At 31.8% G+C, this 230,686-nt stretch carries 214 protein-coding genes and 1 tRNA gene (1 of these 215 running past the window's edge); 191 read left to right on the top strand and 24 right to left on the bottom strand.

The annotated features are described in order from the left end of the window. The 3 genes from GVY01_RS02980 to GVY01_RS02990 form a co-directional block, all read left to right on the top strand. Positions 1–1,151: the 3' portion of a cytochrome ubiquinol oxidase subunit I gene (locus GVY01_RS02980; protein ID WP_017637703.1), read on the top strand. 205 nt of this gene lie to the left of the window's left edge; only the last 1,151 of its 1,356 coding nucleotides appear in the window; its start codon lies beyond the left edge, outside the window; the stop codon is at positions 1,149–1,151. Then, positions 1,148–2,164, top strand: a complete 1,017-nt coding sequence (locus tag GVY01_RS02985) for a cytochrome d ubiquinol oxidase subunit II (RefSeq protein WP_017637702.1) — start codon at positions 1,148–1,150, stop codon at positions 2,162–2,164. The genes GVY01_RS02980 and GVY01_RS02985 overlap by 4 nt, the downstream gene beginning before the upstream one ends. 117 nt (positions 2,165–2,281) lie before the next feature. Next, entirely contained in the window at positions 2,282–2,941 is a 660-nt protein-coding gene (locus tag GVY01_RS02990; protein WP_017637701.1) for a potassium channel family protein, read from the top strand. Positions 2,942–3,118: 177 nt separating this feature from the next. Here the strand turns inward: GVY01_RS02990 and rnjA are convergent, their stop codons facing one another. The 3 genes from rnjA to def all read right to left on the bottom strand — a co-directional run bounded on the left by rnjA (position 3,119) and on the right by def (position 6,128). Then, complete coding sequence (gene rnjA / locus GVY01_RS02995; RefSeq protein ID WP_017637700.1) at positions 3,119–4,807, bottom strand: ribonuclease J1; 1,689 nt, start codon at positions 4,805–4,807, stop codon at positions 3,119–3,121. Further along, entirely contained in the window at positions 4,807–5,025 is a 219-nt protein-coding gene (locus tag GVY01_RS03000) for a DNA-dependent RNA polymerase subunit epsilon (protein WP_017637699.1), read from the bottom strand. The genes rnjA and GVY01_RS03000 overlap by 1 nt, the downstream gene beginning before the upstream one ends. A gap of 551 nt (positions 5,026–5,576) precedes the next feature. After that, positions 5,577–6,128, bottom strand: a complete 552-nt coding sequence (gene def, locus GVY01_RS03005) for a peptide deformylase (RefSeq protein WP_017637698.1) — start codon at positions 6,126–6,128, stop codon at positions 5,577–5,579. Between the two features lie 311 nt (positions 6,129–6,439). On the opposite strand from def, the gene GVY01_RS03010 reads away from it, so the two are divergent. The 13 genes from GVY01_RS03010 (at position 6,440) to GVY01_RS03070 (ending at position 18,869) form a co-directional block, all read left to right on the top strand. Further along, positions 6,440–7,066 (top strand): YkyA family protein, encoded by a 627-nt coding sequence (locus GVY01_RS03010; RefSeq protein ID WP_029055529.1) that lies wholly within the window; start codon positions 6,440–6,442, stop codon positions 7,064–7,066. Positions 7,067–7,238: 172 nt separating this feature from the next. Next, positions 7,239–8,351 (top strand): pyruvate dehydrogenase (acetyl-transferring) E1 component subunit alpha, encoded by a 1,113-nt coding sequence (gene pdhA, locus GVY01_RS03015; protein WP_017637696.1) that lies wholly within the window; start codon positions 7,239–7,241, stop codon positions 8,349–8,351. 3 nt (positions 8,352–8,354) lie between these two features. Next, positions 8,355–9,332 carry an alpha-ketoacid dehydrogenase subunit beta gene (locus GVY01_RS03020; RefSeq protein WP_159333638.1) on the top strand — a complete coding sequence of 326 codons (978 nt, stop codon included), beginning with the start codon at positions 8,355–8,357 and terminating at the stop codon, positions 9,330–9,332. A 63-nt stretch (positions 9,333–9,395) separates the two neighbouring features. Then, positions 9,396–10,709 (top strand): dihydrolipoamide acetyltransferase family protein, encoded by a 1,314-nt coding sequence (locus GVY01_RS03025; RefSeq protein WP_017637694.1) that lies wholly within the window; start codon positions 9,396–9,398, stop codon positions 10,707–10,709. A gap of 4 nt (positions 10,710–10,713) precedes the next feature. Beyond that, positions 10,714–12,120 (top strand): dihydrolipoyl dehydrogenase, encoded by a 1,407-nt coding sequence (gene lpdA, locus GVY01_RS03030; RefSeq protein ID WP_017637693.1) that lies wholly within the window; start codon positions 10,714–10,716, stop codon positions 12,118–12,120. A gap of 166 nt (positions 12,121–12,286) precedes the next feature. Beyond that, positions 12,287–12,562 carry a UPF0223 family protein gene (locus GVY01_RS03035; RefSeq protein WP_017637692.1) on the top strand — a complete coding sequence of 92 codons (276 nt, stop codon included), beginning with the start codon at positions 12,287–12,289 and terminating at the stop codon, positions 12,560–12,562. 128 nt (positions 12,563–12,690) lie between these two features. Then, positions 12,691–13,230 carry a helix-turn-helix domain-containing protein gene (locus GVY01_RS03040; RefSeq protein ID WP_017637691.1) on the top strand — a complete coding sequence of 180 codons (540 nt, stop codon included), beginning with the start codon at positions 12,691–12,693 and terminating at the stop codon, positions 13,228–13,230. A 13-nt stretch (positions 13,231–13,243) separates the two neighbouring features. Beyond that, positions 13,244–14,338 (top strand): ABC transporter ATP-binding protein, encoded by a 1,095-nt coding sequence (locus tag GVY01_RS03045; protein WP_017637690.1) that lies wholly within the window; start codon positions 13,244–13,246, stop codon positions 14,336–14,338. Then, positions 14,331–15,134 carry an ABC transporter permease gene (locus GVY01_RS03050; RefSeq protein ID WP_017637689.1) on the top strand — a complete coding sequence of 268 codons (804 nt, stop codon included), beginning with the start codon at positions 14,331–14,333 and terminating at the stop codon, positions 15,132–15,134. The genes GVY01_RS03045 and GVY01_RS03050 overlap by 8 nt, the downstream gene beginning before the upstream one ends. Positions 15,135–15,139: 5 nt before the next feature. Then, complete coding sequence (locus tag GVY01_RS03055) at positions 15,140–15,952, top strand: ABC transporter permease (RefSeq protein ID WP_017637688.1); 813 nt, start codon at positions 15,140–15,142, stop codon at positions 15,950–15,952. Further along, a complete protein-coding gene (locus GVY01_RS03060; protein WP_017637687.1) occupies positions 15,949–17,022 on the top strand; it encodes an ABC transporter substrate-binding protein in 1,074 nt (357 codons plus the stop codon). Before GVY01_RS03055 ends, GVY01_RS03060 begins: the two co-directional genes overlap by 4 nt. A gap of 72 nt (positions 17,023–17,094) precedes the next feature. Continuing rightward, a complete protein-coding gene (auxB, locus tag GVY01_RS03065) occupies positions 17,095–18,228 on the top strand; it encodes a lipoteichoic acid stability factor AuxB (RefSeq protein ID WP_159333639.1) in 1,134 nt (377 codons plus the stop codon). A 137-nt stretch (positions 18,229–18,365) separates the two neighbouring features. Beyond that, entirely contained in the window at positions 18,366–18,869 is a 504-nt protein-coding gene (locus GVY01_RS03070) for a DUF4064 domain-containing protein (protein ID WP_017637685.1), read from the top strand. 154 nt (positions 18,870–19,023) lie between these two features. Here GVY01_RS03070 and GVY01_RS03075 read toward each other — a convergent pair whose 3' ends face one another. Both GVY01_RS03075 and GVY01_RS03080 read right to left on the bottom strand, forming a co-directional pair. Next, entirely contained in the window at positions 19,024–20,370 is a 1,347-nt protein-coding gene (locus tag GVY01_RS03075; RefSeq protein ID WP_017637684.1) for an Nramp family divalent metal transporter, read from the bottom strand. A 137-nt stretch (positions 20,371–20,507) separates the two neighbouring features. After that, positions 20,508–21,122 carry a YktB family protein gene (locus tag GVY01_RS03080; RefSeq protein WP_017637683.1) on the bottom strand — a complete coding sequence of 205 codons (615 nt, stop codon included), beginning with the start codon at positions 21,120–21,122 and terminating at the stop codon, positions 20,508–20,510. 166 nt (positions 21,123–21,288) lie between these two features. Here GVY01_RS03080 and GVY01_RS03085 point away from each other — a divergent pair, with 166 nt between their 5' ends. Then, positions 21,289–22,107 (top strand): inositol monophosphatase family protein, encoded by an 819-nt coding sequence (locus GVY01_RS03085; protein ID WP_017637682.1) that lies wholly within the window; start codon positions 21,289–21,291, stop codon positions 22,105–22,107. A 153-nt stretch (positions 22,108–22,260) separates the two neighbouring features. Here the strand turns inward: GVY01_RS03085 and GVY01_RS03090 are convergent, their stop codons facing one another. Next, complete coding sequence (locus GVY01_RS03090) at positions 22,261–22,452, bottom strand: DUF5325 family protein (RefSeq protein WP_017637681.1); 192 nt, start codon at positions 22,450–22,452, stop codon at positions 22,261–22,263. A gap of 99 nt (positions 22,453–22,551) precedes the next feature. Between GVY01_RS03090 and typA the strand changes: the two genes are divergently transcribed. After that, a complete protein-coding gene (gene typA / locus GVY01_RS03095) occupies positions 22,552–24,399 on the top strand; it encodes a translational GTPase TypA (RefSeq protein ID WP_017637680.1) in 1,848 nt (615 codons plus the stop codon). Positions 24,400–24,478: 79 nt separating this feature from the next. Here the strand turns inward: typA and GVY01_RS03100 are convergent, their stop codons facing one another. Together GVY01_RS03100 and GVY01_RS03105 are read right to left on the bottom strand one after the other, a co-directional pair. Next, positions 24,479–24,658 carry a DUF2197 domain-containing protein gene (locus GVY01_RS03100; RefSeq protein ID WP_017637679.1) on the bottom strand — a complete coding sequence of 60 codons (180 nt, stop codon included), beginning with the start codon at positions 24,656–24,658 and terminating at the stop codon, positions 24,479–24,481. Further along, positions 24,659–25,141 (bottom strand): hypothetical protein, encoded by a 483-nt coding sequence (locus tag GVY01_RS03105; protein WP_017637678.1) that lies wholly within the window; start codon positions 25,139–25,141, stop codon positions 24,659–24,661. A 147-nt stretch (positions 25,142–25,288) separates the two neighbouring features. Between GVY01_RS03105 and GVY01_RS03110 the strand changes: the two genes are divergently transcribed. From GVY01_RS03110 to GVY01_RS03120, 3 genes are all read left to right on the top strand, one after another. Then, the gene (locus GVY01_RS03110; RefSeq protein ID WP_017637677.1) at positions 25,289–25,564 is read left to right on the top strand and encodes a YlaN family protein; all 276 of its coding nucleotides are present in this window, start codon (positions 25,289–25,291) and stop codon (positions 25,562–25,564) included. A gap of 310 nt (positions 25,565–25,874) precedes the next feature. After that, on the top strand, positions 25,875–27,098 hold the full coding sequence (gene ftsW / locus GVY01_RS03115; RefSeq protein WP_017637676.1) for a cell division peptidoglycan polymerase FtsW: 1,224 nt from the start codon (positions 25,875–25,877) through the stop codon (positions 27,096–27,098). A gap of 319 nt (positions 27,099–27,417) precedes the next feature. After that, positions 27,418–30,870, top strand: a complete 3,453-nt coding sequence (locus tag GVY01_RS03120; RefSeq protein ID WP_017637675.1) for a pyruvate carboxylase — start codon at positions 27,418–27,420, stop codon at positions 30,868–30,870. A 54-nt stretch (positions 30,871–30,924) separates the two neighbouring features. On the opposite strand, the gene GVY01_RS03125 is transcribed toward GVY01_RS03120, so the two are convergent. After that, positions 30,925–31,842, bottom strand: a complete 918-nt coding sequence (locus GVY01_RS03125; RefSeq protein ID WP_017637674.1) for a COX15/CtaA family protein — start codon at positions 31,840–31,842, stop codon at positions 30,925–30,927. Positions 31,843–32,088: 246 nt separating this feature from the next. Here GVY01_RS03125 and cyoE point away from each other — a divergent pair, with 246 nt between their 5' ends. The 12 genes from cyoE (at position 32,089) to hisIE (ending at position 41,415) form a co-directional block, all read left to right on the top strand. Next, on the top strand, positions 32,089–33,000 hold the full coding sequence (gene cyoE / locus GVY01_RS03130) for a heme o synthase (RefSeq protein WP_017637673.1): 912 nt from the start codon (positions 32,089–32,091) through the stop codon (positions 32,998–33,000). Positions 33,001–33,027: 27 nt separating this feature from the next. After that, positions 33,028–33,489 carry a DUF420 domain-containing protein gene (locus GVY01_RS03135; protein WP_017637672.1) on the top strand — a complete coding sequence of 154 codons (462 nt, stop codon included), beginning with the start codon at positions 33,028–33,030 and terminating at the stop codon, positions 33,487–33,489. A gap of 196 nt (positions 33,490–33,685) precedes the next feature. Next, complete coding sequence (locus tag GVY01_RS03140; protein ID WP_017637671.1) at positions 33,686–34,729, top strand: CAP-associated domain-containing protein; 1,044 nt, start codon at positions 33,686–33,688, stop codon at positions 34,727–34,729. Between the two features lie 19 nt (positions 34,730–34,748). Beyond that, a complete protein-coding gene (locus GVY01_RS03145; RefSeq protein WP_017637670.1) occupies positions 34,749–35,183 on the top strand; it encodes a YlbF family regulator in 435 nt (144 codons plus the stop codon). Between the two features lie 246 nt (positions 35,184–35,429). Next, complete coding sequence (locus GVY01_RS03150; protein ID WP_017637669.1) at positions 35,430–36,248, top strand: ATP phosphoribosyltransferase regulatory subunit; 819 nt, start codon at positions 35,430–35,432, stop codon at positions 36,246–36,248. Positions 36,249–36,278: 30 nt separating this feature from the next. Further along, positions 36,279–36,893, top strand: a complete 615-nt coding sequence (gene hisG, locus GVY01_RS03155; RefSeq protein WP_154827757.1) for an ATP phosphoribosyltransferase — start codon at positions 36,279–36,281, stop codon at positions 36,891–36,893. Continuing rightward, the gene (gene hisD, locus GVY01_RS03160) at positions 36,886–38,124 is read left to right on the top strand and encodes a histidinol dehydrogenase (RefSeq protein WP_017637668.1); all 1,239 of its coding nucleotides are present in this window, start codon (positions 36,886–36,888) and stop codon (positions 38,122–38,124) included. The genes hisG and hisD overlap by 8 nt, the downstream gene beginning before the upstream one ends. 59 nt (positions 38,125–38,183) lie before the next feature. Beyond that, positions 38,184–38,762 (top strand): imidazoleglycerol-phosphate dehydratase HisB, encoded by a 579-nt coding sequence (hisB, locus tag GVY01_RS03165; RefSeq protein ID WP_017637667.1) that lies wholly within the window; start codon positions 38,184–38,186, stop codon positions 38,760–38,762. After that, positions 38,759–39,337, top strand: a complete 579-nt coding sequence (gene hisH / locus GVY01_RS03170) for an imidazole glycerol phosphate synthase subunit HisH (protein WP_017637666.1) — start codon at positions 38,759–38,761, stop codon at positions 39,335–39,337. The genes hisB and hisH overlap by 4 nt, the downstream gene beginning before the upstream one ends. Next, a complete protein-coding gene (gene hisA / locus GVY01_RS03175) occupies positions 39,330–40,034 on the top strand; it encodes a 1-(5-phosphoribosyl)-5-((5-phosphoribosylamino)methylideneamino)imidazole-4-carboxamide isomerase (RefSeq protein ID WP_017637665.1) in 705 nt (234 codons plus the stop codon). The genes hisH and hisA overlap by 8 nt, the downstream gene beginning before the upstream one ends. After that, positions 40,031–40,789, top strand: a complete 759-nt coding sequence (gene hisF / locus GVY01_RS03180; protein WP_108016941.1) for an imidazole glycerol phosphate synthase subunit HisF — start codon at positions 40,031–40,033, stop codon at positions 40,787–40,789. Before hisA ends, hisF begins: the two co-directional genes overlap by 4 nt. Beyond that, positions 40,786–41,415, top strand: a complete 630-nt coding sequence (hisIE, locus tag GVY01_RS03185; RefSeq protein WP_017637663.1) for a bifunctional phosphoribosyl-AMP cyclohydrolase/phosphoribosyl-ATP diphosphatase HisIE — start codon at positions 40,786–40,788, stop codon at positions 41,413–41,415. The genes hisF and hisIE overlap by 4 nt, the downstream gene beginning before the upstream one ends. A gap of 73 nt (positions 41,416–41,488) precedes the next feature. Here the strand turns inward: hisIE and GVY01_RS03190 are convergent, their stop codons facing one another. Continuing rightward, positions 41,489–42,409, bottom strand: coding sequence for a glycerophosphodiester phosphodiesterase (locus GVY01_RS03190; protein WP_017637662.1), 921 nt, complete (start codon positions 42,407–42,409; stop codon positions 41,489–41,491). 270 nt (positions 42,410–42,679) lie between these two features. On the opposite strand from GVY01_RS03190, the gene GVY01_RS03195 reads away from it, so the two are divergent. Continuing rightward, positions 42,680–42,931, top strand: coding sequence for a YlbG family protein (locus tag GVY01_RS03195; protein ID WP_017637661.1), 252 nt, complete (start codon positions 42,680–42,682; stop codon positions 42,929–42,931). 26 nt (positions 42,932–42,957) lie between these two features. On the opposite strand, the gene GVY01_RS03200 is transcribed toward GVY01_RS03195, so the two are convergent. Next, on the bottom strand, positions 42,958–43,347 hold the full coding sequence (locus GVY01_RS03200) for a DUF7147 family protein (protein WP_017637660.1): 390 nt from the start codon (positions 43,345–43,347) through the stop codon (positions 42,958–42,960). A 68-nt stretch (positions 43,348–43,415) separates the two neighbouring features. Here GVY01_RS03200 and rsmD point away from each other — a divergent pair, with 68 nt between their 5' ends. Beyond that, positions 43,416–43,958, top strand: a complete 543-nt coding sequence (gene rsmD / locus GVY01_RS03205; protein WP_017637659.1) for a 16S rRNA (guanine(966)-N(2))-methyltransferase RsmD — start codon at positions 43,416–43,418, stop codon at positions 43,956–43,958. 1 nt (position 43,959) lies between these two features. After that, positions 43,960–44,445: a pantetheine-phosphate adenylyltransferase gene (gene coaD / locus GVY01_RS03210; protein ID WP_017637658.1), complete on the top strand. Its 486-nt coding sequence runs from the start codon at positions 43,960–43,962 to the stop codon at positions 44,443–44,445. A gap of 59 nt (positions 44,446–44,504) precedes the next feature. Here the strand turns inward: coaD and GVY01_RS03215 are convergent, their stop codons facing one another. Further along, complete coding sequence (locus GVY01_RS03215) at positions 44,505–45,647, bottom strand: nucleotidyltransferase (protein ID WP_017637657.1); 1,143 nt, start codon at positions 45,645–45,647, stop codon at positions 44,505–44,507. A gap of 126 nt (positions 45,648–45,773) precedes the next feature. Here GVY01_RS03215 and GVY01_RS03220 point away from each other — a divergent pair, with 126 nt between their 5' ends. Beyond that, complete coding sequence (locus tag GVY01_RS03220; RefSeq protein WP_017637656.1) at positions 45,774–46,334, top strand: YceD family protein; 561 nt, start codon at positions 45,774–45,776, stop codon at positions 46,332–46,334. A 78-nt stretch (positions 46,335–46,412) separates the two neighbouring features. Continuing rightward, positions 46,413–46,586, top strand: coding sequence for a 50S ribosomal protein L32 (rpmF, locus tag GVY01_RS03225; protein ID WP_017637655.1), 174 nt, complete (start codon positions 46,413–46,415; stop codon positions 46,584–46,586). A gap of 58 nt (positions 46,587–46,644) precedes the next feature. Here rpmF and GVY01_RS03230 read toward each other — a convergent pair whose 3' ends face one another. After that, the gene (locus GVY01_RS03230; protein WP_017637654.1) at positions 46,645–49,257 is read right to left on the bottom strand and encodes a YSIRK signal domain/LPXTG anchor domain surface protein; all 2,613 of its coding nucleotides are present in this window, start codon (positions 49,255–49,257) and stop codon (positions 46,645–46,647) included. Positions 49,258–49,417: 160 nt separating this feature from the next. Next, the gene (locus GVY01_RS03235) at positions 49,418–50,608 is read right to left on the bottom strand and encodes an NEAT domain-containing protein (protein WP_159333640.1); all 1,191 of its coding nucleotides are present in this window, start codon (positions 50,606–50,608) and stop codon (positions 49,418–49,420) included. 207 nt (positions 50,609–50,815) lie between these two features. On the opposite strand from GVY01_RS03235, the gene isdC reads away from it, so the two are divergent. The 9 genes from isdC to pheT all read left to right on the top strand — a co-directional run bounded on the left by isdC (position 50,816) and on the right by pheT (position 60,339). Next, positions 50,816–51,463 carry a heme uptake protein IsdC gene (isdC, locus tag GVY01_RS03240; protein ID WP_017637561.1) on the top strand — a complete coding sequence of 216 codons (648 nt, stop codon included), beginning with the start codon at positions 50,816–50,818 and terminating at the stop codon, positions 51,461–51,463. Beyond that, positions 51,463–52,497 (top strand): hypothetical protein, encoded by a 1,035-nt coding sequence (locus GVY01_RS03245; protein ID WP_108016945.1) that lies wholly within the window; start codon positions 51,463–51,465, stop codon positions 52,495–52,497. The genes isdC and GVY01_RS03245 overlap by 1 nt, the downstream gene beginning before the upstream one ends. Then, positions 52,494–53,375, top strand: coding sequence for a heme ABC transporter substrate-binding protein IsdE (isdE, locus tag GVY01_RS03250; protein WP_159333641.1), 882 nt, complete (start codon positions 52,494–52,496; stop codon positions 53,373–53,375). Before GVY01_RS03245 ends, isdE begins: the two co-directional genes overlap by 4 nt. Before the next feature lie 12 nt (positions 53,376–53,387). After that, positions 53,388–54,365: a hemin ABC transporter permease protein IsdF gene (gene isdF, locus GVY01_RS03255; RefSeq protein WP_017637651.1), complete on the top strand. Its 978-nt coding sequence runs from the start codon at positions 53,388–53,390 to the stop codon at positions 54,363–54,365. Between the two features lie 37 nt (positions 54,366–54,402). After that, complete coding sequence (srtB, locus tag GVY01_RS03260; RefSeq protein WP_017637650.1) at positions 54,403–55,131, top strand: class B sortase; 729 nt, start codon at positions 54,403–54,405, stop codon at positions 55,129–55,131. A gap of 16 nt (positions 55,132–55,147) precedes the next feature. Further along, positions 55,148–55,471: an antibiotic biosynthesis monooxygenase gene (locus GVY01_RS03265; RefSeq protein ID WP_159333642.1), complete on the top strand. Its 324-nt coding sequence runs from the start codon at positions 55,148–55,150 to the stop codon at positions 55,469–55,471. A 228-nt stretch (positions 55,472–55,699) separates the two neighbouring features. Further along, the gene (locus tag GVY01_RS03270; protein ID WP_029055499.1) at positions 55,700–56,440 is read left to right on the top strand and encodes a TrmH family RNA methyltransferase; all 741 of its coding nucleotides are present in this window, start codon (positions 55,700–55,702) and stop codon (positions 56,438–56,440) included. 438 nt (positions 56,441–56,878) lie between these two features. After that, entirely contained in the window at positions 56,879–57,937 is a 1,059-nt protein-coding gene (pheS, locus tag GVY01_RS03275; protein WP_017637647.1) for a phenylalanine--tRNA ligase subunit alpha, read from the top strand. Continuing rightward, positions 57,937–60,339: a phenylalanine--tRNA ligase subunit beta gene (gene pheT / locus GVY01_RS03280; RefSeq protein WP_017637646.1), complete on the top strand. Its 2,403-nt coding sequence runs from the start codon at positions 57,937–57,939 to the stop codon at positions 60,337–60,339. The genes pheS and pheT overlap by 1 nt, the downstream gene beginning before the upstream one ends. A 336-nt stretch (positions 60,340–60,675) precedes the next feature. Here the strand turns inward: pheT and rnhC are convergent, their stop codons facing one another. Next, positions 60,676–61,614, bottom strand: a complete 939-nt coding sequence (rnhC, locus tag GVY01_RS03285) for a ribonuclease HIII (RefSeq protein ID WP_017637645.1) — start codon at positions 61,612–61,614, stop codon at positions 60,676–60,678. A gap of 375 nt (positions 61,615–61,989) precedes the next feature. Between rnhC and zapA the strand changes: the two genes are divergently transcribed. The 14 genes from zapA to GVY01_RS03355 all read left to right on the top strand — a co-directional run bounded on the left by zapA (position 61,990) and on the right by GVY01_RS03355 (position 76,459). After that, entirely contained in the window at positions 61,990–62,256 is a 267-nt protein-coding gene (gene zapA, locus GVY01_RS03290) for a cell division protein ZapA (RefSeq protein WP_017637644.1), read from the top strand. After that, positions 62,257–62,778, top strand: a complete 522-nt coding sequence (locus GVY01_RS03295; RefSeq protein ID WP_017637643.1) for a CvpA family protein — start codon at positions 62,257–62,259, stop codon at positions 62,776–62,778. 75 nt (positions 62,779–62,853) lie between these two features. Further along, entirely contained in the window at positions 62,854–64,566 is a 1,713-nt protein-coding gene (gene polX / locus GVY01_RS03300; protein WP_017637642.1) for a DNA polymerase/3'-5' exonuclease PolX, read from the top strand. Positions 64,567–64,575: 9 nt separating this feature from the next. Then, positions 64,576–66,924, top strand: coding sequence for an endonuclease MutS2 (locus tag GVY01_RS03305; RefSeq protein ID WP_017637641.1), 2,349 nt, complete (start codon positions 64,576–64,578; stop codon positions 66,922–66,924). A 172-nt stretch (positions 66,925–67,096) separates the two neighbouring features. Beyond that, on the top strand, positions 67,097–67,411 hold the full coding sequence (gene trxA / locus GVY01_RS03310; RefSeq protein WP_017637640.1) for a thioredoxin: 315 nt from the start codon (positions 67,097–67,099) through the stop codon (positions 67,409–67,411). A gap of 131 nt (positions 67,412–67,542) precedes the next feature. After that, the gene (gene uvrC / locus GVY01_RS03315; protein ID WP_017637639.1) at positions 67,543–69,327 is read left to right on the top strand and encodes an excinuclease ABC subunit UvrC; all 1,785 of its coding nucleotides are present in this window, start codon (positions 67,543–67,545) and stop codon (positions 69,325–69,327) included. 410 nt (positions 69,328–69,737) lie between these two features. Then, on the top strand, positions 69,738–70,352 hold the full coding sequence (locus GVY01_RS03320) for a succinate dehydrogenase cytochrome b558 subunit (RefSeq protein WP_017637638.1): 615 nt from the start codon (positions 69,738–69,740) through the stop codon (positions 70,350–70,352). A 53-nt stretch (positions 70,353–70,405) separates the two neighbouring features. Beyond that, complete coding sequence (gene sdhA, locus GVY01_RS03325; RefSeq protein ID WP_046466582.1) at positions 70,406–72,172, top strand: succinate dehydrogenase flavoprotein subunit; 1,767 nt, start codon at positions 70,406–70,408, stop codon at positions 72,170–72,172. Continuing rightward, positions 72,172–73,005 (top strand): succinate dehydrogenase iron-sulfur subunit, encoded by an 834-nt coding sequence (gene sdhB / locus GVY01_RS03330; RefSeq protein ID WP_017637636.1) that lies wholly within the window; start codon positions 72,172–72,174, stop codon positions 73,003–73,005. The genes sdhA and sdhB overlap by 1 nt, the downstream gene beginning before the upstream one ends. A gap of 173 nt (positions 73,006–73,178) precedes the next feature. Further along, positions 73,179–73,976, top strand: a complete 798-nt coding sequence (racE, locus tag GVY01_RS03335) for a glutamate racemase (RefSeq protein ID WP_017637635.1) — start codon at positions 73,179–73,181, stop codon at positions 73,974–73,976. Between the two features lie 15 nt (positions 73,977–73,991). Next, positions 73,992–74,579, top strand: coding sequence for an XTP/dITP diphosphatase (locus GVY01_RS03340; protein ID WP_017637634.1), 588 nt, complete (start codon positions 73,992–73,994; stop codon positions 74,577–74,579). Then, positions 74,572–75,090 (top strand): YfcE family phosphodiesterase, encoded by a 519-nt coding sequence (locus GVY01_RS03345; RefSeq protein WP_017637633.1) that lies wholly within the window; start codon positions 74,572–74,574, stop codon positions 75,088–75,090. The genes GVY01_RS03340 and GVY01_RS03345 overlap by 8 nt, the downstream gene beginning before the upstream one ends. Before the next feature lie 110 nt (positions 75,091–75,200). Continuing rightward, a complete protein-coding gene (locus GVY01_RS03350) occupies positions 75,201–75,638 on the top strand; it encodes a MarR family winged helix-turn-helix transcriptional regulator (protein WP_029055488.1) in 438 nt (145 codons plus the stop codon). Then, positions 75,635–76,459: an N-acyl homoserine lactonase family protein gene (locus GVY01_RS03355; protein ID WP_017637182.1), complete on the top strand. Its 825-nt coding sequence runs from the start codon at positions 75,635–75,637 to the stop codon at positions 76,457–76,459. Before GVY01_RS03350 ends, GVY01_RS03355 begins: the two co-directional genes overlap by 4 nt. A gap of 163 nt (positions 76,460–76,622) precedes the next feature. On the opposite strand, the gene GVY01_RS03360 is transcribed toward GVY01_RS03355, so the two are convergent. Next, positions 76,623–76,696 (bottom strand) — tRNA-Arg (locus GVY01_RS03360). Positions 76,697–77,058: 362 nt separating this feature from the next. On the opposite strand from GVY01_RS03360, the gene GVY01_RS03365 reads away from it, so the two are divergent. The 4 genes from GVY01_RS03365 (at position 77,059) to GVY01_RS03380 (ending at position 78,364) form a co-directional block, all read left to right on the top strand. After that, positions 77,059–77,193 carry a beta-class phenol-soluble modulin gene (locus GVY01_RS03365; protein WP_017637181.1) on the top strand — a complete coding sequence of 45 codons (135 nt, stop codon included), beginning with the start codon at positions 77,059–77,061 and terminating at the stop codon, positions 77,191–77,193. A gap of 47 nt (positions 77,194–77,240) precedes the next feature. Then, the gene (locus GVY01_RS03370) at positions 77,241–77,375 is read left to right on the top strand and encodes a beta-class phenol-soluble modulin (protein ID WP_002450638.1); all 135 of its coding nucleotides are present in this window, start codon (positions 77,241–77,243) and stop codon (positions 77,373–77,375) included. Between the two features lie 49 nt (positions 77,376–77,424). Beyond that, positions 77,425–77,559: a beta-class phenol-soluble modulin gene (locus GVY01_RS03375; RefSeq protein WP_017637180.1), complete on the top strand. Its 135-nt coding sequence runs from the start codon at positions 77,425–77,427 to the stop codon at positions 77,557–77,559. Positions 77,560–77,677: 118 nt separating this feature from the next. Continuing rightward, the gene (locus GVY01_RS03380; RefSeq protein ID WP_017637179.1) at positions 77,678–78,364 is read left to right on the top strand and encodes a YjjG family noncanonical pyrimidine nucleotidase; all 687 of its coding nucleotides are present in this window, start codon (positions 77,678–77,680) and stop codon (positions 78,362–78,364) included. A 52-nt stretch (positions 78,365–78,416) separates the two neighbouring features. Here GVY01_RS03380 and GVY01_RS03385 read toward each other — a convergent pair whose 3' ends face one another. Beyond that, on the bottom strand, positions 78,417–78,857 hold the full coding sequence (locus GVY01_RS03385) for an N-acetyltransferase (protein WP_017637178.1): 441 nt from the start codon (positions 78,855–78,857) through the stop codon (positions 78,417–78,419). Positions 78,858–79,137: 280 nt separating this feature from the next. Between GVY01_RS03385 and bshC the strand changes: the two genes are divergently transcribed. The 31 genes from bshC (at position 79,138) to GVY01_RS03540 (ending at position 113,299) form a co-directional block, all read left to right on the top strand. Then, positions 79,138–80,751, top strand: coding sequence for a bacillithiol biosynthesis cysteine-adding enzyme BshC (gene bshC / locus GVY01_RS03390; RefSeq protein WP_017637177.1), 1,614 nt, complete (start codon positions 79,138–79,140; stop codon positions 80,749–80,751). A gap of 143 nt (positions 80,752–80,894) precedes the next feature. Beyond that, positions 80,895–81,326 carry a division/cell wall cluster transcriptional repressor MraZ gene (gene mraZ, locus GVY01_RS03395; RefSeq protein WP_017637176.1) on the top strand — a complete coding sequence of 144 codons (432 nt, stop codon included), beginning with the start codon at positions 80,895–80,897 and terminating at the stop codon, positions 81,324–81,326. A gap of 15 nt (positions 81,327–81,341) precedes the next feature. Continuing rightward, entirely contained in the window at positions 81,342–82,277 is a 936-nt protein-coding gene (rsmH, locus tag GVY01_RS03400) for a 16S rRNA (cytosine(1402)-N(4))-methyltransferase RsmH (RefSeq protein ID WP_017637175.1), read from the top strand. A gap of 13 nt (positions 82,278–82,290) precedes the next feature. Beyond that, positions 82,291–82,692 carry a cell division protein FtsL gene (gene ftsL / locus GVY01_RS03405; RefSeq protein ID WP_017637174.1) on the top strand — a complete coding sequence of 134 codons (402 nt, stop codon included), beginning with the start codon at positions 82,291–82,293 and terminating at the stop codon, positions 82,690–82,692. After that, positions 82,673–84,919, top strand: coding sequence for a penicillin-binding protein (locus GVY01_RS03410; protein WP_107999682.1), 2,247 nt, complete (start codon positions 82,673–82,675; stop codon positions 84,917–84,919). Before ftsL ends, GVY01_RS03410 begins: the two co-directional genes overlap by 20 nt. Positions 84,920–85,100: 181 nt before the next feature. Continuing rightward, the gene (gene mraY / locus GVY01_RS03415) at positions 85,101–86,066 is read left to right on the top strand and encodes a phospho-N-acetylmuramoyl-pentapeptide-transferase (protein ID WP_017637172.1); all 966 of its coding nucleotides are present in this window, start codon (positions 85,101–85,103) and stop codon (positions 86,064–86,066) included. A 1-nt stretch (position 86,067) separates the two neighbouring features. Continuing rightward, positions 86,068–87,417 (top strand): UDP-N-acetylmuramoyl-L-alanine--D-glutamate ligase, encoded by a 1,350-nt coding sequence (gene murD, locus GVY01_RS03420; RefSeq protein ID WP_017637171.1) that lies wholly within the window; start codon positions 86,068–86,070, stop codon positions 87,415–87,417. A 16-nt stretch (positions 87,418–87,433) separates the two neighbouring features. Continuing rightward, positions 87,434–88,816, top strand: a complete 1,383-nt coding sequence (locus tag GVY01_RS03425; RefSeq protein WP_017637170.1) for a cell division protein FtsQ/DivIB — start codon at positions 87,434–87,436, stop codon at positions 88,814–88,816. Positions 88,817–88,919: 103 nt separating this feature from the next. Then, entirely contained in the window at positions 88,920–90,317 is a 1,398-nt protein-coding gene (gene ftsA / locus GVY01_RS03430; protein ID WP_017637169.1) for a cell division protein FtsA, read from the top strand. 32 nt (positions 90,318–90,349) lie between these two features. Continuing rightward, complete coding sequence (gene ftsZ, locus GVY01_RS03435) at positions 90,350–91,528, top strand: cell division protein FtsZ (protein WP_017637168.1); 1,179 nt, start codon at positions 90,350–90,352, stop codon at positions 91,526–91,528. A 244-nt stretch (positions 91,529–91,772) separates the two neighbouring features. Then, positions 91,773–92,576, top strand: coding sequence for a peptidoglycan editing factor PgeF (gene pgeF / locus GVY01_RS03440; RefSeq protein WP_017637167.1), 804 nt, complete (start codon positions 91,773–91,775; stop codon positions 92,574–92,576). Then, on the top strand, positions 92,576–93,253 hold the full coding sequence (locus GVY01_RS03445; RefSeq protein ID WP_017637166.1) for a YggS family pyridoxal phosphate-dependent enzyme: 678 nt from the start codon (positions 92,576–92,578) through the stop codon (positions 93,251–93,253). The genes pgeF and GVY01_RS03445 overlap by 1 nt, the downstream gene beginning before the upstream one ends. Before the next feature lie 5 nt (positions 93,254–93,258). Beyond that, positions 93,259–93,843: a cell division protein SepF gene (locus GVY01_RS03450; protein WP_017637165.1), complete on the top strand. Its 585-nt coding sequence runs from the start codon at positions 93,259–93,261 to the stop codon at positions 93,841–93,843. Positions 93,844–93,854: 11 nt separating this feature from the next. Continuing rightward, positions 93,855–94,148 (top strand): YggT family protein, encoded by a 294-nt coding sequence (locus tag GVY01_RS03455; RefSeq protein WP_017637164.1) that lies wholly within the window; start codon positions 93,855–93,857, stop codon positions 94,146–94,148. Between the two features lie 141 nt (positions 94,149–94,289). Continuing rightward, a complete protein-coding gene (locus GVY01_RS03460) occupies positions 94,290–95,069 on the top strand; it encodes a YlmH family RNA-binding protein (RefSeq protein WP_017637163.1) in 780 nt (259 codons plus the stop codon). A gap of 23 nt (positions 95,070–95,092) precedes the next feature. Continuing rightward, on the top strand, positions 95,093–95,743 hold the full coding sequence (locus tag GVY01_RS03465) for a DivIVA domain-containing protein (RefSeq protein ID WP_017637162.1): 651 nt from the start codon (positions 95,093–95,095) through the stop codon (positions 95,741–95,743). 215 nt (positions 95,744–95,958) lie between these two features. Beyond that, positions 95,959–98,709 carry an isoleucine--tRNA ligase gene (gene ileS, locus GVY01_RS03470; RefSeq protein WP_159333643.1) on the top strand — a complete coding sequence of 917 codons (2,751 nt, stop codon included), beginning with the start codon at positions 95,959–95,961 and terminating at the stop codon, positions 98,707–98,709. A gap of 341 nt (positions 98,710–99,050) precedes the next feature. Next, positions 99,051–99,845, top strand: coding sequence for a VOC family protein (locus GVY01_RS03475; RefSeq protein ID WP_017637160.1), 795 nt, complete (start codon positions 99,051–99,053; stop codon positions 99,843–99,845). Positions 99,846–99,849: 4 nt separating this feature from the next. Beyond that, positions 99,850–100,323 (top strand): CHAP domain-containing protein, encoded by a 474-nt coding sequence (locus GVY01_RS03480; RefSeq protein ID WP_017637159.1) that lies wholly within the window; start codon positions 99,850–99,852, stop codon positions 100,321–100,323. Positions 100,324–100,490: 167 nt separating this feature from the next. Continuing rightward, positions 100,491–100,967, top strand: a complete 477-nt coding sequence (lspA, locus tag GVY01_RS03485) for a signal peptidase II (protein ID WP_029055477.1) — start codon at positions 100,491–100,493, stop codon at positions 100,965–100,967. 11 nt (positions 100,968–100,978) lie between these two features. Next, a complete protein-coding gene (locus GVY01_RS03490) occupies positions 100,979–101,896 on the top strand; it encodes an RluA family pseudouridine synthase (protein ID WP_017637158.1) in 918 nt (305 codons plus the stop codon). Between the two features lie 399 nt (positions 101,897–102,295). Then, a complete protein-coding gene (gene pyrR, locus GVY01_RS03495; protein ID WP_017637157.1) occupies positions 102,296–102,823 on the top strand; it encodes a bifunctional pyr operon transcriptional regulator/uracil phosphoribosyltransferase PyrR in 528 nt (175 codons plus the stop codon). A 192-nt stretch (positions 102,824–103,015) separates the two neighbouring features. Beyond that, positions 103,016–104,308 (top strand): uracil-xanthine permease family protein, encoded by a 1,293-nt coding sequence (locus tag GVY01_RS03500; RefSeq protein WP_017637156.1) that lies wholly within the window; start codon positions 103,016–103,018, stop codon positions 104,306–104,308. Positions 104,309–104,332: 24 nt separating this feature from the next. Then, complete coding sequence (locus GVY01_RS03505) at positions 104,333–105,214, top strand: aspartate carbamoyltransferase catalytic subunit (RefSeq protein WP_017637155.1); 882 nt, start codon at positions 104,333–104,335, stop codon at positions 105,212–105,214. Between the two features lie 18 nt (positions 105,215–105,232). Further along, positions 105,233–106,510: a dihydroorotase gene (locus tag GVY01_RS03510; protein WP_017637154.1), complete on the top strand. Its 1,278-nt coding sequence runs from the start codon at positions 105,233–105,235 to the stop codon at positions 106,508–106,510. Then, a complete protein-coding gene (locus tag GVY01_RS03515; RefSeq protein ID WP_017637153.1) occupies positions 106,511–107,611 on the top strand; it encodes a carbamoyl phosphate synthase small subunit in 1,101 nt (366 codons plus the stop codon). After that, positions 107,604–110,777 carry a carbamoyl-phosphate synthase large subunit gene (carB, locus tag GVY01_RS03520; protein WP_017637152.1) on the top strand — a complete coding sequence of 1,058 codons (3,174 nt, stop codon included), beginning with the start codon at positions 107,604–107,606 and terminating at the stop codon, positions 110,775–110,777. Before GVY01_RS03515 ends, carB begins: the two co-directional genes overlap by 8 nt. A 110-nt stretch (positions 110,778–110,887) precedes the next feature. Continuing rightward, complete coding sequence (gene pyrF / locus GVY01_RS03525) at positions 110,888–111,580, top strand: orotidine-5'-phosphate decarboxylase (protein ID WP_029055472.1); 693 nt, start codon at positions 110,888–110,890, stop codon at positions 111,578–111,580. Further along, positions 111,581–112,192 (top strand): orotate phosphoribosyltransferase, encoded by a 612-nt coding sequence (gene pyrE, locus GVY01_RS03530; RefSeq protein WP_017637150.1) that lies wholly within the window; start codon positions 111,581–111,583, stop codon positions 112,190–112,192. Between the two features lie 25 nt (positions 112,193–112,217). Beyond that, positions 112,218–112,442: a hypothetical protein gene (locus tag GVY01_RS03535; RefSeq protein WP_017637149.1), complete on the top strand. Its 225-nt coding sequence runs from the start codon at positions 112,218–112,220 to the stop codon at positions 112,440–112,442. A gap of 449 nt (positions 112,443–112,891) precedes the next feature. Continuing rightward, a complete protein-coding gene (locus tag GVY01_RS03540; RefSeq protein ID WP_017637148.1) occupies positions 112,892–113,299 on the top strand; it encodes a VOC family protein in 408 nt (135 codons plus the stop codon). Between the two features lie 131 nt (positions 113,300–113,430). Here the strand turns inward: GVY01_RS03540 and GVY01_RS03545 are convergent, their stop codons facing one another. Beyond that, positions 113,431–115,137 (bottom strand): Rqc2 family fibronectin-binding protein, encoded by a 1,707-nt coding sequence (locus GVY01_RS03545; RefSeq protein WP_017637147.1) that lies wholly within the window; start codon positions 115,135–115,137, stop codon positions 113,431–113,433. Between the two features lie 193 nt (positions 115,138–115,330). Here GVY01_RS03545 and gmk point away from each other — a divergent pair, with 193 nt between their 5' ends. The 4 genes from gmk to priA all read left to right on the top strand — a co-directional run bounded on the left by gmk (position 115,331) and on the right by priA (position 119,994). Then, a complete protein-coding gene (gmk, locus tag GVY01_RS03550; RefSeq protein ID WP_017637146.1) occupies positions 115,331–115,954 on the top strand; it encodes a guanylate kinase in 624 nt (207 codons plus the stop codon). Beyond that, positions 115,954–116,166 carry a DNA-directed RNA polymerase subunit omega gene (rpoZ, locus tag GVY01_RS03555; RefSeq protein ID WP_017637145.1) on the top strand — a complete coding sequence of 71 codons (213 nt, stop codon included), beginning with the start codon at positions 115,954–115,956 and terminating at the stop codon, positions 116,164–116,166. The genes gmk and rpoZ overlap by 1 nt, the downstream gene beginning before the upstream one ends. A gap of 220 nt (positions 116,167–116,386) precedes the next feature. Then, positions 116,387–117,586, top strand: coding sequence for a bifunctional phosphopantothenoylcysteine decarboxylase/phosphopantothenate--cysteine ligase CoaBC (gene coaBC, locus GVY01_RS03560; protein ID WP_017637144.1), 1,200 nt, complete (start codon positions 116,387–116,389; stop codon positions 117,584–117,586). Beyond that, a complete protein-coding gene (priA, locus tag GVY01_RS03565) occupies positions 117,586–119,994 on the top strand; it encodes a primosomal protein N' (RefSeq protein ID WP_159333644.1) in 2,409 nt (802 codons plus the stop codon). Before coaBC ends, priA begins: the two co-directional genes overlap by 1 nt. 74 nt (positions 119,995–120,068) lie before the next feature. On the opposite strand, the gene GVY01_RS03570 is transcribed toward priA, so the two are convergent. Further along, a complete protein-coding gene (locus GVY01_RS03570; protein ID WP_029055468.1) occupies positions 120,069–120,272 on the bottom strand; it encodes a TM2 domain-containing protein in 204 nt (67 codons plus the stop codon). 207 nt (positions 120,273–120,479) lie between these two features. Between GVY01_RS03570 and GVY01_RS03575 the strand changes: the two genes are divergently transcribed. From GVY01_RS03575 to GVY01_RS03615, 9 genes are all read left to right on the top strand, one after another. Continuing rightward, positions 120,480–120,968 (top strand): peptide deformylase, encoded by a 489-nt coding sequence (locus tag GVY01_RS03575; RefSeq protein ID WP_017637141.1) that lies wholly within the window; start codon positions 120,480–120,482, stop codon positions 120,966–120,968. Next, the gene (fmt, locus tag GVY01_RS03580; RefSeq protein WP_017637140.1) at positions 120,961–121,893 is read left to right on the top strand and encodes a methionyl-tRNA formyltransferase; all 933 of its coding nucleotides are present in this window, start codon (positions 120,961–120,963) and stop codon (positions 121,891–121,893) included. The genes GVY01_RS03575 and fmt overlap by 8 nt, the downstream gene beginning before the upstream one ends. Then, positions 121,890–123,197: a 16S rRNA (cytosine(967)-C(5))-methyltransferase RsmB gene (gene rsmB / locus GVY01_RS03585; RefSeq protein ID WP_017637139.1), complete on the top strand. Its 1,308-nt coding sequence runs from the start codon at positions 121,890–121,892 to the stop codon at positions 123,195–123,197. Before fmt ends, rsmB begins: the two co-directional genes overlap by 4 nt. A 1-nt stretch (position 123,198) precedes the next feature. Then, on the top strand, positions 123,199–124,293 hold the full coding sequence (gene rlmN / locus GVY01_RS03590) for a 23S rRNA (adenine(2503)-C(2))-methyltransferase RlmN (RefSeq protein ID WP_029055464.1): 1,095 nt from the start codon (positions 123,199–123,201) through the stop codon (positions 124,291–124,293). Positions 124,294–124,298: 5 nt separating this feature from the next. Next, positions 124,299–125,042, top strand: coding sequence for a Stp1/IreP family PP2C-type Ser/Thr phosphatase (locus GVY01_RS03595; protein WP_017637137.1), 744 nt, complete (start codon positions 124,299–124,301; stop codon positions 125,040–125,042). After that, positions 125,039–127,051, top strand: a complete 2,013-nt coding sequence (gene pknB, locus GVY01_RS03600; RefSeq protein ID WP_017637136.1) for a Stk1 family PASTA domain-containing Ser/Thr kinase — start codon at positions 125,039–125,041, stop codon at positions 127,049–127,051. The genes GVY01_RS03595 and pknB overlap by 4 nt, the downstream gene beginning before the upstream one ends. 140 nt (positions 127,052–127,191) lie before the next feature. Next, positions 127,192–128,067, top strand: a complete 876-nt coding sequence (rsgA, locus tag GVY01_RS03605; protein WP_017637135.1) for a ribosome small subunit-dependent GTPase A — start codon at positions 127,192–127,194, stop codon at positions 128,065–128,067. Beyond that, positions 128,068–128,712 carry a ribulose-phosphate 3-epimerase gene (rpe, locus tag GVY01_RS03610; RefSeq protein WP_017637134.1) on the top strand — a complete coding sequence of 215 codons (645 nt, stop codon included), beginning with the start codon at positions 128,068–128,070 and terminating at the stop codon, positions 128,710–128,712. It begins immediately after the preceding gene. Between the two features lie 5 nt (positions 128,713–128,717). Then, a complete protein-coding gene (locus GVY01_RS03615; protein ID WP_108017111.1) occupies positions 128,718–129,362 on the top strand; it encodes a thiamine diphosphokinase in 645 nt (214 codons plus the stop codon). Positions 129,363–129,527: 165 nt separating this feature from the next. On the opposite strand, the gene rpmB is transcribed toward GVY01_RS03615, so the two are convergent. Next, positions 129,528–129,716, bottom strand: coding sequence for a 50S ribosomal protein L28 (gene rpmB / locus GVY01_RS03620; RefSeq protein WP_002435210.1), 189 nt, complete (start codon positions 129,714–129,716; stop codon positions 129,528–129,530). Between the two features lie 307 nt (positions 129,717–130,023). Between rpmB and GVY01_RS03625 the strand changes: the two genes are divergently transcribed. The 17 genes from GVY01_RS03625 (at position 130,024) to rplS (ending at position 148,508) form a co-directional block, all read left to right on the top strand. Next, the gene (locus tag GVY01_RS03625; RefSeq protein WP_017637132.1) at positions 130,024–130,398 is read left to right on the top strand and encodes an Asp23/Gls24 family envelope stress response protein; all 375 of its coding nucleotides are present in this window, start codon (positions 130,024–130,026) and stop codon (positions 130,396–130,398) included. 14 nt (positions 130,399–130,412) lie between these two features. Continuing rightward, the gene (gene fakA / locus GVY01_RS03630; RefSeq protein WP_017637131.1) at positions 130,413–132,062 is read left to right on the top strand and encodes a fatty acid kinase catalytic subunit FakA; all 1,650 of its coding nucleotides are present in this window, start codon (positions 130,413–130,415) and stop codon (positions 132,060–132,062) included. Between the two features lie 245 nt (positions 132,063–132,307). Then, positions 132,308–134,356 (top strand): ATP-dependent DNA helicase RecG, encoded by a 2,049-nt coding sequence (gene recG / locus GVY01_RS03635; protein WP_017637130.1) that lies wholly within the window; start codon positions 132,308–132,310, stop codon positions 134,354–134,356. A gap of 148 nt (positions 134,357–134,504) precedes the next feature. Further along, complete coding sequence (fapR, locus tag GVY01_RS03640) at positions 134,505–135,074, top strand: transcription factor FapR (RefSeq protein ID WP_017637129.1); 570 nt, start codon at positions 134,505–134,507, stop codon at positions 135,072–135,074. Next, positions 135,067–136,053: a phosphate acyltransferase PlsX gene (gene plsX / locus GVY01_RS03645; RefSeq protein ID WP_017637128.1), complete on the top strand. Its 987-nt coding sequence runs from the start codon at positions 135,067–135,069 to the stop codon at positions 136,051–136,053. The genes fapR and plsX overlap by 8 nt, the downstream gene beginning before the upstream one ends. After that, positions 136,046–136,966: an ACP S-malonyltransferase gene (gene fabD / locus GVY01_RS03650; RefSeq protein ID WP_017637127.1), complete on the top strand. Its 921-nt coding sequence runs from the start codon at positions 136,046–136,048 to the stop codon at positions 136,964–136,966. Before plsX ends, fabD begins: the two co-directional genes overlap by 8 nt. After that, positions 136,966–137,700: a 3-oxoacyl-[acyl-carrier-protein] reductase gene (gene fabG / locus GVY01_RS03655; RefSeq protein ID WP_017637126.1), complete on the top strand. Its 735-nt coding sequence runs from the start codon at positions 136,966–136,968 to the stop codon at positions 137,698–137,700. Before fabD ends, fabG begins: the two co-directional genes overlap by 1 nt. A gap of 333 nt (positions 137,701–138,033) precedes the next feature. Continuing rightward, positions 138,034–138,267, top strand: coding sequence for an acyl carrier protein (locus tag GVY01_RS03660; RefSeq protein ID WP_000426914.1), 234 nt, complete (start codon positions 138,034–138,036; stop codon positions 138,265–138,267). A gap of 110 nt (positions 138,268–138,377) precedes the next feature. Beyond that, positions 138,378–139,106, top strand: a complete 729-nt coding sequence (rnc, locus tag GVY01_RS03665; RefSeq protein ID WP_017637125.1) for a ribonuclease III — start codon at positions 138,378–138,380, stop codon at positions 139,104–139,106. A 146-nt stretch (positions 139,107–139,252) separates the two neighbouring features. Further along, positions 139,253–142,822 carry a chromosome segregation protein SMC gene (gene smc, locus GVY01_RS03670; protein ID WP_159333645.1) on the top strand — a complete coding sequence of 1,190 codons (3,570 nt, stop codon included), beginning with the start codon at positions 139,253–139,255 and terminating at the stop codon, positions 142,820–142,822. Next, entirely contained in the window at positions 142,819–144,066 is a 1,248-nt protein-coding gene (gene ftsY, locus GVY01_RS03675) for a signal recognition particle-docking protein FtsY (RefSeq protein ID WP_017637123.1), read from the top strand. The genes smc and ftsY overlap by 4 nt, the downstream gene beginning before the upstream one ends. Continuing rightward, positions 144,053–144,385, top strand: coding sequence for a putative DNA-binding protein (locus tag GVY01_RS03680; RefSeq protein ID WP_017637122.1), 333 nt, complete (start codon positions 144,053–144,055; stop codon positions 144,383–144,385). The genes ftsY and GVY01_RS03680 overlap by 14 nt, the downstream gene beginning before the upstream one ends. Before the next feature lie 19 nt (positions 144,386–144,404). Beyond that, positions 144,405–145,772, top strand: a complete 1,368-nt coding sequence (ffh, locus tag GVY01_RS03685; RefSeq protein ID WP_017637121.1) for a signal recognition particle protein — start codon at positions 144,405–144,407, stop codon at positions 145,770–145,772. A 597-nt stretch (positions 145,773–146,369) separates the two neighbouring features. Then, a complete protein-coding gene (gene rpsP / locus GVY01_RS03690; protein WP_017637120.1) occupies positions 146,370–146,645 on the top strand; it encodes a 30S ribosomal protein S16 in 276 nt (91 codons plus the stop codon). Between the two features lie 166 nt (positions 146,646–146,811). Continuing rightward, complete coding sequence (gene rimM / locus GVY01_RS03695; RefSeq protein ID WP_017637119.1) at positions 146,812–147,315, top strand: ribosome maturation factor RimM; 504 nt, start codon at positions 146,812–146,814, stop codon at positions 147,313–147,315. Then, a complete protein-coding gene (trmD, locus tag GVY01_RS03700; RefSeq protein ID WP_159333646.1) occupies positions 147,315–148,052 on the top strand; it encodes a tRNA (guanosine(37)-N1)-methyltransferase TrmD in 738 nt (245 codons plus the stop codon). The genes rimM and trmD overlap by 1 nt, the downstream gene beginning before the upstream one ends. Before the next feature lie 105 nt (positions 148,053–148,157). Next, entirely contained in the window at positions 148,158–148,508 is a 351-nt protein-coding gene (gene rplS, locus GVY01_RS03705; RefSeq protein ID WP_017637117.1) for a 50S ribosomal protein L19, read from the top strand. Positions 148,509–148,708: 200 nt separating this feature from the next. Here rplS and GVY01_RS03710 read toward each other — a convergent pair whose 3' ends face one another. After that, positions 148,709–151,318: a YfhO family protein gene (locus tag GVY01_RS03710; protein ID WP_017637116.1), complete on the bottom strand. Its 2,610-nt coding sequence runs from the start codon at positions 151,316–151,318 to the stop codon at positions 148,709–148,711. Continuing rightward, entirely contained in the window at positions 151,311–153,911 is a 2,601-nt protein-coding gene (locus tag GVY01_RS03715; protein WP_159333647.1) for a YfhO family protein, read from the bottom strand. Before GVY01_RS03715 ends, GVY01_RS03710 begins: the two co-directional genes overlap by 8 nt. 261 nt (positions 153,912–154,172) lie before the next feature. On the opposite strand from GVY01_RS03715, the gene ylqF reads away from it, so the two are divergent. The 42 genes from ylqF (at position 154,173) to rny (ending at position 204,573) form a co-directional block, all read left to right on the top strand. Further along, complete coding sequence (gene ylqF / locus GVY01_RS03720) at positions 154,173–155,048, top strand: ribosome biogenesis GTPase YlqF (protein WP_017638390.1); 876 nt, start codon at positions 154,173–154,175, stop codon at positions 155,046–155,048. Beyond that, positions 155,041–155,808 carry a ribonuclease HII gene (locus GVY01_RS03725; RefSeq protein WP_017638389.1) on the top strand — a complete coding sequence of 256 codons (768 nt, stop codon included), beginning with the start codon at positions 155,041–155,043 and terminating at the stop codon, positions 155,806–155,808. The genes ylqF and GVY01_RS03725 overlap by 8 nt, the downstream gene beginning before the upstream one ends. 110 nt (positions 155,809–155,918) lie before the next feature. Next, positions 155,919–157,085: an ADP-forming succinate--CoA ligase subunit beta gene (gene sucC, locus GVY01_RS03730; protein ID WP_017638388.1), complete on the top strand. Its 1,167-nt coding sequence runs from the start codon at positions 155,919–155,921 to the stop codon at positions 157,083–157,085. Between the two features lie 21 nt (positions 157,086–157,106). Further along, a complete protein-coding gene (gene sucD / locus GVY01_RS03735; RefSeq protein ID WP_017638387.1) occupies positions 157,107–158,012 on the top strand; it encodes a succinate--CoA ligase subunit alpha in 906 nt (301 codons plus the stop codon). A gap of 224 nt (positions 158,013–158,236) precedes the next feature. Then, positions 158,237–159,106, top strand: coding sequence for a DNA-processing protein DprA (gene dprA / locus GVY01_RS03740; protein ID WP_017638386.1), 870 nt, complete (start codon positions 158,237–158,239; stop codon positions 159,104–159,106). Positions 159,107–159,283: 177 nt separating this feature from the next. After that, positions 159,284–161,359, top strand: a complete 2,076-nt coding sequence (gene topA / locus GVY01_RS03745) for a type I DNA topoisomerase (RefSeq protein ID WP_026083538.1) — start codon at positions 159,284–159,286, stop codon at positions 161,357–161,359. 112 nt (positions 161,360–161,471) lie between these two features. Beyond that, on the top strand, positions 161,472–162,779 hold the full coding sequence (gene trmFO, locus GVY01_RS03750) for an FADH(2)-oxidizing methylenetetrahydrofolate--tRNA-(uracil(54)-C(5))-methyltransferase TrmFO (protein WP_017638384.1): 1,308 nt from the start codon (positions 161,472–161,474) through the stop codon (positions 162,777–162,779). Between the two features lie 165 nt (positions 162,780–162,944). Further along, positions 162,945–163,835: a tyrosine recombinase XerC gene (xerC, locus tag GVY01_RS03755; protein ID WP_017638383.1), complete on the top strand. Its 891-nt coding sequence runs from the start codon at positions 162,945–162,947 to the stop codon at positions 163,833–163,835. A 3-nt stretch (positions 163,836–163,838) separates the two neighbouring features. Then, positions 163,839–164,381, top strand: coding sequence for an ATP-dependent protease subunit HslV (gene hslV, locus GVY01_RS03760; RefSeq protein ID WP_017638382.1), 543 nt, complete (start codon positions 163,839–163,841; stop codon positions 164,379–164,381). A gap of 90 nt (positions 164,382–164,471) precedes the next feature. After that, complete coding sequence (hslU, locus tag GVY01_RS03765) at positions 164,472–165,875, top strand: ATP-dependent protease ATPase subunit HslU (RefSeq protein ID WP_017638381.1); 1,404 nt, start codon at positions 164,472–164,474, stop codon at positions 165,873–165,875. Between the two features lie 23 nt (positions 165,876–165,898). Next, positions 165,899–166,672: a GTP-sensing pleiotropic transcriptional regulator CodY gene (gene codY, locus GVY01_RS03770; protein WP_017638380.1), complete on the top strand. Its 774-nt coding sequence runs from the start codon at positions 165,899–165,901 to the stop codon at positions 166,670–166,672. A 293-nt stretch (positions 166,673–166,965) separates the two neighbouring features. Next, positions 166,966–167,754 carry a 30S ribosomal protein S2 gene (gene rpsB / locus GVY01_RS03775; RefSeq protein ID WP_029055444.1) on the top strand — a complete coding sequence of 263 codons (789 nt, stop codon included), beginning with the start codon at positions 166,966–166,968 and terminating at the stop codon, positions 167,752–167,754. A gap of 151 nt (positions 167,755–167,905) precedes the next feature. Then, complete coding sequence (tsf, locus tag GVY01_RS03780; protein WP_017638378.1) at positions 167,906–168,784, top strand: translation elongation factor Ts; 879 nt, start codon at positions 167,906–167,908, stop codon at positions 168,782–168,784. Positions 168,785–168,922: 138 nt separating this feature from the next. Then, a complete protein-coding gene (gene pyrH / locus GVY01_RS03785; protein ID WP_017638377.1) occupies positions 168,923–169,645 on the top strand; it encodes a UMP kinase in 723 nt (240 codons plus the stop codon). A 15-nt stretch (positions 169,646–169,660) separates the two neighbouring features. Continuing rightward, positions 169,661–170,215: a ribosome recycling factor gene (frr, locus tag GVY01_RS03790; protein WP_017638376.1), complete on the top strand. Its 555-nt coding sequence runs from the start codon at positions 169,661–169,663 to the stop codon at positions 170,213–170,215. A 230-nt stretch (positions 170,216–170,445) separates the two neighbouring features. Then, on the top strand, positions 170,446–171,216 hold the full coding sequence (locus tag GVY01_RS03795) for an isoprenyl transferase (protein WP_017638375.1): 771 nt from the start codon (positions 170,446–170,448) through the stop codon (positions 171,214–171,216). 6 nt (positions 171,217–171,222) lie between these two features. Beyond that, entirely contained in the window at positions 171,223–172,005 is a 783-nt protein-coding gene (locus GVY01_RS03800; RefSeq protein ID WP_017638374.1) for a phosphatidate cytidylyltransferase, read from the top strand. Between the two features lie 242 nt (positions 172,006–172,247). Further along, positions 172,248–173,534, top strand: a complete 1,287-nt coding sequence (gene rseP, locus GVY01_RS03805; RefSeq protein WP_017638373.1) for an RIP metalloprotease RseP — start codon at positions 172,248–172,250, stop codon at positions 173,532–173,534. A gap of 19 nt (positions 173,535–173,553) precedes the next feature. Further along, complete coding sequence (locus GVY01_RS03810) at positions 173,554–175,254, top strand: proline--tRNA ligase (RefSeq protein WP_017638372.1); 1,701 nt, start codon at positions 173,554–173,556, stop codon at positions 175,252–175,254. Between the two features lie 285 nt (positions 175,255–175,539). Then, positions 175,540–179,850 carry a PolC-type DNA polymerase III gene (locus tag GVY01_RS03815; protein WP_108016803.1) on the top strand — a complete coding sequence of 1,437 codons (4,311 nt, stop codon included), beginning with the start codon at positions 175,540–175,542 and terminating at the stop codon, positions 179,848–179,850. Between the two features lie 197 nt (positions 179,851–180,047). Then, positions 180,048–180,515, top strand: coding sequence for a ribosome maturation factor RimP (rimP, locus tag GVY01_RS03820; protein ID WP_017638370.1), 468 nt, complete (start codon positions 180,048–180,050; stop codon positions 180,513–180,515). 20 nt (positions 180,516–180,535) lie between these two features. After that, positions 180,536–181,768: a transcription termination factor NusA gene (gene nusA / locus GVY01_RS03825; RefSeq protein ID WP_017638369.1), complete on the top strand. Its 1,233-nt coding sequence runs from the start codon at positions 180,536–180,538 to the stop codon at positions 181,766–181,768. A 19-nt stretch (positions 181,769–181,787) separates the two neighbouring features. After that, positions 181,788–182,072, top strand: a complete 285-nt coding sequence (gene rnpM, locus GVY01_RS03830; RefSeq protein ID WP_017638368.1) for an RNase P modulator RnpM — start codon at positions 181,788–181,790, stop codon at positions 182,070–182,072. After that, on the top strand, positions 182,072–182,386 hold the full coding sequence (locus tag GVY01_RS03835; RefSeq protein ID WP_017638367.1) for a L7Ae/L30e/S12e/Gadd45 family ribosomal protein: 315 nt from the start codon (positions 182,072–182,074) through the stop codon (positions 182,384–182,386). The genes rnpM and GVY01_RS03835 overlap by 1 nt, the downstream gene beginning before the upstream one ends. A 4-nt stretch (positions 182,387–182,390) precedes the next feature. Then, positions 182,391–184,556: a translation initiation factor IF-2 gene (gene infB, locus GVY01_RS03840; protein ID WP_017638366.1), complete on the top strand. Its 2,166-nt coding sequence runs from the start codon at positions 182,391–182,393 to the stop codon at positions 184,554–184,556. 131 nt (positions 184,557–184,687) lie between these two features. Then, positions 184,688–185,038 carry a 30S ribosome-binding factor RbfA gene (gene rbfA / locus GVY01_RS03845; protein ID WP_017638365.1) on the top strand — a complete coding sequence of 117 codons (351 nt, stop codon included), beginning with the start codon at positions 184,688–184,690 and terminating at the stop codon, positions 185,036–185,038. A gap of 163 nt (positions 185,039–185,201) precedes the next feature. Then, on the top strand, positions 185,202–186,119 hold the full coding sequence (truB, locus tag GVY01_RS03850) for a tRNA pseudouridine(55) synthase TruB (protein ID WP_017638364.1): 918 nt from the start codon (positions 185,202–185,204) through the stop codon (positions 186,117–186,119). Between the two features lie 12 nt (positions 186,120–186,131). Next, on the top strand, positions 186,132–187,103 hold the full coding sequence (gene ribF / locus GVY01_RS03855; protein WP_017638363.1) for a riboflavin biosynthesis protein RibF: 972 nt from the start codon (positions 186,132–186,134) through the stop codon (positions 187,101–187,103). A 112-nt stretch (positions 187,104–187,215) separates the two neighbouring features. After that, a complete protein-coding gene (gene rpsO / locus GVY01_RS03860; RefSeq protein ID WP_017638362.1) occupies positions 187,216–187,485 on the top strand; it encodes a 30S ribosomal protein S15 in 270 nt (89 codons plus the stop codon). 135 nt (positions 187,486–187,620) lie between these two features. Then, positions 187,621–189,720, top strand: coding sequence for a polyribonucleotide nucleotidyltransferase (gene pnp / locus GVY01_RS03865; RefSeq protein ID WP_159333648.1), 2,100 nt, complete (start codon positions 187,621–187,623; stop codon positions 189,718–189,720). 173 nt (positions 189,721–189,893) lie between these two features. Next, complete coding sequence (gene rnjB / locus GVY01_RS03870; RefSeq protein ID WP_159333649.1) at positions 189,894–191,567, top strand: ribonuclease J2; 1,674 nt, start codon at positions 189,894–189,896, stop codon at positions 191,565–191,567. Between the two features lie 254 nt (positions 191,568–191,821). Then, positions 191,822–194,224 carry a DNA translocase FtsK gene (locus tag GVY01_RS03875; RefSeq protein WP_017638359.1) on the top strand — a complete coding sequence of 801 codons (2,403 nt, stop codon included), beginning with the start codon at positions 191,822–191,824 and terminating at the stop codon, positions 194,222–194,224. Positions 194,225–194,226: 2 nt separating this feature from the next. Beyond that, positions 194,227–194,940 carry a GntR family transcriptional regulator gene (locus GVY01_RS03880; RefSeq protein WP_017638358.1) on the top strand — a complete coding sequence of 238 codons (714 nt, stop codon included), beginning with the start codon at positions 194,227–194,229 and terminating at the stop codon, positions 194,938–194,940. Between the two features lie 26 nt (positions 194,941–194,966). After that, positions 194,967–196,244: an EF-P 5-aminopentanol modification-associated protein YfmF gene (gene yfmF / locus GVY01_RS03885; protein WP_017638357.1), complete on the top strand. Its 1,278-nt coding sequence runs from the start codon at positions 194,967–194,969 to the stop codon at positions 196,242–196,244. Further along, on the top strand, positions 196,244–197,530 hold the full coding sequence (yfmH, locus tag GVY01_RS03890; protein WP_108016799.1) for an EF-P 5-aminopentanol modification-associated protein YfmH: 1,287 nt from the start codon (positions 196,244–196,246) through the stop codon (positions 197,528–197,530). The genes yfmF and yfmH overlap by 1 nt, the downstream gene beginning before the upstream one ends. Continuing rightward, positions 197,530–198,234 (top strand): elongation factor P 5-aminopentanone reductase, encoded by a 705-nt coding sequence (ymfI, locus tag GVY01_RS03895; RefSeq protein ID WP_017638355.1) that lies wholly within the window; start codon positions 197,530–197,532, stop codon positions 198,232–198,234. The genes yfmH and ymfI overlap by 1 nt, the downstream gene beginning before the upstream one ends. A gap of 133 nt (positions 198,235–198,367) precedes the next feature. Next, complete coding sequence (locus tag GVY01_RS03900; protein ID WP_017638354.1) at positions 198,368–199,204, top strand: YmfK family protein; 837 nt, start codon at positions 198,368–198,370, stop codon at positions 199,202–199,204. Positions 199,205–199,223: 19 nt separating this feature from the next. Continuing rightward, complete coding sequence (locus GVY01_RS03905; protein WP_017638353.1) at positions 199,224–199,616, top strand: helix-turn-helix domain-containing protein; 393 nt, start codon at positions 199,224–199,226, stop codon at positions 199,614–199,616. A 31-nt stretch (positions 199,617–199,647) separates the two neighbouring features. Further along, positions 199,648–200,223: a CDP-diacylglycerol--glycerol-3-phosphate 3-phosphatidyltransferase gene (gene pgsA, locus GVY01_RS03910; protein ID WP_017638352.1), complete on the top strand. Its 576-nt coding sequence runs from the start codon at positions 199,648–199,650 to the stop codon at positions 200,221–200,223. A gap of 165 nt (positions 200,224–200,388) precedes the next feature. Next, positions 200,389–201,534, top strand: a complete 1,146-nt coding sequence (locus GVY01_RS03915; RefSeq protein ID WP_017638351.1) for a CinA family nicotinamide mononucleotide deamidase-related protein — start codon at positions 200,389–200,391, stop codon at positions 201,532–201,534. 172 nt (positions 201,535–201,706) lie between these two features. Continuing rightward, positions 201,707–202,753, top strand: a complete 1,047-nt coding sequence (recA, locus tag GVY01_RS03920; RefSeq protein ID WP_017638350.1) for a recombinase RecA — start codon at positions 201,707–201,709, stop codon at positions 202,751–202,753. A 260-nt stretch (positions 202,754–203,013) separates the two neighbouring features. After that, a complete protein-coding gene (gene rny, locus GVY01_RS03925; RefSeq protein WP_017638349.1) occupies positions 203,014–204,573 on the top strand; it encodes a ribonuclease Y in 1,560 nt (519 codons plus the stop codon). Positions 204,574–204,712: 139 nt separating this feature from the next. On the opposite strand, the gene GVY01_RS03930 is transcribed toward rny, so the two are convergent. After that, entirely contained in the window at positions 204,713–204,928 is a 216-nt protein-coding gene (locus tag GVY01_RS03930) for a hypothetical protein (RefSeq protein WP_017638348.1), read from the bottom strand. Between the two features lie 163 nt (positions 204,929–205,091). Here GVY01_RS03930 and GVY01_RS03935 point away from each other — a divergent pair, with 163 nt between their 5' ends. The 17 genes from GVY01_RS03935 to hfq all read left to right on the top strand — a co-directional run bounded on the left by GVY01_RS03935 (position 205,092) and on the right by hfq (position 224,720). Next, on the top strand, positions 205,092–205,886 hold the full coding sequence (locus GVY01_RS03935; RefSeq protein ID WP_159333650.1) for a TIGR00282 family metallophosphoesterase: 795 nt from the start codon (positions 205,092–205,094) through the stop codon (positions 205,884–205,886). A gap of 142 nt (positions 205,887–206,028) precedes the next feature. Next, entirely contained in the window at positions 206,029–207,789 is a 1,761-nt protein-coding gene (locus GVY01_RS03940) for a 2-oxoacid:acceptor oxidoreductase subunit alpha (RefSeq protein WP_017638346.1), read from the top strand. Continuing rightward, the gene (locus GVY01_RS03945) at positions 207,790–208,656 is read left to right on the top strand and encodes a 2-oxoacid:ferredoxin oxidoreductase subunit beta (protein WP_017638345.1); all 867 of its coding nucleotides are present in this window, start codon (positions 207,790–207,792) and stop codon (positions 208,654–208,656) included. 174 nt (positions 208,657–208,830) lie between these two features. After that, a complete protein-coding gene (locus GVY01_RS03950) occupies positions 208,831–209,454 on the top strand; it encodes a poly-gamma-glutamate hydrolase family protein (RefSeq protein WP_017638344.1) in 624 nt (207 codons plus the stop codon). A 57-nt stretch (positions 209,455–209,511) separates the two neighbouring features. Further along, positions 209,512–209,808 carry a thiamine-binding protein gene (locus GVY01_RS03955; RefSeq protein WP_017638343.1) on the top strand — a complete coding sequence of 99 codons (297 nt, stop codon included), beginning with the start codon at positions 209,512–209,514 and terminating at the stop codon, positions 209,806–209,808. Positions 209,809–210,007: 199 nt separating this feature from the next. After that, a complete protein-coding gene (miaB, locus tag GVY01_RS03960; RefSeq protein ID WP_017638342.1) occupies positions 210,008–211,552 on the top strand; it encodes a tRNA (N6-isopentenyl adenosine(37)-C2)-methylthiotransferase MiaB in 1,545 nt (514 codons plus the stop codon). 2 nt (positions 211,553–211,554) lie between these two features. Further along, positions 211,555–211,920 carry a RicAFT regulatory complex protein RicA family protein gene (locus GVY01_RS03965; protein ID WP_017638341.1) on the top strand — a complete coding sequence of 122 codons (366 nt, stop codon included), beginning with the start codon at positions 211,555–211,557 and terminating at the stop codon, positions 211,918–211,920. Positions 211,921–211,941: 21 nt separating this feature from the next. Continuing rightward, complete coding sequence (gene thiW / locus GVY01_RS03970; protein ID WP_017638340.1) at positions 211,942–212,433, top strand: energy coupling factor transporter S component ThiW; 492 nt, start codon at positions 211,942–211,944, stop codon at positions 212,431–212,433. A gap of 204 nt (positions 212,434–212,637) precedes the next feature. Next, a complete protein-coding gene (gene mutS / locus GVY01_RS03975) occupies positions 212,638–215,265 on the top strand; it encodes a DNA mismatch repair protein MutS (RefSeq protein WP_026083535.1) in 2,628 nt (875 codons plus the stop codon). A gap of 11 nt (positions 215,266–215,276) precedes the next feature. Continuing rightward, positions 215,277–217,241, top strand: a complete 1,965-nt coding sequence (gene mutL / locus GVY01_RS03980) for a DNA mismatch repair endonuclease MutL (RefSeq protein WP_017638338.1) — start codon at positions 215,277–215,279, stop codon at positions 217,239–217,241. 14 nt (positions 217,242–217,255) lie between these two features. Then, the gene (locus GVY01_RS03985; RefSeq protein WP_017638337.1) at positions 217,256–217,789 is read left to right on the top strand and encodes a glycerol-3-phosphate responsive antiterminator; all 534 of its coding nucleotides are present in this window, start codon (positions 217,256–217,258) and stop codon (positions 217,787–217,789) included. Positions 217,790–218,058: 269 nt separating this feature from the next. Then, a complete protein-coding gene (locus tag GVY01_RS03990; RefSeq protein ID WP_017638336.1) occupies positions 218,059–218,877 on the top strand; it encodes an MIP/aquaporin family protein in 819 nt (272 codons plus the stop codon). A gap of 142 nt (positions 218,878–219,019) precedes the next feature. Further along, positions 219,020–220,519 (top strand): glycerol kinase GlpK, encoded by a 1,500-nt coding sequence (glpK, locus tag GVY01_RS03995; RefSeq protein WP_017638335.1) that lies wholly within the window; start codon positions 219,020–219,022, stop codon positions 220,517–220,519. 172 nt (positions 220,520–220,691) lie between these two features. Further along, the gene (locus GVY01_RS04000) at positions 220,692–222,365 is read left to right on the top strand and encodes a glycerol-3-phosphate dehydrogenase/oxidase (protein ID WP_017638334.1); all 1,674 of its coding nucleotides are present in this window, start codon (positions 220,692–220,694) and stop codon (positions 222,363–222,365) included. A gap of 238 nt (positions 222,366–222,603) precedes the next feature. Further along, positions 222,604–223,539 carry an alpha/beta hydrolase gene (locus GVY01_RS04005; RefSeq protein WP_017638333.1) on the top strand — a complete coding sequence of 312 codons (936 nt, stop codon included), beginning with the start codon at positions 222,604–222,606 and terminating at the stop codon, positions 223,537–223,539. 1 nt (position 223,540) lies between these two features. Continuing rightward, a complete protein-coding gene (gene miaA, locus GVY01_RS04010; RefSeq protein WP_108000150.1) occupies positions 223,541–224,539 on the top strand; it encodes a tRNA (adenosine(37)-N6)-dimethylallyltransferase MiaA in 999 nt (332 codons plus the stop codon). Next, positions 224,493–224,720 carry an RNA chaperone Hfq gene (gene hfq, locus GVY01_RS04015; RefSeq protein ID WP_017638332.1) on the top strand — a complete coding sequence of 76 codons (228 nt, stop codon included), beginning with the start codon at positions 224,493–224,495 and terminating at the stop codon, positions 224,718–224,720. Before miaA ends, hfq begins: the two co-directional genes overlap by 47 nt. A gap of 246 nt (positions 224,721–224,966) precedes the next feature. Here the strand turns inward: hfq and GVY01_RS04020 are convergent, their stop codons facing one another. After that, complete coding sequence (locus tag GVY01_RS04020) at positions 224,967–225,443, bottom strand: glutathione peroxidase (protein ID WP_029055424.1); 477 nt, start codon at positions 225,441–225,443, stop codon at positions 224,967–224,969. 109 nt (positions 225,444–225,552) lie between these two features. Between GVY01_RS04020 and hflX the strand changes: the two genes are divergently transcribed. The 6 genes from hflX (at position 225,553) to GVY01_RS12750 (ending at position 230,612) form a co-directional block, all read left to right on the top strand. Beyond that, positions 225,553–226,794: a GTPase HflX gene (gene hflX, locus GVY01_RS04025; protein ID WP_017638330.1), complete on the top strand. Its 1,242-nt coding sequence runs from the start codon at positions 225,553–225,555 to the stop codon at positions 226,792–226,794. 14 nt (positions 226,795–226,808) lie between these two features. Further along, complete coding sequence (locus tag GVY01_RS04030; protein ID WP_017638329.1) at positions 226,809–228,047, top strand: methionine gamma-lyase family protein; 1,239 nt, start codon at positions 226,809–226,811, stop codon at positions 228,045–228,047. A gap of 235 nt (positions 228,048–228,282) precedes the next feature. After that, positions 228,283–228,651: a MerR family transcriptional regulator gene (locus GVY01_RS04035; protein WP_026083534.1), complete on the top strand. Its 369-nt coding sequence runs from the start codon at positions 228,283–228,285 to the stop codon at positions 228,649–228,651. A 19-nt stretch (positions 228,652–228,670) separates the two neighbouring features. Then, positions 228,671–230,011, top strand: a complete 1,341-nt coding sequence (gene glnA / locus GVY01_RS04040) for a type I glutamate--ammonia ligase (protein ID WP_017638327.1) — start codon at positions 228,671–228,673, stop codon at positions 230,009–230,011. A gap of 293 nt (positions 230,012–230,304) precedes the next feature. Beyond that, positions 230,305–230,427, top strand: coding sequence for a hypothetical protein (locus GVY01_RS12595; RefSeq protein ID WP_096807801.1), 123 nt, complete (start codon positions 230,305–230,307; stop codon positions 230,425–230,427). A gap of 74 nt (positions 230,428–230,501) precedes the next feature. Next, entirely contained in the window at positions 230,502–230,612 is a 111-nt protein-coding gene (locus GVY01_RS12750) for a hypothetical protein (RefSeq protein WP_096807800.1), read from the top strand. The last annotated feature ends 74 nt before the right edge of the window (positions 230,613–230,686 follow it).

The raw sequence follows: 230,686 nt of genomic DNA on the forward strand, positions 1-230,686 counted from the left end.
GTACAATTATTGGTTTACAACTGTCGCTTGTTTGGCCGACATTTATGAAAATGGGTGGTCATGTCATAGCCTTACCATTATTTATGGAAACATTTGCTTTCTTCTTTGAAGCAATTTTCCTAAGTATTTATCTTTATACATGGGATAGATTCAAAAATAAATGGATTCACTTTTTCATTGGTTTACCTGTGATTATCGGTGGGTCGTTCTCAGCATTTTTTATAACGTCAGTTAACTCATTTATGAATACACCTGCTGGCTTTGAAATGAAGAATGGTCGAATGGTGAATGTTCAACCATTAGAAGCAATGTTTAATTCATCATTTATTGTAAGATCATTTCACGTCGTTGCGACAGCAGGTATGACAATGGCATTCGTTCTTGCAGCAATTGCAGCGTTTAAGTTATTAAAAAATCCTCACCCAGAAGATAAAACATATCATTTAAAATCTTTAAAAATGACTATGATTGTTGGTTTTATATCAACATTATTATCTATGTTAGCAGGGGACATGTCTGCAAAATTCTTGCACAAAGTACAACCTGAAAAATTAGCAGCTTATGAATGGCATTTTGATACGCAGTCACATGCCAATTTAGTATTTTTTGGTGTATTAAACGACAAAACAAAAGAAGTATCTGGTGCTATTGAAATACCTGGAATGTTAAGTTTTTTAGCTGATAATAATACGAAAACAACAGTAAAAGGACTTAATGATTTTCCTAAAAATGAATTACCACCATTAATCGTTCATTATTTCTTTGATTTAATGGTATCTATGGGTGTATTTTGTTTTATTGTTTCTGGAATATATATGTTATTTTTAATCATTAAAAAATTACGTAAGTTTACAACTCATAAAGCTATGTTATACGGTATTTTATTAACTGGACCAGCTTCTATGTTAGCTATAGAGTTTGGTTGGTTCTTAACTGAAATGGGACGCCAACCATGGATTGTAAGAGGTTATTTAAGAGTTTCACAAGCTGCAACACAAGCTGGAGGCATTACGTTAGTAACAATACTATTTGGTTTATTATATTTAGTACTTTTAGTAACTTCAGCTTATGTTTTACTAAGAATGTTTAAAAATAAACCGGCAATCAATGATGTTGATCGAGTAATTAAAGAAAGAGGTGATAGCAAATGATGTATTCATATATAGGTATTACAGTGTTATGGATATTTTTATTTTGCTATATCATCGTAGCCTCAATTGATTTTGGTGCAGGATTCTTTGCACTCCACTCTAAAATTACTGGTGATGAAAAGAAAATTAATCACCTTATTGAAAGATATTTAAGTCCAGTTTGGGAAGTAACCAACGTATTTTTTGTATTTTTCTTTGTCGGTTTCGTCGGTTTCTTTCCGGATTCTGTTAAGTATTTAGGAACAGTGCTACTTGTTCCCGGTTCACTTGGAACGATATTGATTTCAATTAGAAATAGTTTTTACGCATTTGAAAATTATGGTCAAGATACTAAATTACCATGGATTGTCTTATATGGTTTAACAGGTTTGTTGATTCCGGCTGCATTAGCGACTGGATTAACGATTTCAGAAGGTGGCTACATAAAAGAAGTTGGTAATCATGTTGATTTGGAATGGGTTCAATTGTTATTAAGTCCTTTCGCATGGTCCGTAGTATTTTTAGCCATTATATCTGTACTTTATATATCTTCAGGATTCCTAACGTTTTATGCTAATAAAGCGAATGATAAACCAGCATACGATTTAATGAGACGTTGGCATATATTTTGGGGACCACCAATGATGATTATTTCATTATTTGTCTTTTTATCACTAAGAGTTCAAAATTCATATCATTTTAATAATGCTGTCTTTAACTATTGGTGGATGTTTGTTATTAGTTTTATATTTTTCTTAATTGCTGGTGCATTAACAATATTTAAGAAAAATCATGGCTTGGCATTTATTATGGTTATTCTACAGATGTTATTTGCCTTTTTCGGATATGGTATCAGTAAATTGCCATATTTATTACAACCATTTGTGAAAATTTCAAGTTCCCATGTCAATGATGAAATGGGTCTAGCACTTGTAATAGCATTTATTTTAGGTTTACTTTTATTAGTTCCATCGTTAATATTATTATTGAGATTATTTGTTTTCGATAAAGATTATGTTGAGGGCAAAAAATAATTTATAAAAGTTTATCAATATATAACAACGGTATTGAATCAATTTTTAAAGTGTTACATTAGTAAGGATTGATTTAGCCGTTGTTATTTAAATGTGTATATATTACGGAGGACAATTATGGAAAAGGAATACGTTGTAATTGGTTTAGGCCGTTTCGGTGGCAGTATTGTTCGTGAACTTAACGCCTTAGATATGGATGTTATGGCTATTGATAGTGATGAAAATAGAGTCAATGAATATAGCGATATTGCAACACATGCAGTTGTTGCAGATACAACAGATGAAGCAGTAATGAAAAGTTTAGGTATAAGAAACTTTGATCACGTTATTGTTGCAATTGGTGAAAATATTCAATCTAGTACCTTAACAACACTTATTTTAAAAGAATTAGGTGTAAAAAAGGTTACTGCCAAAGCACAAAATGATTATCATGCCAAAATATTAAATAAAATAGGGGCAGATACTGTTGTACATCCAGAACGTGATATGGGAAGACGTATTGCACATAATGTTGCAAGTGCCAGTGTATTAGATTATTTAGAATTAGCAGATGAACATTCAATCGTTGAATTAAAAGCTACAGAAAAAATGACTGGACAAACTATCATAGACTTAGATATCCGTGCTCAATATGGAATTAATATTATTGCTATTAAAAGAGGTAAGCAGTTTATAGTTTCACCTGATCCATATTTAAGTATTGAAATCGGGGATATACTGATTATGATTGGACACGATAATGATTTAGGTCGCTTCGAAAAGAATATCGTTAAATAAATAATATTAGTATTAAGTAGGGGTATACTTTACAATTCTAGCACTCAGATGAAGTAGATTAATTTCGATTCATCTGAGTGCATTTTTGTGTTCTAATATTTTATTTTTACAATACAAAAACTCCCATAAGTAAAATTATCGAAGGATAATTTTTACTTATGGGAGTTTATTATAGAATTATTGATTTTTATTTTCATTAACTTTCATAATAACCGGTAAGATCATTGGTCTACGAGCTGTTTTTTCAAATAAATATGGTTGTAATGTTTCAATAATTGAAGATTTAATTTGATGCCACTGTATATCTTTATTTTGATTTAATTTGGAGATAACATCTGTTTTAATACGACGTTGTGCATCATATATTAATTGACCAGATTCACGCATGTAAACAAAACCTCTTGATATGATATCTGGACCTGAAAGTAATGTATTAGTGTTAAAGTCAATACTAACTACAACGATTACTAAACCTTCTTCAGATAATAATTTACGATCTCTAATAACAACATTACCTATATCACCGATACCGCTACCATCAACAAGGACATTACCTGAAGGGATTCTACCTGCTTTACGAGCAGAATCATGTGTTAAGGCAAGAACGTCACCTATATCAAAGATAAATACATTCTCTTCATCTACACCACAATCAACACCAGTTTCACCATGTGCTTTCAACATACGATACTCACCATGAATAGGTAAGAAGTATTTTGGTTGAATTAAACGTAGCATAAGTGATTGGTCACCACGTGAACCGTGTCCAGATGTATGAATATTAGAAATTTTACTATGAATAACATCTGCGCCAGCTTTGTATAGTGCATTGATTGTACGGTTAATACTTTTTGTATTACCAGGAATAGGTGATGAACTAAATACCACTGTATCTTCTGGAATAATTTTAATTTGTTTGTGTGTACCGTTAGCAATACGAGATAATGCTGCCATTGGTTCACCTTGAGATCCTGTACATAGAATAAGTAATTCGTGTTTAGGAATACTATTAATTTTACCTGGTTCTACAAAAGTTTCAGGTGGAGCTTTAATATAGCCTAATTCCATACCAATTTTAATATTATTTTCCATTGAGCGTCCGAATGTGACAATTTTTCTATTGTGTTTAACAGCGGCTTCTACTGCTTGTTGTACACGATAGATATTCGATGCGAAGGTAGCGAATATGATACGACCTTTGCAGTTACGGAAAATTTTATCGACATTTTGACCAACTTCACGTTCACTAAGTGTAAAATCTGGTACTAAAGCATTTGTTGAGTCAGATAGGAGACAAAGCACACCTTCTTCACCAAGTTTAGCCATTTTTGCAATGTTAGCTGGTTCACCAACAGGTGTGAAATCAAACTTAAAATCTCCAGTATGAACGATTTTACCTTCTGGAGTATCCACAACAACACCGTATGCTTCTGGGATACTATGAGTAGTAAGGTAGAATGAAATTTCAAAGTGTTTTGATTTAATGACACTATCTTCATTAATTTCGTTCAGTTGAGCAGTACGTAATAAGTTATGTTCATCTAATTTGTTTCTAATCAATCCTAAAGCTAATGGACCACCGTAAATAGGTACATTAATTTGCTTTAATAGGAAGGGCACACCACCTATATGATCTTCGTGTCCATGTGTTATGAACAGACCAACAATTTTATCTTGGTTCTGTTCTAAGTAAGTGTAATCAGGAATGACATAGTCAATTCCTAAAAGATTATCATCTGGAAATTTAATACCAGCATCAATAATCACGATTTCATTTTTGTACTCAATAGCATAAGTGTTTTTACCAACTTCACCTAAGCCACCAAGTGCATATACACCTACTTCATTTTGATGTAATTGTTTCATTATTCAGCTTTCTCCACACTGAAATGATCTGAAGTTTCTTTTTCGTAATCTAAATGTGCGCCCTCTAATTTAGTGATAAATTCGATATTAAAATTACGGTCTTTTAAATAACGTCTAACTTGTTCTTCAGTTTGTGCTTCAACATAAATTGTTTGTGTGTTTTCACGCACGATTACTTCATCTTTATTATGTTGATAGAATACTTTAAATACTGACATTGATATAATTCCTCCTAAGGATTGTTTTAAATATTTATTCAAGTCCCTTGGTTTACAACTCGGGTTATTAAAGATAGAAACAATAAAATTCTAATTGATATAACTCTTCAATAAAGCATGCTTCCTTATTTAAAATAAAATACATACCAGCTCAATCTAAATAGATATACAATGATTCTATTTAATTTCACTACCGAGTATGTTTTCCAGGGAAATATTGTCGTTCAAATTTTGAAAAATAGCATTAGTTCACTAAGTTTTCAGTTAATATATATTTTACATGATGTATAAGAAGAAATAAAGCAGTTTTATCTTTAAATAAAGTGGTAAGAAGTGTTTTAAGCGAGAATATTTAAATAATGACTAGTTTTTAAATGGAATTGTTCCACTTTTACTATTAGATATTTGTTTAAATTATAATAGATAGGTATTTAATAGATGAAGAAATATATAATGAGAAGTAGTGGAGTTAAGACTCGTAATAATATTTACAGAAGTTCAGAAATAAAAACTCGTAAGTAATTAATACTTACGAGTTTTAAAATTTCATATTAAACTTCTACTGCATCATTATGTGGTGTTAAAGGATTAGCTTCGTCGATATGATCGTAAAACATTACACCATTTAAATGATCAATTTCATGTTGGAAAACGATAGCAGGGTAGCCTTTTAAACGTAATTTAATATCATTACCTTCGATATCTTGAGCTTTTATAGTCACTCTATTATGACGATGAACCAATCCAGGAATTGATTCGTCAACACTTAAACATCCTTCACCAGTTGGTAAATAAGCTTCTTGGACACTATAACTCATTACCTTTGGATTCACTAACATATAGTCATAAGATTTCCCATTACCATCATCAGGTAAATAAACTGCAATCATTCTTTTTGAAACATTAATTTGTGGTGCTGCTAAACCTACACCGGAGCGTAAACCATATTTATTAGCGATGTCATCATCTTGACTATTAATTAAAAACTCACGCATAGCTTTTAATGTTTCTTTATCTTCATTAGATAAAGGGAAACTTAATTCTTGAGCTTTTTCACGTAGTGTAGGATGACCATCTCTTATTATATCTTTCATTGTTAACATGTTTGACACCTTCCTTAATATAAATATACCAAATTAGATAGGTAGAAGTACATTGATGTAAATTAGATCATTAGTAGAAATGCTAAATAAAAGTTAGAATAACATCATAGTCGACAAACTTCTATAATTAGATAGTGTAAAGTCAAAACTCACTGATGCTATATAGTATAATAATTTTATATTATAATATAAATAAAGGTATGCTCGTTATATACATGAATAGTTTAGACTGCTTATAATATCGATTTCGTTGATTTATAATGTAGATTTATTTATTATAACAAGCGTACAACTTTGAGGAGGAAACAGAAATGAAATTTAACAAAACGATAGCAGTAGTAGCTACATCGGCTGTTTTGTTAGCAGGATGTACTACAGATAAAAAAGAAATTAAAGCATATGACGATCAAGTACAAAATGCTTTTGATAAAGAAAAACCAGTTACAGATGTAAGTAAAAAAATTAATAAGTTAGAAGAAGAAAAACAAAAGCTATTTAAAAAAGCTAATGATAAAGATCAGCAAACTAGAGAAAAAGCTGCTGATGATATTGTCGAAAATGCAGAAAAACGTGAAAAAGAATTTAAAAAAGAAGAAAAAGCGCTTAATGAGTCTGAAAAAGAATTTAAAAAAGCAGAATCACACATTGATAATATAGACAATAAAGATAAGAAAAAAGAAGTTGAAGAACTAGATAAAGCGATAAAAGATAAATATAAAACACATAGCGACTATGCAAAGGCTTACAAAAAAGCTTTAGGTAAAGAAAAATCACTGTTTAGTTTTATTAATAAAGATGGTGCAACACAAGAACAAGTTGATGAAAAATCAAAAGAATTAAGTAAAGCCTACAAAGATATGAATAAGAAATTTAAAGCGTATTCAAAAGCTATGAACAAGGTAAATAAGGAAAAACAAGACGTAGATCAATTTAAATAATTTGACGATTGATACAGATGTAGGGGAAGTATTAGTACAGTCCTTACATCTGTATCTTTTTATAATAAAACAGAACTTTATGAAATCGTTTAACAGGGTTATTTATTTGTGATACAATTGTTATGGATAAAATGAATTTCTATTTATAAATGGGAAAGGTATGGTGAATTGAATGGCTCCTAAGTTACAAGCCCAATTCGATGCGGTAAAAGTACTAAATGACACACAGTCGAAATTTGAAATGGTTCAAATTTTAGACGTAGATGGTAACGTTGTAAATGAAGACTTAGTACCTGATTTAACAGACGAAGAATTAGTAGAATTAATGGAAAGAATGGTATGGACACGTATTTTAGACCAACGTTCTATTTCTTTAAATAGACAAGGTCGTTTAGGTTTCTATGCACCTACAGCAGGACAAGAGGCTTCTCAATTAGCTTCTCAATACGCTTTAGAAAAAGAAGACTTTATTTTACCAGGGTATCGTGATGTGCCACAAATTATTTGGCATGGTTTACCTTTAACTGAAGCTTTCTTATTCTCAAGAGGTCACTTCAAAGGAAATCAATTCCCTGAAGGCGTTAATGCATTAAGCCCACAAATTATCATCGGTGCTCAATATATTCAAACAGCAGGTGTAGCATTCGGTCTTAAAAAACGTGGCAAAAATGCAGTTGCAATTACTTATACTGGTGATGGTGGTTCATCTCAAGGTGACTTCTATGAAGGTATTAACTTTGCTTCAGCATACAAAGCACCAGCAATCTTTGTTATTCAAAACAATAACTACGCGATTTCAACACCACGTAGCAAACAAACTGCAGCAACTTCATTAGCTCAAAAAGCTATTGCTGTTGGTATCCCTGGTATCCAAGTTGATGGTATGGATGCGTTAGCAGTATATCAAGCTACTAAAGAAGCTCGTGAACGTGCAGTTGCAGGTGAAGGTCCAACATTAATCGAAACTATGACATATCGTTATGGTCCACATACTATGGCTGGTGACGACCCTACACGTTACAGAACTTCAGATGAAGACGCAGAATGGGAGAAAAAAGACCCATTAGTACGTTTCAGAAAATTCTTGGAAAACAAAGGTCTTTGGAATGAAGAGAAAGAAAATGAAGTTATTGAACGTGCTAAATCAGACATCAAAGCAGCTATTAAAGAGGCTGACAATACAGAAAAACAAACTGTTACTTCTCTAATGGAAATCATGTATGAAGAAATGCCTCAAAACTTAGCAGAACAATATGAAATATACAAAGAGAAGGAGTCGAAGTAAGCCATGGCACAAATGACAATGGTTCAAGCGATTAATGATGCGCTTAAAACTGAACTTAAAAAAGACGAAGACGTATTAGTTTTCGGTGAAGACGTTGGTGTTAACGGTGGTGTATTCCGTGTTACTGAAGGTTTACAAAAAGAGTTTGGTGAAGATCGTGTATTCGATACACCACTTGCAGAATCTGGTATTGGCGGTTTAGCTTTAGGTTTAGCTATTGAAGGTTTCCGTCCAGTAATGGAAATCCAATTCTTAGGATTCGTATATGAAGTATTTGACTCTGTAGCAGGACAAATCGCACGTACTCGTTTCCGTTCAGGTGGTTCTAAAACTGCACCTGTAACAATTCGTACCCCATTCGGTGGCGGTGTGCATACTCCTGAATTACACGCAGATAACTTAGAAGGTATTTTAGCTCAATCTCCTGGATTAAAAGTTGTTATCCCTTCAGGTCCATACGATGCTAAAGGTTTATTACTTTCTTCTATTAGAAGTAACGATCCAGTAGTATATTTAGAGCATATGAAATTATATCGTTCATTCAGAGAAGAAGTTCCTGAAGAAGAATATACAATTGATATCGGAAAAGCTAATGTTAAAAAAGAAGGTAACGACATTACTTTAATCGCTTATGGCGCAATGGTTCAAGAATCATTAAAAGCAGCTGAAGAATTAGAAAAAGAAGGTTATTCTGTTGAAGTAATTGATTTACGTACAGTACAACCAATTGATATTGATACTTTAGTAGCTTCAGTTGAAAAAACAAATAGAGGAGTAGTTGTACAAGAAGCACAACGTCAAGCAGGTGTTGGTGCACAAGTAGCAGCTGAATTAGCTGAACGTACAATTTTATCATTAGAAGCTCCAATCGCTCGTGTTGCAGCAGCTGACACAGTATATCCATTTACTCAAGCTGAGAATGTTTGGTTACCAAATAAAAATGATATTGTTGAAAAAGCAAAAGCAACTTTAGAATTTTAATAATTGAATAAAATTTATATTAAATAGTGATTTTTATTATAAAATCTTAGGAGGAAAAAGACCGTGGCATTTGAATTTAGATTACCCGACATCGGGGAAGGTATCCACGAAGGTGAAATTGTAAAATGGTTTGTAAAAGCTGGAGATACAATTGAAGAAGATGATGTCTTAGCAGAAGTTCAAAATGATAAATCTGTTGTAGAAATTCCATCACCAGTTAGTGGTACAATTGAAGAAGTATTAGTTGATGAGGGTACAGTAGCAGTTGTTGGTGATATCATCGTTAAAATTGACGCACCAGATGCTGAAGAAATGACATTCAAAGGTCATCACAGTGATGAATCATCAAGTGATGCACCTAAAGAAGAAACTCCTCAAGAAGACAACGCTTCATCTCAAGAAAGTCAACCAGCAGCAACTAATGCTCAAGACGCTGAAGTTGATGAAAATAGAACTATTAAAGCAATGCCTTCAGTACGTAAATATGCACGTGAAAATGGCGTGAATATTAAAGCAGTTGCAGGTTCAGGTAAAAATGGACGTATTACAAAAGAAGATGTTGATGCATACTTAAATGGTGGATCAACTCAAACTACATCTAATGAAAGTGCAGCATCAGATGCTACTTCAGAAGATAGTAATGTTGCAGCAACTCAAACAGTTCCAGAAGGCGATTTCCCAGAAACAACTGAAAAAATCCCAGCTATGCGTAAAGCAATTGCCAAAGCTATGGTTAATTCTAAACACACAGCGCCACACGTTACATTAATGGATGAAATTGATGTTCAACAATTATGGGATCACCGTAAGAAATTCAAAGAAGTTGCAGCTGAACAAGGAACAAAACTTACTTTCTTACCATATGTAGTGAAAGCACTTGTTTCTGCACTTAAAAAATACCCAGCACTTAATACTTCATTTAATGAAGAAGCTGGCGAAATTGTACACAAACATTATTGGAATATTGGTATTGCAGCAGACACAGACAGAGGTTTATTAGTTCCTGTTGTTAAACATGCTGACCGTAAATCTATTTTCCAAATTTCTGATGAAATTAATGAACTAGCTGTTAAAGCACGTGATGGTAAATTAACTTCTGATGAAATGAAAGGTGCAACATGTACAATCAGTAATATCGGTTCAGCTGGTGGACAATGGTTCACTCCAGTTATTAATCACCCAGAAGTAGCTATCTTAGGAATTGGGCGTATTGCTCAAAAACCGATTGTTAAAGATGGAGAAATTGTAGCAGCTCCAGTTCTTGCATTATCATTAAGCTTTGACCACAGACAAATCGATGGTGCAACTGGACAAAATGCTATGAATCACATTAAACGTTTATTAAATAATCCAGAATTATTATTAATGGAGGGGTAAAAAGATGGTAGTTGGAGATTTCCCAATTGAAACAGATACTATTGTAATCGGAGCAGGTCCTGGAGGTTATGTTGCAGCAATTCGTGCAGCACAACTAGGTCAAAAAGTAACAATCGTTGAGAAAGGTAATTTAGGCGGCGTTTGCTTAAACGTTGGTTGTATTCCTTCTAAAGCTTTATTACACGCATCTCATCGTTTTGTTGAAGCACAACATTCAGAAAATTTAGGGGTAATTGCTGAAAGTGTTTCTTTAAATTATGAAAAAGTTCAAGAATTCAAATCATCAGTAGTTAACAAATTAACTGGTGGAGTTGAAGGATTATTAAAAGGTAATAAAGTTGAAATCGTTAAAGGCGAAGCTTACTTTGTAGATAATAACAGTTTACGTGTTATGGATGAAAAAAGTGCTCAAACTTACAATTTCAAACATGCTATTATCGCAACTGGTTCTAGACCAATTGAAATTCCTAACTTTGAATTCGGTAAACGCGTTATCGATTCAACAGGTGCGTTAAACTTACAAGAAGTACCTGGTAAATTAGTTGTAGTTGGTGGCGGTTATATCGGTTCAGAACTTGGTACTGCATTTGCAAACTTCGGTTCAGAAGTAACAATTCTTGAAGGTGCCAAAGATATTTTAGGCGGCTTTGAAAAACAAATGACACAACCAGTTAAAAAAGGCATGAAAGAAAAAGGTGTCGAAATCGTTACTGAAGCTATGGCTAAATCAGCTGAAGAAACTGAAAATGGTGTTAAAGTTACTTATGAAGCTAAAGGTGAAGAACAAACAATCGAAGCTGATTATGTATTAGTAACTGTTGGACGTCGTCCAAACACTGATGAATTAGGCTTAGAAGAATTAGGTCTTAAATTCGGAGAACGCGGTTTATTAGAAGTTGATAAACAAAGCCGTACTTCAATCGAAAATATTTTCGCAATTGGAGATATCGTTCCAGGTTTACCACTTGCTCATAAAGCTAGCTACGAAGCAAAAGTTGCTGCAGAAGCTATTGATGGACAAGCTGCAGAAGTTGATTACATTGGTATGCCAGCAGTATGTTTCACTGAGCCAGAATTAGCTCAAGTTGGATATACTGAAGCGCAAGCAAAAGAAGAAGGTTTATCAATTAAAGCTTCTAAATTCCCTTACGCTGCAAATGGCCGTGCATTATCTTTAGATGATACTAATGGTTTTGTTAAATTAATTACACTTAAAGAAGATGACACAATCATCGGTGCTCAAGTTGTTGGTACTGGCGCATCAGATATTATTTCTGAATTAGGTTTAGCAATTGAATCAGGTATGAACGCTGAAGATATTGCTTTAACAGTACATGCTCACCCAACATTAGGTGAAATGTCAATGGAAGCAGCTGAAAAAGCGATTGGTTACCCAATCCACACAATGTAATTTAACGAATTAGTTAAATGAGACTGGCAACATAATTGTTGCCAGTTTTTTTATGTTGTCAAAACTATATACAATCTTAGTTTAAAAATATTAAATCAGTTGTTTGTTAAATGCTTGTTCGATAGACTGAATATATATTCTATTAAACATATTGGAGTGAAAAAACATGGAATATCAATATCCCTTAGATATAGACTGGAACAATGAGGAAATGATGTCAGTCATTCATTTCTTTAATCAAATTGAAAATTATTACGAATCATCTGTTAAAGGCGAAGATGTCAAAAATGCTTACAAAACTTTTAAACAAATAGTCCCTGGTAAAGCAGAAGAAAAACAAATATTTAAAGAATTTGAAAAAAGTAGTGGATATAATAGCTACAAAGTTGTTCAAGAAGTGACTAAAAATCCCGATCAACAAGTCTTTTCTGCAAAGTCATAATCCATAATACAAATCATTTATTTTAAAAAGTATTGATTATAAAGTTATATTTTGGTATTTTTATTAAGCGTTAAACAAAATGTTTGATAAAAGTAAACTTAATATAGCTTTTTTTAGGTGGTTTCAATATGGATATAGGTTATAAACTTAAGAATCTTAGGAAAATAAAAAATTTAACTCAAGAAGAATTGGCAGAAAGAACTGATCTTTCAAAAGGATATATTTCCCAAATAGAAAGTCAAAATGCATCACCAAGTATGGAGACATTTTTAAGTATCTTAGAAGTCTTGGGTACTTCAGCAAGTGATTTCTTTAAGGAATCAGAACAACAAAAGGTCATTTATAAAAAGAAAGATCAGGTCATTTATGATGAATATGATAGGGGCTATATATTAAATTGGTTAGTAACTAAATCTAATGAATTTGAAATGGAACCACTTTTATTAACATTAAAACCTGGTGCGTCTTATAAAACATTTAATCCATCAGAATCTGATACATTTATCTATTGCTTACAAGGTCAAGTTACACTTCAATTAGGTAATACTTGTTATCATGCTAACAAAGAAGATGTATTTTATTTTAAAGCGAACGATGATCATCGTCTATTTAATGAAAGTCATGAAGAAGTGAAAATATTAATTGTTGCAACAGCATCATATTTATAAGGAGTTGTAGAAATTGGCACCATTATTATCATTTAAGGGAGTAAGTAAAGGATATGATGACGTTCAAATATTAAATGAAATTGATATTGATATAGAGTCTGGACACTTTTATACATTGTTAGGTCCTTCTGGATGTGGTAAAACAACGATTTTAAAATTAATAGCTGGATTCGAATATCCTGATAAAGGTGAAGTTATATACCAAAATAAACCAATCGGTAAGTTACCTCCAAATAAGCGAAAAGTGAATACAGTATTCCAAGATTATGCATTATTTCCACACTTAAATGTATTTGATAATATCGCATATGGATTACGACTTAAGAAAATGAGTAAATCTGCAATAAAAGATAAAGTAGAAGAAGCTTTACGATTAGTAAAACTTTCAGGATATGAAGAACGCAATATCAATGGTATGAGTGGTGGTCAAAAGCAACGTGTTGCTATAGCACGAGCGATTGTTAACGAACCAGAAATACTTTTATTAGATGAATCATTATCCGCTTTAGATTTAAAATTACGAACTGAAATGCAATATGAACTACGTGAATTGCAATCAAGATTGGGGATTACATTTATTTTCGTAACCCATGATCAAGAAGAAGCTTTGGCTTTAAGTGATTACATATTTGTAATGAAAGATGGTAAAATTCAACAATTTGGTACACCTAATGATATATATGATGAGCCAGTCAATCGATTTGTGGCAGATTTTATTGGTGAATCTAATATTGTAAAAGGAAGAATGGTCGAAGATTTCGTTGTTAATATTTATGGTCAAGATTTTGAATGTGTAGATATGGGAATTCCTGAAAATAAAAATGTAGATGTAGTGATTCGTCCTGAAGATATTTCTTTAATCGAAGCAGATAAAGGCTTATTCCAAGTAAAAGTTGATTCAATGCTTTTTAGAGGGGTACATTACGAAATTTGTGTAGTTGATAGAAAAGGATATGAGTGGGTAATTCAGTCGACACGTAAAGCAGAAGTTGGTAGTGAAGTTGGTTTATATTTTGAACCAGAAGCTATTCATATTATGGTACCTGGAGAAACGGAAGAAGAATTTGATAAACGAATTGAAAGTTATGAGGAAGTTGATAATGCGTAATACAAATCGTTTATTGCTCATCCCGTATTTAATTTGGATGGTTCTTTTTATTATCATCCCAGTGGTACTTCTCGTTTATTATTCTTTTCTCGATAACCAAGGACATTTTAGCTTTACTAACTATGAACACATCTTTACATTTAGTTATTTAAAAATGTTTACTGATTCAATCCTTTTTGCAGCTATTATAACAATTGTAACGCTCGTGATAAGTTATCCAGCTGCTTACTATATTGCACAATCAAAATATCAAAATTTACTATTAATGATTATGATTATACCAACTTGGATTAACCTATTATTAAAAACATATGCATTTATTGGTTTATTAAGTCATGATGGGTTAATTAATCAATTATTAAATATATTTCATTTATCTCCAATAAACATGTTATTTACAGCAGGTGCGTTTATTGTGGTGGCTAGTTATATCTATATCCCATTTATGATACTGCCTATATTTAATAGTATGAAAGCTATACCTAATAATTTACTACAAGCATCTAGTGATTTAGGTGCCAGTCCATTAACGACATTTAGAAAAGTGATTGTACCATTAACAAGAGAAGGTGTAATGACAGGTGTACAAGTTACCTTTATACCAGCATTATCATTATTTATGATTACTCGTCTTATCGCAGGTAATAAAGTTATTAATATTGGTACAGCAATTGAAGAACAATTTTTAACTATTCAAAACTATGGAATGGGATCTACGATTGCATTATTCTTAATCATCTTCATGGCATTTATATTAATTATGACAAAATCTAAATCTAATCATAGGAAAGGGTGAGAAATGTGAAATGGTATGGCAAGCTTTATATAAGTATTTTAATTGCTGTGTTATATATACCCATTTTGTTTTTGATGGTATATTCATTTAATTCAGCAGGTAATATGATTCATTTTGAACATTTCACATTAGAACACTATCAAACCTTGTTCCAAAATGATAAATTAATGTCTGTCATTTTTAATACGATCGCAGTCGCATTAATTGCGGCTGCTGTCTCAACTTTAATAGGTACTTTAGGTGCAATTGCTATTTATTATTTAAGAAATAAACAATTTAAAGTAACCTTATTAACTTTAAACAATGTATTGATGGTATCATCTGACGTTGTAATTGGTGCTTCTTTTTTAATTATGTTCACTGCTATAGGTCATTTTACTGGATTAGGACTTGGTTTTTGGACAGTTTTAGCATCACATATTGCATTCTGTATACCGATAGTTGTTATCGTTGTATTACCTCAATTATATGAAATGAATGATAGTATGTTGAATGCAGCTAGAGATTTAGGAGCTACAGAATCACAACTATTGAGTAGTATTGTGATACCTAATATAATGCCTGCAATCATCGGTGGCTTTTTTATGGCATTAACGTATTCCTTAGATGATTTCACAGTGAGCTTTTTCGTAACAGGTAACGGATTTAGTGTGCTTTCTGTAGAAGTCTATGCCATGGCTCGTAAAGGTATAAGTATGGAAATTAATGCTATATCAACAATATTATTTGTCGTTATAATGATAGGTGTCATTGGTTATTACGCGATTCAGCACATCGTTCAACGTAAAAAACATACGAAACGAGGTGTGAATACATGAAGCGATTTTTACAATTAATTTTAATTTCTATCATTATCGGCGCTTTATGTTTAGTAGTCAGTCATTGGTTTAAATCAAAAGAGAATACAGACACCAATCAGAAAATTTATGTATATAACTGGGGAGAATACATTGACCCAAGTTTAATTAAAAAATTTGAAAAAGAAACAGGTATACAAGTAGTTTATGAAACATTTGATTCTAATGAAGCTATGGAAGCAAAAATTCGTAATGGTGGTACGCATTACGATGTAGCATTTCCAAGTGAATATACAGTACAAAAATTAAAACGTGCACATCTTTTAGAACCACTTGATCATAAAAAAATACCTAATATTAAAAATTTAGATTCAGATTATATGAACATGCCATATGACCACCATAATAAATATTCATTACCTTATTTCTTTGGTACTGTTGGCATTTTATATAATAAAGATAAGTATCCAAATGATTCTTTTAATAGTTGGAAAGATTTATATAAACCAAAATATAAAAATGAAGTACTTTTAGTAGATGGTGCTCGAGAAATTATAGGTTTGGGTCTCAATAAATTGGGATATAGTTTGAATGATAAAAATCCACAACATATTAAAAAAACTGAATCAGATTTACAGAATTTAGCACCACAAGTAAGAGGTGTCGTAGGTGATGAAATTACAATGATGCTTCAACAGAATGAAGGTAATGTGGCCGTTGTTTGGAGTGGGGTTGCTGCTCCATTAGTACAAGAAAGTGACAAATATAATTACGTTATTCCTAAAGAAGGGTCTAATCTATGGTTTGATAATATGGTTATACCAAAAACAGCGCAAAATAAAGAGGGCGCATATAAATTTATGAACTTCTTATTAGATGCAAAAAACAACAAACAAAATACCGAATGGGTAGGCTATGCGACACCAAATAAAGCTGCAAGGAATATGTTACCAAATGATATTAAAAATGATCATAGATTTTACCCTAATAAAAAGGAACAACAACGTTTAGAAGTTTATCAAGATTTAGGTCAAGATACATTAAGTGAATATAACGAAAGTTTTTTAAATTTTAAAATGTCGTTAAAGTAGAATGAAAATGGTAGTTATTTTATGTTATTTTCGATATAATAACTTGATAAGTAAAGTAAGGAGTTGTAACGAATGACAGGAGAGCAATATACTCAAATCAAACGTCCAGTCAGTCGACTAACAGAAAAAGTATTAGGTTGGCTTAGTTGGGTATTCTTACTAGTGTTGACAATTGTCACGATGTTTATAGCTTTAGTGTCATTTAGTAATGATACATCAATTGCTAACTTAGAGAATACATTAAATAATAATGACCTTATTCAACAAATGTTGGCAAATAATAGTTTAAGTACTACGCAATTTGTAATTTGGTTACAAAATGGTGTATGGGCTATTATAGTGTATTTCATTGTTTGTTTACTGATTTCATTTTTAGCATTAATATCTATGAATATTAGAATTTTATCTGGATTTTTATTCTTATTATCAGCAATCATTACGATACCATTAGTGTTACTTGTTGTAACTTTAATTATTCCAATTTTATTCTTCATCATAGCAATTATGATGTTTGTAAGAAAGAACAAGGTAGAAGTCGTACCAAATTATAATAACGGTTATGGTTACCAACCTTATAATGAAGTTCCAGAGCAAGATACACATCAATATGAACCTGAACAAGAAGAAAGAATTGAGAAAACAAGTCAACGTAGACGACCATCACGTCGTAGTATGGAACGTAAAGAACAAGCATATGAACCAACTCAAGATGCTACAGCACAAAATGAAGAAAATAATGAAACATATGATGATAAATATGAACAATTTCCTAAGCGTGCTGTTGAAAGTGAATATCGTTCAGATGATGATGAACAACAAGAAGAACCTACAGTATTATCTAGACAAGCTAAGTATAATAAGAAATCTAATTCTAATAACGAAACACAAGTTAATCCAGAGGCTTATAATGATAGTGCATATGATGAAGCACAAAATAATTATAATGATGAACCTCATATTGATCCAAAAGAACTAAAAGCTCAACAAAAGAGAGAAAAAGCAGAAATTCGTGCTAAGAAAAAAGAAAAGCGTAAAGCATATAATCAACGCATGAAAGAAAAACGTAAAAATCAACCAAGTGCTGTAAATCAACGTAGAATGAATTACGAAGAACGTCGTCAAATGTTCGGTGAAACTGAACAAAAAATGAGAGATAACGTTAAGCAAGATAATCAAAATATTGATGAAGAAAACAACTCTAAATAATAATTTAAAGACCAAAAATGAAAGTTTAGTATTCATTTTTGGTCTTTTTTTCTAGAGTATTAAAATTTTAGTGTATTAATTAGCAAGAAAAGACAGTTTTTAGTATTATTAAGGTAAGGATTTAAGGAGGTACCGAAATGAAAAGAAAAACAGAACTTATTTTAGCTTGGATTGCTAATGGATTGAGTAGTTTATATTTATTATTAGTAATCGTAGGTTATTTCGCTATGAAGTCAGGAAGCGGTGCATCTCAAAATGAAGAAATGGTAAGCAAAATGATGGGAAGTAATCAAGATATGTCTATGGACATGCTTGCAACATCAATTGCTTTATCAATGGGTGTGTTAGCTTTCTCTACTATATTAGGAATTGTTGGTGCGCTAACTGTTAAAGGAAGACGTAAATTAGGCGCTAGTTTATTAATTGCAGCTGCAATTGTTGGTATTATGGCAACTAATATTATTGCGATGGTATTATGGTTAATTTCTGGTATCATGCTACTTGCGAAATCAGATAAACAAGGACCAACTAATCAATTCCAAAATAATAATTCTTATGATGATTCAACCAAGAGACAAGAGTGGAATCCAGAAGAAGAATTAAAAGAACGTCAACAAAGCAAAAAACCATATACTTATTAGACAAAATATATTGTAATAACTATTGATTGAATGAATTAAAATATGGAGCAACTTCATAAAATATCGTAAAGTAAAACAACCTTTTGGGATTTTCAAATAATCTCAAAAGGTTGTTTTGTTTATATTTAATCTCAGTGAATATTGTTAGCTTCATTTACAATTCTTGGAATGTTTGAATAATAAGATAAACATTCAAAATACTTAAGATAATAATAAGTGACCAAGAAATCACATTTACCCATCTTTTATTAATAAATGGACCCATTAATTTTTCATTACTTGTCGCTAATTGTAATGGTATTAATGTAAATGGTAATGCAATACTTAAGAATACTTGTGAAAATACTAGTAATTGTTCAATTTTAGCTTCATTACCATTAAAAATAATTAAGCAAATAATAACTGGAATAATTGCTAGTGATCTTGTAATTAATCGACGAAGCCAATTTGGTAATCGGAATCTTAAGAAACCTTCCATTACTATTTGACCTGCTAAAGTACCAGTGATTGTTGAATTTTGCCCTGAAGCAAGGAGTGCTACCGCGAATAATGTGCTCATAACACCACCTAATGTTGCACCAAGTAATGGTTGAGTTTTTAATGCATGATATAAATCATAAAATCCACCTAATTCATCTGCATTTGAGCCAAAGAATAAAGCAGCGCCCAAAGTTAATAATAAGCAGTTAATTACAAATGCAATTGATAATTGGATGTTTGAGTCAATTGTTGCATATTTGATTGCTTGAGCTTTATCATCATTATTATTTCTATCATACTTTCTTGATTGAACGATTGAAGAATGTAAATAAAGATTATGTGGCATAATTGTTGCACCAACAATACCTAAAGCAATATATAAAATACCTTGATTAGTAACAATTTCTTTATGAGGTAAAAATCCATTTAATAAGTTAATGACATTAGGTGATGATATATAAACTTCGAATATAAAGATAGCTAATACTGTAAAGATAAGTGTACCTACAATAGCTTCAATTTTTCTAAAACCAAATTTCATCATAAATAAAAGTATAAACACATCACATACTGTAATTAGTGCACCAACAATTAATGGAATATTGAATAATAAATTAAGTGAAATGGCACTTCCGATTACTTCAGCAATATCTGTCGCGATAATAGCTAGTTCTGCAATTATCCAAAAAATAACAGCAACAGGCTTAGATAAATAGTGGCGTGTCATTTGAGCCAAATCTTTCCCTGTGGCTATCCCTAATCTAACAGTCATACTTTGTAACAACATAGCAGCTAGACTAGAAATCAAAATGACAAATAGCAGTGTATAACCGAATTGTGCGCCACCCTGCATTGAAGTAATCCAGTTGCCAGGATCCATATATCCAACAGCAACTAATAGACCTGGTCCAATAAAAGCTAATAGTTTTTGACTGGCATTACTTTTGTAGTCAAAATCTATCGTATTATTAATTTCTTCTAAGCTTTTTTGATGTTCATGATTGTCTGATTGCTTATTCATAAATTAAATCACCTCTAATGTAAAATCATAATGATATATTAACCTAATTATATTTTTAGGTCAACCTAAAAATATTTTACACTATTAAAAAATACCCGGACATCATTTCAATGTATCAGGTATTTTATAACAAATTATTATGCGTGATAGAATTTTAAAAACTGGTCAAATGTTTCTTCTACAAATTGAATAAATGATTTGTCAGACGTTAAACGATTATCGTCAGGTGAGATTGCTCTAGCAACGAAAAATTCACCTTTTTTAACATTTTTAACGCGGTCTATGGCTTCATGTAATTGATCATCTGTAAAATCTTTAATTAGTGGTTTTTCTGGTTTCATATGGTCAAGACACACACTATAATCTGAAGGGAGATGTCTTAATGTGTCGAAATGCTTATCAAATGTTTTAACACGTTCAGCTTTGTCTTTAGCTTCATGCATAACACCAAACATTACAAATAATTGGTCTCTAAATAATCCAATTTGAAAGTGGGGCAGCATTTTGTAACCACGTTTGTTTGGAGCAAATGCAACCCAGGTATCTTTAGGTGGGTTAACACTTCTTCTGGCATGTTTTGCGACGTGAGGATAGAATGTTTCCCCAGTTTGAGTACTAAAATACTCTGTGAAATAATCACCTAATTGATGAAGTTGAGGTCTAACATGTTCATTAAGTGCTTCCATACGTTCATCAAGACCATCTACGTCAAAGGCTTTAAAATTTTCAGGTGTAAATGTATATTTTGTCATAACTTGCCTCCTAGGGTAATAATTAAAGTTATTGTAGCATAACCATGACTAGAAATTCTAAATTGTAGTTTCAATTTTATACATAATTTCATGTAAAAAGGGGAATCTAACATTATAAAAAAGGGATAGTTATCGTGTATAATAGATATTAATAGGAGATGATACCATGGCACTTTACGATTTTGCTAAAGGATTAGTTTTAGAAGCGGGTAACAAAGTCCGTTTAATGATGAAAGAGGATTTAAATATAGAAACCAAATCCAACCCTAACGACTTAGTGACTAACGTAGATAAAGCAACAGAAGATTATATATTTGAAATGATTCACCAAAATTATCCGGAACACAAAGTGATAGGTGAAGAAGGTCATGGTCACGATTTAAAAGATATCAATGGTGTGGTTTGGGTCGTTGATCCAATTGATGGCACTTTAAATTTTGTTCATCAACAAGAAAATTTTGCGATTTCTATTGGTATTTACCACGAAGGTCAACCATACGCTGGATTTGTATATGACGTAATGAGAGATATTTTGTATCATACTAAAGTTGGTGAAGGTGCTTATGAGAATAATCATCCATTGGAAAAATTAAAATCTACGCAATTAAAAACAAGTATTATTGGTATTAATCCTAATTGGTTAACTAAACCTATTATGGGGCCTATATTTACACCAATTGTTGATGATGCTCGAAGTGCTAGAGCATATGGTAGTGCAGCGCTAGAAATTGTTAGTGTAGCAAAAGGGCAATTAGACGCTTATGTAACGCCAAGACTACAACCGTGGGATTATGCTGGCGGTTTAATGATACTTAATGAAGTAGGCGGTAAAGGTACTAATTTACTTGGTGACGCTTTAACAATTAACCAACCCAATTCTATTGTTATGGCAAATCCTTCATTACACGATGAACTATTAAATAATTATTTAAATGAGTTTGAAGAAACATTACGAAAACATCATAAAAGAAGATTTGGTCGATAATACCTACAATGATAAAAATAAGTCCATGGAAGACTCTAATGCCTCCATGGACTTTTACAATTTTATTTTGAAAATATATTGTTAAAATAAAATTAAATGATGGTGAATTCGTGTTAAAAGAAGTTTTAATTCGTTTTTAAGGGGTTATATCATTTATAACCAATTATTTTCACGATATTTCTTTTTTACTGTGAAACCGACACCAAATGTTGCAACGTGTAATATAAATGTTAAAATCATCATTGGAACATTTGCAGCACCAACACTAAAACTAAAAAGCAATAAAAAGATTACAGCTAAAATTGAGAATACCCAAAATATGCCTTTAGATTTTTTTTGTTGCATCCCATACCCCACCTTTTACTTATTTTTTCTCTAATCTATGATATAATAAAAAAGTTGTAATTAAAAGTGGGAGTTTACTTAAGAAAGGAAATTTATAATATGACGAATATAAGAGAAGATGTACGTAATATAGCAATTATTGCGCACGTTGACCATGGTAAAACGACGTTAGTTGATGAATTATTGAAACAATCAGGAATTTTTAGAGAGAATGAACATGTTGACGATCGTGCTATGGACTCTAATGACTTAGAAAGAGAACGTGGTATTACGATATTAGCGAAAAATACTGCGGTAGACTATAAAGGAACAAGAATTAACATTTTAGATACGCCAGGTCATGCTGACTTTGGTGGCGAAGTTGAACGTATCATGAAAATGGTTGATGGCGTAGTCTTAGTTGTAGATGCATATGAAGGTACTATGCCTCAAACACGTTTTGTACTTAAAAAAGCATTAGAACAAAATTTAAAACCAGTTGTAGTAGTAAATAAAATTGATAAACCATCAGCAAGACCAGAAGGTGTAGTTGATGAAGTGTTAGATTTATTTATTGAATTAGAAGCAAATGATGAACAACTTGATTTCCCAGTTGTATATGCTTCAGCTGTTAACGGAACTGCAAGTTTAAATTCTGAACAACAAGATGAAAACATGCAATCACTATACGAAACAATCATTGATTACGTACCAGCACCAATAGATAACAGTGATGAACCATTACAATTCCAAGTAGCATTATTAGACTATAATGATTACGTTGGTCGTATCGGTATTGGCCGAGTATTTAGAGGTAAAATGCGTGTTGGTGACAACGTATCACTTATTAAATTAGATGGCACTATTAAAAACTTCCGCGTAACTAAAATCTTTGGTTACTTTGGATTAAAACGTGAAGAAATTGAAGAAGCACAAGCTGGTGACTTAATCGCAGTATCTGGTATGGAAGACATTAACGTTGGTGAAACAGTAACACCACATGATCACCAAGATGCATTACCAGTATTACGTATTGATGAGCCAACACTTGAAATGACATTCAGAGTCAATAATTCACCATTTGCTGGTCGTGAAGGTGACTTTGTAACAGCGCGCCAAATTCAAGAACGTTTAGATCAACAACTTGAAACTGACGTATCATTAAAAGTAACACCTACAGATTCACCTGATGCATGGATCGTTGCGGGTCGTGGTGAGTTACATTTATCAATCCTAATTGAAAATATGCGTCGTGAAGGTTATGAATTACAAGTTTCTAAACCTCAAGTAATTCTTAAAGAAGTAGATGGCGTGATGTGTGAACCATTTGAAAGAGTTCAATGTGAAGTGCCTCAAGAAAATTCTGGTGCAGTAATCGAATCTTTAGGTACACGTAAAGGTGAAATGTTAGACATGATGACAACAGATAATGGTTTAACTCGTCTAATCTTTATGGTACCTGCACGTGGTATGATTGGTTACACTACTGAATTTATGTCAATGACTCGTGGTTATGGAATTATTAACCATACATTTGAAGAATTTAGACCTCGTATTAAAGCAAAAATTGGTGGCAGAAGAAATGGTGCATTAATTTCAATGGATCAAGGAACTGCTAGTACTTATGCTATTTTAGGTCTAGAGGACCGTGGTACTAACTTTATGGAACCAGGTACTGAAGTTTATGAAGGTATGATTGTTGGTGAACATAACCGTGAAAATGACTTAACAGTTAATATCACAAAAACAAAACATCAAACTAACGTACGTTCAGCAACTAAAGACCAAACTCAAACAATGAATCGCCCACGTATTTTAACGCTTGAAGAGGCTTTACAATTTATTAATGATGATGAATTAGTAGAGGTAACTCCTGAAAGTATTCGTTTGAGAAAGAAAATTTTAAATAAATCAGTTCGTGAAAAAGAAGCTAAACGTGTTAAACAAATGATGTCTGATGAAGAATAATTTTTAATTAACATGAATAAAATATAAGCAAAAAACCACTCGCTAGTTGATAATACAACTAGCGAGTGGTTTTATTATGTTAATTTTCTTTTGAATCGTGATACGTAAAAGGTTGAGGTTGTTTAGGTGTATCTAAGCGACTTTTACAATCATCACACATAAAAGTACGAATAGGATTGTTTCTAAGCCGTTTTGCTTCTACAGTATTTTCATCAATATGTACTGTAGTATCGCAAATGATACATTTAACAGGAACCAATTAAATCACCTCAATATATTTTACATACTTAAATTCGTAACTGTATCCATTTTCTGTATCGTAAACAAAACTATCAACTGAATTATCGTCATACATACGTTTTCCATCTTTAGCAAATTGGAAGAATAAGTATGGTAATAAATCTAATGGAACTTCAACTGAATCTTCATCATTAAATAATTTAATTGCAGTTGCGTTTGATTGTGGTTCTGCTGTTTTAAAGAATGGTGTCATGTTAATCACAAATGAACCTTCTAAAACAGAACGTTTTTTATATTTTATTTCAGAATTAAGCGTTGGCGGATTAGTTTGTCCTTCAAGAATAGCACGATTCCATTCTCTATTGTCTTCAAATCGAACTGGTTTAGTACCGTCAAAGACACCTTTTTCTAAGTCTTCAATACTTACCTTTCGATCGTCAAATATCCAAGTTGTACTATCTAATGTGATGGGAAATTTTACCGCACCTTTAATTTGAATCATCTTGCCCACTCCCTAAATTTTTATCTCATATTATTTTATCATAAAATAGGTTATACTTATTTTAAAGATACTTGCTTTTTAACATTTAGTAAGATAAAATTTTAAGTATTGAAGATATTTAATGAAATGATAGGGGGAGTGTGTGTCATGGCTAATCAGTCGAAATTAAATAATGCGGCATATGAGCAATTGAACAAAGATGCTGATAGAATTTTACAGCTAATCAAAGTTCAAATGGATAACCTAACAGTACCTTCTTGTCCGCTTTATGAAGAAGTTTTAGATACACAAATGTTCGGTCTTCAAAAAGAAGTAGATTTTGCTGTACAACTAGGGCTAGTTGACAAAGAAGTCGGCAAAGAACTTATGTTAAGACTTGAAAAAGAACTTTCAAAACTACACGAAGCTTTTACAAATGTTTAATTTTATAGATTTGATTTAATCTAACGTTATTATTTATATTAATTCAAATTTGTATAGATATAACATAGTTTGAATTCATTTTGATATAAACGTGAAATGCAACTTACACATTGTATAAATGGTGGCTGAGATAGTATCATAATTGATATTTTCTCAGTCATTTTATCTTTTTGTAAAATCATTATGTTTATATTTGTTTTGTGATACATAAGAAGTTTATAATAAAAAAGATAGGTTTGTGGGAATGATTAATATTCGATTAATTCCCTTTAAACAAATCTTAAAAACATTGAATTGGATGAACTGATATATGAAAAACTTTAAAAATATAATGCGGTATATTGGGAAAACATCTAAATTTATCGATTATCCATTGTTAGTCACATATGTGATTCTATGTTTAATTGGTTTAGTTATGGTTTATAGTGCCAGCATGGTGGCTGCTACTAAAGGTACATTAACAGGTGGCGCTGAAGTATCCGGTACATATTTCTATACGAGACAGTTACTTTACGTCATTATGAGTTTTGTTATAGTCTTTTTTATGGCATTTATAATGAATGTAAAGATATTGAAAAAGCCTAATGTTCAAAAGTGGATGATGATAGGTATATTCGCTTTGTTATTAATAACACTTGTAATTGGTAAAAATATTAATGGTTCCAAAAGTTGGATCAATTTAGGATTTATGAATTTACAAGCGTCAGAGTTATTAAAAATTGCTATCATCTTATACTTACCGTTTATGATAGAGAAGAAAATGCCTCAAGTACGAAATAAAATTAAACTTATTGCAGCACCGATTATTTTAGTTTCAAGCTGTGTTGCGCTAGTACTTTTACAAAGAGACGTGGGGCAAACATTATTAATTTTAATTATTTTCTTTTCAATAATTTTTTACGCTGGTATAGGCGTACAAAATCTTTTGAAATACGGTATTATGGTAGTCATTGCAGGTATAGTGATATCCATTTTAGTGCTTGCTTTAGGATTATTACCAAGTTACCTTGAAGCTAGATTTAGTACCTTAACTAATCCATTTAATGCAGAAGCTGGTACAGGTTACCATATATCTAACTCACTTATGGCTATAGGTAATGGTGGATTATTTGGTCGGGGACTTGGAAATAGTATTATGAAACTTGGCTACTTACCAGAACCACATACCGATTTTATATTTGCGGTTATATGTGAGGAATTAGGACTTGTAGGTGGTTTATTTGTCATCCTACTAGAATTTTTCATTGTTTACCGTGCATTCCAACTAGCTAATAAAACGAATTCATATTTTTATAAATTAGTATGTGTAGGAATTGCTAGTTATATCGGAAGCCAAACATTTGTAAACTTAGGTGGTATATCAGCAACAATTCCATTAACAGGTGTACCATTACCGTTTATTAGTTTTGGTGGTTCGGCTATGATTAGTTTAAGTATAGCAATGGGATTACTCTTAATTACTGCAAAACAAATTAAAATGGATGAAATTAGAAGTAAACAACGAAAAATCGATATTAGACGTCGTTATCAATAACTATTTAGCTAATCTCTCTTTAGTGAAATTCTGTACAGTGAATTTTCTAAAGGTAAGGGATTAGCTTTTTTATTTGTAAATTATTTTAAACTGGAAATACTTTCAACATAATGATAATATAAAGTTATTGTTAATGATAAGTTTATTTGATTATAAGTGAATCATTAAAATAAAATAATTTGTTTTGGTTTTATGACACTTAAGTTAAAGAATTATGACTAATATATATTAACTATAGAAAATAATTGCTATATAGGATAAAATTTTAATATATAAGTAGTTAGAAAATTCTAAATATTTAAAAGGGGTGTTTTTACTCTTGAAACACATCAAGAAGTTATTAGTAGCCAATCGTGGTGAAATTGCTATCAGAATTTTTAGGGCAGCAGCAGAGTTGAATATTAGTACAGTAGCAATTTATTCTAATGAGGATAAATCATCATTACATAGATATAAGGCAGATGAATCTTATTTAGTAGGTAGTGATTTAGGACCAGCAGAAAGTTATTTAAATATCGAAAGAATTATAGAAGTAGCTAAAAGAGCAAATGTTGATGCTATACATCCAGGATACGGTTTTTTAAGTGAAAATGAACAATTTGCACGTAGATGTGCTGAAGAAGGCATTAAATTTATTGGACCTCATCTAGAACACTTAGATATGTTTGGTGATAAAGTTAAAGCAAGAACAACTGCACTTAAAGCTAACTTACCTGTGATACCAGGTACAGATGGACCTATTGAAAGCTTTGAAGCGGCAAAGGCCTTTGCAAGTCAGGCTGGATATCCGTTAATGATTAAGGCTACAAGTGGCGGTGGCGGTAAAGGAATGCGAATTGTTCGTGAAGCCAGTGAATTAGAAGATGCATTTCATCGCGCTAAATCAGAAGCTGAAAAATCATTTGGTAATAGCGAAATTTATATCGAACGCTACATCGATAATCCTAAACATATAGAAGTACAAGTTATCGGTGATGAATATGGTAATCTTGTTCATTTATATGAACGTGATTGTTCGGTTCAAAGACGTCATCAAAAGGTAGTGGAGGTAGCACCTTCTGTAGGGTTACCTGAATCATTACGCTTAGAAATATGTGATGCGGCAATCCAATTGATGTCACATATTAATTACGTTAATGCAGGAACGGTCGAATTTTTAGTGTCTGGGAATGAATTTTACTTTATTGAAGTTAACCCTCGTGTGCAAGTAGAACATACGATAACTGAGATGATAACTGGAATAGATATCGTTAAAACGCAAATATTAGTTGCAGACGGTGGCGAATTATTTAGCCAAGAAGTTGGTATGCCAAAGCAAGAAGATATTCAAACATTAGGATATGCAATTCAATGTCGTATTACTACTGAAGATCCTTTAAATGACTTTATGCCTGATTCAGGAACCATTATTGCATATCGATCAAGTGGAGGCTTTGGTGTACGATTAGATGCAGGTGATGGTTTCCAAGGTGCCGAAATATCACCGTATTATGATTCTTTATTAGTAAAACTATCTACACATGCTATGTCATTTAAACAAGCAGAAGAAAAGATGGAACGTTCTTTAAGAGAAATGAGAATTCGTGGGGTTAAAACCAATATTCCATTTTTAATTAATGTTATGAGAAATGACCAGTTTAGAAGTGGAGATTATACTACTAAATTTATAGAAGAAACACCAGAATTATTTAACATTCAACCAACATTAGATAGAGGAACAAAGACACTTGAATATATTGGGAATGTAACAATTAATGGATTTCCTAATGTTGAAAAGCGACCTAAACCGTTATATGAAACGGCTTCTATTCCTAAAGTATCACAAGCAAAGGTAGATACATTTTCAGGAACGAAACAGTTACTAGATCAACAAGGTCCAAACGGAGTAGCGAAATGGGTACGAGAACAAGATGATGTACTCATTACAGATACTACTTTCAGAGATGCACATCAGTCTTTATTAGCTACTCGAGTAAGAACAAAAGATATGTTAAATATTGCATCTAAAACTGCAGAAGTATTTAAAGATAGTTTTTCATTAGAAATGTGGGGCGGTGCTACATTTGATGTAGCGTATAATTTCCTGAAAGAAAATCCATGGGAACGTCTAGAACGTCTACGTAAAGCTATTCCCAATGTTTTATTCCAAATGTTATTACGTGCTTCAAATGCAGTAGGATATAAAAATTATCCAGATAATGTAATACAAAAATTTGTAAAAGAAAGTGCAGAAGCTGGTGTCGATGTTTTTAGAATTTTTGATTCTTTAAACTGGATTGATCAAATGAAAGTAGCGAATGAAGCGGTACAACAAGCTGGTAAAATTTCTGAAGGAACAATTTGTTATACTGGTGATATTTTAAACTCAGAAAGATCAAATATTTATACACTTGATTATTATGTCAAATTAGCTAAAGAATTAGAAAGAGAAGGTTTCCATATTTTAGCTATTAAAGATATGGCAGGATTATTAAAACCGAAAGCAGCATATGAACTAATCGGTCATTTACGTGCAGCGGTTAATTTACCTATACATTTGCATACTCATGATACAAGTGGCAATGGTTTACTAACATATAAACAAGCGATAGATGCTGGCGTAGATATTATTGATACTGCTGTAGCATCAATGAGTGGTTTGACAAGTCAACCAAGTGCCAATTCATTGTATTATGCGTTAAATGGATTCCCACGTAACTTGAGAACAGATATAGAAGGACTTGAAGAAATTAGTCATTACTGGGCTACAGTTCGTCCATATTATACAGATTTTGAAAGTGATATTAAGTCACCGAATACAGAAATATATCAACACGAAATGCCAGGTGGACAATATTCTAATCTAAGCCAACAAGCTAAAAGTCTTGGTCTAGGTGAACGTTTTGATGAAGTAAAAGATATGTATCGTCGTGTTAATTTCCTATTTGGAGATATCGTTAAAGTGACACCTTCTTCTAAAGTAGTAGGAGATATGGCACTATTCATGGTTCAAAATGATTTAAATGAAGATGATATCATTAATCAAGGACATAAATTAGATTTCCCAGAATCTGTAGTATCCTTCTTTAAAGGAGAAATTGGGCAACCAGTAAATGGATTTAATCCACAGTTGCAAAAAGTCATACTTAAAGGTCAAAAGCCATTGGAAAATAGACCTGGAGAATATTTAGAATCTGTTGATTTTGAAGAAGTCAGAAAAGAATTAGCAAACATTCAAAATACAGAAGTAACAGAACAAGATATCATTAGCTATGTCCTATATCCTAAAGTCTATAAACAATTTATTGCTACTAAGGAACAATTTGGGGATCTATCATTGTTAGATACACCAACATTTTTATTCGGTATGAGAAACGGTGAAACAGTGGAAATAGAAATTGATACTGGTAAACGATTGATTATTAAACTAGAAACAATTAGCGAACCCGATGAAAATGGGCAACGAACAATTTACTATGCAATGAATGGACAAGCAAGACGCATTTATATTAAAGATGAAAGTGTAAAAGCTAATGTAAATGTAAAACCAAAAGCAGACAAAACCAATCCAAATCATATTGGGGCACAAATGCCAGGTTCTGTCACAGAAGTGAAGGTAGCTGTTGGAGATAAAGTGAAAGCAAATCAAGCTTTACTCATTACAGAAGCAATGAAAATGGAAACAACGGTACAAGCACCATTTGACGGTACTATAAAACAAATCACAGTATCGAATGGAGATTCTATAGCTACAGGAGATTTATTAATTGAATTAGAAAAAGATCCATCTTAATAAATATTAAAAAAGCCGAAACATTCAATATTCAAGAATGTTTCGGCTTTATAATTAAGCTTTGTTTTTAAGACTTCTTGTCGTTCTCAACATTAATAAGATGAAATAAGCAATCATACCGAATAGGTAAGTAATAAATAAAGCATGCAACAATGCAATAAATAAATTTACATTAGTAATAACAGATAAAGCACCAGTTACTACTTGTAAAATAACTAAAATAAATGCAGCTGTATAGCCATATCTTACAGTACGATTATCACTATAGTTTTTAATTGCATGAATAAACGTAATCATAATCCACATAAAAGTAATAAATGCCATACCACGGTGTGCAAATTGAACCCAGTCATGTACATTATGTGGAACAATATCATCAAAAGGTACTGGCCAAGCACCATATGCTAGACTTGATTTAGTATGTCTTACTAAAGCACCAGTGTATATAGTTAAATATACGATGATTGCCATTAACCATGTTAACGTACGTAATGGTTTTTGAATCATTAATTCGTCAGCTTCATACTTTTGATCAATTGAGAAAATAATTAATGTCATTAAAAATACTGATGAAAAGCTAACTAAAGAGATTCCAAAATGTAATGCTAATACATATGCATTTTGTTGCCAGATTACAGCAGCAGCACCAACTAAGGCTTGTAATAATAAGAAACCTATACTTATGATAGATAATGGTTTAATTTCTTTTATATACCCTATGTGTTTCCAAGCGGTAATGACTAGCCATATTACGACAATTAATGAAAGTCCTGAAACTGCTCTATGGCTTAATTCAATAATTGTTTGTATTGGTAAGTTTTGTGGAAGTAGTGCTCCATTACATAACGGCCACGATGAACCACAACCATCTTCCGAACCAGTTTTAGTTACTAGCGCACCACCTAATTGTACGAATGTCATAATAATTGTTGCTAAGACACTTAACCATTTAAGGTTTCCTTTTCTAAACAATGATAAACACCCCATCATTAAAATAAAATCTAACAACTATTCTCATTAAAAATGGACATTTTGTAATTTATTTTAACGTATATATTTTTCTTTTACATTATATCAATGATACCATTTTTAATTACGTTACAAAATCAACTATTTGGAATGTCGTTAAAGTGTCACAATTTAATTTTTTAAAACCTAGTCTTTTATGACTATTTGCTATATCATTGTATTATATGAAAAAATTCTAGGAGGGGAATTATGAGTAAAGAACAAACATTGTCACAGGAAACGGGCCAAGTGACATTTAAAGAATTACAACAGATTATTAAAATGGGCCTTGTTCAAGGGAATTTAATCCCTGCATTTGCTGGTTCTTGGTTGGCTGTTGTAATGACAAATCACTCCTTCCTATCGTCAATACCTCAAATTTTATTAATGATTATAGGTTCTACATTAATAATGGGTGGCGCATGTGCACTTAATAATTATTATGATCAAGACATAGATCAAATTATGCCTAGTAAACAGAATAGACCCACTGTAAATGATAGAATTTCAGATAAGCACTTATTAATTTTAAGCTTTGGTATGATGTTAATAGGTGAAGGTTGTTTATTTTTATTAAATATACCATCAGGTGTTTTAGGATTATTTGGTATCATAGGATACGTATCATATTATTCAATCTGGTCAAAACGACATACGACTTGGAATACAGTTGTAGGTAGTTTCCCTGGAGCTGTACCGCCTTTAATTGGTTGGGTAGCTATAGATGGATCAATAAGTGTTGCAGCAATAGCACTATTTTTAGTAGTATTTTGTTGGCAACCAATACATTTTTATGCGTTAGCAATTAAACGTAGTGATGAATATTCATTAGCTAATATTCCAATGTTACCATCTGTAAAAGGATTCAATAGAACACGAGTAAGCATGTTTATTTGGTTAGTATTACTATTACCACTTCCCTTTATGTTATCTAGTTTAGGTACAACATTTATTGTTTTAGCTACTTTATTAAATTTAGGGTGGATGGCACTAGCTTTTACATCATTTAAAAAGAATACTGATCAAAACAAATGGGCAACTAAAATGTTTATTTACTCATTAAACTATTTAGTAGTATTTTTCGTACTCGTTGTAGTCGTATCACTTATTAAAATGATATAAATACAAAATTAAGTAAGGATGAAACATATGAACGTACCTATTTTACCTACAATAAGTACTTCGTGTATTGTCATTAGTGCGATATTAGTGGCAATTGGATGGAGACTTATTTGGAAAAGACAAATTGAACAGCATAAAAAAGTAATGTTATGGGCTGCCGTTTTTGCCGCAACGTTCTTTATTATTTATGCTAGTAGAACAATCTTTATTGGTAATACCGCATTCGGTGGACCAGATAGTGTTAAAATTTATTATACTATTTTCTTAATTTTCCATATTAACTTAGCAACAATTGGTGGGATTTTAGGGATAATACAAATTGTATTAGCTTTTAAAGAGAAATTTAAAATTCATAGAAAAATTGGACCTATTGCTTCAGTAATATGGTTCTTCACAGCGATTACTGGTGTAGCAGTTTATGTACTGTTATACATCTTGTATCCAGGTGGAGAAACAACATCATTAATTAAAGCTACTTTAGGTTTATAATTGAATAAATAAGATTGTGACTGATAAAACTTTCTGTATAGTTTTATCAGTTTTTTTATATTAAGAATCTAATCCAATGTAAGACACCATTTTGTAAAATTGTGCTTCCTAATTCAAGAAATAACAATAGACTTATCTTGATTATGAAATAAGTAATTATGTACAATAGTAATAATTCAGTTAAGGTGGGTGAAAGATGAAAAAAATAGTTATACGAATTTTAGGAGTTGTTTTTTTAGTATCATTTCTAATCTATTTATTTTACTCACCACGGCTAAAATTTGATGTATTAGAAAATCCAAATAAAAGCCAAAAAAGTGATAGAACGGAACAATTCAAAAATTCAAATAAAAATATAGAAAATCCAAAACCTAAAAATGGTGTAGGAACATGGATTGGTAAGGACATTGATCAACTTACCAAAAAATACGGTCAAGCTAACCGAACATATCCATATAAAGATGGCTATAAAAATTATGTATTCAAGAAAACAAATCAATATTACATTGTCAGTGTAAAAGACAATAAAATAAAATCTGTTTATGCAACTGGAAAAGATGCTCATATTAACCCTTTACATATAAATGAAAGCAATTCAAAAATATTCGAAAATACAAGCATCAATCCCGAACCTACAATCAAATCAAATAATAAAAAATATGAATTTGAATTATCAGATGAAGATTTAAAAACACAAACTTTAATTAAATATGGTAATATATATGCGCAAGTTTATTCAGACCAACAAACGAATAAAATCATGGCAATACGCTTTTTAGATAAAGATGCATTAGCTACATTGCAACCATATAAAACGAATGAATCTCATTCTACAGCGAATTTAAAAAATAAAGATATACCTTACGAACAAAATACAAATCAATTAGTGACACTTTATGAGGTAACTAATGAAATGAGAAAACTAAAGGGATTAAAACCGTTAAAGGTAAATAATGATATTGCACATATTGCTTCAATAAATTTATTTGACGCGACTAAAAGTGGTTCTGACTCAGTAGAATTTACTGAAAATGCTTTAAAACAACAATTAGATGAAAGAGATGTTAGTTATAAATCGACAAGTCAGAATGTGGGTTACGACTTTGATGATGTCCCAACATTAATCCATAGTTGGATGAACTCCGATATTCATCGCTCTAGAATGTTAAATACGAAATATGAAGAAATGGGCGGAGAAGTAATGAAAGATTATTATTCGTTAATTTTCTTAGAAAAATAAATGAAGGGTAGAATGACAAATGATAAATGAAGAAACATTGTCAATTTTAGATGACGTCGAAGCCTTATCAGATATGATAGTTAATTCAGAAATTTATGATGAATATATTAAAGCGAAAGAATTATTAAACCAAAATGATGAAGCACACTTATTATATTCGGCTTTCCTAAAGACCAAAGATCAATACGACGATGTAATGCGATTTGGTAGATATCATCCTGACTATAAGACAATTATGATGGAAACACGCCAACGTAAACGAGCATATGAAATGTTACCAGTGGTAATGGACTATAAGTCAAAAGAAGTAGCATTACAGAATTTAATTGATGAAGTTATTAGTAAAATTGCTTTAGCTGTTTCGGATAATGTAAAAATTGATACAGGCAATCCATTTTTTCAAACGACTGCACAAGGTTGTGCTTCAGGTGGATCATGTAACTGTTCTTTATAAAATGATTTAAATTTTACCAAATTTATAAAACATACAAGATATCTCTCCAATATTGATTAAACTCAATATTTGGGGAGTTTTTTAATTCATATAAACCCTTATGTTTAAAGATGGAGATCATATTAATTTTAATTATCAGAAAATTATGAATAAACATTGTTTATTATTTGTCTTTATGGTAACTTATAATACAACTATAACTTTACTACAGTAAAGCATTAAAGTCAGAAGTAAAGGAGGTAGAGTATGAATAAGCAAAATCAGATAATAAAAATAAAAGAAATTGAATTAGCATTCTTAAAGTACTTTTCAAATAAAAATTACAAACTTGTAGATATAGATTTAATTGAAAAATTAGATTGGAGTCATTTGACGAAAGAGGACTTATTACAAATGAAAGAAAGGAATTTTTGGCAAAATAACAATCACATTTATAGTTTAAGACACGATTTTACTGATCAATTACTACGTTATCATTCATTATTTCCAACAGATTTTAAGAAGGTTGCTTATTCTGGACCTATTGTCAGAAATAATGAGGTCATATCACAAATAGGTATCGAGAATTATTTGCCTATATATAATCAATTCAATGATAGTTTTAATGATTTCTACCATTTTATTAAAACGTATTTAAAAGATGATATTCAGCTAATTATTTTAGGTCATTATCAATTATTGAATGAATTATTAGAAGAAAAATATAGAACTTTAGTTATTAAAAACATGATTGAAGAGAGAAATCTATCGGGATTAAAACATCAATTACCGCATAATCATCCTATCTTAAAATTACTATCAGAAAGCACACGTCATCAATTATCAAAATTAAGTCAATATTTGGACCAATCATCTCAAACATTACTTACGTTAAAAAGTTGGGAAGAGCAACTAATCAAACAAGGTTTGACCAATATTCATTTAGATATTTCGGCACAACCATCAAGATCTTATTATAAAGGTGTTTTTATCAGATGTTATTTAAATAAACATGATACTAGCATACTAACTGGTGGATTTTACTCTGGTGACCTCCAAGGATACGGTATGGCTTTGACTTTATAATCAGCATATTCAAAGAATAGGGGTGACAATATGATTAGAGTGGCTTTAGCGAAAGGGAGATTATTAGAAAGTTTTATCAACTATTTAGAGGCAGAACAACTATTTTTATTATCAAATGGACTAAAGCATAGACAACGTCAATTATTAGTTACGATAGATGGTATTGATTTTATTATAGTAAAGGGAAGTGATGTACCAATATACGTGGAACAAGGCATTGCAGATATAGGTATTGTAGGTAGTGATATCTTAAATGAAAATAAATATAATATTAATAATTTATGCGACTTACCATTTGGACACTGTCATTTTTCCTTAGCAGCTAAACCTGTTACAAATGATTATAAAAAAATTGCTACGAGTTATGTTCAAACAACTTCACGTTATTTTAAAAACAAAGGAATAGATATTGAAATTGTAAAATTAAGTGGTTCAATAGAACTCGCATGCATTGTAGGAATGGTAGATGGAATTATCGATATTGTTCAAACAGGTACTACATTAAAAGCAAATGGTCTTGTTGAAAAAGAAAAAATTACTGATATTTCAGCAAGATTGATTACAAATAGAACACAGTATTTTAAAAAGGGTGAAGAAATAGAATCATTTATTAATATGTTAGGGGTGCAGATGATAAATGCTTAAAGCACAACAATTTTTAGAACTTTATTTTAACAATCAATCATTAGATGAGTCCTTATACCCGTTAGTTAAAAATATTTGTGATGATGTTAAAGTCAATGGTGATGCAGCGTTGAAAAAGTATAATTTAACTTTTGATCATGTAAACACAACATCTCTAGAAATTTCAAAGCTAGACATACAAAAGGCCTATGAAGAATTAAATAAAGAGACGCTTAATGCGTTACACCAAAGCTATGAAAGGATTAAATCATATCAAGAAAAGATAAAGTATACCTCTATTAAAAAGGGAGAATGTTATGAAGTTTACCATCCAATAGAACGCGTTGGGATATATGTTCCAGGTGGTAAAGCAAGCTATCCTTCTACTGTTCTAATGACGGCTACACTTGCACAAGTCGCGAACGTTGAAGAGATTGTTGTTGTGACACCTCCAAGAACAAATGGCGTTCCTAAAGAAGTTTTAGCTGCCTGTCACTTAACTGGCGTAAATCATGTCTATCAAGTTGGAGGCGCACAAAGTATAGCGGCGCTTACATATGGTACAGAAACTATTAAACCTGTTGATAAAATAGTTGGTCCAGGTAATCAGTATGTTGCGCTTGCAAAAAAATATGTTTATGGAGATGTAGGTATTGATCAAATTGCCGGCCCTACTGAATTAGCTATGATTATTGATGAGACTGCTCAAATTGACGCCATTACATATGATATTTTTGCTCAAGCTGAACATGATGAAATGGCGCGTACATTTGTTATTAGCGACAATGCTCAAATATTACAACAACTTCAGTTAAATATTGATAATAAATTAAAAACAATAGATCGTCATTCTATAGTGTCCAAAAGTTTAGCCAATCATCATTACTTAATTGAAGTAAGTGATATGGAAGAGGCCTGTCATATTTTGAATAAAATTGCACCTGAACATGCATCCATTCAAACTAAACACCCAGAACAGTTTATTGATCAAATCAAATTTGTAGGTGCATTATTTTTAGGGCATTATGCACCAGAAGCAATTGGTGATTATATTGCTGGACCAAGTCATGTTTTACCAACAAACCAAACTGCTAGATTTTCGAATGGTTTATCAGTTAATGACTTTATGACACGTCACAGTGTGATTAATCTATCAAAATCAACTTTTAAAAAGGTAGCATATTCTGCAGAAAGGTTAGCATGTGTAGAATCACTTAATAATCATCAACAATCAATACATATTCGACATTGACATATGGTAAAGCCATATTTAAAAGTGATTTTCAGAATTAACAACAAGGAGGAAGTTCAATGAACTATCAAAAATCACGTCAAACCGCTGAAACTTCTATTTCAATTGCTATAAGTAAAGAAAAGGAAAAATCCAATATACATACAGGCGTAGGATTTTTAGATCATATGTTAACACTTTTTGCTTTTCATAGTGGCTTATCATTACAAATTGAAGCTAAAGGAGATACATATGTTGATGATCATCATGTGACAGAAGACATTGGTATAGTTTTAGGACAGTTGATATTGGAAATGGTTAAGACTCAGCAAAGCTTTAAAAGATATGGTACAAGTTATATACCTATGGATGAAACGTTAGCAAGAACTGTAATTGATATTAGTGGCCGTCCATATTTTTCATTTAATGTTCAATTAAGCAAAGAAATAGTAGGTCATTTTGATACAGAATTAGTAGAAGAATTTTTTAGAGCACTTATTATTAATGCGAGGTTAACTGTACATATGGACTTAATTAGAGGAGGAAATACCCATCATGAAATTGAAGCTTTATTTAAATCTTTCGCTAAATCATTACAAGAGGCATTAACACCAACTCTTGAATTTGTAATACCTTCGTCTAAAGGTGTGATTGAATGATAGCTATAGTTGATTACGGTCTAGGCAATATTAATAGCTTGAAAAAGGCAATTGAATTCTTAGGCTACGAGACAATATTGACCGACAACGAAAGTATTATTTATAAGGCAGATGCAGTTGTATTACCTGGTGTTGGACATTTTAAAGATGGAATGACAGAAATTAAAAATAAAAGATTAGACACAATCTTAAAACAAATTAAAAACCAACCTATCATTGGTATTTGCTTAGGAATGCAATTGTTATTTGAATATAGTGATGAAGGTAATGTAGAAGGACTAGGACTGATACCTGGACGAATAGTGCCAATCCATACATCACAACCTATCCCGCATTTAGGTTGGAATTTATTGAAAAGTGATCATCAATTACTTCAATGTGATGTGTACTTTATACATTCTTATCAAGCGATAATGAATAATCATGTTGTTGCATATACAGATTATGAGTGTCAAATTCCTGCAATAGTACAATATCACAATTGTATTGGAATACAATTCCATCCTGAAAAAAGTGGTGAACAAGGATTGGCAATTTTAAATCAAGCATTGAAAGGCGGTTTTATAAATGATTAACATATGGCCGGCAATCGATTTGATTGACTCAACGAGTGTAAGACTAACTGAAGGTAAATATGAATCTAAAGAGGAAATGACAATGACAGCTGAGGAAAGCATCCAATTTTATAATCAATTTGATTGTGTTTCACGTATACATATTGTGGATCTTATAGGAGCAAAATTAAAGCAAACTCAAGAATGTCATTATATTAAAAAGCTAAGATCATTATCTCAAAAACCTATAGAAGTAGGTGGAGGGATTCGCTCACAAGAAACTTTAAATCATTATTTTGATATAGGTATAGATTACTGCATAGTTGGAACTAAAGGTATTCAAGATTTAACTTGGTTGGAAAGAATGTCATATCTATTTCCTAAAAAGATTTATTTGTCTATAGATGCATACAAACAAGATATAAAGATTAATGGTTGGCTAGAAGATACACAACTCAATTTGTTTGATGTTGTTAAACAAGTGAATCATTTACCTTTAGGTGGCATCATCTATACTGATATTTCAAAAGATGGGAAGTTAGCTGGTCCTAATTTTGAATTAACAAGACAATTAGTACAACAAACTGAATTAAGTATTATTGCTTCTGGAGGTATTAGAAATCAAGAAGATTTAAACCAATTTGAAAAATTGGGTGTTTATGCTGCGATTATCGGTAAAGCTGCACATAATCCCAGTTTTTGGGAGGGGTTATCTTGATTAAAAAAAGAATCATTCCTTGTTTAGATGTTAAAGATGGGCGTGTTGTTAAAGGGATACAATTTAAGGGATTAATCGATATAGGTAGTCCACTTGAATTAGCACAATACTATAATGAAGCGGGAGCAGATGAACTTGTATTTTTAGATATTTCTAAAACTGAAAAAGGACATGACTTAATGTTGGAAGTTATCGAAACCATTTCTAAACAATTGTTTATACCATTGACTGTTGGAGGCGGTATTCAAACTTTAGATGATATTTCGCAATTACTTAATCATGGAGCAGATAAAGTGTCATTAAATTCTAGTGCACTTCAAAATCCTAATTTAATTAAAGAAGCTAGCCAAAAATTTGGAAGTCAATGTATTTGTATTGCTATTGATAGTTATTATAATGCGGAACAAAATGACTATTTTTGTACTACACATGGAGGTAAACAATTAACCTCTATAAGAGTATATGATTGGATTCAACAAGTTGAAGAACTTGGTGCTGGAGAATTACTTGTAACCAGTATCCATCACGATGGTATGAAAACTGGCTTTGATATTGAACATTTATCAGATATTAAGTCAAAGGTGAATATACCAATCATTGCTTCTGGTGGTGGTGGAAACCCTCAACATTTTCTAGACTTATTTAAAGAAACAGATGTATCTGCCGGTTTAGCTGCTAGTATTTTACATAGTAAAACATATACAGTAGCTGATATTAAGCATACATTAAGAAATGGTGGTGTGCCAGTAAGATGACAGTCACAGTAGATTTTAGTAAAGGTTTAGTACCGGTCATATTACAACATTATGTAACGAAGCAAGTATTAATGCTCGGGTTTATGAACGAAGAAGCATTTAATAAAACAATGGAAGAGAACGTAGTAACTTTTTATTCAAGGTCTAAACAAAGATTGTGGACTAAAGGGGAATCATCGGGGCATACGCAACAAGTCGTTACGATACATACAGATTGTGATAATGATGCAATACTAATCGAAGTTATTCCTAATGGTCCAACATGTCATACTGGGAATCAAAGCTGTTTTAGTACAAAGACACATTTTGCAGTTCAATTATTGGAACATACAATAAAAGAACGATCTAGAACTAATCAATCTAAATCTTATACCAATTATTTGTTAGAACAAGGTATAGAAAAAATCACTAAGAAATTTGGAGAAGAATCGTTTGAAGTTGTAATAGGAGCTATGAAAAATGATAACAAAGAAGTTATCAACGAGGCGGCGGATTTAATATATCATTTATTTGTCTTATTACATTCGTTAAATATTTCTTTTTCAGCAATTGAAAAAGTATTAGAACAACGTCATCATAAAAGTAACAATTTTAAAGGTGAAAGAGATTCTATAGAAAATTGGTAATACACATCGGTGTCTGTAAAAGTAAAAATCCTTAACGAAAAGGTGATTATTCGTTAAGGATTTTTGCTATTTATTATTTTAATGTCTCTTTAAATTGTTGTGCTAAATCAGGTCGATCTGTTACAAGTGTATGCACACCTTTTTGGTATAAATCTGTCATTAAATCAATACTATTAATGCCATAAAATCCTGGTACAATATTTAATACTTTTAACCATTTAATAAATCTAGAAGAAGTAAGCTTGATTCCTTTAAATTCGGTTGGCATTTGGAAAGTATTAGCTTTCGGATGGAATTTATGTCCTCTAAACGTATTAAACTTAATAAACGCATCTGCTACTTCGTTTTGACTCGCACCAATTGCTACAGTACCTTTACTTAATTGATCAAAGCGTTCAATTTGTTCTTTATGGAAACTTGTTACTAATACATGATGTTCTGCATGATGTTTAACAATTTGATGATTAATGACTTCAGGTGCAATAGAACCTTCATAACTGTTTGGATGATCTTTCAAATCAACATTAATATACATCTCTGGATAAAGCTCTAAAAGTTCCTCAAATGTTAAAATTTTAGCATCTTCATGTCCACGAAATGGATATTGACGATTTATATCTGTGAAATAATATCCAGCGTCTAATTTTCTTAATTCTTCTAAAGTATGTTCACTTACTTTACCTGAACCGTTAGTTGTTCTATCAACAGTTGCATCATGGAATACGATAAGTTCCTTATCTTTAGTGAGCCTTACACCTGTTTCGAATCCATCTACGCCATATTGTACTGCATTATCAAATGCAAGCTTTGTTTGTTCAGGTCTAACAGCCATGCCGCCTCTATGCGCAAATAAATATGGTGCTACACCTGTGAAAAATGGAGGGATTGCATTAATTTCACGTGGTTTTTTATTTTTATTTACATAAATCACACTTCCAACAATACTTGCAATTGCGAATGAACCATTAATGAACCACTTATTTAGTTTAACCATTTGATATCCTCCTTTAGGTATTAAAGTTATATTAACAGATATCCTTCATATTTGAAAAATGAAGTGCGTGAAGAACGGAATATTATTTTATTTTTTATAGACAAATATATACTTGACGAATTAAGTATAGGAATATCCCATTATGAAGATTGGTTTTGATTTAATAGAATAATATAAATAGGGATGGAATATATGGAAGTGATTGTTATTTCATAAAATTTAAACTCATGATATGATAAAAACTGTGTATATTAAATGGAGTGAGCAAAGATGAATTTAGTTCAAAGAGTGAGCCTTATTGTTTATTTAAAACATATCAAACATGAAAGACAAATTAGAAAATATGGACACATCGTTCATTCTAATCGTCAACGTAAATTCGTTATCATGTATGTTAATGAAAGTGAAGCGGACGATGTCGTTAATAAACTAATGAAATTAAAATATGTTCAACATATAGATGGTTCACCATACAAATTTTTAAAGAAAACGTATGAAAAAGAAAAACACGAAGTCATATAACTCGTGTTCGTTAAGAAATGTGTTTCCTATTGTAATGGTGGTATCCAACGTTGTAATCGTAAAACGCTAATTAAATAGTTAAAATATAAGTCATTGTCATGGAAAGCTTCTGGAGGTTGAACATCTATACCTAATACTGGGATATCGTATTCCTCTGCTTTCTGGTTAATCATGTCAAATTTCTTATTACTATTTGGATATGGATATTTTAATGCATTAATCATCATATACATTGCTTGGAAATAATTACCTTCAGTCGGTTGCATAATGATAGCTACTGATGATAATTGCTTTTCAGTTTGTGGGGAATGAAAATAGATTATTTTATCAATTCTAGTATGGTTGTAGTCGATGAGAGTGGTGAATTCGAATAAATCTGTTAAACCCTCACCTAAAACAATAAATGATTGTTTCATTTGTTTAATCAATCTCCTTTTATCCCAAATTATATTAAATTATATTGTGAAATGGAAGTGTGAAAGTGATGCGTGTCATTGCGGGAATACATAAAAGTAAGGCATTAGAAAGTTTGGAAGGTCGAAATACTAGGCCAACTATGGATAAAGTTAAAGAAGGCATCTTTAATAGTTTACATGAAGTATCAGGTATAGCTTTGGATTTATTCGCTGGAAGCGGCGCATTAGGGATTGAAGCATTATCTCGAGGTATGGATAAAGTAATCTTTGTCGATCAAAATTTTAAAGCAGTTAAAGTGATTAAATCAAACCTTAAGCAACTTGATTTATTAGCACAATCTGAAGTATATAAAAATAATGCTGATCGTGCGTTAAAAGCTTTAGCTAAAAGAGAGATTCAATTTGATTACATATTTTTAGATCCGCCATATAAAAAAGGTCTTATTGATGAAGCATTAAAAAGCATTAATGAGTTTAATTTGCTTAAAGAAAATGGTATTATCATCTGTGAGTTTAGTAATGAAGAACATATTCAAAGTGCACCGTTTAAAGAAATAAAAAGATATCATTATGGTTTGACAGATACATTGCTATTAGAAAAAGGAGATTAATATGAATAAGACGAAAGCAGTCATTCCCGGGAGTTTCGATCCAATTACATACGGTCATCTAGATATTATTGAAAGAAGTGCAGATCGTTTTGACGAAATACATGTCTGTGTTTTGAAAAATAGTAGTAAAGGCGGCACGTTTAATATAGAAGAACGTATGGATTTAATTAGGGGCTCTGTAGCACATCTTTCCAACGTGGAAGTACATCATTTTAATGGTTTATTAGTAGATTTTTGCAAACAAGTCGGTGCGAAAACGATTGTACGTGGATTACGTGCGGTAAGTGATTTTGAATATGAATTACGCTTAACATCAATGAATAAAAAGTTGAATAATAATATTGAAACTATGTATATGATGACTAGTACGAATTATTCATTTATTAGTTCTAGTATCGTTAAGGAAGTTGCAGCTTATAAAGCAGACATTTCGGAATTTGTACCTCCTAATGTTGCTGAAGCATTAAAAGAAAAATATTATAAATAAAAAAGCAGACCGTACTATGTGACTCTTTTAATAGTCATCATCGATAGTACGGTCTTAAATTATGTTTGAATCACTGGTGTATTAAAATCATTTTGAGATTGTTGGCTTAATAAGTTGTATACATTTGTTGCTTTAATTTCGATAGGGAAATATGTTGCTGAAGATTTATTGATATTGGTTATAAAATGCCGTTCTGGATATTGTTGCTTTAAATATTTTAAATAAGCACGACCTTGTTCATTCATACCTAAAATTCTAATTGCTCGTATATCGTTTGTAATATCATGTTGATGAATATTGAGCAGGATATTCATTAGGATACGTTGTATATGTGTATAGGTATATCGTTTGGTTTTCGTTTTACTTAGTAATTCTTTAAACGAATTGACATCTTTGATGATTGTTTTTAATCTGTTTTCGAACCCTTCACTGACAGTATATATAGTGTTTAAAGTATTAGTGTCTTGTGTTAACAATTGATGTTTGATGTAAGGGAAAGTATCTTCAACTGTAGTCATTTGATTTTGATACAGTGATTTAATATTTTGAGGTACTACTTTATACCAATCAGTTTCTTGATTGATTAAAGATTGGCGGATGGAAGACCCACTCGCAAATTGTTGATGCTTTATTGTGTTATCACGATGTTGTGCTGACTCACGGTAAATCGTCATTGCTTCAATATGTGGTGCATATTGCTGGATTGCTTTAAGATATCCTATACTTAAGATGTTGTTAGGTGATTGTAAAATATTTAAAGTTTGTTGGTCTTTAATCAGTTCACTGATAATTCTTGGATAACTTTTACCTTCTTTAATTTTGGACTTGAATATAGGATTATTTTCTAATTCAAGCACGTGATTGACTGCATTTTGTAACTCAACTATATTACCATGCTCACTACCAAAAGATATTGTGTTAATATCGATATAATTCGCTACTTTAATAGCCATTTTTCCAAAGAAGTCTCCAGAAGATAAACTTGCGATAGTAGGTAATTCTACAACTAAATCAACACCAGAAAGTGCCATTTGAGTACGAATGAATTTATTGAATATAGCTGGTTCGCCACGCATTACAAAGTTGCCACTCATTATTGCAACAGAAACATCTGCTTGAGAATTTATTTTAGATTGTTGAGCATGATATAGATGCCCATTATGGAAAGGATTATATTCAGTAATCAAGCCAACACTTTTCATTTGCATTTCTTCCTTTCAGAATTCATTATTAGTATTGTAACAGAAGTACGTATGTTAAGAAAAAATCTTGACATATTATACTGAGAAAGTTAAAATAAATTTTGTGCTTGTTAGAGGTGAAGCCATATGAAATGGTCAATAACACAATTAAGAAAATATCAAGGTAAGCCTTTTGAATTTAATCAAACGGCGAATTTTGAGCATTTAAAAGAATCATTAGATCTCATTGATCTTTCTGAAATCAATGTTGACGGTAAATTAACTATCAAATCAAATGAAGTTATTGCTGACATACATGTCACTGGGACATATACGATGCCGTGTGCTCGTACTTTAGTTCCTGTAGAAGTGCCATTGGATGTAGAAACTTCTGAAATATTTGATTTAGAAGGTAGTGATTATTATACCGATGAAGAAGAGCAGGATGAACATTATCATCTAGCTACTGACGGTATGATTAATATTAAAGATATTGTTGAAGATTTAGTTATCATCGAAAAACCGATGCGTGCTTATTCAGACAACAGTGATCAAATGTTAACCGAAGGCAATGGTTGGGAAGTGATTGATGAAGATGAATTCGTTGAACTTGTCCAAGAACAAGATCAAGAAGACGATGGTTCAAATAGTAATCAAGTTGATCCAAGGCTTCAGAAATTACAACAATTATACGATAAAGAACAATAACGGTTTAATTAATGATATAATATTGTTAAATAAACTGATATCATTTAATTATGTGTTTAATTTTAAGGAGGATAAATCATGGCAGTACCTAAAAGAAGAACGTCTAAAACTAGAAAAAACAAACGCCGTACTCATTTCAAAATGTCAGTACCTGGTATGACAGAATGCCCAAGTTGTGGCGAATACAAATTAACTCACCGCGTATGTAAAAACTGTGGTTCTTACAATGGTGAAGAAGTAGTATCTAAATAATTTTAGATATTATTAAAAATCCCGTCTGAAATTAATTTTCAGACGGGATTTTTTTGTATTATTTTTTAGAATGTTTAATTCTCTTTGGTAGGATAAAAGTTAAACCAGTTAACGCTAACAATAATGACCATGTCAATCCTTGAGATGAAGATTGACCAGTTTCTGGAAGAGATGTTGTTTTTTTCATGTCATGCTCTTTTGATTTTTGTTTATCACTATCTTTTACATTATCTTTACTCTCAGTTTTGGTTTCAGTTGTTCCTTTTTTCTTAACATGTTCTTTGTCAATATCTTCATCTGTTTTAACACTTTCAGGTATTATTATATCACTGTCTTCATCAACTTTTTGAGTTACTTCATTATCTTCGTTTTTATCGACATCGTGATCTTCGACAATATCTGCAATATCATCAACATTATGATCAGGGATTGTTGTATTATCACTATTTGATTCATTATTATCTACATTTTCATCTGTTTGATTATCAGTGTTGTTATCTTTAACTACATCAGTTATTTGAGTGTTTTCGTTGTTAGTTGTTGTAGTTGGGTCATTTTGATTATTTTCTGCATCAATTATTGAATTGTCTACGTTTGTAGAAGATGTATCTTCAACTGGGACATCTTTATTTATAATTCTTACGTGATATTGACCATCGTAACCGATAGAAGATACTACGACTTTAACTATTGCATTGTAAACTGCTTTATTAGGGTCATAAGGGAAAATTAATGTTCTAGTGTTTTTTTCTTTATCTTTAGAAATAGTTGTCACTCGTTCACCTTCGACAATAAAGTCTTTCCAATAACTATCTTCTTTAGTACGTATAATTACATATTGCTTACCATTTAATGTACCAATTTGGAAAGGATGTTCAACAAATCCATCCATTACTGACTCATTATTTTCTTCACTTTCAAATACAACAAAATTAGCATCATGTACATCCGTTAATTGATCGTTAGTTGGTTTTGCATTTTCAAACTCAACAATTGCTGATTGAACTTGTTGTTTTAAAGCAGCTTTTGTCTTTTCTAATTTGAATTTATATTCTTCTTTATATTTATCAGGTAAAGTTTTTTGTAACTTTTCTAATTCATATACTTGTCTTTCTAGTGTCTTCGCTTTGCGATATGGTGCTAATAATTTATCTACAGTATAAGTTTCATCATCTTTGTAATCATTAGGGTTATTAGTTATCGGTTGTTTGAAAACCATTAAAGTATAATCATAATTTTCGACTTTATTTTCACCAAGTTGAATAGATGATACAATTTTAACTTCTTTTGTGCCTACAGAAACTGGGAAACGGATATAAGCATAGTCTTTATCTGAATCATAAGATACGAGCGTAACAGGAAGTTTTTTGTCTCCTTCATAAATTTCAAAGTTTCTCCATGTTTGTGCTGTTTTTAATCCTAATTCAATTTCTGGTTGAGATTTAGTAAATATCACAGTTGCTGGATCTAATGTGCTTGCATAATGATAAAATTGTCTGTCACCGTCTTCTTTTTTCATTTCAAAATCAATAGGTCGTGTAACGGGTGCACTATGATCTTTATCTAATACTGCTGGGTTTTTAATAGCATCTTTTATTGATACATCAGCAGGAGGATAGACTGTATCATTAGCTTGTGACTGATTTTCTTCATTATTACTTTGGTTATTATTTGGTGTTGTATCTGCAGTTTGATTTTGAGTGTCATCATTTTGATTATTATTATCTGTAGTATTTGATTGATTATTATTTGGTGTTGTATCTACAGATTGGTTTTCATTTGGTTGATTTTGACTATTATTAGTTTGATTACTAACGCTTTGATTATTATCAATTGTTGAGTTTACATCGTTATTATTTGATGTTGAATTTACATTATTATCTGAATTGTTGGTAGTGTTTGTTGGTGTTGTGTTGTCAGTAGTATTTTCTGAAGAATCATTATTGCTATTATCATTTAAAACGAGTGATGGGTCATTATAAATAGGTCGAGCGAATTCTAATTTTGTATAATCATAATTTGTTTCAGGTTCATTATCAATTTGTGTAGACGATACAATTTTAAGTTCTTGTGTACCATCAGTCACAGGGAAACGAATATATGCATGATCTGTGTCTGGATTATAAGACACTAAGTTAACAGGAAGTTTTGTGTTTCCTTCATAAACTTCAAATTTCTTCCAAGTAGAACCTGTATCAAGGTCAAGTTCAACGTTTGCTTTAGTTTTTGTGTAATAGACATCAGCAGGGTTCTTAATACTAAAATAGTGATAATATTGTGTTTCATTATTTTGATCAAATAGTTGGAAATTAACTGTCTCTCTTGGACCAATGTCATGAGGTTGGTTTTCAACTGCAGGGTTTTTAATAGCATCTTTTATAGACTGATCCGCTGCAGGGTAGGCAGTAGGCTGATTCGTTGTTTGTGTTTGATTATTATTTTCAACCGGTTGAGTTACAGGTTGAGATTGGTTTGATTGATTAGTATTTGCCGTAGATGCTGATTGATTTTGTACATTATTGTCATTTGTATCTTCGGCAGCCTGTGCTTGTCCATAAGAAGTAAAAATGAATAGTGTACTTACTACTATCGAAGCTACACCAAGTGTAGATTTACGTATTGAATAAAAAGACCTTAATTTTGGGAAGTTATACTGTTGATGTTTGTTCATGTTGTAAACAACTCCTATAGTTTTAATACAAATTGATAATCATTATCAATCGTTCACATGTATTGTAACTCAAAGTATAAATATATTGCAATCCATTTTATAAAAAAATAATAAAACCTATACTGAGAGATATCAACTTCTCAATATAGGTTTCATATGATTATTTAGAGTGCTTTCTTCTGAAAACAAACATTGTAATAGATGTGAATAGGGCAATCGTCGCCATAGCTAATTCATTAAAGTAACTATGTGAAGCTACTTTACCTGTATCAGGTAATTCTTTTGATTTGTTGTCGTCGCTATTTTGTGAGTTTTTAGCATCTTTATCCCCGTTATTTTGATTAGATTTGCTATCTTTACCTTCATCTTCTTTTTTACCTGTTTTGCCACCTTTACCATCTTTACCATCTTTACCGACATTGTCACCAGTGTTTGTATTAGTTCCATTATTATTATTGCCCCCAGCAGCTGGAGTAGTTGGTACATTATTGTTGTCCCCAGTAGCTGGAGAAGTAGGTGCATTGTTGTTGTCTCCAGTATTTGGAGAAGTAGGTGCATTGTTGTTGTCCCCAGTATTTGGAGAAGTAGGTGCATTGTTGTTGTCCCCAGTAGCTGGAGAAGTAGGTGCATTGTTGTTGTCCCCAGTAGCTGGAGTAGTAGGTGCATTGTTATTATTACCAGTACTTGGAGCAGTAGCACCGTTGTTATTGTCTCCAGTAGCTGGAGTAGTTACTACATCATTGTTAGGTTGAGATGCTGTATTACTATCACTATTAGTATTAGTTTCGCCTAATGTTGGAATAGGTTTCGCAAATTCCAAATGCGTTGTATAAGTATGATCATACTTTAAGTTTGGAATAACGATATGTATTCTTGATGTGATATTTGTATATCCTGGTTCTACTGAAATATCTAACGTTTTTGTATCGTTTGCTGTGTCATCATTAACAACATTGGTAGTTAATTCTTGATTGTTTTTATCGAAAAATTTATATTCTTTCCACCATGAAGCATTTGTTAATGTAGCTTGGAAATAATATTGATTATCTTTTTTAATTACTTTACCAGGATGCTTCATATATTCATCCATGTGTGACACTTCATTTGAACCATCTCTTTGAACTTGGAAATTCAATTCTTCAGATACAGTATTATTTTGTGATGAAGAAGGTGATACTGCTGTATTTTGATTATTATTTTGATTTGTTTCAGCAGCCTGCGCATGATTTTCTCCATTACTTGCATAAAGTAATACACTTAATAAAAGAGTTGCACTTCCAATTGTAAATCTTCTTAATGATGCATGATTATTCTCCTTATAAAACTTAGGATTTAGATAATGTTTGTTCATGATGTTTTCCTCCTAAAAATGATTGTGCTATGTCATTAAAAGTGATTAACCAATTTAATTGAAAATGGTTATCAATAATAGTACCACAAGTATATCGTTATAACAATAATATAATTTTATTATAAAATAAATATTGACTTTGATAATCGTTATCATTTATTATTTTTGTAAAGACGTAATATTCGTCTTAAATGGGAGGTATATATTTTGAAAAAATTACATAAAATTTTTAGTGTAGCCGTATTGTCTTTTATATTGTTTTTTGCGACAACTGTTAATAATGCTTTTGCTGAAGATAGCGGAACGTTCAATTATGAAATCTTAAAATATAATACTAACGATACATCTATTGCCAATGATTATTTTAATAAACCAGCTAAATATGTTAAAAAGAACGGTAAGTTATATGTTCAAATTACTGTTAACCACAGTCATTGGATTACAGGTATGAGTATCGAAGGCCATAAAGAAAAAATTATTAATAAAAATGCTGCGAAAGATGAACGTACTTCTGAATTTGAAGTAAGTAAAGTGAGCGGTAAAGTCCAAGGTAAAATTGATGTATATATTAATGAAAAAGTAAATGGCAAACCTTTCTTATATGATCACCATTACAATATTACTTATAAATTTAATGGACCATCTAATGTAGTTGGTAATGGTAGTAGCAGTGCAAGTACTACTGGTAATGATACTACAGGGGGTACTACAAACACTGGTACTGGTGGTGTAGAAAACCCACAAACTAGTGCTGGTATTCCAGGATATATTTATATCGTTCCTGCAGTTGCATTGATGTCATTCGTTTTCATTACATTTTATGCTAAAAAGGTTAACAAAGGTAATGTGAAATAATGAATGTATCATTACAAACTAGCTTTAAAACGTTAATCATTTATTGTTGTGTATCGACATTTATGATTTTAAATAATAAAGATGCATTATTATTGGCTGATGAGATGAATAGTCCATCAGCCAATTCTTATAATACACAGCAAGATAACCCTCAGAAATTAGATGAAGCTATTTTTAAAGAATTACCTAAAAAGACTAATAATATCTATCTAGATGTAAGAGATAAAGATGATAAAAAAGTAGAAGTATTTGATGAAAAAGGTCGACTTATTTTTAATAGTAAAAATCAAGTTTACCTAGAAATCAAATTATCTCCACATACTAAGATTGAAAATTATCAATTTTTGACATCCAATTCTCAGCCATTACCATTTGTAACTAAAAGTAATGATAATACAACAACGATAAGAATATTATTAAAGCAAAATATACAAACCTTGGAAATGCGTTATAAACAAAATCTCCATGATAAGGAAGACAGTGTACTATTTATTCATTTAAAACAAAATAAAGATGATAAAGAAGACAAAAAAGATAAAAATCAGAATCAAATAATAGTTCAACAAAATAAGAATAATAATCAACAAACACGAACTACAGATAAAGATATATCTAAAAATAAAAAGACTGGTCAAAATAAACCAAAAGAATATAAGAATAGTACTCAAGAACAAAAAAACAAATCAACTACAACAAATATAAATGTGACTAAAAATAGTAACAGCAGTCATACTCAATCGTCTGGAAATTCAAATAATAATGATCAAAGTTTGAAAAATAATGTTGATTCACAATCAACTAAAATTCAAAGTACTAGGGACAATATTAAAAAGGAAAAAGATAAAACATTACCATCATTCAATAGAGATGATGATGTAAAGAAACATAAAACAAATAATAAAAAATATGAAAATAATCAAAAAGCAAAAAGTCATAAAAAAGAATATGCGATATTGGGCGTAGCTATAGTATTAGCAATGTTACTCCTAGTTGTATCTCATTTATTAATGAGAAAGCGAGGTAAAAAAGATTGAAACATGTAAAAACAATAATTTTAGGAATTATATGTGCTATTTTATTAGTCGCTTGTGAATCATCGTCGAAACCAAAAAAAGAAGAAAAAGCTGAAAAATATAGAATAGTACCTACCACTGTTGCATTGACAATGACACTAGACAAACTGGATTTACCAATCGTTGGAAAACCAACATCTTATAAAACATTACCGGCACGATATAAAGATGTTCCCGAAGTGGGACAACCTATGCAACCTAGTGTAGAAGCAGTTAAAAAATTAAATCCAACTCACGTATTAAGTGTGTCTACAATCAAAGATGAAATGAAACCTTTTTATAAACAGCTTAATATGAAAGGTTACTATTATGACTACGATAGTTTGCAAGGTATGGAAAATTCAATTACAGAATTAGGTAAACAGTTTAATAGAACTGAAAAAGCAAAAGAATTAAATGATCACTTAAATAAAGTGAAAAAGGAAATTGAAGACAAAGCTGCTAAACAACGTAAACATCCTAAAGTACTAATACTTATGGGTGTGCTAGGAAGTTATTTAGTTGCGACTGATAAATCTTATATTGGCGACTTAGTGAAAATTGCTGGTGGAGAAAATGTAATTAAAGTAAAAGATAGACAGTATATTTCGTCAAATACTGAAAACTTACTCAATGTAGACCCTGATATCATTTTACGTTTACCACATGGCATGCCAGATGAAGTGAAAAAAATGTTTAAAAAAGAATTTAAACAAAATGATATTTGGAAGCATTTTAAAGCTGTTAAAAATAATAAAGTTTATGATTTAGAAGAGATTCCATTTGGAATTACAGCGAATGTTGATGCTGACGAAGCAATGAAACAGTTATATGACTTATTTTATAACAATAAAAAGTAATGGAATGATTGTATGATAAAGAACCATAAGAAGTTATTTTTAATAATATTTATACTATTAACTGTTTTAACAGCATATTTATCATTTGTTACTGGTACTTTAAAAATTACATTTAATGATTGGATAGATAAATTATCAACTGGTGAAAATAATGCGGTGGATGCGATATTAGATTTGAGATTACCAAGAATATTAATAGCAATGATAGTAGGGGCTATGTTGGCAGTATCAGGAGCACTTTTACAAGCGTCCCTACAAAATCCATTAGCTGAAGCAAATTTAATTGGCGTTTCGACTGGCGCTTTAATTATGAGAACGCTATGTATGATGTATATTCCTCAACTATATAATTATTTACCCTTTTTAGTTTTTATCGGAGGATTGATTCCATTTATAATCATTATATTTTTACACACTAAATATCAGTTGAATGCGGTAAGTATGATTTTAGTAGGTGTAGCATTATTTGTTTTATTAAATGGTGTATATGACATCTTAAGTCAAAATCCATTACTGAAAATGTCTCAAGGTTTAACTATGAAAACATGGAAAGATGTATATATTATAGCGATTTCTGCAATGATAGGATTAAGTTTAAGTATTTTACTATCTCCTAAGTTGAATTTATTAAATTTAGACGATATGCAAGCTAAGAGTATTGGTTTTCAAATAGATACGTATAGATGGATAATTGGCTTATTAGCAGTATTTTTAGCAAGTGCAACAGTTGCGATAGTAGGTCAAATAGCCTTTTTAGGGATTATTGTACCTCATATTGTAAGAAAAATAGTAGGTGTTAATTATAAAGCAGTTATACCATTTTCAATAGTCATAGGAGCTTGGTTCTTACTTTTAGCTGATTTAGCAGGACGTACAATACATCCACCATTAGAAATACCTGCCAATGCTATTTTAATGATTGTAGGTGGACCTACATTGATTTATTTATTATGTAAGGGTAAACGTCAACGTATTTATAAATCTATGTAAGGCTTAACTAATGAAGAATAAAGGATTATCACATTATATGAAACACATAATAAGAATAATACAAATTATTTTAATCGTTGTTATTGTCGTTTTTACTTATCAAATAATTAAAATTTATGTTCAAGATAAAGATGAACAAGAAAGTTATGCCAAAATACAAAAGAAATTTAAAACACTATCAAATGAACATCAATCATCAGTAAGACCACAATTTGAATCCTTAGAAAAAATTAATAAAGACATCGTTGGTTGGATTCAATTAGAGGGAACATCGCTCAATTATCCTATTTTACAAGGTAAAACAAATCATGAATATTTAAATTTAGATTTTGAAAGAGAACAACGTCGTAAAGGAAGTATTTTTATGGATTATCGAAATTCATTGAACCCTTTAGATAAAAATACGGTGATATATGGTCATCATATTGGTGATCAAACTATGTTTGATGTACTTGATGATTATTTAAAACAATCATTTTATGACAAACACAAATCAATCCACTTTGATACTAAATATGGTAAATATCAATTACAAATTTTTAGTGCATTTAAAACAACAAGTAATGACAATTATATCCAAACGACTTTTGATAATGATGAACAATTTAAAGCATTTTTAATCAAAACAAAGAAGCGTTCATTGATTAAAACGAATGTAGATGTCAATGAAGGAGATAAAATTGTGACATTATCGACTTGTGAAGATGCATTTAGACAAACAGCAGGCAGAATAGCAGTTATTGCCAAATTAACTAAAATTAACTAAAAGGATGAAGACAATCATGAGATTTATGGCTGAAAACAAATTAACGCTAAACAAAGGGACAGCAACAGAAATTGTTGAAAGATTTTATACTAGATATGGTATTGAGACATTAGACGGGTTTGAAGGTATGTTTGTTACTCGTACATTAGAAAAAGAGGATTATGATGAAGTTAAAATTTTAACTTTATGGAAAGATAAACAAGCTTTTACAGACTGGTTGAAATCAGATGTATTTAAAAAAGCACATCAAAATGTTCGCAGTCAATCTGATGATAAAAGTAGTCCGATTATTAAAAATAGCGTTCATACATATGATATTGGCTATCATTATTTGAAATAAACATTTGTTTAACAAGCAATTAGCTTCCGATTAAAAATCATTAAAATTTATTCGGAAGCTTTTTTATTTTAATAATGTAAAGTTGTTTCTTAATAGAACAACTTAGCAAAAGCTAACGCGTAAGTATCACTTAACTATTAAAATAGTAGTGATACTTTATTTTCAATTTATAACTTAATCATATACAATTAAGGATAATTAGAAATTATCATATTGGAGATTAATTATATGGAACAAATTACGTCGGCTCAAAATAGTAAAATTAAAAATGCGAATAAACTTAAGAAAAAGAAAGATAGAGATAAAACAGGTTTAGCACTTATCGAAGGTATACATTTAATAGATGAAGCATATCAAAGTGGTTTAGACATTGAGCAATTATTTGTTGTTGATCCTAGTAGAACAGATGAACAATTAATTGAGTATGCTAATGAAACATTTGAAATTAATTTAAAAGTTGCAGAAGCGTTGTCTGGAACTGTGACACCTCAAGGCTTTTTCGCAGTGATAAAAAAACCAGAATATGATATATCAACTGCGAAGCAAGTATTATTAATTGATAGAATACAAGACCCAGGTAATTTAGGAACGTTAATCCGCACTGCAGATGCAGCAGGTATTGATCTAATAGTAATGGAAAAAGGCACTGCAGATCCATATCAAGATAAAGTATTACGTGCGAGTCAAGGTAGTGTATTTCATATTCCTGTTATGTCAGAATCATTACAGATATTCATCGATACATTTGATGGACCCATTTATGGTACAGCATTAGATGAAGCTGTAAGCTTTAAAGAAATTGAAGCACAAGACACATTTGCACTTATTTTGGGAAACGAAGGTGAAGGTGTAAATGAAACACTATTAAATAGTACAACTCAAAATTTAACTATTCCTATTTATGGAAAAGCTGAAAGTTTAAATGTTGCAATTGCTGGTAGTATCTTACTTTACCAATTAAAAGGATAAAATATTTGTCTACATTTAGGTGACTTTAAAATTTATAAATGATATTCAAAACGGTTATTGCCGGTTGACCCTATATCAATCAATCGTCTATAATAAATAATGAATTCATAAATAATCAATGATATGGTCTACAAGAGAATTAATAGCCTATAAAAAGACGTAAACTAACATGTGAAATTGTTTAAGGGAGAATAACCGCGACTGAAAGTTATTCCAATTTTGATTAGTTTTTTTCATCTTTTTGGCTACTTAAAGAGATTTAAGTCGGAGCACGTCTTCGTTAACAACGTATACAAGTGTATGCATAGGCATAAATTTGGGTGGTACCACGGAAGGCTTTCGTCCCAGTTAGAGGGGTGAAAGTCTTTTTTGTTTAAAAAATAAATAAATAATTGATTGATTAATATATTGTTGATGGGATAAAAGGAGGAAAAACGTATGACTCAAAATGATCATATGGGTGAATTAAAGCAACAAGCATTGGTTGATATAAATGCTGCTAATGATGAAAGAGCTTTACAAGATGTGAAAGTTAAATATTTAGGTAAAAAGGGTTCGGTAAGTGCATTAATGAAAAATATGAAAGACTTACCAAATGAAGAAAAACCAGCTTATGGACAAAAAGTCAATGAGCTAAGACAAACAATTCAACAAGAACTAGACGAAAGACAAACGATTTTAGCTAATGAAAAGTTAAATCAACAATTAGCAGAAGAAACAATCGATGTTACTTTACCAAGTCGTCAAATTGAAATAGGTTCTAAACATCCATTAACTCGAACTATTGAAGAAATTGAAGATTTATTCTTAGGATTAGGTTATGAAATTGTAGATGGATTTGAAGTAGAACAAGATCATTATAATTTTGAAGCTTTAAACTTACCTAAATCTCATCCAGCACGTGATATGCAAGATAGTTTCTATATTACTGAAGAAATTTTAATGAGAACGCATACGTCACCAGTGCAAGCAAGAACAATGGAACAACGAAATGGTCAAGGTCCAGTTAAAATAATATGCCCTGGTAAAGTTTATCGTCGTGATTCAGATGATGCCACACACAGCCACCAATTTACTCAAATTGAAGGATTAGTAGTAGATAAAAATATTAAAATGAGTGACTTAAAAGGGACATTAGAATTATTAGCGAAAGAATTATTTGGTGCTGATAGAGAAATTCGATTACGACCAAGTTATTTCCCATTTACAGAACCATCTGTTGAAGTGGATGTGTCATGTTTCAAATGTAAAGGTAAAGGTTGTAATGTTTGTAAACATACTGGATGGATCGAAATTTTAGGGGCAGGTATGGTACACCCTAACGTTTTAAATATGGCTGGTTTTGATGCAAATGAATATTCTGGGTTTGCCTTTGGTATGGGACCAGACCGTATCGCAATGTTGAAATATGGTATTGAGGATATTCGTCATTTCTATACAAATGATGTACGTTTCTTAGACCAGTTTAAAGCTGTAGAAGATAGAGGTGAGATTTAATGTTAATTTCAAATGAATGGTTAAAAGATTATGTAGACGTGAATCAAAATGTTCAAGATTTAGCAGAAAAAATAACACGCACTGGTATCGAAGTTGACGATATTATTGATTATACAAAAGACATTAAAAACTTAGTAGTAGGTTATGTCGTATCTAAAACGTCTCATCCAGATGCAGATAAATTAAATATATGCCAAGTAGATATTGGTGAGGAAGAGCCTGTACAAATCGTTTGTGGTGCACCTAATGTTGATGAAGGACAATATGTCATTGTTGCTAAAGTAGGTGGACGTTTACCAGGTGGTATTAAAATTAAGCGTGCCAAGTTACGCGGGGAGCGTTCTGAAGGCATGATTTGTTCATTACAAGAAATAGGTATCTCAAGTAATGTTGTACCAAAAGCATTTGAAAATGGCATTTTCGTATTTTCTACAGAGGTAACACCCGGTACAGATGCATTAGATGCATTGTATTTAAATGACCAAATTATGGAATTTGATTTAACTCCAAACCGTGCAGACGCATTAAGTATGGTAGGTACTGCATATGAAGTAGCAGCGTTATATCAAACTCAAATGACTAAACCACAAACTGCTAGTAATGAGTTAAATGAATCCGCTACAGATGAATTATCTGTTACCGTTAAAAATGAAAATAAAGTACCTTATTATAGCGCGAGAATAGTTAAAAATGTCACTATTGGTCAATCACCAATATGGATGCAATCACGTTTAATGAAAGCGGGAATTAGACCAATTAATAATGTCGTTGATATTTCAAACTATGTTTTATTAGAATATGGACAACCTTTACACATGTTTGACCAAGATCAAATTGGTTCTAATCATATTGAAGTTCGTCAAGCACAAGAAAATGAAACAATGACGACATTAGACGATCAAGAAAGAACACTACTTGAGTCAGATATTGTCATCACTAATGGACAAACACCAATTGCATTAGGTGGCGTGATGGGCGGAGATTTTTCAGAAGTGAGTGATCGAACAACTAATGTTGTTATAGAAGGCGCTATTTTTGATTCTGCTTCTATTCGTCATACATCAAGACGCTTAAATTTACGAAGTGAAGCTTCTAGTCGATTTGAAAAGGGTATTGCGACAGAATTTGTCAATGAAGCTGTTGACCGTGCATGTTATTTATTAGAAATGTATGCTTCTGGTAGCGTCCTTAAAGATAGAGTGTCTGCAGGCGATTTAGGTGAATTCATAACACCAATTCACATTACAACTGACAAAATCAATGAAACAGTCGGATTTAATTTATCTGCAGATGAAATTACAAAGAATTTCGAACAATTAGGTTTTGAAACAGAAGTGAATCATAATGAACTTACGGTATTCGTACCATCTCGTCGTAAAGACATTTCTATTAAAGAAGACTTGATTGAAGAAGTTGCACGTATATACGGCTATGATGAGATACCATCAACTTTACCAGTGTTTGAAGAAGTGACTAGTGGTACTTTAACTGACCGTCAACGTAAAACACGAATAGTGAAAGAAACAATAGAAGGTGCAGGTTTAAACCAAGCTATCACATATTCACTTGTATCTAAAGAACATGCTAAAGACTTTGCATTACAAGATAGATCAACAATTGAACTACTTATGCCAATGAGTGAAGCACATTCAACATTGCGTCAAAGTTTACTACCACATTTAATTGAGGCAACAACGTATAATGTTGCACGTAAAAATAAAGATGTGAAATTATATGAAATTGGACGTGTATTCTTCGGCAATGGTGAAGGTGAATTACCTGAAGAAGTTGAATATTTAAGTGGTATTATGACAGGTGATTATGTTGTAAATCAATGGCAAGGTAAAAAAGAAGAAGTCGACTTTTATCTAACTAAAGGTGTTATTGAACGAGTTGCTGAAAAACTTAATTTAACATTGGATTATCGTGCAGCTAAAATTGAAGGTTTACATCCAGGTAGAACTGCAATTGTCTCTTTAAATGGGAAAGATATTGGTTTTATCGGTGAATTACATCCTTCTGTAGCGGCTGATAATGACTTAAAACGCACATATGTGTTTGAATTAAACTACGAAGAAATGATGAAAGTTTCTGTTGGTTATATCAATTATCAACCAATTCCAAAATATCCAGGTGTTTCACGTGATATTGCATTAGAGGTAAATCATGATGTACCAGCATCTGAACTTATCTCAACAATTCATGATAATGGTGCTGATATTCTTCAAGATACACAAGTATTTGATGTGTATGAAGGTGAACATTTAGAAGAAGGTAAAAAATCAGTTGCAATCAGATTAAATTATTTAGATACTGAAAATACTTTAACTGATGAGCGTGTATCAAAAGTACATGATCAAATTATCGAAGCATTGAAAGAAAAAGGCGCAACAATAAGATAATAAAGTAAGTAAAAGGCAAGTATCATTCCTTAGAGGTTGATACTTGCCATATTTATAGACAAATCTATCTTGGCGATAGGTTTGTCTTTTTAAAATCATCTCATTGTTAGATTATTTGAGGAATAATGAGCTGTATTTATGCGCTGACTCCAGAGGTAACAGTATTAGTTGAAGACCATAGAAATTCCCACAGGTTTATCTGTGTAGAATTTCTGGCTGAAACTGTACCCTGGGAAAGCATGGGTATAAAAATTGCCAACAAAGTCATGGACTTTACGGACAGTCTAATATAATTACTAATCAATATAAATAGTACTTACTTGCATTGGATTGCACTTATAAATATTTCTTTTTAACTAAAGCCTGAGCTTTGTCTCTATTCTTGAAATGTTTTTTAGAAATACTGTCTAATTTATCAATACCATATTTTTCAATTATTTTTGCAGCGAATAAGTCAACTTTATTACTTGCGCCTTTAGGAACTTCCATTTTTAATGATTTAGATATATGATTCATATGTTTTACAAAGGCATATCGAGAGATAATACTGGCAGCCGCTATGGCTAAAGATTTAGATTCGCCTTTTGTTTCAAATTTTGTTAATTTCGGATAAGGCAAATCGGATAAAGCATAACGTTGATATACGCCACGTTCTGCAAATTGGTCAATGACAATATAATTCAAATCATTAGTTTCAATTTTTTGGACAACATTTGCAATAGCTTGATTGTGTAATACAGCTTTCATTTTAACTTGTGACCATCCAGCACGTTGTCGATCATTATATTTAACATTATCAAGTGTAAGTAATGAATGGGGAATAAAGTTAACAAGTTGTTCTGCTATTTCTACTATTTTAGTGTCGGTTAATTTTTTAGAATCATCAACACCTAATTCTTTTAAAATTTTCACATGCTCTTTTGTAACATATGCGGCACATACTGTTAGTGGGCCAAAATAATCACCACTGCCAGCTTCATCACTACCTATACAATTATATTGATTGTATTTAATATAAGATGCCTGTGACTTAGAAGATTTGGAAGAATTTAAACTAGTAGTGTTACTTTGTTTTTCAGGTAGTAATTGTTGTGCTACAGTTTCGGCATTATTGCCTTGAAACATGACTTTTCCAGAATTATATATATTGATAACAGCACCGTTATGTTTCGTGCGAGCTTTCATACCTTGGGGCAACTGTACTGTATCAAATTTTATTTTAGACATTAATGTATTGATTTCATTTGTTGTTAATTTATGGACTATATTAGCCATACTTTGTTAAACCTCTCTTTATTCATACTATTGTGGTACATTAATCAAATCATATCATAACATTATCTTTTATATCATAAGTGAAAATCAAAAGAGATTAGATACTTAAATTACATTTGAAGTCTTTGAGTATGGATTTTTCTAAAATGTATAATACTAAAAATTAAAAAGGTAATCATAATTTTCTAAAGAAAAAGATTGACTTTATTAAACCACATACTTACAAAATAATTATGACTCATGTATAATGTTTAATGATAAGTAAAAAGAATAAAACCAAAAATTAATATTATGTACAAATAATATAGAAACATGATTTTGGTTAAATTAAATAGAGATACGGAATAATTTAATTAAAAGTCAGGAGATATAATTATGGGTGATTTTAAGAATAGAATAAATGTAACAATTAATGACCAACATTTTACAATAATTGGTGATGATAGCCCAGAGCATATACGACATGTTGCTCATTTAGTAGATGAGACAATGAGAGAATTAGGGCAAAAATCAGCTGGACTAGATACAACGAGGAAAGCTATTTTAACAGCCGTCAATATCATGCATGAAAAAGTAAGCTTAGAGGAAGAAAACCGTCGATTACAACAAGAACTTAATCAATTAAAACAACGAGAAGATTAGATGTTATTAGACATTGTTATATTAATCATTTTACTGTATTTTGCAATCGTTGGATTTCGACGAGGATTGTGGCTTACAAGTTTACATTTTATTTCTTCAATAGTGTCGTTATGGATTGCAATGCAATTTTATCGAGACATCGCAAAACGTTTAATCGTGTTTTTACCTTTTCCAAAGACTGTTGCATATGATACCCAATATGCGATATCTTTTGATCACTTACAATATCGTTTTGAATCTATAGTAGCTTTTATTTTAATTGCGCTATGCAGTAAGTTGATTTTATATCTAATCATCGTCACATTTGATAATATAGTTGCATATCAACCTTTAAATATCATTAGCCGTATCTTAGGTATTATATTAAGTTTAATAATGGGTATTATATTTATTCAAATCATGATGTATATTTTAGCTTTATATCCTAATGTAATGATACAAAATTCATTAGGTCATTCATTATTAGCTAAGCATATTCTATTGCACACACCTTATGTTTCACAATTAATTTTAAATTTATAAAAAATGATGTTGAGGTCAGGACAGACAATTTGAAATAGTAATATGTCCTGGTCTTATTTTTATGGAGAGATGTATATGACTAAAAAAGATGTTATTCAATTATTAGAAAAAATAGCTACTTATATGGAGTTAAAAGGAGAAAATACCTTTAAAGTGTCTGCGTATAGAAAAGCAGCTCAAAGTTTAGAAGTAGATGAACGACCACTAGATGAGATTGAAGATGTAACTGAATTAAAAGGTATTGGAAAAGGAGTCGGTGATGTCATTAATGAATATCGACAATCTGGACATTCAACTGCATTAGAAGATTTACAAAAAGAAGTTCCTGAGGGACTAGTTCCTTTATTAAAAATACAAGGGCTAGGTAGTAAAAAAATAGCTAAATTATATAAAGAACTAAATATTACCGATAAAGCGTCATTACAAGAAGCGTGTGAATCAGGTAAAGTAAGTGAATTAAGTGGTTTCGCTAAAAAGACGGAACAAAATATTCTAGAAGCAGTTAAAGCATTAGGTGCTAAAAAAGAAAGTTATCCAATTGATCAGATGAGAGGTCTTAATCACCAAATTATAGATTATATTAGTCAATTAGACGATATCGATCAATACTCTTCAGCGGGAAGTTTTAGAAGATATAAAGAACAAAGTAAAGATTTAGATTTTATTATTAGCACGAATGAACCAGAAAAAGTACAACAACAATTATTAAATATTCCTAATAAAGTTAAAGATATAGCGATAGGTTCAACTAAAATATCAGTAGAACTAGAATACGATGATGAAACAATTGGCGTAGATTTTAGATTGATTGAACCTTCTGCTTTTTATCATACATTGCAACATTTCACTGGATCTAAAGATCATAATATTCGCATTAGACAATTAGCCAAAGCTCAAAATGAGAAAGTTAGTGAATATGGTATTGAAAAGGATAATGGGGAAGTATTGCAATTTAATAGCGAAGCGGAAATTTATGAACATTTTGGAGTTTCTTGGATTGAACCTTCAATGCGTGAAGATGGAAGTGAATTTGATAAAGATTTAAGCCAAATTATTCAATTAGATGATATTAAAGGTGATCTTCATATGCATACCACATATAGCGATGGTGCATTTTCAATAAGAGACATGATAGAAGCCAATATCGCTAAAGGATATGAATTTATGGTTATTACTGATCATTCACAAAGTTTAAGAGTGGCAAATGGTTTACAAGTGGAACGTTTGTTACGTCAAAATGAAGAAATTAAACAATTAAATGAAGAATATGATGAAATTGATATTTATTCAGGTATTGAAATGGACATATTACCCGATGGTTCATTAGACTATGATGATGAGATTCTTGCACAATTGGATTATGTCATTGCAGCGATACATCAAAGTTTTAATCAATCTGGAGAAGACATTATGAAACGCTTAGAAAATGCGTGTCGTAATCCATACGTAAGACATATTGCTCATCCAACTGGTAGAATTATTGGCCGTCGTCCTGGATACGAACCAAATATTGAAAAACTAGCTCAACTTGCTGAAGAAACAAATACAATTTTAGAAATTAATGCGAATCCAAAGCGTTTGGATTTAAATGCACAAACATTACGCCAATATCCAAATGTTAAATTAACCATTAATACAGATGCGCATCATACTGATCATTTAGAATTTATGAAATATGGTGTTGCAACAGCGCAAAAAGGATTTGTTACGAAAGATAGAGTAATCAATACAATGTCTAGAGAGGCATTTAAATCGTTTATTAATAACAACATAAAAATGAAGAAATAGAGGGATTGCATGAGACAAAAAACATTAGATGTCTTAGAATTTGATAAAATAAAATCATTTGTATCAAATGAAGCTATCAGTGATTTAGGAAGAGAAAAGGTAGCAGAAATGTCTCCAGCAACAGATTTTGAAACAGTTGAATTTCAAATAAATGAAACTGACGAAATTTCGCAAATATATAATAAACACCGACTTCCAAGTTTAAGTGGTTTATCAAAAGTAGCGCAATATATTCATCGTTCAACTATTGGTGGCGTCTTAAATGTAACTGAATTAACTGCGATTAAACGTTTGATACAAGTTCAAAATCAATTTAAGACATTCTATAATCAATTATTAGAAGAAGATGAAGAGGTTAAATATCCAATTTTAGATAGTAATATGGCACAACTACCAATACTAACTGACCTTTTTAAAGATATTAATGAAAAATGTGACACACATGATTTATTTGATCACGCAAGTTACGAATTACAAAGCATTCGTAGTAAGATATCAAGTACTAACCAACGTATTAGACAAAATTTAGATAGAGTAGTTAAAAGTCAGGCTAATCAAAAGAAATTGTCTGATGCCATTGTGACAGTAAGAAATGATAGAAATGTTATTCCTGTAAAAGCAGAGTATAGACAGGACTTTAATGGTATCGTTCATGATCAATCAGCTTCTGGACAAACGTTGTATATTGAGCCATCTTCAGTTGTTGAAATGAATAACCAAATAAGTCGATTGCGAAATGATGAAGCAGTTGAACGTGAACGTATTTTAACTGAGTTAACGGGTCAAGTAGCAGCTGAAGCGGATGCTTTGTTAACATCAGAGTCAATTATGGGTCACCTTGACTTTTTAATTGCAAAAGCGAGATATGCACGTGCTATCAAAGGAACTAAACCAACTTTTCATAAAGAGAGAACAGTTTATTTACCTAATGCATACCATCCACTATTAGATCGAAATACAGTTGTAGCCAATACGATTGAATTTATAGATGACATCGAAACAGTCATTATTACGGGTCCCAATACAGGTGGTAAAACAGTAACATTAAAAACATTAGGATTAATTATTGTCATGGCACAATCAGGGATGCTTATTCCTACATTAGATGGTAGTCAATTAAGTGTATTTGAAAACGTGTATTGTGATATAGGTGACGAACAATCAATAGAACAATCATTATCGACATTTTCATCACATATGAAAAATATTGTTGAAATATTAAAAGATGCAGATAAAAATAGCTTAATTCTATTTGATGAATTAGGTGCAGGAACAGATCCTAGTGAAGGTGCAGCACTTGCGATGAGTATACTAGATCATGTAAGAAGTTTAGGCGCTTTAGTTATGGCGACAACTCACTATCCAGAATTAAAAGCTTATAGTTATAACCGTGAAGGCGTGATGAACGCGAGTGTTGAATTTGATGTTGAATCATTAAGTCCAACATATAAATTACTTATGGGTGTGCCTGGACGTTCTAATGCATTTGATATATCTAAGAAATTAGGCTTAAGTCTTCATATTATTAATAAAGCTAAGACAATGATTGGTACTGATGAACAAGAAATAAACAATATGATAGAATCACTTGAGAAAAATTCAAAACGTGTGGATGAACAACGTATTGAATTAGATAGACTAGTCAAGGAAGCACAAACAACACACGACGAACTAGAAAAACAATATCAACAGTATCAAAATTATGAAAAATCATTAATGGATGAAGCGAAAGAAAAAGCGAATCAACGTGTGAAATCTGCAACTAAAGAAGCTGATGCGATTCTTAAAGAATTGAGAGAATTAAGAGATAAAAAAGGTGCAGACGTTAAAGAACATGAACTTATTGATAAGAAAAAACAATTAGATGATCAATATGAAGCGAAATCCATTAAACAACATGTTCAAAAACAAAAGTATGATAAAATTCAAGCTGGCGATGAAGTTAAAGTCTTATCTTATGGACAAAAAGGTGAAGTGCTTGAATTAGTTGGCGATGAAGAAGCGGTTGTTCAAATGGGTATTTTAAAAATGAAACTACCTATTGAAGATTTAGAAAAAATGAAAAAGAAAAAAGAGAAACCAACGAAAATGGTTACCCGTGCGAATAGACAAACTGTAAAAACAGAACTTGATTTAAGAGGTTATCGCTATGAAGATGCACTAATCGAATTAGACCAGTATTTAGATCAAGCAGTATTAAGCAATTTCGAACAGGTTTATATTATTCATGGTAAAGGCACTGGTGCATTACAAAAAGGTGTACAACAACATTTAAAACGACATAAAAGTGTTAAAACATTTAGAGGTGGTATGCCAAGTGAAGGTGGATTTGGTGTTACCGTAGCTTCTTTAAAATAAATCTTCATAATAGATATTTTGTTGAGGCATTAGCCTAAAGTAAGTGGAAAATTGAATGATTTCTTGAGGAAATTTGCCACTTTAAAAAAAGAGCAAGCAGATTGCAATGCATTACCTTATAAATTCTGTTATAATTTGCTCATCATTTAAAAATTAAGGAGGATTGGCAATTATGGCAATCGTAAAAGTAACTGATTCTGATTTCGATAGTAAAATAGAATCTGGAGTTAAATTAGTAGATTTTTGGGCTACTTGGTGTGGACCATGTAAAATGATCGCTCCAGTTTTAGAAGAATTAGCAGGGGACTATGATGGTAAAGCAGACATCTTAAAATTAGATGTAGATGAAAACCCATCAACTGCAGCAAAATACGAAGTAATGAGTATTCCAACTTTAATTGTATTCAAAGATGGACAACCAGTTGATAAAGTAGTAGGTTTCCAACCTAAAGAAAACTTAGCTGAAGTATTAGATAAACACCTATAAGAATATAGACATGAAGACTGGGGCATTTCATAAAAATGCTCCAGCTTTGTTTTGTCTATTCCTATTTAATATTAATATTTTTTCATAAAAGAATTTATCGTAATTAAAAACAACAAGAAAGGAGGAAAAACATGGAAACGTATCAAGAACAAATTAAAACTAAGTTAAATGTCGTACCATTGGAACCTGGTTGTTATTTAATGAAAGATCGTAATGATCAAGTAATTTATGTTGGTAAAGCTAAAAAATTACGTAATCGATTACGTTCATATTTTACTGGTGCACATGATGCTAAAACAACGCGCTTAGTGAGTGAAATACGTAATTTTGAATTTATTGTAACCTCAAGCGAGACAGAATCATTACTTTTAGAATTAAACTTAATTAAACAATATCAACCACGTTACAATATTTTGCTGAAAGATGATAAAAGCTATCCATTCATTAAAATTACTAAAGAAAAACATCCTAGATTAATCGTAACCAGAACAGTTAAAAAAGGATCTGGTAAATATTTCGGTCCATATCCTAACGCTTATTCCGCACAAGAGACAAAAAAATTATTGGACCGGATATATCCATTTAGAAAATGTGATAAAATGCCGGATAAATTATGTCTTTATTATCATATTGGTCAATGTATGGGGCCGTGTGTTTATGATGTAGATTTAGATAAATATGCTCAAATGACAAAAGAAATTAGTGATTTTTTAAATGGTGAAGATAAAACGATATTAAACAATTTACAAGATCGTATGGAGAAAGCTAGTGAATCATTAGATTTTGAACGTGCTAAAGAATATCGTGATTTAATTCAACACATTCATAATCTCACTAAAAAGCAAAAAATTATGTCTACCGATAATACGATTCGTGATGTTTTTGGATATAGTGTGTCTAAAGGATGGATGTGTATCCAAGTATTTTTCATTAGGCAAGGCAATATGATTAAAAGAGATACAACGATGATTCCGATTCAACAAACAGAAGAAGAAGAATTCTATACATTTATAGGTCAGTTCTACAGTTTAAATCAACACATCCTACCTAAAGAAGTTCATGTCCCTAAAAATTTAAATAAAGAAATTATTCAATCTGTTGTGGATACTAAAATAGTGCAACCTTCAAGAGGTGCAAAAAAAGAAATGATAGATTTAGCTAACCATAATGCCGAAGTGTCATTAACAAATAAATTTGAATTAATCGCTAGAGACGAATCAAGAACAGTTAAAGCAATTGAGGAACTCGGTGAAAGAATGGGAATACAAACTCCTATTAGAATTGAGGCATTTGATAACTCCAATATCCAAGGTGTGGATCCCGTATCAGCCATGGTAACTTTTGTAGATGGTAAGCCAGATAAAAAGGGCTACCGCAAATATAAAATTAAAACGGTTGAAGGGCCAGATGATTATAAATCAATGAGAGAAGTAGTCCGTCGTCGTTACACTCGAGTTCTAAACGAAGGAACGCCTTTACCAGATTTAATCATTGTTGATGGTGGTAAAGGACATATGAACGGTGTAATGGATGTACTAGAGAATGAATTAGGTTTGGATATTCCAGTTGCTGGATTACAAAAGAACGACAAACACCAAACGTCAGAATTGTTATATGGCGCTAGTGCTGAAATTGTTCCTTTGAAGAAAAATAGCCAAGCTTTCTATCTACTGCATCGTATTCAAGATGAAGTCCATCGCTTTGCTATTACATTCCACAGACAAACTAGACAAAAAACAGGTCTTAAGTCGGTACTTGATGATATAGATGGAATTGGAAGTAAACGTAAAACGAAATTATTAAGAACTTTTGGATCAATTAAGAAGATGAAAGCAGCATCTTTAGAAGAATTAAAAAATTCTGGGTTACCTGAAAATGTTGCAAAAAACTTACAGCACGCACTTCAATCGAAATAAATTGACAAATTTTGGACATGAGAATTATTCTCATGTCCAAAAGTGCTTTAAATAATGTTACAATATAGTTAACAAAAGGCTATTTTTTTAAAGTTGTTTGGAAGCGTTTTCTAATTGAGAATTGTTATCAATCATGTAGGGTTACATGAATTGCTATAGAATACTCACATATGACGACATCATTATATGAAATCTATAACATGACTAGCCCTTTTCTTTTTTATGAAATACTTGTTTGATTTTAAATTTAACAGGAAGATGCTCCCAAGTATCTTTAAAGTGATTTAATTAAGACGAGTACAAAATAAAGAAGTAAAAGAAGCTAGTATTTTATATGGTTTTTTACGGCAGTTTACATACAACTTTATAATTTTAGTCAATTAATTAAATGTTTACAGGGGGGACTCCTTTTGGCTCAATCAAAAAATGAATTCTACTTAAGACGAATCCATTCGTTATTAGGTATTATCCCAATCGGTGCATTCTTAATTGTTCACTTATTGGTCAATCATCAAGCAACACAAGGGGCGGAAGCTTTTAATAAAGCCTCAGGTTTCATGGAATCAATACCGTTCTTATTGGTAGTTGAATTTCTATTTATTTATATTCCGCTTTTATACCATGGTTTATTTGGATTACACATTGCATTTACAGCAAAAGAGAATGTGGGTCATTACTCATTATTCAGAAACTGGATGTTCTTTTGCCAAAGAATAAGTGGTATTTTAGCATTCATCTTTATTGGTATGCACTTATGGCAAACACGCTTACAAAAAGCTTTCTTCGGTAAAGCAGTTGACTATAATATGATGCACGAAACTTTACATAATCCATTGTGGGCTATTTTCTACATTATTTGTGTAATTGCAGTAGTATTCCACTTTTCAAATGGATTATGGTCATTCTTAGTTACATGGGGTATTTTACAATCTAAAAAATCACAACGTGTCTTTACATGGGTATCGTTAATTGTATTTTTAATTATCTCTTATATCGGCGTAACTGCTATTATCGCATTTATGTAACAAATACAGATTAACTAGTCTTAGTTTTTATATTTCAGGGGAGTGACATTTCTATGGCAGAGAAAAAAATTATTGTTGTCGGTGGAGGACTTGCCGGTCTGATGTCAACAATTAAAGCAGCAGAAAAAGGTGCACATGTAGATTTATTCTCATTAGTACCTGTTAAACGTTCACACTCAGTTTGTGCCCAAGGTGGTATTAACGGTGCGGTAAATACTAAAGGTGAAGGTGACTCACCTTGGATTCACTTTGATGACACTGTTTATGGTGGCGACTTCCTAGCAAACCAACCACCAGTAAAAGCAATGGCTGAAGCTGCACCTAACATCATTCATTTATTAGACCGTATGGGTGTTATGTTTAGTAGAACTAATGAAGGTCTATTAGACTTCAGACGTTTCGGTGGTACGTTATATCACAGAACAGCATTTGCTGGAGCTACAACAGGTCAACAATTATTATATGCGTTAGATGAACAAGTTCGTTCATTTGAAGTAGATGGATTAGTAACAAAATACGAAGGTTGGGAATTCTTAGGTATAGTTAAAGATGAGGACAATGCTGCTAGAGGTATTGTTGCACAAAACATGACAACTTCTGAAATTCAATCATTCGGTTCTGACGCAGTAATTATGGCAACAGGTGGTCCTGGTATCATCTTCGGTAAAACAACTAACTCAATGATTAATACAGGTTCTGCAGCATCTATCGTTTATCAACAAGGTGCAGCATACGCAAATGGTGAATTCATCCAAATTCATCCAACTGCTATTCCTGGTGACGATAAATTACGTCTGATGAGTGAATCAGCACGTGGTGAAGGTGGACGTATCTGGACATATAAAGATGGTAAACCTTGGTATTTCTTAGAAGAAAAATATCCTGACTATGGTAACTTAGTACCTCGTGATATCGCGACACGTGAAATTTTCGATGTATGTATTAACCAAAAATTAGGTATTAACGGCGAAAACATGGTTTACTTAGATTTATCTCATAAAGATCCACATGAATTAGACGTTAAACTTGGTGGTATTATTGAGATTTATGAAAAATTCACTGGTGATGATCCACGTAAAGTACCAATGAAAATTTTCCCAGCAGTACACTACTCAATGGGTGGTCTATATGTTGATTATGACCAAATGACTAACATTAAAGGTTTATTTGCTGCAGGAGAATGTGATTTCTCTCAACACGGTGGTAATAGACTTGGCGCTAACTCATTATTATCTGCCATCTATGGTGGTACAGTAGCTGGCCCTAATGCTATTAAATATCTTGATGATATTGAAACTTCATACACTGACTTAGATGACAGTATTTATGAAGCACGTGTAAAAGAAGAACAAGAACGCTTTGATAAATTATTAAACATGCGCGGTTCAGAAAATGCTTATAAACTTCATCGTGAATTAGGTGAAATTATGACAGCAAATGTAACTGTTGTGCGTGAAAATGATAAATTATTAGAAACAGATAAGAAAATCCAAGAATTGATGAAACGTTATGAAGATATCGATATGGAAGATACACAAACTTGGAGTAACCAAGCTGTATTCTTCACTCGTCAATTATGGAATATGCTTGTGCTAGCACGAGTAATTACAATTGGGGCTTATAACCGTAATGAATCACGTGGTGCACACTACAAACCAGAATTCCCTGATCGTAATGATGATGAATGGTTAAAAACAACTATGGCGTATTACCAAGGTAGAACAGAAGCACCTAGATTTGAATACGATCCAGTTGATATTAGCTTAATCCCACCACGTAAACGTGATTACACTAGTAAGTCTAAAGGAGGTAAAAAATAATGGCTGACCAATCAGTAAAAGACACTCCAGAAACTCAAAGTAATCAACAACAACAGCAAAACGATCAACCAAAACAAAAAACGGTTAAATTAATTATCAAACGTCAAGACGATAGTGAATCTAAACCATATGAAGAAACATTTGAAATTCCTTATAAAGAAAATTTAAATGTTATTGCTTGTCTAATGGAAATTAGACGTAATCCAGTTAATATTAATGGTGAAAAAACAACTCCAGTAACTTGGGATATGAACTGTTTAGAAGAAGTATGTGGTGCTTGTTCAATGGTTATCAACGGACGCGCAAGACAATCTTGTTCTGCAATTGTTGACCAATTAGAACAACCTATTCGTTTAGAACCAATGAGTACTTTCCCAGTAATTCGTGACTTACAAGTTGACCGTTCAAGAATGTTCGACAACTTGAAACGTATGAAAGCTTGGATTCCAATCGATGGTACTTACGATTTAGGACCAGGACCACGTATGCCTGAGAAAAAACGTCAAACAGCTTATGAATTATCTAAATGTATGACTTGTGGTGTTTGTTTAGAAGTTTGTCCAAACGTTACACAAAATAATAGCTTCGTTGGCGCACAAGCTATTTCACAAGTTCGTTTATTCGACTTACACCCAACAGGTGCAATGACAAAAGATGAACGTTTAGATGCATTAATGAGCGCAGGTGGTCTACAACAATGTGGTAATTCTCAAAACTGTGTGAATGCATGTCCAAAAGGTATTCCTTTAACAACATCAATTGCTGCAATGAATAGAGAAACTTCATTCCATATGTTCAAATCATTCTTTGGTTCTGACCATAAAGTAGATTAATAATATAAGTGACAGATTTAGCGATACCCAATAAAAGGGGTATCGCTTTTTTATTTAATGATTTACTTTGTATTGGCCATGAATAGATAACGACTGTAACAATTCAAAATAATAAACACATTGAATCGCGTATGATAAAATAAAACTTAATTATGAAATAAGGATGTAAGACTATGAATAGACCAATTGGCGTTATAGATTCAGGTGTTGGTGGTTTAACAGTAGCTAAAGAAATTATGAGACAACTTCCTAATGAAACGATTTATTACTTAGGAGATATTGGTAGATGTCCATATGGTCCAAGACCAGGTGAAGAAGTTAAACAATTTACAACTGAAATTGCACAAAAACTTGTAGAATTTGATATTAAAATGCTAGTCATCGCATGTAATACAGCGACTGCCGTTGCATTAGAACATTTACAGAAAATATTACCGATTCCAGTGGTAGGTGTCATTGAACCTGGTGCTAGGACAGCTATTATGACAACAAGAAATCAAAATGTTTTAATATTAGGAACAGAAGGTACAATTAAATCAGAAGCTTATCGTAAACACATTAAACAAATTAATCCTAATGTAGAAGTATATGGTATTGCTTGTCCAGCTTTTGCTCCTTTAGTAGAACAAATGAGATATAATGATCCGACAATTACAAGTATTGTTATACATCAAACATTGAAACAATGGAGAAATAGTGATGCTGATACTGTTATATTAGGTTGCACACACTATCCATTATTATATCAACCTATATATGATTATTTTGGTGGTAAGAAAACTGTTATTTCTTCTGGACTAGAGACAGCTCGAGAAGTAAGTGCATTATTAACATTTAGTAATGAACATGCTAGTTATACAGAACATCCAGCACATCGCTTTTTTGCTACAGGAGATACGACATATATTGAAAATATTATTCAAGAATGGTTAGGTATGGATGCTGAAGTTGAACGAGTTAATGTTGGATAAATGGAGGGAAAAATAATGGAAGATATCGTTATTGCGTCTAATAATCAAGGTAAAATAAATGATTTTAAAGCTATATTTCCTAATAAAAATGTCATAGGAATAAGTGAATTGATTAAAGATTTTGATGTAGAAGAAACTGGTACAACATTTGAAGAAAATGCTAAATTAAAATCAGTAGCTGCAGCTAAAGCATTAAATAAGCAAGTCATTGCAGATGATAGTGGCCTTGAAGTACAAGCACTTAATGGAGAACCAGGTGTTTATTCTGCAAGATATGCTGGTTTAGATAAAAATGACCAAGATAATATTAAAAAGTTACTTGATAATATGAATAACGAGACTGAAAGAGCTGCACAATTTGTATGCGTTATTAGTATGAGTTCACCAAACGGACAAACTCAGCAATTTAAAGGAACGGTATCAGGAGAAATCACAACTGAACCTATAGGAGAAAATGGCTTCGGTTATGATCCTGTTTTTTATGTTCCGTCACTTGGTAAAACAATGGCACAATTAACAGATGAGGAAAAAGCGAAAATCAGTCATCGTGGAAATGCTATTAATCAATTACAACAATTTTTAGCAGGTGAGAATAATGAGTAAATGGATTGTAGTAAGTGATAATCATAATGAATCGGGAATTCTTTACGATATTTACGAGAAACATAATGATGCAGATGTTTTTCTTCATTTAGGTGATTCAGAATTTCAATATGATGATACTGAACTTAGCCTTTACAACAGAGTGAAAGGGAATTGTGATTTTTATCCAGAATTTCCTGAAGAAAATACAATCTCAAATAATGGGATCAATACCTTTTATACACATGGGCACTTATACCAAGTAAATCAAACGAGAATGAAATTAGCTGAAAAAGCTAAAACATTAAACGCTCAACTAGCATTTTACGGGCATACACATGTTGCTAAATATGAAAATATAGCTGATGTACATGTGATTAATCCAGGTAGTATTTCTCAATCAAGAAGTGCTGTTGAAGAAACATATGCCGAATTAATTATTGTAGATGATGAGAACAAAGCAACGTTAAATTTTAGAAATAGAGAGCATAAAGTGATAGATACAATTGAATTTAAACTAAATGATATTTAAAAATATGCATGAGCTTTCTTCAAAGTTGAATTATATATTCAACGGACAAGAAAGCTTATTATTTTTTGACATATAGTACACCTAGGTGTACTATTTTATTGGAGGTACATATGAAAGGTAATGAATTACAACAATTTAATCAATTTCACTTAACATTTATTGAAATAAGTAAAATTATTAACGAAGTTATTGATGAAGAAAATATTGATATTTCAAGAGAACAATTAGGCATTTTTAAATTACTTTTAGAACATAAACAATTATCTGTGAATCAAATAGCTGAAAAACAAGGTGTATATAAAACTGCAATTTCAAAAAGGATTAAGAAATTAGAAACAAAACATTTTGTAGAACGGATAAAGTCTGGAGATAAAAGAGAGAAAGTTATACAACTAACTGAGGAAGGACTTCAATTTTATAATAATAGACAAAACAAGTTGTATGAAGGTTTTAAAAGGAAATTAAATTTAAATAATAAAGAATTAAATGATCTTTTTGATTATACGAACCACATCAACGACATTTTAAAAAAGGATGAAGAACAATGACAAATAAAATTAAAGTTCATGTTTTACACACAGGGAATGTGATTGTAGATGAAGCGTTACCATTTGGATATTCAAATAATAGATTACTTGCATGGACAGGTCTTTTTAGATCTAAACAGCATCAAATTAAGATACCTGTTTCAGTTTATTTAATAGAACATCCTAAAGGTTTAGTATTAATAGATACTGGATGGCATACAGATAATAGAACACATCAAATTAAAAATTTACGTTTTCAATATCCTGTAAATAAAGCTGATTTACCAAAAGGAGAAGCAGTGCATGAACAATTGATAAAACTAGGATATAAACCTAGTGATATCGACTATATATTAATGAGTCATATGCATTGTGATCATGCTGACGGATTAAGATTAGTTAAAGATGCTAAACATGTATTAGTTAGTGAAGAGGAATATGAAGCTATACAAAAAGATAAAATGCATTATCTTCCTCATGAATGGAAGGGTGTTCACTTAGAAACATTTAAATTTGAAGATAGCGATTTAGGACCTAAAAAGAAAGCTTTTGATTTATTTGGAGACGGTACTATTAAAATGATATGGTCACCAGGACATAGTAAAGGTCTAAGTTCTACGATTGTAAAATCTTATGATAATGAGAAATTCTTATTCCTAGTATCTGATATTGGTTATGCTTCTAAATCTTGGAAAGAAAATATATTACCTGGAGTATTAGTTGATAAAAAAGATGCTCAACAATCTTTAAATTGGGTGATAGAGATGGTGCAAAATCCTAATTGTATAGAAGCCATTGCTAATCACGACCCAGATGTTAAACCTCATATTGTAGAATTATAATGATAGATAGGAAATCATTTTTTTAAGTTTATTTGTAAGTATTCAGGTCCCTAAAAAGTCCCTATAAATTAATAATCAAAACAGCTAGGCATTTTTGAATGCCTAGCTGTTTTGATGTCATAAAAAAAGAACTGTAATCCAACAGGATTACAGTTCTAGTTAGCGTCCTGGGAGGGATTCGAACCCCCGACCGATGGCTTAGAAGGCCATTGCTCTATCCAGCTGAGCTACCAGGACATTTTTTAACACAAGAATTATTATAGCTAAATTAACTGTAATATGCAATAGCTATGATATAAAAAATGTTTATATTTTTCACTATTGTAGTGTATTGAAACAATATCATAAAGTGTTTTTAAGTTTGAAGAATATTTGAATCTATTGAATTGTGAACAATTCAGTTTTGTATCCCTAACTGTTCAAAACTGAAAACGATTTTACAGTTTTGAAGTGTTTATAGCGAAGTAAGGAAAAGACGCCAAAGTTGGGCATGAAAGTTATATATTATAAATAACAAAACGATAGATAAACAACACGAATCAATTTACCTCAGTTTTTGAAAGTAACTTTTGAACAATAAATATTAAGGAGTGTTTATAGTGGAAGGTTTATTCAAAGCAATTAAAGATACAGTTGAAGCCGGTGTTAATAATGACGGTGCTAAATTAGGTACAAGTATCGTAGGTATCGTAGAAAATGGTGTAGGGGTATTAAGTAAATTATTTGGATTCTAAGATTTATCAATTACTAAAATAAATTATAACAAAAGGAGATTTTTATTATGACAAAATTAGCAGAAGCAATCGCAAATACAGTACAAGCAGCACAAGGACATGACGGAGCTAAATTAGGCACTAGTATCGTAAGCATCGTAGAAAATGGCGTTAGCGTATTAGGAAAATTATTTGGATTCTAAGTCTTAACAACAATTAAAATAAATTAAAACAGAAAAGGAGATTTTTATAATGACAAAATTAGCAGAAGCAATCGCAAATACAGTACAAGCAGCACAAAATCACGATGGAGCTAAATTAGGAACAAGCATCGTAAGCATCGTAGAAAATGGTGTTAGCGTATTAGGAAAATTATTCGGATTCTAATATTCAAATATTTAGTACTGACCAGGGCAAGCGCTCTGGTCTTTTTTTATTTTCTAAGAAATTATATTCAAAATTTGTTATTGTTAATAGAGATAAAAGAGTAGTGAGGGATATAAAAATGAAATACACAACTATTTTACTAGATTTTGATGATACAATTGTTGATTTTTATGATGCTGAAGAAAAAGCATTTTATAATATGGCTAAACATTTTAATCATTATCCAACAGAAGAGGATTTTTATTATTTTAGAAAGGTTAATCAATCTCATTGGGAAGCTTTTCAAGAAAATAAATTAACTAAAGTTGAAGTTTTAACTCTGAGATTTGTTAATTACTTTAAAGACTATAACATTGAAGTTGATGGGAATTTAGCTGACAACCTATTTAGAGATGAATTAGCAAAAGCTACACCTAGCTTTTTTGATGGGACTTTAGACACAATAGATTATTTGAGAAAAAAACATAATATTTATATTGTGACAAATGGGGTTACAGAAACACAGCAACGTCGTTTAGCTCAAACAACATTTAACGAAACATTAAATGGCATTTTTATATCTGAACAAACAGGTTATCAAAAGCCTATGCCAGAATTTTTTGATTACATTTTTAAAGAAATGGGAGAAACACATAGAGAAAAGGCAATAATTGTAGGAGATTCACTTACTTCGGATATTTTAGGAGGAAAAAATGCTAATATTGCTACATGTTGGTTCAATTTAAGAAATAAAGAAAATAATACAACAATTCAACCTGATTATGAAATTAAGTCTCTTAAAGAATTAATTGATATTGTAGAATAATCAAATTAAAAAATCCCATCGAATTTAATAAATTCGGTGGAATTTTTTCGTACTATGGGTGCCAAATTAAAACATCATGTCCTTCAGGATTTTTAGCTTCGACATCTTTGAAACCTTGGCTTTCGAAATAAGATTTTGAATTATTTCTAGCGATTGCTTTAATAGGAAGGTTAAATGATTTTGCAAAATCGATTAATTCCTTAGAAAAACCTCTGTTTTGATATTTCTCTAATACTTCTAATTTCCATAATAAAATATAATCGTCACAATCAGGGAAGTAAGATTCCTCAACTTCACCTTTATTTAGCAATGCCATTCTTGCAGCTAATTTATCTCCGACAAAAATACCATAAAAAGGTGAGTCTGAACTTGCATCGATCATTTGTCCGTTAAATTCTTCAACCATATATAAATCTTTATTACCAAACTCTCTAAAATCTTCGAATAACTCATCAGTTTTGTAATTAATTTCTAATTTTTTTACTTCGCTCATCATCATGTCCCCCTTTATTCCTTTCTTATATTATACCTTAAAGTCTATGTTCTTTTCATTTATTTATGCTCTAAGCCAAAATTAAACCAGATAAATATATTTATACGAGTTGAATTTTTTATACCATTCAAAATAAAAATAATGACACGAATGTCATTTCGAGCGTAAGTAATTTTAAAGAATTTTAAGATTTTATAAATTTTTATAAGCCGTTAAATTGTCATAAGTGAGTATAGTCTTTATACTATATTAGGAATAGTGATACTGAAGGAGAAAAACAATGGACTGTAAAATATTAAAATTAAACAATGACGATCAGTTTATTTCCAAAATAAAAAATAGTGATGGTACACTCCAACAATTCTACCAATATGATGCTATGTCAGAAGATAGCTTTAAAAAGAAAATGGATGCGCCTTCAAATGGAAGAGAAAAAGAACTTGCAAATGTTATTCAATCTTATATGGAAGATTTATCAATAACTGAAGCGCAACAAACACATTTGGATGCTTTAGCTAATGGCGCAAAAGTTGTCATTGGAGGACAACAGGCTGGTCTGTTTGGTGGTCCTTTATATACAATCCATAAAATTTTTTCAATTATTACATTGAGTCAACAACTTTCTAATAAATATAACCAAACGGTTGTACCGGTATTTTGGATTGCTGGAGAAGATCATGATTTTGATGAAGTCAATCATACATTTGCTTATAATCAACAAGACGCACATCTACATAAAATTAAATATCATACTATGACACCACCTGAAAGTAATGTATCTCGTTTTAATCCTGAACAGTCACAAATGATTGAAGTGTTGAATGATTACTTTAAACAATTAAAAGAAACAGAGCATAGTAAAGCAATTTACCAAATGTGTTTAGACATTATTAAAAGTAATGAAAACTGGTCAAATATTTTTAAAGCTTTATTACATGAAATCTTCAAAGATTATGGTGTTTTATTTATTGATGCTCAATATACTTCGTTGAGAAAAATGGAAAAACCTTTATTAAAAGAAATGATTTTAAAACATCGTGCTATTGATGAAGCTTTTAGAAATAATCAAAAAAATACAACACAACAAGGTTTGTCTCAAATGATTCAAACTGATACTAATGTGCATTTATTCCTTCATGAAGAAGGGATGAGACAATTATTAACTTATGAAAATGATGCTTTCCATTTAAGTAAATCAACACAAAACTATAATCAACAACAGTTATTAGACATATTAGATGAAGAACCTGATAGATTTTCAAATAATGTTGTTACACGTCCTATAATGGAAGAATGGTTATTTAATACTGTGGCCTTCATCGGTGGTCCAAGTGAAATTAAATATTGGGCAGAACTACATGATGTATTTCAGTTATTAAATATTGATATGCCGATTGTATTACCAAGATTGAGGATTACTTACTTATATAATAGAACTCAAAAATTATTAAATCAGTATCAACTTCAATTAGAACAGGTCATAGAGAATGGTATTGAAGAAGATAAACAAAAATTTATTCGTGAACAAGCTTCCGAAACATTTTTAAATGAAATTGAAAGTATGAAACAACAACAGGAAAATCTATTTCATTCTTTATATAAAGAAGTTCAAGGTAATAATGCTAATGAAAATTTAGTAACTAAAAATAATGAAATACACTTAAGACAGTATGATTATTTGAAAAAACGTTATCTTTTAAATATCGAAAGAGAAAATGACATTAGCATGAGACATTTTAGAGAAATTAATGATCATCTCCACGCAATGGGAGGATTACAAGAAAGAATATGGAATCCACTTCAAATTTTGAATGATTTTGGGAAAGATGTGTTCAGTCCCTCCACTTATCCACCACTTTCTTACACTTTTGATCATATTATAATAAAAGATTGATATAACAGCGTTTAAGCCCGCTTTATCGAAAAGATAAAGCGGGTATTTTTTTATAAAAATAAATATTTTTGACGAATTTTACATAATTAGTGGAGGATAGTGGGGAGATGTGGTAAATTATAAATAAGGTGAGGTGAGAAAAAATGTTCATGGGAGAATACGATCATCAATTAGATACAAAAGGACGTATGATTATACCGTCCAAGTTTCGTTATGATTTAAATGAACGTTTTATTATCACTCGAGGCCTTGATAAGTGTTTATTCGGCTATACTTTAGATGAATGGCAACAAATTGAAGAGAAGATGAAAACCTTACCTATGACAAAAAAAGACGCACGTAAGTTTATGCGTATGTTCTTCTCAGGTGCCGTTGAAGTAGAGTTAGATAAACAAGGACGTATTAATATTCCGCAAAATTTAAGGAAATACGCTAATTTAACTAAAGAATGTACAGTAATAGGTGTTTCAAATCGAATTGAGATTTGGGATAGAGAAACTTGGAATGATTTCTATGAGGAATCTGAAGATAGTTTCGAAGATATTGCTGAGGATTTAATAGATTTTGATTTTTAATTTGGAGGTATGACAGTGTTTCATCATATAAGCGTTATGTTAAACGAAACCATTGATTATCTAAATATAAAAGAAGATGGTGTGTATGTTGACTGTACGTTAGGTGGAGCAGGACATGCCTTATATTTACTAAATCAATTAAGTGATGAAGGTAGACTTATTGCAATTGATCAAGACTTAACTGCAATAAAAAATGCTAAAGATGCTTTGAAAGAACATTTACATAAAGTCACTTTTGTTCACAGTAATTTTCGAGAGTTAACACAAATATTAAAAGAGCTAAACATTGAAAAAGTTGATGGTATCTACTATGACTTAGGTGTTTCAAGTCCACAGTTAGATGTACCAGAAAGAGGCTTTAGCTATCATCATGATGCTAAATTAGACATGCGAATGGATCAAACGCAATCATTATCAGCTTATGAAGTTGTAAATGAATGGTCTTTTGAAGCATTAGTCAAAATTTTCTATCGTTATGGTGAAGAAAAGTTCTCAAAACAAATTGCAAGAAGAATTGAAGCAAACCGAGAAAAACAACCAATCGAGACGACATTAGAATTAGTTGAAGTGATTAAAGAAGGCATTCCTGCCAAAGCTAGAAGAAAAGGTGGGCACCCTGCGAAAAGAGTGTTCCAAGCTATACGAATTGCAGTAAATGATGAATTAAGTGCATTCGAAGATTCAATAGAACAAGCTATTGAGCTTGTAAAGGTACACGGACGTATTTCTGTTATTACATTCCATTCATTGGAAGACCGATTATGTAAACAGATGTTTCAAGAGTATGAAAAGGGACCTGACTTACCTAGAGGCTTACCAGTTATCCCTGAAGAATATACCCCAAAATTGAAACGCGTAAACCGTAAACCTATTACTGCGACTGACGAAGATTTAGATGACAATAATCGAGCCCGAAGCGCAAAACTACGCATTGCAGAAATATTAAAATAAGGAGTAATTCAACATGGCTGTAGAAAAAGTTTACCAACCATATGATAATGCAACACAAACCAGTGTTCCAAAAAGACAACCGCAAACCTCTCCTCAAAAGCAAACCGTTAAACGTAAAGTTGTCGTTCAACTTACTAGATTCGAAAAGATTTTATACATAACGCTAGTCTCTGTCATTGCTATGATTAGTATTTATATGCTATCTTTAAAAATGGATGCGTATGATACGCGAGGAAAAATTGCAGATTTAGATCAAAAAATTGAACAACAATCTAGCGAGAACAGCGCCTTAAAATCTGAAATTAAGAAAAATTCTTCATACGAACGCATTTACGACAAGGCTAAGAAGCAAGGTATGAGCCTCAAGAACGATAATGTAAAGGTAGTGCGTAATAATGGCGAAACGAAAAATTAAAATTAAAAAAAATAAAATAGGGGCAGTCCTACTTGTTGGTTTATTCGGGCTGCTCTTTTTTATATTGGTTTTGAGGTTTTCATACATAATGATTACTGGTCATTCAAATGGACAAGATTTGATAATGAAAGCAAACCAAAAATATTTAGTTAATAACTCAGAGCAACCAGAACGAGGAAAGATTTACGATAGAAACGGTAAAGTCTTAGCCGAAGATGTTGAAAGATATAAAGTCGTAGCAGTTGTAGATAAAAAAGCGAGTGAAAATAGTAAAAAGCCAAGGCATGTGGTAGATAAAAAGAAAACTGCCAAAGAATTATCAAAAGTTATTGATATGAAACCAGATGAAATCGAAAAAAGATTGAATCAGAAAAAAGTATTCCAAGTAGAGTTTGGTCAAAAAGGTACTAATTTAACGTATCAAGATAAAGAAAAACTTGAAAAGAAAGACTTACCAGGAATTACCTTATATCCTGAAACTGAAAGATTTTATCCTAATGGTAACTTTGCTTCTCACTTAATTGGTATGGCTCAAAAAGATCCTGATACGGGTCAATTAAATGGTGCCATGGGAGTTGAAAAGATATTTAATAGTTATCTTAATGGTTCAAAAGGATCATTAAAATATATACATGATATCTGGGGATACATCGCACCAAATACAAAATCAGAAAAACAACCTAAACGTGGCGATGATGTTCATTTAACGATTGATTCAAATATTCAAGTGTTCGTCGAAGAAGCATTAGATGACATGGTTGACCGCTACAATCCTAAAGATTTATTTGCGGTTGTTATGGATGCAAGAACCGGAGAAATTTTAGCGTATAGCCAAAGACCTACATTTAATCCTGAAACAGGTAAAGACTTTGGTAAAAAATGGGCTAATGATTTATATCAAAATACGTATGAACCAGGATCAACATTTAAAACATATGGATTAGCTGCAGCTATTCAAGAAGGTAAATTCAGCCCGAATAAGAAATTTAAATCAGGACCTAGAGAGATAATGGGCTCAGAAATTTCTGACTGGAATAAAACAGGTTGGGGTAGTATTCCTGAAACACTAGGATTTACGTACTCAGCTAACTCATTAATGATGCACTTACAAGATGAAGTTGGTGCTGATAAAATGAAATCTTGGTATGAACGATTTGGTTTTGGTAAATCAACAAATGGTATGTTTGATGGTGAATCCACTGGTCATATTGCATGGGATAATGAATTACAACAAAAAACATCAGCATTTGGACAATCAACTACAGTAACACCAGTTCAAATGATTCAAGCACAGTCAGCATTTTTCAACAAAGGTAATATGTTGAAACCATGGTTTGTAAGTAGTATAGACAATCCAATTTCTAAAAAGAATTTTTATAAAGGTGAGAAATCTTACGCTGGAAAACCAGTTTCAGAAGATACTGCTAATAAAGTTGAAAAAGAATTAGATAAAGTTGTAAATAGTAAGAAGAGTCATGCGATGAACTATCGTGTGAAAGGATACGATATCGAAGGTAAAACAGGTACCGCTCAAGTAGCCGATTCTAAAGGTGGCGGTTATGTTAAGGGTGAGAATCCATACTTCGTAAGTTTCATGGGTGATGCACCTAAGAAACATCCTAAAGTGATTGTTTATGCTGGTATGAGTCTTGCACAAAAAAATGATCAAGAAGCATATGAAATGGGTGTAAGTAAAGCATTCAAACCGATCATGGAAAATACGTTGAAATATTTAAACGTTGATAAATCAAAAGATTCTGCTTCTAAAAAGGATTATAGTAAAGTGCCTAACGTAGAAGGACAATCAATAGAAAAAGCTAAAGATAGTATTAATGCTAAATCACTTAAACCAGTTGTTATTGGCAGTGGTAAAACAGTGAAATCACAATCAGTCAAAGCTGATTCTGAAGCATTGCCTCATAGTAAAGTTCTTTTAGTAACAGATGGTGACTTGACTATGCCTGATATGAAAGGCTGGACAAAAGAAGATGTTCTTGCTTTCCAAGAATTAACTAACATTAAGGTCAAAACGACTGGCAGTGGTTTTGTTTCAGATCAATCTATGACACAAGGTCAAAAACTTAAAAAATCAGATAAAATTGAAGTTACTTTATCAGCAGAATCTACTGATAGCACAACTGACGATAGTGATAAACAATCATTAGACAAATCATCTGATAAGAAAGACAAATCTAAGTCTAAAAAGAAAGATTCAAGCACTGACTAGTACAACATAGATATTCAACATATAAGGAAGAGATTGGGATTTTATTTATCCTTCTCTCTTTCTTAATATGTTATGAACTAACGTATAAATTTAGAACTAAAACTGATAAAATGTAAAAGCTAACAATTAAAAATATTTAATAATATATGTAAATTGACGGATAAAAGAAAAGGAGATTATTATGATTTTTGTATATGCGATGTTATCGCTTCTAGTAACTTTTGTACTTGTACCTATACTCATACCAACGCTCAAAAGAATGAAATTTGGACAAAGTATTCGTGAAGAAGGGCCTCAAAGCCATATGAAGAAAACGGGTACTCCAACAATGGGTGGACTAACATTCTTAATAAGTATCATTATCGCTTCAGTTATTGCGATTATTTTTGTAGATCGTTCTAATCCAATAATTTTATTACTATTTGTAACAATCGGATTTGGATTAATTGGCTTTATTGATGATTACATTATCGTTGTTAAGAAAAATAACCAAGGTTTAACAAGTAAACAGAAATTTTTAGCACAAATTTTAATTGCTGTAATATTTTTCGTACTAAGTAATGTGTTTAACTTAGTCAATTTTTCAACAACTTTACATATTCCGTTTACTGACGGTGGTATCCCTCTTTCATTTGCTTATGTTATATTTATCATCTTTTGGCAAGTTGGCTTTTCAAATGCAGTCAATTTAACAGATGGATTAGATGGTTTAGCTACAGGACTTTCAATTATCGGTTTTGCAATGTATGCCATTATGAGTTTTGTACTAGAATCACCTGCAATAGGTACATTCTGTATTATTATGGTATTTGCTTTACTAGGATTCTTACCATATAACTTAAATCCAGCTAAAGTATTTATGGGTGACACAGGTAGCTTAGCATTAGGTGGCATATTTGCTACAATTTCAATTATGTTAAACCAAGAGTTATCACTTATATTTATCGGATTTGTATTCGTAGTAGAAACGTTATCAGTTATGTTACAAGTTGCTTCATATAAATTAACTAAAAAACGTATTTTCAAAATGAGTCCTATTCATCACCACTTTGAATTATGTGGATGGAATGAATGGAAAGTTGTAACAGTATTTTGGTCAGTAGGTTTAATAACAGGTCTAATAGGCTTATGGATTGGAGTGCACTAGTATGCTAAATTACACAGGATTAGAAAATAAAGATGTATTAGTTGTAGGATTAGCAAAAAGTGGTTACGAGGCAGCCAAATTATTAAGTAAATTAGGCGCGAATGTAACAGTGAATGATGGTAAAGATTTATCTCAAGATGCACATGCTAAAGATTTAGAAGCTATGGGCATTAAGGTTATTAGTGGAAGCCATCCAAATTCATTATTAGATAATAACCCTATAGTTATTAAGAACCCCGGTATTCCATACACTGTATCGATTATAGATGAAGCAGTAAAAAGAGGTTTAAAAATATTAACTGAAGTTGAATTAAGTTATCTAATTTCAGAAGCGCCCATTATTGCAGTAACAGGTACAAATGGTAAAACCACTGTCACTTCATTAATAGGGGACATGTTTAAAAATAGTAGATTAACTGGTAGATTGTCTGGAAATATTGGTTATGTTGCTTCGAAAGTGGCACAAGAAGTAACTCCGAAAGATTATTTGATTACTGAATTATCATCATTCCAATTATTAGGAATTGATCAATATAAACCACATATCGCAATTATCACTAATATTTATTCAGCGCATTTAGATTATCACGAAACGCTTGAAAATTATCAAAATGCTAAAAAGCAAATATATAAAAATCAAACAGAAGATGATTTCTTAATTTGTAATTATCATCAACGTCATTTAATTGAATCAGAAAATTTAAAAGCTAAAACGTTATATTTCTCAACTCAACAAGAAGTGGATGGTATATATATTAAAGATGGCTTTATTGAATATAAAGGTGTTCGTATTATTAGCGTAGATGATTTAGTTTTACCAGGTGAACATAATTTAGAAAATATTTTAGCAGCTGTTTTAGCTACAATATTAGCTGGTGTACCAATTAAAGCGATTGTTGACAGTCTTACAACATTCTCAGGGATTGAACATAGATTACAATATATTGGTACAAATAGAACTAATAAATACTATAACGATTCTAAAGCAACAAATACGCTAGCTACACAATTTGCATTAAATTCATTTAATCAACCAATCATTTGGTTATGTGGCGGGTTAGATAGAGGTAATGAATTTGATGAATTAGTACCTTATATGAATAATGTAAGAATTATGGTCGTATTTGGTGAAACACAAGAAAAATTCGCTAAATTAGGAAATAGTCAAGGTAAATACGTTATCAAGGCTACAGATGTACAAGATGCCGTCGATAAAATTCAAGACGTTATTGAACCAAATGATGTGGTGTTACTTTCACCAGCGTGTGCAAGTTGGGATCAGTATAATACATTCGAAGAACGTGGAGAGAAATTTATTCAAAGTTTCCGTGCACACTTGCCATCATACTAAAAGGGCGTGATAGAAAATGGACGGTAAATCTAATGACAATAACAGAAACAATGCAGCTAACTCCGATGACAAACAAAATGATGAGTTAAGCATGTTTCGTAGAAGTAACGATTTTAGAACGCGTAAAAGAAAAAAGTTTAAAGATAAAGTTGAAGACGACATATCTAACTCGAATCACTATGATGATACGAGTGAAGAAGAACAGCATCATAGTGAGGACATCTTAAATGATCGCAAAACTCATTTAAACGATAAAGAAGATTTTGTTAGTAATAGTGATAACTCAGATTCGTATCGCGAAAGTGAGCAAATTAATCATTATAATAATGATGAAAAAGTTAATAGCGATGATAGTCAACAAGATAAAGAACAAACAAATAATATTGAAGATAATACAACTTCAAAAACTAAGCACAAAAATAAAAATGCAAAGAAAAATTGGTTGAGTTTTTTTACACCAAATAAATCAACATCAAAGAAAAAAGAACATGCACAAGAAGAACAAACAGATTCTAATAAGAAAGTTACACAATTTAGTTCACCAACTCTAGAAGAGAAAAGAGCACAACGGCGTCGAAGACAAAAAAGAATTCAGTACACCGTTATTACAGTATTGGTATTGTTAATTGTGATATTCTTACTATATATGTTTACACCATTAAGTAAAATCTCCAACGTAAATATTGAGGGGAATCATAATGTAAGTAAAAGCCAAATTAACAAAGCACTCAATGTTAAGTCTACTTCACGCATGTATACTTTTAGTAAAGGTAAAGCTAAAACTAATTTAAAGAAAAATAAATTAATTAAAGATGTAAGCATTACCAAGCAATTACCTAATACGTTAAATGTTAAAATAACAGAATATCAAGTTGTTGGTTTAACGAAAAACAAAGACAAATATGTGCCTGTGCTAGAAGACGGGAAAGAATTAAAAGATTATGATGGTAATATTTCACATGACGGTCCAATCATTGATGGTTTTAAAGGCGACAAAAAGGAAAAAATAATCCAAGCGTTATCAGAAATGTCACCTAAAGTGAGAAATTTAATTGCGGAAGTCAACTATGCACCAGATAAGAATAAGCAGAACAGAATTAAAATATTCACTAAAGATGATATTCAAGTCATTGGAGATATTACGACTATAGCGGATAAGATGAAATATTACCCACAAATGTCAGAATCACTGTCTCGTAGTGATTCAGGCGACCTTAAAACAGATGGTTATATTGATTTGTCGGTAGGAGCATCATTTATTCCTTATCAAAATAGTAGTGGTGATCAATCTGAATCTGAACAAAGTGTATCTAAAACATCAGCAAAAGAAACTGAAGCAAAAGAAGAACTTCAAAGTGTGTTAAATAAAATTAATAAAGAATCAAAAGAAAATAATTAAAAAATTTTGATATTAGTATGTGTTTATAGTTCACAAGCTTATCAACGTATTGTAAACTAAACATAGTGTATTTTAATAGTAACTTGTCAGGAGGTGCCTATCTATGGAGGAACATTACTATGTAAGCATAGATATTGGTTCATCAAGTGTTAAAACAATAGTAGGCGAAAAATTTCACAATGGAATAAATGTGATAGGTACAGGACAAACCTATACAAGCGGTATTAAAAATGGTCTGATTGATGACTTTGATATAGCAAGACAAGCTGTCAAAGACACAATTAAAAAGGCTTCTATCGCTTCAGGTGTCGATATTAAAGAAGTATTCTTAAAATTACCTATCATAGGAACTGAAGTGTATGATGAATCAAATGAAATAGAATTTTATGAAGATACTGAAATTAATGGAACACATATCGAATCTGTACATGAAGGTATTAGAGACAAAAATGATGTTCCTGAAACAGAAGTCATTAACGTTTTCCCAATACGCTTTGTTGTAGATAAGGAAAATGAAGTATCAGATCCAAAAGAATTAATCGCTAGACATTCACTTAAAGTGGATGCAGGCGTTATAGCTATTCAAAAATCAATTTTAATTAATATGATTAAATGTGTTGAATCATGTGGTGTAGACGTGCTTGACGTATATTCAGATGCATACAATTATGGCTCAATCTTATCAGCAACTGAGAAAGAGCTCGGTGCATGTGTTATTGATATCGGTGAAGATTTAACACAAATTGCCTTCTATGAACGTGGCGAATTAGTGGATGCAGATTCAATCGAAATGGCTGGTCGTGATATTACTGACGATGTTGCACAAGGATTAAACACTTCTTATGACACAGCAGAAAAGATTAAACATCAATATGGTCATGCTTTTTATGACTCAGCTTCAAGCCAAGATGTATTTTCTGTGGATCAAATAGATAGTGAAGAGAATGTTCAATATACGCAAAAAGATTTAAGTGATTTTATTGAAGCAAGAGTTGAAGATATTTTCTTCGAAGTATTTGATGTATTGCAAGAATTAGGATTAACTAAAGTTAACGGTGGTTTCGTCGTTACTGGCGGATCAGCTAACTTATTAGGTGTAAAAGAATTACTACAAGATATGGTAAGTGAAAAAGTAAGAATTCATACACCATCTCAAATGGGTATCAGAAAACCAGAATTTTCTTCTGCGATTTCTACGATTTCTAGTAGTATCACTTTTGACGAGTTATTAGATTATGTTACAATTAGTTATCAAGATAATGAGGAATTTGAAGAGGAAGTTATCGAATCAAATGATAAAGATGCTGACTCTAAATCAAGCGGTTTCGATTGGTTCAAACGCAAATCGAATAAAAAAGATGATTATGAGGAAGAACCTGAAGCACCTCATGAAGAATATGACAACCGCGAAACTCATCAAGAACAAGATCATCATAATGCTCAAGATAAAGACAAAGAAGAAGGTAAATTTAAAAAACTCATGAAATCTTTATTTGAATGATTATTGGCCATTAAAACTAGGAGGAAATTTAAATGTTAGAATTTGAACAAGGATTTAATCATTTAGCGACTTTAAAAGTCATCGGTGTAGGTGGCGGCGGTAACAACGCTGTAAACCGTATGATTGACCACGGTATGAATAATGTAGAATTTATCGCTATCAATACGGATGGACAAGCTTTAAACTTATCTAAAGCTGAATCAAAAATCCAAATTGGTGAAAAATTAACACGTGGATTAGGTGCTGGAGCTAACCCAGAAATTGGGAAAAAAGCTGCAGAAGAATCACGTGAACAAATTGAAGATGCAATCCAAGGTGCAGATATGGTATTCGTAACTGCAGGTATGGGTGGCGGTACTGGTACTGGTGCTGCTCCTGTAGTAGCAAAAATTGCTAAAGAAATGGGAGCTTTAACAGTTGGTGTTGTTACTCGTCCATTCGGCTTTGAAGGTCGTAAACGTCAAACACAAGCTGCTGCCGGCGTTGAATCAATGAAAGCTGCTGTAGATACATTAATCGTTATTCCTAATGATCGTTTATTAGATATCGTTGATAAATCAACTCCTATGATGGAAGCATTTAAAGAAGCAGACAACGTTTTACGTCAAGGTGTACAAGGTATTTCTGACTTAATCGCTGTATCTGGTGAAGTTAACTTAGACTTTGCTGACGTGAAAACTATTATGTCAAACCAAGGTTCTGCCTTAATGGGAATTGGCGTATCATCTGGAGAAAATAGAGCGGTAGAAGCAGCTAAAAAAGCTATTTCTTCACCTTTATTAGAAACTTCTATTGTTGGTGCACAAGGTGTACTTATGAACATTACAGGTGGGGAATCACTTTCTTTATTCGAAGCTCAAGAAGCTGCTGATATCGTACAAGATGCTGCTGATGAAGACGTGAACATGATTTTCGGTACAGTAATTAACCCAGAATTACAAGATGAAATTGTAGTTACAGTTATTGCTACTGGATTTGAAGACAAACCATCTTCTCAAGGACGTAAAGCTTCTAGTACTGGATTCGGTTCTAGTGTAAATAGTGCTTCATCATCTCATTCTGTAGATAGAGAAGAATCTGTAAGCAGTTCTGCTTCAAGTGCATCATCTTCTGACAGTGTGAACGAAAGAACTCATACAACTAAAGACGATGATATTCCTAGCTTTATTAGAAACAGAGAAGAAAGACGTTCAAGAAGAACTAGACGTTAATTAATTCTCTAAACATATTATTTTAAGTCATCAGATTGAATTCTGATGACTTTTTAATTTTTTACATAGGAATTTTTAAGATTATAACCAGATTCTAAAGTTTAAGAAAAAGCATGTTAATCCATGTACAATTAAAATAGTTTTAATTTAATTACAAATAAAAATGTTATATAATAACTTTACGAAAGCCATTTTTATCATTAATAGCAAATATTGAAAATTCATACTTAAGGTTGTGAAACATTTGACTGAAAAATTTATTAAACAAGATCATTTTTTAGAATACAAAGACGAAAATAAGACAAATACTACCCTTGGATTTACTACGAGAGAGGGTGGCTTAAGTATGTATCCTGAAAATGCATTTAATATGGCTAGATACGTTGACGATGATCAAGATAATATATCAAAGCATCAAGCTATTTTAGCCGATTTGATACATTTTCCTAGAAGAGATTGGGTATTTCCTATACAAACTCATGAAAATAAAGTAGCCAAAATCACAGCTGCAGATAAAGGAACTAATATCGATGCAATCACTAATGATTTACATGGCATTGATGGTCTGTATACATATGAACCTAATATTTTATTAACGATGTGTTATGCAGATTGTGTACCAGTATATTTTTATAGTGAGAAAAATCATTATGTTGGTTTAGCTCATGCAGGTTGGAGAGGTACATATGGTGAAATTGTAAAAGAAATGGTTCGACAAATCGATTTTGACTTAAATGATTTACAAGTTGTGATAGGTCCTGCAACTTCAAATTCGTATGAAATTAATGATGATATTAAATCTAAATTTGAAACATTAGATATTGAAACAACACAATATATAGAAACACGAGATGAAGACAGACATGGTATCGATTTAAAAAAAGCCAATGCTTTATTATTACAAAGTGTGGGTGTACCAAAAGATAATATTTATATTACAGATTATGCTACATCAGAAAACTTAGATTATTTCTTTTCCTATAGAGTAGAGAAAGGGCAAACTGGTAGAATGTTAGCCTTCATCGGAAGAAAGCAAGGTGAAGATTAATGCGTAAAGTCGAAGAAAATTTGGCAAAAATTAACGATGAAATAAATCAGCAAAGAGAAAAAAGTAACATTTCAACACAGCCTAGCGTGATTGCAGTGACAAAGTATGTTACAATAGAGCGAGCTAAAGAAGCTTATCAAGCTGGACTTCGTCACTTTGGTGAGAATAGACTTGAAGGATTTAAAGAAAAGAAAGAAGCACTACCTAGTGATGCAGTGTTTCATTTTATCGGATCTTTGCAATCTAGAAAGGTTAAAGATGTCATCAATGAAGTTGATTACTTCCACGCTTTAGATAGAATGAGTTTAGCTAAAGAAATTAACAAACGTGCCAATCATACTATTTCTTGTTTCTTGCAAGTGAATGTTTCTGGAGAATCTTCTAAACATGGTATTGATTTAGACGATGTTAATTCATTTATCGAAGACCTTAAACAATATGAGAATATAAAAATAGTCGGATTAATGACTATGGCACCATTTACAGATGATGTTGAATACATACAGTCATTATTTAGAAAATTACGAATAAAAAGAGACGAAATACAGAAACTCAATTTAGAATATGCACCGTGTACTGAATTATCTATGGGTATGAGTAACGATTACCTCATTGCTATAGAAGAAGGTGCTACGTTTGTAAGAATTGGGACTAAACTTGTAGGAGAAGAGGAGTGAGCCCCGTGGCTTTAAAAGATTTATTTAATGGTTTTTTTGTAGTTGAAGATGAAGAAGAAGTGGAAGTACCAGAAGAACGCGAACAAGAACGTGATCGTAAACAAGAACGTGAAGTTGAATCACAAAGAGAGGTAGCACAAGAACCGGCTACGTCAAAAACAAGTGCTATTAAATCAGTGCCACAAAAAAGTTCAACTAGATATAATTCAACTTCTGAAGAAAGGAATTATCGTATGACTAATAATTCTAAATCAAACTCAAGAAATGTTGTAACGATGAATAATAATGCACAAACAAATGTTGCTACTCAAGAAAGTTCAAAAATGTGTTTATTTGAACCACGTGTATTCTCAGACACTCAAGATATTGCAGATGAATTAAAAAATCGTCGTGCTACTTTAGTTAATTTACAACGCATTGATAAAGTCTCTGCTAAACGTATTATTGATTTCTTGAGTGGTACAGTATATGCAATTGGTGGCGATATCCAACGTGTCGGTACAGATATTTTCCTATGTACTCCAGACAATGTTGAAGTTGCTGGTAGCATTACAGACCATATTGAGAATATGGAGCAACATTACGAATAAGGAGATAACATATGGATATTGGATTACTTAATACAATATTCCGAATTATAATTTGGATTGTTCAAATCTATTATTATGGAATGATTGTTTATTTCTTTACTTCTTGGGTGCCAAATATTCGAGAATCTAAGTTTGGTGAAATACTCGGGAAGATTTACGAACCATTTTTGGAACCATTTAGAAAAATAATTCCACCAATTGGAATTATTGATATATCATCTATTGTTGCTATCATTGTTTTAGTATTATTCCAACGAGGATTAGTGACTATTTTCAACATGATTTTAGTTCACTTAGCTGGATAAGAGTAAATACTTAAAAGATAGTAAATAATATAGATGTTGTTGAATAACGAGGTAACTGGAAGTATGCCAGTTTGCCTCGTTTTATTGTTAACTTTGTAAAATAATGTGACTGAACTGGCTAAACTACTTAAAAATAAGGAGGTGTCAAACATCGATATTTATCAGCATTTTAGAAAAGAAGAACAAGCAACCATTGATTTATTAATCGATAAATGCCAACAAGCTGAACGACATTATGCGCCAGTATTAACGAACTTTTTAGATCCTAGAGGTCAGTATATATTGGAAGTTATTGTTGGTAGTTATGAAGATTTGGTTGTTCATTTTAATGGGGGACCTCAAGCTGAACGACAACGTGCACTGATCACACCTTCTTATTACGAACCAAATGAAAGTGATTTTGATTTAACTTTAATTGAAATAGACTATCCACAAAAGTTTGTTACAATACAACACCAACATGTATTAGGGACATTGATGTCTTTAGGAATAGATAGAAATCAACTTGGAGATATTATGGTTGGAGAACGTATTCAATTTGTTTTGACAAAAGCTTTAGAATCATTTATTATGTTAGAATTCACTAAAATCAAAGGTGCTACAATTAAACTTAATTCTATTCCTTTGAAAGATATGATACAATCAGAAGAGAATTGGAAGATTCATAGTTCAACGGTGAGTGCACTAAGACTTGATGTTGTACTTAAAGAAATGATTCACAAATCAAGATCGATTGCGAAACAACTCATCGAGAAAAAAAGAGTAAAAGTGAATCACACAATCATTGATTCACCTGATTTTCAATTAGAAATGAATGATTTACTTTCCATCCAAGGTTTCGGTAGAGCACAAATGACCGATATAGGTGGAAGAACTAAAAAAGATAAAATACACATTACCTATAATACATTATTCAAATAGTGTAAAATTAAGGAGGACATAAAATGCCTTTTACACCAAGTGAAATTAAAAGCAAAGAGTTTACTCGTGTGAAAAATGGTCTAGAACCTACTGAAGTTGCAAACTATTTAGAACAATTAAGCTCTGAAATAGAAAGATTAAAAGAAGATAAAAAACAACTTGAAAAAGTTATTGAAGAAAGAGATACTAATATTAAGTCATATCAAGATGTTCATCAATCTGTAACTGACGCATTAGTACAAGCACAAAAAGCTGGTGAAGAAACTAAATTAGCAGCGAATAAAGATGCAGAAGCAACAATTGCCAAAGCTCAAGCGCAAGCTGATCAAATTGTAAACGATGCGGTAGAAAAAGCACGTCGTTTAGCTTTCCAAACTGAAGATATGAAACGTCAATCTAAAGTATTTAGATCTCGTTTCCGTATGTTAGTTGAAGCTCAATTAGACTTACTTAAGAATGACGATTGGGATTATTTATTAAATTATGATTTAGATGCTGAACAAGTCACTTTAGAAGACATTCACCATTTAAATGAAAATGATTTAACTGAAGAAGAAAAAGCAATGAAACAAAATGCTCAAAGTCAGTCTCAAACAACTGAATCTTCAGAAAGTACGGTTTCAACATCTCAAAGTGATTCAGTGACTCAATCAGAATCACCAAATCAAAAATAAAAAATCAGACGCGTAAGAAACAAAACACTTATCACAGCGAATTAGGAAATGGTGGGAGCCTAATATAAGCATGTTTCTTATATCACTGATTTGTTTCAAATAAATATATTCAAGAGAGAACTCTAAGTTGAGTTAATCAGGGTGGTACCGCGGTATAACCGTCCCTGTTAATTGAACTTAGAGTTCTTTTTTATAATTAGGAGGAATGAAAGTAAATGAATTATAAAGATACGTTATTAATGCCAAAAACAGAATTTCCAATGCGTGGTGGCTTACCTAATAAAGAGCCAAAAATTCAAGAACAATGGGATGCAGACAATCAATACCAAAAAGCATTAGATAAAAATAAAGGAAACCAATCTTACATTTTACATGATGGCCCACCTTATGCTAATGGTAGCTTACATATGGGTCATGCTTTAAATAAAATTATTAAAGATTTCATCGTTAGATACAAAACGATGCAAGGCTTTTATGCCCCGTATGTTCCTGGTTGGGATACACATGGTTTACCAATTGAACAAGCATTAACTAAAAAAGGCGTAGATCGTAAAAAAATGACTACTGCTGAATTTAGAGAAAAATGTAAAGAGTTTGCTTTAAAACAAGTTGAAATTCAAAAAAATGATTTCAAACGATTAGGTGTACGTGGTGATTTTGATAATCCGTATATCACATTAAACCCTGAATATGAGGCAGCACAAATTCGATTATTTGGTGAAATGGCTGACAAAGGTTTAATTTACAAAGGTAAAAAACCAGTATATTGGTCACCATCAAGTGAATCTTCATTAGCTGAAGCTGAAATTGAATACCATGATAAACGTTCTGCTTCAATCTATGTAGCGTTTAATGTTAAAGATGACAAAGGTGTCGTTGATCCTGACGCACAATTTATTATCTGGACAACTACACCATGGACAATCCCTTCAAATGTAGCGATTACAGTTCATCCAGAATTAAAATATGGACAATATAATGTTAACGGTAAAAAATACATTATTGCACAAGCTCTAGCAGAAACAGTTGCAGAAGCATTAGAATGGGATACAGATTCAATCCAACTTGAAAAAGAATTTACAGGTAAGGAATTAGAATATGTTGAAGCACAACATCCATTCTTAGACAGAACTTCATTAGTTATTAACGGAGACCACGTCACTACTGATGCTGGTACAGGTTGTGTTCATACTGCTCCTGGACACGGGGAAGATGACTATATCGTTGGTCAAAAATATGATTTACCTGTTATTAGTCCACTAAATGATAAAGGTGTGTTCACTGAAGAAGGCGGACCATTTGAAGGTATGTTCTATGACAAAGCGAATAAAGCTGTTACTGATTTATTAACAGAAAAAGATGCTTTATTAAAACTAAGCTTCATTACTCATAGTTACCCACATGATTGGAGAACTAAAAAACCAGTTATTTTCCGTGCGACACCACAATGGTTTGCTTCTATTAATAAAGTAAGACAAGATATTCTAGATGCGATTGATAATACTGATTTTAAAGTAGATTGGGGCAAAACTCGTATTTACAATATGATTCGTGATCGAGGAGAATGGGTTATTTCTCGTCAACGTGTATGGGGTGTTCCACTACCAGTATTCTATGCTGAAAATGGCGACATCATCATGACTAAAGAAACAGTTAATCATGTTGCAGATTTATTCGAACAACATGGTTCAAATATTTGGTTCGAACGTGAAGCTAAAGATTTATTACCTGAAGGATTCACTCATCCAGTAAGTCCTAATGGCGAATTTACTAAAGAAGAAGATATTATGGACGTATGGTTCGATTCAGGATCATCTCATAGAGGTGTACTTGAAACACGCCCTGAATTAAGTTTCCCAGCAGATTTATACTTTGAAGGTAGTGACCAATATCGTGGTTGGTTTAACTCATCAATTACAACTGCAGTGGCAACAAAAGGTCAATCACCATACAAATTCTTATTATCTCATGGTTTCGTCATGGATGGAGAAGGTAAGAAAATGAGTAAATCATTAGGCAACGTGATTGTACCGGATCAAGTTGTAAAACAAAAAGGTGCTGATATTGCACGTTTATGGGTAAGTAGTACAGACTATTTAGCTGATGTGCGTATTTCAGATGAAATTTTAAAACAAACGTCAGATGTATATCGTAAAATCAGAAATACATTAAGATTTATGTTAGGTAATGTGAATGATTTCAATCCAGAAACAGATGGTATTGCTGAAGCGGATTTATTAGAAGTCGATCGTTATTTATTACATCGTTTACGTGAATTCACTGCTAGTACTATCAAAAACTATGAAAACTTTGATTACCTTAATATTTATCAAGAAGTACAAAACTTTATCAATGTAGAATTAAGTAATTTCTACTTAGATTATGGTAAAGATATTCTTTATATTGAAGAACGTTCATCACATAAACGTCGTAGTATGCAAACAGTGTTATATCAAATCTTAGTTGATATGACTAAATTACTTGCACCAATCTTAGTGCATACTGCAGAAGAAGTTTGGTCACATACGCCACATGTTAAAGAAGAAAGTGTACATTTAGCTGATATGCCAAAAGTTGAAGAAGTAGACCAACAATTATTAGATAAATGGAATACATTTATGAAATTACGTGATGACGTCAACCGTGCATTAGAAGCAGCTCGTAATGAAAAAGTCATTGGTAAATCATTAGAAGCTAAAGTGACTATCGGTAGTAATAGTGATTTCAATGCTTCAGAATTCTTACAACAATTTAATGAATTACAACAATTATTTATTACTTCTCAAGCAGAAGTAGTTGACCACGTTGACAATGGTCAAGCTTATCAATATGGTGATATCCGTATTGAACATGCTGAAGGTGAAAAATGTGAAAGATGCTGGAACTACAGTGATCAATTAGGATCAGTAGGAGAACTAGATCACTTATGCCCACGTTGTCAAGAAGTCGTAAAAACATTAAATTAATATTAGATCATTGATTTAAAGCTGTTAGCAGTGTCAATTGACATTGCTAACAGCTTTTATTTTATATTTTTAAATTTGAAATATTGATAAAGGTTACTTTATTATTTTTACGTTCATATATTAGCTAATGAAAATTTAGATAGTCATTAAAATTGGAATGAATTAGTGTAAGTTTAATTGAAATGTCATGTTCTCATTATGCTCTTTCAAGCAATATTTTTAGCAATTAAGTTGCTTTTAGTATAAATTTTTAGCATAATATTAAAAATATGGATGTTACTGATAATAATTTCAATAATGAGTTAAATTTATAGATAAGCTTTATGAAAGAGGTAGTATGTATGTTTCATAATAAGAATGCAAATTTTGTAAATGGAATAACTATAAATGTAAGAGATAAAGATGAACTTAAACCTTTTTATGAAGAAATATTAGGGTTAAATATTGTTAACGAAACGATGACGAGCATTCAATATGAAGTAGGAATGTCAAATACATTCATTACGTTAAATGAAATTACTAATGGACGAGAACCATTAATGTCAGAAGCTGGGTTATTTAATTTAGGAATCATGTTGCCAACGCTATCTGATTTAGCTGATTTATTAGTACAATTGAGCGATTATGAAATACCTGTTAACGGTGGAGAACAAAGTGTTTCAACGTCTTTGTTTATTGAAGATCCTGAAGGCAACGGTTTGAAATTTTATGTCGATCAAGATTTTGAGTCATGGCATTATGAGGATGATAAAGCATTGCTTAATATTGTGCCAATTAACGTCCCACGTTTATTAAATGAAGTTTCAGACGAAAAGTGGCAAGGCATTCCAGATGAGGCTAAAATTGGTACGTTACATTTAAAGACGGTACGTATATCTGAAGTCAAAGATTATTATTTAAATTATTTTGGTTTAGAAGAATCAGCATATATGGATGACTATTCATTCTTTTTATCATCTCAACATTACCACCATCATTTAGCTATAAATCAATGGATATCCGGAACTAAACGCGTTGATAATTCTCATTCTTATGGCTTAGCACTTGTAGATTTTCATTATCCAGAAACGACCCATTTGAATGTTAAAGGGCCGGATGGCATATATTTTAGGTTTAATTATATAAAAGAAGAGTGATTCAGTGAAAAAAAGTATAACTTTAATGTTTATAGTGACTATATGTATTACGATAGCTGCAATAATAGATGGATTAAATAATCAAGATATGACAGAGCCCAAAAATCATTTATTAGAAATCAATCCAATGAAATATAATACTTATCAAAAAGGTCAATGTACGTATTATGTTTTTGATAAAGTCAAAGAAGATCACCATCAAATTGAGAACACATGGTCTGATGCAAAAGAATGGGCTAAAAATGCTGAAAAAGATGATTACAAAGTCAATCATCAACCTAAAAAAGGGTCGATATTACAAACAACTAAAGGAAAATATGGGCACGTAGCATATATTGAAAAAATAAATCAAGATGGATCACTTCAAATTTCTGAGATGAATTTTAAAAAAGCTTATGAAATTACAGATAGAACAATTCCAAGTTTTGATGTAGATCAATATCAGTATATACATCCTAAAAATAATGAAAAAGCATAATTAAGAACAACATATCGATACTCATAATAATGCCGATTAGCAAATAAAATTATTTCATTATGTACATCGTATTTATTTTTAGGCTATCCTGTTTTTATATACTTGATTAAGATATAATAAAAGATGTTGTAAAAAAGTGATGAATGGTTTTGAATGGAGGCACATGAATGAAAAAGAAATATTATACTGGTATTTCATTATTCGTAGTCATTTTTATTTTAGTCATTGACCAAATAACAAAATGGATAATTGCTAGTTCAATGAAAATAGGGGATTCCTACGAAGTAATACCAAATTTTTTAAATATAACATCCCATAGAAATAATGGTGCTGCTTGGGGTATTTTAAGTGGAAAAATGTTTTTCTTTTATATCATTACAGTAATTATATTAATCATACTCGTATTATTCTTTATTAAAGAAGCTAAGTACAATTTATTTATGCAATTAGCTGTTAGTTTGTTGTTCGCAGGCGCTTTAGGGAATTTTATAGATCGTTTGTTTAATGGAGAAGTTGTTGATTTTATCGACACAAATATTTTTGGATATGATTTTCCAATATTTAATATTGCCGATTCAAGTTTAACAATTGGTGTAATTTTAATAATTATAGCTTTACTTAAAGATACAACAAATAAAGAATAGGAGGTAAGGTAATGGAAACATATGAATATCAAATTTCAGATAATAATTATGTAGGTCAAAGATTAGATAAAGTATTACCTGAATTGAATAGCGATTGGTCACGTAGTCAGATTCAAGATTGGATCAAAGAAGATTTAGTAAAAGTAAATGATAAAGTGGTAAAACCAAACTATAAAGTTAAACAAAACGATCATATTATCGTAACAGAACAAGAGGTCGTAGAAGCGGATATCACGCCAGAAAATTTAAATCTTGATATTTTTTATGAAGATAACGATGTAGCTATTGTATATAAACCTAAAGGTATGGTTGTTCATCCATCACCTGGTCATTATACAGGTACTTTAGTCAATGGATTGATGTATCAAATTAAAGATTTATCAGGTATTAATGGTGAAATACGCCCAGGCATCGTTCACAGAATTGATATGGATACTTCAGGATTGTTAATGGTTGCTAAAAATGATATTGCGCATCGAGGCTTAGTTGAGCAATTAATGGCGAAATCAGTTAAACGTAAATATGTCGCATTAGTACATGGCAATATTCCACATGATTATGGAACTGTAGACGCACCTATTGGACGTAATAAAAAAGACCGCCAAGCTATGGCTGTCGTAGATGATGGAAAAGAAGCAGTAACACATTTCAATGTATTAGAACATTTTAAAGACTACACATTAATTGAGTGCGAGTTAGAAACAGGTCGTACTCACCAAATCCGTGTACATATGAAATATATTGGATTCCCATTAGTTGGGGACCCTAAATATGGTCCTAAGAAAACATTAGATATTGATGGACAAGCTTTACACGCAGGAGTCATTGGTTTTGAACATCCAGTAACTCATGAATATATTGAAAAAACAGCTAAATTACCACAAGAATTTGAAGATTTATTAGATGATATTAGAAAAAGAGATGCTTAATATAGTTTGATAAATCATATAGTTCAATATTTGAGTTGAGAAACTTTTAATTAAAGTCTAGACATAAGTCATAAACTTATAAAGATAAATAAAAAAATAGTCATATGACCGTTGACTAATTATAGTTTTAGGATTAAACTAATAACAGTTTAAATAAAAAATCGTAAGTCTTTAAATGTAAGTCCAGAGAGGCTTCAAAGACATGAAAATGATACTTAATATACATTAATGTTACTACCTTTATATACTTTTATAGAAAGTTTTTTAAAGAATTGTAACTCATGTAAATGAATGAAAATGTGTATGTGATTATATCTCAATTACACATTATCTATATATCAACCTCATGTCTTGTTAAAGATGTGAGGTTTTTTTCATGTTAATTTATGAGGTGAGGAAATGTCTGAACGCATCATTATGGATGAAGCAGCAATACAACGTACAGTAACTCGAATTGCACATGAAATTCTTGAGTATAACAAAGGTACAGAAGATTTAGTATTATTGGGCATTAAAACGCGAGGTGCTTACCTTGCTTACCGTATTCAAGAAAAAATTAATATGATTGAGCAACAACTTGTTCCAACAGGTACAATTGATATTACACAATTTCGAGATGACATTGATCAAGTTTCAAAGCAATCTTTTGATAAAGCATTTGAGATTGATGTAGACATCACAGGAAAAGTTGTTGTCATCGTGGACGATGTTTTATATACAGGAAGAACTGTAAGAGCGTCATTAGATGCTATACTATTACACTCTAGACCAATTAAAATTGGTTTGGCAACACTTGTTGATCGAGGCCATAGAGAACTTCCAATTCGAGCAGATTTTGTAGGGAAAAATATACCTACTGCACGAGATGAATCAGTGAAAGTATTCTTAACGGAAAAGGATTCAACGAATGCGGTAGTAATTGAATAATATATCCTTTTAAAACAGTACGAGAGACTGAAAAAGGTGAATTGAATTATATAAGCATTTAACTAACTGTAATATAGTTATGTAAACTTATATGACTATAGATACATATTGCTTATGATTCATATCATTGACTTTAGTCTCTTTGCATAACTGTATGTAAAGAGATTTTTTTATGAGAGGAAATGAATCATTATGGAAAATGAACAAATGTTTGAACGTACAGTAAAACCAGTATTAGATGTTAAAGATAAACCAAAAGCAGGCCAATGGGCATTCTTAAGTTTACAACATTTATTTGCGATGTTTGGATCGACTGTACTTGTACCATTTTTAACAGGACTACCAATATCAGCTGCATTATTAGCATCTGGAATCGGAACATTATTATACATATTAATAACAAAAGCCAAAATACCTGCTTATTTGGGTTCTAGTTTCGCTTTTATCACTCCAATCATTACTGGGTTAAGTACACATAGTTTAGGAGACATGTTAGTTGCATTATTCATGAGTGGATTAATGTACGTCATTATCGGTATATGTATACGATTTAGTGGAACAGAATGGCTAATGAAATTATTACCACCTGTTGTGGTTGGACCAGTAATCATGGTTATCGGTTTAAGTCTTGCACCTACAGCAGTAAACATGGCAATGTATGAAAATTCAGGAGACATGAAAGGTTACAATTTAAGTTATTTAGTAGTAGCGTTAATCACTTTAATAGTAACTATTATTGTGCAAGGTTTTTTCAAAGGATTCTTATCCCTCATACCAGTTTTAATCGGTATTATTGTAGGTTATATCGTTTCAATATTTATGGGATTAGTAAAATTTGCGCCAATAGCTAAAGCTAAATGGTTAGATTTCCCAGGTATTTATCTACCATTTAAAGATTATGTACCATCGTTTCACCTAGGATTGGTACTAGTGATGATACCAGTAGTTTTTGTGACAGTTAGTGAACATATTGGACATCAAATGGTCATTAATAAAATTGTAGGTAAAAATTTCTTTAAAGATCCAGGATTAGACAAATCAATTATCGGTGACGGTGTATCAACGATGGTTGCAAGTATTATCGGAGGACCACCAAGTACAACATACGGTGAGAACATTGGCGTTCTAGCGATTACTAAAATTTATAGTATTTACGTTATTGGTGGCGCAGCTGTCATAGCGATAGTACTCGCATTTATAGGAAAATTCACAGCACTTATTTCTTCAATACCAACACCAGTCATGGGTGGTGTATCTATACTATTATTCGGTATTATCGCCGCAAGTGGTTTAAGAATGATTGTTGAGAGTAATGTTGATTTTGCTAACAATAGAAACTTGGTAATAGCATCTGTCATTTTAGTAATTGGTATTGGAAATCTACTTATCAATTTAAAAGGTATTGGCATAAATCTTCAGCTTGAAGGAATGGCATTATCAGCATTATCAGGTATTATTTTAAATTTAATCTTACCTAAAAAATAATCAGTTTAACTGAGGAGGCAAACAATGGAACATTTATTATCAATGGAAGATTTATCAAACAATGAAATTTTTAGCTTAGTTAAAAAAGCAAGTCAATTTAAATCTAGAGAAGTTAATGTACCGCAATACAAAGATAAATTTGTAGCTAATTTGTTCTTTGAAAATTCAACTAGAACAAAATGTAGTTTTGAAGTTGCCGAACAAAAGTTAGGATTGAATTTAGTTAATTTTGAGACAAGTACATCATCAGTTCAAAAGGGTGAATCCTTGTATGATACTTGTAAAACTTTAGAAAGTATTGGTGTTAATTTACTTGTAATTAGACATTCTCAAAATGCATATTATGAAGAATTAAATAATTTAAATATCCCTATAGCTAACGGTGGGGATGGTAGTGGTCAACATCCAACACAAAGTTTACTTGATTTAATGACAATTTATGAAGAGTATGGAAAATTTGAAGGTCTAAATGTATTAATTTGTGGTGACATCAAAAATTCTCGAGTAGCTAGAAGTAATTTTCATAGTTTAAAAGCATTAGGTGCAAATGTAATGTTCGCGAGCCCCGAAGAATGGGTAGACGATACAATAGAGGCATCATATGTAAATATTGATGATGTGATTAACCAAGTAGATATTGTGATGTTGCTAAGAGTTCAGCATGAAAGACATGGTATTACTGGAAAGGCCAATTTTGAAGCTGAAAATTATCATCAACAATATGGGTTAACTAGGGAAAGATATGATAAATTAAAAGAAGAAGCTATTGTCATGCATCCGGCTCCTGTAAATAGAGGAGTAGAAATCGAAAGCGAATTGGTAGAGGCACCTAAGTCTCGAATATTTAAGCAAATGGAAAACGGTATGTATTTGAGAATGGCAGTTATTGATGAGCTTTTACAATAAGGAAGGGGTATTTGAATCATGAAATTAATTAAAAACGGTAAAATTATTAAGAACGGAAAATTGAAAAATACAGATATTTTAATCGAAGGTAAAAGAATTAAAACGATCAGTACTAAAATAGATGCATCATCTGACGATATTGAAGTCATTGATGCTAAAGGAAATTTAATCGCACCAGGATTTGTAGATGTACATGTGCATTTACGTGAACCAGGTGGTGAACACAAAGAGACAATTGAAACAGGTACAAAAGCAGCAGCTAGAGGTGGATTTACTACAATTTGCCCTATGCCTAATACAAGACCAGTACCAGATTCAGTTGAAAATGTAAGAGCGTTAAGAGAAAGAATTTCTGAAACAGCTCAAGTTCGCGTATTACCCTATGCTTCAATTACAACTAGACAAGCTGGTAAAGAGTTAGTGGATTTCGAAGCTTTAGCTAAAGAAGGTGTGTTTGCGTTCACAGACGATGGCGTCGGTGTACAACAAGCGAGTATGATGTACGCTGCTATGAAGCAAGCTGCTAAAGTTAAAAAGCCAATTGTTGCTCATTGTGAAGACAATAGCTTAATTTATGGCGGCGCTATGCATAAAGGTAAACGTAGTGAAGAACTAGGTATTCCTGGTATTCCAAATGTTTGTGAATCAGTTCAAATTGCAAGAGATGTTTTATTAGCTGAAGCAGCAGGATGTCATTATCATGTTTGTCACGTATCAACTAAAGAAAGTGTCCGTGTTATTCGCGATGCTAAAAAAGCAGGCATTCATGTTACAGCTGAAGTAACGCCACATCACTTATTATTAACAGAAAATGATGTTCCAGGTGATGATGCTAATTATAAAATGAATCCACCATTAAGAAGTACAGAAGATCGTGACGCATTATTAGAAGGATTATTAGACGGTACAATTGATTGTATTGCTACAGACCATGCGCCACACGCTAAAGAAGAAAAAGAACAACCTATGACTAAAGCACCATTTGGAATTGTAGGTAGTGAAACAGCATTCCCATTACTATATACACACTTCGTAAGAAATGGTAATTGGTCATTAAAACAATTAATTGATTATTTAACAATTAAACCAGCTACAATCTTTAATCTTAACTACGGAAAACTACACAAAGATAGTTATGCTGATATTACTATTATTGATTTAGAAAATGAAAAAGAAATTAGAAGTGAAGATTTCTTATCAAAAGCTGACAATACACCATTTATTGGTGAGAAAGTATACGGACATCCCGTATTAACTATGATAAAAGGTGAAGTTGTATTTAAGGAGGAAAAATAAATGCTTTCAAAACGTTATCTAGTATTTGAAGACGGTTCTTATTATGAAGGATACCAGCTAGGTTCAGATGAATTATCGATTGGTGAAATTGTTTTTAACACAGCAATGACAGGTTATCAAGAAACAATTTCTGACCCTTCATATACAGGTCAAATTATTACATTTACGTATCCATTAATTGGAAATTATGGAATTAATAGAGATGACTTTGAATCTTTAACACCTACATTAAATGGTGTAGTAGTCAAAGAAGCAAGTACACATCCAAGTAATTTCCGTAATCAAAAGACATTACATGAAGTATTAGTTCAATATCAAATACCTGGTATCTCAGGTGTTGATACTAGAAGTATCACACGTAAAATTCGCCAACATGGTGTATTAAGAGCTGGATTTACAGATAACAAAGATGAAATTGAAAGCTTAGTTGAACATCTTAAAACAACTGAATTACCTAGAGACGAAGTATCAACTGTTTCTACAAAAACACCTTATGTATCTACTGGAGCAGATTTAAGCGTTGTACTTCTTGACTTTGGTAAAAAGCAAAATATTGTACGAGAATTAAATATGCGAGGGTGCAATGTGACAGTTGTGCCATACGACACATCTGCTGAAGAAATATTGAAGATGTCACCAGATGGCGTAATGCTATCAAATGGACCTGGAGATCCAGATGAAGTAGAAGTAGCTATTCAAATGATTAAAGGTATTCTTGGTAAAATTCCATTCTTTGGAATTTGCCTAGGACACCAATTATTCGCATTATCCCAAGGTGCTAAATCATTCAAAATGAAGTTTGGTCATCGAGGCGCTAACCATCCTGTTAAAAACTTAAAAACAGGTAAAGTTGACATTACAAGTCAAAACCATGGTTATTCAATCGATAAAGATTCTTTAGAAAACACTGATTTAGAGGTTACTCATATTGCTTTAAATGATGGAACTGTTGAAGGTTTAAGACATAAGACTTTACCTGCTTTTTCTGTTCAATATCATCCTGAAGCAAGACCAGGCCCAAGCGATTCGAATTATTTATTTGATGAATTTATAACAATGATGAACGAGTTCATAGAAAAGGAGCGTAATGTAAATGCCTAAGCGTAACGATATTCAAACAATTTTAGTAGTAGGATCGGGTCCAATTATTATTGGGCAAGCTGCGGAATTTGATTATGCAGGAACTCAAGCTTGTCTTGCACTTAAAGAAGAAGGATATAGAGTTATATTAGTTAACTCAAATCCAGCGACGATTATGACAGATAAAGAAATTGCAGATAAAGTTTATATTGAACCATTAACACACGATTTTATTGCACGTATTATTCGCAAAGAACAACCCGATGCATTACTTCCTACATTAGGTGGTCAAACTGGTTTGAATATGGCTATTCAATTACACGATAGTGGTGTATTAGCCGCAAATAATGTGAAGTTACTTGGTACTGAATTAGAATCAATTCAACAAGCTGAAGACCGTGAATTATTTAGAACGTTAATGAATGATTTAAATGTTCCAGTACCTGAAAGTGACATCGTAAATACAGTAGAACAAGCTTTTAAATTTAAAGAAGAAGTTGGCTATCCATTAATCGTTCGTCCTGCATTCACAATGGGAGGAACTGGTGGCGGTATTTGCTACAACGATGATGACTTAAAAGAAGTTGTTACCAATGGTCTTCATTATAGTCCTGCTACACAATGTTTAATTGAAAAATCAATTGCTGGATTTAAAGAAATTGAATATGAAGTTATGCGTGATAAAAATGATAATGCAATCGTAGTTTGTAACATGGAGAATATTGACCCAGTTGGTATACACACTGGTGACTCAATTGTTGTTGCGCCAAGTCAGACACTATCAGACGTCGAATATCAAATGCTACGTGATGTGTCATTAAAAGTTATTCGCGCTTTAGGAATTGAAGGTGGATGTAACGTACAACTAGCTTTAGATCCAGATTCATACAACTATTACATTATTGAAGTAAACCCACGTGTATCTCGTTCATCAGCATTAGCATCTAAAGCAACAGGTTATCCAATTGCGAAGTTAGCAGCCAAAATTGCTGTAGGTTTAACACTAGATGAAATGTTAAATCCAATTACTGGAACTTCTTATGCTGCATTTGAACCTACACTAGACTACGTTATTTCAAAAATACCACGTTTCCCATTTGATAAATTCGAAAAAGGTGAGCGTGAATTAGGTACTCAAATGAAAGCAACTGGAGAAGTAATGGCAATAGGACGCACATATGAAGAATCTTTATTAAAAGCGATTCGTTCATTAGAATACGGCGTACATCATTTAGGATTACCAAACGGTGAAAGCTTTGATTTAGACTACATTAAAGAACGTATTAGTCATCAAGATGATGAAAGATTATTCTTTATAGGTGAGGCCATACGTCGTGGAACAACTTTAGAAGAAATTCATGAAATGACTAAAATTGATTATTTCTTCTTAAATAAATTCCAAAATATTATCAACATTGAACATGAACTTAAAGCACATCAAGGTGATTTAGAATACCTTAAATATGCTAAAGATTATGGATTCAGTGATAGAGTTATTGCACATCGTTTTGATATGACAGAAGAAGAAGTTTATCAATTACGAATTGAAAATAATATTACTCCAGTGTACAAAATGGTAGATACATGTGCTGCTGAATTTGAGTCTACAACACCTTATTACTATGGTACTTATGAAACTGAAAATGAATCTATTGTTACTGATAAAGAAAAAATTCTTGTATTAGGATCTGGACCTATTCGAATTGGACAAGGTGTAGAATTTGACTATGCAACAGTTCATGCTGTGTGGGCAATACAAAATGCTGGTTATGAAGCAATTATTGTAAATAATAACCCTGAAACTGTATCAACAGATTTTTCAATTTCAGATAAATTATATTTTGAACCATTAACAGAAGAAGATGTAATGAGTATTATTAATCTTGAAAAACCTAAAGGTGTAGTTGTACAGTTTGGTGGACAAACAGCAATTAACCTTGCTGACAAATTAGCAAAACATGGCGTACAAGTACTAGGAACTTCTTTAGAAAACTTAAACCGTGCTGAAGATAGAAAAGAATTTGAAGCATTACTTCATACTATCGATGTACCACAACCTCAAGGTAAAACTGCAACATCACCAAAAGAAGCGTTAGAAAACGCGCGTAATATTGGATATCCAGTTGTAGTTAGACCATCTTATGTGCTTGGTGGTCGTGCTATGGAAATTGTAGATAGTGATGATGAGTTAGAAAATTATATGACACAAGCTGTTAAAGCTAGTCCAGAACATCCAGTATTAGTTGATAGATATTTAACTGGTAAAGAAATTGAAGTCGATGCTATTTCAGATGGAGAAACAGTCATTATTCCAGGAATAATGGAACATATTGAACGTGCAGGTGTACACAGTGGTGATTCTATTGCAGTATACCCACCTCAAACACTATCTCAAGAAGAAATTAAAACACTTGAAGATTACACAATTAGATTAGCTAAAGGTTTAAATATTATTGGATTAATCAATATTCAATTTGTAATTGCACATGATGGTGTTTATGTTCTAGAGGTAAATCCTCGTTCAAGTCGAACAGTACCATTTTTAAGTAAAATTACTGACATTCAAATGGCACAATTAGCTATGCAAGCAATCATGGGTACGAAATTATCATCTTTAGGCTATAAAGAAGGTATTCAACCGTATTCAGAAGGTGTATTTGTTAAAGCACCAGTATTTAGCTTTAATAAACTGAAAAATGTAGACATTACTTTAGGGCCTGAAATGAAATCTACAGGTGAAGTAATGGGTAAAGACCAAACATTAGAAAAAGCGCTATACAAAGGGTTAACTGGTAGTGGATTTGAAGTCAAAGATCACGGTACAGTATTAATGACAGTAAGCAATAAAGATAAAGACGAAATTGTCAAAATTGCACACCGTCTTAATGAAGTAGGTTATAAGATTCTAGCAACTAAGGGGACTGCTGAAAAATTAAAACAAAATAATATACCAGCAGAAGTTGTAGGCAAAATCGGTGGAGAAAATGACTTGCTTACACGTATTCAAAATGGTGACGTTCAAATCGTTATTAACACAATGACAAAAGGTAAAGAAGTGGAAAGAGATGGATTCCAAATTCGTCGTACAACAGTTGAAAATGGTATTCCATGTTTAACATCATTAGATACTGCTAGCGCTTTAACTAATGTTATTGAGAGTATGACATTTACGATGCGAAATATGTAAACTAATTCAATATAATTTAATATTTTGAAACTACATTTTAATTTAGATAAGTTCTTCAATTCTTAGTTATTAGACTTTGATTGAAGAACTTTCAATATAAGGAGTACATAATGAAACAATTACCAATTATTGCATTAGATTTTGAATCTGCAGATAAAGTTAATGCATTTTTAGATCAATTTAATGAACCATTATTTGTAAAAGTTGGAATGGAATTATTTTATCAAACAGGACCTGATTTAATTAAATCAATTAAAGATAGAGGTCATAGTATATTTCTTGATTTAAAATTACATGACATCCCCAATACAGTAAATAAAGCAATGCAAGGGTTAGCAAAATTAGATGTAGATTTAGTAAATGTTCATGCAGCTGGTGGTAAGGCGATGATGGAAGCAGCTATTGAAGGATTACGTCAACACAACAAAGATATAAAAATCATTGCTGTTACTCAATTAACATCAACAACTCAAGAACAGTTAAATAATGAACAAAATATACAAACAACGATTGAAGAAGCAGTTCTAAATTATGCTCGATTGACTCAACAAGCAGGTCTTGATGGTGTCGTTTGCTCACCATTGGAAGCGGAATTGTTAACTAAAGAATTAGGCGAAGATTTTATGAAGGTAACGCCTGGCATTAGACCTCAAGGTGCTGCGCAAAATGATCAAAAACGAATCACTACACCGGAGCAAGCTAAAAAATTAGGATCAACACATATTGTTGTTGGTCGACCAATTACTCAAAGTGACAATCCAGTTGAAAGTTATCAAAAAATAAAAGAAAGTTGGTTAGGTTAAATGGCTAAAGAAATTGCAAAATCACTACTAGATATTGAAGCAGTATCATTATCACCAAATGATTTATTTACATGGAGTTCAGGTATTAAATCACCAATCTATTGCGATAACAGAGTAACATTAGGCTATCCAGAAGTACGAAATGCTATTAGAGATGGTTTAATCAAACTTATTAATGAAAAATTTGAAGACGTAGAAATTATTTCTGGTACTGCAACAGCAGGTATACCTCATGCTGCGTATATTTCAGAAAAAATGGAGTTACCAATGAACTATGTTCGTTCGAAAAGTAAAAGTCATGGTAAACAAAATCAAATTGAAGGTGCCAAAAGTAAAGGCAAAAAAGTAGTTGTTGTTGAAGATTTAATTTCTACTGGTGGATCATCAGTAACAGCAGTAGATGCCCTTAAAGAAGCTGGCGCAGAAGTGTTAGGCGTTGTTGCTATATTTACTTACGGTTTAGCTAAAGCAGATGATACATTTAAACAAGCACAAATTCCTTTTTACACTTTAAGTAATTATAACGAATTGATTGAAGTAGCAAAAGAACGCGGTGAAATTTCTGAAAATGACATTCAGACTTTAGTTGATTGGAGAGATAACTTATCATAAGATAGGTTTATAGGTGGGATGTAAAATGTTAAAGCAGAAACATGATAATCATCTGTACTCGTCATTAAAACACTGCAATGCATTTTTAAGTCGACGGGAAGATTTTAGAAATACAACTCAACTCGATGTCCAAGAAAATGAAAGTACAGTATCCAAATTTCAAAAAGAAATGAATTATAATGCTTTTGAACATACAAGTGATATTTTCAAAAAAGCAAAGGAAAACTTACGTACTAAAGGTGAATTGTAGTCCGAAATAATGATTTAAACTACAGGATTATTAATTTAAAAACAATGAATTAAAAGAAACGGCGATTAGTCAATGTTTGTACTGAACCTTAAAAGTTGCATTAAAAACCAACTTTTTTAGGAGCACATCAGTTTAACAACACTCTAATGCCGTTTCTTTTTATATTACTTTAACGAATAAATAATTTAGTTAATAGCCATCCAATTAGTAAAACAATTACTAATATCAATAGAGGAATAAGTAAATGTGTCATATTATGGCCTCCTTTTCACTTAATTTAATTTTAACCGTTCAAACATATAAGTCAAAATTAAAAAACTACATCTAACAAAAATATTATAAATAGCTAAAATCTTAAAAGTGGGTATAGTCAACAAAATTAAGACACGCATGTTAAACTATGGATAAGTATTGATAATAATTTAAACAACACTTATAGGGGGATTAAAATGGAAATACCAAAAATAACGACATTTTTAATGTTTAATGATCAAGCAGAAGAAGCAATTAATTTATATACAAGCTTATTTGAAGATAGTGAAATTATAACGATGGTTAAATATGATGAAGATGGACCTGGAACACCTGGAACTGTTCAACATTCGATATTCACACTAAATGGTCAAGTTTTTATGGCTATTGATGCAAACAATGGAGAAGAATTACCAATGAATCCTGCAATGTCACTTTATGTCACTGTTAAAGATACAATGGAAATGGAAAGACTTTTCAGTGGACTAAAAAAAGAAGGCGCTATTTTAATGCCTAAAACTGAAATGCCACCATATCGCGAATTTGCATGGGTACAAGATAAATTTGGTGTCAGTTTCCAACTTGCATTACCAGATAAGCACTAACAAAATATTTATATAATTAAAAAGGACTGGTTACGTGTCATATATTGTGCTGAAATCCATAAAGTTAGATTTTAAGTCTAACTTTTGGGGTGCACTTCATATATGCGTAATCAGTCCTCTTTATATTTAAATTAAGTTAAACTTTCAGATTTCATATGTTGAATATGATCATAATCTGGAGTTGCATATAAAGTTTTTTGCTTGTCATAAGTGACAAATCCTGGTTTTGCACCAGAAGGTTTATGGACATGTTTTATTTCGGTATAGTCAACAGGAATTTGACCTGAATTTCCAGCTTTAGAGAAGTAACCAGCGAGCATAGCCGCTTCTTTAATAGTTTCTTCTGAAGGTGAATCATTTAGAATAACAACATGCGAACCTGGGATGTCTTTCGTATGGAACCATATATGATTTTTCTGTGCTTTTTTATTAGTGAGATAATCATTTTGTTTATTATTTTTACCTACTAATATCGTATCTCCATCTGTTGAAAGATAAGATTGAAGCTGTATTTTAGCATTTTTCTTTTTCTTAACATTTTTACGCTGTTTCATAAATCCTTGATCTGCTAATTCGTCACGAATATCATCGATTTCATTTACCGTTATATGTTCTAATTGCTGTTCAATACCAGTGAAATAGTCAATGTTTTCTTTAGTTAACTGAATTTGACGTTGAAGTTCATGTTCACGCGTTTTCATACGATTGTATTGTCTATAATAATATTGTGCATTAACAGAAGGAGATTTCGTTGGATTCAAGGGAATTGTAATCTCTTCATTATTATAATAATTGAGTACTGTTACAGATTCGTCTCCTTGATTTATACGATAAATATTTGCTGTTATTAATTCCCCATACAATTGATAATTATCTTTATCTTTAGTTCCTTCATATTCATGCATGAGTTTGCTTAATTTGTTTTGATATTTATGAAGTTGTTGTTGGACAAAACGCACTAAATCATTAGCACGTTGTTTGACGCGCTCACGTTCTCCTCGTGCATCATAATAACGATCTAATAAATCATTTAAAGAGTCATAAGTTACTATATCATCATAAAATTGATTTAAAGTCATGAAGTAAAAATCTTCTTTACCAGATTGATGATTTTTATGAAAGATAGGGGTAGGTGTTTCTAGTGTCTCAGACATAACTTCATCATATGCTTCAGGTAAAGTCTCAGGCGTCATAAACTGACGACGACTAACGATTTCATTTGTAATTAACGGGCTAAAACCTTCGAAAGTATTTAATAGTTGTTTAGCAATTTTACCCGCATTGAAATCAATATGTTTTAATGCTTCAGAACCTGAAACTTCATAAGGGTTTAATTTATGTTGAGTTGGAGGGGCTTCATATTGGAAACCAGGCATTACTGTACGATATTGGTTTGTATTAGGTGTAAGATGTTTAAATCCTTCGATGATTTTTCGATTTTCATCAACTAATATTAAATTACTATGTTTACCCATAATTTCTAATATAATCGTTCTATACATAGTATCGCCGATTTCATCTTTACTTTGTACATCAATTTCTACACGTCTATCATTACCAATTTGGCGAATAGCTTTAATAATGCCACCTTCTAGATGTTTACGGAAGACACGAGCAAACATAGGTGGGTCGAATGGATTATCATATTTTTTATTCGTTAATTGCAACCTTGAAAAGCTTGGATGTATAGATAAAAGTAGTTGATGATTTTGACGGTTTTGGCGTACAACAATAATTATCGTATCATTTTCGGGTTGATTAACTTTATGGATGCGTCCTGTAACTAAATCTTGTAAGGAATCAACCATCTGTTTTGTAAATAGGCCATCATATGCCATTGATATCTGCCACCTTCTTGTTATTCATTCTCATTATTGTAACATGCATCATTCGTACGGTCATGATTCTTGTTTAATTTAACTTATTATGACAAATGTATAATGAGTCGCTAAAAGTATCTCTATACAATTTCAAGTGCAATATGATATCATATTTAAATAATAGAAGAATAGCTTAGAAAGGTCGTAAGGCATGGATAATGAAAAAGGATTGTTAATAGTTCTTTCAGGTCCTTCTGGTGTAGGTAAAGGAACTGTTAGAAAGAAAATATTTGAAGATCCCAATACTTCGTATAAGTATTCTATATCGATGACTACTCGTAGCATGCGCGAGGGTGAAATTGATGGTGTAGATTACTTCTTCAAAACAAAAGATGAATTTGAAGCATTAATTAAAGATGATCAATTTATTGAATATGCCGAGTATGTAGGTAATTACTATGGTACGCCTGTTCAATATGTTAGAGATACGATGGACCAAGGACATGATGTATTTCTAGAAATTGAAGTCGAAGGTGCAAAACAAGTTAGAAAGAAATTCCCTGAAGCATTATTTATTTTCTTAGCTCCACCAAGTCTAGATGATTTAAGAGATCGTTTAGTAGGTAGAGGGACAGAATCAGATGAGAAAATTCAAAGTCGTGTTAGCGAAGCACGAAAAGAAGTAGAAATGATGAATTTATATGATTATGTTGTGGTTAACGATGAAGTAGAGTTAGCCAAAAACAAAATTCAATCAATCGTCGAAGCTGAACACCTTAAACGTGAAAGAATAGAAGCTAAATATAGAAAAATGATACTGGAGGCAAAAAAATAATGTTAAATCCACCTTTAAACCAATTAACAGGTAAGATTACATCTAAATATCTTATCGCTACTACTGCTGCAAAAAGAGCTCGTGAATTAGATGAAAAACCAGAAACAGCTTTAGAAAGTAAATACATTTCAGCTAAACCTGTTGGTAAAGCACTAGAAGAAATTGCTGATGGTAAAGTTTCACCAGTTATTCCTAACGAATTTTTAGGATAATCACATTAAAATAAATGTACACACCTTTTTTGAGATATGTTATTACATGAGTTGTAATGAATATATCACTTATATAAGGTGTGTTTTTTTAATATCATTGATAATTTGTGTATAATTAATATAAATTTGAATAACATCTTGTTGAATAAACAAACGAGCAAAGTTCTAATCAGGGAAATAAATTGATTGAATTGAAAATGTATTTAAGGAGAACACAATAATGAAACATATTTTATTAGCGGTTACGGGCGGTATAGCTGCATATAAAGCTATAGATTTAACTAGTAAATTAACTCAAGCAGGTTATGAAGTACGTGTGATGTTATCAAATCATGCACAAGAATTTGTTACACCATTAGCCTTTCAATCTATTAGTAAAAATCCAGTTTATACAAATACTTTTAAAGAAGAAAACCCTCAAGAAATCCAACACGTTGCACTTGGCGATTGGGCAGATGTTATTATCGTAGCGCCAGCGACTGCAAATACAATTGCAAAGTTAAGTGTCGGTATTGCAGATGATATGATAACGTCAACTTTATTAGCAACAGAAACACAAACATTTATCGCTCCAGCTATGAATGTACACATGTATGAAAATAAACGAACACAGCATAATATAGAGACTTTAAGAGCTGATGGATACCAATTCATAGAACCTGGGGACGGTTATTTAGCGTGCGGATATGTTGCTAAAGGACGTATGGAAGAACCTTTACAAATTGTGTCAGTCATTAATCAATATTTTAATCAACAACATACACAAATTGAAAGTTCATTTAAAGGGAAAAATGCACTTGTTACTGCAGGTCCTACAGTTGAAGTCATCGATCCTGTTAGATTTGTATCGAATCGTTCATCTGGAAAAATGGGATTTGCAATAGCTACTGCATTACAAAAGCGTGGTGCTAATGTAACGCTAGTAAGTGGGCCAACCCAATTAGATGATCCTAAAGGTGTGAATGTGATTCGAGTTGAAAGTGCAGAAGAGATGTTCCAAGCAACATTACAATATTATGATACTCAAGATATCGTTATTAAAGCCGCAGCAGTATCTGATTACACTCCATCTGAGGTGTTAGATCATAAAATGAAAAAGCAAGATGGCGATTTAACTGTAAAATTTAAACGTACTCAGGATATTCTTAAGTATCTTGGTGAACATAAACAGGATCAGTATTTAGTTGGTTTTGCTGCAGAAACTCAAAATATTGAACAATATGCTCAAGATAAATTAAAAAGAAAAAATGCGGATGTGATTATTTCCAATAATGTTGGTGATAAATCAATTGGTTTTAATTCAGATGAAAATGAATTAACGATGCATTTTAAAAACCAAGATATGGTCAATATAAAGAAAGGCAAAAAAGTTGAAATTGCTAACGAAATTTTAGACGAATTAGAAACTAGGTGGCAATAATGATAGCAAAGGTTATTGTAGATATACCTTCTAAAAGTGTTGATTTTAAATTTGACTATATTATACCTGAACGATTGCAATCATTCGTTCAAATAGGGGTACGTGTGATAGTACCGTTTGGACCAAGAACAATTCAAGGGTATGTTATGAGTATTCAAGATCAACCTGACGAAGACATTGACTTCAGTAAACTTAAAGAAATCAAAGAGATTCAAGACATCAAAACAGAATTAACACCTGAATTAATTGAACTTAGTGAGTGGCTTAGTCATTATCATTTAACAAAACGTATTTCAGTTTTAGAAGTCATGTTGCCTAATGCAATTAAAGTTAAATATCAAAAAGCGTTCGAAATTGTAAAGGGTAATGACATATCAGAATCTATTTTAAAAAGATTTAATAAAGATGGATATTATTTTTATAAAGATGCACAAAAAAATAACGATTTAGGATATTTAGATGATTTATTAAAGCAACATGTCATTAAAGAAACTACTATCTTATCGCAAAATATTAAAAAGAAAACACAACGTGCTGTTAAAGTAACGGATATAGGTAATCCAGACGAAATTTTAAATAAATTAGAAAAATCAATTAAGCAATATGATTTATATGCTTACTTGTTAGATGAAAGACACCGAGATGTGTTTATCAAAGAATTAGATGAAATGGGATTCTCTAAATCAAGTTTAGATACATTAATTAAAAAAGGTTATTTAGAAAAGTATGACGCTGAAGTTGAAAGAGATCCTTTTGCAAATCGTATTTTTGAGAAAGAAAATAATCGTCAATTAACGAATGATCAACAAAATGCTTTCGATGCGATTAAAGCAAAAATAGATGCAAATGAAGAGAGAACATTTTTATTACATGGTGTCACAGGATCGGGGAAAACAGAAGTATACTTACAAACTATTGAAACAGCATTAAATCAAGGTAAACAGGCTATGATGCTCGTCCCCGAAATTGCTTTAACACCACAAATGGTATTACGGGTTAAGCGCCGATTTGGTGATGATGTTGCGGTGTTACATTCAGGTCTTTCAAATGGTGAAAGATATGATGAATGGCAAAAGATTCGTGATGGTCGTGCACAAGTCAGTGTAGGTGCTCGCTCAAGTATATTTGCTCCATTTAAAAATTTAGGTCTAATTATTATAGACGAAGAACATGAATCTACATATAAGCAAGAAGATTATCCAAGATATCATGCGCGAGATATAGCGCAATGGCGTAGTCATTATCATCAATGTCCAGTCATACTAGGAAGTGCAACTCCAAGTTTGGAAACATATGCACGTGCAGAAAAAGACGTTTATCAATTATTAACATTACCTAATCGTGTTAATAATCAAGCGCTGCCTGCTATTAATATTGTGGATATGCGTGAGGAACTTGCAGAAGGGAACCGTTCAATGTTTTCTTCTACACTTAGACAAGCCATTCAACATTGTTTAGACCATAATGAACAAATCGTACTATTTTTAAATAGAAGAGGATATGCTTCATTTATGCTTTGCCGTGATTGTGGTCACGTACCACAGTGTCCAAACTGTGATATTTCATTAACGTATCACAAAACAACTGATCAATTGAAATGTCACTATTGTGGTTATCAAGAAACGCCACCTAATAAATGTCCTAATTGTGAAAGTGAACATATTAGACAAGTAGGGACTGGTACACAAAGAGTTGAAGAATTACTCCAGCAAGAATTCGAAGATGCAAAAATCATTCGTATGGACGTAGATACAACATCACGTAAAGGTGCTCATGAAAAATTACTTAATGATTTTGAAAATGGTAAAGGAGATATTCTTTTAGGCACACAAATGATAGCTAAAGGATTAGATTATCCTAATATCACATTAGTAGGTGTTCTAAATGCAGATACAATGTTAAATTTACCTGATTTTAGAGCTAGCGAACGCACATATCAACTATTAACACAAGTAGCTGGACGAGCAGGACGTCATGAAAAAGAAGGGCAAGTAATTATTCAAACATATAATCCTGAACATTACGCAATTGAAGATGTTAAGAAAAATGATTATTTAACTTTTTATCAACAAGAAATGAGTTATCGCAAATTAGGTAAGTATCCTCCTTATTACTTTTTAATTAATTTTACAATTTCACATAAAGAAATGAAAAAAGTAATGGAAGCTTCTAAACATATTCATAAAATATTGTTACAACATCTAACTGATCAAGCCCTTGTCCTCGGTCCTTCTCCTGCGGCTTTATCAAGAATTAACAACGAGTACCGCTTCCAAATTCTAGTTAAATATAAAAGAGAACCAGAATTGCACAAAGCATTAACATATTTAGATGATTATTATCATGACAAGTATGTTAAAGATAAATTAGCATTAAAAATAGATATCAACCCACAAATGATGATGTAGACATAAAAAAGCCATTGAGTATCATGACAACAAACACAGTTGTCAGCGCTCAATGGCTTAAAAATTTAATTTAATTACATTAATACATTACCATTTTCATCAGCTGGTCTGAATAATGTTAAGATAGCACTAATAATAGCTAAAATATGAGGTATTGCTGTCCAACAGAATAAAATGTGTAGAATGCCTTGCATATTTTTACCAGCATAGAATTTATGAATTCCAAAGCTACCTAAAAATACAGCTAATAAAATATAAATCACTTTGTTTACTTCCATTATTAATTCACCTCTTTTTTTACAATTTAAATTAATTGTCTTTATTAATCTTCCCTTTTTTTAAACATAGTACTCATTTATATTTTATAAAATATGGTATTAAAGTCAAAGAGATCGTTCTCATTCTTTAGTCTGAATAAGGGAGGTCGCAATTTTATACTATATAAGTTATAATGGTTTGATGAATTTTAATGAGGAGCGTTAAATATGTCAGTAAAAAAATTAGTTAAAGCGGAGCATCCAATATTTAACCAACCGGCACATCAAGTAGAACAATACGATAATCAATTAAAGCAAACACTAACAGATGTTGAAGATACTTTATATGCCTTGGAAGGATCTGCATTAAGCGCAAATCAAATCGGTATTAACCAACAAGTTGCCATCGTTGATATGGAAATGGAAGGCTTATTACAACTTATCAATCCTAAAATTATTAAACAATCAACTGAAACGATTACTGATTTAGAAGGATCAGTAAGTTTACCCGATGTATATGGCGAAGTTGAACGCAGTAAAATGATTGTTGTTGAAAGTAATGACGTTAACGGAAATTCAATAGAATTAACAGCGTACGATGATGTAGCGAGAATGATTTTACATATGATTGATCAATTAAATGGCATATTTTTCACAGAAAAGGCTAAACGTATATTAAGTGATAGTGAAATGGAGGCATATTTCGAAAATGAGTAAAATAATTTTTATGGGAACACCAGATTTCTCAACTAAAGTATTAGAAATGCTTATTGCAGAGCATGAAGTTATTGCAGTAGTAACTCAACCAGACAGACCAGTAGGTAGAAAACGCGTTATGACACCACCGCCTGTAAAAAAAGTAGCGGTAGAACATAATATTCCAGTATATCAACCCGAAAAAATAAAAGGATCTGAGGAATTACAAACATTATTAAACATGGATTCAGACCTTATCGTAACGGCTGCATTTGGCCAAATTTTACCAGAACAATTATTAAATACACCTAAACTAGGGGCAATTAACGTACATGCTTCATTGTTACCTAAATATCGAGGTGGTGCACCAATACATCAAGCGATTATAGATGGTGAAAAAGAAACAGGTATAACGATTATGTATATGGTGAAAAAACTAGATGCAGGGAATATTATCTCACAACGAGCTATCGACATTGAACAAGATGATAATGTGGGTTCAATGCATGATAAATTAAGTTTTTTAGGTGCTGATTTATTAAAAGAAACATTACCTTCAATTTTAAATGGTACTAATGACAGTGTAGAACAAGATGATAGTCAAGCTTCATTTGCTTCAAATATTAGTCGTGAAGATGAAAAAATCGATTGGAATTGTAGTGCACAAGAGATACACAATCATATAAGAGGTCTATCACCATGGCCAGTTGCCTATACTATTATGGATGACAAAAATTTAAAAATTTATGGTGCACATATCGTATCAGGTAAAAAAGGTGAACCAGGCACTATTGTAGATACGACTAAGAAAGCAATTATAGTTGCAACTGCCTCAGAGGAATGTATTGCTTTAACTGATATTCAATTAGCCGGTAAAAAACGTATGCAAGTAGCAAATTATTTAAGTGGTGTTCAAGAATCACTAGTTGGGAAGAAATTAGTATGACAAATTCGATAAGAGGTCTCGCTTTTGAGACAATACAAGCAATATTAGATGAAGGTGCCTATAGTAACTTAGAAATTAATGAAGTACTATCAACATATGAAATTAGTGATTTAGATAAAGGATTATTCACTGAACTTGTATACGGTACAGTAAAACGTAAATATACTTTAGATTTTTATTTGAAACCATTTTTAAAAACAAAAATCAAAGGTTGGGTACGTGAATTACTTTGGATGAGTATTTATCAATATGTATACTTAGATAAAGTACCTGATCACGCAATCATTAATGAAGCGGTGGAAATTGCCAAAGAAGAAGGCGGTTATTATACCGGAAATGTGGTTAACGGTATACTACGTACAATTATGAGAAGTGAATTACCAGATATAAATGATATCCAAGATGATAAAAAAAGAATTGCTATTCAATATAGTTTACCTAAGTGGTTAGTTGACCATTGGGTAACACATTACGGATTGGAACAAACAGAGACAATTGCACAATCATTTTTAGAACCAGTAGCTACTACTGTAAGAGCTAATATAACAAGAGGCTCGATTGATAACATTATAAGTGCGTTAGAAAAAGAAGAGTATACAGTAAAGAAAGATGACGTTTTACCTTTCTGTCTTCACATTTCTGGAAAACCAATTGTGAACTCAAGAGCTTTTAAAGATGGTTTAGTATCAATTCAAGATAAAAGTTCCATGTTTGTAGCGCATATCATGGATTTAGATAGAAATGATTCTGTATTAGATGCATGTAGTGCACCTGGAGGTAAAGCGTGTCACATCGCTGAAATTTTATCTCCAGAAGGGCATGTTGATGCGACAGATATACATGATCATAAAATAAAACTCATTGATTTCAATATAAGAAAATTAAGACTTAAAAATATTAAAGCCTTTCAACACGATGCAACAGAACCCTATGAAAATCAATATGACAAAATTTTAGTGGATGCTCCATGTAGCGGTTTCGGTGTATTACGACATAAACCTGAAATTAAATATAGTCAGTCGAAAAATACAATTCAATCACTAGTTGAATTACAATTACAAATATTGGAGAATGTAAAACATAACGTAAAACCTGGAGGTTCAATTGTTTATTCAACTTGTACAATAGAACAAATGGAAAATGAAAATGTAGTGTATACATTCTTAAAACAAAACGATGATTTTGAATTTGAACCATTCCAACACCCAACAACTGGTGAAATGGTTAAAACATTACAAGTCTTCCCCCAAGACTATCATTCAGATGGATTCTTTATCGCTAGAATTAAAAGAAAGGAAAGTTAATATGATTACTGAAAAAAAGAAAAAGAAAAATAAATTCCTTCCTGATTTTGAGAAGCAGTCTATTTACTCTTTAAGATACGATGAAATGCAAGACTGGTTAATTGAACACGGTCAACAGAAATTTAGAGCAAAACAAATTTTTGAATGGTTATATCAAAAACGTGTTGATAGCATTGATGAAATGACAAATCTTTCAAAAGATTTACGTCAACTATTAAAAGACAACTTTGCAATGACAACGTTAACGACTGTTGTTAAACAAGAAAGTAGAGACGGCACAATCAAATTCTTGTTCGAATTACAAGATGGCTATACAATTGAAACTGTATTAATGCGACATGAATATGGAAATTCAGTTTGCGTAACAACACAAGTTGGTTGCCGTATTGGTTGTACATTTTGTGCTTCAACATTAGGCGGATTAAAACGTAATTTAGAAGCAGGAGAGATTGTATCTCAAGTATTAACAGTACAAAAAGCACTAGACGAAACAGATGAACGTGTATCGCAAATTGTTATTATGGGTATTGGCGAACCATTCGAAAATTATGATGAAATGATGGACTTTTTACGTATTGTAAATGACGATAATAGTTTAAATATCGGTGCAAGACATATCACAGTATCTACTTCAGGAATTATTCCAAGAATTTATGACTTTGCTGATGAAGATATCCAAATTAATTTTGCAGTAAGTTTACATGGTGCAAAAGATGAAATTCGTTCAAGATTAATGCCTATAAACCGTGCCTATAATGTTGAAAAATTAATGGAAGCTATTGAATACTATCAAGAAAAAACAAATCGTCGTATTACATTTGAATATGGTTTGTTTGGCGGTGTAAATGATCAATTAGAACATGCTAGAGATTTAGCTCATCTTATTAAAGGATTAAATTGTCACGTCAATTTAATTCCAGTTAACCATGTTCCAGAAAGAAACTATGTCAAAACACCTAAAGATGATATTTTTAAATTTGAAAAAGAGTTAAAACGATTAGGTATCAATGCTACAATAAGACGTGAACAAGGATCAGATATTGATGCAGCATGTGGTCAATTAAGAGCGAAGGAACGACAAGTAGAAACGAGGTAAGAGCAATGCTAAATGCACAATTTTTCACTGATACTGGACAACATAGAGATAAGAACGAGGACGCAGGCGGTATATTTTATAACCAAACTAGTCAACAAATGTTAGTGTTGTGTGACGGTATGGGTGGTCATAGAGCTGGTGAAATTGCAAGTCAGTTTGTTACTTATGAACTACAAAAACGCTTTGAAGCGGAAAATTTAATCGAAGAACATCAAGCTGAAGAATGGTTGAGTACGAACATTAAAGCAATTAATTTTGATCTTTATAATTATGCTCAAGAAAACCCTGATTACCATGGTATGGGTACGACTTGTGTTTGTGCATTAGTATTCGATAAAGTAGTTGTTATTGCTAATGTTGGTGATTCTAGAGCTTACGTTATAAATAGTAGGCAAATTGATCAAATTACTAGTGACCATTCTTTTGTGAATCATCTAGTAATGACAGGTCAAATTACAGAAGAAGAGGCATACCATCATCCTCAAAGAAATATCATTACCAAAGTAATGGGAACAGATAAACGTGTATCTCCAGATTTATTTATTAAGCGCTTAAACTTTTATGACTATTTATTACTTAATTCTGACGGACTAACAGATTATGTTAGAAATTATGAGATTCAAGAAGAATTAAAACAAGAAGCTTCTTTAGAAGATCATGGTGAGAGCCTTATGCGTTTAGCATTCGCCCACGAATCTAGAGATAATATAAGTTTTATATTATCTGCTATCGAGGGTGATAGAGTATGATAAATAAACTGATTAATGAGCGCTATAAAGTCATTGATAAGCTTGGTGGCGGTGGAATGAGCATTGTTTATCTAGCTGAAGATTTAATTCTGAAGCGTAAGGTTGCAATTAAAGCTATTTCAATCCCACCAAGGGAGAAAGAAGAGACATTACGTCGCTTTGAAAGAGAAGTTCATAATTCATCACAATTATCACATAAAAATATTGTTACCATTTTTGATGTAGCTGAAGAAGATGATTGTTACTTTTTAGTAATGGAGTATATTGAAGGGCCAACACTTGCTGAGTATATTGAGAACCATGGACCCTTAAGTTTAGAAACTGCTGTACAATTTACTCAACAAATTCTAGAAGGCATTAAACATGCACATGACAATAGAATCGTACATAGAGATATAAAGCCACAAAATATTCTCATTGATAAAAATAAAACCTTGAAAATTTTTGATTTTGGTATAGCAAAAGCGATAAGTGAAACATCGTTAACTCAAACGAATCATGTACTTGGGACTGTGCAATATCTATCTCCCGAACAAGCTAAAGGTGAATCTACCGATGAAGGTACTGATATATATTCTATAGGTATCGTGTTATTTGAAATGCTAGTAGGAGAACCACCATTTAATGGTGAAACAGCTGTAAGCATTGCCATTAAACATATACAAGATTCCATTCCTAACATAACAACAGATAAACGCGAAGAAGTGCCACAAGCTTTGAGCAACGTTGTACTTAAAGCGACTGAGAAGGATAGAGCTAATAGATATACTACTATTCAACAAATGCGTGATGATTTAAGTAGTGCACTACATGAAAATCGTTCTAACGAAGAAAGATATACTTTAGATCAAACCAAGACTAAAACAATGTCTTTTTCTAAAGAAGAAATTTCCAGAAAGATTGACGACACACCAAAAGAGAAAAGTATTGGTCAAACAATGCAAATTCCAATAATGGATCACCAAGACAATCAACAACCTCAAAATAAAGATACACATTTATATGAACCGCCACGCAAAAAAAGTTCTAAGAAAAAGAAATTTTTATACGCATTTATCTTTGCGTTATTACTTATCGGTCTTATTTCTTTTGTAAGTATGGCAGTGTTTGGTGATAAATTTGAAGAAATGCCAGATATCACTGGTAAAACACAATCCCAAGCTGAAACAATGTTGAAAAATCATAATCTAAAACTTGGTGACGTTTCGAAAGATTACAGTGATAAATACCCTGAAAATCAAATCATTAAATCTAAACCAGCTAAAGGTGAGCGCGTTGAGCGTGGAGATAAAATTGATATTGTAGTATCAAAAGGACCTGAAATGGTTAAAATGCCAAGTGTAATTGGTTTATCAAAAGATGACGCGCTCGATAAACTGCGTGAAGTAGGTCTTAAAGATGTAGGGGTTGAACAAACATATAGTTCAAGCACACCTAAAGGTTATATTGCTAATCAAAGTGTGTCAGCAAATAAAAAAGTGAAATTAAATGACAATAATATCAAAATTTATGAATCTTTAGGAGTTAGACAAGTATATGTAAGTGATTATGAAAACAAATCATATGATACTGCTAAGAAAGAATTAGAATCAAAAGGATTCAAATTAAAAGTTTCAAAATCCTATAGCGACAGTGTGAAAAAGAATGATATTATTTCACAATCACCAAAAGGTAAATCAGTAGATGAAGGCTCAACAATAACATTAGTAGTCTCTAAAGGCGAAGAATCCGACGATGATAAATCAGATGATGATTCAGATAAAGATGTTAAGAATTACAATGAATCAGTGAAAGTACCTTATTCTGGTAAAAAGGGAAAAAGCCAAAAAGTAGAAGTTTATGTTAGAGATAAAGATAATAGTGGTTCTAGCGCAGTTCAATCATTTGAAATTAAAGATGACAAATCAATTAATATTCCTATGAAAATTGAAAAAGGTAAAACTGCTGGTTACACTGTAAGAGTAGATAACAAAATTGTTGCAGATAAAGATGTGGATTATGATGACTAAATAATAATTCATTAAAATATGAAGTGCTATACGATGAGTCAATTACGAGACTCATCGTATTTTTTATAGTTATAAAGATATATAATTATTAATGAGTTTGATATACTATTATCAGTAAAATAATTATGAGAGGTGTCCTTTTGAAGACAGGTCGAATTGTAAAATTGATAAGCGGCGTTTATCAAGTAGATGTTAACGGTACACGCTATAATACGAAACCACGTGGCTTATTTAGAAAGAAGAAATTTTCACCCATTGTTGGAGATATTGTAGATTTTGATGTGCAAAATGAAACAGAAGGTTATATTCAACATGTTCATGAAAGAGATAATGAATTAAAAAGGCCACCTGTCAGTAATATTGATACATTAGTTATTGTAATGAGTGCTGTTGAGCCACAATTTTCAACGCAACTATTAGATAGATTTTTAGTGATTGCTCATTCATATGGGTTAAACACAAGAATCTTAGTCACTAAAAAAGATATGGCTGACGATAATCAAATTGAAAAAATTAATAATTATCTATCTATTTATGAAGAAATAGGTTATTCAACTCAATTTGTAAGTATTCATGATAACCAAACGACATTAGTTGAAGAATGGGGAGGAGGTTTAATTGTTTTAAGTGGACAGTCTGGAGTTGGAAAATCGACATTCTTAAACCATTTTAAACCAGAACTTGAGCTTGAAACTAATGATATATCAAAATCCCTTAATCGAGGTAAACATACTACTAGACATGTAGAACTGCATGAAACGGTGAGTGGTTTTATCGCAGACACGCCAGGTTTTAGTGCACTTGACTTTGATCATATTGACAAAGATGAGATTAAAAACTACTTTATCGAAATTGCACAATACGGTGAGCAATGTAAATTCCGTAATTGTAATCATCTTAAAGAACCAAAATGTAATGTCAAAGAAGAATTAGATAAAGGAAACATCGCACAATTTAGATATGAACATTATTTACAATTATTTAATGAAATTTCAGAGAGAAAGGTTCGATATTAAATGACTAAAGTATTACCTTCACTACTATCAGTTGATTTTTTAAACTTAAAAGATGAAATAATAAAATTAGAAGATGCACAAGTTGATGGATTACATTTTGATGTTATGGATGGTCAATTTGTACCTAATATTTCTATTGGAATTCCAATTCTAGATGCAGTTCGTAAACAAACAGATTTACCGATAGATGTCCATTTAATGATTGAAAATCCTGAACAATATATTGAATTATTCGCTGACCATGGTGCAGATCTCATTTCTGTTCATTTAGAAGCTACTGCCCATATTCATAGAGCGCTAGAACAAATAAAGAACAAAGGTAAAAAAGCAGGCGTTGTCATTAATCCAGGAACACCAGTTAGTCAGCTACTACCTATTATCAATGTAGTAGATTATGTATTAATTATGACAGTTAACCCTGGTTTTGGTGGTCAATCATTTATTGAAGAATGTGTTGATAAAATACTAGAATTAAATACGTTAAAAAATGAAAAGCAACTTACATTTGATATTGAAGTTGATGGCGGTATCAATGCAGAAACAGCTGAAATTTGTGTGAAAAATGGAGCTACAATGTTAGTAACTGGCTCATATTTCTTTAAACAAAGTGATTATAAAGAAGTTACACAAAAACTAAAGGGCTGATGATTATGGAAATCAATTTAATGTGCTCTGATAGAAATCTTCCAAATGATTTATTTGATCAACACCGTGAAGATATTTGGGGCGGCATAGATAGAGGTGCCTTAATTCTCTTAAAGCATCAAATTATTCCTGAATTTTCGGTTGGTGATTTTGATTCAGTAAACGATGAAGAACGTCACATTTTATCCCAACAATTAAATATACATCCAGTGAAAGCAGAAAAGGATGATACTGATTTAGGCCTCGGTGTAGCACAAGCAGTCGCCGAAGGGTATAAAGAGATTAATATTTATGGCGCGACTGGTGGTCGTTTAGATCATTTTATGGGTGTTATTCAATTACTCTTAAAACCTGAATATATTAATAAAGGGGTCAAGTTTAAGATTATTGATACTCAAAATGAAATTACATTACTGACACCTGGTTGTTATATAGTAGATTTTAATTCAAATTATCCTTATATTTCATTTATACCTATGAGTGGTGAACCAGTTATTTCTTTAACTGGATTTAAATATGAATTACAACAAGAAAAATTAGAAGTGGGATCTACGTTAACAATTTCAAATGAAGTTAAACATGAGCGAGGCAATATTGAAATTAGTCATGGACATGTTTTACAAATGAGAAGCAAAGACAAAGATTACTAATAGAATAATAGGAAAGAGAAAGATATAATTATTTGGAAATAGTACCCCCTTATTTTATTACTTGTAAATATGATTGCATAAAAAAAAGAACTTAAAGGAAGCTCCTTTAAGTTCTTTTAAAATAAATCCTCCACATAAGGACTATTTATAAGTGCATTATATTTATTAAACTCTAGTAACTTTACCAGATTTTAAAGCACGTGCAGAAACCCAAACTTTTTTAGGTTTTCCGTCAACAAGAATTCTAACTTTTTGAAGGTTAGCGTTCCATCTGCGTTTGTTCGCATTTAAAGCGTGTGAACGATTATTACCAGTCGAAGCTTTACGACCTGTTACGTAACATTGTTTACCCATGAAAGTACCTCCTTTAATAAATATAAATACACGTCACTACTTATATACTTTATTAAGATATCATAACTTAACGAAATTGGCAATAATTAGTTCTGCAAATTGAAATTTAATGGCGCAAACTGTTGATATTTTATGATATAATTGTAAGCTGTGGAGTAATATAGTATGATACTGTAAAGAAATAGGAAATTTAAACATTAAAAATTCAAATGATTTACTAATATTAATTATTAAAATTTAGCAATGAGATTGCTTAATTATATGAGAATCGCAACATATAACTTTATTTTTCAGGAGGAATATTAATATGACATTAGAAATTTCAAATGATTACGGTAAAATTGATATTTCGAATGAAGTCATCGCCTCTGTTGTAGGCGGTAAAGCTGTTGAATGTTACGGCATAGTTGGTATGTCATCTAGACAACAAGTTAGAGATGGAATTGCTGAAATTTTAGGGCATGACAACTACGCACGCGGTATCAAAGTACGCGAAGAAAACGGAAATGTTGATATAGATATGTATATTATAGTAAGTTATGGTGTGAAAATTTCAGAAGTGGCTAACAATGTTCAGTCAACTGTTAAATATACATTAGAGTCAACACTTAATGTTAAAGTGAATTCAGTTAATATCTTTGTACAAGGTGTTAGATTAAACCAAACGGGCAAAAAGATTTAGGAGGACAACGTGAAATGATTAGCAAAATCAATGGTAAATTGTTTGCCGATATGATAATACAAGGGGCACAAAATTTATCTAATAATGCAGATTTAGTGGATTCGCTTAATGTATATCCAGTACCAGATGGAGATACAGGGACTAATATGAATCTTACAATCACTTCTGGTCGTGAAGAAGTTGAAAATAATTTATCACAAAACATTGGAGAACTAGGTAAAACATTCTCTAAAGGATTATTAATGGGTGCTAGAGGTAATTCTGGTGTTATTTTATCTCAATTATTTAGAGGATTCTGTAAAAATATCGAAACAGAAGCCGAAATTACTGCTCAACAATTAGCTGCTAGTTTGCAGGCTGGTGTTGAAACTGCGTATAAAGCTGTTATGAAACCAGTTGAAGGAACAATTTTAACGGTCGCTAAAGACGCAGCTCAAGCAGCAGTGGATAAAGCTGAAACATCAAATGATTGTATTGAAGTTATGGAATCAACTATTGAAGCAGCTGAAAAATCATTAAATAACACCCCTAATTTACTTGCCGTATTGAAAGAAGTCGGCGTTGTCGATAGTGGTGGTAAAGGTCTATTATCTGTATATGAAGGATTTTTAAAAGGATTAAATGGTGAAACTATAGAAGCATCTAAACCAAAACTAGATACTGATACTTTAGTAAATGATGAACACGATTTCCATGGTGTTATCAATACTGAAGATATTGTCTATGGTTATTGTACTGAAATGATGGTTCGTTTTGGTAAAGATAAGAAACCTTTTAAAGAAGAAGAATTCCGTCAAGATATGAGCGAATTTGGAGATTCCTTATTAGTAATTAATGACGATGAAATTGTTAAAGTTCACGTTCATACGGAATATCCAGGTCAAGTATTTAATTACGGACAACAATATGGTGAATTAATCAAACTTAAAGTTGAAAACATGAGAGAGCAACATCGTGAAGTGATTAGAAAAGAAGCAAACAATCATAAACACGAAACACCTCAAACAGTTGAAACAGCAATTATTACTATATCTATGGGTGACGGCATCTCAGAATTATTTAAATCGATGGGTGCAACTCATATCATTAGTGGTGGTCAAACAATGAACCCATCTACGGAAGATATTGTCAAAGTAATTGAACAGTCTGAATGTAAACGTGCTATTATTTTACCAAACAATAAAAATATCTTAATGGCTAGTGAACAAGCGGCTGAAATCGTTGATGCAGAAGCAGTAGTAATCCCTACAAAATCTGTACCACAAGGTATTGCAGCATTATTCCAGTTTGATGCAGATTCTTCATTAGAAGATAATAAAAGCCATATGGTCAATGCATTAGATGTTGTTAAATCAGGTTCTGTAACATTTGCTGTTAGAGATACAAAAATTGATGGCGTTGAAATCAAAAAAGATGAGTTTATGGGTCTTGCTGAAGATAAAATTATAACTTGTGACGCTGATCAATATACAGCTACTAAGCAATTGTTAGAAGCTATGTTAAGTGAAGATAGTGAAATTTTAACTATTATAGCTGGAGAAGATAGTAAGCAACAAATTACGGATCAATTAACTGAATGGGTTGAGTCTACTTATCCTGATGTTGAAATTGAAAACCATAATGGACAACAACCAATATATCAATATTTATTCGCGGTTGAATAAGAGTAATATAGGTAAACTATAAATGATAACGAGATTGAAGTTTTATGCAGAGATAGCTGTATACTTCATTCTCGTTTTATTTTTATATTTAGTAATAAATGATAATAATAAAGTCTAACATAAATATATTATGTAAACTTTAGTTTCGTAATGCGTTTCTATCAACGTTAAGCTATGTAAATGGTAGAATGAGTTTAATAAGCAAAACTCGTTTAATAGAGTAATTTAAATTAAGGTGATCGAATATGGCGAAAGTCAATTTAATAGAAAGTCCGTATCCTTTAAATCAAATAAAAGGCATTGGACCTAAACGTTTGGCTGTGTTACAAGAATTAAATATTAATACTGTGGAAGACCTCGTACTTTATTTACCTACACGTTACGAAGATAATACTGTTATAGATTTAAATGAAGCCGAAGATCAAAGTACAGTGACAGTTCAAGGGGAAGTCTATTCATCTCCAACTGTAGCATTCTTTGGAAGAAATAAGTCTAAATTAACAGTACATATTATGGTCAATCAGATTGCCGTTAAATGCGTCTTTTTTAATCAACCTTATTTAAAAAAGAAAATCGAATTAAATGGTATCGTAACTGTAAAGGGAAAATGGAATCGAGCTAAACAAGAAATTAATGGCAATCGAATGTTTTTTAATCAGCAAGATAATTCGAATGATACGCAACTAGAGCCGGTTTACCGTATTAAAGAAGGCATTAAACAAAAGCAACTTCGAGATAATATTCGTCAATCACTAGATGATGTGGTCATTCATGAATGGTTATCAGATGAATTAAGAACAAAATATAAATTAGAAACATTAGATTACACACTTAAAACGTTACATCATCCAAAAAGTAAACATGATTTGTTAAGAGCACGACGGACATATGCTTTTACAGAATTATTTATGTTTGAATTGCGTATGCAATGGTTGAATAGATTGGAAAAGACCTCAGATGATGCTATCGAAATAAAATATGATATTCAAAAAGTGAAATCTTTTATAGACTCACTTCCTTTTGAACTTACAGATGCTCAGAAAAGTAGTGTGAATGAAATCTTTAGAGATTTAAAAGCACCTATACGTATGCATAGATTATTACAAGGCGATGTAGGTTCCGGTAAAACTGTTGTAGCAGCTATATGTATGTATGCCTTAAAAACGGCTGGATATCAATCGGCATTAATGGTACCAACAGAAATATTAGCTGAACAACATGCAGAAAGTTTAATTGATTTATTCGGAGAAACTATGAACGTAGCCTTGTTAACAGGGTCTGTAAAAGGAAAAAAACGTCGTATTCTACTTGAACAACTTGAAAATGGAACAATTGATTGTCTTATAGGTACACATGCTTTAATACAAGATGATGTAACATTTGAAAATGTTGGTTTGGTTATAACAGATGAACAGCATCGTTTCGGTGTAAATCAACGACAACGTTTAAGAGAAAAAGGTGCTATGACTAATGTATTATTTATGACGGCAACCCCAATTCCAAGAACTTTAGCTATATCAGTATTTGGTGAAATGGACGTTTCATCTATTAAACAATTACCAAAAGGAAGAAAGCCGATTATCACGAGTTGGGCCAAGCATGAACAATATGAACAAGTATTAACTCAAATGACAAGCGAACTTAAAAAAGGAAGACAAGCATATGTGATATGTCCGCTTATAGAAAGCTCAGAACATTTAGAAGATGTACAAAATGTAGTTGAGTTATATGAATCATTACAACAATACTATGGGCAAAATAAAGTAGGGTTATTACATGGTAAATTGACTAATGAGGAAAAAGATGAAGTAATGCATCGATTCAGTCAACATGAGATTGATATTTTAGTTTCTACTACTGTTGTTGAAGTTGGTGTAAATGTACCTAACGCAACATTTATGATGATTTATGATGCAGATCGTTTCGGTTTATCTACACTACATCAATTACGAGGAAGAGTTGGTAGAAGTGAGCATCAAAGTTATTGTGTACTTATAGCTTCACCTAAAACAGAAACAGGTATTGAAAGAATGACTATCATGACACAAACAACGGATGGATTTGAATTAAGTGAACGCGATTTAGAAATGAGAGGTCCAGGAGATTTCTTTGGCGTTAAGCAAAGTGGATTGCCTGACTTCTTAGTTGCAAATATAGTAGAAGATTATAGAATGTTAGAAGTTGCTAGAGATGAAGCTGGTGAATTAATTCAATCAGGAGAATTTTTCAATTCAAATTATGATCATTTAAGACATTTCATTGAAGATAATTTATTAGATATGAGCTTTGATTAATTGTTGGAGTACTATTAAGACGCCATTTTCAATAATCTAAAAACTATTTTAAATATCTATTATAGTTTATTGTTGAGGGATTGAAATAGAAAGTGTTATGATATGTGAGGAATGTTTAAGACTTGGTACTAAAATGAGGGGTGAGATAGTGAAATTAAAGAAAAACGAGCGTAGACAAGCTATTCAACAAGCGATAGATAATAACCCCTTTATTACTGATAATGAACTTTGTGAAATGTTCCAAGTGAGTATACAAACAATTCGACTAGACCGTACACATCTTAATATTCCAGAATTAAGAAAACGTGTTAAGTTAGTGGCAGAACACAATTATGATCAAATTAAATCAATGGAAGCTAATGAAGTTATAGGTGATTTAGTACAGTTGAAACCGAATCATACTGCTACATCAATGATTGAAATTACAACAGATTCAGTTTTTTCGAAATCATCAATAGCTAGAGGTCATATTTTATTTGCACAAGCAAATTCACTGTGTGTAGCACTTATACATAACCCAACAGTTTTAACTCAAGAAAGTAATATTAAATTTCTGGATAAAGTTAAATTAAATGATACAGTGAAAGCTGAAGCAAAAGTAATAAAACAAACAGATAAACATTATTTTATAGAAGTAAACTCTTATGTAAAAGATAATCTAGTATTTAAAGGTAATTTTAAAATGTTCTATATAAGTGAGGATGAATTTAATGGTTAAAATTGCAGTAGACATGATGGGTGGAGACGACGCACCAGGAATCGTATTAGAAGCCGTAAAAAAAGCTGTAGATAATTTTAAAGATTTAGAAATTATTTTATTTGGTGATAAAGACCAATATACTTTAAATCATGGACGTATAGATTTTAGACATTGTTCTGAAAAAATTGAAATGGAAGATGAACCAGTTAGAGCAATTAAACGCAAAAAAGACAGTTCAATGGTCAAAATGGCTGAAGCAGTAAAATCTGGAGAGGCAGATGGTTGTGTATCAGCAGGAAATACAGGCGCATTGATGTCAGCAGGTTTGTTTATTGTTGGAAGAATTAAAGGTGTCTCAAGACCTGCGCTTGTAGTTACTTTACCAACTATTGACGGCAAGGGATTTGTATTTTTAGATGTTGGCGCTAATGCAGACGCTAAGCCTGAACATTTATTGCAATATGCACAATTAGGTAATATATATGCACAAAAAATTAGAGGTATCAAACAACCATCAGTATCATTATTAAATATTGGTACAGAAGCGGCAAAAGGTAATACACTTACTAAGAAAACTTATGAATTAATGGAAGCACAACAAGATTTTAACTTTACTGGTAATGTAGAAGCTAAAACATTGATGGATGGTAATGTTGATGTTGTTGTTACCGATGGATTTACAGGTAATATGGTACTTAAAAACTTAGAAGGTACAGCTAAATCAATTGGTAAAATGTTGAAAGAAACATTACTAAGTAGTTTCAAAAATAAATTGGCAGCAGTTGTTCTTAAAAAAGATTTAGATAAATTTGCTTCAAAAATGGATTACTCAGAATATGGTGGTTCTGTTCTATTAGGTTTAGATGGTACTGTTGTAAAAGCACATGGTAGTTCTAATGCTAAAGCATTCTATTCAGCAATTCGCCAAGCAAAAATTGCTGGAGAACAACAAATTGTACAAACTATGAGAGAAATGGTTGGTGATTCAAATGGGTAAAACAGCAATCGTATTCCCAGGACAAGGTGCACAAAAGGTTGGTATGGCTCAAGATCTATATAATGTAGATGACAAAGCTACGACAATTTTGAACCAAGCACAAGCAGCAGTTGATTTTGATTTACTAGAAACGATGTTTACAGATGAAGAAGGTAAATTAGGAGAAACAGAAAATACGCAACCTGCATTATTAACACACAGTGTTGCATTATTAGAAACTTTAGAAAATGTGAATGCTGATTATACTATGGGTCATAGTTTAGGTGAATATTCTAGTTTAGTTGCGAGCGGTGTTCTATCATTTGAAGATGCAGTAAAAATCGTTCGTAAACGTGGTGAATTAATGGCACAAGCATTTCCAAATGGTGTAGGTAGTATGGCAGCAGTATTAGGTTTGGATTATGATGAAGTTGATAAAATTTGTAAAGAACTTTCAACAGATGATGAATTAATTGAGCCAGCTAATATCAACTCACCAGGTCAAATCGTAGTATCTGGACATAAATCATTGATTGATGAGTTAGCTGAAAAAGGCAAGTCTTTAGGTGCTAAACGTGTATTACCATTAGCAGTTTCTGGTCCATTCCATTCTTCAATGATGAACGTAATTGAAGAAGATTTTGCAGCGTATATTAATCAATTTGAATGGCATGAAGCACAATTTCCTGTCGTTCAAAACTACAATGCTGAAGGTGAAACTGATCCAGAAGTAATTAAACATAATATGGTTAAACAACTATATTCACCAGTTCAATTTATTAAATCAACAGAATGGTTAATAGATCAAGGTGTTGATCATTTTATCGAAGTTGGTCCAGGAAAAGTTTTATCAGGTCTTATTAAGAAAATTAATAAAGATGTTAAAATAACTTCAATTCAAACGCTTGAAGATGTGAAAGGATGGAATGAATAATGACAAAAAGTGCATTAGTAACAGGTGCTTCAAGAGGTATTGGTCGTAGTATTGCAATTCAGTTAGCAGAAGAGGGCTACAATGTAGCTGTAAACTATGCAGGCAATCAAGAAAAAGCAGAAGCAGTCGTTTCAGAAATTAAAGCAAAAGGTGTCGAAAGTTTTGCAATTCAAGCTAATGTTGCAAATGGAGACGAAGTTAAGGCTATGATTAAAGAAGTCGTAAGTCAATTTGGTTCTATCGATGTATTAGTTAATAACGCAGGTATCACGCGTGACAATTTACTTATGCGTATGAAGGAACAAGAATGGGATGACGTTATCGACACAAACTTAAAAGGTGTCTTTAATTGTATTCAAAAAGTTACACCTCAAATGTTAAGACAACGCAGTGGTTCAATTATCAACTTATCAAGTGTTGTTGGAGCAGTTGGTAACCCTGGTCAAGCAAACTATGTAGCAACTAAAGCAGGAGTTGTAGGATTAACTAAATCTGCTGCACGTGAATTAGCTTCAAGAGGCATTACAGTTAATGCAGTAGCCCCTGGATTTATTGTTTCAGACATGACAGATGCTTTAAGTGATGATTTAAAAGAACAAATGTTAGGTCAAATTCCATTAGCTCGTTTTGGTGAAGATACTGACATCGCTAATACAGTTGCATTCTTAGCTTCTGATAAAGCTAAATACATTACTGGTCAAACTATCCATGTTAATGGCGGAATGTACATGTAACGATTATGCTCAAATTAGTTGACTTAGTTAAAATTATTGAACACATTAGTTAAAACTAATGTGTAAGTATCACTAAACTATTAAAATAGTAGTGATACTTTATAGTCAACCTTGCGGGTGCCGGGGCCCCAACACAGAGATTTTCGAAAAGAAAATCGCCGGACAACGCAAGTTGGGGCGATTAGTATTAAGGAACGCCTGAGCTAAAGCTCATGCATAAGAAACACTATGCATGAAATGCAAGTGTTTCTAAAATTCTACTTGTATTTTAGAATCTAAAATGGGAAAATATAATAGTCTATGGATAGACGCTTTTAAAGGAGGTGAATCGACGTGGAAAACTTCGATAAAGTAAAAGATATCATCGTTGACCGTTTAGGTGTAGATGCTGATAAAGTAACTGAAGATGCATCTTTCAAAGATGATTTAGGCGCTGACTCACTTGATATCGCTGAATTAGTAATGGAATTAGAAGATGAATTTGGTACTGAAATTCCTGATGAAGAAGCTGAAAAAATCAACACTGTTGGTGATGCTGTTAAATTCATCAATAGTCTTGAAAAATAATAAACCTATATCTGAGTCGTCTTTGTGTCGGCTCAGATTTTTTCTTTTGTTTTATTGCAATTTCACGTAAAATTATAGTTAACGCATCATTAATTGAGGAGGTAAGATTTATGACCAATCATAAAAAGACAGAGATGGTTAATCAATTTCGAAAACAATTTGCACAAAAGATGCAAGAGTTAGGTTTTGAATATCAAAATATAGATTTATATCAACAAGCATTTTCACATTCTAGTTTCATCAATGATTTTAATATGGATCGTTTAGCTCATAATGAACGTTTAGAATTTTTAGGTGATGCGGTATTAGAATTGACGGTTTCACGTTATTTATTTGATAAACACCCAGATTTACCAGAGGGTAATTTAACAAAAATGAGAGCGACTATCGTATGTGAGCCTTCACTTGTAATATTTGCAAATAAAATTAAATTAAATGAACTCATCTTGTTAGGAAAAGGTGAAGAAAAAACTGGAGGTAGAACTAGACCTTCCCTTATTTCTGATGCTTTTGAGGCATTTGTTGGTGCCTTATATTTGGATCAAGGGTTAGATACGGTGTGGAAATTCGCCGAAAAAATTATCTTCCCTTATGTAGAAGATGATGAACTAGATGGAGTTGTAGATTTCAAAACACAATTTCAAGAATTTGTTCATACACAAAACAAAGGTGACGTTACTTATCGTTTGATTAAAGAAGAAGGTCCAGCACATCACCGTTTATTCACTTCCGAAGTGATATTAGAAAAGCAAGCTGTTGCTGAAGGTAAGGGTAAAACTAAGAAAGAATCTGAACAAAAAGCAGCTGAACGTGCCTATAAAATGATGAAGAACAAATAATGTTACGACATACAAATACATCCAATAGAGATTAACGTTATGTGATTTGTATAAGTTGAATACTGATGCAATCAACATGAATATGCATCAAACAATAAGTTGATTTCGAAGTAAGAATCAACGTGGATTTGGATAAGGAGAATAGCATGGTTTATTTAAAATCAATAGATGCCGTAGGATTTAAGTCATTTGCAGACCATACTGATGTTCAGTTTGATAAAGGTGTTACAGCAATTGTTGGTCCAAATGGTAGCGGTAAAAGTAATATTACTGATGCGATTAAATGGGTTTTAGGTGAACAATCTGCAAAATCACTTCGTGGTTCTAAGATGGAAGATATTATTTTTTCTGGTGCAGAACATCGCAAACCCCAAAATTATGCAGAAGTTAAATTAAAATTAGATAATCATTCAAAAAAATTACAAATTGATGCTGAAGAAGTTGAAGTCACACGACGTTTATATCGTAGTGGTGAAAGTGAGTATTATTTAAATAATGATCGTGCACGATTAAAAGATATTATTGATTTGTTCTTAGATTCTGGGTTAGGTAAAGAGGCATTTTCGATTATTTCTCAAGGTAGAGTTGATGAAATTTTAAATGCAAAGCCAATAGATCGAAGACAAATTATCGAAGAATCAGCAGGAGTTTTAAAATATAAAAAACGTAAAGCTGAATCCGTTCAAAAATTAGATCATACTGAAGATAATTTAACACGTGTTGAAGACATTCTATATGATTTAGAAGGACGCGTTGAACCTTTAAGAGAAGAAGCGGCTATAGCGAAAGAATACAAACAATTATCATCAGAAATGGAGAAAAGTGATGTAATTGTTACTGTCCATGATATTGATCAATATACAAAAGATAACGCTCAACTAGACGAACAACTTAATGATTTAAAAGGTAAACAAGCAAATAAAGAGGCTGAACAAAGTCAAATTAATCAATTATTGCAAAAGCATAAAGGTAAACGTCAAGAGTTAGACCAACAGATTGAACAATTAAACTATAACCTAGTTAAGGCAACTGAAGAATTTGAAAAATACTCTGGTCAACTTAATGTATTGGAAGAACGTAAAAAGAATCAGTCAGAAACTAATGCAAGATTTGAAGAAGAACAAGACAACTTACAGACTCAATTAGAAAATGTTCAACAAGAAAAAGAAGAGGCAATTCATACACTTAATCAATTAAAACAGAAACAAAAAGAATTAAATAAAGAAATAAAGACACTTGAATCTAAATTATATGTTTCTGATGAACAACATGATGAAAAATTAGAAGAAATAAAGAACCAATATTATGAGTTGATGTCTAAACAGTCAGACGTGAATAATGATATTCGTTTTTTAGAGCATACTATTAATGAAAATGAAGCTAAAAAATCAAGGCTTGATTCTAGATTAGTTGAAGCTTTTAATCAATTGAAAGAAATACAAAATAACATTTCAAATACTGAAAAAGATTATAATCAAACTCTGAAAGAAATGAAAAAGACTGAACAACAAATCAAAGAAGTAGAGAAACAATTGACTCAATCGAAACAACACCAGTCTGAATTTGAAAATAAATTGTATCAAGCTTATCGTTATAACGAGAATTTAAAATCTCGTATTGATAGTTTAGCAACACAAGAAGAGGATTATACGTATTTCTTTAATGGCGTAAAACATATATTAAAAGCTAAAGGTAAAGAATTAAGTGGTATTCATGGTGCTGTAGCAGAAGTTATTGACGTTCCATCCCATTTAACACAGGCTATCGAAACAGCTTTAGGTGCATCATTACAACACATTATAGTTGAAGATGAGAAAGATGGACGCCAAGCAATACAGTTTTTAAAACAGCGCAGTTTAGGGAGAGCAACATTTCTACCGTTAAATGTAATTCAACCGCGTTATTTAGCTTCAGATATCAAATCAACAGCACAATCTTCAGAAGGATTTGTGAATATTGCTTCAGATGCTGTTAAGGTATCGTCTCAATATAAAAACATTGTCGAGAATTTATTGGGTAATACAATTATAGTTGAAGACTTAAAGCATGCTAATGACTTAGCGAGATCAATTCGCTATCGTACAAGAATTGTTACACTTGATGGAGATGTAGTTAACCCTGGTGGTTCTATGACAGGTGGTGGCGCTCGTAAAACAAAAAGCATCTTGTCTCAAAAAGATGAACTTACAACAATGCGCAAGCAATTAGCAGATTATCAACAACAGACTCAAGAATTTGAAAAACAATTTCAAGCCCATCAATCTCATTCTGAAAAATTAAGTGAACAATATTTTGATATCAGTCAAAGTTATAATACTTTGAAAGAAAAAGCACATGGCTATGAATTAGAACTTGATCGTCTGAAGAAACAAGAAGCACATCTTAAAGATGAACATGAAGAATTTGAATTTGAAAAAAATGATGGTTATCAAAGTGATAAGAGTAAAGAAACACTCGAACAAAAGCAACAACATTTAGCTGAAATTAAAGCAGAATTAAAACAACTTGAAGAAGATATCGAGCGTTATACAAAATTATCCAAAGAAGGTAAAGCATCTACTACACAAACACAACAACAACTGCATCAAAAACAATCAGATTTAGCAGTAGTCAAAGAGCGTATTAAAGCTCAACAACAAGACATCGAACGTTTAGATAAACAATTACAAAGTACAGAACAACAACTTGATACTATTAAAGAAAAAATAGAATTATTTAATTCAGATGAAATGATGGGTGAGCAAGCGTTTGATAAAATTCGAACACAAATTAAGGATAAAGAACGTGAAAGAACTGAATTAAATCAACAACTAGATCAAGTTAAACAACAACGAGTTGACTTAAATCAAATGATTGAAGACAATGATAATAAGCTTCAAGAATGTCACCAAGATTTATTGTCAATCGAAAATCATTACCAAGATATTAAAGCAAATCAATCTAAATTAGATGTATTAATCAATCATGCTATTGATCATCTTAATGATGAATATCAACTTACGGTAGAAAGAGCACGTACGCTTTATGACAATGATGAAGAGATCGATTCTTTACGTAAAAAGGTTAAATTAACAAAAATGTCCATTGATGAATTAGGCCCAGTTAATTTAAATGCAATTGAACAATTTGAAGAATTAAATGAACGTTACACTTTCTTAAATGAACAACGAACAGATTTGCGTGAGGCAAAATCTACATTAGAACAAATTATTAATGAAATGGATAAAGAAGTAGAAGGACGATTTAAAGAGACGTTTCACGCTGTTCAAAATCATTTTAGTAATGTGTTTAAACAACTGTTCGGCGGTGGTAAGGCTGAGTTACAACTCACTGAAGATGACTATCTAGCAGCTGGCGTTGATATTATCGTGCAACCCCCCGGCAAAAAATTACAACATTTATCATTATTAAGTGGTGGAGAGCGTGCATTAAGCGCAATAGCTTTATTATTCGCTATTTTAAAAGTAAGGTCAGCCCCATTTGTAATCTTAGATGAGGTCGAAGCGGCATTGGATGAAGCAAATGTCATCAGATATGCTCAATATCTCAATGAGTTATCTGATCAAACGCAATTCATTGTGATTACGCACCGTAAAGGAACGATGGAATTTTCAGATCGTTTGTATGGTGTTACGATGCAAGAATCAGGAGTATCTAAATTAGTAAGTGTTAACCTAAATACAATAGATGAGGTTATGAAGGAGGAAGAAGCATGAGCTTTTTTAAACGCTTAAAAGATAAATTTTCAGGATCGAGTGAAAAAGATATAGAAAAAGAATTATCCAATGAGGAAGAAATTGATGAGTCTTCGAAAAAGACTGACGATTCACAACAAGGGTTACAAAATGAAATTGAAGAAGAAAAACCTAAAAAGAAACCTAAAAAGTTAAGTGAAGCTGACTTTGATGAAGATGGATTAATTTCAATTGAAGATTTTGAAGAAATAGAAGCACAAAAAATCGGAGCGAAATTTAAAGCTGGATTAGAAAAATCTCGTGAAAATTTCCAAGAACAGTTAAATAACTTAATAGCGCGTTATAGAAAAGTTGATGAAGAATTCTTTGAAGCATTAGAAGAAATGTTAATTACAGCTGATGTTGGTTTTAATACGGTAATGCAACTTACTGAAGAATTACGTGTTGAAGCACAACGTCGTAACATTCAAGAGACAGAAGATTTACGAGAAGTTATCGTAGAAAAAATTGTTGAAATTTATCACCAAGAAGATGATAAATCTGAAGTGATGAATTTAGAAGATGGACGTTTAAATGTTATTTTAATGGTTGGTGTTAATGGTGTAGGTAAAACAACAACAATCGGTAAATTAGCATATCGTTATAAAATGGAAGGTAAAAAAGTAATGCTTGCAGCAGGTGATACTTTTAGAGCGGGCGCTATTGAACAATTAAAAGTTTGGGGCGAACGTGTTGGTGTAGAAGTGATTAGCCAAAGTGAAGGTTCAGATCCTGCAGCTGTAATGTATGATGCAATTAATGCTGCTAAACATAAACAAGTAGACATTTTAATATGTGACACAGCAGGACGTTTACAAAATAAATCTAACCTAATGCAAGAACTTGAAAAAGTTAAACGTGTTATTGGTAGAGCCGTTCCAGACGCGCCACATGAAGCATTACTTTGTTTAGATGCCACAACTGGACAAAATGCATTATCACAAGCTCGTACATTTAAAGAGGTAACAGATGTTTCAGGTATCGTATTAACTAAATTAGATGGTACAGCTAAAGGTGGTATTGTGTTAGCTATTAGAAATGAACTTAAAATACCAGTTAAATATGTAGGTTTAGGTGAAAAATTAGACGACTTGCAACCATTTAATCCCGAAAGTTATGTTTATGGTTTATTTGCAGATATGATTGAACAAAATGAAGAAATTCCAGAAGAAAGTAGTGACGTTTCAGCTGATAATCATGAGGAAAATAATAATGAGCCAAAATGATTTAGTTAAAACGTTACGTATGAATTATCTCTTCGACTTTTATCAGTCACTTTTGACTGATAAACAACGAAATTATCTAGAATTATTTTATTTACAAGATTATGCTTTAAGTGAAATTGCTGATACTTTTATAGTGAGTAGACAGGCAGTTTATGATAATATAAGAAGAACTGGCGATTTAGTTGAAGATTATGAAGCTAAATTAGGATTATACAAAAGGTTTGAACAACGACGAGATATTTATAATCAAATGAAACAATCTCTTGATAAACCAGAATTATTAAAGCAATATATAGATCAATTAGAAGAATTAGAATAACGATGAGGAGGGAATAATTATGGCATTTGAAGGATTGTCGGATCGCTTACAAGCATCAATGCAAAGAATGCGTGGTAAAGGTAAAGTTACCGAAGCGGATATTAAAGCAATGATGCGAGAAGTGCGTCTTGCATTATTAGAAGCCGACGTTAACTTTAAAGTTGTTAAAGATTTCGTCAAAACTGTTTCAGAACGTGCTTTAGGTTCAGATGTAATGCAGTCATTAACACCTGGACAACAAGTCATTAAAATTGTTCAAGATGAATTGACTAATTTAATGGGTGGCGAAAATTCATCTATCAAAATGGCTAATAAACCACCAACTGTTGTCATGATGGTAGGTTTACAAGGTGCAGGTAAAACAACAACTGCTGGTAAATTAGCGCTTTTAATGCGTAAAAAATATAATAAAAAACCAATGTTAGTTGCTGGAGATATTTACAGACCAGCTGCCATTGACCAATTACAAACAGTAGGTAAACAATTGGATGTACCTGTTTATAGTGAAGGTGACCAAGTTAAACCTCAACAAATTGTTCAAAACGCATTGGCACACGCTAAAGAAGAACATTTAGATTTTGTTATTATTGATACGGCAGGTCGTTTACACATCGATGAAGCATTGATGAATGAACTTCAAGAAGTTAAAGAAATAGCGAAACCTAATGAAATTATGTTGGTTGTTGACGCTATGACTGGTCAAGATGCTGTTAATGTAGCTCAATCATTTGATGACCAATTAGATGTAACGGGTGTAACATTAACTAAGTTAGATGGTGACACTCGTGGTGGTGCTGCGCTATCAATTCGTTCCGTTACTCAAAAACCAATTAAATTTGTAGGTATGAGTGAAAAATTAGATGGTTTAGAACTATTCCATCCAGAACGTATGGCATCTCGTATTTTAGGTATGGGTGATGTACTAAGCTTAATTGAGAAAGCACAGCAAGATGTTGATGAAACAAAAGCTAAAGATTTAGAGAAAAAAATGCGAGATTCATCATTTACATTGGATGACTTCTTAGAGCAACTTGATCAGGTTAAAAATCTTGGACCATTGGATGACATAATGAAAATGATTCCAGGTATGAATAAGATGAAAGGATTAGATCAACTTAATATGAGCGATAAACAAATCGACCATATTAAAGCGATTATCCAATCAATGACACCTAGTGAAAGAGAAAATCCAGCAATGTTAAATGTATCACGTAAAAAGCGTATCGCTAAAGGTTCAGGATGTTCATTACAAGAAGTGAATCGTTTAATGAAACAATTTAACGACATGAAGAAAATGATGAAACAATTTACTGGTGGCGGTAAAGGTAAAAAAGCAAAACGTAATCAAATGCAAAATATGCTAAAAGGCATGAATTTACCTTTCTAATATTTTATATATTCCAACAGATTTCAGTCTGTTGGAATTTTTTATGTATGAGGAATGCCTTAGCTGAAGCTAAGGCATATAAAGTCATATTTTTTGTGAAACGAAATAGTATGACTAACCTAATCGTATGTACGATTAGGAACCTATTTATGACAATTCATTTCATGAATTTAGAACAGATATGTTTGAAATATATTGATATAAAGGGATAAAATCTTATATTGGCAGTAGTTGTCTGTATAGAAAATGCGCTTTTTAAGCTTTTTTCTATACTAGTCAACCTTGCCGGGGTGGGACGACGTTAAAGTTGTAATTATTTAAAATTTAGTAAGCTGTTTAATACACATGATTTTGTTTATTGATGTCCCTTGTAAATTAAACTTTAACTGTCCCACTCCCATAACCAACACTAATTTTCTTTCAGAAAAAAGTAACGAAGAGGAACGCCTTAGCTAAAGCTAATGCATAACCAAATCTACAATTCATTTCATGAATTTAGATTTGGTAAAGAAAAATGTCTTTACAAAGTTTTATATACCTGTTATTATTTATTCTTGTAGAAAATAAAAATTGAAATGTTCAAAGGAGAGTTTTATAATGGCAGTTAAAATTCGTTTAACTCGTTTAGGTTCTAAAAGAAACCCATTCTATCGTATCGTAGTTGCAGATGCACGTTCACCACGTGATGGTCGTATCATCGAACAAATCGGTACTTACAACCCAGCACACGTTAATGCTCCAGAAGTGAAAATTGACGAAGAATTAGCATTAAAATGGTTAAAAGACGGTGCTAAACCAACAGATACAGTTCACAATATCTTATCAAGAGAAGGTATTTTGAAAAAATTTGATGACCAAAAACACACTAAATAATTCTAGTCATTATTGACTAATCTATAAATTTAGTTAGGGCGCCATTATTTGGTGCCTTTTTTATTTATATCAATGTCTTACTTATAACAAATCAATAACTAATAACTTTAATCAATGGTAAAGTGATATTATGAAATAAACTTGCAATATAAGGAGGTTAGTATTAATGGAAGTAGAAGTAGGACAAATCGTTAATACTCATGGAATTAAAGGAGAAGTGAAAGTAAAATCTAATTCTGATTTTACAGATACTCGTTTTCAACCAGGAGAAGTGTTAACAGCTAAATTAAATCAAACTGAAAAAGATTTAACTATAACATCATATCGTGTACATAAAGGATTTCATATGTTGAAATTTGAAGGCATTGATAATATCAATGATATCGAATATTTAAAAGGTGCTACGCTTTACCAAGAAAGAGACCATGAAGAAATAGAATTAGAAGAAAATGAATTTTATTATTCTGATATTATAGGTTGTACTGTCTTTGATGATAATGAACAACCTATTGGTAGAATTACAAGTATTTTTGAAACTGGAGCTAACGATGTCTGGGTTGTAAAAGGAGATAAAGAATATTTAATTCCTTATATTGCAGATGTAGTTAAAGAAGTAGATGTTGAAGGTAAAAAAGTGATTATCACGCCAATGGAAGGATTGTTAGATTAATGAAAATTGATTATTTAACACTTTTTCCAGAGATGTTTGATGGCGTGCTTAACCATTCGATACTAAAAAGAGCTCAAGACAAAAATATTATTGAAGTGAATACTATTAATTTTAGAGACTATTCTATCAATAAACACAATCAAGTTGATGATTATCCCTTTGGTGGTGGACAAGGTATGGTCTTAAAGCCTGAGCCAGTGTTTAATGCAATGGAAGACTTAAACAGAACAGATAATACTCGAGTTATTTTAATGTGTCCTCAAGGACGTCCATTTAGCCAAGCAATTGCACAAGAATTAAGTGAAGCAGAGCACGTTGTGTTTATCTGTGGCCACTATGAAGGCTATGATGAACGTATTAGGGAACATTTAGTCACTGATGAAATATCTATGGGTGATTATGTATTAACAGGTGGGGAATTACCTGCAATGACGATGACAGATGCCATTGTTAGACTCATTCCTGGTGTATTAGGTAATGAACAATCACATCAAGATGATTCATTCTCAGATGGTTTATTAGAATTTCCACAATATACAAGACCACGAGAATTTAAAGGTTTAAAAGTACCATATGTGTTATTATCAGGTAATCACGCACATATTGATGAGTGGCGTCATGAACAGAAAATTATTCGTACATTAAATAAACGACCAGATTTATTAAAACAATATGATTTGACTGATAAAGATAAAAAAATCATACAAACATATAAAAACCAATTGAAAAACGACTAACGTTGTGCTAACATAATTTAAGTGTGAAAAAGCACTAAAAATCACTATGATCCGCTGCTATACATTTGTCTAGGCAAGAACATAGGTTGAAGGAGAGAATTTATAATGAGTAATCATAAGTTAATCGAAGCAGTAACTAAATCACAATTACGTACAGATTTACCTTCATTCCGTCCTGGTGACACTTTACGTGTACACGTTCGTATCATTGAAGGTTCACGTGAACGTATCCAAGTATTCGAAGGTGTTGTAATCAAACGCCGTGGTGGAGGAATTTCAGAAACTTTCACAGTTCGTAAAATTTCTTCAGGTGTAGGTGTGGAACGTACATTCCCATTACACACTCCAAAAATCGAAAAAATCGAAGTTAAACGTCGCGGTAAAGTACGTCGTGCTAAATTATACTACTTACGTCATTTACGTGGTAAAGCTGCTAGAATCCAAGAAATTCGTTAATCAGCATACTAATAACGTAGTTACGTATGGAGACTATACTTTAGAAAAGCCATTAAGTTATCTTAATATGATAGCTTAGTGGCTTTTTGTATGAATGGGTATATATTCGTTTGTGAATACAAATCCTTTAATGTTATTAAAAATCTATACAGAAAGTGTGAGTCCTATCAACTTAAACATTTGATAAGACTCACACTTTTTTAATTACTTTTATTTAATTTTTTAGTGAATATTATACTGCCTATGATACCAATAATTGAAATAATGATTAATAAGTAAAAATGAGGTGGTGTATAAGTTAGTTTAATCGTTTCTTGTCCTTTTTTAACAGGAATAGCTGTCATGATACCATTTGCTTTTTCAACTTTTTCTGTATGACCATCAATAGATGCCTTCATTCCTTTAGCATAAGGTATAGGCATAACTAAATAACCACTGTCATTTTTATCTTTTTTAATTGTATAACCATTTCGTTGTTTATCAATATGTACATGTTTTAATTGTTGCGTACTTTGTTTTAATGTTTGATAATTTTCGCCATATATACCTTTAACTTTAATACGATATTTTCCTTTAGATAGTTTTATATTTAAATCATCTGATGATTTAATACGCATTGTAACTGGGCTTACGAATCGTCGATATTTATAAGTGAGCTCATTACGGTTTTGACTGTAATCATTTACACCTACTGTATGTTTTTTATCTGGTGATAATAATTCAACATCCATTTCAACGTATAAATCTTTATATTGTTTAGAAATGGATTGAGGTAATTGAAGATGAATACCTCCATTATTTTTAGTAACTTCAATATGATTATTATCAAGTCGTTTAGCATTAACTAACGTACGTTTAGTATGTGATAACAGATTTGGATTTGAACTGAAAGACGTATTCGATTTATCGTCTTTCTGATTAAATACAACACCTTGAAGCATAGCTTGTTCTTGATCTAAAGGAGATTTTAAATCTTTCGCATCATATATTTTATTTGTAATATGTGCAGCTGGATAATGCATCATATTATGTGAATGAATCCATTGATCACCGCTGTCGTTAATTAACGCTTTCTTTTTAAATCCATAAGGCATATTTAAATCGTTAGGATGTCTAAGTCGATCTTCTACACCCCATAATGCCATTAAGTTTGCACGATTGCCTAGATAACGATAAGTACTATTTTTATCTACTGGCATATTGATTTGCATTGTCTTATCATAATACTTCAAAATGTCTCCATCAAAAATGCTTGAGTATAAAGAAATCCCATTATAGTGATAAATGAATGGTGAATTTAACCCGTAAAAAGACATGTAATCGATTCTAGACAATGGGTTGGACTGTGATTGTTTAATTTGTTGTATTTTATCGTTTAAAGTATGACCTCTATAGCTAGGATCATTGATATCCTTCATCGTTGATTGATAAGGCTCAATTGTCTTCTTAAAAGTCACATGTTCAATCGCTAATTGTTGTAGAAAAATGAGTAATATTAATAAAAGTTGGAGCCACCATTGATTAGCAAGCATAGGTTTTTTAATGATGAAACCTAATACGACAATAAGTATGATTGATACCGGAATCCAATAAATAGTATGACTTGCTTCCAAAAAGTAAATGATTCCATATAAACTAATAGGTATTGCAACTATTAAGTATTTTTTAAGTGATAATTCACTAATATGCTGTATTAATAATGCAACTAATGCGCTAGAAGATAACGTTAATGCATAAACCCAACGTCTTTGGGGCATTGAAAAACCATTAAATGCACTATCAAAGTATTGTGATAATGAGCCAATCAATAATATCCATGTCACTATGGCAAATAATCTAAAATAATAATGACGATATAATTTGAATGAAAATAAAGCAATAATTGTTATAAAAGTAATCGTTATATAAAATCCATCTGCAAAAATATTAAAATTACTGTTTGTAAGATCTGTCAATAAAGTGATTTCAAATTTAGAATTCTGTGCTCTATCATTGTTAAAAAATGAAGAAAGTCCTGTAAACAATCCAAATATACTGCTTAATACACTTAATATTACAGCAATTAGAAGCATATAGAATTTTTGCCATCTAGTCACAATATCTTTTGGATGCGTCATGATTATTCTATAAATAAAATAAAATCCTAATACGATTGCTTGATAATAACTAAAGTAAAAATTCATAAAAAGGGTCAAACCAATGGCAAATATAAAAAGTCCAATTTTCTTTTCTCTAAAGAAACGTTCCATAGAGAGTAAAGAAAGTGGTAATAGAATTAATAAATTACCATAAAAAGACCATGTAAAATTGTAGTAGATAACAACTGTAGAAATACAATACATTATTGTAGCTAAGATGACTGAAGTAGGTTTGAATTTTAAATATCTAAAGAAATAAAATGTACAAATAAATGTAAGAACGGTTCTAACATACGCCATTATTAATTGGTTTGCAGGCCAAAAATTGATATCGTGTGGGTGCGCTAATCCTATTTTTTCTAAAATCCAAATCCAACCAAAGTTAATCCACATAAGAGGTGACATTGAATAATAATAGGCAAGTCCTTTTACATAATCTCCACCTAAACCAAAGGATTCATCATAGAATCCTTTGAAAGTAGAGAAATGTTCATATAAATACATTTGAAATGGCATCATTTGTCTGAATCCATCTCCATTACCACTAAACACTGTTCCTTTAGTAATAAAAAGATAAATGAAAGGGAGATAAATGCATAGTGATAAAATAGCACTTGCAATGATAATTAATAATAGAAATGAATAAGGATTGGAAGTGATCTTTTTATACATTATGCTTTCTCTTCTTTCTCTTTATAGATTTTAAATATTTAATAAATATCAAACTTACAATCATACTAATTATTGATATAAAAATCATTGTATTCCATAAAGGTGGTTGATATTTAATGATGATCGTTTTGTCATTTTTATTTACTGGAACTCCTGTCATCATGCCATTAGCTTTATAGACTTCTGTTTTTTCACCATCTACGAAAGCTTTCATACCTTTTCTATAAGGAATATTGATGGTCGCAATACCTTTATTATGCTGATCTAAATTGACTTTCACACCATTTTTAATGTCCTGATAATTCATTTTAAAATTTGCATGTTGCTTTGCTTTTTTGAGCGTATCATAATTTTCACCATTTAGGTTTAATAATTGTAAGTTAAATGTACCTTTAGGAGATAATTGAATCGTGATATCGCCATTTTTATCTGGTTGAGCACGGTATAATTGGGTATCTACACCTGTGCGGTATACAGAATCGTTATATAGACGATTGTTATTATATTGATTTACGTTGACCGTATAATTGCTATCTGGAACACCTCTTTTGATCTTCATCGTTAAGTAAAAATCAGTATATTGAGTTCTTAATTTTTTAGGAATATGAAGTTTAATATGTCCTGTATTTTGAGTAACTTTAATATTATGATGCTTTAATTTAGAAATATTGTCGCTTGAAATTTTCACTCTGTTTAGTAAATTATCTGCTTTTTTATGATAGTTTTGTCCTTTTTTATTTAAAACAACACCATCTAACATGGCATGTTCACGGTCAATTGGTGTTTTTAAAGACTTTTCATTAAAAACGTTATTTGTAACTTTAACTGAAGGCAGATTTAGTGTGTTTTCATAAATTGAATATTGACCTGCTTTTTTAACCTTTTTAAAGTAACTTGGGACATTATCTTGATATTCTTTCAACATGAGATAACGAATTGAGAAAAGACTAGCTATATTTTGTCTACCATTTGTAGATTGATACCTACTTAATGATTCCTCTGCTAAGTTAATTTTTAAATCATCATAATAATCATCTAGAATATTATGATGGAAAATGCTTGAATATAGGCTCAATCCTTTGAAATTTTGATACATAGGTGTATTATCTTGCTCATTAACTCTCCAATCGATACGCTCATCCTCACGTTTAGATGATTTCATTTGATTAACTAGTGATCTTTGTAAATCTGAACTATACATATTTGAATTTAAGTAGAACGTATTAGCTCTATCCTTATGATCTTCAAAATAAATTTGATTTTTAATAAATACAAATGACACCATGATATTTAATAAAGCTATAGCAACAATATATAAATATGATAATTTAATACGGCTTGTTTTATCATTGAGTACTAAAATCAACAATCCTATAAGAGAAACTATAGGTACAAATATCATCCAAGCAACATAAGTATGATAGGCGAAGGCACTTATAAATATGACGCTTTGCGCAATAATATTTGTTAGAAGATAAGATTTAATTTTTACAGTTTTAAAATATTTAACATAAAGTCCTATTAACATAGCTGAATTAAATGCAATGATAAAATGCCATCTTTTTTGTGGGGCAGAGAATCCATTAAATAACTGGTCTATAAACGGTACAAAATTAAATAAAATAAATACAAAAGTTAGAATAGCAAACAAACGATAATAAAAATGTTTATATAATTTAAAGGATAAAATAGCTTGAATCGTAATAAATAAAATGACAATAAGATAATTATCAAAAAATAAATTTGTATTTGCATCTAGATGTTCAAAACGAGGCACTTTTCCTGTAAATGGAATACGTCGATTACCTAAATAACCTTGCACACTATGATAGAAAATAAATAAGCTATTCCCTAAAGATAAAATCCCACTGAGGATGAAAATCAAAAATGCCTGTTTACGTGAAACTTTATCATTGTCATGTTTAAACAAGATTCGAATGATAATATATCCTGCACCGATAATGAGTAAGTAATAAGCAAAGTAAAAATTATTAATTAATATCAATGTCATTGATGTTATGAATAAACCTATTTTTTTAGTTTTAAAAAATCGTTCAATCGAATATAACAATAATGGCAACCAAATAAACACATCACTGAAAAACGGCCAGTATACTGTAAATCTGAAATACAAAGGTGAAATTACAAATAAAAATGCCATTAACAAGCTAATGATGTGATTTTTTGTTAAGTGCTTTGCATATAAATATGTACAATAAAGCGCTAAACTTGCTTTGAAAATTGAAACGATAAGCGCATTGTTCATCCAAAATAATAATTGTGTAGTATCAATATGTATGAATAGCTTTAATAGCATAATTACTAAAACATTGATAATGAATATAATATTGGTTGAAAAGTAATAACTTAAATCTGTAAAGAAATCTCCACCTATTCCAAAGTCAGATGAATAAAACCAATTACCATGACTCCATTGATTAAATAAGTACATCTGGATAGGTACCATTTGTTCCATACCATCATTAGGGCCAGTAAATAGTATGCCGTCATGATAGAATTTATAAATAACATAACTATGACCAATTAATGATAGAAAGAAGAAAATAAGTGAGTATTTGAGAATTTTTTTCATGACTGACTCCTACTCCATATATTTATCTTGATTATAATTTTTTATGACTATTCCCAAATTGTAGGGGATAGTAATGACGATGAAAAGTATTTATACTTTAATTTAAACTATTTTACAGAATCTTAAAGTATAGAATCGCTAAAATATTTAAAAACAAGTTATTATAGTTCGCGTGTTAAACTAAACCTAGTTTATGAGAAGATGTTAGAGTATAATTTATACAATGTAAAAGATGAAAAGTATTGATGAAAGGTGATGACAATGACAATACAATGGTATCCTGGCCACATGGCCAAAGCTAAAAGGGAAGTAAGCGAACAATTAAAGAAAGTAGACGTTGTATTTGAACTTGTAGATGCACGTATTCCTTATAGTTCAAGAAACCCAATGATTGATGAAGTAATAAAACAAAAACCAAGAGTAGTTATTTTAAATAAAAAAGACATGACTAACTTAAAGGAATTGGAAAAATGGGAACAATTCTTTGAAAATAAAGGTTACTATCCAGTAGCTGTCGACGCTAAACATGGTAAAAATTTAAAAGATGTTGAAAAAGCAGCAATACAAGCGACGAAAGAAAAGTTCGATCGAGAAAAAGCAAAAGGATTAAGACCTAGAGCAATACGTGCCATGATAGTTGGTATTCCTAATGTAGGTAAGTCAACGCTAATTAATAAACTAGCGAACCGAAACATTGCTCAAACTGGTAATAAACCTGGAGTTACGAAACAACAACAATGGATTAAAGTAGGAAACTCGTTACAATTATTAGATACACCCGGAATTTTATGGCCAAAATTCGAAGATGAAGAAGTAGGGAAGAAACTAAGTCTAACTGGTGCAATTAAAGATAGCATCGTTCACTTAGATGAAGTAGCTATTTATGGACTTCAATTTATGATTAAAAAAGATTTAGTTGGTTTAAAATCACATTACAATATTGAAGTGGATGAAGATGCAGAAATATTAGAGTGGTTTGATGCAATTGGGCGTCGAAGAGGTTTATTACAAAAGGGTAATGAAGTGGATTATGAAGCGGTTATTGAGTTAATTATTTATGAAATTAGAAATGCTAAAATCGGCACATATTGCTTTGATATATTTAAAGAAATGAAGAGTGACATTGAACATGTCTAAAACGATTAAAGAAATGAAGCAGTTGCTTGAACAAATTGATACGATTGAAGAACTAGAACAACATGAAGCTAATTTGGATAATCGAAAAGGTGTACAGCAAGCAATTGCTAGTCGTAAAAAGCAATTAGAAAAAGAATTACAACTCATAGAACAATATCATGAGATGACTTTCTATGAAAATGAATTGTTAGCAAATAATGCCGACGAAGTTATTTGTGGCATCGATGAAGTGGGAAGAGGTCCACTTGCTGGACCAGTTGTAGCTTGTGCAGTGATTTTGAATAATGACCATAATTATCTAGGCCTTAATGACTCTAAAAAGGTATCTGCTAAAAATAGAGCAAAATTAAACCAACAATTAATAGATGGTGTTACTGAATACGCTTATGGTGTTGCAACAGCAGAAGAAATTGATCAATTCAATATATATAAAGCGACACAAATCGCCATGCAACGCGCAATAGACAATTTAAAATTAAAACCCACACATTTATTAATTGATGCGATGAAATTAGATAACGAAATTAACCAGACGTCTATTATTAAAGGTGATGCTAAAAGTGTATCAATTGCAGCAGCAAGTATTATGGCTAAAGAACATCGAGATAACTATATGAAAGAATTAGCTGAGCAATTTCCAGGATATGGATTTGAAAATAACGTTGGTTATGGTACTAAAGAACACCTTAAGGGTATAGAAGAATATGGCGTTATAAAAGAACACCGAAAAACGTTTGAACCTATTAAATCAATCAAATAATAGTTTGAATTTTAAATTAATTGCAAAAAAAGAGTGGTATCAGTTTACAATAACGCTTTCATTTTTTATAATTGAAAAGGAACTTAACCTAAGAAACAGGAGGATGGAAGATGAATATCCACGAGTATCAAGGTAAAGAAATATTTCGTTCAATGGGCGTAGCCGTTCCAGAAGGACGAGTAGCATTTACTGCTGAAGAAGCGGTGGAAAAAGCGAAAGAATTAGATTCAGATGTATACGTGGTTAAAGCACAAATACACGCTGGGGGTAGAGGTAAAGCAGGCGGTGTAAAAATTGCTAAATCACTATCTGAAGTTGAAACTTACGCTAATGAATTATTAGGTAAACAATTAGTTACACATCAAACAGGACCTGAAGGTAAAGAAGTTAAACGCTTATATATCGAACAAGGTTGCGACATTCAAAAAGAATATTATGTAGGATTTGTAATTGATCGTGCTACTGATAGTGTTACTTTAATGGCATCAGAAGAAGGCGGTACTGAAATTGAAGAAGTAGCTGCTAAAACTCCTGAAAAAATCTTTAAAGAAACAATTGATCCTGTTGTAGGATTATCACCTTATCAAGCACGTAGAATTGCTTTCAATATCAATATTCCTAAAGAATCAATTGGTAAAGCTGCTAAATTTTTAATGTCACTTTACAATGTATTTATTGAAAAAGATTGTTCAATCGTTGAAATTAACCCACTAGTAACAACTGGTGACGGTGAAGTTTTAGCATTAGATGCTAAATTAAACTTCGATGACAATGCTTTATTCAGACATAAAGACATTATGGAATTAAGAGATTTAGAAGAAGAAGATCCAAAAGAAATCGAAGCATCTAAATATGATTTATCATATATTGCATTAGATGGTGATATTGGTTGTATGGTTAATGGTGCAGGACTTGCCATGGCTACTATGGATACAATCAATCATTTTGGTGGAAATCCAGCTAACTTCTTAGACTGTGGTGGTGGCGCTACTAAAGAAAAAGTTACTGAAGCATTCAAAATCATTTTAGGTGACGAAAATGTTAAAGGTATCTTTGTAAATATCTTCGGTGGAATTATGAAATGTGATGTTATCGCTGAAGGTATCGTTGCAGCAGTTAAAGAAGTAGAGTTAACTTTACCACTTGTAGTACGTTTAGAAGGTACTAACGTAGAACGCGGTAAAGAAATCTTAAATGATTCAGGTTTAGCAATTGAGCCAGCATCAACTATGGCTGACGGCGCTCAAAAAATTGTTAAACTTGTTAAAGAATCATAAGGAAAGGATGGGAACACTAAGATGAGTGTATTTATAGATAAAAATACAAAAGTAATGGTACAAGGTATTACAGGGTCTACTGCCCTTTTCCATACGAAACAAATGTTAGATTATGGAACACAAATTGTCGCAGGGGTAACACCTGGTAAAGGTGGACAAGTAGTAGAAGGTGTTCCAGTATTCAATACTGTTGAAGAAGCTAAACAAGAAACTGGAGCAAACGTATCAGTAGTATACGTTCCAGCACCATTTGCTGCAGATTCAATTTTAGAAGCAGCAGATGCTGATTTAGATATGGTGATTTGTATTACTGAACATATTCCTGTTGTAGACATGGTTAAAGTTAAACGTTATTTACAAGGTAGAAAAACACGTTTAGTAGGACCAAACTGTCCAGGAGTAATTACAGCGGATGAATGTAAAATTGGTATTATGCCAGGTTACATTCACAAAAAAGGTCACGTAGGTGTTGTATCTCGTTCAGGTACATTAACTTATGAAGCAGTTCACCAATTAACTGAAGAAGGTATTGGTCAAACAACTGCTGTAGGTATTGGCGGCGACCCAGTTAACGGTACTAACTTCATCGATGTTTTAAAAGCTTTCAATGAAGATCCTGAAACTAAAGCTGTAGTAATGATTGGTGAAATCGGTGGTACAGCTGAAGAAGAAGCAGCTCAATGGATTAAAGAAAATATGGATAAACCTGTAGTTGGATTCATTGGTGGTCAAACAGCACCTCCAGGAAAACGTATGGGTCATGCTGGTGCGATTATTTCTGGTGGTAAAGGTACTGCTGAAGAAAAAATTAAAACACTTAACAGCTGTGGTGTACACACTGCAGATACACCTTCAGAAATCGGTACAACTTTAATCGAAGCAGCAAAAGAAGCAGGCATTTACGAAGAATTATTAACTATTAAATAATTTTAATTGATTAACTAGCTTAGGTGCTTTAAAGGCATCTAAGCTTTTTATTTGTGTGTCGTTATTTATATAGAAATATACAGCCACAATATAGCTTGAAAATGAAATGTCACGTTATCATTTTACTTCTTAAAATTGAATTACATTTTCCATTTATATGTTTATGAACTGTAACACAAAAGCAAGTTGTTTCTGTGTATAATTTAATTAAAGGAGCAATGATTTTGAACAAACATTTTTTACTTAAATTATACTGGGCTCAGTTTACTACTTCACAAATACATCAACTCAACCAATATTATCCACAGCTCTTTCATGTTAATGATTATGAACAAGAATCGTTATTACATTGTTGGATTACTCAATACCAGCCACGATTATTGCCTAAGTTCCTTGACTACAAACAATTTCAATATAATGAAATTATGAAAGTTCTTCGACAATTAGATATCAACTATATCACCTATTTTGATAAAGATTATCCCTATTTATTAAAAGAAATATATGATTATCCTTTTGTCTTATTTTATAAGGGTAATAAAGACATTTTAAAAAACGATAAAACTTTAGCTATAGTTGGTGCTAGAAAGTGTACAAACTATACAAGCCAAGCACTTAATTATCTTTTTCCTTCATTTAAAAGGGCTCAACTTACAATTGTATCTGGTCTTGCTGCAGGAGCAGATAGTGAGGCACATCAACAAGCATTGAATGCCTATTTGCCTACAATTGCTGTATTAGGTTATGGACATACACATCATTATCCAAAATCTACTTTTTCACTTAGAAAGAAAATTGAAGAACAAGGTATTGTTATTAGCGAATATCCACCATTTTCTCCAATAGCGAAATATAAATTTCCTGCAAGGAACAGATTGATTAGTGGTTTATCAAAAGGTGTTTTATTAACAGAAGCTAATGAAAGAAGTGGAAGTCGTATTACTATAGATTGTGCACTTGAACAAAATCGAAATGTCTATGTATTACCAGGAAAAATATTTGATACCTCAACAAAAGGGAATTTATTATTGCATCAAGAAGGCGCAACGATTGTTGTGAATGAACATGATATTTTACAAGACTATTCAATTTAAGAATATAGTGTATATTAAGCAATTAGACTGTAATAAAATGGATTAAAATCATTAAAGAAAAAGACAAATAGTTAATTAAAAAATATAACAAAATGCGTCATAAAATATTAAAACATTGACAAAAACAAAATTGACCGTTTATCATTTATCTTTAGTAATTAGATTAGCAAGGGGGAAATCACTTTGGCAGATAATTTAGTCATAGTTGAATCGCCTGCAAAAGCTAAAACCATTGAAAAGTATTTAGGAAAAAGATATAAAGTTATCGCTTCAATGGGACACGTTCGTGATTTACCTAGAAGTCAAATGGGCGTGGACACTGAAGATAACTATGAACCCAAATATATAACAATACGTGGTAAAGGTCCCGTAGTTAAAGAATTAAAGAAACATGCTAAGAAAGCTAAAAAAGTTTTCCTGGCTAGTGACCCTGACCGCGAAGGTGAAGCAATTGCTTGGCATTTATCAAAAATATTAGAATTAGAAGATTCAAAAGAAAACAGAGTAGTATTTAATGAAATAACAAAAGATGCTGTAAAAGATAGTTTCAAACACCCAAGAGGTATTGAGATGGATCTAGTTGATGCGCAACAAGCACGTCGTATACTTGATAGATTAGTTGGTTATAATATTTCTCCTGTATTATGGAAGAAAGTTAAAAAAGGTCTATCTGCAGGACGTGTACAATCTGTAGCATTGAAACTTGTTATTGATAGAGAAAATGAAATTAGAAACTTCAAACCTGAAGAATATTGGACAATAGAAGGAGAATTTAGATATAAAAAATCTAAATTCACAGCTAAATTTCTTCATTATAAAAACAAACCATATAAACTAAATAAAAAAGATGATGTTGAAAAAATCACTGCTGCATTAGATGGTGACGAATTTGAAATCACTAACGTGAATAAGAAAGAAAAAACACGTAATCCAGCTAATCCATTTACAACATCAACATTACAACAAGAGGCAGCGCGTAAACTCAATTTTAAAGCTCGTAAAACAATGATGGTTGCACAACAGCTTTATGAAGGTATTGATTTAAAGAAACAAGGTACAGTTGGTCTAATAACATATATGCGTACCGATTCAACTCGTATCTCAGACCAAGCAAAGTCTGAAGCTAAAAATTATATAATTGATAAATACGGAAACGAATATGTTTCTAAAAGAAAAGCAACTGGTAAACAAGGGGATCAAGATGCCCATGAAGCTATCAGACCATCAAGTACTTTAAGAACACCTGATGATATGAAACCATTCTTAACTCGTGATCAACATCGTTTATATAAATTGATTTGGGAACGTTTTGTTGCAAGTCAAATGGCTCCAGCAATTTTAGATACTATCGCTTTAGATGTAACACAAAATGACATTAAATTTAGAGCTAATGGTCAAACAATTAAGTTTAAAGGTTTCATGACATTATATGTTGAAACTAAAGATGACCAAGATAGTGAAAAAGAAAATAAATTACCTAAATTAGAACAGGGAGATAAAGTAACTGCCACTCAAATTGAACCTGCACAACACTTTACTCAACCACCACCAAGATTTACAGAGGCTAGACTAGTTAAAACATTAGAAGAATTAAAAATTGGTCGACCATCAACTTATGCACCAACAATTGACACAATTCAAAAACGTAATTACGTCAAACTAGATAGTAAACGATTCATGCCAACTGAATTAGGGGAAATTGTTTATGAACAAGTTAAAGAATACTTCCCTGAAATCATTGACGTTGAATTTACTGTAAATATGGAAACACTTCTCGATAAAATCGCTGAAGGCGACACAAATTGGAGAAAAGTAGTTGGAGATTTTTATAATAGTTTCAAACAGGACGTTGAACGTGCTGAAGAAGAAATGGAAAAAATAGAAATCAAAGACGAACCTGCAGGCGAAGATTGTGAAGTATGTGGCTCTCCGATGGTTATCAAAATGGGTCGATATGGTAAATTTATGGCTTGCTCTAATTTTCCAGATTGTCGTAATACGAAAGCCATCGTTAAAACAATTGGCGTGAAATGCCCAACTTGTAAAGATGGCGATGTTGTAGAACGTAAATCTAAGAAGAACAGAATTTTCTACGGTTGTTCAAATTATCCAGAATGCGAATTTATTTCATGGGATAAACCAATCGGTAGAGACTGTCCAAAATGTAATCATTACTTAGTTGAAAAGAAAAAAGGCAGAAGCAGCCAAGTAACTTGTTCAAATTGTGATTATAAAGAAGAAGTACAAAAATAGATATCTATATAAAAATAGCTACGCATTACATTGCGAGAGCTATTTTTATAGTTTTATTAATAAAATTACTCGTTAGAATTTTATATAAATGAGAATAGCAGGAGGCATTAACATGACACAAACAGTCAATGTAGTTGGTGCAGGTTTAGCTGGTTCTGAAGCTGCCTACCAATTAGCAGAAAGAGGAATTAAAGTAAATTTAATAGAAATGCGTCCAGTTAAGCAGACACCTGCACATCACACTGACAAATTTGCTGAACTTGTATGTTCAAACTCGTTAAGAGGTAATGCACTTACAAATGCTGTAGGTGTTTTAAAAGAAGAAATGCGACGCTTGGATTCACTTATTATTCAAGCAGCAGATAAAGCAAGAGTTCCAGCTGGTGGTGCACTTGCAGTAGATAGACATGATTTTGCAGGTTATATTACAGATACACTTAGAAATCATCCTAATGTGACAGTGCTAAATCAAGAAGTGCACAGTATTCCAGAGGGTTATACAATAATAGCTACTGGTCCACTTACAACTGAAAACTTAGCTAAAGAAATCGTAGACATTACTGGTAAAGATCAACTATATTTCTATGATGCTGCAGCACCTATCATTGAAAAAGATAGTATAGATATGGATAAAGTTTATTTAAAATCAAGATATGACAAAGGTGAAGCTGCTTATCTAAATTGTCCAATGACTGAAGAAGAGTTTGATCGTTTTTATAATGCTGTTTTAGAAGCAGAAGTAGCGCCTGTAAATGAATTTGAAAAAGAAAAATATTTTGAAGGTTGTATGCCATTTGAAGTTATGGCAGAACGTGGTCGTAAAACATTGTTATTTGGACCAATGAAGCCTGTTGGATTAGAAGATCCTAAAACAGGAAAAAGACCGTTCGCCGTAGTGCAATTAAGACAAGACGATGCTGCTGGCACACTATACAATATTGTTGGTTTCCAAACACATTTAAAATGGGGCGCACAAAAAGAAGTTATTAAGTTAATTCCTGGTTTAGAAAACGTAGATATCGTTAGATACGGTGTGATGCACAGAAACACATTTATTAACTCGCCAGATGTTTTAAATGAAAAATATGAATTAATTGGACATGACAACATTTACTTTGCTGGTCAAATGACAGGTGTAGAAGGATATGTTGAAAGTGCTGCAAGTGGTTTAGTTTCAGGTATTAACTTGGCACATAAATTATTAAATAAAGGTGAAGTCATTTTCCCAAGAGAAACAATGATTGGTAGTATGGCATATTACATTTCTCATGCTAAAAATGAAAAGAACTTCCAACCGATGAACGCTAATTTTGGATTATTACCATCGTTAGAAAAACGTATTAAAGATAAAAAAGAAAGATATGAAACTCAAGCGAATCGTGCTTTAGAATATCTTGAGAATTATAAAAAAACATTATAATTTTCAAGTACATGAACTAGGTGGCAAATGCTATCTAGTTTTTTGTTGGTTACTGCTTATAAAGATATAGTGTTACAATTCTCGAAAGATTTTGAATTGAATATCAAATCACTGTAAGCCCTACCATGAATATGCTACAATTCAATATGATGGAGGCGAAATTTATTGAATGATATTCAAAAAGCGTTTCTCTATATGTTAAAAGTTGAACGGAATTTTTCAGATCATACACTAAAGTCTTATCATGACGATATAGTGCAATTTAATCACTTTTTAGATCAAGAGTGTTTAGATTTAAATGATTTTGAATATAAAGATGCAAGAAATTATTTAAGTTTTTTATATTCGAAAAATTTGAAAAGAACTACAGTTTCACGTAAAATTTCTACCTTACGTACTTTTTATGAATATTGGATGACGCAAGATGAGACGGTCGTTAATCCTTTTGTTCAACTTGTTCATCCCAAGAAAGAACAATATCTTCCTCAATTTTTTTATGAAGAAGAGATGGAAGCATTATTTAAAACAGTTGATACTGACAATAAAAAGGGCATGAGAGATAAACTCATACTTGAATTACTATATGCCACGGGAATTCGCGTTTCTGAGTTAGTGAATATAAAAAGAAATGACTTAGATATGAATTTACCTGGTGTCAAAGTATTAGGTAAAGGTAATAAAGAAAGATTTATACCTTTTGGAGAATTTTGTAAACAAAGTATCGAACGGTATTTAGAGGAATTCAAACCTTTAAAAAATGTTGATCATGATTATTTAATCGTTAATATGCAGGGTCAGCCTATTACAGAAAGAGGCGTAAGATATGTACTTAATGATGTGGTCAAACGTACGTCAGGTGTTACAAATATTCATCCGCATAAGTTAAGACACACGTTTGCAACTCATCTACTTAATCAAGGCGCTGATTTAAGAACAGTACAATCTTTATTAGGTCATGTTAATTTATCAACAACTGGTAAATATACGCACGTATCGAATCAACAATTGAGAAAAGTTTATCTCAATGCACACCCTCGAGCAAAAAAAGGAGAATGATTTATGGATAATTCATTACATGCAACAACGATATATGCTGTTAGACATAATGGCGGTGCTGCAATGGCAGGAGATGGACAGGTCACATTAGGCCAACAAGTCATTATGAAACAAACAGCTAGAAAAGTGAGACGTTTATATGATGGTAAAGTGCTTGCAGGCTTTGCAGGTAGTGTTGCCGATGCATTTACACTTTTTGAAAAATTCGAAACTAAATTACAACAATTTAGCGGAAATCTTGAAAGAGCTGCTGTTGAACTTGCGCAAGAATGGCGAGGAGATAAACAACTACGTCAACTTGAGGCAATGCTAATTGTTATGGATAAAGATGCTATTTTAGTTGTAAGTGGTACAGGAGAAGTTATAGCACCTGATGACGATTTAATCGCTATTGGTTCAGGTGGGAATTATGCATTAAGTGCAGGTAGAGCACTTAAGAGACATGCAACACATATGTCTGCTGAAGAAATGGCATATGAAAGTTTGAAGGTTGCATCTGACATTTGTGTATTCACAAATGATAATATTATAGTTGAAACATTATAAATATATTTAATCATTCGAGCAAATTGATTTGTATATAAATTAAATAACACTAATTTCAAGTAATTTATGATATATGGAGGTAAAGCATTCATGGATACAAATGGTATTAAATTAACACCGAAAGATATTGTATCTCGATTAAATGAGTATATTGTCGGGCAAGATGACGCAAAAAGAAAAGTGGCCATTGCCCTACGCAATAGATACAGAAGAAGTTTATTAGATGAAGAATCTAAACAAGAAATTGCACCTAAAAATATTTTAATGATTGGACCAACTGGTGTTGGTAAAACTGAAATAGCTCGTAGAATGGCTAAAATTGTTGGTGCGCCATTTATTAAAGTAGAGGCAACTAAATTTACTGAAGTTGGCTATGTAGGACGAGACGTAGAAAGCATGGTAAGAGACTTAGTAGATGTATCCGTTCGTTTAGTCAAAGATGAAAAGAAAGAATTGGTTAAAGATGAAGCAACTCAAAAAGCCAATGACAAACTAGTTAAATTGTTAGTTCCAAGTATGAAGAAAAAAGCTTCTCAAGGAAACAATCCGTTAGAATCACTTTTTGGTGGTGCTATTCCTAATTTTAATCAGAACAATGAAGAAGAGGAAGAACCACCAACAGAAGAGATTAAAACAAAACGTTCTGAAATCAAGCAACAACTTCAAGAAGGTAAGTTAGAAGAAGAAAAAGTACGTATTAAAGTTGAACAAGATCCTGGTGCATTAGGCATGTTAGGAACGAATCAAAATCAACAAATGCAAGATATGATGAATCAACTTATGCCTAAGAAGAAAGTTGAACGTGAAGTACCAGTTAAAACAGCACGTAAAATATTAGCAGATGATTTTGCTGATGAGTTAATTGATCAAGAAACTGCAAACCAAGAAGCATTAGAATTGGCAGAACAAATGGGAATTATCTTTATTGATGAAATTGATAAAGTGGCAACAAATAACCAAAATAGCGGACAAGATGTTTCAAGACAAGGTGTTCAAAGAGATATCTTACCAATCCTTGAAGGTAGCATGATTCAAACTAAATATGGTACTGTAAATACTGAACACATGCTATTTATTGGTGCTGGTGCATTCCATGTTTCTAAGCCTAGTGATTTAATTCCAGAACTTCAAGGTAGATTCCCAATTAGAGTAGAACTTGATAGTCTATCAGTCGAAGACTTCGTAAGAATTCTTAAAGAACCTAAATTATCACTAGTTAAACAATATGAAGCATTACTTGAAACAGAAGAAGTAACTGTTAATTTCTCTGACGAAGCTATTACTCGATTAGCTGAAATCGCATATCAAGTTAACCAAGATACAGATAATATTGGTGCTCGTAGATTACACACAATATTAGAAAAAATGTTAGAGGATTTATCATTTGAGGCACCAAGCATGCCAAATGCTGTAGTTGATATTACACCGCAATATGTAGACGATAAATTAAAATCAATCTCAACAAATAAAGATTTAAGTGCATTTATTCTATAAATATACAAAGAAGGAGAAAAATTATGAGCTTATTATCTAAAACAAGAGAGTTAAACACTTTATTACAGAAACACAAAGGCATCGCAGTAGATTTTAAGGACGTAGCCCAAACAATTAGTAGCGTTACAGTTACAAATGTATTCATCGTGTCGAGAAGAGGTAAAATTTTAGGATCAAGTTTAAACGAATTACTTAAAAGTGATCGTATCATTCACATGCTTGAAGATAGACACATCCCTGCAGAATACACTGATCAATTAATGGACGTAAAAGAAACACAATCAAATATTGATATTGATAATGTTTTAACTGTATTCCCTCCAGAAAATAGAGAAGTATTTATTAATAGTAAAACAACTATTTTCCCTATACTAGGTGGAGGAGAAAGATTAGGTACCTTAGTTTTAGGAAGAGTACAAGACGATTTCAACGAAAACGATTTAGTTTTAGGTGAATATGCAGCTACTGTTATCGGAATGGAAATTTTACGTGAAAAACACAATGAAGTAGAAAAAGAAGCACGCGATAAAGCTTCAATTACTATGGCGATTAATTCATTATCATATTCTGAAAAAGAAGCTATTGAACACATCTTTGATGAATTAGGTGGTAACGAAGGATTACTAATCGCATCTAAAGTAGCTGATAGAGTTGGTATTACTCGTTCAGTAATTGTTAATGCTTTACGTAAACTTGAAAGTGCTGGTGTTATTGAGTCACGTTCACTAGGTATGAAGGGTACATTTATAAAAGTTAAAAAAGAAAAATTCTTAGACGAATTAGAGCGAAATAAATAATAAATCAATTTAGGTTTGGGTAGTGTACTTTTATACCTGAACCTTTTTTATGTTATTTACTCAGTTGTTTTTTGATTGTGATTTTAACATTAATTAAGAGATTAAAAGTTGCTCAATTACATTCAACTAATCAGTAGAAAGCCATTGCATTAAACATCAAATTATGATATATTTATTTTCGGCTATGAAGCCAATACGCACATAATAAATGTAAATATAGAGGGTGCAATATTTAATTATTGTCTTTATATGAGTTTGTTATGGAGGTAATTAACCAATAGGAGGAATTTATAATGGCAGTTATATCAATGAAACAATTGTTAGAAGCTGGTGTTCACTTCGGCCACCAAACACGTCGTTGGAACCCAAAAATGAAAAAATATATCTTCACTGAAAGAAATGGTATTTATATCATTGACTTACAAAAAACAGTGAAAAAAGTTGAAGAAGCATACAACTTTATTAAACAAGTATCTGAAGATGGCGGTAAAGTCTTATTCGTAGGTACTAAAAAACAAGCACAAGAATCAGTTAAAGCTGAAGCAGAACGTGCCGGACAATTCTACGTTAACCAAAGATGGTTAGGTGGAATCTTAACTAACTACAAAACAATCTCAAAACGAATCAAACGTATTTCTGAAATTGAAAAAATGGAAGAAGACGGATTATTCGAAGTATTACCTAAAAAAGAAGTTGTTGAACTTAAAAAAGAATACGACCGTTTAATTAAATTCTTAGGCGGTATTCGTGATATGAAAACTATGCCTCAAGCATTATTCGTAGTTGATCCTCGTAAAGAGCGCAACGCAATTGCTGAAGCACGTAAATTAAATATTCCAATCGTGGGTATTGTTGACACTAACTGTGACCCAGATGAAATTGATTATGTAATCCCAGCAAACGACGATGCTATCCGTGCCGTTAAATTATTAACTGGTAAAATGGCAGACGCTGTTTTAGAAGGTCAACAAGGTGTATCAAACGAAGAAGTAGCTGCAGAACAAAACATCAATTTAGATGATAAAGAAGAATCTGACAAAGCAGAAACAACTGAAGAAAACACTTCTGTTGAATCAAACTAAGTTATAGTTTAAATGGGTGATAAGATACTAATGCTTATCACCTTTTTTTAAAAAATAAAAATAAAGTATAGAGTATTGGAAATTTTACTAACAATAATGGTAGAATTTAGATATATCTATAATAGAATTATATATACTGGAGGAATAATTAATGGCAATTTCAGCTAAACTTGTAAAAGAATTACGTGAAAAAACTGGCGCTGGTATGATGGACTGTAAAAAAGCGCTAACTGAAACTGATGGTGATATGGATAAAGCGATCGACTACTTACGTGAAAAAGGTATTGCTAAAGCAGCTAAAAAAGCTGATCGTATCGCTGCAGAAGGTCTTGTACATGTTGAAATCAATGGTAACGAAGCAGCTATCGTTGAAATCAACTCAGAAACAGACTTCGTTGCTCGTAACGAAGGTTTCCAAAATTTAGTTAAAGAAATTGCTAACCAAGTTCTTGCTACAAAAGCAGAATCAGTTGATGCATTAATGGAAACTAAATTTGAAGACGGTAAAACTGTTGACGAAAAAATGAAAGAAGCTATTTCTACAATTGGAGAAAAATTAAGTATCCGTCGTTTCTCAGTTAGAACTAAAACTGATAACGATGCTTTTGGTGCTTATTTACACATGGGTGGACGTATCGGTGTATTAACAGTTGTTGAAGGTACTACTGACGAAGAAGCAGCTAAAGATGTTGCTATGCATATCGCTGCAATCAACCCTAAATACGTTTCATCTGATCAAGTAAGCGAAGATGAAATTAGCCATGAAAAAGAAGTACTTAAACAACAAGCATTAAACGAAGGTAAACCAGAAAACATCGTTGAAAAAATGGTTGAAGGTCGTTTACGTAAATATTTACAAGAAATTTGTGCTGTTGACCAAAACTTCGTTAAAAACCCAGACGAAACAGTTGAAGCTTTCTTAAAATCTAAAGGTGGTAAACTTGTTGACTTCGTACGTTATGAAGTAGGCGAAGGTATGGAAAAACGTGAAGAAAACTTCGCAGATGAAGTTAAAGGACAAATGAAATAATTAGTCATATTGTTAACAAGAAAGAAGACACCTGAAAGGTTTTCTCAAAGTGAAGTAGATACTTTGCTTTAGAGAAGACATCCGTGTCTTCTTTACTTATATACTTTTACATATTTCTACTATAGAGAGGATAAGAAAATGGCTCAAACTTCAAAATATAAACGTGTAGTCTTAAAACTTAGTGGTGAAGCACTTGCAGGTGACAAAGGTTTTGGTATAAATCCAATGATCATTAAAAGTGTAGCTAAACAAGTTGCTGAAGTAGCAAAAATGGATTGTGAAATTGCTGTCATCGTTGGTGGCGGTAATATTTGGAGAGGTAAAACAGGAAGCGATTTAGGTATGGATCGCGGTACTGCTGACTATATGGGCATGTTAGCTACAGTTATGAACGCTTTAGCTTTACAAGATAGCCTTGAACAATTAGATTGCGATACTCGAGTATTAACTTCAATCGAAATGAAACAAGTTGCAGAACCATATATTCGTCGTCGGGCTATTCGTCACTTAGAGAAGAAACGTGTTGTTATCTTTGCGGCTGGAATTGGAAATCCTTATTTCTCTACGGATACTACAGCAGCTTTACGTGCAGCTGAAGTCGAAGCTGATGTCATTTTAATGGGTAAAAATAATGTTGATGGCGTATATTCAGCTGACCCTAAAGTAGATAAAAATGCAGTTAAATATGAACATTTAACACATATTCAAATGTTACAAGAAGGATTACAAGTTATGGACTCAACAGCATCATCATTCTGTATGGATAATAATATTCCATTAAATGTGTTCTCAATTATGGAAGAGGGTAACATTAAACGTGCTGTTATGGGCGATAAAATTGGTACATTAATTACAAAATAATACGAGGTGTAAAAAATGAGTGACATTATTAAAGATACTAAATCAAGAATGCAAAAATCAATCGATAGTTTATCTAAAGAATTAGCTAATATTAGTGCAGGAAGAGCCAATTCTAATTTATTAAATGGTGTAAATGTAGATTACTATGGTGCACCAACACCAGTGCAACAATTAGCAAGTATTAATGTTCCTGAAGCAAGATTACTTGTTATTTCACCATATGATAAATCATCTGTTGCTGATATCGAAAAAGCTATAAACGCTGCTAACCTTGGTGTTAATCCAACTAGTGACGGTGAAGTAATTCGTATTTCTGTACCTGCTTTAACTGAAGAACGTCGTAAAGAATTAGTTAAAGAAGTTAAAAAAATCGGTGAAGACGCAAAAGTTTCTATAAGAAACATCCGTCGTGACGTAAACGACCAAATCAAAAAAGATGAAAAAAATGGTGACATTACTGAAGACGATTTAAGAAGTCAAACAGACGATGTTCAAAAAGCTACTGATAATTCAATTAAAGAAATTGATCAATTAGTAGATGATAAAGAAAAAGACATTATGTCAGTGTAATTAAACTTTAATGCGATAGTTTCATCTTGCCAGATACAATACATCTGGAGATGAAATTGAAAGACAAAATGATGCTATTTTCATTCTAGTCTAAACTGTACCAAGTAAGACTTTGGTACAGTTTTTTTATTTGCTTATTCAATGCTATAAATGAGTATGATAAAATGGTAGATGATTGTTTAAACAACCTATACTATATTACAGAGATGATCAGGCTCGGAGGAAAGACCATGTTTAAAAAGCTTAGAAATAATAACAAGAGTGAAAATAATCAATTTAATGATTTAGATTTACATAATATACCTGAACATGTTGCTATTATTATGGATGGAAATGGGCGTTGGGCTAAAAAACGCAGAATGCCTCGCATAAAAGGACATTATGAAGGTATGCAAACAATCAAGAAAGTCACAAGAGAAGCTAGTGATACCGGTATCAAATATCTTACCTTATACGCTTTCTCCACTGAAAATTGGTCTAGACCTGAAAGTGAAGTAAACTATATTATGAATTTACCAGTTAATTTTCTAAAAACATTTTTACCTGAATTAATTGAAAAGAATGTTAAAGTAGAAACAATTGGTTTTCAAACAGGGTTACCGAAATCAACAATCGAAGCTATTGATCATGCCAAAGAAAAGACAAAAAATAACACAGGATTGAAATTGATTTTTGCAATTAATTACGGTGGTCGTGCTGAAATTGTCCAAAGTATGAAGATGATATTTGATGAACTTCAAGAAAATGGACTTAATAGTAATGATATTAATGAAACGATGATAGATCAGCATTTAATGACCCAAAATTATCCTGATCCAGAATTATTAATTCGAACTTCTGGCGAACAAAGAATAAGTAACTTTTTAATTTGGCAAGTTTCATACAGTGAATTCATTTTTAATGAAAAATTATGGCCAGACTTTGATGGTGAAGAATTGAAAAATTGTTTAAAAATTTACCAATCTCGCCAAAGACGTTTTGGAGGATTGAGTGAGGAGTAAAGTAGTATGAAAGTAAGAACATTGACAGCAATTATTGCTCTATTAATATTCTTGCCCATCCTATTAAAGGGTGGATTAGTACTAATGCTTTTTGCTAATTTATTAGCATTAATTGCATTAAAAGAACTTTTAAATATGAATATGATTAAATTTGTATCAATTCCAGGGATTATTAGTGCTATTGGATTAATTATCATTATGTTGCCACAAGATGCTGGAAATTGGGTACAAGTCATTCAATTGAAAAGTTTAATTGCTATGAGTTTTATAGTGTTAAGTTATACTGTTTTATCTAAAAATAGATTTAGTTTTATGGATGCGGCATTTTGTTTAATGAGTGTTGCATACGTAGGAATAGGCTTTATGTATTTTTATGAAACACGTTCTGAAGGTTTACATTATATATTATTTGCATTCTTGATTGTTTGGTTAACTGACACTGGTGCTTATTTGTTTGGACGTTTAATGGGAAAACACAAATTATGGCCGGTTATTAGTCCTAATAAAACAATTGAAGGATTTATAGGTGGTATTTTCTGTAGTTTATTAGTACCTCTACTCATGCAATTTTTTGTAGACTTCAACTTAAATGTATGGTTACTATTGCTTGTAACTATTATTTTAAGCATGTTTGGTCAATTAGGTGATTTAGTAGAATCAGGATTTAAAAGACATTTTGGTGTTAAAGATTCAGGAAGAATTTTACCAGGACATGGTGGTATATTAGATAGATTTGATAGCTTTATGTTTGTATTACCATTATTAAACATTCTTTTAATTCAAATTTAATATCATCAATCATTTTCAAATAAATATAATGTTATAATGGGGGAGTTATTGAAATGAATTATCATTTCTTAACTCCTTTTCATAACTTATACATAACTTTTATGGAAAAATTAGAAATTTTGAAATGCTTATCCAAATTTGTATGCTAAATTTGGTAATCGTAATATAATGTTTTTATTATTGTCTTATTATTAATGGAAGTTATAAATTGAAATATTACTTAAAAAATTGAGGTGTAGCGCGTGAGCTATTTAATTACAATATTAGCGTTCATCATAGTATTTGGTGTACTAGTCACTGTTCATGAATATGGACATATGTTCTTTGCTAAAAGAGCAGGCATTATGTGCCCGGAATTTGCTATTGGTATGGGCCCTAAAATATTTAGTTTTAGAAAAGATGAAACCTTATATACAATTCGAATTTTACCTGTAGGTGGGTACGTTCGTATGGCAGGAGATGGACTTGAAGAACCACCTGTTGAACCTGGTATGAACGTTAAAATTAAATTAAATGAACAAGATGAAATTACACATATCATCTTAGATGATCAACACAAATTTCAACAAATTGAAGCAATTGAAGTAAAACAATGTGATTTTAAAGATAATTTATTTATTGAAGGAATTACTTCATATGATGAAGAACGACATCACTTTAATATTGCTAAGAAAGCATATTTTGTTGAAAATGGTAGTTTAATTCAAATTGCCCCAAGAGATCGTCAATTCACACATAAAAAACCTTTACCTAAATTTTTAACATTATTTGCAGGACCATTATTCAATTTTATTTTAGCAATCGTCTTATTTATTGGGTTAGCTTATTATCAAGGTACACCTACAACAACAGTAGGAGATTTGGCAAAAGGTTTACCAGCTGAAAAAGCAGGCCTAAAAGCTGGAGATAAAATTGTACAAGTCGGCAATCATAAGGTTAAAGACTACAATGATATTAAAAAGGTTTTAGATAAAAATAAATCTGCTAAAACAACTATTAAAGTTGATCGAGATGGCAAGACTAAATCAATTGATTTAGAACCTAAGAAAAGAGAAATCAAACAAACTAAAAATAAATCTGAAACCGTTTATCAAATTGGTTTTATACCAGAGAAAGAACACACCGTATTTAAACCTTTAGTTATGGGTGTTGAACAATTCTTCAAAGCAGGCACTTTAATATTTACAGCTGTTGTCGGAATGATAGCTAGTATTTTCACAGGCGGATTTTCATTTGATATGTTAAATGGTCCTGTTGGTATATACCATAATGTGGATTCAGTGGTGAAATCAGGTATCATTAATTTAATTACTTATACAGCACTATTAAGTGTTAACTTAGGAATTATGAATTTATTACCAATACCTGCATTAGATGGCGGACGTATTTTATTTGTTTTCTACGAAGCAATATTTAGAAAACCTATAAACAAAAAAGCAGAAACGACTATTATTGCAGTCGGCGCTATTTTCGTAATTATTATTATGATCTTAGTTACTTGGAATGACATACAACGATATTTCTTATAAATAGGGAGGCAAAGTTACTATGAAACAATCTAAAGTTTTTATACCAACAATGAGAGAAGTACCTGCAGAAGCAGAAGCTTTAAGTCATAGATTACTATTAAAAGCAGGTTTAATTAAACAAAGTACGAGTGGAATTTATAGTTATCTACCACTAGCAACTCGTGTACTTAATAACATTTCTAAGATTATTCGTGAAGAAATGGAAAGCGTGGATGCTGTTGAAATTTTAATGCCAGCGTTACAGCAAGCTGAATTATGGGAAGAATCAGGTCGTTGGGGTGCCTATGGTCCTGAATTAATGCGTTTAAAAGACCGTAATGGACGCGAATTTGCACTAGGACCAACACATGAAGAAGTCGTAACATCACTTGTAAGAGATGAATTAAAATCATATAAGCGATTACCGATAACATTATTCCAAATTCAATCTAAATTCAGAGACGAAAAACGTCCTCGTTTTGGCTTACTACGTGGAAGAGAATTTATTATGAAAGATGCATATTCTTTCCATGCTGATGAAGCTTCATTAGATGAAACATATCAAGACATGTATAACGCATATGATCGCATCTTTAAACGTGTAGGTATCAATGCGCGTCCAGTTGTAGCAGATTCTGGTGCTATTGGTGGTAGTCATACTCACGAATTTATGGCATTAAGTGAAATTGGTGAAGATACTATTGTTTATAGTAACGAGACAGACTATGCTGCGAATATTGAGAAAGCTGAAGTCGTATATCATGCCAATCCTAAAGAATCAAGCGGTAAAGCTATGGAAAAAATAGCTACACCAGGTGTTAAAACATCTCAAGAATTAGCAGACTTTTTAAACAGACCGTTAGATGAGATTGTTAAAACAATGATTTTCAAAGTAGATGGCGAATTTATAATGGTGTTGGTTAGAGGGCATCATGAATTAAATGACGTAAAATTAAAAGCTTATTTTGGTACTGATAATATTGAAATGGCTACGCAAGATGAAATTGTCAATTTATTGGGTGCTAGTCCTGGTTCATTAGGTCCAGTTCACGATAAAGATATAAAAATTTACGCAGATCATTTTGTGAAAGATTTATCTGATTTAGTTGTGGGTGCAAATGAAGATGGATATCACTTCGATAATGTACAATTAGACCGTGATTTTAAAGTAGATGAATTTGGAGACTTTAGATTCATTCTCGAAGGAGAAACATTAGCTGATGGTTCTGCTGCACAATTTGCTGAAGGAATTGAAGTAGGACAAGTATTCAAACTCGGTACTAAATATTCTGAAGCAATGAACGCAACGTTCTTAGATAATCAAGGAAAAGCTCAGCCGCTTATTATGGGATGTTACGGAATTGGTGTATCAAGAACGTTAAGTGCAATCGTTGAACAACATAATGATGATAATGGAATTATTTGGCCTAAATCAGTAACACCATTTGATTTACATTTAATCACTATTAATCCTAAAAAAGATGACCAACGCGAACTTGGAGACCAATTGTATAATCAATTAATGAAGCAATATGATGTATTATATGACGATAGACAAGAGCGTGCCGGCGTTAAATTTAATGATTCAGATTTAATTGGATTACCTATTCGAGTTGTTGTGGGTAAACTTGCTTCAGAAGGAATTGTTGAAGTAAAACAACGTTCAACAGGAGAAAGTGAAGAAATTCATATTGATCAATTAGAAGATTACATTAAAGATTTATATTTAACATTAAACTAAATTACGATTAATAAATATTGTATAAGAAATATTTACATTATTTAGTATTCGAGCATTGAGTAGGAGTGTGATAACGAATTCAAATTGAGTTCTTATCCACTCCTTTATTTTCTTTTAAAATTTCAAAATGTAATCAATGAAATATAAGTCATTTAAGCGTATAATATAATATAAATTTGCTTTGAACTTCATAGCATAAATCAGTATAATTTGTAGCATTGATATCATATTAATCATGGGAATTTTCGAGAGAATTATATATTTAAGGTGGTTTTCGTATTGGCAATGACAAATCAGGAAAAATTTAAAGTACTTGCTGATCAAATTAAAATTTCTAATCAGTTAGATTCAGAAATCATAGAGCAAGGCGAGTTAACAAGAATTGATGTCTCAAGTAAAAACAGAACATGGGAATTTCATATTACATTGCCGCATTTTTTATCACATGAAGACTACCTACTCTTTAATCATGCAATAGTAGAAGAGTTTAAAGAAATAGCTACTGTAAAATGCTATTTCACAGTAAAAAATACTGATAATCAAGATGAACATGCTATCAAATATTTTGGGCATTGTATTGACCAAACAGCATTGTCACCTAAAGTTAAAGGTCAGTTAAAACAAAAACGTTTGATTATGTCAGGTAACATTTTAAAAGTAATGGTATCTAATGATATCGAGCGTAATCACTTTGATAAAGCATGTAATGGTAGTTTAATAGCAGCATTTAAAAATTGCGGATTTGATATTGATAAAATTGTGTTTGAAACAGATAATACCAATCATGATGATGACTTAGCGTCACTAGAAGCACATATTCAAGAAGAAGATGAACAAAGTGCACGAGAAGCTACTGAAAAATTAGAAAAAATGAAAGCTGAAAAAGCTAAACAACAAGATAATAATGAAAGTGATGTAGATAAGTGTCAAATTGGTAAACCAATTCAAGTTGAAAATCTACGTTCTATAGAGTCTATTATCGAAGAAGAATTTAAAGTGGCTGTAGAAGGTGTTATTTTTGATATCAACTTAAAAGAGTTAAAAAGTGGACGCCACATTGTAGAATTAAAAGTAACAGATTATACCGATTCATTAGTGTTAAAAATGTTTACACGTAAAAATAAAAATGATTTAGATCATTTCAAAGCATTAAGTGTAGGTAAATGGGTACGTGCACAAGGTCGTATCGAAGAAGATACATTTGTCAGAGACCTAGTTATGATGATGTCTGACATAGAAGAAATTAAAAAATCTCCTAAAAAAGATAAAGCTGAAGAAAAAAGAGTTGAATTCCATTTACATACATCAATGAGTCAAATGGATGGTATTCCTAATATTAGCGGATATGTTGACCAAGCCGCTCAATGGGGACATAAAGCTATAGCTGTTACTGACCATAATGTTGTTCAAGCATTTCCAGATGCCCATGCAGCAGCTGAGAAAAATGGTATTAAGATGATATATGGTATGGAAGGTATGTTAGTAGACGATGGCGTTCCAATTGCATATAAACCTACTGATCGAGATTTAAAAGATGCTACCTATGTAGTATTCGACGTTGAGACTACAGGTTTATCAAACCAATACGATAAGATTATTGAATTAGCTGCCGTTAAAGTACACGATGGAGAAATCATTGATAAATTTGAGAGATTCAGTAACCCACATGAAAAACTATCCGAAACAATCATTAACTTGACACATATTACAGATGACATGTTAACAGATGCTCCAGAAATCGAAGAAGTGCTTACAGAATTTAAAGAATGGGTTGGCGACGCAATATTTGTAGCTCACAATGCTTCTTTCGATATGGGATTCATTGACACGGGTTATGAACGATTAGGCTTTGGACCATCAACTAACGGAGTTATTGATACGTTAGAATTATCACGTACAATCAATACAGAATACGGAAAACACGGTTTGAATTTCCTTGCCAAAAAATATGGCGTGGATTTAACACAACATCACAGAGCCATTTATGATACCGAAGCAACTGCTTATATTTTCATTAAAATGGTACAACAAATGAAAGAATTAGGTGTAACTAACCATATTGATATAAATAAAAAGTTAACCAATGAAGATGCTTATAAAAGGGCAAGACCTTCACACGTCACTTTAATCGTACAAAACCAACAAGGATTGAAAAATCTATTTAAAATAGTAAGTGAATCGCTAGTTACTTATTATTACAGAACACCTAGAATCCCTAGATCGTTATTAAATGAATATAGAGAAGGTATACTTGTTGGAACTGCATGCGATGAAGGTGAGTTATTCACTGCAGTAATGCAACGTGATCAATCTGAAGTTGAAAAAATAGCTAAATATTATGACTTTATAGAAGTACAACCTCCTGCATTGTATCAAGATTTAATCGATCGAGAACTTATCAGAGATACTGAAACATTACATGAAATCTATAATCGATTAATAGAAGCGGGTAAAAGTGCGAATATCCCAGTTATTGCGACAGGTAATGCACATTATTTATATGAACATGATGCTATTGCACGTAAAATACTTATTGCTTCACAACCAGGTAATCCGTTAAATCGTTCGACATTACCAGAAGCACATTTTAGAACAACTGATGAAATGTTAGATGAGTTACACTTTTTAGGCGAAGAAAAAGCATATGAACTCGTAGTAACTAATACTAATGCTTTAGCTGACCGAATTGAACGTGTTGTTCCGATTAAAGACAAACTATATACACCGAGAATGGATGGAGCTAACGAGGAAATTCGAGAATTAAGTTATAGCAATGCTAAAAAGTTATACGGCGAAGACCTACCTCAAATAGTTATTGATCGTTTAGAGAAAGAATTAGATAGTATTATAGGTAATGGTTTCTCAGTTATTTATCTAATTTCACAACGTTTAGTTAAAAAATCATTAAATGATGGTTATTTAGTTGGTTCACGTGGATCAGTTGGATCAAGTTTTGTGGCAACGATGACAGAGATTACTGAGGTTAATCCATTGCCACCTCATTACATTTGTACGCATTGTAAAACGAGTGAGTTCTTTGATGACGGTTCTGTTGGTTCAGGCTTTGATTTACCTGATAAGAAATGTTCACAATGTGGTAATGATTTAATTAAAGAAGGACAAGATATCCCGTTCGAAACATTCTTAGGATTTAAAGGGGACAAAGTACCAGATATTGACTTGAACTTTAGTGGTGAATACCAACCCAATGCACATAACTATACAAAAGTATTGTTTGGTGAAGATAAAGTTTTCCGTGCAGGTACTATCGGTACAGTTGCTGAAAAAACAGCATTCGGTTTCGTTAAAGGTTATTTAAATGATCAAGGTATTCATAAACGTGGCGCAGAAGTTGACCGTTTAGTTAAAGGTTGTACAGGCGTTAAAAGAACTACAGGTCAACACCCTGGTGGTATTATTGTTGTTCCAGATTATATGGATATTTATGATTTTACACCAATACAATATCCAGCCGATGATCAGAGTTCAGCTTGGATGACAACACACTTCGATTTCCATTCAATTCATGATAATGTATTGAAACTCGATATACTTGGACACGATGATCCTACAATGATACGTATGTTACAAGATTTATCTGGCATTGATCCTCATACGATACCTGTTGATGATAAAGAGACGATGAAAATCTTTAGTAGTCCTGAAAGTTTAGGCGTTACTGAAGAAGAAATTTTATGTAAAACAGGTACGTTTGGCGTCCCTGAATTCGGTACTGGATTCGTAAGACAAATGCTCGAAGATACTAAGCCAACTACTTTCTCTGAGTTAGTTCAAATTTCAGGATTATCTCATGGTACAGACGTTTGGTTAGGTAATGCACAAGAATTAATCCGTGCAGGCATTTGTGATCTATCATCAGTAATTGGTTGTCGTGATGATATTATGGTGTATCTAATGTATGCAGGGTTAGAGCCTTCTATGGCCTTCAAAACGATGGAGTTTGTGCGTAAAGGTCGTGGTTTGACTGATGAAATGGTTGAAGCTATGAAAGAAAATGATGTCCCAGATTGGTATTTAGATTCATGTCGTAAGATTAAATACATGTTCCCTAAAGCCCATGCAGCTGCCTATGTATTAATGGCAGTTCGTATTGCGTATTTCAAAGTGCATCATCCACTATATTATTATGCATCATACTTTACTGTTAGAGCATCTGATTTTGATTTAATTACAATGATTAAAGATAAAGAAAGTATTAAAAATACAGTTAAAGATATGTACTCAAGATATATGGATTTAGGCAAAAAAGAAAAAGACGTGTTAACTGTTCTTGAAATTATGAATGAAATGGCACATCGTGGTTACCGCATGCAGCCTATCAGTCTTGAAAAAAGTCAAGCATTTGATTTCATAATTGAAGATGACAGTTTAATTCCACCGTTTATTGCTGTTCCAGGACTAGGGGAAAACGTTGCTAAGAGAATTGTTGAAGCGCGAGAAGAAGGACCATTTTTATCAAAAGAAGACTTAAATAAAAAAGCAGGTCTATCACAAAAGGTAATTGAATACTTAGATGATTTAGGTTCATTACCAGGCTTACCTGATAAAGCACAATTATCAATTTTCGATATGTAAATTAAAAATAAGAGTTAATTTTAGTAATCAATTTATAGAATAACTATTTCATTTTAATGAACAACCATAGTGATTATGCTGTGATTTGTTTACAAGTGAAACTTATGATATACTTATGTTGCTTAAAAAATTAGTAACTCAGGCAAAAGAGTGGGCATATACCCGCTCTTTTCTATTTGCCTAAAAGGGAGGCCTGTATGAGTAAAATAGCTGAACAAGTAGAACCTATTATTCAACCCGTATTAGATGACCTTAACTTTGAACTAGTTGAAATTGAGTATGTTAAAGAAGGTAAAGATCATTTTTTAAGAATTTCTATAGATAAAGATGGCGGTGTTGATTTAAATGATTGTACGTTAGCATCTGAAAAAATCAGCGAAGCAATGGATGAAAACGATCCTATACCTGAAATGTATTACCTTGATGTTGCTTCTCCAGGTGCTGAAAGACCTATTAAAAATGAAAAAGCACTTAAAGATGCAATTACACATCCTATCTTTGTATCACTTTATGCACCTATTGAAAAAGAAAAAGAATGGTTAGGTATTTTAAAAGATGTCAAAGAGGATATTATACTAATAGAAGTTAAAGAAAAATCTAAAACTAAAACGATAGAAATACCACGCAATAAAATTGCAAAAGCACGTCACGCAGTAATGCTTTAACGTGGTGAGGAGGAAAAATCGTGTCAAGTAATGAATTATTATTAGCTACTGAATATTTAGAAAAGGAAAAGAAAATTCCTAGAGAAGTTTTAATTGATGCAATTGAAGCAGCTTTAATTACAGCATATAAGAAAAACTATGATAGTGCTAGAAACGTGAGAGTAGAGTTAAACATGGATGAAGGTACTTTCAAAGTTATAGCAAGAAAAGAAGTTGTTGAAGAAGTATTCGATGACAGAGAAGAAGTGGATATTAGTACAGCATTAGTTAAAAATCCAGCATATGAAATTGGTGACATTTACGAAGAAGACGTAACACCTCAAGATTTCGGACGCGTAGGTGCTCAAGCTGCAAAACAGGCTGTTATGCAACGCTTAAGAGATGCTGAAAGAGAAATTCTTTATGATGAATTTATCGACAAAGAAGAAGACATTTTAACAGGTGTTATTGATCGTGTTGATCATAGATATGTATACGTAAATTTAGGCCGTATTGAAGCAGTATTATCTGAGGCTGAAAGAAGTCCTAATGAAAGTTACATTCCAAATGAACGAATCAAAGTATTTGTTAATAAAGTTGAACAGACAACTAAAGGACCTCAAATTTATGTTTCAAGAAGCCATCCAGGTTTACTAAAACGTTTATTTGAACAAGAAGTACCTGAAATCTTTGACGGTACAGTTATTGTTAAATCTGTTGCTCGTGAAGCTGGCGATCGCTCTAAAATCAGTGTTTATTCTGAAAATCCTGATATTGATGCAGTTGGTGCATGTGTAGGTTCTAAAGGTGCACGTGTAGAAGCGGTTGTTGAAGAACTAGGTGGAGAAAAAATTGATATCGTTCAATGGAATGAAGATCCTAAAGTATTTGTAAGAAATGCGTTAAGTCCATCACAAGTATTAGAAGTCATTGTTGATGAAGAAAATCAATCAACAGTTGTTGTCGTTCCAGATTATCAATTGTCATTAGCTATTGGTAAACGTGGTCAAAATGCACGTTTAGCTGCTAAACTGACTGGATGGAAAATTGATATCAAATCTGAAAGCGATGCACGTGAAGCGGGTATTTATCCTGTTATTGAAACTGAACCTATTGCGGACGAAGTAGTCAATACAGGTGACGAAGATGTTGAATTTGATGATGTGAATTTAGAAGAATCTAATTTAACAACTGCAGAATTAGCTGCTGAGACAGATGAAGAATTAGAAGAAACAGATGACGTTTCTGTTGAAGATAAAGATACAGAAAAATAGGTTGGAGTGATGATGTAACATGAAAAAGAAAAAAATTCCAATGCGTAAATGTATCATATCGAATGAAATGCATCCTAAAAAAGATATGATTAGAGTTGTGATCAATAAAGAAGGCGAAATTTTTGCTGACGCTACTGGTAAGAAACAAGGACGAGGTGCTTATGTTTCTAAAGATGTCCAATTAGTAGAAAACGCACAACAAAAAGAAGTTTTAGAAAAATATTTTAAAGCGTCAAAAGAACAATTAGAACCTGTTTATAAAGAGGTTATTCGTTTAATTTATAGAGAAGAGATTCCAAAATAATGAATGAGAAGATATTTAATTTTTTAGGGCTTGCAATGAGAGCTGGCAAAGTGAAAACGGGTGAATCAGTTATTGTCAATGATATGCAAAAAGGCAATATAAAATTAGTTATATTAGCTAATGATGCTTCTCCTAACACTATGAAATTAATACAAAATAAAACTTCGAGTTATAAAGTGCCATTAAGGGTATTTGGAACTAGAGAAGAGTTAGGGATAGCTATTGGTAAAGGTGAGAGGGTAAACGTAGGTTTAACTGATCAAGGTTTTGCCAAAAAATTGCTATCTATGATAGATGAATATCGTGAGGAGTGATTATATGAGTAAACAAAGAATTTACGAATATGCGAAAGAATTAAATCTAAAGAGTAAAGAGATTATAGATGAATTAAAGAGTATGAACGTTGAAGTGTCAAATCACATGCAAGCTTTAGAAGACGACCAAATTAAAGCTTTAGACAAAAAGTTCAAGCCAGAACAAAGCAAAGAAAACACTAAAAATACTCAAAATAATCACAAAAAATCTGAAAACAAACAACAAAACAATCAGAAACAAAATAATAATAAATCAAATAATCAAAGTGGTCAGAATAAAAACAACAAAGGTAAACAACAAAATAATCAAAATAACAACAATAATAAGAAAAATAATAAGAATAACAAAAATAATAAAAACAATAAAAAGAACAACCAAAAACAAAACAACCAACAACAAGCAGAACCTAAAGAAATGCCATCAAAAATTACGTACCAAGAAGGTATTACAGTTGGCGAATTAGCTGATAAGTTAAATGTTGAATCTTCAGGTATTGTTAAAAAATTATTCTTATTAGGTATTGTTGCAAATATTAATCAATCATTAGATCAAGAGACATTAGAGTTAATTGCAGATGACTATGGTGTTGAAATCGAAGAAGAAGTTGTTATTGAAGAAGAAGACTTATCAATTTATTTCGATGATGAATCAGAAGATCCAGATGCAATTGAGCGTCCAGCAGTAGTAACAATCATGGGACACGTTGACCACGGTAAAACAACATTACTAGACTCAATTCGTCACACTAAAGTAACAGCAGGTGAAGCTGGCGGTATCACTCAACATATTGGTGCTTATCAAATTGAAAATGAAGGTAAAAAAATCACTTTCCTTGATACACCAGGACACGCAGCTTTCACTACTATGCGTGCACGTGGTGCTCAAGTGACAGATATTACAATTTTAGTAGTAGCTGCTGATGATGGTGTTATGCCTCAAACTATTGAAGCAATTAACCATGCGAAAGAAGCCAATGTTCCAACAATTGTAGCAGTTAATAAAATTGACAAACCAACATCAAATCCAGACCGTGTTATGCAAGAATTAACAGAATATGGTTTAATTCCTGAAGACTGGGGTGGCGATACTATCTTTGTACCACTTTCAGCTTTAAGCGGTGATGGTATCGATAATTTATTAGAAATGATTGGTTTAGTAGCAGAAGTACAAGAATTAAAAGCTAACCCAGAAAAACAAGCTGTAGGTACAGTAATTGAAGCAGAATTAGATAAATCACGTGGTCCAGCTGCATCACTATTAGTACAAAACGGTACATTACACCAAGGTGATTCTATCGTAGTTGGTAATACGTATGGACGTATTCGTGCTATGGTAAATGATTTAGGACAACGTATTAAAACTGCTGGTCCATCAACTCCAGTTGAAATTACTGGTATTAACGATGTACCTCAAGCAGGCGATCGCTTTGTAGTATTTAAAGACGAAAAACAAGCTCGTCGTATTGGTGAAGCACGTCATGAAGAAAGTGTTATCCAACAACGTCAAGAAAGTAAAAATGTTACTTTAGATAACTTGTTTGAACAAATGAAACAAGGTGAAATGAAAGACTTAAACGTGATTATTAAAGGTGACGTTCAAGGTTCTGTTGAAGCATTAGCTGCATCATTAATGAAAATTGATGTTGAAGGTGTAAACGTACGTATCATTCACACTGCTGTAGGTGCGATTAATGAATCAGATGTAACATTAGCCAATGCATCAAATGGTATTATCATCGGATTTAACGTTCGTCCTGATTCAGGAGCAAAACGTGCTGCTGAAGCTGATAATGTAGATATGCGTTTACATCGCGTTATCTATAACGTTATCGAAGAAATTGAATCAGCAATGAAAGGTTTACTTGATCCTGAATTTGAAGAACAAGTGATTGGACAAGCAGAAGTACGTCAAACATTTAAAGTATCTAAAGTTGGTACAATTGCAGGTAGTTATGTTACTGACGGTAAGATTACACGTAATGCAGGTGTACGTGTTATCCGTGATGGTATCGTACAATTTGAAGGTGAATTAGATACACTAAAACGTTTTAAAGACGATGCTAAAGAAGTTGCTCAAGGTTATGAATGTGGTATTACAATTGAAAAATACAATGACCTAAAAGAAGGCGACATTATTGAAGCATTCGAAATGGTTGAAATTAAAAGATAATTTATATTAATGATTTATTCGAGGTTGAGACTGGCGACACTTTTTGAAACAACGTTAAGTTTCTAAAAAGAAAATTGCCTTGATCTCACCTCTTATTTTAACTAAAGAAAAATATAGAAAGGGTGACAAAGATGAGCAATATGAGAGCAGAACGTGTTGGCGAACAAATGAAAAAAGAAATCATGGATATCGTTAACAATAAAGTGAAAGACCCACGTGTTGGTTTTATCACAATTACTGATGTTGAATTAACAAATGATTTATCTCAAGGAAAAGTTTATTTAACAGTTTTAGGCGATAAAAAAGAAGTCGACAACACATTTAAAGCATTAGAAAAAGCTAAAGGCTTTATCAAATCTGAGCTTGGATCACGCATGAGATTACGTATCATTCCAGAATTATCATTTGAATATGATGAATCCATTGAATACGGAAATAAAATCGAACGTATGATTCAAGATTTACACAAACAAGATAAATAAATATAGCATGACAACACTTAGCCTGGGAAACTTTTTTCTCAGGCTAAATACATATAAAATGACTGAATAGATTTTAAATATCTATCAAACGAATCATATTACTAATTAGTAGTGGTATAATAGCCAGGGATAATAATATTGATAATAAAAAAGGTGTGAAACCATGTATAACGGTATATTACCAGTATTTAAAGAAAGAGGCTTAACTAGCCATGATGTAGTATTTAAGTTAAGAAAAATACTTAATACTAAAAAAATAGGACATACTGGAACATTAGACCCTGAAGTATCAGGCGTATTACCTATTTGTGTAGGGCCTGCAACTCGTGTAAGCGATTATGTTATGGAGATGGGGAAAGCATATGAAGCCACAGTAACCATTGGAAGAAGCACAACTACAGAAGACCAGACAGGAGAAACAGTTGAGCATAAATCGGTTACTGAAACTGATTTAACTGAACAACAAGTAGATCACGTTATTAAACAATTCGAAGGTACAATTGAACAGATTCCACCTATGTACTCATCCGTTAAAGTTAACGGCAAAAGATTATATGAATATGCACGTAATAATGAAACAGTTGAAAGACCAATAAGACAAGCCATTATAAAAAATATTAAACGTATCTCACCATTACGTTTTGATGGGGAAGAATGTCACTTTGATATAGCAGTTAGTTGTGGTAAAGGAACATATATACGAACACTAGCTACTGATATAGGTGCTAAACTAGGGTATCCTGCTCATATGTCATTATTAACTCGTATTGAATCTGGTGGCTTTAATTTAGAACAAAGTTTGTCATTAGAAGATATTAAAAATTTGCATGAGCATGATTCGTTACAAGATAAATTGTTTCCTATAGAATATGGTTTGAAAGGTTTACCACAACAAATGGTTACAGATGATCAAATCAAACAACGCATCCTAAACGGACAAAAATTTTATAAAAAGCAGTTCGAAAACATTAATGATGATCAATTTGTATTTGTAGATAATGCATCACAAAAAGTGTTGGCTATATATATCATACATCCAGATAAACCAGAAGAATTAAAACCTAAAAAAGTATTTAATTAAAGGAGATTTATTATGAAAGTGATAGAAATTACCCATCCAATTCAAGAAAATCAAAGAATAAATGAAAACGTTGCGATGGCGTTTGGTTTCTTTGATGGTATGCATAAAGGGCACGATAAAGTTTTTCAAACTTTAGATGAACAAGCGCAATCACACGGATTGAAAAAAGCAGTTATGACCTTTGATCCGCATCCATCAGTTGTGTTAAATCCAGAACGTAAAAGAACCACTTATTTAACACCACTTTCTGATAAAATTGACATGATTGAAGCACATGGTGTTGATTACTGTATTGTCATCAATTTTTCATCTAGATTTGCTAATGTTACTTCTGAAGAATTTATAGAAGAATATATTATTAAAAATAATGTTAAAGAAGTTATTGCAGGATTTGATTTTACATTTGGAAAATTCGGTAAAGGTAACATGTCAGTGTTAAATGAGGTAGAAGACTTTAACACTACTATAGTTGGTAGACAAGAACTAGGCGAAGAAAAAATATCAACAACTGCTATTAGAGAAGCATTGCAAAATGGAGAACTGCAAAAAGCCAATGAAGAATTGGGTTACTTATATAAAATCAAAGGTACTGTAGTTCAAGGTGAAAAACGGGGCCGTACTATTGGTTTTCCAACTGCAAACGTTCATCCTAGCGATGATTACTTATTACCTAAAAAAGGTGTATACGCTGTAAGTATGGAAATCGGAGCAGAGCAAAAGCTGTTCCGTGGAGTTGCTAATGTAGGTGTTAAACCAACTTTCCATGACCCAGCAAAAGCCGAAATAGTTATCGAAGTAAATATTTTCGATTTCGATGAAAATATTTACGGTGAACGTGTAGTTGTTTATTGGCATCATTTCTTAAGACCGGAAATAAAATTTGATGGTATAGATCCATTGGTTGAACAAATGAATGATGATAAAGCGCGTGCAAAATATTTATTATCAGTTGATTTCGGTGATGATGTATCATATAATATATAAAGTTGATTAAAACGAGTTGATTCGTTTTAACCACAACCTTTTTCTTAGTAGGTCGAGACTCCGACGCCTAACTCGGATAAAGGTGTATATACAATAAAGGAGGAAATTGATAATGGCAATTTCACAAGAACGTAAAAATGAATTAATTAAAGAATACCGTACTCACGAAGCAGACACTGGATCTCCAGAAGTACAAATCGCTGTCTTAACTGCTGAAATCTCAGCTTTAAACGAGCATTTACGTGAGCACAAAAAAGACCACCATTCACGTCGTGGATTATTAAAAATGGTAGGTCGTCGTAGACATTTATTAAACTACTTACGTGGTAAAGATATTCAACGTTACCGTGAATTAATTAAATCATTAGGTATCCGTCGTTAATCTTAATAATAAATTAGGAAAGCACCATTCGATTGGTACTTTCCTTTTTTTATTCTCTAACAAATAAGAACTAATATAAATTGAAAGTAATAAGTGATATGATATAAGTAATAGAATTTAGAGAGGAGATTCATAATGTCTCAAGAGAAGAAAGTTTTTAAAACTGAATGGGCTGGCAGATCATTAACAATTGAAACAGGACAGTTAGCCAAACAAGCTAATGGTGCTGTTTTAGTTCGTTATGGTGATACAGTTGTATTATCAACTGCAACTGCTTCTAAAGAGCCACGTGATGGTGACTTTTTCCCATTAACAGTTAATTATGAAGAAAAAATGTATGCTGCAGGTAAAATTCCTGGAGGATTTAAAAAGAGAGAAGGACGTCCAGGTGATGATGCAACTTTAACTGCACGTTTAATTGATAGACCAATTCGTCCATTATTCCCTAAAGGTTACAAACATGATGTGCAAATTATGAACATTGTACTTAGTGCAGACCCAGATTGCTCACCTGAAATGGCTGCAATGATAGGTTCATCTATGGCATTAAGTGTTTCTGATATTCCATTCCAAGGACCAATCGCTGGTGTAAATGTGGGTTATGTTGACGGAAAATATGTTATCAATCCAACTGTTGCAGAGAAAGAAGTATCACGTTTAGACCTAGAAGTTGCAGGTCATAAAGACGCTGTTAACATGGTTGAAGCGGGTGCTAGCGAAATTACTGAAAGCGAAATGCTTGAGGCAATCTTCTTTGGTCATGATGAAATTAAACGCTTAGTTGCATTCCAACAAGAAATTATTGACCATATTCAACCTAAAAAACAAGAATTTATTCCAATTGAAAGAGATGAAGCACTTGTTGAAAAGGTTAAATCTTTAACAGAAGAAAAAGGTTTAAAAGACACTGTATTAACATTTGATAAACAACAACGTGACATTAATTTAGATGCATTAAAAGAAGACATTGTTGCTGAATTTATCGATGAAGAAGATCCTGATAATGAAACTTTAATTAAAGAAGTTTATGCAATCTTAAATGATTTGGTTAAAGAAGAAGTAAGACGTTTAATCGCAGACGAAAAAATTCGTCCTGATGGTCGTAAACCTGATGAAATTCGTCCATTAGAATCTGAAGTTGGTCTTTTACCTAGAGCACATGGATCTGGTTTATTCACTCGTGGACAAACACAAGCATTGTCAGTATTAACATTAGGTGCTTTAGGAGATTATCAATTAATTGATGGCCTAGGACCAGAAGAAGAAAAACGTTTTATGCATCACTATAATTTCCCTAACTTCTCAGTTGGTGAAACGGGTCCAGTAAGAGCACCAGGACGTCGTGAAATTGGTCACGGTGCATTAGGTGAAAGAGCACTTAAGCACATCATACCTGATACTTCAGATTTCCCTTATACAGTAAGAATCGTAAGTGAAGTATTAGAATCTAATGGTTCATCTTCACAAGCGTCTATTTGTGGTTCAACATTAGCTTTAATGGATGCAGGTGTGCCAATTAAAGCACCAGTTGCCGGTATCGCTATGGGACTTGTTACTCGTGAAGATAGTTATACTATTTTAACGGATATTCAAGGTATGGAAGATGCTTTAGGTGACATGGACTTTAAAGTTGCAGGTACTAAAGAAGGTATTACTGCTATCCAAATGGACATTAAAATTGACGGTTTAACTCGTGAAGTGATTGAAGAAGCTTTAGAACAAGCGCGTCAAGGTCGTTTAGCTATTATGGATCATATGTTACAAACTATTGATCAACCTAGAAATGAACTAAGTGCCTATGCACCTAAAGTTGTTACAATGAATATTAACCCATCAAAAATTAGAGATGTCATTGGACCAGGCGGTAAAAAAATCAATGAAATTATTGATGAAACAGGCGTTAAACTTGATATCGAACAAGACGGTCAAATATTTATTGGTGCAGTAGATCAAGAAATGATTAATCGTGCACGTGAAATAATTGAAGAAATTACTCGTGAAGCTGAAGTTGGTCAAGTATACAATGCTAAAGTTAAACGTATTGAAAAATACGGCGCTTTCGTTGAATTATTCCCAGGTAAAGATGCGTTATTACACATCTCACAAATTTCTACTGAACGTATTAATAAAGTAGAAGACGTGTTGAAAATTGGAGACACAATTGAAGTTAAAGTAACTGAAATTGACAAACAAGGTCGTGTCAACGCTTCACATAAAGCTATAAACGAAAAATAATATTGTTTAAATGATTGGAATCTTTATAAAGGGTTCCAATCTTTTTATATTTCGCTAACCTTTTATATTAAAGCAGTGATGACATTGATTAATAGTGTACATAAAGCCCATTTTAACTTATAATAAATGGTGAGTTTATATATGGACGGGGATAAAATATAGGAGGTAACATTTTGAGTTTAATAAAGAAAAAAAATAAAGACATTCGCATCATACCACTTGGTGGTGTAGGAGAAATTGCGAAAAATATGTATATCGTTGAAGTAGACGATGAGATGTTTATGCTTGATGCTGGTTTAATGTTTCCAGAAGATGAAATGTTAGGCGTAGATATCGTAATTCCAGACATTCAATATGTCATTGAAAATAAAGAAAAATTAAAAGGCATTTTCCTAACACATGGACATGAACATGCAATGGGTGCCGTAAGTTATATATTAGAACAAGTTGATGCTCCTGTTTACGGGTCTAAATTAACAATTGCCCTTGTTAAAGAGAGTATGAAATCACGTAATATTAATAAAAAAGTTCGTTACTATTCAGTTAACCATGAATCAGTTATGCGTTTTAAAAATGTGAATATTAGTTTCTTTAATACAACACATAGTATCCCCGATAGTTTAGGTATCTGTATTCACACATCTTATGGTTCAATTGTATACACAGGTGAATTCAAATTTGATCAAAGTTTAAGTGGACAATACTCACCAGACTTTAAACGTATGGCTGAAATTGGAGAAGAAGGAGTCTTTGCTTTAATCAGTGACTCTACTGAAGCTGAAAAACCAGGATACAATACACCTGAAAACGTGATTGAACATCACATGTACGATGCATTTGCTAAAGTAAATGGACGTCTTATTGTATCATGCTATGCTTCAAACTTTATAAGAATACAACAAGTATTAAATATTGCGAGCCAATTAAATCGTAAAGTATCTTTCTTAGGACGTTCACTAGAAAGTTCATTTAATATTGCACGTAAAATGGGTTATTTTGATATTCCGAAAGATTTACTTATTCCAATTAGCGAAGTTGAAAATTATCCTAAAAATGAAGTCATTATTATTGCAACAGGTATGCAAGGTGAACCTGTAGAAGCATTAAGTCAAATGGCTCAACAAAAACATAAAATTATGAACATCGAAAAAGGTGATTCAGTATTTTTAGCAATTACAGCATCAGCTAATATGGAAGTTATTATCGCTAATACATTAAATGAATTAGTACGTGCAGGTGCACATATTATTCCTAATAATAAAAAGATTCATGCATCAAGTCATGGATGTATGGAAGAACTAAAAATGATGATTAATATTATGAAACCAGAATACTTTATACCTGTTCAAGGTGAATTTAAAATGCAAATTGCGCATGCTAAATTAGCAGCTGAAGCAGGTGTTGCACCTGAAAAGATTTTCCTTGTTGAAAAAGGTGATGTTATTAATTATGACGGTACAAATATGGTATTAAATGAAAAAGTACCTTCAGGTAATATATTAATCGATGGTATCGGCGTCGGTGATGTAGGTAATATTGTATTAAGAGATCGCCATTTATTAGCTGAAGACGGAATCTTTATTTCAGTAGTTACACTTGATCCTAAAAATCGCAGAATTGCAGCGGGACCTGAAATACAATCAAGAGGTTTTGTTTACGTTAGAGAAAGCGAAGACTTATTAAAAGAAGCTGAAGAAAAAGTACGTGAAATCGTTGAAGCAGGATTACAAGAAAAACGTATTGAATGGTCAGATATTAAACAAAATATGAGAGACAAAATTAGCAAATTACTTTTCGAAAGTACTAAACGTCGTCCAATGATTATTCCAGTCATTTCAGAAATATAATCATTATAAATATAATTTAAAGAGGTTGGGACATACTCACATTGTTTTTAGTCATTTGAAATATATGACTTTGAACTTCAATAGACTATTGTAAGTATAAGGAATGATTCGAATACATTCTTTATTTTACGAAATGTTTCTATTATGAGTGTAAGTGTCCTTGCCTCTTTCATCTTATTAAAAAAGCCTTAAATTATTGGCACAAAAGTTATTTATTATACATATGAAAGATTATAAAAAGAAGGTGTACCAATTTGCCACAAGCAAAGAAAAAATCGCCGACAAAGAAAAAAACAAATACAACTAGAAAGAAAACAACCACAAAGAAAAAGCAAACTGAGAGTCCATTAAGATATATTATTGCTATCGTTGTGGTTATTTTAATCATTTTAGGTGCTTTTCAATTAGGCATCATAGGACGAATGATTGATAGTTTCTTTAATTATTTTGTCGGAATGAGTCGATATTTAACATATATTTTAATTTTATTAGCAACAGGTTTTATCACATATTCTAAGAAAATACCTAAAACAAGAAGAACAGTAGGTTCAATTACATTACAATTTGCATTACTATTTATAGCTCAGCTATATTATCACTTTAGTAAAGGTATCGTTTCTGAAAGAGAACCAGTATTGTCTTATGTTTATAAATCATATGAACATAATCATTTTCCAAATTTTGGTGGCGGATTGATTGGCTATTATTTACTAGAAATTTGTATTCCGCTCATTTCTATTGTCGGTGTTATCATTATTACGATTTTACTTTTAGCATCAAGCATTATTTTGCTATTAAACTTAAGACATCGTGATGTATCTAAAAAAATATTAGAAGGTATAAAAACTACTACAGTATCAGCTTCTCAAAATTTAAAAGAAAACCGACAAAATAATAAATCTAAAAAAGAAGAAAAAGCCAAAAATAAAGCAGAAAGAATCGAAAAGCGCCATCGTTCACAAGAAAATGATGTAGTAAAAGACGTTACAGATTTACCAGAAGTACAACAAGACAGTGATATACCTATATATGGTCATAGTGATTCTGAGAAAGAGACAGTACAACCAAAACGTAAAAAACGATTATTTGATCATGAAGCAAATGACAATACACCAAGCAATAAAGAACAACAGACGAATAATGATCGTTCTGAAATAGAACATCAAACTCAATCAAAAAATAATGAAAATGATGATAGCCAAAATGAAAATTCTATTTCTGAAGCTGGAGAAGAAATGAATGTTTCTTATGTAGTACCGCCATTATCATTATTAAAGCAACCAGCTCAGAAACAATCAACGTCAAAAGCAGAAGTTAAACGTAAAGGTCAAGTTTTAGAATCTACAATGAAAAACTTCGGTGTTGATGCAAAAGTTACTCAAATTAAAATCGGACCAGCCGTTACACAATATGAAGTTCAACCAGCACAAGGAGTGAAAGTAAATAAAATCGTTAATTTGCATAATGATATTGCTTTAGCTTTAGCTGCAAAGGATGTACGTATTGAAGCACCTATACCAGGACGTTCAGCTGTAGGTATTGAAGTGCCAAATGATAAGATTTCTTTAGTTGCATTGAAAGAAGTATTAGAAGAAAAATTCCCTTCTAATGATAAATTAGAAGTCGGATTGGGTAGAGATATCTCAGGAGATCCAATTACTATTCAATTAAACGAAATGCCCCATTTATTAGTTGCGGGTTCTACCGGAAGTGGTAAGTCTGTTTGTATTAATGGAATAATTACTAGTTTGTTATTAAATGCTAAGCCACATGAAGTAAAACTTATGTTGATTGATCCTAAAATGGTAGAATTAAATGTGTACAATGGTATTCCGCATTTATTAATACCAGTTGTAACTAACCCACATAAAGCGGCACAAGCTTTAGAAAAGATTGTAGCGGAAATGGAAAGACGTTATGATTTATTCCAACATTCTTCTACAAGAAATATAGAAGGATATAATCAATATATTAGAAATCAAAATAAAGAATTAGATGAAAAACAAGCAGAATTACCTTATATTGTTGTAATTGTAGATGAATTAGCTGATTTAATGATGGTTGCTGGTAAAGAAGTAGAAAATGCTATTCAACGTATCACCCAAATGGCACGTGCAGCAGGTATTCATTTAATTGTTGCTACACAAAGACCGTCCGTAGATGTTATTACTGGTATAATTAAAAATAATATTCCATCAAGAATTGCCTTTGCTGTAAGTTCACAAACAGACTCAAGAACGATTATAGGTTCTGGAGGAGCTGAAAAATTACTAGGTAAAGGTGATATGCTATACGTTGGAAATGGTGATTCAACTAAAATAAGAATACAGGGTGCATTCTTAAGTGACCAAGAAGTACAGGATGTAGTCAACTATGTAGTGGAACAACAACAAGCTAATTATGTTAAAGAAATGGAACCTGATGCACCAGTAGATAAGTCAGAAATGAAAAGTGAAGATGCGTTATATGATGAAGCCTACTTATTTGTTATAGAAAAACAAAAAGCAAGTACATCTTTATTACAAAGACAGTTTAGAATTGGGTATAACCGAGCATCAAGACTCATGGATGATCTTGAGAGAAATCAAGTTATAGGTCCTCAAAAGGGAAGTAAACCAAGACAAATTTTAGTTGATATTGATAAAGATGAGGTGTAATTATGTCGGAAATGAATGCTAAATATAGAGTAAAACAATACATTTTAAATAAAATTAAATCTGGAGAGTTAGAGTATGGAAGTAAATTACCAAGTAATTTATCAATTGCTCGTGAACTTCAAATAAAAACAGATGATGTTTATGATGGGATAAATGAACTTATCACTGAACAAGTGATAGTTGATAATTTTGAAGAGGGTACAAGTGTGAAATCACTGCCCCCTTTCTTTTATCCCTTAAATGAATTGATTAGTATAACTGAAATGATTAAAAGTGCTGGTTTTAAATCTGGGACTGAATATTTAAATTTTGATGAACAACCAGCAACCATTTTAGATGCTAAACGTTTAGGAATTGGCGAAAAACAACCAGTTACTATTATAGAAAGATTAAAAACTGCCAATCACCAACCGGTTGTGTATTGTTTAGATAAAATTGCGAAGGACTATTTAACATGTACGGGTTACCAAGAAAGTAATGGTTCAATGTTAAATGCAATTAAAGATGCAACAGGTCATATAGTAACTTATGCAGAAACTGATTTAGAAGCGGTTAATTATGAACCTCATATATCAGAATTACTTAATGCCTCACCACATGAAGGATTAATGTTACTCAAAGTAACACATTATGATGAAGAAAAGAATCCGATTTTATATTCTTTAAATTATATGAAAAGTAGTTTAGTGAAATTTAGAATTACAAAAGAAAAATAATGATAAAGTCATTGGAGGTAAAGTAGTTGCATAAAGAAAAGCAAAATAATAAAAATAGACATATTCATGTGATGCCAACTGAAAAATTTAAAACTACAACGATAACATTTAAATTTATGGCACCACTTGATTATGAAACAATTACTGAACGATCAGTGCTTAGTAAAGTACTAGTAAGAGCTTCTCAAAAGTGGCAAGACGATAAGGCTTTGAATCGTCGATTGTCTGAACTTTATGGCGCTTATGTGAATAGTTTTGTTTCTAAATTTAAAGATAAACATGTTATTACAATTTCCCTTGAAATCGTAAATGAACGCTATCTCAAAGACCAAACCCCATTATTTGAACAAGGGTTAGATTTATTAAATGAATTAATATGGAATCCATTAATACATAATCAACAATTTGACGAAAAATTTGTTAAACAAGAAAAATCACTACTTAGTAAAAAAATAGAAGCTATGATTGATAATAAAGCGCAATATTCATTCTTAAAATTGTTAGAAAATATGTTTGAAAATGAAGCTTATCAATATTTAGCAACAGGTCAAATTGAACAAATATCTAAAGTGACTCCAAATTCCTTATATAATACATATCAATCAATGATTCAAAATGATTATTGTGCTGTTTATGTTGTAGGTAATGTTAATCAACAACAAGTTATTGACCAAATCAATACTAAATTTAATATTGAGCCATTTATTTTTGAGACAACTTCAAATGATAATAAACAATTAGAAAATGCTAGCAACATACCGAATCCAATTGTTGAGACTGATGATGTTGATCAAGCAAAGCTAAATTTAGGATATCGTTTCCCAACGCATTATGGTAAAAATAATTACTATGCTTTTATAGTGTTTAATATTATGTTTGGCGGAGATCCTTCATCTGTACTATTTAACGAGGTACGTGAAAGACAAAGTTTAGCTTATTCTATTCATTCACAAATTGATGGTAAAAATGGTTATCTATTTGTGCTTAGTGGTGTATCAGCAGATAAATATGAAGTTGCTAAACAAACAATTTTAGAAGAGTTCGATAAATTTAAAAAAGGTGAATTTGAAGAAGGTAAAATTGAATTAGCTAAAAAAATCATTACGTCCCAAAGACACGAATCTACAGATAGACCCAAAAGTATTATAGAAATATTACATAATCAGATTCTGTTAGATGAACCACAAACTGACGAAGACTTTTTGAATAACATAAATCAAGTTACTAAGAAAGATATCGTAGATCTTGTAAATGAAGCAGTTTTAGATTCGATTTATGTATTAACGAAAGGGGGAAATGAGTAGTGAAACAACATTACTATGAGGTCATAGATGAAAAAGTTTATGAACATGAATTACAAAATGGCTTACGTTTATTTGTCATTCCTAAACCTGGATTTCAAAAAACATTTGTAACGTATACTACTCAATTTGGCTCACTAGATAGTCGTTTTAAACCTCTTGGCCAGAATGAATTTGTGACAGTCCCTGATGGCGTAGCACATTTTTTAGAACATAAATTGTTTGAAAAAGAAGAGGAAGATTTATTTACTGCTTTTGCTGAAGAAAATGCACAAGCGAATGCATTTACAAGTTTTGATCGTACAAGTTACTTATTTAGTGCTACTGATCACTTAGAAAATAATATTAAACGATTATTGACTATGGTTGAGACGCCTTATTTTACAAAAGAAACTGTAGATAAAGAAAAAGGTATTATTGCAGAAGAAATCAAAATGTATCAAGAACAACCTGGCTATAAATTAATGTTTAATACATTAAGAGCGATGTATACAAATCATCCAATTAGAGTGGATATTGCGGGTAGTGTTGAAAGTATTTATGACATTACTAAAGATGACTTATATTTATGTTATGAAACATTCTACCACCCATCTAATATGGTACTTTTTGTTGTAGGTGACGTAGATCCAGAATATATTGTTGATATTGTAGAAGAACATGAAAATCAGCGAGATAAAACAAATCAACCTGAAATCGAACGTGCTAAAATTGATGAACCTCAATCTGTGAATCAACATTTTGTAACTGAAGAAATGAAACTACAATCCCCTAAATTGATGCTTGGATTTAAAAATCAACCATTAGAAGAATCTCCTGAAAAATATGTACAACGTGATTTAGAAATGACATTTTTCTATGAACTTATTTTTGGAGAAGAGACTGAATTTTATCAAGAATTACTTAATAATGATTTAATTGATGAAACATTTGGATATCAATTTGTTTTAGAACCGACGTACAGTTTTTCTATAATTACAAGTGCCACAACTAATCCAGATCAATTAAAACAATTGCTTTTAAATCAATTGAAACAAAATCAAGGTAATCTTTCAGACATTGAAGCTTTTGAATTACTGAAAAAACAATTTATCGGCGAATTTATTTCGAGTCTTAATTCTCCTGAGTACATTGCGAATCAATACGCAAAGCTATACTTTGAAGGAGTTAGTGTCTTTGATATGTTAGATATCGTTGAAAATATTACGCTTGAAAGTGTCAACGAGACATCACAACTATATTTGAATTTAGATGAAATCGTTGATAGTCGCTTGGAGATTAAATCATAATGAGAGCTCTAGTATTAGGTGGTTCAGGTTCAATAGGAACAGCAATTGTTGAACAATTATTAATTGATGGATATGAAGTCGATCTACAATTTAACACGTCCGATGAGACCCAATTAAAGGCACAGTATCAAAATAAAAAAGTTAATTTAATTCAATGCGATTTATCAGGTAATGTTAATTTAGACCATTTATTTGGGCATATTCAGCAACTTGATTGTATTATTTATGCTGCAGGAAATGCATTATACGGTATGCTTCAAGACATGACTGATGAACAAATTGACATGACTTATCAGATTCACGTCCACCAACTCATCAGAATAAGTCGTTATTTTGTAGATACATTGAGACAAAGTGAAAATGGAAGAATCATTGTTATTTCTTCAATTTGGGGAGAAACTGGTGCGAGTATGGAAACAATTTATGCGACAATGAAAAGTGCTCAGCTAGGGTTCGTAAAATCATTAAGTCAAGAATTATCACAAACATCAGTGACTGTTAATGCAATTACGCCAGGTTTTGTATCAGGTAATATGAGTGACAAATGGTCTGAAGATGAACTCAACCAAATTTTAGATGAACTTCCTCAACACCGTATGATTGCACCTAATGAAATAGCTTATGCTTGTTCATATTTATATCATCCTATGGCTAAAAGTATTACTGGCACCATTCAAAAAGTTAACGGTGGTTGGTATTTGTAATAACTACTTGTAAGCTCCAAATTTTTGCATGAACTTTGTAGTACATGATATTGAATTCGATGTTATAATGTGAGTATTATTAATCAAAGTATAGTCTATTTTATAGTTGTGTTTAAACAAGGGGTGGATTCTCGTGTCAGTGGCTGAGAGAAGAAAAGAATGGTATCTAGAATACGAAATTACAATGAATCGTGCTGGTTTGCTAGGAGACGTTTCGAGTTTATTAGGGATGTTAGGCATTAGTATCGTTACTATTAATGGCGTTGATCAAGGTAAACGTGGATTATTAATTAAAACTGATAAATTAGAAAAATTTCAACGATTCGAACAAATCGTTAAAGAAATTAATGAAATCGATATAACTAAATTACGTGTACCTGAATTGCGAGACAGATTAGCTGTTAGACACGGTCGTTATATCGAACAGGATGCCGATGATAAAAAGACATTTCGTTTTGAACGTGAAGATTTAGGTTTACTTGTTGACTTCTTAGCAGAATTATTCAAAGAAGAAGGACATAAATTAATCGGAATTCGTGGTATGCCACGAGTTGGTAAAACGGAATCAATCGTTGCAGGTAGTGTTTGTGCCCATAAACGATGGTTATTTATCAGCTCAACATTAATTAAACAAACAGTTAGAAGTTCATTAATTAAAGGCGAATATGATTCGAACCATGTTTATATTATAGACGGAGCAGTTACAGCTCGAGAATCTAATACGAAACACCAAGATTTAGTTAGAGAGATAATGACACTTCCTTCAGTGAAAGTAGTGGAGCATCCAGATTTATTTGTTGAATCATGTGACTATAGCATGGATGATTTTGACTATATTATTGAATTACGTGAAAATAAAGATCAGGAAATTCAATATGAAGAAATGAAGAAACAAACAGCTCAAACTAAAAGTAAAAATAATTTAGATTTTGGTGATCCATTTGGTGGAGGATTTGGATTTTTTGAATAGGATTTAAGGAGGCATATTTTTGAAAACGATAGGCGAAGTATTAAAAGGTAGACGTGAAAGATTAGGAATGACTCTTAATGAATTGGAGCAACGAACGCAACTTAAACGTCATACACTAGAACAAATAGAAAACAATGAATTTAATCAATTACCTAATAGTAATTATGCTGAAGGTTTCATTCGAAAGTATGCCAATGTTGTTAATATTGAACCCAACCAACTAATCCAAGCACATCAAGATGAAATACCCCAACATCATATTCAATTAGACGACATGATAACTTCGTTCGCTAATAAAGAAGCGCCTCCTTATCGAAGTAAATCTATGGAACCATTGCAAGTTGCAGCTATTATTGTTTTAGTTACATTAGTAACATTAGCTTTATGGATTTTAGCAGTATTATTATTTTAAAGAAAAATGTATTAAGAAATGAGGTTGAAAAATGAATATACCGAATCAGATTACGGTATTCAGAGTTATACTTATACCAGTGTTTATCTTATTTGCTTTAGTTAATTTTGGTTTTGGGAAAATGTCATTTTTAGGCGGATATGATATAAAAATAGAACTATTTATCGGAGCAATTATTTTCATTATTGCATCATTAAGTGATTTTGCCGATGGATATTTAGCACGTAAATGGCAGTTAGTAACTAATATGGGTAAATTTTTAGATCCTTTAGCTGATAAATTATTAGTTGCTAGTGCATTGATTGTATTAGTTCAATTAGATTTAACTAACTCTGTTGTAGCAATTATAATAATTGCACGAGAATTTGCAGTTACAGGTCTTAGATTACTACAAATTGAACAAGGCTTTGTAAGTGCTGCAGGGCAACTAGGTAAAATTAAAACTGCAGTAACAATGGTTGCTATTATTTGGATTTTATTAGGTGATCCATTAGCAACTTGGATTGGTTTCCCAATTGGACAAGTTTTATTATATATCGGTGTATTCTTTACAATTCTTTCTGGTATTGAATACTTCTACAAAGGCAGAGATGTATTTAAACATTAAATAATTAACGAGTTGAAATGGTATCGTTTCAACTCGTTTTTTTATATTTTACAACAGATTCAGTATCTTGTTTGATGTGGAATCCTCATTCTTAGATTTTACTATTATAAACGTTTATAATAGTGATATTGCATACATTCGAGAATTAAAGGGGAGTAATGTGTTATGAATATTTCGATTATAGCTGTTGGATCAGAACTACTGTTAGGACAAATTGCAAATACTAATGGACAATATTTGTCTAAATTATTTAATGGTGTTGGAAAAAATGTTGTAGAACATACAGTTATTGGTGACAACCCAGAGCGTTTAGAATATATTATTCGTCAAGGTTTAGAACGTTTTGACATGCTTGTTCTGACAGGCGGCTTAGGACCTACAAAAGATGACTTAACGAAACATACAGTCGCAAAAGTTTTAAACAAAGATTTAGTTACTGATGAAGCCTCATTAGATTATATTAAAAGTTATTTTGAAGACCAAGGTCAAGAAATGACACCTAATAATAAACAGCAAGCATTAGTAATAGAAGATTCAATTGTTCTTCCTAATAGAAATGGAATGGCACCAGGTATGTTAGTTGAAAATGAAGGTAAAAAGGTAGTATTATTACCCGGACCGCCAAAAGAAATGAAACCTATGGCTAAAAATGAATTACTACCATATATTCTTGATGATGATAAAGTTATTTTTTCAGAACAACTTAAATTTGCTGGCATTGGCGAATCTAAAGTAGAAACAATCTTAATGGATTTAATTGATAAGCAAACAAATCCTACTATTGCGCCACTAGCCGGTTCTCATGAAGTATATATCAGATTAACAGCAAATGCTGAAACCCAACAGCAATGTCGAGATTTAATTCAACCAATAAAAGAAGAAGTATTAAATCGCATTGGCGAATATTATTATGGTTCAGACGATACAACATTAGAAGCGGCTGTAATGAATCACATGGATAGTACATTTTCAATTTATGATGGTGTTACCAATGGAGCATTATATACACGTTTAAAAAATGAAGATACAGAAGATCAATTAAAAGGCGCATTACCAGATTCACCACAATTTGTTGATCATGAACTAGATATAAATGAACAATTATATATGACTGCTAAATATGTAAAAGATTTATTTAAAACAGAGAAGGGTATTACTTTATTGCATAATGAAAAAGATGTTTATTTGGGTATCCTCAATGATGATAAATTAGATATTGAATCATTTAAAATGTCTCAAAATAGAAATTTATTAAGAAGCAGAAGTCAAAATTATGCATTAATAAAATTATTAAAATGGCTAGAACAATAAAATTATATTAGTTTCAGTACTATTTTATAGTACGTTTGTTCGTTTTTGTTTGTGTGTTTTATAAAATAACACGAACAAATATTCGCAAATCGCTTGTAATTTTATTTAAAAGCTTGTATAGTATGAATTAAGATATTAAACAGAAAACATTCCCAATTTAGGAGGTCTCGCTTTGGATAACGAACGTCAAAAAGCTCTAGATACAGTAATAAAAAATATGGAAAAATCATTTGGTAAAGGTGCAGTAATGAAATTAGGCGATAATAAAGGCCGTAGAGTTTCAAGTACATCAAGTGGTTCAGTTACGTTAGATAACGCATTAGGAGTAGGTGGCTATCCTAAAGGAAGAATTATTGAGATATATGGTCCAGAAAGTTCTGGTAAAACAACAGTAGCATTACATGCTATTGCTGAAACACAAAAAAATGGCGGCGTTGCAGCATTTATTGATGCTGAACATGCTTTAGATCCTGTATACGCACAAGCATTAGGTGTGGATATTGATAATTTATATCTTTCACAACCTGACCACGGGGAACAAGGCCTTGAAATTGCAGAAGCTTTTGTTCGTAGTGGTGCAGTAGATATCGTTGTAGTCGATTCAGTAGCTGCATTAACACCTAAAGCTGAAATTGAAGGTGAAATGGGAGACACACACGTTGGTTTACAAGCTAGATTGATGTCACAAGCGTTACGTAAATTATCTGGTGCTATTTCTAAATCTAACACTACAGCAATTTTCATTAACCAGATTCGTGAAAAAGTTGGTGTTATGTTTGGTAACCCAGAAACAACTCCTGGTGGTAGAGCGTTAAAATTCTATAGCTCTGTTCGATTAGAAGTTCGTCGTGCTGAACAATTAAAACAAGGACAAGAAATTGTTGGTAATAGAACTAAGATTAAAGTAGTTAAAAATAAAGTTGCGCCACCATTTAGAGTTGCAGAAGTCGATATCATGTATGGTCAAGGTATCTCTAAAGAAGGAGAACTTATTGATCTTGGTGTTGAAAATGAAATTGTAGATAAATCAGGTGCATGGTATTCATACAATGGAGATAGAATGGGACAAGGTAAAGAAAATGTTAAATCCTACCTTAAAGAAAACCCACAAATTAAAGAAGAAATTGACCAAAAATTACGTCAAAAACTTGGAATTTTTGATGGCGACGTAGAAGAAAAAGAAGAAGAGGCGCCAAAGTCTTTATTTGATGAAGAATAAAATAAATTGGATTTTTCAAAAGCAGTTTCTATAGATATTATATAGAAACTGCTTTTTATTTATCATTAACTGAAAGAAATCAAAATAACATTTTGTAAAATAACAACTCAATTTCTTTATAATACTTATAAGTTAGCATTGATATCTTGACACTTCTGAGTGTAAAACCGTACAATTAGTATGTATGATTCTTATATAATTTCATATAATCATATTGATTTTGATATACAGAGCAAACCCTAGATAAAGGAGGTGTTTATGTGAATTTATTAGGCCTCCTACTCATTTTGCTGGGTATAATTCTAGGCGTTGTTGTAGGGTATGTTGTTGCCCGAAATTTATTGCATCAAAAGCAGGTTCAGGCTAGACAGACAGCCGATGATATTGTCAATCAAGCGCACAAAGAAGCCGACAACACTAAGAAAGAAAAATTGCTTGAGGCAAAAGAAGAAAATCAAATTTTACGAGAACAAACTGAAAATGAACTACGTGAAAGACGTGGTGAATTACAAAGACAAGAAACCCGACTTCTTCAAAAAGAAGAGAACTTAGAGCGTAAATCTGATCTATTAGATAAAAAAGATGAGATTTTAGAGCAAAAAGAATCAAAAATTGAAGAAAGACAACAACAAGTAGACGCAAAAGAGAGTAGTGTTCAAACATTAATAATGAAGCATGAACAAGAATTAGAACGCATCTCCGGTCTCACTCAAGAAGAAGCTGTAAATGAGCAACTTCAACGAGTAGAAGAAGAACTGTCACAAGATATTGCTATACTTGTTAAGGAAAAAGAAAGAGAAGCTAAAGAAAAAGTTGATAAAACAGCAAAAGAATTGCTAGCTACTACAGTACAAAGGTTAGCAGCAGATCATACAACTGAATCAACTGTATCAGTTGTAAACTTGCCAAATGATGAAATGAAAGGTCGAATAATCGGACGTGAAGGACGAAATATTCGTACACTTGAAACACTTACGGGCATCGATTTAATTATCGATGACACTCCAGAAGCTGTCATTTTATCTGGTTTTGACCCTATTAGACGAGAAATCGCTAGAACAGCATTAGTTAACTTAGTTTCTGATGGAAGAATTCATCCTGGTCGTATTGAAGATATGGTCGAAAAAGCTAGAAAAGAAGTAGACGATATTATTAGAGAAGCCGGTGAACAAGCTACATTCGAAATCAATGTTCATAACATGCATCCTGACTTAGTTAAAATACTTGGACGTTTAAATTATCGTACAAGTTATGGACAAAATGTGCTTAAACATTCTATCGAAGTAGCACATTTATCAGGAATGTTAGCAGCAGAACTTGGTGAAGATGTTACGTTAGCGAAACGTGCTGGATTACTTCATGATGTTGGTAAAGCTATCGATCACGAAGTTGAAGGTAGTCACGTTGAAATAGGTGTTGAATTAGCTAAAAAATATGGTGAAAATGAAACAATTATTAATGCTATTCATTCCCATCATGGTGATGTTGAACCAACATCAATTATCTCGATTTTAGTTGCAGCAGCTGACGCATTATCAGCCGCTCGTCCTGGCGCTCGAAAAGAGACATTAGAAAACTACATTCGTCGATTAGAGCGTTTAGAAACACTTTCAGAAAGTTATGATGGTGTTGAAAAAGCATTCGCAATTCAAGCAGGTAGAGAAATTCGTGTAGTAGTTTCACCTGAAGAAATAGATGATTTAAAATCATACCGATTGGCTAGAGATATTAAAACTCAAATTGAGGATGAATTACAATATCCAGGTCATATCAAAGTGACAGTTGTTCGAGAGACTAGAGCAGTAGAATATGCTAAATAAGTTAAACCCCTAATTACTCATTGTGTAGTTAGGGGTTTAGTTATTATCAAAATTTGTGATTATATAAAAAAACTGACGATTGATGTTAAATAAATCAATCGTCAGATATTCGTATAATCATAATGTTGTATTAAAAATTTTACTTCAATTGTAAATCTGTTTTCTTCAATTCTTGAATAATTTCAGCTGTGTCATAGCAATTAGTAGCGATATTAGCGTATCTTTCTGCTAAACGGTATGCATTGATGTATAATTTTAAACTTTCTTTAGCAATATCTTCTGCATCTTCTGATTTAGATGGGTTAGAACTTACTACTAATTCTGCAAACTTTTCAGGATCGATATTAATAGACATTTATTATTTACAACTCCTAAATATTTTATAAACATATACTAACATAATATATATTGATAAAAAAGCAAAGACAGTTAACATTCAGATAAATAATTTTACAAAGAGTACTTTAAATAAAGTGTTCTATCTATTAAACTTAATGATATGAGAGGATGAACAAGGCATGAGAATATTATTTATTGGGGATATTGTAGGTAAGATTGGCAGAAACGCAATAACTACATATTTACCTAAATTAAAACAAGAATATCGTCCTACTGTATCCATTGTAAATGCTGAAAATGCAGCACATGGTAAAGGACTAACTGAAAAGATATATAAGCAATTGCTTCGTGAGGGTGTCGATTTTATGACTATGGGTAACCATACTTATGGTCAACGTGAAATATACGAATTTATTGATGATGCTAAAAGAATGGTTAGACCGGCCAACTTTCCTGATGAAGCACCTGGAGTAGGGATGCGCTTTATTCAAATTAATGAAATAAAATTAGCTATAATTAATTTGCAAGGAAGAGCGTTCATGCAGGATATAGATGACCCTTTTAAAAAAGCTGACGCACTCATTGAAGAAGCTCAAAAAGTAACGCCATATATATTCATTGATTTTCATGCTGAAACAACATCAGAAAAAAATGCAATGGGATGGTATTTAGATGGTAGAGTAAGTGCAGTAGTGGGTACACATACTCATATTCAAACATCTGATAACCGTATTTTACCAAGTGGAACAGGCTATATTACTGATGTAGGCATGACAGGTTTTTATGATGGTATATTAGGCATCAATAGAGATGAAGTGATAGAGCGTTTTATTACGAGTTTACCACAACGTCATGTTGTACCAGATAATGGACGCAGTGTTCTTTCTGGTGTTATCATTGATTTAGATAAAAATGGTAAAACAACAAATATTGAAAGAATATTAATTAATGACGACAATCCTATGAAATTATAATGTAAATGTTTGTGACATTATAGTTACAAAAGACTATCGTCCATTAGTATGAAATTATAAACATGCCACTGTTTACATAGTAATACGGTGGTTATTTTTGTTATCATTTAATATGAATTAAAAACCACAGGAGGCTTATGATATGAAATCACAAATATCATGGAAAGTGGGCGGACAACAAGGTGAAGGAATTGAATCAACTGGAGAAATATTTGCTACTGCAATGAATAGAAAAGGCTATTTCTTATATGGTTATAGACACTTTTCTAGTCGTATAAAAGGTGGACATACTAATAATAAAATTAGAGTTTCTACTTCTCCAGTACATGCTATTAGTGATGATTTAGATATACTTATCGCATTTGACCAAGAAACAATAGAAGTTAATCATCATGAAATGCGCGAAGATAGTATCATTATTGCTGATTCAAAAGCAAAACCAGTAAAACCTGATGATTGTCAGGCACAACTTATAGATTTACCGTTTACTAGTACTGCAAAAGAATTAGGAACTGCATTAATGAAGAACATGGTAGCGATTGGTGCTACATCTGCATTAATGAACCTAGATACATCTACATTTGAAGAATTAATTACAAACATGTTCACTAAAAAAGGTGACAAAGTTGTTGAAATGAATATACAAGCTTTAAATCAAGGTTATCAATTAATGAAAGAATATTTAGAAGATATTCAAGGCGATTTCGAACTTCAAGAAAGTAATGAAAATCCTCATCTTTATATGATTGGTAATGACGCAATTGGATTAGGTGCAATTTCTGCTGGATCAAGATTTATGTCAGCTTATCCAATTACGCCAGCTTCTGAAATTATGGAATACATGATTGCTAATTTACCAAAAGTTGGCGGAACAGTTGTTCAAACTGAAGATGAAATTGCTGCTGCGACAATGTCTATCGGTGCTAATTATGCAGGTGTTCGTGGATTCACTGCAAGCGCAGGACCAGGATTATCTCTAATGATGGAATCAATTGGCTTATCTGGTATGACTGAAACACCATTTGTTGTTATAAATACACAACGTGGAGGTCCTTCTACAGGTTTACCAACTAAACAAGAACAATCTGACTTAATGCAAATGATTTATGGTACTCATGGTGATATTCCAAAAATTGTAGTAGCCCCTACAGATGCGGAAGATGCATTTTATTTAACAATGGAAGCATTTAATTTAGCTGAGGAATATCAATGTCCAGTAATTATTTTAAGTGATTTACAATTATCATTAGGTAAACAAACAGTTAAAGAATTAGACTATGATAAAATCAAAATTAAACGTGGAGAATTAATTCAATCTGATATCGAACGTGAAGAAGATGACAAATCATATTTCAGAAGATATGCATTAACAGGAAGTGGCATTTCACCTAGACCAATACCTGGTACTAAAGGTGGTATTCACCATGTTACTGGTGTTGAACATAACGAAGAAGGTAAAACAAGCGAAGCTGCACAAAATCGTCAACAACAAATGGACAAACGTATGCGCAAAACTAAAAATCTTCTTATAGAAAAGCCAGTGGACTATACTGAAAATCACGAACAAGCTGATATGCTATATATTGGTTTCATTTCAAGTAAAGGTGCTATCGAAGAAGGTGCACAACGATTAAATGATCAAAATATCGCTGTGAATACACTACAAATCAGACAATTACATCCATTCCCAACTGAAACGATTCAAAGTGCGATTGATAAAGCACAAAAAGTCGTTATTGCAGAACATAACTATCAAGGACAATTAGCAAATATAATTAAAATGAACATTAATATTCAAAATAAATTAGTAAATCAAACTAAATATGATGGTACACCATTCTTACCACATGAAATAGTTGATAAAGGTATCGAAGTTGCAAAAGAAATAAAGGAGTTGGTCTAATTGGCTACATTTAAAGATTTTAGAAATAATGTTAAGCCAAACTGGTGCCCAGGTTGTGGTGATTTCTCTGTTCAAGCTGCTATACAAAAAGCAGCCGCAAATGTAGGGTTAGAACCAGAAGAAGTTGCACTTATTACAGGCATTGGTTGTTCAGGTAGATTATCAGGCTATATAAATGCCTATGGTGTACATGCCATACATGGTCGTGCTTTACCGTTAGCACAAGGCGTTAAAATGGCTAACAGAGATCTTACAGTTATTGCTTCTGGCGGTGACGGTGACGGTTATGCGATTGGTATGGGTCATACTATTCACGCCTTACGTAGAAATATGAACATGACTTATATCGTTATGGATAACCAAATATATGGTTTAACTAAAGGACAAACTTCACCGTCTTCAGCGGTTGGATTTGTGACTAAATCTACACCTAAAGGTAACATTGAAAAAAATGTAGCACCTTTAGAATTAGCATTATCTTCAGGAGCGACTTTTGTAGCACAAGGTTTTTCAAGTGATATTAAAGGATTAACAAAACTTATCGAAGATGCTATTAATCACGATGGATTTTCATTCGTAAATGTATTCTCACCATGTGTTACTTATAACAAAATTAATACTTATGATTGGTTCAAAGAAAATCTAACAAGTATTGATGACATTGAAAATTATGATACGACGGATAAACAATTAGCTATACAAACAGTTTTAGAACATGAATCTATGTTAAAAGGTATTGTTTATCAAGATACAGAAACACCTTCATATGAATCACAGATTGAAGAAATGGAAGGAACGCCATTAGCTAAGAAAGATATTCATATATCAGAAGACAAGTTTAATGAATTAACTAAACAATTTGTATAGAGAGGATAGCTGTCAATTCCATTAATAGAATGGTATTTGGCAGCTATTTTATTATTAGCTTATAAGCAAACAACATATTAATCTATAGAATTAAATTATAAATTTTCTGTAAATATACATTAAAATACTGTACATTGTGGAATAGATAATAAAGGTCATATAAGGAGAAGGTATATGGACAAATTTATTTCTATGAAAGAATTACAAGAAAATACAATAGAAGATAAAGATTGGCATATTGAAACTGAAGATAATAACAGTGACATTACAATATTAGCTATACACGGTGGAGGTATCGAACCTGCAACTAGTGAGCTTGCTTTTGTGACTGCACAAACCAACGAATATAACTATTTTACCTTTAAGGGAGATAGACGACATGGTAATAATGAGTTACATGTCACATCAATTCACTATGATAATGAAATAGCACAAGACTTAACTCAAAAAAGTCAACGCGCAATCTCATTACATGGTTGTACAGGCCAAGAATCAATCGTTTACATAGGCGGTAAAGATAAACAGTTAATTAAGTTAATAACTTCTGAATTAAAAGATATTGAAGTAGACGTTCAACATGCCCCGCATACGATGTCGGGTAAACAAAAGGAAAATATAGTTAATCAAACTCAAATACAAGCAGGAGTTCAACTTGAAATAACGCATGCATTAAGGAAACATTTTTTTAAAGATGGAAAATTAAATCGTAAAAGCAGAGAAGATCAAGATAATTGGGATGAATTTTTATATACATTTGCAAATGCTTTGGTAAAGGCAGTTGAAGGATTACATGATTAACTTAATAAAAATGTTAAACTAGTATTATAAATAAAGATAAGATGGGAGCTAAATTAAATGGTTGATACATTAATGAGTATTCAAATTATACCTAAAACACCAAATAATGAAGACGTCATTCCTTATGTAGATGAAGCAATTAAGATTATAGATCAATCGGGAATGCACTATCGTGTCGGACCACTTGAAACATCCGTACAAGGAGATATGAATGAATGTCTAATATTAATCCAAAATTTAAACCAACGTATGGTAGAATTAGAATGTCCTAGTATAATTAGTCAAGTTAAGTTTTATCATGTACCAGAAGGTATTGAAATTGAAACATTAACAGGAAAGTATGACGAAGCATAGATTTATGACAATTTTATAATCACTGTGATAATAATCTTACTTTTAGAATTAGATAGACTAAAGTAGAGGCTAAGGCATCAATGTTGTCTTAGCCTTATTCATTGTGAAGTAAATATTGATAAGACGCTTTTTGCACTTTGTGGTTAAATTTAATATAATGTAGAAATGATATATGGGCATATAGAAAGGATTTTTAATAGTGAATGAAGAGCAAAGAAAAGCTGGTTCGATAAATATTTTAGCAGAACGTGATCGTAAAGAAGAAAAGGATTATAGTAAATATTTTGAACAAGTGTATCAACCACCTAGTTTAAAAGAAGCTAAAAAACGTGGTAAACAAGAGATAAAATATAATCGAGACTTTCAAATTGATGAAAAATATCGAGACATGGGTAAAGGACGTTCATTTTTAATTAAAACGTATGGCTGTCAAATGAATGCACATGATACTGAAGTAATGGCGGGGATATTAGAAGCTTTAGGATATAGTGCAACATCAGATATTAACACAGCAGATATTATATTAATTAATACATGTGCGATTCGTGAAAATGCTGAAAATAAAGTATTTAGCGAAATTGGTAATTTAAAACATCTTAAGAAAGAACGACCAGATTGTTTAATAGGTGTATGTGGCTGTATGTCACAAGAAGAATCTGTTGTTAATAAAATTTTAAAATCATACCAAAATGTAGATATGATTTTTGGAACTCATAATATTCATAAACTACCAGAAATATTAGAAGAAGCTTATCTATCTAAAGCAATGGTTGTTGATGTATGGTCTAAAGAAGGAGATGTCATTGAAAATCTTCCTAAAGTTCGTGACGGTCATATTAAAGCATGGGTGAATATTATGTATGGTTGCGATAAATTCTGTACATATTGCATAGTACCTTTTACAAGAGGTAAAGAACGTAGCCGTAGACCAGAAGATATTATTGATGAAGTAAGAGAATTAGCTAGAGAAGGCTATCAAGAAATTACATTGTTAGGACAAAATGTTAATTCTTACGGAAAAGATATCGAGGGACTTGACTATGGATTAGGTGATTTATTAGAGGATATCTCAAAAATTGATATTCCTCGAGTAAGATTCACAACTAGTCATCCTTGGGACTTTACAGATCGCATGATTGAAGTGATTGCTAATGGAGGAAACATTGTACCTCATATTCATTTACCAGTACAATCAGGAAACAATGCTGTGCTAAAAATTATGGGAAGAAAATATACGAGAGAAAGTTATTTAGACTTAGTAAACCGTATTAAAGAAGCAATTCCTCAAATCGCATTAACGACTGATATCATTGTAGGTTATCCAAATGAAACTGAAGAACAGTTTGAAGAAACATTAACTTTATATGATGAAGTTGGATTCGAACATGCATACACATATCTATATTCTCAAAGAGACGGTACGCCTGCAGCTAAAATGAAAGATAATGTACCAACTGATGTAAAAAAAGAGAGACTTCAACGTTTAAACAAAAAAGTTGGAGAATACTCACAAAAAGCAATGAGTCAGTATGAGAACGAAATTGTGACGGTTTTATGTGAAGGATCAAGTAAAAAAGATGATACAGTTTTAGCAGGCTATACTGAAAAAAATAAACTTGTTAACTTTAAAGCACCAAAAGAAATGATTGGTAAATTAGTTGATGTTAAAATAGATGAAGCGAAACAATATTCATTAAATGGTACTTTCGTAGGAGAACATCAAAAAGAATTGGTGATGCAATAATAATGTATAATAAAGAGGACATACTATCGAATGCTGATCAACTTGCCCAAAAGATAAAAAATCTTGAAGTAATTAAAGACTATCAAACAATCGAAACACAAATTCACAATAATAAAACCATTGAAAAGAAAATGAACCGATTGAAAAAGCAACAAAAACAATCAGTAAACTTACAAAACTATGGTAAATCAACAGCATTTAATCAATCAGAGAACCAAATTCATCAGTTGGAAAACGAAATAAATGAATTACCAATAGTTGAAGAATTTCGTACATCTCAATATGAAGCCAATTATCTTCTACAAATGATGATTAAAACAATGGAAAACCGTTTGAATGAACATAATGAAAGTTATCATAACAAATAAATTGGATAAGGAGACAATGCATTGAATATTAGAAAACTTACAATAACAGCGCTATTAATAGCAATAAATGTCATTTTAAGCAGTATCATTGTCATCCCTCTTGGTCCAATAAAGGCAGCGCCTATGCAACATCTAGTAAACGTACTTTGCGCAGTGTTCGTAGGACCATGGTATGGACTTGCACAAGCTTTAATTTCTTCCATTTTACGTGTTACGTTTGGTACTGGAAGTGTATTTGCATTTCCAGGCAGTATGATAGGTGTATTCTTAGCTAGCCTCTTTTACATGTATCGTAAACATATATTTATGGCAGCAGTTGGAGAAGTTCTTGGAACAGGCATCATTGGAAGTTTAATATGTATTCCATTAGCATGGATACTTAATTTACAAAACTTCTTTGTTAAACCATTAATGACTGCATTTATCGTGTCCAGTATTATTGGTGCCGCAATTAGCTACGTGTTATTAATTATATTAAAAAAACGTGGTCTTTTAGATAGATTTCAAAAATAGCAATTAAGTACGTACAATACATAGTGAAACTGAAATGACTCAGTTCAATGTTTGTACGTACTTTTTTAATTATCAAATTAACTTCATAGGCTAGAATATATTCAATATGTTAAAATAGATGAGTTAAAAGAACGTAAAAATTACATAAAATGATTCAATTCATAAAAATAAAAAGACTATAAAATAAGGGTTGTGAAGAACTTTATGTCGAATGTGACACCAATGATGCAACAATATTTAAAAATTAAATCAGAATATGATGACTGTTTATTATTTTTTAGACTCGGAGACTTTTATGAAATGTTCTTCGAAGATGCTAAAGAAGCGTCAAGAGTATTAGAAATCACGCTTACTAAAAGAGATGCCAAAAAAGAAGACCCAATACCGATGTGCGGTGTACCTTATCATTCCGCTGATAGTTACATTGAAACATTAATTAATAATGGCTATAAAGTAGCTATCTGTGAACAAATGGAAGACCCTAAACAGACAAAAGGTATGGTTAAAAGAGAAGTAGTTAGAATAGTAACTCCAGGAACAGTGATGGATCAAGGTGGCGTTGATGAAAAGCAAAACAACTATATTTTAAGTTTTATTAAGCAAGGGCAAGAATATGCATTAAGTTATTGTGACATTTCAACTGGTGAATTAAAAGCTACACATTTTAAAGATGAAGCTACTTTACTAAATGAAATTACAACGATTAATCCTAATGAAATTGTAGTAAATGAAACTTTATCTGAAAACATGCAACGACAAATTAATATGATTACTGAAACGATAACAGTTCGTGAGGAGATATCTAACCAATCATTTTCCGTAAACAATAATGAACATGAAGGTATGTATCAATCTACTCAATTATTATTAGATTACATCCACCATACTCAAAAAAGAGACTTATCACATTTAGAAGAAGTGCAACATTATGCTGCTATTGATTTCATGAAAATGGATTTCTATGCTAAAAGAAACTTAGAATTAACTGAAAGTATAAGATTGAAATCCAAAAAAGGAACACTGTTATGGTTAATGGATGAAACAAAAACACCAATGGGAGCTAGACGTCTTAAACAGTGGATAGACCGACCATTAATTTATAAACAGCAAATTGAAGAGAGATTGAATATAGTTGATGAGTTTATTAACCACTTTATTGAACGTGATACCTTAAGAAATTATTTGAATCAAGTCTACGATATTGAAAGACTTGTAGGTCGAGTGAGTTACGGTAATGTTAATGCACGTGATTTAATACAATTAAAACATTCAATTAGTGAGATTCCTAATATCAAACAATTATTAAGTCAGCTTGAAAGCGACAAGATAACTCAATTTGATGAGTTAGAACCATTAGATGATTTATTAGAAGTGCTTGAAAATAGCTTAGTAGAAGAGCCTCCTATCTCAGTTAAAGATGGCGGATTGTTCAAAACAGGTTTTAATCAACAATTAGATGAGTATTTAGAAGCATCTCGTAATGGTAAATCTTGGCTTGCTGAATTACAAGCAAGAGAAAGAGAACGCACAGGTATTAAATCTCTTAAAATTAGTTTTAACAAAGTGTTTGGTTATTTTATAGAGATTACTCGCGCCAATTTACAAGGATTTGAACCTTCTGAATTTGGATATAATCGTAAACAAACTTTATCTAATGCTGAACGTTTTATTACTGATGAATTAAAAGAAAAAGAAGATATTATTCTAGGCGCAGAAGATAAAGCTATAGAATTAGAATATCAATTATTTGTAAAATTGAGAGAACATATTAAGTCGTATACAGAACGACTTCAAAAGCAGGCAAAAATCATTTCAGAATTAGATTGTTTACAAAGCTTTGCGGAAATTGCTCAAAAATATAATTATGTTAGACCACAATTTAGCGATAACAAAACATTAAAACTTGAAAACTCTAGACATCCAGTTGTAGAACGTGTCATGGATTATAACGATTATGTTCCAAATGATTGTGAATTAGATAATGATACATTCATTTACTTAATTACAGGTCCTAATATGTCAGGGAAATCAACGTATATGAGACAAATCGCTATTATTAGCATTATGGCTCAAATGGGTGCTTATGTTCCTTGTGAATCAGCAGTGCTACCAATTTTTGATCAAATATTTACACGAATTGGTGCTGCAGACGATTTAGTATCAGGTAAAAGTACGTTCATGGTAGAAATGTTAGAAGCGCAAAAAGCATTAACTTATGCTACAGAAGATAGTTTAATTATCTTTGATGAAATAGGTAGGGGGACTTCAACATATGATGGTTTAGCACTCGCACAAGCCATGATAGAATACGTTGCTCAAACGTCTCACGCTAAGACACTATTCTCTACACACTATCATGAACTTACAACTTTAGATCAGTTATTACCTTGTTTGAAAAATGTTCATGTTGCTGCAAATGAATATAAAGGTGAACTTATCTTCTTACACAAAGTAAAAGATGGTGCTGTTGATGACAGTTATGGTATTCAAGTAGCAAAACTTGCTGATCTACCTGATAAAGTGATTCAAAGAGCACAAGTTATATTAGATGAATTCGAACAGAAGTCTGATAATCCAGAACCAATGATTGTACAAAGTGAAGTAAAAGATGATGCTATAGATTCAAACTCAAATAGTGAGACACAAGATGCAGTACAACATACTAATAATCAAGAAAATACGTCTTCATTTGAACAAGCGGCATTTAATTTATTTGATGCAGAAGTACAACAAAGCGAAGTAGAAGCACAAATCAAATCTTTAAATTTATCAAATATGACTCCAATAGAAGCTTTAGTAAAATTAAGCGAATTACAAAATCAATTAAAATAGAGGTGTTGTAAATGGGAAAAATTAAAGAACTACAAACCTCCTTAGCTAACAAAATTGCAGCTGGCGAAGTAGTCGAAAGACCCAGTTCGGTTGTAAAAGAATTATTAGAAAATGCTATTGATGCCAAGTCAACCGAAATTAATATAGAAGTGGAACAATCAGGTATAGCTTCAATACGTGTTGTAGATAATGGAACTGGTATTGAACAAGATGATTTAAGTCTGGTGTTTCACAGACATGCTACTAGTAAATTAGATGCAGATGATGATTTATTCCATATTAGAACATTAGGATTTCGTGGAGAAGCATTAGCGAGTATTTCTTCAGTATCCAAAGTGACTTTACGTACATGTACAGATAATGAAAGTGGTCATGAAATATATGCTGAAAATGGTGTGATTAAAGATCAAAAACCAGCTAAAGCTAAAAAAGGGACAGATATACTTGTTGAGTCATTATTCTATAATACGCCAGCTCGGTTAAAATATATTAAAAGTTTATATACAGAACTAGGCAAAATTACAGATATTGTTAATAGAATGGCAATGAGTCATCCTGATATAAGAATTTCATTAGTTTCTGATGGTAAAACACTTTTAAAAACTAATGGTTCTGGTAAAACAAATGAAGTTATGGCAGAAATATATGGAATGAAAGTAGCAAAAGATTTAGTACATATCACTGGTGATACAAGCGATTATCATCTTGAAGGTTATGTTGCTAGACCTGAGCATTCAAGAAGTAATAAACATTATATTTCTATTTTTATCAATGGTAGATATATCAAAAACTTTGTTTTAAATAAAGCAATTGTTGAAGGTTATCATACATTATTAACAATTGGTCGATACCCTATTTGCTACATCAATATCCAAATGGATCCCATACTAGTAGATGTTAATGTTCATCCTACTAAACTTGAAGTCAGATTATCTAAGGAAGAACAATTATACAAATTAATTGTTGAAAAAATTCAAGAAGCATTTAAAGATAAAATTTTAATACCTAAAAATGATCTAGACCAACATTCTAAGAAAAACAAAGTGTTAAATAGTTTTGAACAACAAAAGTTAGACTTTGAACGTAGACAAAAAGAAGAAGCAAATAATCATAACGGTATGAATGACTCTGAAAATAAATCAGATCATGCCACAAACGAACAACGGTATAACGAAGAAACAAGCCAAAGCCTTTCATCCAATGTACAAGAAAATGATGAAAGTGAATCATTTAATTCCTCTAATAATATTAACCGTGATAATGATGATAATTACTTCGAAAATCAAAAAGAAATTTTAAACGAATTAGATAATAACGATAATACATTTGAATTAGATGATGAAGTTAAAGATAATCAAGACATTAAAGGTGCTATAAGTGCTTCAACGAGACGTCGTGTACCATATATGGAAGTTGTTGGACAAGTTCATGGAACATATATCATAGCTCAAAATGAAAATGGTATGTTTATGATTGACCAGCATGCTGCACAAGAGCGTATTAAATACGAATATTTTAGAGATAAAATTGGAGAAGTATCAAATGAAGTACAAAACTTATTGATACCAATGACTTTCCATTTTTCTAAGGATGAACAATTGATTATAGACCAATATAAAGAAGAACTAGATAGAGTCGGTGTACATCTTGAACATTTTGGAGGTCATGATTATATTGTTAATAGTTATCCAGTGTGGTTTCCAAAAGCAGAAGCGGAAGAAATTATTAAAGATATGATTGAATTAGTTTTAGAAAATAAAAAAATAGATGTTAAAAAAATGCGTGAAGATGCAGCGATTATGATGTCATGTAAAAAATCAATTAAAGCTAATCATTATTTAAAAAATAACGAAATGGCAGATTTAATTGATCAACTGCGTGAAATGGAAGATCCATTTACTTGTCCGCATGGACGTCCAATTATTATTAACTTTTCAAATTACGAATTAGAAAAATTATTTAAACGTGTCATGTAGAGAGGAGCAATGCTTTGAAAGAAAATATACTCCCAGCAATTAGAAATATGAAAGATTTAGATAACCTCATTAAAACGGAATATAAATCATGTGTATTGTTAGACATGCATATAGGTCATCTAAAAAGCATTTTAGACTTATTAAAAAATAATGGAATTGAATGTTATATCCATATTGATTTAATAAAAGGTCTTAGTCATGATGAATATTCATGTGAATATATTATTCAACAATATAAGCCTAAAGGTATCGTATCTACTAAAACGAAAGTCATTAAAAAAGCGAAATCGCTCAATACTTTAACTATCTTTAGAGTATTTATTATTGATAGCCAAGCTTTAAGTAGAAGTATTGAATTAATTCAAAAGGTTCAACCAGATTTTGTCGAAGTACTTCCAGGTATTGCTCATAAAGCAATAAGATGTATTCAAGAAGAAACCGATACAGCTGTAATTGCTGGTGGATTAATTAGTGATGTTTCTGAAGTAGATGAAGCTATTAAAAATGGCGCTAAATATATTACGACTAGTAATCAAAAATTATGGTAAATAAAAACTTATAAAGAATAAGTAGAGGGATTAATGGTGAAATAATGATCTATTAATCCCTCTATTTTTTATAAATGTTTGGTCAATTTTATTGAATATAAGTTTGATATTTTTGACAAATTTTCAACAAAATCATTGACAACGCTTACAACGTAATTGTAATATATAAACAAGTTATTAAAAGTTAATATTAGAACAGAGAAGGGGAGATTTCTACAGCTTTATCGCTTTGTAGGGGTCTCCCTATCTATTTTGGGAGGAATAATTATATGAATGCTTATTTAGCAGAGTTCTTAGGTACAGCCATCCTCATACTTTTCGGTGGTGGCGTTTGTGCTAACGTTAATTTAAAACGTAGTGCAGGTAATAACGCTGACTGGATTGTTATCGCTACAGGATGGGGACTAGCCGTTGCCATGGGCGCATTCGCAGTTGGTAAATTCTCAGGAGCACATTTGAATCCAGCCGTTACAATTGCGTTAGCTATGGATGGAGGATTTAGTTGGGCGCAAGTGCCTGGATACATCATTTGTCAAATGCTTGGTGGTATTGTAGGTGGTGCACTAGTTTGGTTAATGTATTTACCACATTGGAAAGCAACAGAAGATCAAGCCACTAAGTTAGGTGTATTCTCAACTGCACCTGCAATCAAAAACTATTTTGCTAACTTTATGAGTGAAATCATTGGTACAACTGCATTAACTTTAGGTATATTATTTATTGGTGTTAATAAAATTGCTGATGGATTAAACCCATTAATTGTTGGGGCTTTAATTGTCGCAATTGGTTTAAGTTTAGGCGGAACAACAGGTTATGCTATTAACCCAGCACGTGACTTAGGACCTCGTATCGCTCATGCGATTTTACCAATCGCTGGTAAAGGTGGTTCAAATTGGTCATATGCTATCGTACCTGTACTTGGACCAATCGCTGGTGGTATGTTAGGTGCTGTCATTTACGAAGTATTTTACAAACAAACATTTAATGTAAGTTGTGCAGTGGGCATTATTTTAGTTATCATAACATTAGTATTAGGTGTAGTTTTAAATAGAGCGTCTAAAAGCAATGACATCGAATCTATCTATTAAAAGAGAACTTAAGTAGCATCGTTAGAATTAATTTTAGAAAATAAGCATAGAATATAAACATGATTCGTGAATATAAAATATAAATGATTAGTATTAATCATCTTTTATCTATATTTATGACATCAAAAGGAGTCAAATAATTATGGAAAAATACATTTTATCAATAGACCAGGGAACAACTAGTTCAAGAGCGATTTTATTTAATAAAGACGGAGAAATCAAAGGTGTAGCACAACGAGAATTCAAACAACATTTTCCACAATCTGGTTGGGTAGAACATGATGCTAATGAAATTTGGACATCTGTATTATCTGTAATGGCAGAAGTCATGAATGAACAAGATGTAAGAGCTGAGCAAATTGAAGGTATAGGTATTACAAACCAACGTGAAACAACAGTTGTATGGGATAAAAATACTGGCCGTCCAATTTACCATGCTATTGTATGGCAATCTCGTCAAACTCAAAGTATTTGTCATGATTTAAAAGAACAAGGTCATGAAGATTTATTCCGTGATAAAACTGGTCTTTTATTAGATCCGTATTTTGCTGGTACAAAAGTAAAATGGATTTTAGATAATGTTGAGGGTGCAAGAGAAAAAGCTAATAACGGTGATTTACTGTTCGGCACAATTGATTCTTGGTTAGTATGGAAGTTATCAGGTAGAGAAGCGCATATTACTGACTATACTAATGCTAGTCGTACATTAATGTTTAATATCCATGAATTAAAATGGGATAAAGAATTATTAGATATTCTAGAAGTTCCCGAAAACATGTTACCTGAAGTTAAACCTTCTAGTGAGGTATATGCACATACAGTGGATTATCACTTCTTTGGTCAAAATGTACCAATTGCTGGTATCGCAGGTGACCAACAAGCTGCTTTATTCGGTCAAGCATGCTTTGATCGTGGAGATGTGAAAAACACTTATGGTACTGGTGGTTTCATGTTAATGAACACTGGTGAAGAAGCGGTAAAATCTGACAGTGGTTTATTAACTACAATTGCATACGGTCTTGACGGTAAAGTAAATTATGCTTTAGAAGGATCAATCTTTGTTTCCGGTTCAGCAATTCAGTGGTTACGTGATGGATTAAGAATGATTAATTCAGCGCCACAAACTGAAAACTATGCTACACGTGTAGATTCAACTGAAGGTGTATATGTAGTTCCAGCATTCGTTGGTTTAGGAACACCTTATTGGGATTCTGAAGCAAGAGGCGCTATCTTTGGTTTAACACGTGGTACTGAAAAAGAACATTTCATCCGTGCAACATTAGAATCACTTTGTTATCAAACACGCGATGTTATGGAAGCGATGTCTAAAGACTCAGGCATCGAAGTTCAAAACTTACGTGTAGACGGTGGTGCAGTTAAAAATAACTTTATCATGCAATTCCAAGCTGATATTGTTGATACACCAGTTGAACGTCCAGAAATTCAAGAGACAACTGCGTTAGGTGCTGCTTATTTAGCTGGTTTAGCTGTAGGCTTCTGGGAAAGCAAAGATGATATTGCTAACAGATGGAAACTTGAAGAAGAATTCGAACCAAAAATGGAAGAAGAGCAACGCGCGAAACTATATAAAGGTTGGAAAAAAGCTGTAGAAGCTACACAAGTATTTAAACTAGAAGACTAGGAATTAAGATATTAATAATTTGTAAGCATAAGATAGACTTGATTTTCTTATTTATGTTATACTTAAAATAAGTTAATAAAGAAATCGAGACATGAGAGATTTATTCGTACAATTAAATGGTAATTGTGGGATAAGTCTCTCTTTTTTTATACTAATTAGGAGGCGTTGAATTATGGGTTTATCAACACTTAAAAGGGATCACATAAAAAGAAATTTAAAAAATGAAGAATATGATGTTGTCATCGTTGGTGGCGGAATTACAGGTGCAGGGATTGCACTTGATGCAAGTAACCGTGGAATGAAAGTAGCATTAGTAGAAATGCAAGACTTTGCACAAGGTACAAGTTCTCGTTCTACTAAATTAGTACATGGTGGGTTACGTTATTTAAAACAACTTCAAGTAGGTGTTGTAGCTGAAACAGGTAAAGAACGTGCCATTGTTTATGAAAATGGTCCACACGTAACAACTCCAGAATGGATGTTATTACCAATGCATAAAGGCGGTACATTCGGTAAATTTACTACTGCTATTGGTTTAACAATGTATGACTTTTTAGCAGGCGTTAAAAAATCAGAACGTAAAAAAATGCTATCTAAACAAGATACGCTTAATAAAGAACCATTAGTTAAACAAGATGGCTTAAAAGGTGGCGGTTATTATGTTGAATACCGCACAGATGATGCAAGATTAACAATCGAAGTTATGAAAAAAGCTGCCGAAAAAGGTGCTGAAATCATTAACTATACTAAATCAGAACATTTCACTTATGACTCAAATAAAAAAGTAAATGGTATTGAAGTCGTTGATATGATCGATAATGAAACTTATCCTATTAAAGCTAAAAAAGTGATTAACGCTTCAGGACCATGGGTTGATGAAGTAAGAAGTGGAGACTATGCAAGAAACAACAAACAATTACGTTTAACTAAAGGTGTGCATGTTGTTATTGATCAATCTAAATTCCCATTACAACAAGCAGTATACTTTGATACTGAAAAAGATGGCAGAATGATCTTTGCTATTCCTAGAGAAGGAAAAGCGTATGTTGGTACAACTGATACATTCTATGATAATGAAAAAGCTACACCATTAACTACTCAAGAAGATAGAGATTATTTAATCGAAGCTATTAATTACATGTTCCCATCAGTTAAAGTTAAAGATGAAGATATCGAATCAACTTGGGCTGGTGTACGTCCATTAATTTTAGAAGAAGGTAAAGATCCTTCAGAAATTTCTCGTAAAGATGAAGTTTGGGAAGGTGAATCTGGATTACTAACTATCGCTGGTGGTAAGTTAACAGGATACCGTCATATGGCATTAGAAATTGTAGATTTATTAGCTAAACGTCTTAAAAAAGAATACGGTTTAACATTCAAACCATGTGCAACTAAAGAATTAAAAATCTCTGGTGGTGACGTAGGCGGAAGTAAAAACTTCGACAATTTCGTTAAACAAAAAGTTGACGCAGCTAAAGGATTTGGCATTGACGAAGACGTTGCTTATCATTTAGCAAGTAAATATGGTTCTAACGTTGACGATTTATTCAATATTGCTCAAACAGCACAATATCATAACAGTAAATTACCATTAGAAATTTATGTTGAATTAATTTATGGTATTCAACAAGAAATGGTATTTAAACCAACTGACTTCTTAGTACGTCGTTCTGGTAAATTATACTTTAATATTGATGATGTACTTAACTACAAAGATGCAGTTATTGATGTTTTAGCAGATATGCTTCAATATAGCGATGCTCAAAAACAAGCTTATACTGAAGAAGTAAATAAAGCGATTGATGAAGCACAATCAGGTAATAATCAACCTGCAGTTAAAGAATAAATATCATGATGTTGAACTACTAGTATTGAGATATACTCTCAATACTAGTAGTTTTTTTATGCGAAATGTTATACTTTGTAATACAACTTTTTTTAATCAAAATAAACATCTTATAAGTAGATAACTATTTATTATGCATACAATTTGATTACAATGTTATCAAAAGGTATATTGAATATAATATGGTTGTTTAACGTAAATAATATAAATGAACTTTAGAAATTTTGGGGGTATATATGTGAGTCAAAGTCAATTCAATATCACAGTGGAAGATGGAACAATGATTGAAGTGAAAATAGACAAAGCAAATAATGAAACTATAGGCATTGTTCATCTTTTTCATGGTATGGCTGAACATATGGATCGTTATGATGAATTAGTCAAAGCTTTAAATTTACAAGGTTATGATGTTATCAGACATAATCACAGAGGACATGGTAAAAATATTGACGAAAAAGAAAGAGGTCATTTTGATGATATGTCTCAAGTCGCTGCCGATGCATACGAAATAGTTGAAACGTTATATGATAGTCATTTTGAATTACCATACATTATTTTAGGTCATTCAATGGGCTCAATCATTGCAAGACTATTTGTAAAACAATACCCTCAATTTGCAGATGGTCTTATATTAACTGGTACAGGTATGTTCCCAAAATGGAAAGGCATTCCAACAATGATATTGTTAAAATTACTTACAATTGTTGCTGGAAAACGTCGTCGTATTAGATGGGTTAATCGATTAATGAATAAATCATTCACCAAAAAAATTGACCAACCTGAGACAGAAAGTGATTGGCTTTCTACAAAAAGAGAAGAAGTTAATAAATTTATTGATGATGAATATTGTGGTTTCAGAGTATCTAATCAACTTATTTATCAAACCGTTAAATACATGATGGATACTGCAAATGTAAAATCGTTAAAACAAATGAATCACAATCTGCCTATTCTTTTAATATCAGGAAAAGATGACCCCTTTGGTGAATACGGGAAGGGAATTAAAAAATTAGGTAAAATTTATAAAAAAGCGGGTATTAAACATATCACCGTACAATTATATAAAAATAAACGTCATGAAATTTTATTTGAAGACGATTATTTGTCAACTTGGCAACATATGTTTGAATGGATTAAAAAACAAATTTTAAAGAAAAATAAAGTGAGTGAATAGCATGAATAGTACAGATAAACCATTTCTAATCGTCATTGTTGGACCAACAGCATCCGGTAAAACAGAATTAAGTATAGAATTAGCCAAACGATGTAATGGCGAAATCATTAGCGGTGATTCAATGCAAGTATACAGACACATGGATATCGGTACTGCTAAGGTTACTAAAGAAGAAATGGATGGTATTCCACATCACTTAATTGATATATTAAATCCAGATGAATCATTCTCTGCTTATGCATTTAAAGAAAGAGCAGAAGCATGTATCAAAGATATAATTAATAGAGGTAAAACACCAATCATTGCAGGTGGTACAGGATTATATATTCAGTCTTTACTTTATAACTATCAATTTGAAGACGAAACAGTATCAGAAGAGAAAATGAATGAAGTTAATACTAAATTAAAAGAATTGGAACAATTAAATAATATTGAATTACATGACTATCTAAATACATTTGACCCTGAATCTTCTTCGAATATACATCCAAATAATAGAAAAAGAGTATTGAGAGCGATAGAATATTATTTAAAAACAAAAAAACTTTTAAGTTATCGCAAGAAAGTTCAACAATTCACCGAAAATTATGATACATTATTATTAGGGATTGAAATGTCGCGTGAAACATTATATAAAAAAATAAATAAACGTGTTGATATTATGTTGAGCCACGGATTATTTAAAGAAGTGCAATACTTAGTTGAACAAGGTTATGAGTCAAGTCAAAGTATGCAAGCAATTGGATACAAAGAACTTATACCTGTTATTAAAGGGAACATGGATAAAGAAACAGCCATTGAAAAGTTAAAACAAAATTCGCGAAAATATGCGAAACGTCAATTGACTTGGTTTAAAAATAAAATGAACGTTCACTGGTTAGATAGAGAGAAAATGTCGCTTCAAATGATGTTAGATGAGATTACACCCCAAATAAATAAAAGGAGTACTGAACATGATTGCAAACGAAAACATCCAAGATCAAGCACTAGAGAACTTTAAATCAGAAAAAACAGAAGTTACTGTCTTCTTTCTAAATGGGTTCCAAATGAAAGGAACTATTGAAGATTTCGATGATCAGGTAATTCGTCTGGTTTCTCAAGGAAAACAACATCTGATTTACAAACATGCGATCAGCACTTTCATGATTGATGACGAAAATGAATCAACATCAGAAGAATAAGTAATAATTGAAGTGCATTAAAGCACAACTTTCAATGAACGTAGCAATAGTTACATACTAGTGGGAATGGTAACAGCACAATATTGGATTATTTTTGTTTCTAATATCATTCTCATGCGTGCTTTATCGTATTTGTATTAATTCATGTAAAAAAGCTTCAGTTAAAGCTGGCAGAGCTAACATTCAGCTCACGAAACCAACTTTAATTGAAGCTTTTAAATTTATAATTTTATTTTAGTAATCTGATTAAAGTAATTTTTCAATTTCATTTTCTAATTGTGCTGGTTTTTTCTGTGGAGAGAAACGTTTAACCACATTACCATTACGATCAATTAAAAATTTTGTGAAATTCCATTTAATTTTTTCATTAAACATACCGTGTTGAGCATCTGTTAAGAAACGGAATAATGGATGTTGATTATCACCTTTAACATCGATTTTTTGATGAATAGGGAAAGTAACACCATAATTCAATTTACAATTCTGTGCAGCTTCTTCACCTGAACCAGGTTCTTGCCCACCAAATTGATTACATGGGAATCCTAAAATAATAAATTTTTGATCTTTATATTTTTCATATAGATGTTGTAATCCTTCAAATTGAGGTGTGAAACCACACTCACTTGCAGTATTAACGATTAACATAACATAATCTTTATAATCTTCTAACTTGTATGTTTCACCAGTATTTTTTTCTACTACGAAATCATAAATATTTTCCATAATACCACCCTTTCGAATTACTTACAATTTAACATAATATGGACGAATAGTCTTTATATTGGCACTATGATAAAATACTTAAGAAGAAAATATAAAGGAGATGTATATCATGGCACAGCTATCAACGCATGATACAAAGAAAAAATTGGAAACGGCTGTACTAATCGGTGTACATGCTCAAAATGATAATCAATTTAATTTTGAATCAACAATGGAAGAATTAGAAGCTTTATCAGAAACTTGCCAATTAAATGTAAAAGGTCAAATTACTCAAAATAGAGAACAAGTAGACCATAAATACTATGTTGGAAAAGGGAAAATTGAAGAAATACAAGCTTTTATAGAATTTCATGATATTGATGTCGTAGTAACGAATGATGAATTAACGACAGCTCAATCTAAAACATTAAATGGTAATTTGGGCATTAAGATTATCGATAGAACACAGTTAATACTTGAAATATTTGCACTAAGAGCTAAAAGTAGAGAAGGTAAATTACAAGTTGAACTTGCACAACTTGATTATTTATTACCTAGATTACAAGGACATGGACGTAGCTTATCACGTCTTGGTGGTGGGATTGGAACTAGAGGTCCTGGTGAAACGAAACTTGAGATGGATCGTCGACATATTCGCACTAGAATGAATGAAATTAAACATCAATTACAAACGGTAGTAGAACACAGAGATCGTTATCGTAGTAAACGTGAACAGAATCAAGTATTTCAAATTGCTTTAGTAGGTTATACCAATGCTGGTAAATCATCATGGTTTAATGTACTTGCTAATGAAACAACTTATGAAAAGAATCAATTGTTCGCCACATTAGATCCTAAAACAAGACAAATTCAAATCAATGAAGGCTTTAACTTAATTATTTCTGATACAGTTGGATTTATACAAAAGTTACCTACTACATTAGTTGCTGCTTTTAAATCAACGTTAGAAGAAGCAAAAGGTGCAGATTTATTATTACATGTGGTAGACGCTAGTCATTCAGAATATCGCTCACAATATGATACGGTTAATCAATTAATTAAACAATTAGATATGGATCAAATTCCACAAGCCGTTATTTTTAATAAAAAAGACCAGTGTGATAGTCAAATGGATTTACCAGTTTCAAACAATCCATATGTATTTGTATCAAGTCGCTACGATAGTGACAAAGATAAAGTTAAAGACTTATTAATTAATCAAATTAAAGATAATTTAACTTACTATGAAGAAACTGTACCAAGTTCGGATGCTGATCGATTATATTTCTTAAAACAACATACATTAGTAAGTGAATTATATTTTAATGAAAATGATGAGACATATGAAATTAAAGGATATAAAAAAATATAAAGGAAGTTAGCAAGATGACAGATATGACAAGTCTTATTGAAGACGTTGAAAATACATTATCTCCATATTTTAAAGAAATTGAACGTGTTGCTTTAATTAATCAGGAAAAAGTTTTAGACGCGTTTCATACGGTGAAAGCGACAGAAAGTGACTTATTAGGTACGACTGGTTATGGGTACGATGATTTTGGTAGGGATCATTTAGAAGAAATATATGCTAAAACATTTAAAGCCGAAGATGCCATCGTACGTCCACAAATTATTTCTGGTACTCATGCAATCACATTAGCATTACAAAGTAATTTAAAATATGGTGATGAATTATTATATATCACTGGAAGTCCTTACGATACGTTATTAGAAGTTATAGGCGTGAACGGAAACGGGATTGAAAGTTTAAAAGAACATGGTGTCACATATAATGAAGTTGCATTAAATGAAGGTAAAATTGATATACCAGAGGTTCTGAAATCTATTAATAAACAAACTAAAGTTGTGGCAATACAACGTTCTAAAGGTTATGATCAACGACCATCTATTCCAGTTGATGAAATAAAAGAAGCAATAGAAGCAATTAAACAACAATATCCTGACGTAATTATTTTTGTAGATAATTGTTATGGTGAATTTGTTGAAGAACAAGAACCTATCGAAGTAGGCGCTGATTTAATTGCTGGTTCATTAATTAAAAATCCTGGTGGTGGGCTAGCTAAAATTGGAGGTTATATCGCAGGGAGAAAAGATTTAATAGCGCGTTGCGGTTATAGACTTACTGCCCCAGGTATTGGTAAAGAAGCGGGCGCCTCTTTAAATTCATTACAAGAAATGTATCAAGGTTTCTTCCTAGCACCACACGTTGTAAGTCAAAGTTTAAAAGGTGCTTTATTTACTAGTCTATTATTAGAAAAATTAAATATGACAACATCACCAAAATATAATGTTAAACGTACTGATTTAATACAAACAGTGACATTTGATACAAAAGAACAGATGATATCATTTTGTCAGAGTATACAACATGCGTCACCAATTAATGCACACTTTAGTCCTGAGCCAAGCTATATGCCAGGATATGAAGATGACGTGATTATGGCAGCAGGTACATTTGTACAAGGGTCTTCAATTGAATTATCTGCTGATGGTCCTATACGAGAACCATATGAAGCTTATGTTCAAGGTGGATTAACATATGAACATGTTAAACTAGCAGTCACACGAGCAGTCAAACAATTAAAAGAACAAGGGCTTGTGTAACATTGAGATAATCTCGGAGTAATTTAAAACTTCGAGATTTTTCTTATTTTATCAGAAAATTTTAAATTTATTTTTCGGAATATAGGGTATTTGGTTAAAAAGAGATACTTTTAGGGTTGGAAAATGCAATAAAATCAGTATTTTGAGAGCATATGTCAGAAAACCTAACATATTTTTGTAATATGAGTTAAACTATGCTAAATTAAGTACAAGTTCAAAAGTGGAGGAGAGGTTATTGATGTCTAATGATTCAATCAGACGAAATATGGCCGTATTCTCCATGAGTGTTGTTAGTCAATTAACGGAATTAAGTCCAAGACAAATTCGTTACTATGAAACACATGAACTAGTTATGCCGGCAAGAACTGAAGGAAATAAGAGATTATTTTCGCTGAATGATTTGGAAAGATTATTAGAAATTAAATCTTTAATTGAAAAAGGATTTAATATTAAAGGTATTAAACAAATTATTCATAATCAACAAAATCACTTAACATCAGACGAACAAGAAACTAGAAAAAGAATGATTGTAGATGCAACTCAAAAACCACATGGCGAAACTTTGCCAATAAATCGAGGAGATTTATCCCGATTTATAAAATAAAATTTGGAGGATTTTAAGTATGCCTAAACGTAGTTTTACAAAAGATGATATTCGTAAGTTTGCTGAAGAAGAGAACGTAAGATATTTAAGATTACAATTCACAGATATATTAGGAACAATTAAAAATGTTGAAGTACCAGTAAGCCAATTAGAGAAAGTATTAGATAACGAAATGATGTTCGATGGATCATCTATCGAAGGTTTCGTACGTATCGAAGAATCTGACATGTACTTACAACCTGACTTAGATACATGGGTAATCTTCCCATGGACAGCTGGTCAAGGTAAAGTTGCACGTTTAATCTGTGACGTATACAAAACAGATGGTACACCATTTGAAGGTGACCCACGTAATAACTTAAAACGTGTATTGAGAGAAATGGAAGATTTAGGTTACACAGATTTCAACTTAGGACCTGAACCAGAATTCTTCTTATTCAAATTAGATGAAAAAGGCGAACCAACATTAGAATTAAATGATGATGGTGGTTACTTCGACTTAGCACCAACAGACTTAGGTGAAAACTGTCGTCGTGATATCGTTCTTGAATTAGAGGACATGGGCTTTGATATCGAAGCAAGTCACCATGAGGTTGCACCTGGACAACATGAAATTGACTTTAAATATGCAGATGCGATAACAGCATGTGATAATATCCAAACATTTAAATTAGTTGTTAAAACAATCGCTCGTAAACATAACTTACATGCGACATTTATGCCAAAACCATTATTCGGTGTAAACGGAAGCGGAATGCACTTTAACGTATCATTATTCAAAGGTAAAGAAAATGCATTCTATGATCCAAATGGCGAAATGGAATTAACAGATACAGCTTACCAATTTACAGCTGGTATTCTTAAAAATGCACGTGGATTCACTGCAGTTTGTAACCCATTAGTAAACTCATACAAACGTTTAGTTCCAGGTTACGAAGCACCATGTTACATTGCATGGAGTGGTAAAAACCGTTCACCATTAGTACGTGTACCATCTTCAAGAGGTTTATCTACTCGTGTTGAAGTACGTTCAGTAGACCCAGCAGCTAACCCATACATGGCATTAGCAGCAATCTTAGAAGCTGGACTAGACGGTATTAAAAACAAATTAGAAGTTCCTAAACCAGTAAACCAAAATATTTACGAAATGAATCGCGAAGAACGTGAAGCTGTAGGTATTGAAGACTTACCTTCAACACTATACACTGCGTTAAAAGCTATGCGTGAAAATCCAACAATCAAAAAAGCTTTAGGTAATCATATCTATAACCAATTCCTTAATTCAAAATCAATTGAATGGGATTACTATAGAACTCAAGTTTCTGAATGGGAACGCGAGCAATATATGAAACAATACTAAAGCGCTAAACAACATTGGGGAATATAGTAATATCAAGGGCTAGAGCATTTTTGCTTTAGCTCTTTTTTGTTTAGGAAGGTGGGATTTTACTTGACCACTTATGTTTAAAAAATGAATTTGGTCAAGTTTTGGTCAAGTAAGTATTAAAAAATATTCTTAATATACTTCTCAAAATTGTCTTTAGCATTTTCATTCATTATTAAATTTTTAATGCTTAAATGGTATATACTAAGATTGTATATGTAAGAAAAAGAGATACCTTATAATGCTAATGTGTTAGGGTGTGAAATGCCTTGACCAAGATAATAATAAAACTCCTAGAATATCCAGTGTGGGTAGCACTGATTATTCCAGGAGTAATAAAAGAGCTTAGACTATGGCATCTCGGTTACTTGGACCGGAAGCCTAAAATATAAGCTTAATGATTATCGGAGCCATAAAGCTCCTCCTTACACAATTATAATATAATATTTTTCAGAGGTTTTCAATTGTGACAATTCAAATTTATTTATCTTTATGCACTTTATGCCTTCCATTATTGCTTTTTGTTGGCAGAAAGATCCATTTTTATTATCTTGATAAAAAGAATGGAAGTAGATAAAATGGTGGATTAAAAAATAATGTAAATACTATTAAATAGTGTAATATCTGGTTATTAAATTCATAAAACTATTG

Source organism: Staphylococcus sp. 8AQ, from assembly GCF_902506595.1.
GTDB classification, from domain to species: domain Bacteria; phylum Bacillota; class Bacilli; order Staphylococcales; family Staphylococcaceae; genus Staphylococcus; species Staphylococcus pasteuri.

Excerpts from the sequence above, each read along its gene's own strand:
- pyrH (WP_017638377.1), top strand. The coding sequence starts at position 168,923 with ATGGCTCAAACTTCAAAATATAAACGTGTAGTCTTAAAACTTAGTGGT.
- GVY01_RS03370 (WP_002450638.1), top strand. The coding sequence starts at position 77,241 with ATGACAAAATTAGCAGAAGCAATCGCAAATACAGTACAAGCAGCACAA.
- hisIE (WP_017637663.1), top strand. The coding sequence starts at position 40,786 with ATGACAGTCACAGTAGATTTTAGTAAAGGTTTAGTACCGGTCATATTA.
- GVY01_RS03725 (WP_017638389.1), top strand. The coding sequence starts at position 155,041 with ATGTCTAAAACGATTAAAGAAATGAAGCAGTTGCTTGAACAAATTGAT.
- GVY01_RS03105 (WP_017637678.1), bottom strand. The coding sequence starts at position 25,141 with ATGATTCAAATTAAAGGTGCGGTAAAATTTCCCATCACATTAGATAGT.
- GVY01_RS03075 (WP_017637684.1), bottom strand. The coding sequence starts at position 20,370 with ATGAATAAGCAATCAGACAATCATGAACATCAAAAAAGCTTAGAAGAA.
- zapA (WP_017637644.1), top strand. The coding sequence starts at position 61,990 with ATGGGTGATTTTAAGAATAGAATAAATGTAACAATTAATGACCAACAT.
- GVY01_RS03150 (WP_017637669.1), top strand. The coding sequence starts at position 35,430 with ATGAATAAGCAAAATCAGATAATAAAAATAAAAGAAATTGAATTAGCA.
- ftsY (WP_017637123.1), top strand. The coding sequence starts at position 142,819 with ATGAGCTTTTTTAAACGCTTAAAAGATAAATTTTCAGGATCGAGTGAA.
- GVY01_RS03010 (WP_029055529.1), top strand. The coding sequence starts at position 6,440 with ATGAAATTTAACAAAACGATAGCAGTAGTAGCTACATCGGCTGTTTTG.
- rimM (WP_017637119.1), top strand. The coding sequence starts at position 146,812 with ATGGAAGTAGAAGTAGGACAAATCGTTAATACTCATGGAATTAAAGGA.
- GVY01_RS03380 (WP_017637179.1), top strand. The coding sequence starts at position 77,678 with ATGAAATACACAACTATTTTACTAGATTTTGATGATACAATTGTTGAT.
- GVY01_RS03270 (WP_029055499.1), top strand. The coding sequence starts at position 55,700 with ATGGAACAAATTACGTCGGCTCAAAATAGTAAAATTAAAAATGCGAAT.
- GVY01_RS03295 (WP_017637643.1), top strand. The coding sequence starts at position 62,257 with ATGTTATTAGACATTGTTATATTAATCATTTTACTGTATTTTGCAATC.
- rpmB (WP_002435210.1), bottom strand. The coding sequence starts at position 129,716 with ATGGGTAAACAATGTTACGTAACAGGTCGTAAAGCTTCGACTGGTAAT.
- miaA (WP_108000150.1), top strand. The coding sequence starts at position 223,541 with ATGAATAGTACAGATAAACCATTTCTAATCGTCATTGTTGGACCAACA.
- GVY01_RS03880 (WP_017638358.1), top strand. The coding sequence starts at position 194,227 with ATGTCGGAAATGAATGCTAAATATAGAGTAAAACAATACATTTTAAAT.
- GVY01_RS03135 (WP_017637672.1), top strand. The coding sequence starts at position 33,028 with ATGAACGTACCTATTTTACCTACAATAAGTACTTCGTGTATTGTCATT.
- hisD (WP_017637668.1), top strand. The coding sequence starts at position 36,886 with ATGCTTAAAGCACAACAATTTTTAGAACTTTATTTTAACAATCAATCA.
- ymfI (WP_017638355.1), top strand. The coding sequence starts at position 197,530 with ATGAGAGCTCTAGTATTAGGTGGTTCAGGTTCAATAGGAACAGCAATT.
- lspA (WP_029055477.1), top strand. The coding sequence starts at position 100,491 with ATGAAAAAGAAATATTATACTGGTATTTCATTATTCGTAGTCATTTTT.
- GVY01_RS02985 (WP_017637702.1), top strand. The coding sequence starts at position 1,148 with ATGATGTATTCATATATAGGTATTACAGTGTTATGGATATTTTTATTT.
- trmFO (WP_017638384.1), top strand. The coding sequence starts at position 161,472 with ATGACACAAACAGTCAATGTAGTTGGTGCAGGTTTAGCTGGTTCTGAA.
- rnjA (WP_017637700.1), bottom strand. The coding sequence starts at position 4,807 with ATGAAACAATTACATCAAAATGAAGTAGGTGTATATGCACTTGGTGGC.
- fmt (WP_017637140.1), top strand. The coding sequence starts at position 120,961 with ATGAGTAAAATAATTTTTATGGGAACACCAGATTTCTCAACTAAAGTA.
- bshC (WP_017637177.1), top strand. The coding sequence starts at position 79,138 with ATGGACTGTAAAATATTAAAATTAAACAATGACGATCAGTTTATTTCC.
- mraY (WP_017637172.1), top strand. The coding sequence starts at position 85,101 with ATGATTTTTGTATATGCGATGTTATCGCTTCTAGTAACTTTTGTACTT.
- racE (WP_017637635.1), top strand. The coding sequence starts at position 73,179 with ATGAATAGACCAATTGGCGTTATAGATTCAGGTGTTGGTGGTTTAACA.
- GVY01_RS03305 (WP_017637641.1), top strand. The coding sequence starts at position 64,576 with ATGAGACAAAAAACATTAGATGTCTTAGAATTTGATAAAATAAAATCA.
- GVY01_RS03455 (WP_017637164.1), top strand. The coding sequence starts at position 93,855 with ATGGATATTGGATTACTTAATACAATATTCCGAATTATAATTTGGATT.
- cyoE (WP_017637673.1), top strand. The coding sequence starts at position 32,089 with ATGAGTAAAGAACAAACATTGTCACAGGAAACGGGCCAAGTGACATTT.
- ftsZ (WP_017637168.1), top strand. The coding sequence starts at position 90,350 with ATGTTAGAATTTGAACAAGGATTTAATCATTTAGCGACTTTAAAAGTC.
- sdhB (WP_017637636.1), top strand. The coding sequence starts at position 72,172 with ATGGCTGACCAATCAGTAAAAGACACTCCAGAAACTCAAAGTAATCAA.
- pyrR (WP_017637157.1), top strand. The coding sequence starts at position 102,296 with ATGTCTGAACGCATCATTATGGATGAAGCAGCAATACAACGTACAGTA.
- GVY01_RS03070 (WP_017637685.1), top strand. The coding sequence starts at position 18,366 with ATGAAAAGAAAAACAGAACTTATTTTAGCTTGGATTGCTAATGGATTG.
- ftsL (WP_017637174.1), top strand. The coding sequence starts at position 82,291 with ATGGCTGTAGAAAAAGTTTACCAACCATATGATAATGCAACACAAACC.
- GVY01_RS03950 (WP_017638344.1), top strand. The coding sequence starts at position 208,831 with ATGGACAAATTTATTTCTATGAAAGAATTACAAGAAAATACAATAGAA.
- glnA (WP_017638327.1), top strand. The coding sequence starts at position 228,671 with ATGCCTAAACGTAGTTTTACAAAAGATGATATTCGTAAGTTTGCTGAA.
- GVY01_RS03510 (WP_017637154.1), top strand. The coding sequence starts at position 105,233 with ATGAAATTAATTAAAAACGGTAAAATTATTAAGAACGGAAAATTGAAA.
- trmD (WP_159333646.1), top strand. The coding sequence starts at position 147,315 with ATGAAAATTGATTATTTAACACTTTTTCCAGAGATGTTTGATGGCGTG.
- GVY01_RS03230 (WP_017637654.1), bottom strand. The coding sequence starts at position 49,257 with ATGAACAAACATCAACAGTATAACTTCCCAAAATTAAGGTCTTTTTAT.
- GVY01_RS03235 (WP_159333640.1), bottom strand. The coding sequence starts at position 50,608 with ATGAACAAACATTATCTAAATCCTAAGTTTTATAAGGAGAATAATCAT.
- GVY01_RS03190 (WP_017637662.1), bottom strand. The coding sequence starts at position 42,409 with ATGGTTAAACTAAATAAGTGGTTCATTAATGGTTCATTCGCAATTGCA.
- rnhC (WP_017637645.1), bottom strand. The coding sequence starts at position 61,614 with ATGGCTAATATAGTCCATAAATTAACAACAAATGAAATCAATACATTA.
- rbfA (WP_017638365.1), top strand. The coding sequence starts at position 184,688 with ATGAGCAATATGAGAGCAGAACGTGTTGGCGAACAAATGAAAAAAGAA.
- ffh (WP_017637121.1), top strand. The coding sequence starts at position 144,405 with ATGGCATTTGAAGGATTGTCGGATCGCTTACAAGCATCAATGCAAAGA.
- GVY01_RS03935 (WP_159333650.1), top strand. The coding sequence starts at position 205,092 with ATGAGAATATTATTTATTGGGGATATTGTAGGTAAGATTGGCAGAAAC.
- tsf (WP_017638378.1), top strand. The coding sequence starts at position 167,906 with ATGGCAATTTCAGCTAAACTTGTAAAAGAATTACGTGAAAAAACTGGC.
- fabG (WP_017637126.1), top strand. The coding sequence starts at position 136,966 with ATGACAAAAAGTGCATTAGTAACAGGTGCTTCAAGAGGTATTGGTCGT.
- GVY01_RS03535 (WP_017637149.1), top strand. The coding sequence starts at position 112,218 with ATGTTAAAGCAGAAACATGATAATCATCTGTACTCGTCATTAAAACAC.
- GVY01_RS04000 (WP_017638334.1), top strand. The coding sequence starts at position 220,692 with ATGGGTTTATCAACACTTAAAAGGGATCACATAAAAAGAAATTTAAAA.
- GVY01_RS03080 (WP_017637683.1), bottom strand. The coding sequence starts at position 21,122 with ATGACAAAATATACATTTACACCTGAAAATTTTAAAGCCTTTGACGTA.
- mutL (WP_017638338.1), top strand. The coding sequence starts at position 215,277 with ATGGGAAAAATTAAAGAACTACAAACCTCCTTAGCTAACAAAATTGCA.
- isdF (WP_017637651.1), top strand. The coding sequence starts at position 53,388 with ATGATAAAGAACCATAAGAAGTTATTTTTAATAATATTTATACTATTA.
- GVY01_RS03835 (WP_017638367.1), top strand. The coding sequence starts at position 182,072 with ATGAATGAGAAGATATTTAATTTTTTAGGGCTTGCAATGAGAGCTGGC.
- carB (WP_017637152.1), top strand. The coding sequence starts at position 107,604 with ATGCCTAAGCGTAACGATATTCAAACAATTTTAGTAGTAGGATCGGGT.
- rpe (WP_017637134.1), top strand. The coding sequence starts at position 128,068 with ATGACTAAAGTATTACCTTCACTACTATCAGTTGATTTTTTAAACTTA.
- GVY01_RS03815 (WP_108016803.1), top strand. The coding sequence starts at position 175,540 with ATGACAAATCAGGAAAAATTTAAAGTACTTGCTGATCAAATTAAAATT.
- GVY01_RS03615 (WP_108017111.1), top strand. The coding sequence starts at position 128,718 with ATGGAAATCAATTTAATGTGCTCTGATAGAAATCTTCCAAATGATTTA.
- GVY01_RS03000 (WP_017637699.1), bottom strand. The coding sequence starts at position 5,025 with ATGTCAGTATTTAAAGTATTCTATCAACATAATAAAGATGAAGTAATC.
- GVY01_RS03540 (WP_017637148.1), top strand. The coding sequence starts at position 112,892 with ATGGAAATACCAAAAATAACGACATTTTTAATGTTTAATGATCAAGCA.
- smc (WP_159333645.1), top strand. The coding sequence starts at position 139,253 with ATGGTTTATTTAAAATCAATAGATGCCGTAGGATTTAAGTCATTTGCA.
- fakA (WP_017637131.1), top strand. The coding sequence starts at position 130,413 with ATGATTAGCAAAATCAATGGTAAATTGTTTGCCGATATGATAATACAA.
- GVY01_RS03110 (WP_017637677.1), top strand. The coding sequence starts at position 25,289 with ATGGCTAATCAGTCGAAATTAAATAATGCGGCATATGAGCAATTGAAC.
- GVY01_RS03990 (WP_017638336.1), top strand. The coding sequence starts at position 218,059 with ATGAATGCTTATTTAGCAGAGTTCTTAGGTACAGCCATCCTCATACTT.
- GVY01_RS03940 (WP_017638346.1), top strand. The coding sequence starts at position 206,029 with ATGAAATCACAAATATCATGGAAAGTGGGCGGACAACAAGGTGAAGGA.
- ftsA (WP_017637169.1), top strand. The coding sequence starts at position 88,920 with ATGGAGGAACATTACTATGTAAGCATAGATATTGGTTCATCAAGTGTT.
- GVY01_RS03140 (WP_017637671.1), top strand. The coding sequence starts at position 33,686 with ATGAAAAAAATAGTTATACGAATTTTAGGAGTTGTTTTTTTAGTATCA.
- GVY01_RS03680 (WP_017637122.1), top strand. The coding sequence starts at position 144,053 with ATGAGCCAAAATGATTTAGTTAAAACGTTACGTATGAATTATCTCTTC.
- pheS (WP_017637647.1), top strand. The coding sequence starts at position 56,879 with ATGACTCAAAATGATCATATGGGTGAATTAAAGCAACAAGCATTGGTT.
- rpsO (WP_017638362.1), top strand. The coding sequence starts at position 187,216 with ATGGCAATTTCACAAGAACGTAAAAATGAATTAATTAAAGAATACCGT.
- glpK (WP_017638335.1), top strand. The coding sequence starts at position 219,020 with ATGGAAAAATACATTTTATCAATAGACCAGGGAACAACTAGTTCAAGA.
- coaBC (WP_017637144.1), top strand. The coding sequence starts at position 116,387 with ATGAAACATATTTTATTAGCGGTTACGGGCGGTATAGCTGCATATAAA.
- mraZ (WP_017637176.1), top strand. The coding sequence starts at position 80,895 with ATGTTCATGGGAGAATACGATCATCAATTAGATACAAAAGGACGTATG.
- GVY01_RS03810 (WP_017638372.1), top strand. The coding sequence starts at position 173,554 with ATGAAACAATCTAAAGTTTTTATACCAACAATGAGAGAAGTACCTGCA.
- typA (WP_017637680.1), top strand. The coding sequence starts at position 22,552 with ATGACGAATATAAGAGAAGATGTACGTAATATAGCAATTATTGCGCAC.
- auxB (WP_159333639.1), top strand. The coding sequence starts at position 17,095 with ATGACAGGAGAGCAATATACTCAAATCAAACGTCCAGTCAGTCGACTA.
- GVY01_RS03340 (WP_017637634.1), top strand. The coding sequence starts at position 73,992 with ATGGAAGATATCGTTATTGCGTCTAATAATCAAGGTAAAATAAATGAT.
- GVY01_RS03425 (WP_017637170.1), top strand. The coding sequence starts at position 87,434 with ATGGACGGTAAATCTAATGACAATAACAGAAACAATGCAGCTAACTCC.
- GVY01_RS03595 (WP_017637137.1), top strand. The coding sequence starts at position 124,299 with ATGCTAAATGCACAATTTTTCACTGATACTGGACAACATAGAGATAAG.
- rnc (WP_017637125.1), top strand. The coding sequence starts at position 138,378 with ATGACCAATCATAAAAAGACAGAGATGGTTAATCAATTTCGAAAACAA.
- rlmN (WP_029055464.1), top strand. The coding sequence starts at position 123,199 with ATGATTACTGAAAAAAAGAAAAAGAAAAATAAATTCCTTCCTGATTTT.
- GVY01_RS03490 (WP_017637158.1), top strand. The coding sequence starts at position 100,979 with ATGGAAACATATGAATATCAAATTTCAGATAATAATTATGTAGGTCAA.
- GVY01_RS03930 (WP_017638348.1), bottom strand. The coding sequence starts at position 204,928 with ATGTCTATTAATATCGATCCTGAAAAGTTTGCAGAATTAGTAGTAAGT.
- GVY01_RS03355 (WP_017637182.1), top strand. The coding sequence starts at position 75,635 with ATGACAAATAAAATTAAAGTTCATGTTTTACACACAGGGAATGTGATT.
- srtB (WP_017637650.1), top strand. The coding sequence starts at position 54,403 with ATGAAACACATAATAAGAATAATACAAATTATTTTAATCGTTGTTATT.
- infB (WP_017638366.1), top strand. The coding sequence starts at position 182,391 with ATGAGTAAACAAAGAATTTACGAATATGCGAAAGAATTAAATCTAAAG.
- GVY01_RS04030 (WP_017638329.1), top strand. The coding sequence starts at position 226,809 with ATGACAGATATGACAAGTCTTATTGAAGACGTTGAAAATACATTATCT.
- hisA (WP_017637665.1), top strand. The coding sequence starts at position 39,330 with ATGATTAACATATGGCCGGCAATCGATTTGATTGACTCAACGAGTGTA.
- hisB (WP_017637667.1), top strand. The coding sequence starts at position 38,184 with ATGAACTATCAAAAATCACGTCAAACCGCTGAAACTTCTATTTCAATT.
- GVY01_RS03215 (WP_017637657.1), bottom strand. The coding sequence starts at position 45,647 with ATGAAAAGTGTTGGCTTGATTACTGAATATAATCCTTTCCATAATGGG.
- codY (WP_017638380.1), top strand. The coding sequence starts at position 165,899 with ATGAGCTTATTATCTAAAACAAGAGAGTTAAACACTTTATTACAGAAA.
- GVY01_RS04020 (WP_029055424.1), bottom strand. The coding sequence starts at position 225,443 with ATGGAAAATATTTATGATTTCGTAGTAGAAAAAAATACTGGTGAAACA.
- GVY01_RS02990 (WP_017637701.1), top strand. The coding sequence starts at position 2,282 with ATGGAAAAGGAATACGTTGTAATTGGTTTAGGCCGTTTCGGTGGCAGT.
- plsX (WP_017637128.1), top strand. The coding sequence starts at position 135,067 with ATGGTTAAAATTGCAGTAGACATGATGGGTGGAGACGACGCACCAGGA.
- hslV (WP_017638382.1), top strand. The coding sequence starts at position 163,839 with ATGGATAATTCATTACATGCAACAACGATATATGCTGTTAGACATAAT.
- GVY01_RS03345 (WP_017637633.1), top strand. The coding sequence starts at position 74,572 with ATGAGTAAATGGATTGTAGTAAGTGATAATCATAATGAATCGGGAATT.
- coaD (WP_017637658.1), top strand. The coding sequence starts at position 43,960 with ATGAATAAGACGAAAGCAGTCATTCCCGGGAGTTTCGATCCAATTACA.
- pdhA (WP_017637696.1), top strand. The coding sequence starts at position 7,239 with ATGGCTCCTAAGTTACAAGCCCAATTCGATGCGGTAAAAGTACTAAAT.
- def (WP_017637698.1), bottom strand. The coding sequence starts at position 6,128 with ATGTTAACAATGAAAGATATAATAAGAGATGGTCATCCTACACTACGT.
- rsmD (WP_017637659.1), top strand. The coding sequence starts at position 43,416 with ATGCGTGTCATTGCGGGAATACATAAAAGTAAGGCATTAGAAAGTTTG.
- recG (WP_017637130.1), top strand. The coding sequence starts at position 132,308 with ATGGCGAAAGTCAATTTAATAGAAAGTCCGTATCCTTTAAATCAAATA.
- pyrF (WP_029055472.1), top strand. The coding sequence starts at position 110,888 with ATGAAACAATTACCAATTATTGCATTAGATTTTGAATCTGCAGATAAA.
- GVY01_RS03465 (WP_017637162.1), top strand. The coding sequence starts at position 95,093 with ATGCCTTTTACACCAAGTGAAATTAAAAGCAAAGAGTTTACTCGTGTG.
- rpmF (WP_017637655.1), top strand. The coding sequence starts at position 46,413 with ATGGCAGTACCTAAAAGAAGAACGTCTAAAACTAGAAAAAACAAACGC.
- GVY01_RS03375 (WP_017637180.1), top strand. The coding sequence starts at position 77,425 with ATGACAAAATTAGCAGAAGCAATCGCAAATACAGTACAAGCAGCACAA.
- GVY01_RS03020 (WP_159333638.1), top strand. The coding sequence starts at position 8,355 with ATGGCACAAATGACAATGGTTCAAGCGATTAATGATGCGCTTAAAACT.
- pgsA (WP_017638352.1), top strand. The coding sequence starts at position 199,648 with ATGAATATACCGAATCAGATTACGGTATTCAGAGTTATACTTATACCA.
- GVY01_RS03570 (WP_029055468.1), bottom strand. The coding sequence starts at position 120,272 with ATGGAAGTAAACAAAGTGATTTATATTTTATTAGCTGTATTTTTAGGT.
- GVY01_RS03040 (WP_017637691.1), top strand. The coding sequence starts at position 12,691 with ATGGATATAGGTTATAAACTTAAGAATCTTAGGAAAATAAAAAATTTA.
- lpdA (WP_017637693.1), top strand. The coding sequence starts at position 10,714 with ATGGTAGTTGGAGATTTCCCAATTGAAACAGATACTATTGTAATCGGA.
- pnp (WP_159333648.1), top strand. The coding sequence starts at position 187,621 with ATGTCTCAAGAGAAGAAAGTTTTTAAAACTGAATGGGCTGGCAGATCA.
- GVY01_RS03965 (WP_017638341.1), top strand. The coding sequence starts at position 211,555 with ATGTATAATAAAGAGGACATACTATCGAATGCTGATCAACTTGCCCAA.
- GVY01_RS03220 (WP_017637656.1), top strand. The coding sequence starts at position 45,774 with ATGAAATGGTCAATAACACAATTAAGAAAATATCAAGGTAAGCCTTTT.
- rpoZ (WP_017637145.1), top strand. The coding sequence starts at position 115,954 with ATGTTAAATCCACCTTTAAACCAATTAACAGGTAAGATTACATCTAAA.
- ileS (WP_159333643.1), top strand. The coding sequence starts at position 95,959 with ATGAATTATAAAGATACGTTATTAATGCCAAAAACAGAATTTCCAATG.
- GVY01_RS03955 (WP_017638343.1), top strand. The coding sequence starts at position 209,512 with ATGGTTGATACATTAATGAGTATTCAAATTATACCTAAAACACCAAAT.
- GVY01_RS03410 (WP_107999682.1), top strand. The coding sequence starts at position 82,673 with ATGGCGAAACGAAAAATTAAAATTAAAAAAAATAAAATAGGGGCAGTC.
- pyrE (WP_017637150.1), top strand. The coding sequence starts at position 111,581 with ATGGCTAAAGAAATTGCAAAATCACTACTAGATATTGAAGCAGTATCA.
- GVY01_RS03060 (WP_017637687.1), top strand. The coding sequence starts at position 15,949 with ATGAAGCGATTTTTACAATTAATTTTAATTTCTATCATTATCGGCGCT.
- GVY01_RS03090 (WP_017637681.1), bottom strand. The coding sequence starts at position 22,452 with ATGCAACAAAAAAAATCTAAAGGCATATTTTGGGTATTCTCAATTTTA.
- rpsB (WP_029055444.1), top strand. The coding sequence starts at position 166,966 with ATGGCAGTTATATCAATGAAACAATTGTTAGAAGCTGGTGTTCACTTC.
- ribF (WP_017638363.1), top strand. The coding sequence starts at position 186,132 with ATGAAAGTGATAGAAATTACCCATCCAATTCAAGAAAATCAAAGAATA.
- mutS (WP_026083535.1), top strand. The coding sequence starts at position 212,638 with ATGTCGAATGTGACACCAATGATGCAACAATATTTAAAAATTAAATCA.
- ylqF (WP_017638390.1), top strand. The coding sequence starts at position 154,173 with ATGACAATACAATGGTATCCTGGCCACATGGCCAAAGCTAAAAGGGAA.
- GVY01_RS03710 (WP_017637116.1), bottom strand. The coding sequence starts at position 151,318 with ATGTATAAAAAGATCACTTCCAATCCTTATTCATTTCTATTATTAATT.
- GVY01_RS03500 (WP_017637156.1), top strand. The coding sequence starts at position 103,016 with ATGGAAAATGAACAAATGTTTGAACGTACAGTAAAACCAGTATTAGAT.
- hflX (WP_017638330.1), top strand. The coding sequence starts at position 225,553 with ATGGCACAGCTATCAACGCATGATACAAAGAAAAAATTGGAAACGGCT.
- GVY01_RS03545 (WP_017637147.1), bottom strand. The coding sequence starts at position 115,137 with ATGGCATATGATGGCCTATTTACAAAACAGATGGTTGATTCCTTACAA.
- hisG (WP_154827757.1), top strand. The coding sequence starts at position 36,279 with ATGATTAGAGTGGCTTTAGCGAAAGGGAGATTATTAGAAAGTTTTATC.
- GVY01_RS03445 (WP_017637166.1), top strand. The coding sequence starts at position 92,576 with ATGCGTAAAGTCGAAGAAAATTTGGCAAAAATTAACGATGAAATAAAT.
- hisH (WP_017637666.1), top strand. The coding sequence starts at position 38,759 with ATGATAGCTATAGTTGATTACGGTCTAGGCAATATTAATAGCTTGAAA.
- GVY01_RS03715 (WP_159333647.1), bottom strand. The coding sequence starts at position 153,911 with ATGAAAAAAATTCTCAAATACTCACTTATTTTCTTCTTTCTATCATTA.
- rpsP (WP_017637120.1), top strand. The coding sequence starts at position 146,370 with ATGGCAGTTAAAATTCGTTTAACTCGTTTAGGTTCTAAAAGAAACCCA.
- frr (WP_017638376.1), top strand. The coding sequence starts at position 169,661 with ATGAGTGACATTATTAAAGATACTAAATCAAGAATGCAAAAATCAATC.
- GVY01_RS03625 (WP_017637132.1), top strand. The coding sequence starts at position 130,024 with ATGACATTAGAAATTTCAAATGATTACGGTAAAATTGATATTTCGAAT.
- GVY01_RS03050 (WP_017637689.1), top strand. The coding sequence starts at position 14,331 with ATGCGTAATACAAATCGTTTATTGCTCATCCCGTATTTAATTTGGATG.
- rnpM (WP_017638368.1), top strand. The coding sequence starts at position 181,788 with ATGAAAAAGAAAAAAATTCCAATGCGTAAATGTATCATATCGAATGAA.
- hslU (WP_017638381.1), top strand. The coding sequence starts at position 164,472 with ATGGATACAAATGGTATTAAATTAACACCGAAAGATATTGTATCTCGA.
- GVY01_RS03350 (WP_029055488.1), top strand. The coding sequence starts at position 75,201 with ATGAAAGGTAATGAATTACAACAATTTAATCAATTTCACTTAACATTT.
- GVY01_RS03145 (WP_017637670.1), top strand. The coding sequence starts at position 34,749 with ATGATAAATGAAGAAACATTGTCAATTTTAGATGACGTCGAAGCCTTA.
- sucC (WP_017638388.1), top strand. The coding sequence starts at position 155,919 with ATGAATATCCACGAGTATCAAGGTAAAGAAATATTTCGTTCAATGGGC.
- sucD (WP_017638387.1), top strand. The coding sequence starts at position 157,107 with ATGAGTGTATTTATAGATAAAAATACAAAAGTAATGGTACAAGGTATT.
- priA (WP_159333644.1), top strand. The coding sequence starts at position 117,586 with ATGATAGCAAAGGTTATTGTAGATATACCTTCTAAAAGTGTTGATTTT.
- pknB (WP_017637136.1), top strand. The coding sequence starts at position 125,039 with ATGATAAATAAACTGATTAATGAGCGCTATAAAGTCATTGATAAGCTT.
- gmk (WP_017637146.1), top strand. The coding sequence starts at position 115,331 with ATGGATAATGAAAAAGGATTGTTAATAGTTCTTTCAGGTCCTTCTGGT.
- GVY01_RS03035 (WP_017637692.1), top strand. The coding sequence starts at position 12,287 with ATGGAATATCAATATCCCTTAGATATAGACTGGAACAATGAGGAAATG.
- GVY01_RS03915 (WP_017638351.1), top strand. The coding sequence starts at position 200,389 with ATGAATATTTCGATTATAGCTGTTGGATCAGAACTACTGTTAGGACAA.
- polX (WP_017637642.1), top strand. The coding sequence starts at position 62,854 with ATGACTAAAAAAGATGTTATTCAATTATTAGAAAAAATAGCTACTTAT.
- GVY01_RS03245 (WP_108016945.1), top strand. The coding sequence starts at position 51,463 with ATGAATGTATCATTACAAACTAGCTTTAAAACGTTAATCATTTATTGT.
- GVY01_RS03385 (WP_017637178.1), bottom strand. The coding sequence starts at position 78,857 with ATGAGCGAAGTAAAAAAATTAGAAATTAATTACAAAACTGATGAGTTA.
- GVY01_RS03505 (WP_017637155.1), top strand. The coding sequence starts at position 104,333 with ATGGAACATTTATTATCAATGGAAGATTTATCAAACAATGAAATTTTT.
- truB (WP_017638364.1), top strand. The coding sequence starts at position 185,202 with ATGTATAACGGTATATTACCAGTATTTAAAGAAAGAGGCTTAACTAGC.
- hfq (WP_017638332.1), top strand. The coding sequence starts at position 224,493 with ATGATTGCAAACGAAAACATCCAAGATCAAGCACTAGAGAACTTTAAA.
- rplS (WP_017637117.1), top strand. The coding sequence starts at position 148,158 with ATGAGTAATCATAAGTTAATCGAAGCAGTAACTAAATCACAATTACGT.
- GVY01_RS03085 (WP_017637682.1), top strand. The coding sequence starts at position 21,289 with ATGGCACTTTACGATTTTGCTAAAGGATTAGTTTTAGAAGCGGGTAAC.
- GVY01_RS03795 (WP_017638375.1), top strand. The coding sequence starts at position 170,446 with ATGTTTAAAAAGCTTAGAAATAATAACAAGAGTGAAAATAATCAATTT.
- trxA (WP_017637640.1), top strand. The coding sequence starts at position 67,097 with ATGGCAATCGTAAAAGTAACTGATTCTGATTTCGATAGTAAAATAGAA.
- GVY01_RS03515 (WP_017637153.1), top strand. The coding sequence starts at position 106,511 with ATGCTTTCAAAACGTTATCTAGTATTTGAAGACGGTTCTTATTATGAA.
- ftsW (WP_017637676.1), top strand. The coding sequence starts at position 25,875 with ATGAAAAACTTTAAAAATATAATGCGGTATATTGGGAAAACATCTAAA.
- murD (WP_017637171.1), top strand. The coding sequence starts at position 86,068 with ATGCTAAATTACACAGGATTAGAAAATAAAGATGTATTAGTTGTAGGA.
- GVY01_RS03575 (WP_017637141.1), top strand. The coding sequence starts at position 120,480 with ATGTCAGTAAAAAAATTAGTTAAAGCGGAGCATCCAATATTTAACCAA.
- GVY01_RS03800 (WP_017638374.1), top strand. The coding sequence starts at position 171,223 with ATGAAAGTAAGAACATTGACAGCAATTATTGCTCTATTAATATTCTTG.
- sdhA (WP_046466582.1), top strand. The coding sequence starts at position 70,406 with ATGGCAGAGAAAAAAATTATTGTTGTCGGTGGAGGACTTGCCGGTCTG.
- GVY01_RS03200 (WP_017637660.1), bottom strand. The coding sequence starts at position 43,347 with ATGAAACAATCATTTATTGTTTTAGGTGAGGGTTTAACAGATTTATTC.
- rsmB (WP_017637139.1), top strand. The coding sequence starts at position 121,890 with ATGACAAATTCGATAAGAGGTCTCGCTTTTGAGACAATACAAGCAATA.
- GVY01_RS03265 (WP_159333642.1), top strand. The coding sequence starts at position 55,148 with ATGAGATTTATGGCTGAAAACAAATTAACGCTAAACAAAGGGACAGCA.
- GVY01_RS03195 (WP_017637661.1), top strand. The coding sequence starts at position 42,680 with ATGAATTTAGTTCAAAGAGTGAGCCTTATTGTTTATTTAAAACATATC.
- fabD (WP_017637127.1), top strand. The coding sequence starts at position 136,046 with ATGGGTAAAACAGCAATCGTATTCCCAGGACAAGGTGCACAAAAGGTT.
- uvrC (WP_017637639.1), top strand. The coding sequence starts at position 67,543 with ATGGAAACGTATCAAGAACAAATTAAAACTAAGTTAAATGTCGTACCA.
- pheT (WP_017637646.1), top strand. The coding sequence starts at position 57,937 with ATGTTAATTTCAAATGAATGGTTAAAAGATTATGTAGACGTGAATCAA.
- rimP (WP_017638370.1), top strand. The coding sequence starts at position 180,048 with ATGAGTAAAATAGCTGAACAAGTAGAACCTATTATTCAACCCGTATTA.
- GVY01_RS03475 (WP_017637160.1), top strand. The coding sequence starts at position 99,051 with ATGTTTCATAATAAGAATGCAAATTTTGTAAATGGAATAACTATAAAT.